The sequence below is a fragment of the Spirillospora sp. CA-142024 genome (assembly GCF_050942325.1).
Lineage (GTDB): Bacteria > Actinomycetota > Actinomycetes > Streptosporangiales > Streptosporangiaceae > Spirillospora.
In genome coordinates this window covers 7,767,341-7,998,026 of sequence record NZ_CP192077.1, presented here as the reverse complement: position 1 = coordinate 7,998,026, position 230,686 = coordinate 7,767,341, and the positions used below count along the sequence as shown (strand labels likewise).

General features: G+C 71.7%; 197 protein-coding genes, 1 other RNA gene and 1 pseudogene (2 of these 199 cut by a window edge). 117 read left to right on the top strand and 82 right to left on the bottom strand.

Annotation, left to right across the window (positions count from 1 at the left end; all coding sequences use genetic code 11):
- On the bottom strand, window positions 1-731 hold the 5' portion of the coding sequence (cofD, locus tag ACQPZP_RS37790) for a 2-phospho-L-lactate transferase (RefSeq protein WP_433474454.1). 223 nt of this gene lie to the left of the window's left edge; only the first 731 of its 954 coding nucleotides appear in the window; it begins with the start codon at window positions 729-731; its stop codon lies off the left edge, out of view.
- A gap of 109 nt (window positions 732-840) precedes the next feature.
- Here cofD and ACQPZP_RS37785 point away from each other — a divergent pair, with 109 nt between their 5' ends.
- The 4 genes from ACQPZP_RS37785 to ACQPZP_RS37770 all read left to right on the top strand — a co-directional run bounded on the left by ACQPZP_RS37785 (window position 841) and on the right by ACQPZP_RS37770 (window position 7,205).
- Window positions 841-1,809, top strand: a complete 969-nt coding sequence (locus ACQPZP_RS37785) for a hypothetical protein (RefSeq protein WP_433474453.1) — start codon at window positions 841-843, stop codon at window positions 1,807-1,809.
- 234 nt (window positions 1,810-2,043) lie between these two features.
- Window positions 2,044-2,307, top strand: coding sequence for a WhiB family transcriptional regulator (locus tag ACQPZP_RS37780; RefSeq protein WP_021594342.1), 264 nt, complete (start codon window positions 2,044-2,046; stop codon window positions 2,305-2,307).
- Window positions 2,308-2,415: 108 nt separating this feature from the next.
- A complete protein-coding gene (locus tag ACQPZP_RS37775; RefSeq protein WP_433474452.1) occupies window positions 2,416-5,745 on the top strand; it encodes a glycosyltransferase in 3,330 nt (1,109 codons plus the stop codon).
- Entirely contained in the window at window positions 5,745-7,205 is a 1,461-nt protein-coding gene (locus tag ACQPZP_RS37770; RefSeq protein ID WP_433474451.1) for a DUF5719 family protein, read from the top strand. Before ACQPZP_RS37775 ends, ACQPZP_RS37770 begins: the two co-directional genes overlap by 1 nt.
- Here ACQPZP_RS37770 and ACQPZP_RS37765 read toward each other — a convergent pair.
- Window positions 7,202-7,645: a metallopeptidase family protein gene (locus tag ACQPZP_RS37765; RefSeq protein ID WP_433474450.1), complete on the bottom strand. Its 444-nt coding sequence runs from the start codon at window positions 7,643-7,645 to the stop codon at window positions 7,202-7,204. The genes ACQPZP_RS37770 and ACQPZP_RS37765 overlap by 4 nt on opposite strands.
- Window positions 7,646-7,813: 168 nt before the next feature.
- Here ACQPZP_RS37765 and ACQPZP_RS37760 point away from each other — a divergent pair, with 168 nt between their 5' ends.
- The 10 genes from ACQPZP_RS37760 to ACQPZP_RS37715 all read left to right on the top strand — a co-directional run bounded on the left by ACQPZP_RS37760 (window position 7,814) and on the right by ACQPZP_RS37715 (window position 18,257).
- Complete coding sequence (locus ACQPZP_RS37760) at window positions 7,814-9,433, top strand: substrate-binding and VWA domain-containing protein (protein WP_433474449.1); 1,620 nt, start codon at window positions 7,814-7,816, stop codon at window positions 9,431-9,433.
- Window positions 9,421-10,644, top strand: a complete 1,224-nt coding sequence (locus ACQPZP_RS37755; protein WP_433474448.1) for a sensor histidine kinase — start codon at window positions 9,421-9,423, stop codon at window positions 10,642-10,644. The genes ACQPZP_RS37760 and ACQPZP_RS37755 overlap by 13 nt, the downstream gene beginning before the upstream one ends.
- Complete coding sequence (locus ACQPZP_RS37750) at window positions 10,641-11,306, top strand: response regulator (protein ID WP_433474447.1); 666 nt, start codon at window positions 10,641-10,643, stop codon at window positions 11,304-11,306. Before ACQPZP_RS37755 ends, ACQPZP_RS37750 begins: the two co-directional genes overlap by 4 nt.
- A gap of 111 nt (window positions 11,307-11,417) precedes the next feature.
- Entirely contained in the window at window positions 11,418-11,798 is a 381-nt protein-coding gene (locus tag ACQPZP_RS37745; protein ID WP_433464447.1) for a DUF3499 domain-containing protein, read from the top strand.
- Window positions 11,799-11,916: 118 nt separating this feature from the next.
- Window positions 11,917-13,272 carry a phosphomannomutase/phosphoglucomutase gene (locus ACQPZP_RS37740; protein ID WP_433474446.1) on the top strand — a complete coding sequence of 452 codons (1,356 nt, stop codon included), beginning with the start codon at window positions 11,917-11,919 and terminating at the stop codon, window positions 13,270-13,272.
- Between the two features lie 41 nt (window positions 13,273-13,313).
- Window positions 13,314-13,496 (top strand): Trm112 family protein, encoded by a 183-nt coding sequence (locus ACQPZP_RS37735; RefSeq protein ID WP_433474445.1) that lies wholly within the window; start codon window positions 13,314-13,316, stop codon window positions 13,494-13,496.
- A complete protein-coding gene (locus tag ACQPZP_RS37730) occupies window positions 13,493-14,632 on the top strand; it encodes a bifunctional phosphoglucose/phosphomannose isomerase (protein ID WP_433474444.1) in 1,140 nt (379 codons plus the stop codon). Before ACQPZP_RS37735 ends, ACQPZP_RS37730 begins: the two co-directional genes overlap by 4 nt.
- Window positions 14,633-15,598, top strand: a complete 966-nt coding sequence (locus ACQPZP_RS37725; protein WP_433474443.1) for a cation diffusion facilitator family transporter — start codon at window positions 14,633-14,635, stop codon at window positions 15,596-15,598.
- Window positions 15,599-15,989: 391 nt separating this feature from the next.
- Entirely contained in the window at window positions 15,990-17,549 is a 1,560-nt protein-coding gene (locus ACQPZP_RS37720) for a sensor histidine kinase (RefSeq protein WP_433474442.1), read from the top strand.
- A 33-nt stretch (window positions 17,550-17,582) separates the two neighbouring features.
- Window positions 17,583-18,257, top strand: a complete 675-nt coding sequence (locus tag ACQPZP_RS37715) for a response regulator (protein WP_433474441.1) — start codon at window positions 17,583-17,585, stop codon at window positions 18,255-18,257.
- A 9-nt stretch (window positions 18,258-18,266) separates the two neighbouring features.
- On the opposite strand, the gene ACQPZP_RS37710 is transcribed toward ACQPZP_RS37715, so the two are convergent.
- Complete coding sequence (locus ACQPZP_RS37710) at window positions 18,267-18,620, bottom strand: MerR family transcriptional regulator (RefSeq protein WP_433464440.1); 354 nt, start codon at window positions 18,618-18,620, stop codon at window positions 18,267-18,269.
- Between the two features lie 155 nt (window positions 18,621-18,775).
- Between ACQPZP_RS37710 and ahcY (ACQPZP_RS37705) the strand changes: the two genes are divergently transcribed.
- The 3 genes from ahcY (ACQPZP_RS37705) to ACQPZP_RS37695 all read left to right on the top strand — a co-directional run bounded on the left by ahcY (ACQPZP_RS37705) (window position 18,776) and on the right by ACQPZP_RS37695 (window position 22,113).
- On the top strand, window positions 18,776-20,206 hold the full coding sequence (ahcY, locus tag ACQPZP_RS37705) for an adenosylhomocysteinase (RefSeq protein WP_433474440.1): 1,431 nt from the start codon (window positions 18,776-18,778) through the stop codon (window positions 20,204-20,206).
- 72 nt (window positions 20,207-20,278) lie between these two features.
- Window positions 20,279-21,535, top strand: a complete 1,257-nt coding sequence (ahcY, locus tag ACQPZP_RS37700; RefSeq protein ID WP_433474439.1) for an adenosylhomocysteinase — start codon at window positions 20,279-20,281, stop codon at window positions 21,533-21,535.
- Window positions 21,535-22,113 carry a hypothetical protein gene (locus ACQPZP_RS37695; RefSeq protein ID WP_433474438.1) on the top strand — a complete coding sequence of 193 codons (579 nt, stop codon included), beginning with the start codon at window positions 21,535-21,537 and terminating at the stop codon, window positions 22,111-22,113. Before ahcY (ACQPZP_RS37700) ends, ACQPZP_RS37695 begins: the two co-directional genes overlap by 1 nt.
- Here ACQPZP_RS37695 and ACQPZP_RS37690 read toward each other — a convergent pair.
- On the bottom strand, window positions 22,110-23,117 hold the full coding sequence (locus tag ACQPZP_RS37690) for an RDD family protein (protein ID WP_433474437.1): 1,008 nt from the start codon (window positions 23,115-23,117) through the stop codon (window positions 22,110-22,112). The two genes, ACQPZP_RS37695 and ACQPZP_RS37690, sit on opposite strands and share 4 nt — an antisense overlap.
- A 71-nt stretch (window positions 23,118-23,188) precedes the next feature.
- On the opposite strand from ACQPZP_RS37690, the gene ACQPZP_RS37685 reads away from it, so the two are divergent.
- Window positions 23,189-24,184 carry a stage II sporulation protein M gene (locus ACQPZP_RS37685; protein WP_433474436.1) on the top strand — a complete coding sequence of 332 codons (996 nt, stop codon included), beginning with the start codon at window positions 23,189-23,191 and terminating at the stop codon, window positions 24,182-24,184.
- A 5-nt stretch (window positions 24,185-24,189) separates the two neighbouring features.
- Here the strand turns inward: ACQPZP_RS37685 and ACQPZP_RS37680 are convergent, their stop codons facing one another.
- The 5 genes from ACQPZP_RS37680 to ACQPZP_RS37660 are packed head-to-tail and all read right to left on the bottom strand — an operon-like array spanning window position 24,190 to window position 29,435.
- The gene (locus tag ACQPZP_RS37680; protein ID WP_433474435.1) at window positions 24,190-25,482 is read right to left on the bottom strand and encodes a DUF58 domain-containing protein; all 1,293 of its coding nucleotides are present in this window, start codon (window positions 25,480-25,482) and stop codon (window positions 24,190-24,192) included.
- Window positions 25,482-26,450, bottom strand: coding sequence for an AAA family ATPase (locus ACQPZP_RS37675; RefSeq protein WP_433479737.1), 969 nt, complete (start codon window positions 26,448-26,450; stop codon window positions 25,482-25,484). Before ACQPZP_RS37675 ends, ACQPZP_RS37680 begins: the two co-directional genes overlap by 1 nt.
- Before the next feature lie 59 nt (window positions 26,451-26,509).
- A complete protein-coding gene (locus ACQPZP_RS37670; protein ID WP_433474434.1) occupies window positions 26,510-27,709 on the bottom strand; it encodes a DUF4350 domain-containing protein in 1,200 nt (399 codons plus the stop codon).
- Window positions 27,703-28,380 (bottom strand): DUF4129 domain-containing protein, encoded by a 678-nt coding sequence (locus ACQPZP_RS37665; RefSeq protein WP_433474433.1) that lies wholly within the window; start codon window positions 28,378-28,380, stop codon window positions 27,703-27,705. The genes ACQPZP_RS37670 and ACQPZP_RS37665 overlap by 7 nt, the downstream gene beginning before the upstream one ends.
- Entirely contained in the window at window positions 28,377-29,435 is a 1,059-nt protein-coding gene (locus ACQPZP_RS37660; protein WP_433474432.1) for a hypothetical protein, read from the bottom strand. The genes ACQPZP_RS37665 and ACQPZP_RS37660 overlap by 4 nt, the downstream gene beginning before the upstream one ends.
- A 286-nt stretch (window positions 29,436-29,721) precedes the next feature.
- Between ACQPZP_RS37660 and mtrA the strand changes: the two genes are divergently transcribed.
- The 7 genes from mtrA to ACQPZP_RS37625 all read left to right on the top strand — a co-directional run bounded on the left by mtrA (window position 29,722) and on the right by ACQPZP_RS37625 (window position 38,440).
- Window positions 29,722-30,399, top strand: a complete 678-nt coding sequence (gene mtrA / locus ACQPZP_RS37655; protein ID WP_021598338.1) for an MtrAB system response regulator MtrA — start codon at window positions 29,722-29,724, stop codon at window positions 30,397-30,399.
- Window positions 30,400-30,415: 16 nt separating this feature from the next.
- Window positions 30,416-32,041 carry an MtrAB system histidine kinase MtrB gene (gene mtrB, locus ACQPZP_RS37650; protein ID WP_433474431.1) on the top strand — a complete coding sequence of 542 codons (1,626 nt, stop codon included), beginning with the start codon at window positions 30,416-30,418 and terminating at the stop codon, window positions 32,039-32,041.
- Window positions 32,038-33,834: an LpqB family beta-propeller domain-containing protein gene (locus ACQPZP_RS37645; protein ID WP_433474430.1), complete on the top strand. Its 1,797-nt coding sequence runs from the start codon at window positions 32,038-32,040 to the stop codon at window positions 33,832-33,834. Before mtrB ends, ACQPZP_RS37645 begins: the two co-directional genes overlap by 4 nt.
- 76 nt (window positions 33,835-33,910) lie before the next feature.
- Window positions 33,911-34,711: a ComF family protein gene (locus ACQPZP_RS37640; protein WP_433474429.1), complete on the top strand. Its 801-nt coding sequence runs from the start codon at window positions 33,911-33,913 to the stop codon at window positions 34,709-34,711.
- A 707-nt stretch (window positions 34,712-35,418) separates the two neighbouring features.
- Window positions 35,419-36,093, top strand: coding sequence for a ribosome hibernation-promoting factor, HPF/YfiA family (gene hpf, locus ACQPZP_RS37635; RefSeq protein ID WP_433474428.1), 675 nt, complete (start codon window positions 35,419-35,421; stop codon window positions 36,091-36,093).
- A 379-nt stretch (window positions 36,094-36,472) separates the two neighbouring features.
- A complete protein-coding gene (locus ACQPZP_RS37630; RefSeq protein ID WP_279484379.1) occupies window positions 36,473-37,123 on the top strand; it encodes a response regulator transcription factor in 651 nt (216 codons plus the stop codon).
- 51 nt (window positions 37,124-37,174) lie between these two features.
- Window positions 37,175-38,440 (top strand): winged helix-turn-helix domain-containing protein, encoded by a 1,266-nt coding sequence (locus ACQPZP_RS37625; RefSeq protein ID WP_433474427.1) that lies wholly within the window; start codon window positions 37,175-37,177, stop codon window positions 38,438-38,440.
- On the opposite strand, the gene ACQPZP_RS37620 is transcribed toward ACQPZP_RS37625, so the two are convergent.
- Window positions 38,431-38,769, bottom strand: coding sequence for an HGxxPAAW family protein (locus tag ACQPZP_RS37620; RefSeq protein ID WP_433474426.1), 339 nt, complete (start codon window positions 38,767-38,769; stop codon window positions 38,431-38,433). The two genes, ACQPZP_RS37625 and ACQPZP_RS37620, sit on opposite strands and share 10 nt — an antisense overlap.
- 183 nt (window positions 38,770-38,952) lie before the next feature.
- Here ACQPZP_RS37620 and secA point away from each other — a divergent pair, with 183 nt between their 5' ends.
- Window positions 38,953-41,952 carry a preprotein translocase subunit SecA gene (gene secA, locus ACQPZP_RS37615; RefSeq protein WP_433474425.1) on the top strand — a complete coding sequence of 1,000 codons (3,000 nt, stop codon included), beginning with the start codon at window positions 38,953-38,955 and terminating at the stop codon, window positions 41,950-41,952.
- Between the two features lie 47 nt (window positions 41,953-41,999).
- On the opposite strand, the gene ACQPZP_RS37610 is transcribed toward secA, so the two are convergent.
- The 3 genes from ACQPZP_RS37610 to ACQPZP_RS37600 all read right to left on the bottom strand — a co-directional run bounded on the left by ACQPZP_RS37610 (window position 42,000) and on the right by ACQPZP_RS37600 (window position 44,779).
- Complete coding sequence (locus ACQPZP_RS37610) at window positions 42,000-42,416, bottom strand: Rv3235 family protein (protein WP_433474424.1); 417 nt, start codon at window positions 42,414-42,416, stop codon at window positions 42,000-42,002.
- Window positions 42,417-42,647: 231 nt separating this feature from the next.
- Window positions 42,648-44,015, bottom strand: coding sequence for a PTS transporter subunit EIIC (locus tag ACQPZP_RS37605; protein WP_433474423.1), 1,368 nt, complete (start codon window positions 44,013-44,015; stop codon window positions 42,648-42,650).
- Window positions 44,016-44,038: 23 nt separating this feature from the next.
- The gene (locus ACQPZP_RS37600) at window positions 44,039-44,779 is read right to left on the bottom strand and encodes a GntR family transcriptional regulator (RefSeq protein WP_433464421.1); all 741 of its coding nucleotides are present in this window, start codon (window positions 44,777-44,779) and stop codon (window positions 44,039-44,041) included.
- A gap of 382 nt (window positions 44,780-45,161) precedes the next feature.
- Between ACQPZP_RS37600 and nagA the strand changes: the two genes are divergently transcribed.
- From nagA to ptsP, 7 genes are read left to right on the top strand one after another with little or no spacing between them, the layout of a single operon-like run.
- Window positions 45,162-46,322 carry an N-acetylglucosamine-6-phosphate deacetylase gene (gene nagA, locus ACQPZP_RS37595; RefSeq protein ID WP_433474422.1) on the top strand — a complete coding sequence of 387 codons (1,161 nt, stop codon included), beginning with the start codon at window positions 45,162-45,164 and terminating at the stop codon, window positions 46,320-46,322.
- On the top strand, window positions 46,319-47,359 hold the full coding sequence (locus ACQPZP_RS37590) for an SIS domain-containing protein (RefSeq protein ID WP_433474421.1): 1,041 nt from the start codon (window positions 46,319-46,321) through the stop codon (window positions 47,357-47,359). Before nagA ends, ACQPZP_RS37590 begins: the two co-directional genes overlap by 4 nt.
- A gap of 43 nt (window positions 47,360-47,402) precedes the next feature.
- The gene (locus ACQPZP_RS37585) at window positions 47,403-47,636 is read left to right on the top strand and encodes a glucose PTS transporter subunit EIIB (protein WP_433464418.1); all 234 of its coding nucleotides are present in this window, start codon (window positions 47,403-47,405) and stop codon (window positions 47,634-47,636) included.
- A 19-nt stretch (window positions 47,637-47,655) separates the two neighbouring features.
- Complete coding sequence (locus tag ACQPZP_RS37580) at window positions 47,656-48,105, top strand: PTS sugar transporter subunit IIA (protein WP_433464417.1); 450 nt, start codon at window positions 47,656-47,658, stop codon at window positions 48,103-48,105.
- Between the two features lie 4 nt (window positions 48,106-48,109).
- A complete protein-coding gene (locus ACQPZP_RS37575) occupies window positions 48,110-48,787 on the top strand; it encodes an HAD family hydrolase (protein ID WP_433474420.1) in 678 nt (225 codons plus the stop codon).
- A 14-nt stretch (window positions 48,788-48,801) separates the two neighbouring features.
- Entirely contained in the window at window positions 48,802-49,074 is a 273-nt protein-coding gene (locus tag ACQPZP_RS37570; RefSeq protein WP_433464415.1) for an HPr family phosphocarrier protein, read from the top strand.
- Window position 49,075: 1 nt separating this feature from the next.
- The gene (ptsP, locus tag ACQPZP_RS37565; RefSeq protein ID WP_433474419.1) at window positions 49,076-50,758 is read left to right on the top strand and encodes a phosphoenolpyruvate--protein phosphotransferase; all 1,683 of its coding nucleotides are present in this window, start codon (window positions 49,076-49,078) and stop codon (window positions 50,756-50,758) included.
- A gap of 7 nt (window positions 50,759-50,765) precedes the next feature.
- Here the strand turns inward: ptsP and ACQPZP_RS37560 are convergent, their stop codons facing one another.
- The 4 genes from ACQPZP_RS37560 to ACQPZP_RS37545 all read right to left on the bottom strand — a co-directional run bounded on the left by ACQPZP_RS37560 (window position 50,766) and on the right by ACQPZP_RS37545 (window position 56,865).
- The gene (locus ACQPZP_RS37560; protein WP_433474418.1) at window positions 50,766-51,233 is read right to left on the bottom strand and encodes a hypothetical protein; all 468 of its coding nucleotides are present in this window, start codon (window positions 51,231-51,233) and stop codon (window positions 50,766-50,768) included.
- Between the two features lie 98 nt (window positions 51,234-51,331).
- Window positions 51,332-52,972, bottom strand: a complete 1,641-nt coding sequence (locus ACQPZP_RS37555; RefSeq protein ID WP_433474417.1) for a glycoside hydrolase family 3 protein — start codon at window positions 52,970-52,972, stop codon at window positions 51,332-51,334.
- A gap of 100 nt (window positions 52,973-53,072) precedes the next feature.
- Window positions 53,073-55,250 (bottom strand): transglycosylase domain-containing protein, encoded by a 2,178-nt coding sequence (locus ACQPZP_RS37550; protein ID WP_433474416.1) that lies wholly within the window; start codon window positions 55,248-55,250, stop codon window positions 53,073-53,075.
- 382 nt (window positions 55,251-55,632) lie between these two features.
- Window positions 55,633-56,865, bottom strand: a complete 1,233-nt coding sequence (locus ACQPZP_RS37545; RefSeq protein ID WP_433474415.1) for an N-acetylglucosamine kinase — start codon at window positions 56,863-56,865, stop codon at window positions 55,633-55,635.
- A 61-nt stretch (window positions 56,866-56,926) separates the two neighbouring features.
- Here ACQPZP_RS37545 and ACQPZP_RS37540 point away from each other — a divergent pair, with 61 nt between their 5' ends.
- The 9 genes from ACQPZP_RS37540 (at window position 56,927) to ACQPZP_RS37500 (ending at window position 71,689) form a co-directional block, all read left to right on the top strand.
- The gene (locus ACQPZP_RS37540) at window positions 56,927-57,913 is read left to right on the top strand and encodes a MurR/RpiR family transcriptional regulator (protein WP_433474414.1); all 987 of its coding nucleotides are present in this window, start codon (window positions 56,927-56,929) and stop codon (window positions 57,911-57,913) included.
- The gene (locus ACQPZP_RS37535) at window positions 57,910-58,806 is read left to right on the top strand and encodes an N-acetylmuramic acid 6-phosphate etherase (protein WP_433474413.1); all 897 of its coding nucleotides are present in this window, start codon (window positions 57,910-57,912) and stop codon (window positions 58,804-58,806) included. Before ACQPZP_RS37540 ends, ACQPZP_RS37535 begins: the two co-directional genes overlap by 4 nt.
- A gap of 165 nt (window positions 58,807-58,971) precedes the next feature.
- Window positions 58,972-59,619, top strand: a complete 648-nt coding sequence (locus ACQPZP_RS37530) for an HAD family hydrolase (protein ID WP_433474412.1) — start codon at window positions 58,972-58,974, stop codon at window positions 59,617-59,619.
- Between the two features lie 23 nt (window positions 59,620-59,642).
- Window positions 59,643-60,152 (top strand): DUF6912 family protein, encoded by a 510-nt coding sequence (locus ACQPZP_RS37525; RefSeq protein ID WP_433474411.1) that lies wholly within the window; start codon window positions 59,643-59,645, stop codon window positions 60,150-60,152.
- Between the two features lie 99 nt (window positions 60,153-60,251).
- Window positions 60,252-61,883: an L-glutamate gamma-semialdehyde dehydrogenase gene (pruA, locus tag ACQPZP_RS37520; RefSeq protein WP_433474410.1), complete on the top strand. Its 1,632-nt coding sequence runs from the start codon at window positions 60,252-60,254 to the stop codon at window positions 61,881-61,883.
- A 126-nt stretch (window positions 61,884-62,009) separates the two neighbouring features.
- Window positions 62,010-62,720, top strand: a complete 711-nt coding sequence (locus ACQPZP_RS37515) for an HAD family hydrolase (RefSeq protein ID WP_433474409.1) — start codon at window positions 62,010-62,012, stop codon at window positions 62,718-62,720.
- Between the two features lie 235 nt (window positions 62,721-62,955).
- Complete coding sequence (locus tag ACQPZP_RS37510; protein ID WP_433474408.1) at window positions 62,956-64,911, top strand: acetoacetate--CoA ligase; 1,956 nt, start codon at window positions 62,956-62,958, stop codon at window positions 64,909-64,911.
- Between the two features lie 179 nt (window positions 64,912-65,090).
- Window positions 65,091-66,686, top strand: a complete 1,596-nt coding sequence (locus ACQPZP_RS37505; RefSeq protein WP_433474407.1) for a protein kinase domain-containing protein — start codon at window positions 65,091-65,093, stop codon at window positions 66,684-66,686.
- A 176-nt stretch (window positions 66,687-66,862) separates the two neighbouring features.
- The gene (locus tag ACQPZP_RS37500; protein WP_433474406.1) at window positions 66,863-71,689 is read left to right on the top strand and encodes an NAD-glutamate dehydrogenase; all 4,827 of its coding nucleotides are present in this window, start codon (window positions 66,863-66,865) and stop codon (window positions 71,687-71,689) included.
- Between the two features lie 80 nt (window positions 71,690-71,769).
- Here the strand turns inward: ACQPZP_RS37500 and ACQPZP_RS37495 are convergent, their stop codons facing one another.
- Together ACQPZP_RS37495 and prfB are read right to left on the bottom strand one after the other, a co-directional pair.
- Complete coding sequence (locus ACQPZP_RS37495; protein ID WP_433474405.1) at window positions 71,770-72,750, bottom strand: hypothetical protein; 981 nt, start codon at window positions 72,748-72,750, stop codon at window positions 71,770-71,772.
- A gap of 124 nt (window positions 72,751-72,874) precedes the next feature.
- Complete coding sequence (gene prfB, locus ACQPZP_RS37490; RefSeq protein WP_433474404.1) at window positions 72,875-73,984, bottom strand: peptide chain release factor 2; 1,110 nt, start codon at window positions 73,982-73,984, stop codon at window positions 72,875-72,877.
- 148 nt (window positions 73,985-74,132) lie between these two features.
- On the opposite strand from prfB, the gene ACQPZP_RS37485 reads away from it, so the two are divergent.
- The gene (locus tag ACQPZP_RS37485; protein WP_433474403.1) at window positions 74,133-75,191 is read left to right on the top strand and encodes a hypothetical protein; all 1,059 of its coding nucleotides are present in this window, start codon (window positions 74,133-74,135) and stop codon (window positions 75,189-75,191) included.
- A 22-nt stretch (window positions 75,192-75,213) separates the two neighbouring features.
- Here ACQPZP_RS37485 and ACQPZP_RS37480 read toward each other — a convergent pair whose 3' ends face one another.
- Window positions 75,214-75,399: a hypothetical protein gene (locus ACQPZP_RS37480; RefSeq protein ID WP_433464397.1), complete on the bottom strand. Its 186-nt coding sequence runs from the start codon at window positions 75,397-75,399 to the stop codon at window positions 75,214-75,216.
- Between the two features lie 409 nt (window positions 75,400-75,808).
- Here ACQPZP_RS37480 and ftsE point away from each other — a divergent pair, with 409 nt between their 5' ends.
- The 7 genes from ftsE (at window position 75,809) to ACQPZP_RS37445 (ending at window position 82,831) form a co-directional block, all read left to right on the top strand.
- Window positions 75,809-76,498 (top strand): cell division ATP-binding protein FtsE, encoded by a 690-nt coding sequence (gene ftsE / locus ACQPZP_RS37475; RefSeq protein ID WP_067453578.1) that lies wholly within the window; start codon window positions 75,809-75,811, stop codon window positions 76,496-76,498.
- 130 nt (window positions 76,499-76,628) lie between these two features.
- Entirely contained in the window at window positions 76,629-77,534 is a 906-nt protein-coding gene (gene ftsX, locus ACQPZP_RS37470) for a permease-like cell division protein FtsX (protein ID WP_433474402.1), read from the top strand.
- 121 nt (window positions 77,535-77,655) lie between these two features.
- A complete protein-coding gene (locus ACQPZP_RS37465; protein WP_433474401.1) occupies window positions 77,656-78,804 on the top strand; it encodes a S41 family peptidase in 1,149 nt (382 codons plus the stop codon).
- 67 nt (window positions 78,805-78,871) lie between these two features.
- The gene (smpB, locus tag ACQPZP_RS37460; RefSeq protein ID WP_433474400.1) at window positions 78,872-79,360 is read left to right on the top strand and encodes an SsrA-binding protein SmpB; all 489 of its coding nucleotides are present in this window, start codon (window positions 78,872-78,874) and stop codon (window positions 79,358-79,360) included.
- A gap of 120 nt (window positions 79,361-79,480) precedes the next feature.
- Window positions 79,481-81,298 carry a penicillin-binding transpeptidase domain-containing protein gene (locus ACQPZP_RS37455; protein ID WP_433474399.1) on the top strand — a complete coding sequence of 606 codons (1,818 nt, stop codon included), beginning with the start codon at window positions 79,481-79,483 and terminating at the stop codon, window positions 81,296-81,298.
- A gap of 316 nt (window positions 81,299-81,614) precedes the next feature.
- Window positions 81,615-81,987, top strand: a transfer-messenger RNA (tmRNA) gene (ssrA, locus tag ACQPZP_RS37450).
- Between the two features lie 634 nt (window positions 81,988-82,621).
- Complete coding sequence (locus ACQPZP_RS37445; RefSeq protein ID WP_433474398.1) at window positions 82,622-82,831, top strand: hypothetical protein; 210 nt, start codon at window positions 82,622-82,624, stop codon at window positions 82,829-82,831.
- A gap of 798 nt (window positions 82,832-83,629) precedes the next feature.
- Here the strand turns inward: ACQPZP_RS37445 and ACQPZP_RS37440 are convergent.
- Window positions 83,630-84,640: a hypothetical protein gene (locus ACQPZP_RS37440; protein WP_433474397.1), complete on the bottom strand. Its 1,011-nt coding sequence runs from the start codon at window positions 84,638-84,640 to the stop codon at window positions 83,630-83,632.
- Between the two features lie 278 nt (window positions 84,641-84,918).
- Window positions 84,919-85,044 (bottom strand): hypothetical protein, encoded by a 126-nt coding sequence (locus ACQPZP_RS37435; protein ID WP_433474396.1) that lies wholly within the window; start codon window positions 85,042-85,044, stop codon window positions 84,919-84,921.
- A 225-nt stretch (window positions 85,045-85,269) separates the two neighbouring features.
- Between ACQPZP_RS37435 and ACQPZP_RS37430 the strand changes: the two genes are divergently transcribed.
- Genes ACQPZP_RS37430 through ACQPZP_RS37420 form a run of 3 tightly spaced genes read left to right on the top strand, consistent with a single transcriptional unit; the run spans window position 85,270 to window position 88,506 of the window.
- Window positions 85,270-86,052: a hypothetical protein gene (locus ACQPZP_RS37430; RefSeq protein ID WP_433474395.1), complete on the top strand. Its 783-nt coding sequence runs from the start codon at window positions 85,270-85,272 to the stop codon at window positions 86,050-86,052.
- On the top strand, window positions 86,045-87,355 hold the full coding sequence (locus tag ACQPZP_RS37425) for an ATPase, T2SS/T4P/T4SS family (RefSeq protein ID WP_433474394.1): 1,311 nt from the start codon (window positions 86,045-86,047) through the stop codon (window positions 87,353-87,355). The genes ACQPZP_RS37430 and ACQPZP_RS37425 overlap by 8 nt, the downstream gene beginning before the upstream one ends.
- Window positions 87,352-88,506 (top strand): AAA family ATPase, encoded by a 1,155-nt coding sequence (locus ACQPZP_RS37420; RefSeq protein ID WP_433474393.1) that lies wholly within the window; start codon window positions 87,352-87,354, stop codon window positions 88,504-88,506. The genes ACQPZP_RS37425 and ACQPZP_RS37420 overlap by 4 nt, the downstream gene beginning before the upstream one ends.
- A 431-nt stretch (window positions 88,507-88,937) precedes the next feature.
- On the opposite strand, the gene ACQPZP_RS37415 is transcribed toward ACQPZP_RS37420, so the two are convergent.
- Complete coding sequence (locus tag ACQPZP_RS37415) at window positions 88,938-89,075, bottom strand: hypothetical protein (RefSeq protein WP_433474392.1); 138 nt, start codon at window positions 89,073-89,075, stop codon at window positions 88,938-88,940.
- A 269-nt stretch (window positions 89,076-89,344) separates the two neighbouring features.
- Window positions 89,345-90,082: a GIDE domain-containing protein gene (locus tag ACQPZP_RS37410; protein WP_433474391.1), complete on the bottom strand. Its 738-nt coding sequence runs from the start codon at window positions 90,080-90,082 to the stop codon at window positions 89,345-89,347.
- Window positions 90,083-90,300: 218 nt separating this feature from the next.
- Between ACQPZP_RS37410 and ACQPZP_RS37405 the strand changes: the two genes are divergently transcribed.
- Window positions 90,301-90,690 carry a hypothetical protein gene (locus ACQPZP_RS37405; protein WP_433474390.1) on the top strand — a complete coding sequence of 130 codons (390 nt, stop codon included), beginning with the start codon at window positions 90,301-90,303 and terminating at the stop codon, window positions 90,688-90,690.
- 18 nt (window positions 90,691-90,708) lie between these two features.
- Here the strand turns inward: ACQPZP_RS37405 and ACQPZP_RS37400 are convergent, their stop codons facing one another.
- On the bottom strand, window positions 90,709-91,035 hold the full coding sequence (locus tag ACQPZP_RS37400) for a winged helix-turn-helix transcriptional regulator (protein ID WP_433474389.1): 327 nt from the start codon (window positions 91,033-91,035) through the stop codon (window positions 90,709-90,711).
- Between the two features lie 199 nt (window positions 91,036-91,234).
- Between ACQPZP_RS37400 and ACQPZP_RS37395 the strand changes: the two genes are divergently transcribed.
- From ACQPZP_RS37395 to ACQPZP_RS37385, 3 genes are all read left to right on the top strand, one after another.
- Complete coding sequence (locus tag ACQPZP_RS37395) at window positions 91,235-92,218, top strand: alpha/beta hydrolase (protein ID WP_433474388.1); 984 nt, start codon at window positions 91,235-91,237, stop codon at window positions 92,216-92,218.
- Between the two features lie 13 nt (window positions 92,219-92,231).
- Complete coding sequence (locus ACQPZP_RS37390; RefSeq protein ID WP_433474387.1) at window positions 92,232-93,224, top strand: hypothetical protein; 993 nt, start codon at window positions 92,232-92,234, stop codon at window positions 93,222-93,224.
- Window positions 93,225-93,360: 136 nt separating this feature from the next.
- Entirely contained in the window at window positions 93,361-94,344 is a 984-nt protein-coding gene (locus ACQPZP_RS37385; protein WP_433474386.1) for an MBL fold metallo-hydrolase, read from the top strand.
- A gap of 4 nt (window positions 94,345-94,348) precedes the next feature.
- On the opposite strand, the gene ACQPZP_RS37380 is transcribed toward ACQPZP_RS37385, so the two are convergent.
- The 5 genes from ACQPZP_RS37380 to ACQPZP_RS37360 all read right to left on the bottom strand — a co-directional run bounded on the left by ACQPZP_RS37380 (window position 94,349) and on the right by ACQPZP_RS37360 (window position 104,498).
- A complete protein-coding gene (locus tag ACQPZP_RS37380; protein WP_433474385.1) occupies window positions 94,349-95,923 on the bottom strand; it encodes a beta-N-acetylhexosaminidase in 1,575 nt (524 codons plus the stop codon).
- Window positions 95,920-97,149, bottom strand: a complete 1,230-nt coding sequence (locus ACQPZP_RS37375; protein ID WP_433474384.1) for a PP2C family protein-serine/threonine phosphatase — start codon at window positions 97,147-97,149, stop codon at window positions 95,920-95,922. Before ACQPZP_RS37375 ends, ACQPZP_RS37380 begins: the two co-directional genes overlap by 4 nt.
- Before the next feature lie 113 nt (window positions 97,150-97,262).
- Window positions 97,263-98,246, bottom strand: coding sequence for a hypothetical protein (locus tag ACQPZP_RS37370; RefSeq protein WP_433474383.1), 984 nt, complete (start codon window positions 98,244-98,246; stop codon window positions 97,263-97,265).
- Window positions 98,243-99,451 (bottom strand): esterase-like activity of phytase family protein, encoded by a 1,209-nt coding sequence (locus ACQPZP_RS37365; RefSeq protein WP_433474382.1) that lies wholly within the window; start codon window positions 99,449-99,451, stop codon window positions 98,243-98,245. Before ACQPZP_RS37365 ends, ACQPZP_RS37370 begins: the two co-directional genes overlap by 4 nt.
- A 40-nt stretch (window positions 99,452-99,491) precedes the next feature.
- A complete protein-coding gene (locus ACQPZP_RS37360) occupies window positions 99,492-104,498 on the bottom strand; it encodes a DUF4132 domain-containing protein (protein ID WP_433474381.1) in 5,007 nt (1,668 codons plus the stop codon).
- A gap of 275 nt (window positions 104,499-104,773) precedes the next feature.
- Here ACQPZP_RS37360 and ACQPZP_RS37355 point away from each other — a divergent pair, with 275 nt between their 5' ends.
- A complete protein-coding gene (locus ACQPZP_RS37355) occupies window positions 104,774-105,415 on the top strand; it encodes a sugar transferase (RefSeq protein ID WP_433474380.1) in 642 nt (213 codons plus the stop codon).
- A 158-nt stretch (window positions 105,416-105,573) separates the two neighbouring features.
- Here ACQPZP_RS37355 and ACQPZP_RS37350 read toward each other — a convergent pair whose 3' ends face one another.
- Window positions 105,574-106,053, bottom strand: a complete 480-nt coding sequence (locus tag ACQPZP_RS37350; protein WP_433474379.1) for a hypothetical protein — start codon at window positions 106,051-106,053, stop codon at window positions 105,574-105,576.
- Window positions 106,054-106,492: 439 nt separating this feature from the next.
- Between ACQPZP_RS37350 and ACQPZP_RS37345 the strand changes: the two genes are divergently transcribed.
- Entirely contained in the window at window positions 106,493-108,376 is a 1,884-nt protein-coding gene (locus ACQPZP_RS37345; protein ID WP_433474378.1) for a WD40 repeat domain-containing serine/threonine protein kinase, read from the top strand.
- A gap of 3 nt (window positions 108,377-108,379) precedes the next feature.
- On the opposite strand, the gene ACQPZP_RS37340 is transcribed toward ACQPZP_RS37345, so the two are convergent.
- Window positions 108,380-108,826 (bottom strand): nuclear transport factor 2 family protein, encoded by a 447-nt coding sequence (locus tag ACQPZP_RS37340; protein WP_433474377.1) that lies wholly within the window; start codon window positions 108,824-108,826, stop codon window positions 108,380-108,382.
- Window positions 108,827-108,857: 31 nt separating this feature from the next.
- Window positions 108,858-109,724: a TIGR03619 family F420-dependent LLM class oxidoreductase gene (locus ACQPZP_RS37335; protein WP_433474376.1), complete on the bottom strand. Its 867-nt coding sequence runs from the start codon at window positions 109,722-109,724 to the stop codon at window positions 108,858-108,860.
- Window positions 109,725-109,817: 93 nt separating this feature from the next.
- Between ACQPZP_RS37335 and ACQPZP_RS37330 the strand changes: the two genes are divergently transcribed.
- The 9 genes and pseudogenes from ACQPZP_RS37330 to ACQPZP_RS37290 all read left to right on the top strand — a co-directional run.
- Window positions 109,818-110,687, top strand: a complete 870-nt coding sequence (locus ACQPZP_RS37330; RefSeq protein ID WP_433474375.1) for an SDR family NAD(P)-dependent oxidoreductase — start codon at window positions 109,818-109,820, stop codon at window positions 110,685-110,687.
- Window positions 110,688-110,698: 11 nt separating this feature from the next.
- Window positions 110,699-111,628, top strand: a complete 930-nt coding sequence (locus tag ACQPZP_RS37325; RefSeq protein WP_433474374.1) for an EI24 domain-containing protein — start codon at window positions 110,699-110,701, stop codon at window positions 111,626-111,628.
- Window positions 111,629-111,702: 74 nt separating this feature from the next.
- Entirely contained in the window at window positions 111,703-113,028 is a 1,326-nt protein-coding gene (locus ACQPZP_RS37320; protein ID WP_433474373.1) for a hypothetical protein, read from the top strand.
- Window positions 113,029-113,081: 53 nt separating this feature from the next.
- The gene (locus tag ACQPZP_RS37315) at window positions 113,082-115,262 is read left to right on the top strand and encodes an acyl-CoA dehydrogenase (RefSeq protein ID WP_433474372.1); all 2,181 of its coding nucleotides are present in this window, start codon (window positions 113,082-113,084) and stop codon (window positions 115,260-115,262) included.
- Window positions 115,263-115,292: 30 nt separating this feature from the next.
- Complete coding sequence (locus ACQPZP_RS37310) at window positions 115,293-117,008, top strand: hypothetical protein (RefSeq protein WP_433474371.1); 1,716 nt, start codon at window positions 115,293-115,295, stop codon at window positions 117,006-117,008.
- Window positions 117,008-117,139 carry a hypothetical protein gene (locus tag ACQPZP_RS37305; protein ID WP_021592999.1) on the top strand — a complete coding sequence of 44 codons (132 nt, stop codon included), beginning with the start codon at window positions 117,008-117,010 and terminating at the stop codon, window positions 117,137-117,139. Before ACQPZP_RS37310 ends, ACQPZP_RS37305 begins: the two co-directional genes overlap by 1 nt.
- A 13-nt stretch (window positions 117,140-117,152) precedes the next feature.
- Window positions 117,153-118,001, top strand: coding sequence for a glycosyltransferase (locus ACQPZP_RS37300; protein ID WP_433474370.1), 849 nt, complete (start codon window positions 117,153-117,155; stop codon window positions 117,999-118,001).
- Window positions 118,002-118,014: 13 nt separating this feature from the next.
- Complete coding sequence (locus tag ACQPZP_RS37295; RefSeq protein WP_433474369.1) at window positions 118,015-119,190, top strand: glycosyltransferase family 4 protein; 1,176 nt, start codon at window positions 118,015-118,017, stop codon at window positions 119,188-119,190.
- 35 nt (window positions 119,191-119,225) lie between these two features.
- Window positions 119,226-122,423 (top strand): annotated as a pseudogene (locus tag ACQPZP_RS37290) (alpha-(1->3)-arabinofuranosyltransferase domain-containing protein); the annotation flags it as partial.
- Between the two features lie 1,036 nt (window positions 122,424-123,459).
- Here the strand turns inward: ACQPZP_RS37290 and ACQPZP_RS37285 are convergent.
- Together ACQPZP_RS37285 and ACQPZP_RS37280 are read right to left on the bottom strand one after the other, a co-directional pair.
- On the bottom strand, window positions 123,460-124,701 hold the full coding sequence (locus tag ACQPZP_RS37285) for an acyltransferase family protein (RefSeq protein WP_433474368.1): 1,242 nt from the start codon (window positions 124,699-124,701) through the stop codon (window positions 123,460-123,462).
- Window positions 124,698-125,468, bottom strand: a complete 771-nt coding sequence (locus tag ACQPZP_RS37280; protein ID WP_433474367.1) for a class I SAM-dependent methyltransferase — start codon at window positions 125,466-125,468, stop codon at window positions 124,698-124,700. Before ACQPZP_RS37280 ends, ACQPZP_RS37285 begins: the two co-directional genes overlap by 4 nt.
- A gap of 166 nt (window positions 125,469-125,634) precedes the next feature.
- On the opposite strand from ACQPZP_RS37280, the gene ACQPZP_RS37275 reads away from it, so the two are divergent.
- Together ACQPZP_RS37275 and ACQPZP_RS37270 are read left to right on the top strand one after the other, a co-directional pair.
- A complete protein-coding gene (locus ACQPZP_RS37275; protein WP_433474366.1) occupies window positions 125,635-126,741 on the top strand; it encodes a DUF3068 domain-containing protein in 1,107 nt (368 codons plus the stop codon).
- A 177-nt stretch (window positions 126,742-126,918) separates the two neighbouring features.
- The gene (locus ACQPZP_RS37270) at window positions 126,919-128,028 is read left to right on the top strand and encodes an NAD(P)H-dependent flavin oxidoreductase (protein WP_433474365.1); all 1,110 of its coding nucleotides are present in this window, start codon (window positions 126,919-126,921) and stop codon (window positions 128,026-128,028) included.
- Between the two features lie 66 nt (window positions 128,029-128,094).
- Here ACQPZP_RS37270 and ACQPZP_RS37265 read toward each other — a convergent pair whose 3' ends face one another.
- The 3 genes from ACQPZP_RS37265 to ACQPZP_RS37255 all read right to left on the bottom strand — a co-directional run bounded on the left by ACQPZP_RS37265 (window position 128,095) and on the right by ACQPZP_RS37255 (window position 129,180).
- On the bottom strand, window positions 128,095-128,505 hold the full coding sequence (locus ACQPZP_RS37265) for a hypothetical protein (RefSeq protein WP_433474364.1): 411 nt from the start codon (window positions 128,503-128,505) through the stop codon (window positions 128,095-128,097).
- Window positions 128,506-128,764: 259 nt separating this feature from the next.
- On the bottom strand, window positions 128,765-129,004 hold the full coding sequence (locus tag ACQPZP_RS37260) for a type II toxin-antitoxin system RelE family toxin (protein WP_433474363.1): 240 nt from the start codon (window positions 129,002-129,004) through the stop codon (window positions 128,765-128,767).
- A complete protein-coding gene (locus ACQPZP_RS37255) occupies window positions 129,001-129,180 on the bottom strand; it encodes a hypothetical protein (protein WP_433474362.1) in 180 nt (59 codons plus the stop codon). Before ACQPZP_RS37255 ends, ACQPZP_RS37260 begins: the two co-directional genes overlap by 4 nt.
- A gap of 284 nt (window positions 129,181-129,464) precedes the next feature.
- Between ACQPZP_RS37255 and ACQPZP_RS37250 the strand changes: the two genes are divergently transcribed.
- A complete protein-coding gene (locus ACQPZP_RS37250; protein WP_433474361.1) occupies window positions 129,465-130,055 on the top strand; it encodes a PH domain-containing protein in 591 nt (196 codons plus the stop codon).
- 36 nt (window positions 130,056-130,091) lie between these two features.
- Here ACQPZP_RS37250 and ACQPZP_RS37245 read toward each other — a convergent pair whose 3' ends face one another.
- Window positions 130,092-130,904 carry a crotonase/enoyl-CoA hydratase family protein gene (locus ACQPZP_RS37245; RefSeq protein WP_433479736.1) on the bottom strand — a complete coding sequence of 271 codons (813 nt, stop codon included), beginning with the start codon at window positions 130,902-130,904 and terminating at the stop codon, window positions 130,092-130,094.
- 156 nt (window positions 130,905-131,060) lie between these two features.
- Between ACQPZP_RS37245 and ACQPZP_RS37240 the strand changes: the two genes are divergently transcribed.
- The 6 genes from ACQPZP_RS37240 (at window position 131,061) to ACQPZP_RS37215 (ending at window position 137,958) form a co-directional block, all read left to right on the top strand.
- Complete coding sequence (locus tag ACQPZP_RS37240; protein WP_433474360.1) at window positions 131,061-132,620, top strand: acyl-CoA synthetase; 1,560 nt, start codon at window positions 131,061-131,063, stop codon at window positions 132,618-132,620.
- Complete coding sequence (locus ACQPZP_RS37235; protein WP_433474359.1) at window positions 132,610-133,560, top strand: Zn-ribbon domain-containing OB-fold protein; 951 nt, start codon at window positions 132,610-132,612, stop codon at window positions 133,558-133,560. Before ACQPZP_RS37240 ends, ACQPZP_RS37235 begins: the two co-directional genes overlap by 11 nt.
- Window positions 133,560-134,597 (top strand): thiolase domain-containing protein, encoded by a 1,038-nt coding sequence (locus ACQPZP_RS37230; protein ID WP_433474358.1) that lies wholly within the window; start codon window positions 133,560-133,562, stop codon window positions 134,595-134,597. Before ACQPZP_RS37235 ends, ACQPZP_RS37230 begins: the two co-directional genes overlap by 1 nt.
- Window positions 134,590-135,747, top strand: coding sequence for a thiolase domain-containing protein (locus ACQPZP_RS37225; protein WP_433464304.1), 1,158 nt, complete (start codon window positions 134,590-134,592; stop codon window positions 135,745-135,747). Before ACQPZP_RS37230 ends, ACQPZP_RS37225 begins: the two co-directional genes overlap by 8 nt.
- 41 nt (window positions 135,748-135,788) lie before the next feature.
- The gene (locus ACQPZP_RS37220) at window positions 135,789-137,357 is read left to right on the top strand and encodes an acyl-CoA synthetase (protein ID WP_433474357.1); all 1,569 of its coding nucleotides are present in this window, start codon (window positions 135,789-135,791) and stop codon (window positions 137,355-137,357) included.
- 130 nt (window positions 137,358-137,487) lie between these two features.
- Window positions 137,488-137,958: a MarR family winged helix-turn-helix transcriptional regulator gene (locus ACQPZP_RS37215; RefSeq protein WP_433464302.1), complete on the top strand. Its 471-nt coding sequence runs from the start codon at window positions 137,488-137,490 to the stop codon at window positions 137,956-137,958.
- Window positions 137,959-137,972: 14 nt separating this feature from the next.
- On the opposite strand, the gene ACQPZP_RS37210 is transcribed toward ACQPZP_RS37215, so the two are convergent.
- On the bottom strand, window positions 137,973-139,307 hold the full coding sequence (locus ACQPZP_RS37210) for a cation:proton antiporter (RefSeq protein WP_433474356.1): 1,335 nt from the start codon (window positions 139,305-139,307) through the stop codon (window positions 137,973-137,975).
- Between the two features lie 520 nt (window positions 139,308-139,827).
- Here ACQPZP_RS37210 and ACQPZP_RS37205 point away from each other — a divergent pair.
- Entirely contained in the window at window positions 139,828-141,447 is a 1,620-nt protein-coding gene (locus tag ACQPZP_RS37205; RefSeq protein ID WP_433474355.1) for a serine/threonine protein kinase, read from the top strand.
- A 15-nt stretch (window positions 141,448-141,462) separates the two neighbouring features.
- Here the strand turns inward: ACQPZP_RS37205 and ACQPZP_RS37200 are convergent, their stop codons facing one another.
- Window positions 141,463-142,653, bottom strand: coding sequence for a lipid-transfer protein (locus tag ACQPZP_RS37200; RefSeq protein WP_433474354.1), 1,191 nt, complete (start codon window positions 142,651-142,653; stop codon window positions 141,463-141,465).
- The gene (locus ACQPZP_RS37195; RefSeq protein ID WP_433464298.1) at window positions 142,650-143,099 is read right to left on the bottom strand and encodes a Zn-ribbon domain-containing OB-fold protein; all 450 of its coding nucleotides are present in this window, start codon (window positions 143,097-143,099) and stop codon (window positions 142,650-142,652) included. Before ACQPZP_RS37195 ends, ACQPZP_RS37200 begins: the two co-directional genes overlap by 4 nt.
- A gap of 201 nt (window positions 143,100-143,300) precedes the next feature.
- Here ACQPZP_RS37195 and ACQPZP_RS37190 point away from each other — a divergent pair, with 201 nt between their 5' ends.
- The 3 genes from ACQPZP_RS37190 to ACQPZP_RS37180 all read left to right on the top strand — a co-directional run bounded on the left by ACQPZP_RS37190 (window position 143,301) and on the right by ACQPZP_RS37180 (window position 145,458).
- Window positions 143,301-144,068, top strand: a complete 768-nt coding sequence (locus ACQPZP_RS37190) for an SDR family oxidoreductase (RefSeq protein ID WP_433474353.1) — start codon at window positions 143,301-143,303, stop codon at window positions 144,066-144,068.
- 23 nt (window positions 144,069-144,091) lie between these two features.
- Entirely contained in the window at window positions 144,092-145,051 is a 960-nt protein-coding gene (locus ACQPZP_RS37185) for an LLM class F420-dependent oxidoreductase (protein ID WP_433474352.1), read from the top strand.
- A gap of 107 nt (window positions 145,052-145,158) precedes the next feature.
- Window positions 145,159-145,458 (top strand): Fe-S cluster assembly protein HesB, encoded by a 300-nt coding sequence (locus tag ACQPZP_RS37180; protein WP_433464295.1) that lies wholly within the window; start codon window positions 145,159-145,161, stop codon window positions 145,456-145,458.
- Between the two features lie 60 nt (window positions 145,459-145,518).
- Here ACQPZP_RS37180 and ACQPZP_RS37175 read toward each other — a convergent pair whose 3' ends face one another.
- From ACQPZP_RS37175 to ACQPZP_RS37165, 3 genes are read right to left on the bottom strand one after another with little or no spacing between them, the layout of a single operon-like run.
- Entirely contained in the window at window positions 145,519-145,719 is a 201-nt protein-coding gene (locus tag ACQPZP_RS37175) for a hypothetical protein (protein WP_433474351.1), read from the bottom strand.
- A 22-nt stretch (window positions 145,720-145,741) separates the two neighbouring features.
- Entirely contained in the window at window positions 145,742-146,842 is a 1,101-nt protein-coding gene (locus ACQPZP_RS37170; RefSeq protein WP_433474350.1) for a hypothetical protein, read from the bottom strand.
- Window positions 146,839-147,903: a phosphotransferase family protein gene (locus ACQPZP_RS37165; RefSeq protein ID WP_433474349.1), complete on the bottom strand. Its 1,065-nt coding sequence runs from the start codon at window positions 147,901-147,903 to the stop codon at window positions 146,839-146,841. The genes ACQPZP_RS37170 and ACQPZP_RS37165 overlap by 4 nt, the downstream gene beginning before the upstream one ends.
- 103 nt (window positions 147,904-148,006) lie before the next feature.
- Between ACQPZP_RS37165 and ACQPZP_RS37160 the strand changes: the two genes are divergently transcribed.
- From ACQPZP_RS37160 to ACQPZP_RS37140, 5 genes are all read left to right on the top strand, one after another.
- Entirely contained in the window at window positions 148,007-148,657 is a 651-nt protein-coding gene (locus ACQPZP_RS37160; RefSeq protein WP_433474348.1) for an MBL fold metallo-hydrolase, read from the top strand.
- Window positions 148,654-149,322, top strand: a complete 669-nt coding sequence (locus ACQPZP_RS37155) for an HAD family hydrolase (protein WP_433474347.1) — start codon at window positions 148,654-148,656, stop codon at window positions 149,320-149,322. Before ACQPZP_RS37160 ends, ACQPZP_RS37155 begins: the two co-directional genes overlap by 4 nt.
- A 145-nt stretch (window positions 149,323-149,467) precedes the next feature.
- Window positions 149,468-149,671 carry a PspC domain-containing protein gene (locus ACQPZP_RS37150; RefSeq protein ID WP_433464289.1) on the top strand — a complete coding sequence of 68 codons (204 nt, stop codon included), beginning with the start codon at window positions 149,468-149,470 and terminating at the stop codon, window positions 149,669-149,671.
- 88 nt (window positions 149,672-149,759) lie between these two features.
- Window positions 149,760-154,211 (top strand): hypothetical protein, encoded by a 4,452-nt coding sequence (locus ACQPZP_RS37145; RefSeq protein ID WP_433474346.1) that lies wholly within the window; start codon window positions 149,760-149,762, stop codon window positions 154,209-154,211.
- A gap of 104 nt (window positions 154,212-154,315) precedes the next feature.
- Window positions 154,316-155,413, top strand: coding sequence for a winged helix DNA-binding domain-containing protein (locus tag ACQPZP_RS37140; RefSeq protein WP_433474345.1), 1,098 nt, complete (start codon window positions 154,316-154,318; stop codon window positions 155,411-155,413).
- 7 nt (window positions 155,414-155,420) lie between these two features.
- Here the strand turns inward: ACQPZP_RS37140 and ACQPZP_RS37135 are convergent, their stop codons facing one another.
- Window positions 155,421-156,911, bottom strand: a complete 1,491-nt coding sequence (locus ACQPZP_RS37135; protein WP_433474344.1) for a dienelactone hydrolase family protein — start codon at window positions 156,909-156,911, stop codon at window positions 155,421-155,423.
- Between the two features lie 168 nt (window positions 156,912-157,079).
- Here ACQPZP_RS37135 and ACQPZP_RS37130 point away from each other — a divergent pair, with 168 nt between their 5' ends.
- Window positions 157,080-157,460, top strand: coding sequence for a hypothetical protein (locus ACQPZP_RS37130; RefSeq protein ID WP_433474343.1), 381 nt, complete (start codon window positions 157,080-157,082; stop codon window positions 157,458-157,460).
- Window positions 157,461-157,501: 41 nt separating this feature from the next.
- A complete protein-coding gene (locus ACQPZP_RS37125) occupies window positions 157,502-157,987 on the top strand; it encodes a hypothetical protein (RefSeq protein ID WP_433474342.1) in 486 nt (161 codons plus the stop codon).
- Here the strand turns inward: ACQPZP_RS37125 and lysX are convergent.
- A complete protein-coding gene (gene lysX, locus ACQPZP_RS37120; RefSeq protein WP_433474341.1) occupies window positions 157,984-161,283 on the bottom strand; it encodes a bifunctional lysylphosphatidylglycerol synthetase/lysine--tRNA ligase LysX in 3,300 nt (1,099 codons plus the stop codon). The two genes, ACQPZP_RS37125 and lysX, sit on opposite strands and share 4 nt — an antisense overlap.
- A 167-nt stretch (window positions 161,284-161,450) precedes the next feature.
- Between lysX and ACQPZP_RS37115 the strand changes: the two genes are divergently transcribed.
- From ACQPZP_RS37115 to ACQPZP_RS37105, 3 genes are read left to right on the top strand one after another with little or no spacing between them, the layout of a single operon-like run.
- Window positions 161,451-163,289, top strand: coding sequence for a protein kinase domain-containing protein (locus ACQPZP_RS37115; protein WP_433474340.1), 1,839 nt, complete (start codon window positions 161,451-161,453; stop codon window positions 163,287-163,289).
- On the top strand, window positions 163,289-164,956 hold the full coding sequence (locus ACQPZP_RS37110) for a protein kinase domain-containing protein (protein ID WP_433474339.1): 1,668 nt from the start codon (window positions 163,289-163,291) through the stop codon (window positions 164,954-164,956). Before ACQPZP_RS37115 ends, ACQPZP_RS37110 begins: the two co-directional genes overlap by 1 nt.
- Window positions 164,957-164,978: 22 nt before the next feature.
- Window positions 164,979-166,427, top strand: coding sequence for a protein kinase domain-containing protein (locus tag ACQPZP_RS37105; protein WP_433474338.1), 1,449 nt, complete (start codon window positions 164,979-164,981; stop codon window positions 166,425-166,427).
- Here ACQPZP_RS37105 and ACQPZP_RS37100 read toward each other — a convergent pair.
- The 10 genes from ACQPZP_RS37100 to ACQPZP_RS37055 form a co-directional block, all read right to left on the bottom strand.
- Window positions 166,337-167,395, bottom strand: coding sequence for a DUF6114 domain-containing protein (locus ACQPZP_RS37100; protein WP_433474337.1), 1,059 nt, complete (start codon window positions 167,393-167,395; stop codon window positions 166,337-166,339). The two genes, ACQPZP_RS37105 and ACQPZP_RS37100, sit on opposite strands and share 91 nt — an antisense overlap.
- A 4-nt stretch (window positions 167,396-167,399) precedes the next feature.
- Entirely contained in the window at window positions 167,400-167,993 is a 594-nt protein-coding gene (locus tag ACQPZP_RS37095; RefSeq protein ID WP_433474336.1) for a DUF6230 family protein, read from the bottom strand.
- A 260-nt stretch (window positions 167,994-168,253) separates the two neighbouring features.
- On the bottom strand, window positions 168,254-168,871 hold the full coding sequence (locus ACQPZP_RS37090) for a response regulator (RefSeq protein ID WP_433474335.1): 618 nt from the start codon (window positions 168,869-168,871) through the stop codon (window positions 168,254-168,256).
- Window positions 168,872-168,959: 88 nt separating this feature from the next.
- Window positions 168,960-169,625: a response regulator gene (locus ACQPZP_RS37085; RefSeq protein ID WP_433464276.1), complete on the bottom strand. Its 666-nt coding sequence runs from the start codon at window positions 169,623-169,625 to the stop codon at window positions 168,960-168,962.
- Window positions 169,622-170,965 (bottom strand): sensor histidine kinase, encoded by a 1,344-nt coding sequence (locus ACQPZP_RS37080; RefSeq protein WP_433474334.1) that lies wholly within the window; start codon window positions 170,963-170,965, stop codon window positions 169,622-169,624. The genes ACQPZP_RS37085 and ACQPZP_RS37080 overlap by 4 nt, the downstream gene beginning before the upstream one ends.
- Before the next feature lie 58 nt (window positions 170,966-171,023).
- Complete coding sequence (locus ACQPZP_RS37075; protein ID WP_433474333.1) at window positions 171,024-172,115, bottom strand: hypothetical protein; 1,092 nt, start codon at window positions 172,113-172,115, stop codon at window positions 171,024-171,026.
- Between the two features lies 1 nt (window position 172,116).
- Entirely contained in the window at window positions 172,117-173,256 is a 1,140-nt protein-coding gene (locus ACQPZP_RS37070; RefSeq protein WP_433474332.1) for an alpha/beta hydrolase, read from the bottom strand.
- A 60-nt stretch (window positions 173,257-173,316) separates the two neighbouring features.
- Entirely contained in the window at window positions 173,317-174,213 is an 897-nt protein-coding gene (locus ACQPZP_RS37065) for a cytochrome P450 (protein WP_433474331.1), read from the bottom strand.
- A 101-nt stretch (window positions 174,214-174,314) separates the two neighbouring features.
- Entirely contained in the window at window positions 174,315-174,962 is a 648-nt protein-coding gene (locus tag ACQPZP_RS37060; protein WP_433474330.1) for a response regulator, read from the bottom strand.
- Entirely contained in the window at window positions 174,959-175,834 is an 876-nt protein-coding gene (locus tag ACQPZP_RS37055; RefSeq protein WP_433474329.1) for a sensor histidine kinase, read from the bottom strand. The genes ACQPZP_RS37060 and ACQPZP_RS37055 overlap by 4 nt, the downstream gene beginning before the upstream one ends.
- A 672-nt stretch (window positions 175,835-176,506) precedes the next feature.
- Here ACQPZP_RS37055 and ACQPZP_RS37050 point away from each other — a divergent pair.
- A complete protein-coding gene (locus tag ACQPZP_RS37050; RefSeq protein WP_433474328.1) occupies window positions 176,507-177,652 on the top strand; it encodes a Rieske (2Fe-2S) protein in 1,146 nt (381 codons plus the stop codon).
- Window positions 177,653-177,980: 328 nt separating this feature from the next.
- Here the strand turns inward: ACQPZP_RS37050 and ACQPZP_RS37045 are convergent, their stop codons facing one another.
- The 9 genes from ACQPZP_RS37045 to ACQPZP_RS37005 form a co-directional block, all read right to left on the bottom strand.
- A complete protein-coding gene (locus ACQPZP_RS37045) occupies window positions 177,981-178,901 on the bottom strand; it encodes a hypothetical protein (protein ID WP_433474327.1) in 921 nt (306 codons plus the stop codon).
- A gap of 26 nt (window positions 178,902-178,927) precedes the next feature.
- Window positions 178,928-179,662 carry a sugar transferase gene (locus ACQPZP_RS37040; protein ID WP_433474326.1) on the bottom strand — a complete coding sequence of 245 codons (735 nt, stop codon included), beginning with the start codon at window positions 179,660-179,662 and terminating at the stop codon, window positions 178,928-178,930.
- 2 nt (window positions 179,663-179,664) lie between these two features.
- The gene (locus ACQPZP_RS37035) at window positions 179,665-180,984 is read right to left on the bottom strand and encodes a lipopolysaccharide biosynthesis protein (RefSeq protein WP_433474325.1); all 1,320 of its coding nucleotides are present in this window, start codon (window positions 180,982-180,984) and stop codon (window positions 179,665-179,667) included.
- Window positions 180,981-182,276: an O-antigen ligase family protein gene (locus ACQPZP_RS37030; protein ID WP_433474324.1), complete on the bottom strand. Its 1,296-nt coding sequence runs from the start codon at window positions 182,274-182,276 to the stop codon at window positions 180,981-180,983. The genes ACQPZP_RS37035 and ACQPZP_RS37030 overlap by 4 nt, the downstream gene beginning before the upstream one ends.
- Window positions 182,273-183,493 carry a glycosyltransferase gene (locus tag ACQPZP_RS37025; protein ID WP_433474323.1) on the bottom strand — a complete coding sequence of 407 codons (1,221 nt, stop codon included), beginning with the start codon at window positions 183,491-183,493 and terminating at the stop codon, window positions 182,273-182,275. Before ACQPZP_RS37025 ends, ACQPZP_RS37030 begins: the two co-directional genes overlap by 4 nt.
- A 7-nt stretch (window positions 183,494-183,500) precedes the next feature.
- Window positions 183,501-184,673 carry a polysaccharide biosynthesis protein gene (locus ACQPZP_RS37020; protein WP_433474322.1) on the bottom strand — a complete coding sequence of 391 codons (1,173 nt, stop codon included), beginning with the start codon at window positions 184,671-184,673 and terminating at the stop codon, window positions 183,501-183,503.
- A 2-nt stretch (window positions 184,674-184,675) separates the two neighbouring features.
- Window positions 184,676-185,866: a DegT/DnrJ/EryC1/StrS family aminotransferase gene (locus tag ACQPZP_RS37015; RefSeq protein ID WP_433474321.1), complete on the bottom strand. Its 1,191-nt coding sequence runs from the start codon at window positions 185,864-185,866 to the stop codon at window positions 184,676-184,678.
- A 3-nt stretch (window positions 185,867-185,869) separates the two neighbouring features.
- Complete coding sequence (locus ACQPZP_RS37010; RefSeq protein ID WP_433474320.1) at window positions 185,870-187,240, bottom strand: hypothetical protein; 1,371 nt, start codon at window positions 187,238-187,240, stop codon at window positions 185,870-185,872.
- Window positions 187,241-187,347: 107 nt separating this feature from the next.
- Window positions 187,348-188,010: a response regulator gene (locus ACQPZP_RS37005; protein WP_433474319.1), complete on the bottom strand. Its 663-nt coding sequence runs from the start codon at window positions 188,008-188,010 to the stop codon at window positions 187,348-187,350.
- Window positions 188,011-188,278: 268 nt separating this feature from the next.
- On the opposite strand from ACQPZP_RS37005, the gene galE reads away from it, so the two are divergent.
- A complete protein-coding gene (galE, locus tag ACQPZP_RS37000; RefSeq protein WP_433474318.1) occupies window positions 188,279-189,283 on the top strand; it encodes a UDP-glucose 4-epimerase GalE in 1,005 nt (334 codons plus the stop codon).
- A gap of 86 nt (window positions 189,284-189,369) precedes the next feature.
- Here galE and ACQPZP_RS36995 read toward each other — a convergent pair whose 3' ends face one another.
- The 4 genes from ACQPZP_RS36995 to ACQPZP_RS36980 all read right to left on the bottom strand — a co-directional run bounded on the left by ACQPZP_RS36995 (window position 189,370) and on the right by ACQPZP_RS36980 (window position 195,419).
- Window positions 189,370-191,256 carry a cutinase family protein gene (locus ACQPZP_RS36995; RefSeq protein ID WP_433474317.1) on the bottom strand — a complete coding sequence of 629 codons (1,887 nt, stop codon included), beginning with the start codon at window positions 191,254-191,256 and terminating at the stop codon, window positions 189,370-189,372.
- Between the two features lies 1 nt (window position 191,257).
- Window positions 191,258-192,430 carry a serine hydrolase domain-containing protein gene (locus ACQPZP_RS36990; protein ID WP_433474316.1) on the bottom strand — a complete coding sequence of 391 codons (1,173 nt, stop codon included), beginning with the start codon at window positions 192,428-192,430 and terminating at the stop codon, window positions 191,258-191,260.
- A gap of 215 nt (window positions 192,431-192,645) precedes the next feature.
- The gene (locus ACQPZP_RS36985) at window positions 192,646-194,535 is read right to left on the bottom strand and encodes a BTAD domain-containing putative transcriptional regulator (protein WP_433474315.1); all 1,890 of its coding nucleotides are present in this window, start codon (window positions 194,533-194,535) and stop codon (window positions 192,646-192,648) included.
- A 155-nt stretch (window positions 194,536-194,690) separates the two neighbouring features.
- Window positions 194,691-195,419: a TetR/AcrR family transcriptional regulator gene (locus tag ACQPZP_RS36980; protein ID WP_433474314.1), complete on the bottom strand. Its 729-nt coding sequence runs from the start codon at window positions 195,417-195,419 to the stop codon at window positions 194,691-194,693.
- Between the two features lie 305 nt (window positions 195,420-195,724).
- Between ACQPZP_RS36980 and ACQPZP_RS36975 the strand changes: the two genes are divergently transcribed.
- The 6 genes from ACQPZP_RS36975 to ACQPZP_RS36950 all read left to right on the top strand — a co-directional run bounded on the left by ACQPZP_RS36975 (window position 195,725) and on the right by ACQPZP_RS36950 (window position 200,619).
- Window positions 195,725-196,822, top strand: a complete 1,098-nt coding sequence (locus ACQPZP_RS36975; protein ID WP_433474313.1) for a hypothetical protein — start codon at window positions 195,725-195,727, stop codon at window positions 196,820-196,822.
- Window positions 196,823-197,033: 211 nt separating this feature from the next.
- Window positions 197,034-197,987: a hypothetical protein gene (locus ACQPZP_RS36970; protein ID WP_433474312.1), complete on the top strand. Its 954-nt coding sequence runs from the start codon at window positions 197,034-197,036 to the stop codon at window positions 197,985-197,987.
- A gap of 313 nt (window positions 197,988-198,300) precedes the next feature.
- Window positions 198,301-198,672: a hypothetical protein gene (locus ACQPZP_RS36965; protein ID WP_433474311.1), complete on the top strand. Its 372-nt coding sequence runs from the start codon at window positions 198,301-198,303 to the stop codon at window positions 198,670-198,672.
- Window positions 198,673-198,818: 146 nt separating this feature from the next.
- Window positions 198,819-199,280, top strand: coding sequence for a hypothetical protein (locus ACQPZP_RS36960; protein ID WP_433474310.1), 462 nt, complete (start codon window positions 198,819-198,821; stop codon window positions 199,278-199,280).
- A 41-nt stretch (window positions 199,281-199,321) separates the two neighbouring features.
- Window positions 199,322-199,513: a hypothetical protein gene (locus ACQPZP_RS36955; RefSeq protein ID WP_433474309.1), complete on the top strand. Its 192-nt coding sequence runs from the start codon at window positions 199,322-199,324 to the stop codon at window positions 199,511-199,513.
- A 257-nt stretch (window positions 199,514-199,770) separates the two neighbouring features.
- Window positions 199,771-200,619, top strand: coding sequence for an SDR family NAD(P)-dependent oxidoreductase (locus ACQPZP_RS36950; protein WP_433474308.1), 849 nt, complete (start codon window positions 199,771-199,773; stop codon window positions 200,617-200,619).
- 34 nt (window positions 200,620-200,653) lie between these two features.
- Here ACQPZP_RS36950 and ACQPZP_RS36945 read toward each other — a convergent pair whose 3' ends face one another.
- Window positions 200,654-201,817 (bottom strand): cytochrome P450, encoded by a 1,164-nt coding sequence (locus ACQPZP_RS36945; protein WP_433474307.1) that lies wholly within the window; start codon window positions 201,815-201,817, stop codon window positions 200,654-200,656.
- Between the two features lie 3 nt (window positions 201,818-201,820).
- A complete protein-coding gene (locus ACQPZP_RS36940) occupies window positions 201,821-202,633 on the bottom strand; it encodes an SDR family oxidoreductase (protein WP_433474306.1) in 813 nt (270 codons plus the stop codon).
- 203 nt (window positions 202,634-202,836) lie between these two features.
- Between ACQPZP_RS36940 and ACQPZP_RS36935 the strand changes: the two genes are divergently transcribed.
- The 3 genes from ACQPZP_RS36935 (at window position 202,837) to ACQPZP_RS36925 (ending at window position 205,802) form a co-directional block, all read left to right on the top strand.
- A complete protein-coding gene (locus tag ACQPZP_RS36935) occupies window positions 202,837-203,445 on the top strand; it encodes a TetR/AcrR family transcriptional regulator (RefSeq protein ID WP_433474305.1) in 609 nt (202 codons plus the stop codon).
- Between the two features lie 67 nt (window positions 203,446-203,512).
- The gene (locus ACQPZP_RS36930) at window positions 203,513-204,142 is read left to right on the top strand and encodes a LysE family translocator (RefSeq protein WP_433474304.1); all 630 of its coding nucleotides are present in this window, start codon (window positions 203,513-203,515) and stop codon (window positions 204,140-204,142) included.
- 274 nt (window positions 204,143-204,416) lie between these two features.
- A complete protein-coding gene (locus ACQPZP_RS36925) occupies window positions 204,417-205,802 on the top strand; it encodes an MFS transporter (RefSeq protein ID WP_433474303.1) in 1,386 nt (461 codons plus the stop codon).
- A gap of 23 nt (window positions 205,803-205,825) precedes the next feature.
- Here ACQPZP_RS36925 and ACQPZP_RS36920 read toward each other — a convergent pair whose 3' ends face one another.
- Entirely contained in the window at window positions 205,826-208,348 is a 2,523-nt protein-coding gene (locus ACQPZP_RS36920) for a hypothetical protein (protein WP_433474302.1), read from the bottom strand.
- 236 nt (window positions 208,349-208,584) lie between these two features.
- Between ACQPZP_RS36920 and ACQPZP_RS36915 the strand changes: the two genes are divergently transcribed.
- From ACQPZP_RS36915 to ACQPZP_RS36905, 3 genes are all read left to right on the top strand, one after another.
- Window positions 208,585-209,166, top strand: coding sequence for an RNA polymerase sigma factor (locus tag ACQPZP_RS36915; RefSeq protein WP_433474301.1), 582 nt, complete (start codon window positions 208,585-208,587; stop codon window positions 209,164-209,166).
- Window positions 209,163-210,164 carry an LCP family protein gene (locus ACQPZP_RS36910; protein WP_433474300.1) on the top strand — a complete coding sequence of 334 codons (1,002 nt, stop codon included), beginning with the start codon at window positions 209,163-209,165 and terminating at the stop codon, window positions 210,162-210,164. Before ACQPZP_RS36915 ends, ACQPZP_RS36910 begins: the two co-directional genes overlap by 4 nt.
- 94 nt (window positions 210,165-210,258) lie before the next feature.
- Window positions 210,259-210,678: a CBS domain-containing protein gene (locus ACQPZP_RS36905; RefSeq protein ID WP_433464242.1), complete on the top strand. Its 420-nt coding sequence runs from the start codon at window positions 210,259-210,261 to the stop codon at window positions 210,676-210,678.
- 57 nt (window positions 210,679-210,735) lie between these two features.
- On the opposite strand, the gene ACQPZP_RS36900 is transcribed toward ACQPZP_RS36905, so the two are convergent.
- On the bottom strand, window positions 210,736-211,899 hold the full coding sequence (locus tag ACQPZP_RS36900) for an aminotransferase class V-fold PLP-dependent enzyme (RefSeq protein WP_433474299.1): 1,164 nt from the start codon (window positions 211,897-211,899) through the stop codon (window positions 210,736-210,738).
- A 126-nt stretch (window positions 211,900-212,025) separates the two neighbouring features.
- Here ACQPZP_RS36900 and ACQPZP_RS36895 point away from each other — a divergent pair, with 126 nt between their 5' ends.
- Window positions 212,026-213,906 carry an ABC transporter ATP-binding protein gene (locus ACQPZP_RS36895; RefSeq protein WP_433474298.1) on the top strand — a complete coding sequence of 627 codons (1,881 nt, stop codon included), beginning with the start codon at window positions 212,026-212,028 and terminating at the stop codon, window positions 213,904-213,906.
- A gap of 167 nt (window positions 213,907-214,073) precedes the next feature.
- The gene (locus tag ACQPZP_RS36890; RefSeq protein ID WP_433474297.1) at window positions 214,074-214,247 is read left to right on the top strand and encodes a hypothetical protein; all 174 of its coding nucleotides are present in this window, start codon (window positions 214,074-214,076) and stop codon (window positions 214,245-214,247) included.
- Window positions 214,248-214,375: 128 nt separating this feature from the next.
- Here ACQPZP_RS36890 and ACQPZP_RS36885 read toward each other — a convergent pair whose 3' ends face one another.
- Together ACQPZP_RS36885 and ACQPZP_RS36880 are read right to left on the bottom strand one after the other, a co-directional pair.
- Entirely contained in the window at window positions 214,376-214,690 is a 315-nt protein-coding gene (locus ACQPZP_RS36885) for an L-rhamnose mutarotase (protein WP_433474296.1), read from the bottom strand.
- On the bottom strand, window positions 214,690-215,400 hold the full coding sequence (locus ACQPZP_RS36880; protein WP_433474295.1) for a FadR/GntR family transcriptional regulator: 711 nt from the start codon (window positions 215,398-215,400) through the stop codon (window positions 214,690-214,692). The genes ACQPZP_RS36885 and ACQPZP_RS36880 overlap by 1 nt, the downstream gene beginning before the upstream one ends.
- 175 nt (window positions 215,401-215,575) lie before the next feature.
- Between ACQPZP_RS36880 and ACQPZP_RS36875 the strand changes: the two genes are divergently transcribed.
- From ACQPZP_RS36875 to ACQPZP_RS36835, 9 genes are all read left to right on the top strand, one after another.
- Window positions 215,576-216,415, top strand: coding sequence for a fumarylacetoacetate hydrolase family protein (locus ACQPZP_RS36875; protein WP_433474294.1), 840 nt, complete (start codon window positions 215,576-215,578; stop codon window positions 216,413-216,415).
- A complete protein-coding gene (locus ACQPZP_RS36870) occupies window positions 216,412-217,731 on the top strand; it encodes an enolase C-terminal domain-like protein (protein WP_433474293.1) in 1,320 nt (439 codons plus the stop codon). The genes ACQPZP_RS36875 and ACQPZP_RS36870 overlap by 4 nt, the downstream gene beginning before the upstream one ends.
- Window positions 217,701-218,444, top strand: coding sequence for an SDR family NAD(P)-dependent oxidoreductase (locus ACQPZP_RS36865; protein ID WP_433474292.1), 744 nt, complete (start codon window positions 217,701-217,703; stop codon window positions 218,442-218,444). The genes ACQPZP_RS36870 and ACQPZP_RS36865 overlap by 31 nt, the downstream gene beginning before the upstream one ends.
- 24 nt (window positions 218,445-218,468) lie before the next feature.
- Entirely contained in the window at window positions 218,469-219,524 is a 1,056-nt protein-coding gene (locus tag ACQPZP_RS36860; protein ID WP_433474291.1) for a sugar ABC transporter substrate-binding protein, read from the top strand.
- Entirely contained in the window at window positions 219,521-221,023 is a 1,503-nt protein-coding gene (locus ACQPZP_RS36855; RefSeq protein WP_433474290.1) for a sugar ABC transporter ATP-binding protein, read from the top strand. The genes ACQPZP_RS36860 and ACQPZP_RS36855 overlap by 4 nt, the downstream gene beginning before the upstream one ends.
- On the top strand, window positions 221,020-222,036 hold the full coding sequence (locus tag ACQPZP_RS36850; protein ID WP_433474289.1) for an ABC transporter permease: 1,017 nt from the start codon (window positions 221,020-221,022) through the stop codon (window positions 222,034-222,036). Before ACQPZP_RS36855 ends, ACQPZP_RS36850 begins: the two co-directional genes overlap by 4 nt.
- A 25-nt stretch (window positions 222,037-222,061) precedes the next feature.
- Entirely contained in the window at window positions 222,062-223,051 is a 990-nt protein-coding gene (locus tag ACQPZP_RS36845) for an aldo/keto reductase (RefSeq protein ID WP_433474288.1), read from the top strand.
- Between the two features lie 11 nt (window positions 223,052-223,062).
- Window positions 223,063-223,878, top strand: coding sequence for an amidohydrolase family protein (locus ACQPZP_RS36840; protein WP_433474287.1), 816 nt, complete (start codon window positions 223,063-223,065; stop codon window positions 223,876-223,878).
- A 117-nt stretch (window positions 223,879-223,995) separates the two neighbouring features.
- The gene (locus tag ACQPZP_RS36835) at window positions 223,996-224,454 is read left to right on the top strand and encodes a VOC family protein (protein WP_433474286.1); all 459 of its coding nucleotides are present in this window, start codon (window positions 223,996-223,998) and stop codon (window positions 224,452-224,454) included.
- A 35-nt stretch (window positions 224,455-224,489) separates the two neighbouring features.
- On the opposite strand, the gene ACQPZP_RS36830 is transcribed toward ACQPZP_RS36835, so the two are convergent.
- Genes ACQPZP_RS36830 through ACQPZP_RS36820 form a run of 3 tightly spaced genes read right to left on the bottom strand, consistent with a single transcriptional unit; the run spans window position 224,490 to window position 225,603 of the window.
- Window positions 224,490-224,939 carry an SRPBCC family protein gene (locus tag ACQPZP_RS36830; RefSeq protein WP_433474285.1) on the bottom strand — a complete coding sequence of 150 codons (450 nt, stop codon included), beginning with the start codon at window positions 224,937-224,939 and terminating at the stop codon, window positions 224,490-224,492.
- Window positions 224,936-225,247 carry an ArsR/SmtB family transcription factor gene (locus tag ACQPZP_RS36825; protein ID WP_433474284.1) on the bottom strand — a complete coding sequence of 104 codons (312 nt, stop codon included), beginning with the start codon at window positions 225,245-225,247 and terminating at the stop codon, window positions 224,936-224,938. The genes ACQPZP_RS36830 and ACQPZP_RS36825 overlap by 4 nt, the downstream gene beginning before the upstream one ends.
- Window positions 225,244-225,603, bottom strand: a complete 360-nt coding sequence (locus ACQPZP_RS36820) for a VOC family protein (RefSeq protein ID WP_433474283.1) — start codon at window positions 225,601-225,603, stop codon at window positions 225,244-225,246. The genes ACQPZP_RS36825 and ACQPZP_RS36820 overlap by 4 nt, the downstream gene beginning before the upstream one ends.
- A 109-nt stretch (window positions 225,604-225,712) precedes the next feature.
- Here ACQPZP_RS36820 and ACQPZP_RS36815 point away from each other — a divergent pair, with 109 nt between their 5' ends.
- Entirely contained in the window at window positions 225,713-226,636 is a 924-nt protein-coding gene (locus tag ACQPZP_RS36815) for an NADP-dependent oxidoreductase (RefSeq protein ID WP_433474282.1), read from the top strand.
- Here the strand turns inward: ACQPZP_RS36815 and ACQPZP_RS36810 are convergent.
- The 3 genes from ACQPZP_RS36810 to ACQPZP_RS36800 form a co-directional block, all read right to left on the bottom strand.
- The gene (locus ACQPZP_RS36810) at window positions 226,631-227,437 is read right to left on the bottom strand and encodes a hypothetical protein (RefSeq protein ID WP_433474281.1); all 807 of its coding nucleotides are present in this window, start codon (window positions 227,435-227,437) and stop codon (window positions 226,631-226,633) included. The genes ACQPZP_RS36815 and ACQPZP_RS36810 overlap by 6 nt on opposite strands.
- Before the next feature lie 126 nt (window positions 227,438-227,563).
- Window positions 227,564-228,313 carry an SDR family NAD(P)-dependent oxidoreductase gene (locus ACQPZP_RS36805; protein WP_433474280.1) on the bottom strand — a complete coding sequence of 250 codons (750 nt, stop codon included), beginning with the start codon at window positions 228,311-228,313 and terminating at the stop codon, window positions 227,564-227,566.
- A 168-nt stretch (window positions 228,314-228,481) separates the two neighbouring features.
- Window positions 228,482-230,686 carry the 3' portion of an ATP-binding protein gene (locus ACQPZP_RS36800; RefSeq protein WP_433479735.1) on the bottom strand. The gene runs 477 nt beyond the window's last position, so the window shows 2,205 of its 2,682 coding nt (coding positions 478-2,682); its start codon lies off the right edge, out of view; the stop codon is at window positions 228,482-228,484.

Genomic DNA, 230,686 nt, shown 5'->3' with positions numbered 1-230,686 from the left:
GTCAGGCAGGCGTCGGCCATGCCGCGCACCGGCGCGCCGCCGATGATCGGGGAGACGCCCACCACGGTCTTGGCGGCGACCGCGTCCCGGACGCCGGGCACCGCCAGGATCGTCCCGATGCTCACCACCGGGTTGGACGGCGGGAACAGCACCACGTCCGCCGCCTCGACCGCCGCGAGGACCCCCGGCGCCGGCGCGGCCTCCTCAGCCCCCACCGGCGCGATCGACAGGGCGGGGACGGACGCGCGCAGCCGCACCCACCACTCCTGGAAGTGGACCGCCCGCCGGCCCTTCTCGTCCTCGATGACCACGTGGGTCTCGACCTGGTCCTCGGTCATCGGGATCAGCCGCACGCCCGGCTTCCACCGGTCGCACAGCGCCTCGGTGACCGCCGCCAGCCGGTAGCCCGCGGCCAGCATCTGGGTCCGCACGATGTGGGTCGCGAAGTCGCGGTCGCCCAGCCCGAACCAGCCGGGCCCGACGCCGTACGCGGCCAGCTCCTCCTTGACCGTGAACGCCTCGTCCGCCCGCCCCCAGCCCTGCTCCTCGTCGATGCCGCCGCCGAGGGTGTACATCACGGTGTCCAGGTCGGGGCAGACCCGCAGCCCGAAGAGCGAGATGTCGTCCCCGGTGTTGCCGATGACGGTGATCTCCGCTTCCGGTGCCGCTGCCCGCAGCCCCCGCAGGAAACGCGCCCCGCCGATCCCGCCCGCCAACGCCACGATCTTCATGTCCGCAACCCTACGGCGACCCGGCGGACCTCGTAGGGGGTCGCCCCCCTGGGTGACACTGTGCAAAGCTTTGCCCTGGAATCGGATGCCTCGGTCTGGAGATACCACCGTGAACAAGGAAGCCGTCCAGCGCCTGCGCGAACCGGCCGCCTGGGTTTTGCTCGCAGCGGCGGGCCTGCACCTGCTCGCGGGGATCATCTCGCTGCTCGGCGCCGGAGGAAGTTTCACGCTCCGTGCTCTCGGCCAGACCAACGACGGGACGTTCCTGCAGGTCGCGATGGTCGGGCTCGTCGTCCTCGCGGTCGTGCTGACGACCTCGGGCGCCACCCCCACCCCGCAGGCCCGGACGATCACCATGGGGGCGCTCGGCATCCTCGGCGTCACCGCGCTGTTCGGTGTCATCTCCTGGCTGAGCGGGATGCTCGCCAACTCCGACTACGCGGGCGCTGTCACCAAGCTGACGACGTTCCTCGTCGGTGCGGGCAACCTCGCCGTCGTCGGCATCGGCGGATGGTTCGTCTTCACCATGTTCCAGAGCATGCAGCCGCCGCGCCCGCAGCCGCAGCCGCAGATGCAGCCGGGCTACCCCGATTTCGGCTACCAGCAGGGCCAGCCCGGCCAGCCCGGCCAGCCCGGTCAGCCGCAGTACGGCCAGCAGCAGTACCAGCAGTACGGGCAGCAGCCGGCCCCCGAGGGGCAGCAGCCCGCGCCGCAGGGGTACGAGCAGCAGCCGCAGCAGTACGGCCAGCAGTACGGGCAGAACCCGCAGTACGGCCAGCAGGACTACCAGCAGTACGGCGGCCAGGGCGGCTACCCGGCGGGCCAGCCGGGCCAGCCGGGTTACGACCAGCAGGGGTACGACCAGCAGGGGTACGGTCAGCAGGGCTACGGTCAGCAGCCTCCGCCGGAGGGCCAGCCGCCCGCCGAGCAGGAGGACATGGGCGAGTGGACCCGTGCCTACGGCGGCTCCGGCCAGGACCAGGACCCGCAGGGCACCCAGCCCGCTCCGCCGCAGCCCGGCGGGGACGAGGGCGGCGCCGACTGGTACCGCGACAACCGGCCCCCGCCTCCGCAGTAGGCGGCTCGTCGGGGTCCGCACCCCGACGGTGACCGCCCGATTAACCGATCTTCATCTGAAGGTCAGGCGCGCCATCCCGGCATAACCCGTTATGTCGCCCGGGAAAGCCCTTCGGCTTGACGGGGCGGCCGCTACACGCGTGTAATTTCATCGGTGTAGTTTCAATGCCTTCTCGGGGGAAGGAACCGGAGGGAAGGCATTGACCAGGGGGTTCCACGGGCAGGGAGGTGCGCTGTGAGCGAGGTGGTCATCCCGCTGGCGCACGGCACAGACGGCGAAGAGTTGGGCTGGCAGGAGCGCGCCCTGTGCGCGCAGACGGACCCGGAGGCGTTTTTTCCGGAGAAGGGCGGCTCCACTCGCGAGGCCAAGAAGGTGTGCCGGGCATGCGAGGTGCGTACGGAGTGCCTTGAGTACGCGCTGCAGCACGATGAACGGTTCGGCATCTGGGGAGGGCTTTCGGAGCGGGAACGCCGCAAGCTGAAGCGGCAGGCCGTCTGACCCGGCTGCTCTTGCCGGGGCTGTGGGGGCCGTCCCCCCACAGGAGACCGCCCCGGATCTTGGGGGATCCGGAGCGTGTGCGCGCGGCCACGCGTACAGTTATCAGCCGTGCCGGCCCCCGGGCCGGCACGGCTGCCGTTCTTCCGGCCCCTGAACCCGTCCGTCCCACAGATCGAGCGATCCTTGGCCCCCACACTCGATCGCCACGTCGTCACGGCCGTCCTCGTCGCGCATGACGGCGCGCGATGGCTTCCGGAGACGCTGAAGGCGCTGCTGACGCAGGCGCGCCCCGTGCAGCGCCTCGTGACCGTGGACACCGGAAGCCGCGACCGCGGGCCCGCGATCCTCGCGGAGGTCGTCGGCGAGGACGAGATCCTCACGCTGCCCCGCACCACCGGCTATGGCGAGGCCATCGCCGAGGCGCTCCGGCAGGACGCCGCGGCCGGCCCCGTCCCGGACGACGAGCCCGGCGACGCCGCCTCCCGCGGGCGGGCCGCAAGCGACCGCACGGCCGCCACCGAGTGGATCTGGCTGCTGCACGACGACTGCACGCCCGACCGCGACGCGCTGGACCGGCTGCTGCGGACCGCCGAGACCGACCCGAACGTGGCGGTGCTCGGCCCGAAGGTCCGCGACTGGGACGACCGCCGCATGCTGCGCGAGCTGGGCGTCACCGTCGACGCCGCCGGCCGCCGCGAGACGGGCCTGGACCGGCGCGAGTTCGACCAGGGCCAGCACGACGGCGTCCGGGACGTCCTCGCGGTCGGCAGCGCGGGGATGCTGGTCAGGCGCGAGGTCTGGGAGAAGCTCGGCGGCTTCGACGTCGAGTACGGAATCTTCCGGGACGACCTGGACTTCTGCTGGCGGGTCCACGCGGCCGGATACCGGGTCGTCACGGCCAGCGACGCCGTCGTCTACCACGCGGAGGCCGCCCGGCGCGGGCTCCGCGAGATCGGCATGACCGCCGAGCATCCGGCCCGCCGCGACCGCCGCAACGCACTCCTCACGCTGCTCGCCAACCGGCCGCTCGGCGCGATGCTCCGGGCGCTCGTCCGCAACGTGTGGGTGTCGCTCGTCCACGCCCTCTACCTCGTGACGACCAAGCGGCCCGGCGCGGCGCGCGAGGAGCTCCGCGCCCTCGCCGACGTCCTGCGCTCGCCCGGCCGGCTGCGGCGGGCGCGGGCGGCCCGCGCGGACGGCCGGACCCGCGTGCACCGCACCGTCCGGCGGTTCCAGGGCCGCTGGGTCGTGCTGCGCCGCGTCGGCGAGGCGGTCTCGGAGTACTTCGCCGCCCACGAGCGGGACCGGGAGGAGAAGGACGACGACCTCACGGCCGACGAGCCGGGCCCGATCCGCCGGTTCCTCGCCCGCCCCGGCGTCATGGTCGTGCTCGCGCTCACCGCCGTCGCGGTGGCCGCCGAACGTTCCCTGATCAGCGCGGCCGGGCGGCTCGGCGGCGGCGCGCTGGTCCCCGCGTGGGGCGGGGCGAGCGACCTGTGGGCGCAGTACCTGTCCGGCTGGCATCCGGTCGGGCTCGGCACCGACGCCGGAAGCCCGCCGTACGTCGGGGTACTCGCCGTACTGTCCACGGTGCTGTTCGGCAAGCCGTGGCTGGCGGTGTCGGTCCTGCTGCTGGGCAGCGTCCCGCTGGCCGGCCTCACCGCCTACCGCGCGTCCCGGCTGCTCGTGGTGGAGGCACCGCGGACGGGACGGCGCGCCCGCGCGGCCGGCCGCCGCATCCCGGTGTCCGCCGTCCGGGCCTGGTTCGCCGCCGTGTACGCGCTGCTGCCGGCCGCGACCGGCGCCATCGCGGGCGGGCGGCTCGGCACCGCCGTCGTCCTCGTCCTGCTCCCGCCGATCGCCGTGCACGCCGCCCGCGTCTACGGGTATCCACGGTCGGAGGCCGCCGCGCTGGACGCCCCGGAGCGCCGCAAGCGCAGGGGCCGGGCCGCCTGGACGGTCGCGCTGCTGCTCGCCGTGGCGATGTCGTTCGTCCCGCTGACCTGGCTGATCGCCGTGCTGGCCGCCGCGATGGTGTGGGCGGTGCTCGACCGGCCGGGGCGGCAGGGCCGCCGCCACCTCGCCATCGCGCTCGGCGTCCCGCCGCTGCTCACGCTCCCGTGGACGGCCGGGCTGCTGCTGCACCCGACGCGGTTCCTGACGGAGGCGGGCCTGAACCGGCGGTTCGAACCGGCCGCCGCCGCCGACCTGCTGGCGCTCGACCCGGGCGGGCCGGGCACGCCCGCGCGCTGGGCGCTCGCCGGGCTGCTCGCGGTCGCGGTCTGCGCGCTGCCGCTGCGCAGCCGGCGGGGCCATGTGCTGGCCGGCTGGCTGCTGGCGGTGTTCGGTCTGCTCTTCGCGGTGCTGACCAGCGCCGCGACCGTCACCAAGGGCGCGGACCAGGCGCCCGTCTGGCCGGGGGTGGCGCTGCTCTTCGCGGGTGCCGGGGTGCTGCTCGCCGCGACCGCCGCGGTCCAGCGCGGCACCGAGGTGCTGGCGGGCAACCACCTGATCTACAAGGCGGGCGGGGCGGTCGTGGTGCTCGCCGCGCTCACGGCCCCGGTCCTGGCGGCGGCGCTCTGGGTGATCGGCGGCGCGGGGGATCCGGTCGGGAAACTGGACCCTGACACGGTGCCCCAGTTCGTCCAGGGGCGCGGTACGCGGACGCTCGTCCTGCACAGGGAGCCGAGCGGACGGGTCTCCTACACCGTCCTCAGGGACGGGCGTCCCCGGCTTGGGGAATCGGAGGTCGTCACCGTGGGCCGGGCTCACGACCGCTTGGACGACCTCGTCGCCGGCCTGGCCGCCGGACGTGAGGGCGACGACGGGCCCGCGCTCACCCGGATGGGCATCCAGTACCTCCTGGTGCCGTATCCGGAGAAGGACCCGCTCACGAAGGTTCTGGACGCGTCGCCCGAACTGACGCGCCTCAGCCGCACAGGGACGTTCGCCGTATGGCGGCTCCAGGCGACATCCGCCCGGATGATGCTCTTGCAAGGCTCCACGGTCACGCCCCTGCCGGCGGGCCGTGTCAATGCCCGCGTGCGGATCCCACCTGGCACGGGCTCTCGCACCCTTCTCCTGGCCGAACCGTCCGACGGAGGGTGGCGGGCCACGCTGAACGGTCACGACGTCAAGGCGCGGACGGTGGACACGTGGGCGCAGGGCTACGACATCCCCTCCGCCGGAGGAGAGTTCGAACTGACCCGGTCGATGATGATGCGGCACACCTGGGTCGTCGTCCAGGGCATCGCCGTCCTGGTCGTGGCGGTCCTGGCGCTACCGGGCGCGCAGACCGAGACCTTGATGTTCACCGGTGAGCGGGAACGCCGCCGTCGCGGACGGCGAGGACGGCGCCGCTCGCCCGGTGCCCACGTCCAGCACGCGCTCCCGGCCGCCGAGCCCGTGCAGGAGCCCAGGCCTGAGGAGGTGTCCTGATGGACAAGGCTCTGATGGACAAGGTCCTGCGCCTCCTCGGCATGCGGTACGCCACAGTGGCCCTCATGCTCGTCGCCGTGGCCGCCTTGTACGGTGCGGCATCGTTCTCCCGTCCGGGCGAAGCGTCCGAGGGGGGCCGGGACGCCCCGGTCACGCAAGCCGTCATGGTCTGCCCAGGGCACGAGGGCGGCCGGCTCGCCATCCAGTCGCTCCCTCAGAAGAGGGGTGGCGGACGCGTGGACATGGCGCCCACGAAGGGCGGATCGCCGCTGGCGTCCATGACGTCCTCCGGCCAGGGCTGGGGCAAGGACACCGATTCCGGCGAGGACTCCTACACCCTTCGCGCGACCGGCGCCATCGCCGGCGGGCTGGACGCCGAGCAGACCACGCACTGGAGCGGCGGCCCCGACCGGGGCCTGGCCGGCGCCCGGTGCGCCACCCCGGGCACCGACCTGTGGTTCATGGGTCCGGGGCCCGTCGCCGCCGACGAACTCGACCTCTACCTGACCAACGTGGACGCGCAGCCCGCGTCCGTCGACCTCACCGCCCTGTCCGGCGAGGGCCCGCTCGACACCACCGAGGGGCGCGGCACGCCCGTCGAGCCCTACACCACCCGGATCATCAAGATCGGCGCGTCGGCCGAGGGGCTCGGGGACATCGTGAAGACCGCCACCGACCTGGCCCTCCGCGTGCACGCGACCAGCGGCCGCGTCGCCGCATCCCTGCGGGTCCGGATCGGCGAGAAGAAGGGCATCGAGTGGCTGCCGCAGTCCGCCGAGCCCGCGACGTCGCTGCTCGTGCCCGGCGTTCCGGGCGGGTCGGGCAAGCGCCGCCTGCTGGTGTCGGTCCCGGGTGAGGCCGACGCCCAGATCAGGGTGCAGGTGATCACGGCGGACGGCGCGTTCGCGCCGCAGGGGCAGGACGTGCTGGACGCCCCCGGCAAGACCGTGACCTCGGTCGCCCTCGACGGCGCGCTGTCCGGCAAGACCGCCGCCGTGCGCCTGGTCGCCGACCGTCCCGTCCTCGCGGGCTTCGCCGCCGACCGGGGCGCCGACGTCGCCTACGGCGCCGCCACGCCGCCGCTCCGGGCGTCCGGCCCGGGCGTCGTCGCCGACAACCGGTTCGACTCCTCGATCGTCCTGACCGCGCCGGCCGGGGCGGCGACCGTCCAGGTCTCCACGATGAACGCCCAGGGCGGCGCGCCCCAGGAGATCAAGATCCCGGCCGGGCGCACCGTGGAGACCAAGCTGACCGCCCCCGGCGGGAAAGCCGGGGACGGCACCGCCTTCGGTGCCGTGATCACGCCGAAACCCGGCTCCGCTCCCGTGTACGCGTCCCGCACTTTGGCCACCGGCAAGGGCGACGACTACCTGTTCACCGTGCTGCCGGTCGTCCCCGCTCTCACGACCCTGCACCTGCCGGACACCGCCGACTCCCAGACGGCCCTCACGCCCGGCTAGTCGTCCGGGGTGTCGTAGCTCGGGTCGACGGATTCGGGCGAGAGGCCGAGCAGGTCGGCGACCTCCTCGACCAGAAGATCGCGGATCAGGCGGGCGAGTTCGGCCTCGTCGTCGGCGCGGGCCTCGACGGGACGGCGGAAGACGACGATGCGCACCGGCCTGCCACCGTCGCCGGAGCCAGCCGGCCCGGCGACGGTCTGGCCGAGCGGGACGGGGCCGTCGAACCACGGCTCGATGCCCGGCACCTCTTCGACCGCGAACTCCACCCGGGCCAGTTCCCGGCCCCAGCGCGCGCCGAGCCGCCGCACCTCGTCGTCGACGAGGTCGCCGAACCGTTCCGCGCGGGTCCGCGAGACCGGCGCCTGCGGGGGCGCCAGGGGGCCACGAAGACCACGTCCGCGCCGGTCGCGGCGCCGTACGCCTGCCACACGGGATCGCACGTCTCAAGAGTACCTCCGCCGGTGCGGCCGCCCTCGGGTAAAGCACCATCCGGAATGCAGCGGGCAACGACCCATTTACATGGATCTGCCGCGAAAAGAGTGGTTACAGTGGCGTAGGCATGGCTCCCTGGCCCCCGCGGCCGATGGTGCATGAAGGGTCGATTTCCCGTGGATCCCCCGTCCCGGCGCGCACGCCGGAGCCGCGACCAGGTCACCGTCGCCGCCGCAACGGCCTTGGGCGCGGGCCTTGTCCTCGGAGGCGGCGGCTGGGCCCTGGCGATGCGCGACACCGGCTGCGACGGGGCGCGCCCATCGCTGTCGGTCACCGCCGATCCGGCGCTCGCCCCCGCGGCGCTCGCCGCCGCCGACCGGTTCAACGCGGCACGCGACGCCGCCGGGCAGTGCGCGTCGGTGCGGGTCGTCGCCGGCGACTCGGGCGAGGTCGCGGGCGTCTTCCGCACCGCGCGCGGCACACCGGACGTGTGGATCCCCGACTCCTCCCTCTGGCCGGACCTCGTGGGACGGGAGGCCGCCGGCAAGGCGCCTTCGGTCGCGTCGTCCCCGATCGTCTTCGCGGTGTCCAAGGCCACCGCGAACAGGTATCGGACGGAACTGGAGCGAAGGTCGTGGAACGCCTTCCAGCAGGGCCACGGCACGCCGGCGTTCCATCTCCGGCTGTCCGATCCCGAGCGCACCGGCTCGGGCATGGCGTCGTTGCTCGCACTCCAGGCGTCCTCTGGCAGCGGCAAGGGCGCGCTCGACAGGTTCACCACCGTGCTGCGCACCGCCAAGACGCTCCCCTACGGGAAGGGGCTGGAGACCGTGTTCGGTGGGGGCGGCTCTGACGAATCGGACGTCGTCGTCGTTCCGGAGCAGGTCGCCCTGCAGCGCGGCAAGGGCGACGCGGAACGGACCGCGGTCGTCTACCCGCGTGCAGGGACGCCCTACCTCGACTTCCCGTACGTCGTCGCCACGTCCGATGCCAAGCGGAAACGGGTCGCCGACGGCTTCCTGGCGGAGTTGCGATCGCCGCGGACGGCCGCCGACCTCAAGCGCGCCGGGCTGCGCGGTCCCGGGCAGGCGGCACCGCGCCCGCTTCCGGTGGTCCGCCCGGGGGCGGCGGCCGGCATCCAGGAGATCTGGCGCAAGCTCGGGCAGGGCCTGAACGTCCTCGCGCTGATCGACCCGTCAGGCGGTGGCACGCCGATGCCGGGCGCTTCCGGGACGCGCCTGGACGCGATGCTCAAGGCCCTCTCCACGGGCTTCACGCTCGTCCCGGACGACTCGTCCTTCGGGCTCTGGACGCTCACGGGCACACCCGGCCGCCCCTACCGGCAGGCCGGCCCGATGCGCGAGCTCGGGGCCCGCTCGCAGAGCGGCGGCAACCAGCGGCTCACGCTCCAGGAGGCGCTCGAACACGTGCGGCCGAGAAGCGGCGCCTCGACCGGGCTCGACGCCGCGATTGAGGCCGCCTACCGGGAGGTCGACCGCAACTACGAGAAGGACCGGCTCAACGTGGTCCTCGTCCTCACCGCCGGGGCCCGGGGCGGCGCCGAGCGAACCGAATTGGGCCGAACGGCGGAGAGACTACGAGGGGCCTTCGACGCGCGGCGCCCGGTGAGCGTCATCGTTCTCGGGTTCGGCGCCGAGGCGGACCCGTCGCTGCGCAAGGTCGCCGCCGCCACCGACGGCGGCGCTTACAAGATCGACAATCCGGGGACGGTGATGCGGCTCTTCCTGCGTTCCGACCAACTGCGCGTCTGCGACGACCCCCGGTGCCCGGAGTAGCCGAGGGAGGGCCGGCCACGACGCGGCTCGCCGTGACGTTCCGGGTGCTCCTGCTCCTGCGCGGCATGCTGCTCGCCATGGCGGTCGTCCTGCGGGGCAGTGCCGGGCCCGGGCACGGCCTGTGGGCCGCCATCGCCCTGCTCGGCCTGGAGACCGCGCTCGCCCTCGCCGCGTGGCGGCCCGTCCTGCGGCTCGTCCGGCGGCTGCCGCCGCTCTGCTGCCTGGACGCCCTGCTCGTGTTCGCCGTCCTCGTCCAGGGCGGCGTGTTCGGGCCGTTCTTCCTGTTCACGGTGATGACGGCGGCGCTCGCAGGCGTCCTTTACGCGTGGGGGCCGGTGCTGCTGGTGTGCGTCGCGCAGATCGCCCTGTGCTTCGCCGCGATGGGCACGGCGTCACCCGCCGAGCGGCACGACCCCGGACTCCTGATCGCGCTGCCCGTCTTCTACCCGATCGCGGCCTGCGCCGGGATCGCCCTGCGGATCCTGTTCGACCAGTACGCCGAGGCGGAGGAGGCGCGCCGCCGCGCGGAGGCGGCCGTCGCCGCGGCCGACGAGCGCACCCGGCTGGCCCGCGAGATGCACGACTCGCTCGCCAAGACCCTGCAGGGCATCACGCTGTCGGCGGCGGCGCTGCCCGCCTGGATCCGCACCTCCCCCGACCGGGCCGAACGCGACGCCCGCGACATCCTGTCCGCGCTGCGGGTCGCCGCCCGGGAGGCCCGCGGGCTGATCGCCGACCTGCGGGAGGAGGCGTACGGGCTGCCGCTGCCGGCCGCGGTCGGGCACGTCGCCGCCGGATGGAGCGAGACCGCCGCGGTCCCCGTCGAAGTCGCCGCCGAGGGGTCGCCCGGCGATGACATTCCGGTGGCCGTCCGTTACGAGATCGTCTCGGTGCTGAAGGAGGCGCTGACCAACGTGGAACGCCACGCGCGGGCCGGACGGGTCGAGATCCGGCTGGTCCGGTCGGCGGACGGGCTGGAGTTGTCGGTCCGCGACGACGGCGCCGGGTTCGTCCCGCCGGACGGAGGACGGCTCGACCTGCTGGCCCGCGAGGGCCACTACGGCGTCGTCGGCATGGCCGAACGCGCCCGCCGCGCCGGTGGGCGCCTCTGCCTGCGGTCCGCCCCCGGACACGGCACCACCGTCACCATCACCGTCCCGCGCGCCTCCTGGCCCGCCGGGGACGCCGCCGAACCGGCGGCCACCCCGTGAGCGGAGCGAACCGCGGGACGGGCGACCGGGTGCGCGTCCTCGTGGTGGACGACAACCCGGTCGTCCGCGCCGGCCTGGTGAGCATCCTGGAGTCCGGGGGAGCGGACGTCGTCGGCGAGGCCGTCGACGGTGCCCACGCGGTCGAGCAGGCCCGGCTGCTGCGTCCCGACATCGTCCTGCTGGACGTGCGGATGCCCGGCGTGGACGGCGTCGCCGCCGCCGGGCCGCTCAGCGCGATGGCCAAGGTCCTGATGCTGTCCTACGACACCGACGCGGACGTGATCGGCCAGGCCGTCCGCAACGGCGCGTCCGGCTACCTGGTGCACGGGACGTTCGAGGCCGACGAGCTGATCGCGGCCGTCCACGACACGGTCACCGGACGGTCCAGCCCGCTGTCGCCGCCCGCGAGCCGGGCCGTCGTCGAGGCGCTGCGGGGCGAGCCGGCCCCCGCCTCCCCGGCGGCCCGCGACGATCTCGGGCTGTCCCCGCGCGAGGCGCAGGTGATGGACCTGATCGCCCAGGGGCGCTCCAACGGCGAGATCGCGCAGGTCCTGGTCGTCTCCGAGTACACGGTGAAGAACCACGTCAACCGGATCTTCGCCAAGCTGCGGGTCAGGACCCGGGGCGCGGCCATCGCCCGCTGGCTGGGCACCGCACGGTAGGGGTTCGGGACCATACGGAATGTAGTTGTTACCCCGGAAATCGCCCGGTAACGGCGACACGTGCGCCGGGGTGGTGGCGGAGCCGGGTGGGGGGAGGTACGGTCAGCCATCGTGAGCCCCGTCCGCACTTGCTCCCGCACCGCCTGCAAGGCGCCCGCAGTGTTCACGCTCACGTACGTCTACCGCGACTCCACCGCGGTCCTGGGGCCGCTCGCCACGTACGCCGAGCCGCACTGCTACGACCTGTGCGCGGAGCACTCGGAGCGGCTCACCGCCCCGATGGGGTGGGAACTGGTGCGGCTGCCCGTCGAGGAGGAGTCCGAGCCCAGCGCGGACGACCTGGAAGCCCTCGCCGACGCCGTCCGCGAGGCCGCCAAGCCCGCCCCCGGCACCGGCCAGGAGCCGGTCGGCCAGGGCACCGAGGTCGGCCGCCGCGGGCACCTGCGGGTGCTGCGCTCCGAGCCCGCGGGGACGCAGCCCGCTCAGGAGTAGGCCCGTCACGTGGTGATACGGACCGTGACGCGACGTCGCGGCCGGTCGCGCCCGCCCTTCCCGGTAGGCTCGTGAACCTGCCGTTTTCCGCGCACGGTTCTTCGGACAGGGAGCAGGAGTGGGCGACCTCGCCAAGATCTTCAAGGCGTACGACATCCGCGGCGTCGTGCCGGACGAGCTCGACCCCGCGACCGCCGAGGCGGCCGGCGCGGCGTTCGTCCGGGTGACCGGGGCGAGCGCGATCGTCACCGCGCACGACATGCGCGAATCGTCCGTCCCGCTGTCCGAGGCGTTCGCGCGCGGCGCGACGTCCCAGGGCGCGGACGTGATCGAGGCCGGGCTCGGCTCCACCGACCTGCTCTACTACGCCAGCGGCAGCCTCGGCATCCCCGGCGCGATGTTCACCGCCAGCCACAACCCGGCCAAGTACAACGGGCTGAAGCTGTGCCGCTCCGGCGCCCGCCCGGTCGGCCGCGACACCGGCCTCACCGAGATCCGCGAGATGATCGAGAACGGTGTGCCCGGCCACGACGGCGAGCCGGGCACGGTGACGAGGCGGGACCTCCTCAAGGGGTACGCCGACCACCTGAAGACGCTCGTCGACCTGTCGTCGATCCGGCCGCTCAAGGTCGTCGTGGACGCGGGCAACGGCATGGGCGGGCACACCGTCCCCTCGGTCTTCGAAGGCCTGCCGATCGACCTGGTGCCGCTGTACTTCGAGCTGGACGGCACCTTCCCCAACCACGAGGCCAACCCCATCGAGCCGGAGAACCTGCGCGACCTGCAGGCCGAGGTCCGCGAGACCGGCGCCGACATCGGGCTCGCCTTCGACGGCGACGCCGACCGCTGCTTCGTGGTGGACGAGCGCGGGGAGATCGTCGCGCCGTCCGCGATCACGGCGCTGGTCGCGACGCGGGAGCTGGCCAAGCACCCCGGCTCCTCGATCGTGCACAACCTGATCACCTCCAAGGCCGTCCCGGAGATCGTCGCCGAGCACGGCGGGACGCCGGTGCGCACCCGGGTCGGGCACTCGTTCATCAAGCAGACGATGGCGGAGACGGGCGCGGTGTTCGGCGGCGAGCACTCGGCCCACTTCTACTTCCGCGACTTCTGGTTCGCCGACTCCGGCATGCTGGCCGCGCTGCACGTCCTCGCCGCCCTGGGGGAGCAGAAGCGGCCCCTGTCGGAGCTGCTCGGCGAGTACACCCGCTACGCGGCGTCCGGCGAGATCAACAGCGAGGTCGCCGACCAGGACGCGGCCGCCGCGAAGGTGCGCGAGGCCTTCGCCGGGCGGCCCGGAGTCGCGATCGACGAACTCGACGGGCTGACCGTGGGCGACGAGGCCGCCGGATGGTGGTTCAACCTGCGGCCGTCCAACACCGAACCGCTGCTGCGCCTCAACGCCGAGGCCGGCGACGAGGGCACCATGGCGGCGATCCGCGACGAGGTCCTGGCCCTGGTCAGGCAGAAGTGACCGGTCAGGAAAAGTGACTGCAAGGGAGATGTGACGCTGCCATGACGATGAAGCTGGACTCCTGGCTGCTGGAGATCCTCGCCTGCCCGAACTGCGGCGGCGGGCTCCGGGCCGACGAGCGGGCCGGCGAGCTGGTGTGCACCGGCTCCTGCGGCTACGCCTACCCGGTCCGCGACGACATCCCCGTTCTCCTCGTCGACGAGGCCAGGACCCCCGCCCCGTGAGCACCTCCCTCGACCCCTCGCGGCTGGAGGACGCGGAGGCGGCCGAGGCGGCGGATCCCGGCGGGATGCTGCGGCAGGTCGCCTCGTCGGCGGCTCAGGTCCGGGAGGCCCGGCGCGCGGCCGCGGAGGCCGGCATAGCGGGGCTGGCCGAGGACGGCAGGCCGCGGGCGATCGTGATCGCCGGGATGGGCGGTTCCGGCATCTCCGGTGACGTGCTCGCCGCGGTGTGCGGCGAGGGCTGCGCCGTCCCGATCTCGACCGTGCGCGGATACCGGCTGCCCGGCTGGGTGGGCGCGGCCGACCTGGTCATCGCGGTGTCGTGCTCGGGGACCACCGAGGAGACCCTTGAGGTCGCCGCGGAGGCGGCCCGGCGCGGCTGCCGGCTCCTGGCCGTCGGCGGGGCGGGCTCGCCGCTCGCGGACCTGGCCGGCAGGAGCCGCGGCATGTTCGTCCCCGTGCGGTCGGCGGGGCAGCCGCGCTCGACCCTGTGGGGGCTGACGATCCCCCTGATCCTCGCCGCGCGCGAATTGCGGCTGGCGGACGTCTCCGACGCGGTGCTGGAGTCCACGGCCGCGCTGCTGGAGGACGTCGCGCACCGCTGCCGCCCGTCGAGCGAACCGTTCGTCAACCCCGCCAAGCGCATCGCGCTCGACCTGGCGGGCGACGTGCCGCTGGTGTGGGGCTCGTCGGCCGTGGCGAGCACGGCGGCCTACCGGTTGTGCTGCCAGCTGAACGAGAACGCCAAGTACCCGGCCGTCTTCGGCGAGGTCCCCGAGGCGGACCACAACCAGCTGATGGCGTTCGACGGCTCCTTCGCACGGGCCGCTTCCCCCGCCGACCCCGATGACTTCTTCCGCGACCGGGTCGACGAGCCGGAGCACGGCCTCCACCTCGTCATGATGCGGGACATGGAGGAGCATCCGCAGGTGCGCAAGCGGTGCGATGCGTCCGCCGACGCGGCCCGGGACCGGGGCGTGGCGGTCAGCGAGATCCGGGCGGAGGGCGACCATCCGCTGGAGAGAATCGCCTCTCTGATCGCGTTGGCGGACTATGTCACGGTTTACTTGGCTATCGCGCTGGGCGTGGACCCGACGCCCGTGCCTGCCATCGAAGAGCTCAAAGCGAGGATTGCGTAGATGAGTGCTGAGGGTGGAACGAAGGCCATCGTCGCCGCGTTGGCCGCCAACCTCGGGATCGCGGCGTCGAAGGCCGTCGCGTTCGCGTTCACCGGTTCGTCGTCGATGCTGGCGGAGTCGATCCACTCGGTCGCCGACTCCGGGAACCAGGGGCTGCTGCTCCTCGGCCGCAAGCGGTCCGAACGCGACCGGACGCCGGAGCACCCGTTCGGCTACGGCCGCGAACGCTACTTCTACGCGTTCGTCGTCGCGGTCGTCCTGTTCACCGTCGGCGCGGCGTTCTCGCTGTACGAGGGCTACCACAAGATCACCCACCCGGAGGAGGTCAAGTCCCCGGTCTGGGCGTTCGGTGTGCTGATCGTCGCGATCGGCCTGGAGACGTTCTCGTTCCGCACCGCGATCAAGGAGTCGAACGAGATCCGCGGCGAGCAGTCCTGGTGGGCGTTCATCCGCCGCGCGAAGGCGCCGGAGCTGCCGGTGGTGCTGCTGGAGGACCTCGCCGCCCTGGTCGGCCTGTTCCTCGCCCTGTTCGGCGTCTCGATGGCCGTGGCCACCGGCGACGGCGTCTGGGACGGCGTCGGCACCGTGGCGATCGGGCTGCTGCTCGGCGCGGTCGCGACGATCCTGGCGATCGAGACCAAGAGCCTGCTGATCGGCGAGGGCGTCGACCCCGACACCGAGAAGCAGATCATCGAGGCGCTGGAGTCGGTGGACAAGGTCGACCACCTCATCCACATCCGCACCGAGTACATCGGCCCGGACGCTCTCCTCATCGCGGCGAAGATCGCCGTCCACCACGACGACACGGCGGCGGACGTGGCCCGCGGCATCGACGCGGCCGAAGCGAAGATCAGGGCGCAGTTCCCCGTGGCGAAGCTCATCTACCTGGAGCCGGCGCTGGACGAGGTCTCCCTCAAGAAGGCGGAGGACGCGGAGCCGACTTCGGGGACCCCCGCGTCGTCCTGACCGAGTCCTCCGGGCGCCGGGAATCCGGCGTCCGGAGGGACATGGGACCCCTCGCCGGACGGCCGCCGCCATGCCGGCCAACCCCAGCCCAGGCGAGTCCGGCGAGTGCCTCCGAGGAGGCGAACCGCGGCCGTCCGGCGAGGTGCTTCCCATGCCTCCCCGCCCGGACCCCTGAAACCGGGCGGTTCTGGTGTGACCGCGGCGACCCCGCCGAACCCCCTACGTCGGCGACGGCCACCGTCGCGGTCACGGTTAGAACACTACGATCGCCGCGCTCTCCCGCACGTCCCCCTCAAGGAGGGAAAGCGGGTGGTACTCCAGGTGGATCCCGGTCGTCCGCATACATCCGCGCGGTGAGGTGATCGCCCGCCTCAACGGTCAGTATTGAGGGGTGAGCACCGATGACAAGGCCCGGACCGGACCCGACCCCGCGGGGTTCGGCCCAGCCGTCGCGCATCATGCGTGGCGGTTGTCCGGCCGGATCGTAGCGGGCGTGGGGCAGCTGCTGCTGTGGCTCCTCACCGGCATCGGCACCCTCCTGCGCCCGCTGGCGGTCAAGCTCGGCGCGCGGCTGAACGGCGGGCCGGGACGCCGCCCCGGCCACCCCGGGGCCGCGGCCGGGCAGACGGCGCCGCTGCCCCGCTGGATCAACACCTGGCGGGAGGTCGTCGGCTCCTGGTACTTCGCCCCGCTGACCGGGCTCGCGCTGGCGATCGCCGCGCTGGCGGAGCTGGCGCCGCAGGCCGACTCGCCCGTCAGCCTCGCGAGCGGCTTCGCGGTCGCGGCGACGCTCCCGCTCGTGTGGCGGCGGGAGAACCTGCGCCCGGTCGCCGCCGTCGTGCTCAGCGCGGTCGCGGCGAGCCTGCTCACCGGGCAGATCCTCCTCGTCACCACCAGCTTCGCGGCGCTCTACACGCTGTACGCGCTGGGACGGCGGCTGCCGCGCCAGTCCACCGGCGTCCTCGCGGTCGGCAGCGTCGCCACGATCGCGGTCGTCTACCTCGCCACCGGGACGCTCGACGACATCCCGTGGCCCGCGCCGATCGTCGCCGTCCTCGCCGCCATCGGGCTCGGCGACGCGCGGCGCGTGGTGGAGTCCGCCGGGCGGACGGAGGCGGCCGCCGCCGAGCGCACCAACGAGACCCTCACCCGGCTCACCGCCGTCCAGCGGGAGCAGGCGGTCATGCGGGAACGCGCCCGCATCGCCCGCGAGCTGCACGACGTCGTCGCGCACTCCGTCTCCATGATCGCCGTGCAGGCGGAGACGGCCCCGTACACGATGGAGAACCTGTCGCCCGAGGCCCGCGCCGGGTACACCGAGATCGCCAAGACGGCCCGCGAGGCGCTGGTGGAGATGCGCCGGCTGCTCAGCGTGCTGCGCGCCGACGCCAAACCCGAGCCGGAGGCGGCGAACTCCCCGCAGCCGCGGCTCGACCGGCTGCCCGACCTGATCGAGCAGCACCGCGGCGCCGGCGGGCACGTGGACCTCGCCGTGCACGGCGACCCGCGCTCCCTGTCGACGACGGTCGAGCTGTCGGCCTACCGGATCGTCCAGGAGGCGCTGACGAACGCGCGGCGGCACGCGCCGGGCGCCGGCGTCCGCGTCGACCTGACCTTCCTGCCGGACCGGCTGGCGGTCCGCGTCCGGGACGACGGCGCGACCGCGGCCACCCAGATCCTGAACCGGGAGAATCCCGGCTCCCGTACAGCGGTACTGGACCCCGCGGGCCCGACCTCCGTGGACGCCGGACGCACCCGCCTGGAGACGCCCGAGTCCGGTGGTGGACACGGGCTCGTGGGGATGCGGGAACGTGCGACCATGCTGGGCGGGCGGTTCTCCGCCGGCCCGGCCACCGAGGGCGGGTTCCTGGTGGAGGCCGAGCTTCCGCTGACAAGGGAGGGGAACACCATCCGTGGACACGGTTCGCAGGCGCCGCCCGGCCGCTCCTGACCCCGCCGCACCCGCGCTTCCGAGGCGGTCGCGGTGATCAACGTGCTGATCGTCGACGACCAGACGATCGTGCGGGCCGGGTTCGCCGCCCTGCTCGCCGCCCAGGACGACATCACCGTCATCGGCGAGGCCGGCGACGGCCGCGAGGCCGTCCGGATCGCCGAGCGCTCCCGTCCCGACGTCGTCGTCATGGACATCCGGATGCCGGGCATGGACGGCATCGAGGCCACCCGCCGCATCCTCGCCCTCCCCGGCGCCGAGAGCGTCCGGGTGCTGGTGCTGACGACGTTCGACGTGGACGAGTACGTCTACGATGCGCTCGCGGTCGGCGCGAGCGGCTTCCTGCTGAAGGACGCGACCGCGGACGAGCTCGTCTCCGCCGTCCGGGTGGTGGCGCGCGGCGACTCGCTGCTGGCGCCGCAGGTCACCGGGCGGCTCATCCGCGAGTTCACCAAGCAGCGGCGCAACCGCCCGCAGGCGCCGTCGGAGCTGTCGACGCTGACCGCCCGGGAGACCGAGGTCCTCGTGCTGATCGCGGGCGGGCTGTCCAACGGCGAGATCGCGCAGCGGCTCGTGGTCAGCGAGCACACCGTCAAGACCCACGTGGCCCGCGTCTTCACCAAGCTCGGCCTCCGCGACCGGGCCCAGGCGGTGATGCTCGCCTACGAGTCCGGCGTGGTCGTCCCCGGCGAGAACGCCGCCGGCTGACCGCGGCGGTCACCGGCGGCGCAGCAGGCGCATCGCCTTCTCCTTCTCGAAGTCGAGCGCGCGGGCCGGCGGCGCGGACAGCCGGCCGATGCGTTCGCCGAGCTCGCGGACGTGCGCCTGCACCTGCGGCTCGGCCAGGACGCGCAGCCCGAACGCCAGCTCTGCCGGGCCGATGTCGTACCGCTTCTCCAGCGCGAGGGCGAGCGCGACGGCGCGTAGTTCGGCGTCCCCGAACCGGCGGTGGCCGCCGCCGCCCCGGGTGAGGGCCGCGTCCCGGGTGACGGGCAGCAGCCCGAGGGCCTCGCGGTAGCGGAGCATGCGGGGCGAGGTGCCGAGCCGGCGGGCGGCCTCCGTGATGCGCATGGGAGCAATTCTGACAAATTCGTGTCAGAAAGTCGCCCCCGGTCGTGCCTCCCGGTCCCCGCCGCCCGTAGACTCGCGACCGTTGACGCCGCCTCGCACACGCGTCAAGCCCTCGCGTACGACAGCGCGCACATGACCAAGGGAGCAACGAAAGCATGGACTACAAGGTCGCCGACCTGTCGCTGGCCGACTTCGGGCGCCGGGAGATCCGGCTCGCCGAGCACGAGATGCCGGGCCTGATGGCGGTGCGCGAGGAGTACGCCGCCGCCAAGCCGCTGCGCGGCGCCAAGATCATGGGCTCGCTGCACATGACGATCCAGACGGCCGTGCTGATCGAGACGCTGGTCGAGCTCGGCGCCGACGTCCGCTGGGTCTCCTGCAACATCTTCTCCACCCAGGACCACGCCGCCGCCGCGGTCGTCGTCGGCAAGGACGGCACGCAGGAGAAGCCGCAGGGCGTCCCCGTGTTCGCCTGGAAGGGCGAGACGCTCGAAGAGTACTGGTGGTGCACGGACCAGGCGCTGCAGTGGCCGGACGGCACCGGGCCGAACATGATCCTGGACGACGGCGGCGACGCGACGCTCCTCGTCCACAAGGGCGCCGAGTACGAGAAGGCGGGCGCGGTCCCGGCCGCCACCGAGGAGGACCCCGAGGAGTGGGGCATCATCCTCGACACCCTCCGCCGCACCATCGCCGAGAAGCCCGGCCGCTGGACCGACGCCGCCGCCGCGATCAAGGGCGTCACAGAGGAGACCACGACCGGCGTCCACCGCCTCTACGAGATGGCGAAGGCCGGCACCCTCGCGTTCCCGGCGATCAACGTCAACGACTCCGTCACCAAGTCGAAGTTCGACAACAAGTACGGCTGCCGCCACTCCGTCATCGACGGCCTCAACCGCGCCACCGACGTCCTGATCGGCGGCAAGGTCGCCGTCGTCTGCGGCTACGGCGACGTCGGCAAGGGCTGCGCCGACGCGCTCCGTGGCCAGGGCGCCCGCGTCATCGTCACCGAGATCGACCCGATCTGCGCGCTGCAGGCGGCGATGGACGGCTTCCAGGTCACCACCCTGGACGACGTCGTCGACAAGGCCGACATCTTCGTGACGACCACCGGCAACTTCAACATCATCACGGCCGGCCACATGAGCCGGATGAAGCACCAGGCGATCGTGTCCAACATCGGGCACTTCGACAACGAGATCGACATGGCCGGCCTCGCCAAGATCTCCGGCATCGAGAAGATCGAGATCAAGCCGCAGGTGCACGAGTGGCGCTTCGCCGACGGCCACTCCATCATCGTGCTCGCCGAGGGCCGCCTGATGAACCTCGGCTGCGCCACCGGCCACCCGTCGTTCGTGATGTCCAACTCCTTCACCAACCAGGTCATCGCGCAGATCGAGCTGTTCACCAAGACCGACGAGTACCCGATCGGCGTCTACGTCCTTCCCAAGCACCTGGACGAGAAGGTCGCCCGCCTCCACCTCGACGCCCTCGGCGTCAAGCTCACCGAGCTCACCAAGGAGCAGGCCTCCTACATCGGCGTCCACGTCGAAGGCCCCTACAAGCCGGACCACTACCGGTACTGAGTCGCAACTGGGGCAGGATGGCTGCCGGGCGGGTTTTCGAGCCGCCCGGCAGCCGCTTTCTTGAGGGTGTTGATGAGCGATATCGCGGATCGGTCGTTGGCGTATGAGGGCGTCAAGCGGATCGAGTGGGCCGACCGGAGCATGCCCGTGCTGCGGCAGATCCGGGAGCGGTTCGCCGCCGAGCGTCCCCTGGACGGGCTGAAGGTCGCGGCGTGCATGCATGTCACGACCGAGACCGCGGGGCTCATCCGCACCCTTCACGCGGGCGGTGCGGAAGTGGCGCTGGCGGCGTCCAATCCGTTGTCCACGCAGGACGACACCGCCGCGGCGCTGGTGGAGGAGTACGGGGCGCAGGTCTTCGCGCGGGCCGGTACCGATCGCGAGGGCTACTACGCGCACATCCACCAGGCGTTGGAGAGCGGGCCCGATCTCGTGCTGGACGACGGGTGCGATCTCGTCAACACGCTCCACATCGACCGCACGGATCTGCTCGGCACGGTCAAGGCGGGGTGCGAGCAGACGACGACGGGCGTCATCCGGCTGCACCAGATGGCCCGTGAGGGCGCGCTGAAGTTCCCCATGGTCGCGGTGAACGACACCGACACGAAGCACATGTTCGACAACCGGTACGGGACCGGCCAGTCGACGCTGGACGGGATCATCCGCGCGACCAACACGCTGCTGGCCGGCAAGACCGTGGTGATCGCGGGGTTCGGGTACTGCGGGCGCGGCCTGGCCGAGCGGGCCCGCGGCCTGGGCGCGCGTGTGGTCGTCACCGAGATCGACCCCGTCAAGGCGCTGGACGCGGCGCTGCAGGGCTTCGCCGTCCAGCCGATGGCCGACGCCGCCGCGGAGGGCGACGTGTTCATCACCGTCACGGGGAATCGTGACGTCGTGAACGGCGACCACCTCGCGTCGATGAAGGACGGCGCCATCCTCGCGAACTCCGGGCATTTCGACGTCGAGATCGACGTGCGGGCGCTCAGCGAGATGGCGGTCGAGGTGCATCGCGGGATTCGGCCGCAGACGGACGAGTACGTGCTGGCGGATGGCCGGCGCCTCGTCCTGCTCGCCGAGGGCCGTCTCGTCAATCTGGCCGCCGCGGAGGGGCATCCCGCGGCCGTGATGGACATGTCGTTCGCCGACCAGGCGCTCACGTGCGCGTGGCTGGCGCAGTCGCACGCGAACCTGTCACCGGCGGTTCACGAGGTGCCCAAGGAGATCGACACCGAGGTGGCCCGCCTCAAGCTGGCCTCGATGGCCGTCTCCATCGACCTGCTGACCCCGGACCAGGAGGACTACCTGCACTCCTGGCGCATCGGATCCTGATGCCGGCCGGCACGTACCTGCACCTGGAAGAGGGCCTTGAGGAGCGTTTCCAGTGCGCGCCAGGGCCCAGCGGATGGCGCTACACGTCCGGGCGTTCCGATGGTGTCCGGGTGGACCTGGTCGTGGACGCCCGCTGGCGCCAGATCCGCGTGGAGGTGGTCACCCCCACGTGGTGGCTGCGGGGCGGGGTCACCGGTCCCGAACTGGCCTGGGTCCGGGCGGCCGGTGAGACAGGGAGCGAGTACGGCGAACGGGCGTCCGGTTTCGTCTCCGACTCGCCGGGATTCCTCGTCGCCGTCGCCCACTCTCTCGGACTGACCGAGAACGCTCAGGAGGACGTGCGCCTCGTCCGGTTGAGCGGGACGTCCCTGTCCACCCTGACGGCCACGTGGCGCTGGCGTCTGGCCGGGACGTCCGCCTACGAGACCGAGACCGAGCCGCTGCCCGTAGCGCAGTACGAGGTCACCGACCTGTCCACGGGCGAGGTCGAGACGGTGCATCTGGCCGGTGACGTCGTGCTCGCCGCGCCCGGGATCGAGCTCACCGACCTGGAGTCCCCGCCGAACCTGCTGGCCTAGTAGGGCGGCCCTTGCGGCGGGTACGGGCCGGGCGGCCGGGGCGCGTTCAGGACGTTCTGGTACGGCCCCGCCCCATAGTCGGACGGCGGCAGGAACTGCGGCTGACCGGGCCCGGGGGTGCTGAACGGCGGCGGAGCCGGCGGCCCCGGCCGCGGCGGGCCGGCCGGCGCGGGCCCGGCCATCGCCATCGCGGGGACGGGCGCCGGGGCGGCGCCCCATGCGGGCAGCCCGAAACGCCGCATGCGGCGGGCCCGGCGTTCGGCGAGCCGCCGCTCCTCCCGGTGGCGGCGCTCGGCCAGGACGGCCGACAGCAGGATCTCGGGCCGCACCCCGGGCGGCGGGGGCGGGCTCACCACCGCGACGACCTGCGACGCGATCCTGTGCCCCAGCGAGTCGCGGACCTCCGGCAGCAGCTCCCAGAACCGCGACAGGTACTGCCGGGCCGTCATCGCCAGCTCGTCCGACACCAGCGACAGCTCCAGCGTCCGGGCCCACCAGGCGAGCTGCGGCGGCATCACGGCGACCGGACCGTACAGCACCGACACGGGGACGCGTTCCTGGATGACGATCGTGCCGGCGAACACGTCGCCGAGCCGCTTCCCGCGCCGGTTGCAGAGGGACGTGATCAGCGCGGGGGAGCCGTAGAACGTCCAGAACTCGATGAACCCGGCCAGCGCCCGCACCAGGGCCTGCCGGAACCGGACCGGCCCGCCGTCGTCGCCGACGACGCGCAGGCCGAGGGCCATCTTGCCCGGCGTCCGCCCCCGCGTCAGCGTCTCCCACAGGCACGGGTAGCCGACGACGGCGGCGACGAAGGCGATCAGCGTCAGCCCGGTCGTCCACGCGTCGTCCGCCACGAGCGAGGTCATCGCCGTGACGTAGACGAGGACCATCAGCAGGATCACCTGGCAGAGCAGGTCGAGCAGGATGGCGCAGCCACGGCTGGCCAGCCGCGCGACCCGGATGTCGAGTGCGACGGCCTCGCCGGTGACGAGATCGGCCATGTCCTGTTCCTCCAATGCGGGCGGATGGCCTATTTTGCCGGTTCCATGGGCCGAGGCGTTAGTCTCCCCGGGTGGACGTCGACGCCTACGTGGCCGAGCACAACGCCGAATGGCAGCGCCTGGAACGGCTCATCAACCGCGGCCGCAGGCTGACCGGAGCGGAAGCCGACGAACTGGTCGAGCTGTACCAGCGGGCCGCGACGCACCTGTCGGTCGTCCGGTCCAGTTCGCCCGACCCGCAGCTCGTGGGACGCCTGTCGTCGCTCGTGGCGCGCGGCAGGGCCGCCGTGGCCGGGGCCCAGGCGCCCCTCTGGCGGGACGTCACCCGCTTCGCGACCGTGTCGTTCCCGGCGGCCGCGTACCGGATGCGGTGGTGGTGGATCGGCAACGCCGTGCTCGGCAACCTGCTGGCGCTTGCCCTGGCGATCTGGGTCGTGCACAGCCCGGAGGTGCAGGCGAGCGTCGGTACGCCGGAGGAGATCCGCGAACTCGTCGAGCACGACTTCGCGAACTACTACACCGAGCACTCGGCGTCGTCGTTCGCCTTCCAGGTGTGGGTCAACAACGCCTGGGTGTCCGCGACCGCGCTGATCTTCGGGATCCTGCTCGGCATCCCGACCGTGTACGTCCTGCTGCTGAACCAGGTCAACCTCGGGTTGAGCGGCGGCCTGATGTTCGCCTACGGCAAGGGCGACGTGTTCTTCGGCCTGATCCTCCCGCACGGCCTGCTGGAGCTCACCGCCGTCTACCTCGCGTGCGCCGCCGGCCTCAAACTCGGCTGGACGATCATCGACCCGGGACGCCGCCGCCGCGGCCAGGCGCTCGCCGAGGAGGGACGCGCGGCCGTCAGCATCGCCATCGGGCTCGTCGGGGTCCTGCTCGTCTCCGGCCTCATCGAGGGCTTCGTGACCGGCTGGGTGCACACCACATGGCTGCGCATCGCGATCGGCGTCGTCGCCGAGGTCGCGTTCCTCGGCTACGTGATCGTCCTCGGCCGCCGCGCCGTCCGCCGCGGCGAGACCGGCGACGCCGACCTCCACCCCGACCTAGCTCCCATCTCTGGTTGAGGTTCTCACAGCCGACCGGCCGCCTTTAGGGCTAGATAGGCGTCGGCTAGGGCTGGGGCTATCTCGTCTGGTGGGGCGTCTACCACCTCTACGCCGTGGCCGCGTAGTTCGGCGGTGAGGCGGCGGCGTTCGGCCCGCGCGCGCTCGGCGGCTGCCGCGTCGTACACGGCCGCGAGGTCGCCGCGGCCCTCCGCCATCTCGCCGACCCGCGGGTCCGACACGGCGGCGATCATGACGAGGTGGCGGGCGGTGAGCTGCGGCAGCAGCGGCAGCAGTCCCTCCTCGATCGCGGCCGTGTTCAGCTCGGTGAGCAGTACGACCAGGCAGCGCTGCCGGACGCGCGCCATCAGCGTCGACACCATTCCGGCGGCGTCGCATTCGAGCAGTTCGGGCTCCAGCGGCGCGAGGGCGTGCACCATCGCGGTCAGCAGGTCCGTCCGGGACGCGCCCTCGACGCGGGCGCGGACACGCCGGTCGTAGGCGAGCAGGTCGACGCGGTCGCCGGCGCGTGACGCCAGGGCGCCGAGCAGCAGCGCCGCGTCCATCGAGCAGTCGAGCCGGGGGATGTCGCCGACGCGGCCGGCGGACGTGCGGCCGGTGTCGAGCACCAGGTAGATCCGCCGGTCGCGCTCGGGACGCCACGTCCGGACGACGACGTCGTTGCGCCGCGCCGTGGCCCGCCAGTCGATGGACCGGACGTCGTCGCCGTCCACGTACTCGCGCAGGGAGTCGAACTCGGTGCCCTGCCCGCGGATCAGCGCCACGTGCGCGCCCGTCAGCTCGCGCAGCCGTGCCAGCCTGGCCGGGAGATGGCGGCGCGAAGGGAACGCGGGCAGGGCGCGGACCGTCCAGGGCGCCTGACGCGAGAGCTGCCGCGCGGCCAGCCCGAGCGGTCCGACGGAGCGGACGACGACGGTGACGGCGTTCCGGTCGCCCCGGCGGGTGGGGGTCAGCTTCATCTCGACGCGACGCCGTTCGCCGGCGGGCACGTTCACCTTGACCATGCGGGGCGCGGCGCCCGCGCTGGGCGGCCACACGTCCCGCAGGCGGGCCTTGAGGCGCCGCCGCCCGAGGTTCTCCACGATCAGCGACACGTCGGCCGTCTCACCGAGCCGCACGTTGGTGTCGCCGGAACGGTGGAAGCGCAGCGCCCGCACGTTCCCGGCCAGGGCCAGGTCGGCGACGACGCCGAGCAGCAGGACGCCCCACACCGCGAACAGCGTCCACCAGCTCGGCGCGAACAGCGGGACGATCGCGCCGAGCAGGGCCAGCAGCCCCAGGCGTCCGGTCAGCGCCATCAGCGCGGGGCGGGGACGTGGGCGAGGATGCCCTCCAGCACGCCGTCGGCGGTCGCGCCCTCCAGCTCCGCCTCGGGACGCAGCTGGACGCGGTGCCGCAGCGTCGGCCTGGCGAGGGCCTTCACGTCGTCCGGCGTGACGTAGTCGCGGCCCGACAGCCACGCCCAGGCGCGGGACGTGGCCAGCAGCGCCGTCGCACCACGCGGTGACACACCGAGCTGAAGCGAGGGGGACTGCCGCGTCGCCCTGCACAGGTCGACGACATAGGCGGCGACCTTGGGGTCGAGGTGGACGGCCCTGACCGCGGCCCGTCCGGCGGCCAGCTCGTCGGCGCCCGCGACCGCCTTCACCTCGGACAGGTCGCGCGGGTCGAAACCGGCCGCGTGCCGCTGGAGCATGGAGATCTCTTCGTCCCGCGTGGGGACGGGCACGGTCAGCTTGACCAGGAACCGGTCGAGCTGGGCCTCAGGCAGAGCGTAGGTGCCCTCGTACTCGATCGGGTTCTGGGTCGCGCACACGACGAACGGATCAGGCAGGGGGCGCGCGGCGCCCTCCACCGAGACCTGACGCTCTTCCATGGCCTCCAGGAGGGAGGCCTGCGTCTTGGGGGGCGTCCGGTTGATCTCGTCGGCCAGCAGGAGATTGGTGAAGACCGGCCCCTCGCGGAACTCGAACTCCACCGTCCTGTTGTCGTAGACAAGCGAACCGGTCACGTCACCGGGCATCAGGTCGGGTGTGAACTGGACGCGCTTGAAATCCAGGTCGAGGGCCCGTGACAGCGTCTTGATGAGCAGCGTCTTAGCGGTACCGGGGACGCCCTCCAGCAGCACGTGGCCGCGGCAGAGCAACGCGATGACCAGACCGGTCACCACCGAGTCCTGGCCGACGACCGTCTTGGCGACCTCACCGCGCAGGGCCGTCAGAGCCGCGCGGGCCGTCTCGGACTGCCGCCGGATGTCCTCGGACATGACGCCCTGGCCGGTGCTCCCGTCGGGCACGTCGTCCTTCCCGAGCTCTACAGGGTGGTTCAAGACTCGCGTACCTGCCTTTCCAGGTCGTCGAGGACGTCCGTAAGGGCGATCAGCCCGGCGTCGTCCAAGGGTTGAGGACCGTACAGGGCCGCTCCGACGTACGTCTCGTCGTACATCGTGCGGCGTGCGACCGCCGTGACGATCTCCCGCGCGGCCGAGGGGTCCTGCGCGCTGCTGCGGGGGAGCCCGAGGAGCGGGACGAGCCGCTCGCGGGCCCCGGAGCGCAGCGCGTCCGAGGCCCGGTCGCGGGCGTGCGCGGCACGGTAGAGGCGGGCGCGCCCCTCGACGGTCTCGGCGGACCGGACGATGACGGGCAGCGCCTCCGCCACCACCGGGCCGAGCCGGCGGGCCCGCCACAGGGCCACCAGCAGAACCGCGACCAGCAGTTCGAGGATGAGCAGCTTGACGCCGAACGGCAGCAGGTCGCCGAGCGACCGCTGCCCGGCGCCCGAGCCCGACTCGTGCACATCCGGGACGAGCCAGACCATCGACGAGCCGGCGCCGGCCAGGTTCATGGCGAGCGCGGCGTTGCCCTCCTCGGCGAGGCGCCGGTTGGTCAGCGGGGCCGTGGACCCCAGCACGGTCACGGTGGCCGTGCCGTTCGGGATCTGGAGGAGCCTGGCGGCGCCGTACTCGGTCTGGTAGCAGTCCGTCCCGGGGCCCGAGGTCTCGTAGGTCTCCGACTCGTGGAAGTCGACCCTCCCGGCGAGCGTCGCGGCCTGGAGGGTGCAGCCCGGCTCGTCGGTCTCCTCGTACGTCGGGCCCTGGCGGCGCACCTGCGGGGCGAACGCGTCCAGCGCGAACGAAGTCGGCCGGACGAGCACCACGCCGGCCTGCGTGCTGCTCAGCCGGGCCAGCTCCTCCTCGGTGAGCCGCTCGGTGCGGGTCACCATCATGACCGTGCCCGGTGCCGCCGCGGCGAGGGCCGCGTCCGTGTTCCTGGCGACCGTCACCTGCGTGCCGTGCTGCCGGAGGATCTCGGCCAGCGCCCGGCCGCCGTCCTGCTTCGGCGACTCCGGATCGAGCGCCCCGGCCGACGTGGAGGGGCGCAGGGCGGCCAGGGCCACCGCGACCACGATCATCGCGAGGATCGCCGCGACCACGCCGCGCGCCGACCGCCAGCGGCGCCCCGCCACCTGCCGGGCGGTCGCCTCCGGGGCGGCCTGCCCGCCCCGCGGCGGGGATGCCGTCACCATCGCGGCCCCCCTTCGTCGCCGGCCGCGGCCAGGGTGAGGTCGTCGGACTCCAGCGGCTTCGGACGCGCCGCGCGCAGCCGCTCGTCCAGTTCCTTCATCCGCGCGTATCCCTCGGCCGTGCCGGGACGGTCGCCGTACCAGACGTCGTCGAAGATCCGCACGCCCGCGGTCAGCTCCTCGGCCAGCTCGGGCACGGCTTCGCCCGCCTCGGCCGCGAGCTCGTCCGCCGTCCGCCCGGGACGCGCCGAAAGGACCGCCCGTTCCTCCAGGTCACGGGCTATCGCGCGGAGCCGCTCCCGGATGGCCTCGGCCCACTCGCCCGCCTCCGCGTGCCGCTCCGCCGCCTCCCGGTGGCCGAGCGCCGTGGACGGCGTGTCCTCCAGCAGCGGATCCTTGCGGGAACGCGGGTTGCGGCGCCCCCACATCAGCCACACGACCAGCGCGACGGCTATCAGGACGATGACGACGATGACGACGATGGACGTCCAGCCGCCGCCGCTGCCCTGCGACTCGGGGGCGGGCGCCTTGCCGAACAGCTGGTGCAGCCATTCGGTGAAGTCGTCCCAGGCGCGCTCCAGCCAGGACGGCCTGTCGCGCTGGTAGACCTGCTTGTCCAGTTCCCGGCGGGCCATCTCGCGGGCCTCGTCGCGGCCGATCGGATCGAGGATCACGAACCCGCCCCCGTCCCCGGGCGGGCCGGCACGCGGCCGGACCGCCACAGGCCGATGAAGCCCGCGTCCTCGTCGCCTTCGGCCGCCGCGACGGCCGCGGCCGAACGTCCCCTGGTGCGCAGGTCCAGGTCGAAGCCTTCGCGGCGCATCCGCCGGTCCATGTAGAGCAGTGCGATCACCCCCGCGTCGAACGGCATCACCACGGACCAGCTGACGATCCGGCCGACGGTGTCCACCGCGAGCGCGCCCATCGTCGGCCCGCTCCCGGAGGAGTCGTCGAAGAAGACCAGCTGCGCGAACAGGAACGGTATCCGCAGCACGACGAAGCCCATGAGCACGGTGACGAGCATGGCCAGTGAAAGCGTTCCGAAAGTGCGGAACCAGCGGCCCTTGGAAAGGGTCACCGCCCGGCGCAGCGCACCGCCGACCGTCTGCCGTTCCAGGACGACCACGGGCACGGCGTGCACGAACAAAAGGTAAAGCCAGACCATCAGCCCGATGCCGATGGGAAAACCGAATATCCCGGCCAGAACTCCGACCGCCGGGTGCGCCCCGGCGCCGATCGAGGCGAAGAACGGCGCGAGCGGCAGCGCGAGCGCGCCCAGCGAGACGCCGATGACGGTCGCGGCGGTGCCGGCCAGCCGGCCGAGTCTCGGCCGGGCGTCCCGCCACGCCTGCCTCGGCGCGATCGGCAGGCCCACCAGCTCACGGCCGAGGATCGGGGCCACCAGCCCGGCCAGCAGCAGGATCCCGAACGCCGACAGGACCAGGCCCAGCAGCGTCAGCGTGAGCTGCGCGCCCAGCGAGTCCAGCAGCACGTCGGGGGTGACCTCGTCGCGGGCCTCGTCGCCGATGAAGAAGTAGGCGGCGATCGAGCTCGTCACCTGGATCACCGTGCTGACGGCCACCGACAGGCCCAGCGTCGTGCGGGGCCGGCGCCGGATCCCGGCGATCGCGCCGTCCAGCATCTCCGAGATGGACATGGGACGGAACGGGACCCCCGCCACCGCATCGGTGGCGTCGGCGTCGTCGTCCCAGCCGTCCGGTCCCGGCATCCCGTCTCCCTGCGATCTGTGGCGGGGTCTGCGGCGCGTCCGACCGGGCCTTGGCAGGGGCCCGTCGCGACCGCCGGTCAGGTCATCCTGTCACGGGCGCAGTGTGAACCTTGCGCCGGTTTCGGGAGTCGCGCGACAATTCCGAGCCGCCCACCCGATGCGGGAGAGCCATGTACGCCGCAAACGCGGGTAACCTTGCACGCCAAGGCATATCTCTCCCTGGCGAGGTGGCGCCGGAGCATCGCGCCCCACTCCACCGAACCCCGACTTTGTGACGATGAGGGCCATGAGAGGACGTGTACTGGTCGTCGACGACGATCTCGCGCTCGCCGAGATGCTCGGCATCGTGCTGAGGGGCGAGGGCTTCGAGCCCTCGTTCGTCCACGACGGCGACAAGGCGCTCGAGGCGTTCCGGGAGACCCGGCCCGACCTCGTGCTGCTCGACCTGATGCTGCCGGGGGCCGACGGCATCGACGTGTGCCGCCAGATCCGCGCCGAGTCCGGTGTTCCGATCGTCATGCTGACGGCCAAGAGCGACACCGTGGACGTCGTCCTCGGTCTGGAGTCCGGCGCCGACGACTACATCGTCAAGCCGTTCAAGCCCAAGGAACTGGTGGCACGGGTGCGCGCCCGGCTGCGCCGCACCGACGAGCCCGCCCCCGAGACCCTGCAGATCGGCGACATCACCATCGACGTCGCCGGCCACTCGGTCAAGCGCGGCGACCGGCACATCCCGCTGACGCCGCTGGAGTTCGACCTGCTCGTCGCCCTCGCCCGCAAGCCCCGCCAGGTGTTCACCCGCGAGGTGCTGCTGGAGCAGGTCTGGGGCTACCGGCACGCCGCCGACACCCGGCTGGTGAACGTGCACGTCCAGCGGCTCCGCGCCAAGATCGAGAAGGACCCGGAACGACCCGAGATCGTCGTCACCGTGCGCGGTGTCGGCTACAAGGCCGGACCTGCCTGACCGTGTGAAGGCCGACATGAGGAGGGCGAAGCGACTCGCCCGGCGCGGGCTGGGGACCGTGCGGCGCGTCCTGCGGAGCGCCGCGCGCGCCGGCTACCTGCGCTGGCGCCGGTCGATCCAGGTCCGCGTCGTCACGTCCACGCTGTTCATCTCGGCGATCGTCGTAGCGATCCTGGGCGCGTTCCTCATGCAGCAGGTGTCGTCCGCCCTCATGGACGGGAAGGTCAAGGCGGCGCGTCTGCAACTGGACGACGGCCTTGCCCAGGTGCAGCGTGACCTGGGCAACTCCACGGGGGACGGCAGCAGGCTGAACGAGACGATCGACCGGCTGAAGTCGCGCAGCGGGCCGTCCGGGCTCTACGAGGTCTACATCCGCGACACCAACGAGCAGTACTTCGACGGATACACGACCAACGAACTCCGCCAGGAGAGCGTCCCGAAGCGGCTCCGTGAGGAGCTGAAGAACGCGCCCGCCGGTTCCCGCGCCTACACCTACGGCAAGCTCTCCTATGTCGGGAGCCAGCAGGACGAACGCGGCCTCATCGTCGGCGGCAAGACCGGCCAGTTCGAGCTGTACTACCTGTTCCCGCTCACGCAGGAACAGCAGACCCTGACCAACGTCAGCCGCTCCCTGGCCGGAGTGGGCGTCGTGCTGGTGCTGCTGTTGGCCGCGATCGCCTCGCTGGTGACGCGGCAGGTGGTCATACCGGTGCGGCTGGCCGCCCAGGGCGCGCAGAGACTCGCCGCGGGGCGCCTGGAAGAGCGCATGAGGGTCCGCGGTGAGGACGACCTCGCGCGTCTCGCCCGGTCCTTCAACGACATGGCCGCGAACCTGCAGGAGAAGATCGGCGAGCTGGAGGACCTGTCCCAGGTGCAGCGCCAGTTCGTCTCGGACGTCTCCCACGAGCTCCGCACGCCGCTGACCACCATCAGGATCGCCGCGGACATGCTGTACGAGAACCGCGACACCTTCGACGACCCCGCCGTCGGACGCTCCGCGGAGCTCCTGCAGAGCCAGCTGGAGCGATTCGAGTCCCTCCTCGCCGACCTGCTGGAGATCAGCCGGCACGACGCGGGCGCCGCGACGCTGGACCCCGAGTCCCTCGACATGCGCGACCTCGTCCTGCGCGTCGTCGGCGACATCCAGGGGCTGGCCGAGCGCAAGGGCAGCAAGGTCGTCCTGCAGCTGCCGGGCGAGCCGTGCATGGCCGAGGTCGACCGCCGCCGTGTCGAGCGCATCCTGCGCAACCTCCTCGTCAACGCCGTCGAGCACGGCGAGGGCGAGGACATCGTCGTCTCCGTCGGCGCCGACCGCGACGCCGTCGCCGTCGCCGTCCGCGACCACGGCGTCGGGCTCAAACCGGGTGAGGGGCAGATGGTCTTCGACCGCTTCTGGCGCGCCGACCCCGCCCGCGCCCGCACCACCGGCGGCACGGGGCTCGGCCTGTCGATCTCCAGGGAGGACGCGCAGCTGCACGGCGGCTGGCTGCAGGCCTGGGGGGAGCCCGGCGCGGGCTCCCAGTTCCGCCTGTCGCTGCCGCGCGTGGCGGGGGCCGAACTCCGCGGCTCGCCGCTGCCGCTCGTCCCGCCAGGGGCCGGTGACGCGCGCCCGCTGTTCGCGGAGCTGGAGGCCGGCGAATGACGGCGTGCGCGGGGACCCGGCGGATCACGAGCCTCCTGGTGGTCGCCGTGCTCGCCCTGGGCGGCGCCGGATGCGCCAACGTGCCGAGCGGCGGGCAGGTCGTCTCCGGCAGGCCCGCCGAACGCGCCGAACGCGTCGACGACCCCTACGTCCGGCTGATCCCGGTCAAGCCGCGCCCCGAGTGGGGGCCGGCACAGATCGTCTCCGGGTTCCTCGCCGCGTCCGCGAGCTTCGACGACGGCCACAAGGTCGCGAAGATGTACCTCAGCGGGCAGCCGTCCTGGAACCCCGGGCTGCGGCCGTTCGTGACCGTCCTGGGGAGCCGCATCACCGACCCGCACGTGATCAAGTCCGCCGCGAACCAGGCGACCGTCCGGGTCACCGGGGAGGAACTCGGCACGATCACCGCCGACGGCCAGTACACCGCCTCCCCGAAGGCGCTCGACGCCACGTTCCAGCTCACCAGGACGCAGCAGGGCGTCTGGCGCATCACCGGGCTGCCCGGCGACGACAAGGCCGGCCTGCTGCTCACCAAGGACGACGTCGAGCGCGCCATGCGCACGGTCAACCTGTACTTCTTCGCGCCCGACCGGAGCACCCTCGTCCCGAACGGCATCTTCCTGCCGGTCGTGAACCGCCAGACGCTGCCGACCCAGCTCGTCCAGGCGCTGCTGGCCGGGCCCACCTCGTGGCTCACCGGGGCCGTGCGGACGGCGTTCCCGGAGGGCACGCGGCTGCGCCGCAGCGTGCAGATCGACAAGGACGTCGCGACCGTCGACCTCACCGAGCAGGCCCGCGGCGGCGACGTCGAGCAGATGTCGGCGCAGCTCGCGTGGACGATGCGGCAGCTGTCGGAGATCAAGACGTGGCGGCTGCAGATCGACGGCGAGAGCGTCGCCCCCGACGGCATGGACTCCGCCCAGCCGGTGAACGCCTGGGAGGGCAACTCGCCCGACGGCCGGACACCCGCCGACGGCACGCACCAGAACGCCTACGTCGTCGGCCCGTCCGGCTTCCTCGGGATGCTGGAGGGCGACCGCGCCCAGCCCGTCGTGACCGGCGCCGCCGGCCGCCTCACGCGTCCGGCCGTGTCCCCCGACAACCAGGAGTTCGCCGGCCTGAGCGCCGACGGCGGCCAAGTCCTGCTCGCCTCGCCCGTCACCGGGCAGCCGGCCGCCCACCTCGTGCTCACCGCGCACAAGGGGGCCCGCTTCACCGCCCCGTCCTGGAGCCGCGACGGCACCCTGTGGGTCGTCGAGAGCAAGAAGGACGAATCCTGGCTGTGGGTGCGGGAGCGTAACAAGCCGCCCGTCCGCGCCGCCCACTGGGGCCTGGGCGGCCGCGAGGTGCTCGCCTTCCGCGTGGCCCGCGACGGCGTCCGCGCGGCCGTCATAGCGCGCGTGGACGGCCGCCCGCAGGTCCAGCTGGGCCGCATCGCGCACGCCCCCGACGGCTCCCTGGACGTCGGCTCGTTCCTGCCCGTGAGCTCCGAGCTCCAGGACGCCGTCGACCTCGCCTGGCGCGACTACGGCACCCTCGCCGTCCTCGGCCGCGCCAAACGCGACTCGCAGACCCTCCCGTTCCTGATGCCGATCAGCGGCAGCGCCATCACGTCCCTGGGGGTCGGCTCCCTCGGCGAACCCCGCACGATCGCCGCCGCCCCGGGCGCGCCGATCCTCATCGGCACCCGCTCGTCCGGCAAGGACCAGGTCTGCCGGCAGCGGGCCCCCAGCAACTCCTACAGCCCCTGGATCTGCCCCACCCCCGCCAAGGACCCCTCCTACCCCGGCTGATCGCGTCTGCCGCCGGGTTATCCACAGTTCCGGGAGCGGGGGACGTGGGCGGGGCGGGCGCGGCATCGTCCGTGGCATGAACGTTCTCGCCGATCTGATCGAGCTTCTCCTGCCCGAACGCTGCGCCGGCTGCGCGCAGGTACCCGTCCTGCTGTGCGAGACGTGCGCGAGACCTCTGCGGGCGGCTGCGCGTCCCGCCGGGACCGCGCCGGCCGGGCTGCCCCCTCCGTGGACGGTCGCCTCCTATGAGGGGCCTCTTCGCACCGTCCTGGCCGCCTACAAGGAGCGGGGGCGCACCGCGCTCGCCGTGCCTCTCGGAGAGGCCCTGGCCACCGCCGTCCGGGCCGCCCTCACCGCGTCCGGGCCGGGCCCGCCCGCCGCTGATCGGGCTGCGTGCGGGCTCTCGGGAGAACGGGCCACCGGGGCGTCCGCGCCACGCTCACGGGAGCCCTGCGCGCCATACGGGCGAGGGACCGGGGTGCGGAGCCGGGATCCCGCCTCCGATCCTCTCGTGGTCTGGGTGCCCTCCGCGCGCCGGGCGGTGCGGCGGCGCGGGCATGACGCGCTCCGCGGGACGGCCGAGGCCGCGGTGCGCCGCCTGCGGGCGGACGGCCTGCCCGTGACGGCGGTGGGCGCCCTGCGGCAGCGCGGCCGGGTCGCGGACCAGGCCGGCCTCTCGGCTTCGCAGCGTGCCGCCAACCTGAGCGGGGCGATCGAAGCGCGCGCGGAGGTCGCCGGGCGCCAGGTCGTGCTGGTGGACGACGTGGTGACGACGGGCGCCTCCCTCGCCGAGGCGGCGCGGGCCCTCCGTGCGGCAGGCGCCGACGTCGCCGGAGCGGCGACCATAGCCGCCACCCCACGCCACAGACCCTGGTAACTCCGGGCGAATGGTGACTTTCTTCACGTTTGGCGCGTGGGGCGGTAGTCAGTGACGATGTGTAGTCGGAGGGTGTCCGGCTTGTCGGGTGTTGGGTGGATGTTTGGAGTTAATCGAGTCACATCGCTTCATGGAGGGGTAGAGATTTCCCAAACTCACTGGCAGGTCATTCCCAGCTGACCTGCGTCGGCATGGAGGGCGTGAGCGTCGTGCACCGGGGGTCTCACGGCTTGTGAGGGGCGTCGGCGAGGGGGCCGGGGAACCCGGTACGGCAGTCATCGATGACGGTCAGTGAGTATTTCCTCGCCCCACCCCCCTGACATTCGTGGCGTAAGGGGTTAGCGTTCCTGACATGGCACCCGCCCGGGTCCGTGGTTGCGTTGGATCGCAGTGCCCGTCAGGGGCATGGCAGACGATCCGGCTAGCCGATGCCAGGCGCAGGCGAAACGGCCCACGTAAGGCGACTTCTCGTCGACCGATCACGGTGCGCCTTAGAGGTAAGTCCTGCCCCGGCGGGGGATCCGACATCCCCCGAACCGGGAGAAGGGCAGTAGTGGCGAGAGCGCCGCGAGCCCCTCAGCAGGCGGATGTGGGGACGAAGACCAGGTCGGCCGGGCGGGTGCGACCCACCGTCCTGTGGTGCCCGTCCGGGACCGTCAGGGGTCCCGGACGGGTGAGAAACGCAACCGGGAGAAGGGGGGTCCCACGTGAACATCACCGTGAGGGGCCGGCACACCGAGGTCAACGACAGGTTCCGTCGGCATGTCGACAACAAACTGGCCAGGATCGAACGGCTCAACCAGAAGGTCATCCGCGTGGATGTGGAGGTGTCCGAGGAACGTAACCCACGGCTGGCCGACCAGCGCGAAAGGGTGGAGCTCACGATTCGCTCCCGCGGCCCGGTGATCCGGGCCGAGGCCGCCGCCGACGACCGCTACGGCGCCCTCGACCTCGCGCTGGACAAGCTGGAGTCACGGCTCCGCCGCGACTCCGAGCGGCGCAAGGGCCACGGCGTCAAGAACCACGGCGGCAAGGGCCGCGCGAAGCTCGCGACGATGGAACCGCTCCCCGAGGCGCTCCCTCCCACACCCCCCGAGACCGCGGCGAAGACAGCGCGCCGAGCCGAGGCCGAGGCCGAGGCGGCCGTGACGGTCTCGCCGGATGAGAACTTCGTCCCCATCCCCATGGACGGCGACGGCCCCCTCGTCGTCCGCGAGAAGTTCCACAAGGCCGAGCCGATGGGCATCGAGCAGGCGCTCTTCGAGATGGAACTCGTGGGTCACGACTTTTTCCTGTACCGGGACAAGGCCACCGGGCACCCTTCGGTCGTATATCGGAGAAGAGGCTGGGACTACGGAGTCATCAGGCTTGTCGAAGAGTGATGCGGTTCTCGCCTCACGTCACCGTCCGAACCATGTCATGATCTGAAAAGGCGCATCAGCCGATCCACGGACGCGGCGCGTCCCGGGAACCACCCGGGGCGCGCGGCGGTTGACCGGGTGACACCCGGTCCGAAATCCCCCGGGTTCGTCCCCGGACCCCGTAGGTTCCCGAGGACGACCCGTGGGGGAACGGCCCTCCGGTAGTTCCAGATCGCTGAATAGTGAAGGGGGGAAGCGGCGTCTCCTCCACGCCGCGACTCTGGTGAGCGAGAATCCCGAGGCTCGCGACGCCGCGGCGGTACCCCGTCAGACCGGCGCCGGCGGCACCCCCGCCGACCGGGAGGCGGCACAGCCGACCGGGGCGGCCGACCCCATCCGCGTGCTCATCGTCGACGACCACGCGCTCTTCCGCAGAGGTCTGGAGATGGTCCTCCAGGGCGAGGACGACATCGAGGTCATCGGCGAGGGCGGCGACGGGCACGAGGCCGTCGAGATGGCCGGCGACCTGCTGCCCGACGTCGTCCTCATGGACATCCGGATGCCCCGCCGCAGCGGTATCGAGGCGTGCACGGCGATCAAGGACGCCGCGCCCAGCGCGAAGATCGTCATGCTGACCATCAGCGACGAGGAGGAGGACCTCTTCGAGGCGATCAAGGCCGGGGCCAGCGGCTACCTGCTCAAGGAGATCTCCATCGACGAGGTCCCGCAGGCGGTCCGCGCGGTGCACGGCGGCCAGTCGCTGATCAGCCCGTCGATGGCGTCCAAGCTCATCACGGAGTTCGCCGCGCTCGCCAAGCGCAGCGAGGAGCGCACGCAGCAGGTGCCCGCGCCGCGTCTCACCGAACGCGAGATGGAGGTGCTGCGCCTCGTCGCCCGCGGCCTCGGCAACCGCGAGATCGCCCGCGAGCTGTTCATCTCCGAGAACACCGTGAAGAACCACGTCCGCAACATCCTGGAGAAACTCCAGCTCCACTCCCGCATGGAGGCGGTCGTCTACGCCGTCCGCGAGAAGCTGCTGGAGATCACCTGACCGGCGACCGGCAAATCGGTTTTGTCGGTGTCGTGTCGTAGCATCGCGGGCGTGAGCGAGGCAGACTCCAGCACAGGCGGATCCGGCGTGGCCGAAGTCGGCGCGGACGAGGCGAGACGACTCCAGCTGCGCGCGCAGGGCTTCCTCGGAGCGCGCCCGAAGGGCGGCGTGCCGGCGATGCTGGAACGGCTCGGCGCCGTCCAGCTCGACACGATCTCGGTGCTGGCCCGGTCCCACGAGCTGGTCCCCTACGCCCGCCTGGGCCCGGTCGGACGCAACAGGATCGAGGCCGCCTACTGGGGCGCCGGCAACGGCTCCGCCGCCCCGGCCGAGCACGGGGCGGCCGAGCACGGGGCGGCCGGATACGGGGCGTTCGAGTACTGGGCGCACGCGGCGTCGATCCTGCCGATGGGCGACTGGCCGCTGTTCGCGTTCCGCCGCCGCGCCTACCTGCGCCGCGGCTGGCGCTGGCACAAGGTGCCCGAGGGCGTCTGCGACCAGATCCGCGCGCGGCTGAGGGCGGACGGCCCGCTCACCACCAAGGAGCTCGGCGGTGCCAAGGCGAGCGCCGAATGGTGGGACTGGAGCGACCACAAGATCGGCATCGAGTGGCTGCTGGACATCGGCGAGGTCGTCTGCGTCGAGCGGATCGGCTGGCGCCGCGTGTACGACCTCGCCGAACGGGCCGTCCCGTCCGCGCTCCTCGCGCGGGACCCGGACGACGACGCCTGCCTCACCGCCCTCGTCGCCCGTGCGGGACGCGCCCTGGGGGTGGCCACCCGCGCCGACCTCGCGGACTACTACCGGATCAAGCAGGACCAGGTCGACCGCGTGATAGAGGCCGCCGGGCTCAAGCCCGTCAAGGTCGCCGGCTGGTCGCAGCCCGCCTGGGCCGATCCCGGGGCGCTGGACGTCCCGCCCAAGGGCAGGCACGCCACCACCCTGCTCTCGCCGTTCGATTCGCTCGTGTGGGACCGCGCTCGTGCATCCCGGGTGTTCGGTTTCGACCACCGCCTGGAGGCGTACGTGCCCAAGGCCAAGCGGGTCCACGGCTACTTCGCGATGCCGCTCCTCGCCGGCGGCCGCCTCATCGGACGAGTCGACCCCGCCCGAGAGGGCCGCACCCTCATCGCCCGCCAGGTGTCCCTGGAGCCCTGGGCGACCCGCACCACCACCCGCACCGAAAGTTCGGCGGCGGCCCTCGCCGCCGCCCTGTGGCGTGCCGCGTCCTGGGTCGGCTGCGACGACGTCCGGGTGGAACGGGCCTCCCTGCCCCCCACCCTCCTCAAGTCAGTTTTGGCCGCCGCTCAGCCGTGAGGGGTCTGCTGCGTGTCGGTGGCTATGGGGCGGTCCAGAACCTCGCCCGCCTCGCCGCCGCGGCGCTTGGCGGAGCGCGAGCCGAACAGGGAGTAGTCGACGATCTCGGGGATGACGCGGGGCGCGTCCACGACGACGTCGGCGAACAGGTGGACCATCCAGCTCACGAGCATGCCGGCGACGATGATGGCGGCGCCGACCCAGAACATGACCCACAGGGGGCCGAGGCAGAGCGCGACGCCGCCCACGACGAAACCGGCGAAGATGATGGTGACGGCGACCCATGAACTCGGCCGGCCGGCGTGCGAACCATGCGACTCTTCGGACATTGCGCCTCCCCTCCAGATGGTCTGGACATCCTCTCCGCGACCCGGAAGGCCAAACGGAACACGCTGTGGATTGCGCTGCGGAGTGACCTAGACCATTCTGGGACTCGCCTACGATGGGCATCGTACGTGTGGTGTGCGCGCCGCCGGGGGCGGTGAACCACGATCTGCAAGGAGCCTTCTAGAGTGCCGCCAGTCATCGACAAGATCCTTCGTGCGGGCGAGGGCAAAATTCTGCGCAAGCTCAAGAAGCTCGCGGATCAGGTCAACTCGATCGAGGAGGACTACCTCGAGATGAGTGACGCCGAGTTGCGCGAGCAGACTGAGAAGTTCAAGGAGCAGTTCGCCGAGGAGGTGGCAGCGCTCACCGACAAGGGCGTCCATGAGAAGGACGCGGAGCGCGAAGTCCTCAACGAGATCCTGCCCTACGCTTTCGCGACCGCCCGTGAGGCCGCCCGCCGGGTGCTGGGCCAGCGTCATTACGACGTGCAGATCATGGGTGGCGCGGCGCTGCACATGAGCGAGCACCGGGCCTCTGACGATGAGAGGCGTGACGGTGACGACACCGGCCTGATCCGCAGTAGCCGCCATGTCGGTTACATCGCGGAGATGAGGACCGGTGAGGGCAAGACCCTGACCTGCGTGCTCCCCGCCTACCTCAATGCGCTGACCGGCAAGGGCGTGCACGTCGTCACGGTCAACGACTACCTTGCGAAGCGCGACGCCGAGTGGATGGGACGCGTCCACCAGTTCCTCGGCCTCGAGGTCGGCGTCATCCTCCCGCAGATGACCCCGGACGAGCGGCGCGCGGCCTACAACGCCGACATCACCTACGGCACGAACAACGAGTTCGGGTTCGACTACCTGCGCGACAACATGGCGTGGAGCCTGGAGGAGTGCGTCCAGCGCGGCCACAACTTCGCGATCGTGGACGAGGTCGACTCGATCCTCATCGACGAGGCCCGCACCCCGCTGATCATCTCGGGGCCGGCCGAGCAGAACTCCAAGTGGTACTCGGAGTTCGCCAAGGTCGTCCCGCGGCTGAAGCGCGCCGAACTGATCAGCACGGCCGGCCAGGTGGACGAGTACGGCCCCGGCGACTACGAGGTGAACGAGAAGAAGCGCACGGTCGGCATCACCGAGGCGGGCGTCGAGAAGGTCGAGGACTGGCTCGGCATCGACAACCTCTACGACTCGGTCAACACGCCGCTGGTGAGCTTCCTCAACAACGCGCTGAAGGCCAAGGAGCTCTACAAGCGCGACAAGGACTACGTCGTCATGAACGGCGAGGTCCTGATCGTGGACGAGTTCACCGGCCGCATCCTGCACGGCCGCCGCTACAACGAGGGCATGCACCAGGCCATCGAGGCCAAGGAGGGTGTGTCGATCAAGGACGAGAACCAGACGCTCGCCACGATCACCCTGCAGAACTACTTCCGCCTCTACAACAAGCTGTCCGGTATGACGGGCACGGCCCAGACCGAGGCGGCCGAGTTCAACAAGACGTACAAGCTCGGCGTCGTGCCGATCCCGACGAACAAGCCGATGATCCGCGAGGACGTGGCGGACGTCGTCTACAAGACCGAGCAGGCCAAGTTCGAGGCCGTCGTGGACGACATCGCCGAGCGGCACGAGAACGGCCAGCCGGTCCTGGTCGGCACGACCTCGGTCGAGAAGTCCGAGAAGCTGAGCAGGATGCTCAAGCGGCGCGGCATCGCGCACCAGGTGCTGAACGCCAAGCACCACGAGCAGGAGTCGGCGATCGTCGCGGAGGCCGGCCGCAAGGGCGGCGTCACCGTCGCGACCAACATGGCGGGCCGCGGCACCGACATCATGCTCGGCGGCAACCCCGACTTCCGCGCCGACCTGGAGCTGCACCAGCGCGGGCTGTCCCCGCTGGAGACGCCCGAGGAGTACGAGGCGGCCTGGCCGGAGGCGCTGGAGAAGGCCAAGGAGGCCGTCAAGGGCGAGCACGAGGAGGTCGTCAAGAACGGCGGCCTGTACGTCCTCGCCACCGAGCGGCACGAGTCGCGGCGCATCGACAACCAGCTGCGCGGCCGGTCCGGCCGGCAGGGCGACCCGGGCGAGTCCCGGTTCTACCTGTCCCTTGAGGACGACCTGATGCGGCTGTTCAACTCGGCCCGCGTCGAGGCGATCATGACGCGGCTCAACATCCCGGACGACGTGCCGATCGAGTCCAAGATCGTGTCGAACGCGATCAGGTCGGCGCAGAGCCAGGTCGAGCAGCAGAACTTCGAGATGCGCAAGAACGTCCTGAAGTACGACGAGGTGCTGAACCGGCAGCGCAAGGTCATCTACGCCGAGCGCCGCAAGGTGCTGGAGGGCGAGGACCTGCACGACCAGGTCTGCCGCATGATCGACGAGGTCGTCGCGGGCTACGTCGCGGGCGCCACCGGCGAGGGCTTCGCCGAGGACTGGGACCTCGACAAGCTGTGGAAGGCGTTCGAGGACCTCTACCCGATCTCCATCACGGTGGACGAGCTGGTCGAGGAGGTCGGCGGCGACATCTCCGGCCTGGACGCCCAGACGCTGGCGGACAAGATCCGCGACAACGCCCAGGCGGCCTACGCCGCCCGCGAGGAGGAGCTCAGCGCGGACGTCATGCGCGAGCTGGAGCGCCGGGTCGTGCTGAACGTCCTCGACCGCAAGTGGCGCGAGCACCTCTACGAGATGGACTACCTCCAGGAGGGCATCGGCCTGCGGGCCATGGCGCAGCGCGACCCGCTGGTCGAGTACCAGCGCGAGGGCTACGACATGTTCAACGCGATGCTCGACGGCATCAAGGAGGAGTCGGTCAGCTACCTGTTCCACCTGGAGGTCCAGGTCGAGGACCAGCCGGAGACCCCGGTCGTGGGCGCCACCCCCGTCTCCGTCGCCAAGTCCGCCCCCGAGGCCGACACGGCGGAGGACGACGAGGAGGACGAGGCCGAGGACGTGGAGGCCGAGGAGGCCCCCGCGATCAAGGCGAAGGGCCTCGACGCGCCGAAGCGTCCGAAGAAGCTGGAGTACTCGGCCCCGACCGTCGACGGCGACGGCGGCGTGGAGCACCACAGCGAGGAGACCAAGGACGAGTACGCGGACGTGAACCGCAACGACCCGTGCCCCTGCGGCTCGGGCAAGAAGTTCAAGCGCTGCCACGGCGACCCGCGCAACAAGGGCAAGTAGGGCATCGGAAAGCGGCCTCCCGCACGCGGGAGGCCGCTTTCCGCATGTCAGGGGGCGGTCGTCTCAAGGGCCGTGCAGCGCCATCGTCCTCGCATGTGCTCCAGCCGCAGGGCGAGCGCGTGGACCCGCCCGGCCACGACCACCACCGCGACCGTCTCCGCCACCGCCGCCGACGGCCGCTGCAGCCGCGTCGACAGCACCTTGGGCGGGACCACCCGCCTCCCATGCGCGCCCGGCCCGTGCCGTGCGGCCATCACCCGGCACACCGCCGGGACGGCCACGAGCGACAGCTGGTGCGCCGGACGCGTCCCCGCCAGCACCTCCACGACGAGCCGTACGGCCGCGCCGGCAACGGCCCGCACCTCCGCGTCCACCCCGTCCCCGGGCCGGACCAGCCGCAGCGCGGGTCCGCGCGCCGGAGCCGCCGCGGGCCGCAACGCGAGCGCTCCCCGCGTCACGGGCACCGGCCGGTACCGAACGAAACGAACAGCCGCTGGCTTGACCGGACGTCGCATGAAACCTCCCGACTCGTTTAAGAACAGGAGTCGCGAGCGCCGCGAAAAATACACCCTGACCACACGCGGTCACCCACGTAACAAGGCCGGCTCGCGTCCCCAGCCTGTGAGGGGGACGAGAGCCGGCCTTGAGCGGGCGCCGCGAACAGGGGGTGAAGGGCTCGCGGCGCCCGTGGGAGGTCAGCCGCCGGCCGGGGAGTCCTGCGGTTCGGCGCTGCCCTTCCGGACCTTCTTCTTTCCGCCGGCGAGTTCGGGGTCGGCGCCCGCGTCGGCGGCCGTCGACTCCTCGTCGTCGGGTTCCCGGCCGGGGGTCGCGAAGTTGAACTTCACGATCAGGAATTTGAAGATGAAGTAGTACAGGAAGAAGTACAGGACGCCCATTCCGAGGATGAGCGCCAGTCCCTTCGTGTTGTCCTTCGAGGCGTTCAGCAGCAGGTCGATGCCGCCTGCGGAGAACCCGAAGCCGAGCTGGGCGCCGGCCGCCTCCAGGACCGCCATCGAGATGCCGGTGAGGACGACGTGCACCGCGTACAGGACCGGCGCGACGAACATGAACGCGAACTCGATCGGCTCGGTCACGCCGGTGACGAACGCGGTGAGGGCGGCGGAGATCATGATGCCGCCGACCGCGGGACGGCGGTGCGGGGGAGCGGCGCGCCAGATGGCGAGGGCCGCGCCGGGCAGGCCGAACATCAGCACCGGGAAGAACCCGGCGAGGAAGCCGCCCGCGTGCGGGTCGCCGGCGAGGTAGCGGTTGATCTCGCCGTGGACGGTGCCGTCCGGGCCGTTGTAGGAGCCGAACACGAACCAGATGAGCGAGTTCGGGATGTGGTGCAGGCCGAACGGGAGCAGCAGCCGGTTGACGACGCCGTAGATGCCGGCGCCGGCCGCGCCCGCGCCGGTGATCCAGTTGCCGAAGTCGGTGAGCCAGCTGCCGAACACCGGCCAGATGAAGCCGATGAGGACGCCGAGCACCAGGGCGGCGAGCGCGGTGATGATCGGGACGAACCGGCGGCCGCCGAAGAACGCGAGGTAGGTGGGCAGCTTCACCCGGTAGAACCGCTGGTAGAGCAGTGCGGCGACGACGCCGATGAGGATGCCGCCGAGGACGTCGGTGGGGTTCTTGGCCCCGAAGTCGATGACCTCCTTGGGCGCGCCGTCCACCATCTTGGTGATCAGCACGTTGCCCTTGAGCTCGGCGGTGTGCGAGAACATGATCTTGGAGACCTGGTCGTAGACCAGGTAGCCGACCACGGCGGCGAGCGCGGTGGAACCGTCGGACTTCTTGGCGAAACCGATCGCCACGCCGACCGCGAACAGCAGCGGAAGATGGTCGAACAGGGCCTGGCCGGCGCCGCCGACGACCTCGGCGACCCGGATCCAGCCGAGGCCGTCCGCGCCGAGCATGTCGGGCTGGCCGAAGCGGAGCAGCAGGGCGGCGGCGGGCAGCACGGCGATCGGCAGCATCAGGCTGCGGCCGATCCGCTGCAGCACCGCGAGGGCGCTCGACCCTCGGCGCGGTGCGGATTCCACTGTTGTCGCAGTCATCGCGAGGTCCCTCCTCAGGGGTTTCAGGAGTTCGGCGGGGGATTTCCGAGGGCCGTGTGGATCTGGTACCGGTCTGCCCGGTAGGTCGACATGCCCAGCTCGGCGCACACGCCTCCGGTGTAGGACCGGCGCTGGAGGAGCAGCACGGCACTGCCCCGGGCGATCTGCAGGTGTTTGGCGTCGGCCGCGTCGGCGAGGCCGGCGTCGATGGTCTGGTCGCCCGCGTCGAAGACCAGCCCGTAGACCGCTTCGAGGACGCCGTACAGGGAGCGGTCCGCGAGCCTGCGGTCGAGAAGGTCGGGGGCGAGTGCGGCCAGGATGTGCGCGCGTTCGAGGGCCATCGGCTCGCCGTCGGCGGTGCGCAGCCGCTCGAAGACGTGGATCTGGGTGCCGGGTTCGACGTCGAAGACGCGGGCGAGGCGCGCGTCGGCCGGGACGGTCCGCCGGTCCAGGTCGATCGCGCCCGGCCGCAGCCCGCGGGCCAGCATGTCCTCGGTGAACGAGACGAGCCGCAGCGGCATCTCGATCTTCGGCCGGGCGACGAAGGTGCCCTTGCCGGGGACGCGGTAGAGCCGCCCCTCGGAGACGAGCTGGTCGACGCCCTGCCGGACGGTCATGCGGGACAACCGGTACTGGACGCACAGCTCGCGCTCCGATGGGATCGGGGCGTCGACGGGCAGTTCCGCGCTCTCGATGAGGTCGAGCAGGATGGCGCGGAGCTGGAAGTACTTCGGTACCGGGCTGTGCGGATCGATGGTCGTCACGGGGGTGTCCTCGATGGCCGTGGGCCGGATCGATGGGATTCGCCGGGTTTCGACGGTTGGGTGGGCTTGGCGGTTGTTCGATGGTATTCGGCTTGGTTCGTACTGGTCTAGGCCGGACTAGACCACAGCCGAAAAGGCATGTCAATGCACGAATCCGTAACGGCCCGGTCACGCGGCGGCGAACTCAAGATCGACAAAGTCGCAGGTCAAACCGTCCTCCCGGACGGGGCATCCGCTTCCGGCGGCGGACGAGTTTCGTCCTGCATCTTCATCTCCATCCGATTCGTGGAGTATGGTGCGTACCGGTCTAGTCCGGACTAGACCAGTGAGAAAATCCCGAGGAGACGACCCGCGACCATCGCGTCACAGAGAGTGCGCCCCCATGGCATCACTGCTGATCACGGCCAACCGCATGATCATTACCCCCGCGGGCAGTCCTACCCGCGTGGTCTCCCCGGGATACGTGCGCGTGGAGAACGGCGTGATCGCCGAGGCCGGGGAGGGACGTCCGGCCGGCGTGCCCGACGCCGACCTGCCCGACGGCCTCCTCGCGCCCGGGCTGGTCGACCTCCAGGTGAACGGCTTCTTCGGCCACGACATGGTGGACGCGGACGAGAGCGGCTGGCACACCGTCGTCTCCCGCCTCCCCGAGACCGGCGTGACCGCCTTCCTCCCCACCTTCATCACCGCCCCGGTCGCGACGCAGGCCGCCGCACTCCGGCGCACCCGCGACCTCCTGCCGGACCTGCCGGACGGGACGCGCGTCCTCGGCGTCCACCTTGAGGGCCCGTTCCTGTCCGAGAAGCGCCGCGGCGCGCACAACGCCGCGCACCTCGCCGACCCGGCGCCCGACGCGATCCGGACCCTGCTGGAGACGGGCCTCGTCAAGCTCGTCACCCTCGCGCCGGAACGGGACGGCGCGCTCGACGCGATCCGCACCCTGACCGAGGCCGGCGTCCTGGTCAGCGTCGGGCACAGCGACGCCACCGCCGCGCAGGTCAAGGCCGCGGCCGACGCCGGAGCCCGCAAGGTCACCCACATCTTCAACGCGCAGACCGGCGTCCACCACCGTGACCCCGGCGTGGCCGTGCAGGCGCTCATCGACGACCGGCTGAGCCCCGGTCTCATCCTCGACCTGCACCATGTCGCGCCCGCGGTGGCCGAGCTGGTGTTCCGGGCCGCGCCGGGACGGGTCGTGCTCGTCACCGACGCCGCCTCCTCCGCCGGGATGCCGCCCGGCACCTACGATCTCGGCGGGGAGCCCATCACCATGCCCGAACAGGGCCCTCCGCTGCGCGCCGACGGCACGTTCGCCGGCTCCGGCCTCCGGCTGGACGAGGCGGTCGGCAACGCCGTCGGCCTCGGCCTCGACACGGCCACCGCGGTGGACGCCGCGACCCGGGTCCCGGCCGACCTCATCGGCCGTCCCGACCTCGGCCGGATCGCCCCCGGCGCGGCCGCCGACCTGGTCTGGCTGGGGCCGGACCACCGAGCGCTTGCGACGTGGGTCAACGGGCAGAAACTCTTCGGAGGGGGATCATGACCAGTCTGATGCGCGCCGAGATCGGTGAGCAGCCGGACGCGCTGCGCCGGACGATCGACGCGCTCCTCCCGCGCACGGCCGACATCGGGGCGCTGGCGCGGGAGACCCGGCAGGTGCTGTTCATCGCGCGCGGCTCGTCCGACAACGCGGCGGTGTACGGGCGGTACCTGGTCGAATCGCACACCGGGCGGCTGGCCACGCTCGCCGCGCCGTCCATCGCCACGACCTACCGGCGCCGGCTGGACCTGTCGGGCGTGCTGGCCGTGGCGATCAGCCAGTCCGGCAAGACCGAGGAGATCGTCGAGACCCTCGACTGGGCGCGGGACTGCGGCGCCCGGACGGTCGCGGTCACCAACGGCGCGGCGTCGCCGCTCGCCGAGGCGGCCGAGGTCGCGCTGGTCACGCGGGCGGGCGACGAGATCGCCGTCCCGGCCACGAAGACCTACACGACGCAGCTCGCCGCGCTGTCGGTGCTCGGCCTCGGCCTCGGCGCGGACGTCGCGGTGGACGACCTGCGCCGCGTCCCCGACGAGGTCGCCCGCATGATCACGCTGACCGAGGCGTCCCCGGCGCTGCCCGAGATCGTCCGCGAGCTGGCGGAGGTTCCGGGCGCGGTCGTGTCCGGGCGCGGCATCGCGTTCGGCACCGCGCTGGAGCTGGCGCTGAAGATCAAGGAGGCGTGCTACCTGCACGCCATGGGCCTGTCGTACGCCGACCTGCTGCACGGCCCGATCGCCGTCGTGGACGCGCAGACCCCCGCGCTGCTCGTCGCGGCCGACTCCGGCCCGACCCTGCCCGGTACCGTCGCGCTCGCCCGGCGGGTGGAGAGCGCGGGCGCCCGCGCCTTCGGCGTGGGCGGCGGGACGGAGCTGGCGCGGGCCTGCTCGGCCGCGCTGCCCGGCCCCGGGCTGCCCGAGTGGGTGGCGCCGCTGGGCCTCATCGTCCCCGGCCAGATCCTGGTCGAGAACCTCGCCCGCCGGCTCGGCGTGGACCCCGACGTCCCGCGCGGCCTCAACAAGGTCACCCAGACCGACTGAGCCCAGAGCGGCCGGACGATCCGAACCCGGAAGAGAGAAGAGCATGGACAAGGCCGAGGCCATCATCGCCGCCCTGGGCGGCGCCGAGAACATCGTCGAGATCGAGCCGTGCGCGACCCGGCTGCGCACCGAGGTCTCCGACGCCGGCAAGGTCGACGACGCGGCGCTGAAGAAGGCGGGCGCGTTCGGCGTCATGCGCAGCGGCACCGTCGTGCAGGTCGTCGTGGGCCCGGAGGCCGACACCATCGCCAGCGACATCGAGGACATCCTCGACTGACCCCAAGGGAATCCCTCCAATGACCCGAGTACTGTCACCGGTCGCCGGCCGGGTCGTCGGCCTCGCCGGCGTCCCGGACCCGGTCTTCGCCCAGGCCATGGTCGGCCCGGGCACGGCGGTCGACCCCGAGCGCGGCCGCGGCCACGCCCTCGCGCCGGTCACCGGGAAGATCGTCAAGCTGCATCCGCACGCGTACGTCGTCGTGGACGACGAGGGCCACGGGGTCCTCGTGCATCTCGGCATCGACACCGTCAAGCTGAAGGGGCAGGGTTTCGAGCTCCTCGCCGCCGAGGGCGACGAGGTCACCGCCGGGCAGCCGGTCGTCGGCTGGGACCCGGCGGTGATCGAGGCCGGCGGACGCTCGCCGATCTGCGCGGTCGTCGCGCTCGACGCGGGCGCGGACGCCCTGTCGGATGTGATGGAGTCGGGTGAGGTGACGAAGGGGGCCGAGCTTTTCACATGGAGCTGAGCGCATGGCGGTGATCGGTCTCGGGGCGGCGGTGTTCGATCTCGACGGAACCCTCGTCGACACCGAGCCGCGCAACCGGGTGATGTGGTCGCGGCTGTTCGACGCGCACGGCGTGGCCCACGACGAGGCGCTGATCGCCTCGTTCGCGGGGCGCCGCGGAACCGAGGTGCTGGCGGACGTCGCGCACCTGTTCCCCGGCCGGACGGCCGAGGAGCTGTTCGCGCAGGCGATCTCCTACGAGACGCTGCCGGACATGCCGGCCGTCGCGCCCGTTCCCGGCGCCGTCGGCCTCGTCAGGTCGCTGGCGGAGGCCGGCGTGCCGCTGGCCGTGGTGACGTCGGGGCAGCGTCCGTACGCCGAGGGGCTGCTGGCCGGGCTGGGCATCCGCGACCTGCTCGACCTCGTGGTGACCGCCGGCGACGTCGTCACCGGCAAGCCGCATCCGGAGGGGTACCTCGCCGCCGCCCGCGACCTGGACGTCCCGCCGGAGGAGACGATCGGGTTCGAGGACGCCCCGGCGGGCGTGGCGGCCGTCAAGGCCGCGGGCATGACGTGCGTCGGGGTGGTCACCACGCAACCGGTGGGCGCGCTGGCCGAGGCCGACCATGTGGTGGCCGATTTCAGGGAAGTGGACGTCGTGCCGGGCCCCGCGCTGCGGGTGCGCCGGCCGGTAACGAGTTAATGGGAGAGAGTCCGGTGACCGAGCGCAACGTCAAGATCGAGTCCAGGGTGGGGCTGCACGCGCGGCCGGCCGCGTTGTTCGTCCAGACCGCGGCCAAGGCCCCGATGGACGTGACCGTGGCCAAGCGCGGTGGCGCCCCGGTGAACGCCAAGAGCATCCTCGCCGTGCTGGGCATGGACGCGCGGCACGGCGAGGAGATCGTGCTGTCCGCGGAGGGCGAGGGCGCCGTCGAGCTCCTCGACGACCTGGAGAGGCTGCTGTCCACGCCGGAGCCCGAGGAGGCGTGACATGGGCGAGGTGCTGCGGGGCGCGGGCGTCAGCCCCGGTGTCGGGTTCGGGCCGGTCCGGAGCATCGCCGGGGCCGTCCCCGAACCGCCCGCCGGGGCGCGGCACGGCGGCGACGCCGCCGCCGAGCGGGACACGGCGCTGGCCGCGCTGGAGGCCGTCGCCGCCGACCTGGAGGAGCGCGGGCAGCGCGCCGCCGCGGCCGGCAACACCGACGGGCGGGACGTCCTGAACGCGCAGGCCCTGATGGCCCGCGACCCCGGCCTCGCCGACGGCGTCGGCGCCAAGGTCGGCGAGGGGACGTCGGCGGCCCGCGCCGTGTTCGAGGCGTTCGGCGTCTACCGGGACATGCTCGCGGGGGCGGGCGAGTACATGGCCGCCCGGGTCACCGATCTCGACGACATCCGCGACCGCGCGATCGCCCGGCTGCTCGGCCTCCCGATGCCCGGCGTCCCGGAGTCGGACGAGCCGTTCGTCCTGGTCGCCCGCGACCTCGCCCCGGCGGACACGGCCGTCCTCGACCCGGCGCACGTCGTCGCGTTCGTGACGGAGGAGGGCGGCCCGACCAGCCACACCGCGATCCTGGCCCGGACGATGGGCGTGCCCGCCGTCGTCGCGCTCCAGGGCGCCACGTCGCTCGCCGACGGGACCCGCGCCCTCGTCGACGGCGCGGCGGGGACGGTGCGTCCCGACCCGTCCGGCGACGAGGTGGCGGCGGCGCGTGCCTCCGCCGCCGCCCGCGCGTCGGTCCTGAAGGAGTCAACGGGACCGGGCGCCACCAAGGACGGGCACGCCGTCCCGCTGCTGGCGAACGTCGGCGGCCCGAAGGACGTCGAGGCGGCGCTGGCCAACGGCGCCGAGGGCGTCGGGCTGTACCGGACCGAGTTCCTGTTCCTGGACCGCGCGACGCCCCCGTCCGGCGAGGAGCAGGAAGAGGCGTACCGGAGGGTGCTGGAGGCGTTCCCGCACGGCCGCGTGGTCGTCCGGACGCTCGACGCCGGCGCCGACAAGCCCCTCGCGTTCCTGCCCGCCCCCGGCGACGAACCGAACCCGGCGCTCGGCGAGCGCGGTCTGCGGATGATGCGCCGGCACCCGGACGTGCTGGCCTCCCAGCTCGCGGCCCTCGCCCGCGCCACCGCGGGCCTGACCGTGAAGCTCCAGGTCATGGCGCCGATGGTGACGGACGCGGGCGAGGCGGCCTACTTCGCGGCCGCCTGCCGGGACGCGGGCATCGCGCATCCCGGCGTCATGGTCGAGGTCCCCGCCGCCGCGCTCCGGGCCGGCGACCTGGCGCCCGAGGTCGAGTTCTTCAGCATCGGCACCAACGACCTCACCCAGTACGCCTGCGCGGCGGACCGGCAGGTCGGCGGGCTCGCGCACCTGCAGGACCCGTGGCAGCCGGCCGTCCTCGACCTCGTCGCCCCGGCGGCCGGCGCGGGCGTCCCGTGCGGGGTCTGCGGCGAGGCGGCCGGCGATCCGGCGCTCGCCTGCGTGCTGGTGGGTCTCGGGGTGACGTCGCTGTCGATGAGCGCCCCCTCCCTGCCGCTGGTGCGGGCCGCGCTCGCCCGGCACACGCTGGACGAGTGCCGGAAGGCGGCCGGCGCGGCCCGGGCCTCGCGCTCCGCCGAGCAGGCCAGGGAGGCCGCCCGCGTCCACCTGCCCGGCCTCGCGGACCTCGGGCTGTGACCGGCGGTCAGCCCGCGATCTGCCAGTAGGTCCGGGTCTTGCGGAGGGTGAAGCTCGCGGCCAGGAGGCCGCCCGGGCTCGCGGGCTCACCCTTCCACCGCAGGTCCTCGAACCGGACGGTGCAGTCCCCGCCGGACCCTTTCGCGCAGACCGGGACCGTCACGCCGCGCAGCGCCGCGACGTTCCGCGGACCCAGCTTCGCGCGGGCCCGGGCGAGCCCCGAACGGCAGCGTCCGGGCGCGCCGAACACCCGCCGCTCGTGTTCGGGCGTCAGATACGCGCATGACTTCACGTTCCCCGCGGCGACTCCGCGCAGGTACTTGTACAGCGCGAGGCGCGCCGGAAGGGTCTCCTGCGGGGAGGACGCGTTGGACGGGACGACGAACCGGGAGTCGCTGGGTTCGGGGGTGAGCGGCGGCATCGTGACGTCGTCCTTGCCGCCGCAGGCTCCCAGCAGCGGAAGTAACAGCATCATGGCGAGGGACGGCCGGACACGCACGGGGACCTCCTGGGGGCACGAAGGCGGCCCGATCCTCCCAGCAGAGGGGCCGTCGCGTCCATCGGAAGCGGTCCCTACCGGTAGTTCATGCCGTATCCGGCGGGTTTGCCGCCCGCGGGGACCGGGAGCCTGCCCGTCGGTTTCACCGCGCCGCTCAGGACCCCGGCCAGCGCCTCCACCGACACGCCGCTGGAGGAGTAGGTGGCGAGCGCGGCCTCGGCGTTCCCGGCCGCGTCGAGGTCGTAGGGGCGGCCGAGCGCCGCGACGACCACCGGCTTCGGCCCGAGTGCCCGGATCCGGGACGCGGTCGCCGATCCCGCGTTGGCGGTCGTCAGCACGGTGACGTCCGCAGCGCCGGGCGCCGCGGTAGCGACGCCCTGGCGGCGCAGAGCCGCCTGAAGCCGGCCGCTGTCCGGCCCGGAGACGGCGACCTTCTTCCCTTTGAGCGGCAGCAGGCCGCCGTCGTTGCGGACCAGCGTGACAGAGTGCTCGGCGACCCGCCGCGCCGCGGCCTTGTGCTCGGCCGTGCCGATCGCCGCGCCCGCCTTGGCCGGGTCGGCGGCCGTCCCCTGGAACAGGCCGCGCCGCTGCTTGAGCCTGAGGATCCGCGTCACCGAATCGTCCAGCCGCTTCCGCGTGATCTTCCCGGACCGGACGGCCTTCAGCACCGCGTCGTAGGCGCGCGGCAGGCTCGGCGGCATCAGCAGCTGGTCGGCGCCCGCGTTGATCGCCCGGACGGGGACGACCGAGTCGCCGTACTTCTCCCGCACCCCCGCCATCTCCAGCGAGTCGGTGGTGATGACGCCCTGGTAGCCGAGCTTCTCCCGCAGCAGCCCGGTGAGGACCGTCTTCGACAGGGTGGACGGGTCGCCCGACCCGTCGAGCTTCGGCACGACGATGTGCGCGGTCATGACGATGTCCACGCCTGCGGCGATCGCGGCCTTGAACGGCGGCGCGTCCAGCCGCTCCCAGGTGGCGCGCGAATGCTCGATCACCGGCAGCCCGGTGTGGCTGTCGGTCGCGGTGTCGCCGTGACCGGGGAAGTGCTTGGCGGTCGCGGCGACCCCCGCGGCCTGGTAGCCGCCGATCGCGCCCTGCACCAGCGTGGACGCCGCCGCCGGTTCGGACCCGAACGAGCGCAGCCCGATCACCGGGTTGCGCGGGTTCACGTTCACGTCGGCGTCCGGCGCGTAGTCGAGGTTGATCCCGACCGCGCGCAGCTCGGCGCCGGTGACCTGCGCGGCGGCGCGGGCGTCGGCCGGGCTGCGGGTCGCGCCCAGCGCCATGTTGCCGGGGAACGCGGTGATGAACGGCGTGCGCGAGACGATGCCCTGCTCCTCGTCCACGCCGAGGAGCAGGGGGATCTTGGACGCCTTCTGCAGCGCGTTCGACTGCGCGGCGGTCTTCGCGGGGGTGGCGATGTTGCCGGGGAAGTAGATCAGCCCGCCGACGTGGTACTTCCTGATCTTGGTCAGCGCGTCGGCGCGGCTGGAGAACGTGGGGACGAACAGCTGCCCGACCTTCTCCGCCGCGCTCATCTTCGCGATCTGGCCGGGGATCCACGCGTCCGGCGCCGGCGTCGCCGGTGAACCGGGCGCGGCGGAGCGGGCGGACGGCGTCCGCCCGCCCTTCCCGCCTTCGCCGCCGCCGCAGCCCGCGGCCCCGCCTGCCAGCAGGGCCGCCGCCGCGAGCGCGAGGGAACGTGAGGCACGCACCTGACCAGGCCCCCCGACATGGTCTCGGTCACTCGGTCGCATCGGACGCCCGCGACCGTAGCCGCTCCCGGGGGCCGCTGTCGACTCGATCTCTCCCGGATCAGCGCGGGCCGGCTGTCGGGACGTCCGTTTCGCGGGCCTTCTCCTGGGCGGCCTTCTCCTGGGCGGCCTTGCGGCGGGCGACCTCCGGCGGCAGGGCGGAGGACGGCGCGGTGGAAGGCGTGGGGGAAGGCGCACCGCCGTCCTGGCCGCCGGGCTTCGGCTTGCCGGTGTTCTGCCCGGTCCGGTTCGGTTTCGACGGGTCGGCGTCGACCCAGTTCGCGGCCACGCCCGAGAACGCGGGCTCGGGGAACGGCTGGGCCGGCAGGTCGCGGGTGACCTTGTCCATGAAGGACTGCCAGATCGTCGCCGGCAGGTTCTCCCCGGCGACCGTCCCGGTGAAGCCGGGCAGATTCCGCAGCGTCGCGGGCTTGGCGTTGCCGAGCACCACGGCCGTCGAGACCTGGGGGACGAAACCGACGAACCAGGCGGCGCGGTTGTGCTCGGTGGTGCCCGTCTTGCCCGCGGCCTCGCGGTCGGACAGCGCCGCGCGGGTGCCCGTCCCGCCCCTGACGGTGGCCCGCATCGCGTAGGCGGCCTGCGCCGCCTGCTCGGCGTCCAGCACTCGGCGCCCCGGCCGGTCCCAGGGCAGCGGGACCCGCCGGCCGCGCGCGTCGACGACCTTGGTGACGAGGTGGGGGACGACGGACGTGCCGCCGTTGGCGAACGCCGCGTACCCGGCGGCCTGGGTGACCGCCGAGACGTCGGGGATGCCGAGCGCCACCCCTGCCTGCCCCTTGAACGGCGCGAGGGCGTCGCCGGGAACCCCGAACAGCCGCGCGGTCTCCAGGACGTCCGAGATCCCCGTCTTCAGCGCGGCCTTCACGTATCCGGTGTTGACCGACAGGGCCGTCGCCTTGACCAGGTCCACCGTGCCGAGCGAGCCGATCTCCTCGTCGTTGTCGACCTCGTAGCCCGGCGCGGTCATCGGCGTGACGTCGCCGTTCGGCGCGAACTTCTGCGGGGACCTGCCGCTCACCCTCGTCCGGACGCTGAGGCCCTTGCGCAGCGCCGCGGCCAGCACGTACGGCTTGAACGTGGAGCCCGCCTGCGCGACCGGCGCGAACACCGAGTCGACCTGGCTGCGCTTCGGGTCGCCGCCGTAGAGCGCCTTGACCGCGCCGGTCCGGGAGTCGACGGCGACGAGCCCGGCGCGCACGGTCCCCGGCCACCGCGGCTCGTCCGCCTGGCGCATGGCCTGTTCGGCGTGCCGCATCCAGCGCTGGTCCAGCCCGGTGTAGATCTTCAGGCGGCCGTTCACGACGCTGTCCATCGGGATGCCGATGCCCGCGAGCTCCTCCTCGACCCGCTGCCGGACGAGGAGGTCCTGGCCGGACAGGCCGACACCGGTCCACTCGGCCTGCGTCCTCGGGAAGCGCTGCCGGTCGGCCTCGGCCCGGCTGAGCCTGCCCATCGACACCATCCCGTCCAGGACGTACTTCCAGCGGGTGCGCAGCGCGCGGGCCGCGGCGCCGTCGCCCTGCGTCCGGAAGTACGTCGGCCGCTGGATCATCGCGCCGAGCAGGGCGCACTCGGCGACGTCGAGCTGCCAGACGTCCTTGTCGAAGTAGGCGCGGGCCGCCGCCTGCACCCCGGAGGTCTGCCGGCCGAAGTAGATCGTGTTGAGGTACAGGTCGAGGATCTCGTCCTTGCCGCGGTTCCGGTCGAGCTTCACCGCGATGAAGATCTCCTTGATCTTGCGGCGCATCGTCCGGTCGCGGCTGAGCCCCTTGAAGTAGTTGCGGGCGAGCTGCTGGGTGATGGTCGAGCCGCCCTGGGTGTCGCGCCCGGACGCGTTGTTCCACAGGGCGCGGAACGTCCCGGTGGGGGAGACGCCGTGGCCGCCGTAGAAGCCGCGGTCCTCGGCGGCGAGCACCGCCCAGCGCAGCCGGTCGGGGATCTGGTCGTGCCGGACGCTCTCACGGTTGGCGCCGAGGCGGAACAGCGGCGTCCGGCCGTCGGCGTAGTAGACCGTGGAGCCCTCGTCGGTGACGCCGTCCTGCGGCTGTGTCGGCAGCGGGGTCCGGATGTAGGCGACGGCGGTGACGACGGCCGGCAGGACGACCGATGTGATGATCATCACGATCGCCCTGCGGCGCGGGCGCAGCAGGGCTCGGACGGCGCGGGACAGGCGGGTGAGGGCAGGCCGGAAACGGCGTGCCCTGGGGAGGGAGTGCATGCGACCTCGTTCGACGTGGAGTACGGAGTCGGCCGTCGTCCGGGCCATGGGAGCGCAGGGCGGGCATGCGTCTGGCATGCGCGAGGTAGCTGGGGCGCCTGCGGGTCGGTGGAGATGTCCCGCGCGGACGACGCTGCGGAGTAACGCAGTCGATTCGGTAGGGCCACGCCTGTGGCCGGTGGTCCCGCAGGACACGGCCCCATCGGGACCGGTCCCACGGCTCTGCTGCCACCGTGGTAACAGCTTAATCACGATGGACCCCGGGATCGCAAGCGATTGCGGATCTTGTGGGGTCCATCGCGATGAACCTGGCGGCCGGGCCGGATCGGGGCGGCCGGGCCGGAGCCGGACGGGGCCTTCCGCCGCGGAGGCGGGGGACGGCTCAGCCGGGCAGGGGGTGGCCGAGGCGGCGCAGTGCCATCCCGGCCGCGCCGACGGCCCCGTCGCCGGCGCTGCGCGGCGCTTCGGTGAAGCGGGCGCGCAGCCCGGTGCGGACGGCCTCGGCGACGGGGCCTTCACGGAGCACCGAGCCGTGCATGACGACCGGTGCGCGGGGGTCGGACAAGGCCGGGCGCACCGCGTCGACGTCGCGCAGCAGCCACTGCGCGGCCTCCTCGGTGATGCGCCTGGCCACGGGATCGCCGGCGGCCGCGGCGGCGGCGACGACCGGGCCGAGCCGGCCGAGGGCCGCGGGCGGGCGGCCGTACACCTCCTTGATGATCGCTTGGGCGAGACGGGGGTCGGGCGGGGCTCCGGGCGACTCGGCCCGGCCCGGTGGCCCGTGCGGGCCGGTCGGCCCGTTGCCGGGAGCGGGGTAGGGAGCGGACGGCGGATAGGCGGACGGCGGACAGGCGGATTCGGGGACCAGCACGGCGGTGCCCGTGCCGCCCCCGCCCGGGGATGCCCCTCCGGAGACGAGCGTGGCGGGTTGCGGGAGCACGGAGGGACCCGGTGACGACGAAGGGGCGCCGGCCATGGCCAGCGCCCTTGGGTGGCGGGGTCTTCGCCGTTCCGAGTCGATCTCCGCGACCACGGTGGCGCCGAGCAGCGCCCGGGGGACCGAATCGGTGAGCAGCGTCGGGGAGCCGCGGCCGTCGTAGGCGGCGAGCGCCGCCCGGACGGCCTCCTTCCCGAGCCACACCGCCGAACCCTCGTCCCCGACGAGCCAGCCGTAGCCGTCCGCGCGCTGCACGATCGTCCCGTCGTTGATGACCGCCGCGCCGGCGCCCGTGCCGGAGAACACCACGATGCCCTTGGGCTCGCTGGTTCCGGCGGCGAACGCCACCGCGATGTCGGTCACCACCGCGGGCGAGCCGCGCAGCCCGACGGCCTGCCATGCCCGGCGCGCCGCGGTGACGGCGGCGGGCCGGCCGGCGGAGCCGGCACCGGCGATCCCGAAGACGCCGGTGAGGATGTGGGTACGGTCCAGGTCCCCCAGCGCCTCCCGCAGGGCGGTGGTCAGCGCGCCGGCGGTGTCGCCTCCTGAGTTGGGGTTGGCCCCGGGGCCGGTGCCGGAACCGGCCAGGGCACCCCCGAGCGTCAGCACGACGCAGCGGGTCTTCGTGCCACCCGCGTCGATACCGACCACGTAAGGACCGGCCAAATGGGTCAACACATGGCGACCGTAGCCTTTTCTACCGTTGACGTGACATCCTGCGCGTAAGAAAATTTCCTCCATGAGGAAACCCATCGGCCCCGAAGGGGGCCCCGAGCGGGGGATCACGGGGGAGCCCGGAGCGTCACGGGGCGACGCGGCCGGCCAGTCCAAGGACAGGGACGCCACACCGCTGAGCACCGTGGTGCGCGTCCGATCGTTGCTGCCCTCGCTGCCTCCCGCCGAGCGACGAGTCGCTCAACGCGTCATCGACGACCCCGAAGGGGTCGCCAACTCCACCATCACCGAGCTCGCGCAGACCTGCGGCACCTCCGAGACCACCGTCATCAGGTTCTGCCGCGCGATCGGGTTCCACGGCTACCCGGAGCTGCGGCTGACCCTCGCCACCGAGGCGGGACGGGCCCAGAGCGCCACCGGCGGCCGGATCATCGGCAGCGACATCAGTCCCGACGACTCCCTCGAACAGATCGTTGAGAAGGTGACCTTCGCCGATGCCCGGGCCGTCGAGGAGACCGCCGCCCAGCTCGACATCAAGATGCTCGAGCAGGTCGTGGACGCGGTCGTCGCCGCGGAGCGGGTGGACGTCTACGGCGTCGGCGCCAGCGCGTTCGTCGCCGCCGACTTCCAGCAGAAGCTGCACCGGATCGGACGGGTCTGCTCGGCCTGGGCGGACGCCCACATCATGCTCACCAGCGCCGCCGTGCTCGGCCCCGGCGACGTGGCGATCGGCATCTCGCACACCGGCGCGACGGTGGAGACCATCGACGCGCTGGAGGTCGCGAAGACCAGGGGCGCGAAGACTGTGGCGCTCACCAACTTCCCGAAGTCCCCGATAGCGGAGGTGGCGGACCTGATCCTGACGACGGCCGCACGGGAGACGACCTTCCGCTCGGGCGCCACCGCCAGCCGGCTGGCGCAGCTCACGGTGGTCGACTGCGTCTTCGTCGGAGTGGCGCAGCGCACCTACGGGCCGACCCGCAAGGCCCTGGAAGCCACGTTCGAGGCGGTCCGCGGGCGGACCGTGCGACCCGACCGGAGGCGTCGGTGATCGATTGCGAGCTCCCCACCGAGGGACGGAACCCCCGGACCCTCGACGTCGACACGCTGCCGACCATGGAGGTGCTACGCCTGATCAACACGGAGGACGCGACCGTGCCGATGGTCGTCGCCTCCGTCCTGCCCGAGGTCGCCCGGCTGGTCGACCTCGCCGTCGACTCCCTGCGCGCGGGCGGCCGCGTGCACTACTTCGGCGCCGGGACGTCCGGCCGGCTCGCGGTGCTCGACGCCGCCGAGCTGCCCCCGACGTTCGGCATCTGGGGCCGGGTGGTGGCCCACCACGCCGGCGGCCCCGGCGCGCTGTCCCAGGCCATCTCGGACGTCGAGGACGACGTGGAGCTCGGCCGCCGGGACGCCCGCGACGTCCAGCCGGGCGACGTCGTCGTCGGCATCGCGGCGAGCGGCCGCACCCCGTACGTGGTGGGGGCGCTGCGCGCCGCCGCCGCGGCCGGGGCGCGCACCGCGCTGATCAGCTGCAACCCGCACACGCCGTACGGGGACGAGGTGGAGGTGCACATCGGGCTCGCCACCGGGCCCGAGGTGATCAGCGGGTCCACCCGGATGAAGGCGGGCACGGCGACCAAGCTGGTGCTCAACTCCTTCTCCACCACGCTGATGATCAGGATGGGGCGCACCTACTCCAACCTGATGGTCAGCGTGAACGCGCTCAATTCCAAGCTGCGCACCCGGCTGGTGCGCATTCTCACCGAGGCGACGGGCATGGACGCCCGCACCTGCGAGAACGCGCTGGCCGAGGCAGGGGGGAACACTCGCGTCGCGCTGGTCTCGCTGCTCGGCGAGGTGCCGGCGGCACGCGCGACGATGGTGCTGGAGGAGACCGACGGCGGTGTCCGCGAGGCCCTCCAGCGGCTCAGATCGGCCTGACCGGGGAAGGGTGACCCGATCCGGGGTCACCGCGGGAGACCGGCCGGCGCGGGAGACGCCGGGCGGTCCCCGTGGTCATGCGATCGTCCCCGCACCGATCGCATGATCACGGACACGGCAGAACGGGGTTCGGTCATTCGGGCCGGCATCGCCTACCATCGGCGCGTGCCCTCCGAACCCACCGTCAAAGCCGTGATCACCGACTGGGGCGGCGTGCTGACGTCCCCGCTCGCCGACGCCATCGACAGCTGGCTCGCCGCGGACCGCATCGACTCCGCGCACTACAAGAACGTCATGCGCGCCTGGGTGAAGCAGGCCTACGACGGAGCCGGGACGAACCCGATCCACGGCCTGGAGGACGGCTCCCTCGCCCCCGAGGAGTTCGAGCGGCTCCTCGCCGCGGAACTGCTCACCGTGGACGGCGGCCCCGTGGAGGCCGCCGGGCTCATCGCCCGCATGTTCGGCGCGTTCGACCCCGTGGAACCGATGTACGACGCGCTCCGCGCCGCCCGCGCCGCCGGGACCCGCACCGCGCTGCTGTCCAACTCGTGGGGCAACGAGTATCCCCGCGACCTGTTCGCCGGCCTCTTCGACGAGGTCGTCATCTCCTGCGAGGTCGGGATGCGCAAGCCCGACGAGCGCATCTTCCGGCACGCCCTGGACCTGCTCGGCCTCACCGCCGCCGAGTGCGTCTTCATCGACGACATCGACCACAACGTCCGCGCCGCCGAGGCCCTCGGCATCCGCGGGATCCTGCACACGGCCCCCGACACCACGATCGCCGGACTGCGAGAGCTGAACCTCCTGCCCTGACCTCTGGCAGACTGCTGACCGTCATGCGCGTCTACCTGCCGTCCACGCTCACGCTGCTCGCCGGCGTCCACGCCGCGCGGGAGATCGGCCCCGCGCCGCTCGCCGCGCACGCCGTCACGCCCGCGCTGCGCGAGTGGTACGCGGGCGGCGACCTGGAGGAGCTGGAGTACGCGGCGATGTCCGCCGCGTCCCGCGCCTCGCTGCGCCTGCTCGCCGCCGACCCGTCCGCGCCCCGCCGCCGGGTCGTGCTGGCCGCCGAGATCCCCGACGACCAGGTCACCTGGCCGCGCGGCGACGCCGGCCTGGCCGACGACGACCGCGCCCTGGTCGAGCTCGCCGTCCCCGTCCCCTGGAAGCTGATCGCCTCCGGCCACGTCGACGACCCGGCCGCCGTCCCCGACGTCACCGCCGCCGCGGACGCCCTTCCCGCCGCCGACGCCGGCGACGACGACGCCCGCTTCACCGTCGACGGCGCCGAGGGCCACGAACTCCTCTGGTACGCCACCCAGGAGCTCCCCGACCTCCTGGACTGAGGAGGCGCCCGGACGGGTCGTTTCCCGTCTTCGTCCGCGGACGGGCGGGTAGGTCCATCGGCACGTCGACAATGCCGTCGGATCGCAGGGAGCCGTCAGATGGACGCCGTGACGAACGTGCCGGTGCCGGTGAACGAGCCGGTCAAGGGGTATGCGCCGGGCAGCGGCGAGCGGGCCGCGCTGGAAGCCGCGATCAAGGAGCTGGGCGGCGCGCAGACCGAGCTGGCCATGACGATCGGGGGCGAGCGGCGGATGGGCGCCGGCACGCCCATCGACGTCGTGGAGCCGCACAACCACGGGCACGTCCTCGGCCGGATGGGCGACGCCACCGAGGCGGACGTGGCCGAGGCGGTCGCGGCGGCGCGGGAGGCGGCGCCCGCGTGGCGGGCGATGGCGTTCGAGGACCGCGCCGCGATCTTCCTGCGCGCCGCCGACCTGCTCGCCGGGCCGTGGCGGGCCACGCTGAACGCCGCGACGATCCTCGGCCAGTCCAAGTCGGTGCAGCAGGCCGAGATCGACGCCGCCTGCGAGCTGATCGACTTCTGGCGGTTCAACGTCCGCTACGCGCAGCAGATCCACGAGCAGCAGCCGCTGTCGTCGCCGGGCGTGTGGAACCGGCTGGAGTACCGGCCGCTGGAGGGGTTCGTCCTCGCCATCACGCCGTTCAACTTCACCGCGATCGCCGGGAACCTGCCGACGTCGCCCGCCCTGATGGGCAACGTCGTGGTCTGGAAGCCGTCCCCGACGCAGCAGCTCGCCGCGCACCACACGATGCGGCTGCTGGAGGCCGCGGGCCTGCCGCCCGGTGTGATCAACATAGTCACCGGGAACGGGCGGGCCGTCTCGAACGTGGCGCTACGGCATCCCGACCTCGCCGGCCTGCACTTCACCGGGTCCGTCGCCACGTTCCGGAACCTCTGGCGCGCGATCGGGGAGAACATCGCCGGCTACAAGGGCTACCCGCGCATCGTCGGCGAGACCGGCGGCAAGGACTTCGTCGTCGCGCACCCGTCCGCCGACCCCGCCGTGCTGAAGACGGCGCTCGTCCGCGGCGCCTTCGAGTACCAGGGGCAGAAGTGCTCCGCCGCGTCCCGCGCCTACATCCCGCGCTCCGTCTGGGACGCGATGCGCGACGAGTTCTGCGCCGAGGCGGAATCGCTCACCATGGGGAACGTCGCCGAGGACCTGTCCGCCTTCATGGGCGCCGTGATCGACGACCGGGCCTTCGCCAAGCACCGCGCCGCCATCGAACGCGTCCGCGGCGTCGACACCGCCACGGTCCTCACCGGCGGCGAGCTGGACGACTCGCGCGGCTACTTCGTCCGGCCGACCGTGCTGGAGTCGTCCGACCCGGCCGACGAGATCTTCACCAGTGAGTACTTCGGGCCGATCCTCGGCGTGCACGTCTACGCGGACCGCGACTACGACGCGGTCCTCAACCAGATGGAGAGCGTCTCCGAGTACGGGCTGACCGGTGCGATCATCGCCGAGGACCGCGCGGCGATCGCCGCCGCCACCGGCGCGCTCCGCTTCGCCGCCGGGAACTTCTACATCAACGACAAGCCGACCGGCTCCGTCGTCGGCCAGCAGCCGTTCGGCGGCGCCCGCGCGTCCGGCACCAACGACAAGGCCGGCTCCGTCTTCAACCTCACCCGATGGACGAGCGTCCGCTCCATCAAGGAGACCTTCGTCCCGCCCACCGACCACCGCTACCCCCACATGGGGCCCTAGCGGCGGTGACGAGGTGACCGCCGTGCGGTTGCGGCGGACGCCCAGAGGCCGGACGATAGGCTCGCGTACCGCCGCGGGCGCTGCACCGGCGCCCGTGCACGCTCCACCGACGCGCATGGGAACGGGATGTCGACGCTGAACCGTCTGGTGCTGTGGAACATCGACCACACCCTGGTCGACGTCGGGCGGGTCACCCGGGACGCCTACGCCGAGGCGTTCCAGCGGACCATCGGGCGGCCCCTCGTCCGGCTCCCCCCCACCCCCGGCCGCACCGAGTCCGAGATCATCTTCGAGACGCTCGCGTTCAACGACGTCGTCACCACCGACGACCATCTCCCCGCCTTCTTCGGCGCGCTGTCCGCGGCGTTCGCGTCCCGCCGCGACGACCTGCGCGCGCACGGCCGGGTCCTGGCCGGCGCCCGGGAGGCCGTCGAGGCGCTCGCCCACGTTCCCGGCGTCGTCCAGTCCGTGCTGACCGGCTCCGTCCAGCCGAACGCCGTCCTCAAGGTGACCGAGCTGGGGCTCGCCGGCCACCTCGACCTGGAGGCCGGCGGCTACGAGAACGGCGTCTACAGCAAGGCCGCGCTCCTGGAGCTCGCCCGCACCCGTGCGGGCGAGCGCCACCGTGCCCGCTACCCCGAGTCCGCGACGGTCTACATCGCCGACTCTCCCCGCGACGTCCAGGCCGCGCACATCGCGGGGTCCCCGATCATCGCCGTCGCCACCGGCAGCGCCACCGAGGCCGAACTCCGCGCCGCCGGCGCCGAGCGCGTCCTCGCGACCCTGGCCGACACCAACGCCGTGGTCAGCGCGGTCGCCGACCTGACCCGCATCTGACGCCTGCGGCCCGCGGCGGCAGGCGTCCATCTGCGGAAAGCCGGGTGTGTGGCGGCGGGGGATGAGCGCGGCGGGTTCTGTGTGGGGGCGCGGGGTTGTCCCGAGCGGGGCTTTGACCTGGGATGGGACGAGGACGGGCGCGTGGTGGCGGCCGGCTCGGGGAAGTTGCGCGGGGTGCGGAGCGGGGCCGATATTGGGATTGCCGCGCGCCGTGGCGCGGCGGGGAGGGAGAGAGATGGCCGGTGAGGTGTCCGAGGGTTCGGCGCTGTGGGAACCGTCGGAGGAGGTCGTCGCGAACGCGCGGGTGACCCGTTTCGTCCACTGGCTGTGGGACAGAGGCGTCCTCACGGAGTCCTATGACGAACTGTGGCGCTGGTCGGTCACGGAGGTAGACGCGTTCTGGGACGCCATCTGGTCGTACTTCGAGGTCGTCGGCGAGCGCGGCGACGGTCCCGTCCGCACGGGCGGGCCGATGCCCGTGGACGGCCTGAAGTGGCTCCCCGGCGCCACCCTCAACTACGCGGCGAACGCCCTGCGCCGGGCGCAGGAGACGCCCGACGAGACCGCGGTCGTCTTCCGGTCGGAGGCGGGCGGGCACCGGGTGCTGACCTACCGGGAACTGGCGCTGCACGTGGCGGAGGTCCGCGCGGGCCTGGCCGGCCTGGGCGTGGGCAAGGGCGACCGGGTCGCCGCCTACGTCCCGAACATCCCCGAGGCGCTGATCTGCTTCCTGGCGACGGCGTCGCTGGGCGCGATCTGGTCGTCCTGCTCTCCCGACTTCGGATCGTCCTCGGTCATCGACCGGTTCGCGCAGATCGAGCCCAAGGTCCTGATCGCCGTGGACGGCTACGCCTACAACGGCAAGCGGTTCGACCGCCGCGGGACCGTCGGCGAGATCGAGGCCGAGCTGCCGAGCCTGGCCGCGACCGTCCTCATCCCGTACCTCGACCCGGCCGCGACCCCCGACGGGCTGCGGGTGGGGATGCACTACGGCGACCTGCCCCGCCGCGACCACGACACGCTGGAGTTCGAGGACGTCCCCTTCGACCACCCGCTGTGGGTCGTCTACTCGTCCGGCACGACGGGGCTGCCGAAGCCGATCGTGCACGGGCACGGCGGCGTCGTCCTCGAACACCTGAAGGCCCTGTCGTTCCACCAGGACCTCGGCCCCGAGGACGTGTTCTTCTGGTTCACCACCACCGGCTGGATGATGTGGAACTACCTCATCGGCGGCCTGCTGGTGGGGTCCACCATCGTCATGTACGACGGCGCGCCCCTCGACCTGTGGCGGCTCGCCGCCGAGAACGGCGTCACCTACATGGGCGTCGGCGCGCCCTACATCACGGCCACGGCGAAGGAGGGCCGCCGCCCCGGCCGGGAGTTCGACCTGTCCGGTCTGCGCGGCATCGGCTCCACCGGCTCGCCGCTTCCGCCCGAAGGCTTCGCCTGGGTGTACGAGGCGGTCGGCGAGGACCTGCTCCTCGGCTCCTTCTCCGGCGGGACCGACCTCTGCACCGGCTTCGTCGGTCCCTCGCCGCTCCTGCCGCTGCGCGCCGGCGTCATCCAGTGCCGCGGGCTCGGCGCCAAGGTCGAGGCGTTCGGCGAGGACGGCAAACCGGTCGTGGACGAGGTGGGCGAGCTGGTCATCACCGAGCCCATGCCGTCCATGCCCGTCTTCTTCTGGAACGACGAGGACGGCGAACGCTACACCGACTCCTATTTCGACATGTATCCGGGCGTGTGGCGGCACGGCGACTGGATCAAGATCCTCCCGGACGGCGGCTGCGTCATCTACGGCCGCTCCGACTCCACCCTCAACCGCGGCGGCGTCCGCATGGGCACCTCCGACTTCTACCGCGTGGTCGAGGCGTTCGACGAGATCACCGACAGCCTCGTCATCGACACCGGCCGCCTCGGCCAGGAGGGCCGGCTGCTCCTCTACGTCCAGCTCGGCGAGGGCGCCTCGCTGACCGACGAGCTGGTCGCGAACCTCAGGCGGGAGATCCGCTCCGCGCTGTCGCCCCGGCACGTCCCGGATGAGATCACCGCGGTCCCCGGCATCCCGCGGACGCTGTCCGGCAAGAAGCTGGAGGTCCCCGTCCGCAAGATCCTCCAGGGCACCCCGGTCGACAAGGCCGCCAACCGCGACTCCATGGCCAACCCGGAGGTCCTCCCCCACTTCACCCCCTGACGGCATTAGGGTGGTGCCTCGCCCCAAACGTGTCCGATCGGAAGCGGTGGGGCAGATCCCGTCGGATGGTCGCAGGATCGGGTGAACTCCCCTCGGGTCTCGCGCGTCACACAGTCGAAGGGGCGATCCGGGCCCGGGGCCGACGCGGCCCGTCGATCGAGAGAGGGACGGTTCCACGCATGGAGGTTGGGGCGCTGCGGTCCGGAGACCCGGACCGGCTGGGGTCGTACGCCCTGATCGGCCGGGTGGGCGAGGGCGGCCAGGGCACCGTGTTCCTGGGCGCGGCCGAGGACGGCCGGCAGGTCGCGATCAAGCTGCTGCACGCCGAGCTGACGTCCGACGACAAGGCGCTCGCCCGGTTCCTGCGCGAGCTGGAGGTCGCCAAGCAGGTCGCGCCGTTCTGCACGGCCCAGGTCATCGACGCGGACGCCACCGGCGACCGGCCCTACATCGTCAGCGAGTACGTGCCCGGCCCGTCGCTGAACCAGCACGTGCTGGAGGACGGCCCCCTCGGCGGCGCGGCGCTGGACCGGCTCGCGGTCGGCACCGCGACGGCGCTGGCGGCGATCCACCAGGCGAAGATCGTCCACCGGGACTTCAAGCCGCACAACGTGCTGCTCGGACCGGACGGCCCGCGCGTCATCGACTTCGGCGTCGCCCGCGCGCTCAGCGGCGGCACCACGCTCACCAGCCGGGTGATCGGCACCCCGTCCTACATGGCGCCCGAGCAGATCAGCGGCGACGTGGTCGGGACGGCCGCGGACGTGTTCTGCTGGGCGGCGACGCTCGTGTACGCCGCCACCGGGCAGCCTCCCTTCGGGCAGGACACCATCCCGGCCGTGATCAACCGGATCCTGCACGAGCAGCCCGAGCTCGGCGGCATCGACGGTCCGCTGCGCGAGCTGGTGCTCGACTGCCTGGAGAAGGACCCGGCGCTGCGCCCCGGCGCCCGGCAGGTGCTGATGCGGCTGCTCGGGCACGAGGAGGCCGCGGCGCGTCCCGCCGCGCGTCCGTCCGGCGACACCGACGAGACCGCGATGCTCGCCGCCGGATCCGTCCTCGCGGCCGAGGCCGGCGACGAGGACGAGGTGTTCGGGGCGGCCCCGGTGTTCGCCGACGACCCCGTCTTCGAGGACGCCCCCGTCCTCCAGGACGCGGCGTACGCGACCCCGGCGGCGGCGGACGAGGCCCTGGACCACGCGGTCCAGGAGGGCCAGGCGGCCGGGCCGCTGCCCACGCCCGCCGAATGGGCCGCCGGCAACACCCTGCCCCGTGACCTCTCCGGCGAGAACGGCGGGAGGCGCGGCGGGCTGCGGCACGGGCTCGCCGGGTCCGGCCGCTCCGCCGCGCTGGCCGGGGCCGCCGCCCTGTTCGTCGCGATCGTGGTGATCTCCTCAGTGCTCGTGCTCGGCTCGGGCGACAAGGGCAAGGCGGGCCAGAAGGTCAGCGACCCGAGCGCCCCGCCCGCGTCGACGGACGTCGTGCCGAGCTCGGAGCCGTCGATCACCCGCCGGCCCGTCCAGCAGGCGCCGGTGACCTCCCAGGCGCCGGCGACGCCGACCGACAGCGGCACGCCGACGGACAGCGGCACGCCGACCGACAGCCCGTCCCCGTCCGAGACGCCGACCAAGCCCACGCCCACCGGCTCGCAGACGCCGACCGGCAAGCCCACCGACCCGCAGACGCCCACCGACCCGGAACCGCCGACCGGGCCCGGCACGGGCGATGGCGGTGGCGGCACCGGGACCGGCACCGGGGGCCAGACCACCGGCTGACACCCACGGCCCGGGATCGGACGATCACGTCCGGTGACGCCGCACGGCCTGACAGGGTGGGATAGGCCACGTTGGAGTTGCCGCAGAGCAGGTCGGCTTTGGGGCGATTCCTGGCTACGCTCGTGCAGTGAGCGGCGCCACAACGAGGTGGCGAAGGGTCTCAAGGGGAGTTGTTGATGGGCGGCATGCTCGATCAAGCGAAGGACGACCTGCTCCGGCGGGCCGCTGAGACGTGCGCGCAGCGCCCGGGGGCGCGTGGCGGGGACGTGGAGGAGGCGTTCGCCTACCTCCGCCTCTACTACCACCACGTCGCGCACGAGGACCTGCTGGAAAGGGACCCGGCAGACATCTGCGGCCCCGCGATGGCGCACCGGGCGCTCGGCGAGGAGCGGCCGCAGGGGCGCGCGAAGGTGCGCGTGTTCACGCCGACCCTGGAGGAGTTCGGCTGGGATCCGGGGCACACGGTCGTCCAGGTGGTGACGGACGACATGCCGTTCCTGGTCGACTCGGTGACGATGGAGCTTTCCCGGCACCAGCTCGCCACGCACCTGATCGTCCACCCGCTGCTGGGCGTGGACCGCGACGTCGCGGGGCACCTGAAGGCGTTCCGCGGCAAGCTCGACAGCGACGAGGACGTCGACGAGTCGTGGATGCACATCGAGGTGGACCGCACCAGCGACCGGACCGTCCTTGAGGAGCTGGAGAAGGACCTGGTCCGCGTCCTGCAGGACGTCCGGGTCGCCGTCGAGGACGAGCCGAAGATGCGCGCCCGCGCCCACGAGATCGCGACCGGGATCCAGGAGTCGCCGCCGCCGCTGCCGGAGAAGGAGCTCGCCGAAGGCGTCGAGCTGCTCGACTGGCTGGCCGACGGGCACTTCACCTTCCTCGGCTACCGCGACTACACGCTCACCGAGGACGGGGGGGCGCTGCGTCCCGAACCGGGCACCGGTTTCGGCATCCTGCGCGGCGACAAGCGCGAGTCCGACAGCTTCGCCGCGCTGCCGCCCGAGGTCCGGGAGAAGGCGACGGAGAAGCGCCTGCTCGTGCTGACCAAGGCGAACTCGCGCTCCACCGTCCACCGCCCCCTGTACCTGGACTACATCGGGGTGAAGAAGTTCGACGAGAACGGCGAGGTGACCGGGGAGCGCCGGTTCCTCGGCCTGTTCACGCACGTCGCCTACAGCGAGTCGATCGCGCACGTCCCCGTCCTGAAGCCCAAGGTGGACGAGGTGCTGGAGCGCGCCGGGTTCACCCCCGACAGCTACGACGGCCAGGACCTCATCGAGATCCTGGAGAGCTACCCGCGCGACGAGATGTTCCAGATCTCGGTGGACGACCTGCTGAAGATCTCCCTCGGTGTGCTCCGGCTGCGCGAGCGCCGCCAGCTGAAGCTGTTCCTCCGCAAGGACCTGTACGGGCGCTTCATGTCCTGCATGGTCTACCTGCCGCGCGACCGCTACACCACCAAGGTCCGGCTGCGCATCCAGGACCTGCTGAAGGCGGCCTTCGAAGGCGTCAGCGTCGACTACAGCGCGAACGTGACCGAGTCGATCCTGGCCCGGCTGCACGTCGTCGTCCGCGGCGAGCGCGGCCGCCCGCTGCCGGACATCGACGTCTCGGAGCTGGAGGAGCGGCTGGCGAACGCCACCCGCTCCTGGGAGGACGACCTCGGCGACGCGATCGTCGAGCAGTGCGGCGAGGAACGTTCCGGAACCCTCGGCCGCACGTTCGGCGAGGCGTTCCCCGAGGGGTACAAGGCCGACTTCCCGGCCCGCACCGCGGTGGCCGACCTGCGCCGCCTCGACGAGCTCACCGAGGACGTCGACACCTCGATCAACCTCTACGAGCCGTACAGCGCCGAGCCCGGCGAGCGGCGGCTGAAGATCTACCGGCTGGGCGAGCCGATCTCGCTGTCCCGGGTGCTGCCGCTGCTGCAGAACATGGGCGTCGAGGTCATCGACGAGCGGCCCTACGAGATCATCACCTCCGGCGGCCGCCGGTTCTGGATCTACGACCTGGGGCTGCGGTACCTGCCGCCCGCGAACGTCCCCGAAGAGGCCATCAAGGACCTCTTCCAGGACGCGTTCACCGCGCTGTGGCGCGGCGAGATCGAGAACGACGGCTTCAACGCGCTCGTCCTGCACACCGGGCTGACCTGGCGCGAAGCGATGATCATGCGCGCCTACGCCCTGTACCTGCGGCAGACCGGCACCACCTTCTCCAAGCGGTACGTCGAGCAGGTGCTGCTGCGCAACGCCTCGATCACCCGGCTGATCGTCCGGCTCTGGGAGAGCCGCCTCGACCCGTCCCTGCAGGGCGGCGAGGAGGAGCGCAGCCTCGGCATCACCGAGGAGATCCAGGGCAAGCTGGACGAGGTCGCGAGCCTCGACGAGGACCGCATCCTGCGCGCCTACCTGGCGCTCGTCCAGGCGACCCTGCGCACGAACCACTACCAGGGCAAGCCGTACCTGGCGATGAAGTTCGACCCGGAGGGCATCCCCGACCTGCCGCAGCCGCGGCCCATGTACGAGGTCTTCGTGTACTCGCCGAGGGTCGAGGGCGTCCACCTGCGGTTCGGGACGGTCGCGCGCGGCGGGCTGCGCTGGTCCGACCGCCGCGAGGACTTCCGCACCGAGATCCTCGGCCTGGCCAAGGCGCAGGCGGTGAAGAACACCGTCATCGTCCCGGCGGGCGCGAAGGGCGGATTCGTCGGCAAGCAGCTGCCCGACCCGGCCGTGGACCGCGAGGCCTGGCAGCAGGCCGGCATCGCCTGCTACAAGGACTTCATCTCCGGCCTGCTCGACCTCACCGACAACCTCGTGGACGGCAAGGTCGTCCCGCCGTCGAACGTCGTCCGCCACGACGGCGACGACACCTACCTGGTCGTCGCCGCCGACAAGGGCACCGCGACGTTCTCCGACATCGCCAACGGCGTCGCCGCCGACTACGGGTACTGGCTCGGCGACGCGTTCGCGTCCGGCGGCTCCGTCGGCTACGACCACAAGGGCATGGGCATCACCGCCCGCGGCGCCTGGGAATCGGTCAAGTACCACTTCCGCGCACTCGGCAAGGACATCCAGAACGAGGACTTCACCGCCGTCGGCATCGGCGACATGTCCGGCGACGTGTTCGGCAACGGGATGCTCCTGTCGGAGCACACCCGGCTCATCGCCGCGTTCGACCACCGGCACATCTTCGTCGACCCGGACCCGGACGCCGCCGCCTCGTTCGCCGAGCGCCGCCGCCTGTTCGAGCTGCCGCGCAGCAGCTGGGGCGACTACGACACCTCGCTGATCTCCAAGGGCGGCGGCGTGTTCCCCCGCACCGTCAAGTCCATCAAGGTCACCCCGCAGATGCGGGCGGTGCTCGGGATCCCGGACGGGGTGAAGGCCGTCACCCCGTTCGAGCTGATGCGGAGCATCCTCAAGGCGCCCGTCGACCTGCTGTGGAACGGCGGCATCGGCACCTACGTCAAGTCGTCCATCGAGAACAACGCCGACGTCGGCGACAAGGCCAACGACCTCGTCCGGGTGGACGGCGCCGAACTGCGCTGCAAGGCCGTCGGCGAGGGCGGCAACCTCGGCGTGACCCAGCTCGGCCGCATCGAGTTCGCCCGCGGCGGCGGGCTGATCAACACCGACTTCATCGACAACTCCGCCGGCGTCGACACCTCCGACCACGAGGTCAACATCAAGATCCTGCTCGACCAGGTGGTGCGGGACGGCGAGTTGACCGGCAAGCAGCGCGACGGCCTGCTCTACGACATGACCGAGGAGGTCGGGCGGCTCGTCCTGCGCGACAACTACGCGCAGAACGTGGTGCTCGCCGCGTCCCGCGCGCAGGCGTCCGGGATGCTGCACGTCCACGCCCGGTACATGCGCAAGCTGGAGCGCGACGGCCGGCTGAAGCGGCGCCTGGAGGCCCTGCCGGACGACAAGGCGCTCGCCGAGCGGCGGCACTCCGGGCTGGGGCTGACCAGCCCCGAGTTCTCCGTCCTGCTCGCCTACGCCAAGCTCACGCTGGACGCCGAGCTCGTCGCGTCCGACCTCGCCTCCGACCCCTACCTGGAGTCGTGGCTGGTCGAGTACTTCCCGACGCCGCTGCGCGCGCGGTTCCGCGCCTACATGGACCGGCACCCGCTGCGCCGCGAGATCATCACGACCGCCGTGGTGAACGACCTGGTCAACGTGAGCGGCTCCACGTTCGTGTTCCGGATGAACGAGGAGACGGGCGCGTCGTCGTCCGACATCGCCCGCGCCTACCTCGTCGCCCGTGACGTGTTCCAGATGCCGCGCTTCTGGGGTTCGGTGGAGAGCCTGTCGCACCAGGTCGAGGAGTCGACGCAGGTCGCGATGCTGCTGGAGGCGCGCAAGCTGACCGAGCGCGGCGCCCGCTGGCTGCTCCACAACCGGCGGCCCCCGTTCGACATCCAGGAGACGATCGACTTCTTCAGCGGCGGCGCGGCCACGCTGAGCGCGCACCTGTCGAAGCTCCTGGTCGGGCTGGACCTCGCCGCGTTCGAGCAGCGCCGGGACGGCTTCGCCGAGCGGGGCGTCCCCGACGAACTGGCCGAGCAGTGCGCGACGTTCGTCACCGCCTACTCCACCTTCGACCTGGTCGGCATCGCGCACGACACGGGACGCCCGGTGGAGGAGGTCGCCGAGGTCTACTTCGACCTCGCGGACCGCCTCCAGCTGTCCCGGCTCCGCGAACGCATCATCGCGCTGCCGCGGGACGACAAGTGGCGTTCGATGGCCCGCTCCGCGCTCCGCGACGACCTGTACGCGGCGCACGCGGCCCTCACCCGCGACGTCCTCGTCACCAGCGAGCCGGGCGGGAACCCCGAGGAGCGCCTGATCCGCTGGGCGGAGAAGAACAGGCCGGCCGTCCAGCGCGCCCAGCAGACGCTCAGCGAGATCTGGGAGAGCGACAGCTTCGACCTGGCCACCCTCTCCGTGGCCCTGGGCGCGATCCGCACCCTGGTGACCGCAAGCTCGCTGTAATCCGGTGAACACCACCGGATGCCGGGCCGGCCCCTGCCGCAGCGGTCAGAAGGGCGGGGCGGCCCGGCATCCGGCGGAGATCAGGAGCCGTGGGCGGTGACGGCCTTGCGGTACATGCCGCTGATCATGGCGCGGCCCTTGGGCGGAACGGTGGCGAGGTACTGCACGAGGACGGTCGTGTCCATGCGCGTCCTGGCGACCTTGGCCGGGGCCAGCCCGACGAGGTCGCCGCTCACGGTCAGCCTGCCCTGGTGGGTCGCCGAGTACGCCTCGTTCTGCTTGAGGACGTACCAGACGAGCGCGCCGCGGTCCTTGGTGCGCAGCGCGTAGACCTTGTACGGCGCGGGTGAGAAGCGCGACGACAGGGTGACGCCCCGCCCGGCCAGGGTCTGCTCGCCCTGCTTCAGCGCCTTGTAGGTCTCCGTGGTCTTCGCCCCGTCCGCCAGCAGGGACGCGCCGGACGCGCGGGGCCCGTCCGTGAGCAGCGACGCGTGCGCCTGCGGCAGCCTCGCGGGCGCGACGGCAAGCCCCTTCACGTTGGGGCCGACGGGCGTGGCGAACCCGGTCGTGTCGAGCGCCACCCGCCCGAGCGCGTTCTCGGACGGGTACGGGTCGCTGGCCAGTAACCAGGGCGCCCCCTGCCCGGCCTGCGTGAACAGCAGCGCGTGCCGCTGCGCCGCCGTGCCCTTGCCGCTGACGGTGTCGGCCGCGAACCAGTGCGGGTAGCCGGTCAGCCGCGGGATGTAGAAGGTCGTGTTCGTGAACGCCAGCTTCGGCGGGCGCTGCCGGACGGCCCGCCGGAGCCTGAGCGCGGCGACGTCCATGGACAGCTGCGGGTCGGTCTCCACCGAGCGCAGCGCCTTCCCGCTGAACCGGCGTCCCGCCCGGTTCGCCCCGGCGGCGAAGGACGTGAGCACCTGCTGCGCCTGCGCCTTGGTGAGCGCGGGCGCCCCCGGTGCCCTCCCCGCGGCGGCGGACGTGGCGTGACCGGAGCAGCCGGCGCTCAGGGCGCCGGCGAGCAGGCCGGGAATGAGGATCGGAACAAGAGTGCGTGCGGTCATGAGGCCCCCCGAATGGCGACGGTGATCCGGACCACCCGGCATCCTCGCAGAGTGACCGCGCAGTCACTCTATGAACACGAAAGAAGGCAAGAAAAAGCCGGGGGCGCCCGGGGGCGTCATGGGGTCAGGCGCTCTCCCGCTGGCGCAGCCAGCGGATCTCGGCCTCGATGAACTCGTCGATGTCGCCGTCCAGGACCGCGGTGGGGTTGCCGACCTCGATGCCGGTGCGCAGGTCCTTGACCAGCTGGAACGGGTGCAGGACGTAGTTGCGGATCTGCGTGCCCCAGCTCGTGGTGCCCTCACCGCGCAGCTCGGAGAGCTTTTCCGCCTCCTCCTGCCGCTTGCGCTCCAGCAGCTTGGCCTGCAGGACGTTCATCGCCGTGGCCTTGTTCTGCAGCTGGCTGCGCTCGTTCTGGCAGGACACGACGATCCCGCTCGGGAGGTGGGTGATCCGCACCGCCGAGTCGGTGGTGTTGACGCCCTGGCCGCCCGGCCCCGACGACCGGTACACGTCCACGCGCAGCTCGCTCTCGTCGATGTCGACGTGATCGCTCTGCTCCACCACCGGGACGACGTCCAGGCCGGCGAACGACGTCTGCCGCCGGCCCTGGTTGTCGAACGGGGAGATCCGGACCAGCCGGTGCGTGCCGTGCTCGCCGCGCAGCGTCCCGTAGGCGTAGGGGGCCTTCACCGTGAACGTGGTCGACTTGATCCCGGCCTCTTCGGCGTAGGACGTGTCGTAGATCTCCGTCGAGTAGCCGTGCCGCTCGGCCCAGCGCAGGTACATCCGCTGGAGCCGCTCGGCCCAGTCCGCCGCGTCCACCCCGCCGGCCTGCGCGTTGATGGTGACCAGCGCCTCACGGGCGTCGTACTCGCCCGACATGAGCGTGCGCACTTCGAGCTGCTGGATCGCCTTGTGCAGCGCCGCCAGCTCGCCGTCGGCCTCCGTACGCGTGTCGGCGTCGTCCATCTCCTGGGCGAGCTCGTACAGCGTGGCGGTGTCGTCGAGGCGCTGCCGCAGGCCCTCGACCCGGCCCAGCTCGCTCTCCAGGTACGACAGGCGGCGCGTGACCGTCTGGGCGCGCTCCTGGTCGTTCCACAGTTCGGGGTCGGCCGACTGCTCGCGCAGCTCGGCGATGTCACGCCGCATGCTGTCGAGGTCCAGCACCTGTTCGATGCCGGCGAGGGTCGAGCCGAGCTCCTTGAGCTGCTCTTCGGGTTCGATGCCTGCCACGGTCCGAGCTTATCGCCGTCCCGGCACTGCTTATCGCGTTATGGCAGGCGCCCGGTCGTCCGGCCAATATCATGCAGTGGCAGAATCACGGGCCGAGGAGGCCGGCCTAGAGAGGCCGGCGCGGTCATTCGGTCCAGGGGACGGGTCTTTGCACAGCTTCCTGCGGGTGGTCGCGGCCGGGGTGCTGCTCACCCTGCTCGCCACCGCGGGCTGCGCCGAGGGCAGGACGGAGGCGCGGCCGACCGCCGGCGTGCCCGAGACGTCCCCGCCGGCGCCGGTGCCGCTGACCCCGCAGGTCGCGGAGAGCGCGTTCCGTACCTATGTCACCGACGAGGACGTGGCCAGGTCCGCCGGCGACGAGCGGCTCGCGCTGACGTGGACGTCCGACGGCCAGTCCCAGCTCACCGCGGCGGAGTTCCGCAAGGCCGCCTACGACGGTGACCCTGTGCAGCGTTTCGTCTACGGCAAGCCCGAGCTGTACGTGCCGAAGCTGAAGGACGCCGCCTATCCGCAGTGGTTCGTGGTGTCGGTCGACCGGTCGGTCCTGGGGAAGGACAAGAGCAAGCGCAGGACGCTGATGGGCTTCGTCTTGCGCGGGCCGTCCGACCACTGGAAGCTGACGCTCGCCACCCTCCTGCAAGAGAAGGCCAAGGAGCCGGAGGTCGCGATCGACGCCGACGGCTATGCGACGGCGCTGGGCACGGACGACCCGTCGGTGCTGATCCGTCCCCGCGACGTCGGCGGGATCCAGGCGACGATCGCCGCGGAGGGACCCCGCAGCGTCGCCGCGAAGGTGATGAAGTCCAGCGCCGTCACCACCGGCTTCTACCAGGACGCCAAGCGCGCCAGGAAGAAGGCCAAGAAGAAGGACCTCACGCTCCAGGTCGTTTACACCGCGACACCGTTCCCCTACTTCGGGTTGCGCACCGAACACGGAGGCGGACTGGTCATCTACTCGCTGTTCCGCAACACCTCACTGGTCGCCAAGGACTCGGACACACCCAAGCCGGAGATCCCTCAGGAGGCAGAGCATCTGCTCGACGGGACCGTCGAGGGCAACGAGGTCGACACCACGGCCACCCTTCAATTCGCCGCATACGACCCGCCGAAGGCCAAGAAGAACGCGACGCAGCCGAAGGCGCACATGATCGCCGACGACGGCGCGGTGACCAAGGCGGCCACGCCGCCGGTGAAGAAGCAGCCGTAGGGCGGGGGAGCGGCCGTACGGCTCAGCCGTAGACGCGCTGCAGGACGAGCGCCGCGAACAGCAGCGCGACGAGGACCGCCAGGACGAGGGCGGGCGGCACGGACGAGCCGTGGCGGTGCAGCTCTGACCGGGCCTCCCGGCAGGTGGGGCAGCGCCCCTCCACCACCGGGTTCGAGCACCGGGCGCAGATCAGATGTTCGCAGCTCATGTCGTGGGCCCCAATCTCCGACAACGGCACGCGGTCCGTGCGGGAAGCGTCGGCCTGTCTGGTCGTTCGTCCGGCTATTAGGTATCTTTCGCCATCATCCAGCGTAGCCGGACTGTATGGTCGTTCCGGCAAGTCCGGGAGCTTGAAGGTATGAAACGGCCGGACGTCGGGAGACGGTTCACATGGCACTGATCGGACGTCACACACAGATCGGGCGCACCGTCCGCCCTGGGCGCCCGTACCGCGCCGAGTGGGACGAGGTGGTCGCCTCTCCCCTCTACACTGCTCGAAGGCTCCGCGTCCCACCTGGCCGCGAAGCCGGGCGGCGCAGGCAAGAGGCCACGGAAGCGTCCGTGGCCGCGGGCCGGCCCGCTCCCCAACCCCTACAGCGAACCGCCGTGATGCAGCCGTGATCCACTTCGACAACGTCACCAAGGTCTACCCGAGCCAGAACCGGCCCGCCCTGCAGCATGTGAACGTCGCCATCGAGAAGGGCGAGTTCCTGTTCCTGGTCGGTCCGTCCGGCTCCGGTAAGTCGACCTTCCTGCGCCTCGTCCTGAAGGAGGAGCGTCCTTCCCAGGGTCACGTGCACGTGGCGGGCAAGGACCTGAGCAGGCTGAGCAACTGGAAGGTGCCGCACCTGCGCCGCCGGATCGGCTGCGTCTTCCAGGACTTCCGCCTTCTGCCCAACAAGAACGTCTTCGAGAACGTCGCGTTCGCCCTAGAGGTGATCGGCAAGCCGCGGCGGTTCATCGGCAAGGTCGTCCCCGAGGTCATCGACCTCGTCGGCCTGGAGGGCAAGGCCCACCGGATGCCGGACGAGCTGTCCGGCGGCGAGCAGCAGCGCGTCGCGATCGCGCGGGCGTTCGTCAACCGGCCGATGATCCTGCTGGCGGACGAGCCGACGGGCAACATCGACCCCGCAACCTCGATCGGCATCATGAAGGTGCTGGACCGGATCAACCGGACCGGCACCACCGTCGTCATGGCCACCCACGACGCCGCCATCGTCGACGCGTTCCGCAAGCGCGTCGTCGAGCTGGAGGACGGCCGGGTCGTCCGCGACCAGTCGCGCGGCGTGTACGGCCAGGCGTACTGACATCTGAACCATCCACTCCCGCCGGGTCGTACGACACCAGAGGACGTCCGGGAGGCGGGAGCCGCCCGCGCCGCACCGTGCGGCCGCCCCGGGCTCCCGGCGAAACCTAGGCGATCAAGGACAGCGAGGCATGCGCGTACAGTTCGTTCTCCAGGAGATCTGGATCGGTCTCCGCAGGAACATGACGATGACGATCTCCCTCGTCATCACCGTCGCCATCGCCATGGCGCTCTTCGGCACCGGGCTGCTCCTGCGGCAGCAGGTCGCCGCGTCCAAGAGCTACTGGTACGACAAGATCGAAGTCTCGATCTTCCTGTGCGCCAAGACGAGCTCCAACCCCGTCTGCCAGAAGCAGGACGTCACCGACCAGCAGCGGCAGACGCTCAAGGCGCAGCTGGACAAGATGCCGCAGGTCTCGAACGTCCAGTACGAGAACAAGCAGCAGGCGTACGCCCGGTTCAAGGACCGCTTCTCCGGCTCGCCGGGCTTCGTGGAGAGCACCCGTGAGGGCGACATCCCCGACTCGTTCCGGGTGAAGCTGAAGAACCCGGAGGAGTACAAGGCGGTCGCCCAGGCGATGCTCAACCAGCCGGGCGTCGACTCGGTGATCAACGAGCAGGAGATCCTGAAGCGGTTCTTCCGGATCCTGAACGGCCTGCAGGTCGCCGCGCTGACGATCGCGCTGATCCAGGTGGTCGCCGCGGTGATGCTGGTCGGCAACACCGTCCGGCTGTCGGCGTTCAACCGGCGCCGGGAGACCGGCATCATGCGGCTGGTCGGCGCGTCCAACACCTATATCCAGATGCCGTTCATCCTGGAGGGCGCCATCGCCGGCCTGATCGGCGGGTTGTTCGCGTCCGTCCTGCTGATATTCAGCAAGAAACTCCTGGTGGACAGATTGGCGGGGGACGTCCAGCTCGTCAGTCAGCTCGGCTGGAGCGTGGTGATCCTCGTCATCATCGTGTCGATATGTTTCGGCGTGCTCCTCTGTGCCGTGTCTTCCTTCCTCACGCTGCGCAGATATCTGAGAATCTGACCTTTGACCGGATCCGGCACAAGTGCCGGGTCCGGCCCCTCCGGCCGCCCTACACTTGCCCCATGCCCCCCTCCGTGCCGTCACCGAGCCCGTGTCGCCGCTGACAAGGCGGCCGGGTGGTGTGCTGCGCGGTGCCGCCGTCGCGGCGGCGATCGTCTGCGCGTACGGGATCGGGGTCGTCAGCGGCTCGGGCTCGGAGCGGCACGCCGCGGTCGCGGGCGGCGGCTCCGTCCTGGACGAGGCGGCGACGAAGATCGGCGGCCGTGCCGCCAGGCCGGTAGGGCGCGACGAGCTCGACCGCGCCGCCATCGAGGGCATGCTGCGCGGTCTCGGCGACAAGTGGGCGCACTACTACTCGGCTCGCGAATACGACGACGTCGAGGGCCGCCTGACCGGCCGCTACAGCGGTGTGGGCCTCTGGTTGGGGAACGAGGACGGCGACTCCCGCGTGCTGGTCGCGAGCGTCCAGCCCGGCACCCCGGCGGCGCGCGCCGGCGTGCTGCCGGGGGACGTCATCACCGGCGTGGGGAACGCGTCCGTGACCGGCTGGGACTTATCCCGGGTCGCCCAGGCGCTGCGGGGACGTCCGGACGAGGCCGTCGAACTAACCGTGGACCGCGACCGTCGAACCATGCGATTCCACCTTGTCCGCACGCCGGTCTCTGGAGGAGACGTCACCGTGACCGATCTCCCCGAACGCGCGCGGATCATCCGGATCGGCGCGTTCACCCGAGGGACGGGACGGGAGGTCCGCGCGGCCGTGACCGGGGGCCGGCCGTCGGACCGTCCCAGCGGCGGTGTCCTGCTGGACCTGCGCGGCAACCCGGGCGGGCTGGTGGACGAGGCGGTCGAGACGGCGTCGGCGTTCCTGTCGGGCGGCCCGGTCGTGACGTACGAGCCGCGCGGCAGGCCCGTCCAGCGGCGGTCCGTCACCGAGCCGGGGGACGCGAAGACCCCGCTGGTCGTGCTGGTCGACGCCGGCACCGCCAGCGCCGCGGAGATCGTCGCGGGATCCCTGCGCGACCGCGACCGCGCGGTGATCGTAGGATCGCGTACGTACGGGAAGGGTTCGGTGCAGGAACCTCTCAAGCTCGCCGACGGGTCGGTCATCGAGCTGACCGTCGGTCGATACCGCACCCCGGGCGGCCGTAACCTCGACGGGGTCGGGATCGAACCGGACGTGGCGGTGTCGGCCGGCCGTCCCCCCAAGGTGGCCGAGCGGCGCGCCCGGACGGTGCTGCGCGGCCTGCACGCGACGATGCCGGGCTAGAGACGATGCCCGGACCAGGAACGACACTGCCGGACCAGGACGACGACGCCGGACAAGGACTGAGGACGTGGCACGGGACACCGGGAAGAAGGACACCGGGCGCAAGCTCATCGCCCAGAACAAACGGGCCCGTTACGACTACCACATCGACGACACGTGGGAGGCGGGCATGGTGCTGATGGGCACCGAGGTCAAGGCGCTGCGCGCCGGCCGCGCCTCCCTCGCCGACGGCTTCGCGCACGTGCGGGACGGCGAGGTCTGGCTGGAGAACGTCCACATCCCCGAGTACACGCAGGGCACCTGGACGAACCACGCGCCCCGGCGGCGGCGCAAGCTGCTGTTGCACCGGCGCGAGATCCAGAAGATCATCTCCAAGTCGGAGGAGCCCGGCTGGACGCTGATTCCGCTCTCCCTGTACTTCAAGGACGGGAAGGCCAAGGTCGAGATCGGGCTGGCCCGTGGTAAGAAGACCTACGACAAGCGCCAGGCCATCGCCAAGCGGGAAGCCGACCGGGAGATGCAAAAGGCGGCGGCGGCCCGGTTCAGGAGACGGTGAAGGGTGTCGATGACGAACCGAGGCCGGAGGCGGGCCGGTGCCTGGGCCCGGAGGCCGCGCCTTTCGCGCGCACGGCGCCGGGCGGTCGCGCTGACGGCCTGCGGCGCCCTTGTCGGGACGATGACGACCGGATGCTGGGCGGAGCCGTCGGCGATGCCCGCCGTCCGCGACTTCCTCATCGCCTGGCAGGTCGGCAACTACGAGGCCGCGGCCGGGCGGACCGTCGGCACCGACCGCAAGCAGGTCGAGGACGCGCTCGGCCGCGTCCGGCAGCAGCTCGACGCCGCGTCCCTGCGGCTGTCCCTCGGCACCGAGGTCGAGGGCTCCGGCGTCGACCAGATCGTCAAGAAGGGCGACGAGGCCGACGCGCGCTTCACCGTGAAGATCGACCTCGGGGAGAACGGGCAGCCCTGGGAGTACCCCGGCCTGATGCACCTGCGCCGCGTCGGCGGCAAGTGGAAGGTCGTCTGGAGCCCGTCCATCGTCAACACGAAGCTGAAGCCAGGGCAGCGCCTCGCCGTGGTGACCGAGGTGCCGAAGCGCGCGCCGATCACCGACACGCAGGGCCGTTCCATGCTGCGCGAGACCGGCGCCTACAACGTCGGCGTGTTCCCCGGTCAGCTCGCCGACCCGCAGAAGACCCTGGACCTGCTCGCCAAGCAGACCAAGATCGACGGTGGCCGCCGGCTGGACGCCGAACGGCTGCTCGGCCGCGTCCGGTCCGCCCCGCCGCAGACGTTCCTGCCGCTGCTGACGCTCCAGGTCCCCACGCACAACGCGCTGATCCAGCGGCTCACCCACGTCCCCGGGCTGCGGTTCCAGGGCGCCAGGGCGCCGATCGCGCCCGCGTACGCGCCCGAGCTGATCGGCAACCTCGGGCCCGCCACCGCCGACCGGCTCCAGCAGGTCGGCGCCCCCTACCAGCCGGGCGACACGATCGGCGTCAGCGGCATCCAGCTGCTGCAGCAGCGCCGGCTCGCCGGGACCCCCACCGTCCGGGTCGTGGCGCAGGACGAGTCGGGCAAGAACACCGAGGAGCTCCGCTCCTGGCCGGGCCTGGACCCGCAGGAGGTCCAGACGACCCTCGACCCGTCCTACCAGCGGCGGGCCGACAGCGCCCTGCAGGGCCTGCAGCAGCCGGCGTCCCTGGTTGCCGTGCGTCCGAGCACCGGTGAGGTGCTGGCCGTCGCCAACCACGGGACGGGCGGCCGGAACCTCGCCTTCGAAGGCCACTACCCGCCCGGCCTGACGTTCGGGATCGTGTCGGCGGAGGCCCTGTTCTCCCAGGCCGGCATGAAGCAGTCCGACAAGACCGCCTGCCCCGGCAGCGTGACCATCGGCGGGAAGACGTTCACCAACAAGGGGCGCGCCGACGGCAGCTTCGCCAACGCCTTCGCCGCGTCCTGCAAGACGACCCTCGCGCAGCTGAGCAGCAAGCTGGACGGGCAGTCCCTCGTCCGCGAGGCGGGACAGCTCGGCATCGGCAAGAACTGGGGCCTGGCCGTCCCCGCGTTCACCGGCTCGGTGCCGGCCCCCGCCAACGACGGCGACAAGGCCGCCGCCATGGTCGGCGAGGGCGGCGTCCAGGTCAGCCCCCTCGCCATGGCCCTCGTCGCCGCCGCCGCGCAGAACGGCACCTGGAAGCCCCCGTACGTCCTCAAGGACATCAACACGACCGTCCAGGCCCCGCCGCCCCAGAACCTTCAGCCCGAGTCCATCTCGAACCTCAAGAAGGTCCTCAGCCGCACCGCGTCCCGCGGCAACGCCCGCGGCGCCCGCGTCTCCGGCGACGTCGTCGGCGTCGCCGCCCTCGCCACCTACGCGGAGGGCAAGACCGTCTCCTGGTTCGTCGGCTCCAGCGGCGACCGCGCCTTCGCCATCGCCGTCGAAGGCCCCGTGAACACCCCACAGATCGCCGCGAAGTTCCTGGGCGGATAGGCCGTCCCCGGTTTTGTGAGCTCTTTACGGACGGGACGCAACCATCCGGCGCCTCCCCGGCGTCTTTACGGGTGACTGAGGCACCGCTTGGGGGGTTGCGGACTCAGTCGCCGTGATGAGACCAGAGCCTCGTCTCGGGGGAGGCTCTGCCGTCCGGACCGGCCCGACCCTGCCGGTCGACCCCGGTGGGCGTGACACCGCTCATGCCCACCGGGGTTCACGCGTGCTCGGAGGGAATCACGTTGCCCGCCCACGCGTTATGCTTGTACCGTCATCGTGCGGACGTCCCCGGACGCCCGTTTTGACAACTCAACATGGGGGTGACCGGCTTCGACTTCGGTCGTTCGAGCCAGGGGAAGCGGGTCGAGGGTTGCTGTCGTGACCTCGTAAATCCTGTGACAGCAAACCAATAACTGCCAACAAGAAGCAGTCCGAGTTCGCCCTCGCCGCCTGAGCGAGGAGCGAACTCTGTCAGCCCGGGTGCGTCTCCGACCCGGGGTCTGGCATCGTAAGGAGACTCCACCTACCGGCCCGGTCGCGGGACCGGTAGGGACAACCAACAGCGACTGAGCCCGTCGGCGACACGCCTGCGTGAGCGCCGGGACTGAGAAAACGCCAAGCAGGCTGCACCCGGAGAAGCCCTGACCCATCACCGAAGGACGCGGGTTCGATTCCCGCCACCTCCACCGCGCTTACGGCCCGACTGGAATACCTGTTCCGGTCGGGCCGTTTGTGTCCGCTCGAAGCGTTACGCCAGGAGGGTGGACCCTTGGGCCTCTACGCCCATGAACCACCCATCGCTGAACACTGCCGGCGGCACCGATGGATCGGAATCCGTGGGCGGGCGGGTCCGCCCAGGTTGACGAACACGTGTGCCGACGGCATCGGCGGCGCGTTCACCCGCTTCGAGCACGGCGTTACTCCAACACCCGCCGGCGAGCCCGGTGCGGAGCATCGCCGAGGACGAGTTGTCGTCAGTGATGGCGGTGACGTTGCCCAGTAGGGCAGCGGCACCGCCGTTGTGCTTTGCGGCCTTGTGCGCGTCCACGAGGGGCGCGGAGACCTCGGTGGGCTCGTCGCCTGAGACTGCGGTCCGGCGTCGTCGGCATCGACGTAGACATGATCTGAGAATCTCCGACCTTCGACGCACTGCTGTAACGATTCGGGATCCCCCGGTATGGTGCTGGTCCGGTGAGAAGTTCTCCGGACGGTACTGAGAATGTGGTTCGTCTCGCCCGGAGTGGAACTCAGAATGTGCGTGCGCGAAGAGCGCCTTTACTTGCCGTTGTGGCGGATTTCGTGCAATCGCAGGCTGGAATCGTCTTGAATTCCGTTGTCGAGCGGGACCGGATATCGCCGAGGCGGAGTGGCGAGCTGCTCGACCGGCTCGGCAGGCCGAGCCCGATATTCGTCCGCGGACGCGGGTTCGAGCGGCCCTATATTTCGCCGCCCACCGTCCAGATCATCCGGCTGGGAGCGCCGCTGGAGGTGAGCACCTCCGACATCACCGTCCATATATTCAGGCCCGGCTGATCGGTCACCGAGCAATCAAGGGCAACGACATGACTGCCGACCATCGACGACGAGTCGCGCACTCGTCCGTCCCGGAGGGATCGCGGCGCTGCTGGAGTGCCACCACCGTGCGGCGGTGGATCGGTTGTCTCGGACGCCGCGCCGGCGCCGCTCTCCCGACCGGTTACTTGTCGCCGCCCCTTGGACCAGCCCCTGTCTGCCACCAGGTCATGAGCAGAGTCTCTTGACTGCCACTTAGTATGCTGAACCTCTCGCTTAGCTCTTTGAGCTGGGTGTATGTGTTCGAGTAGGAAGCCAACACCTCCACCAGCTATAACGGCCCGACCGAACTTGTGTTTCGGTCGGGCCGTTCTGTTGTCTGCGCCTCGCGTCCGTCGATCTTCTCGCGGACGTTGAGGTAGTCGATGGGCGCTTTCCCGACCGAGCCGCCGCGCGCGGCCCCTGCCGAGCAGCCAGGCGGGCGGATACACCCGGAGCACCTCGTGGACGAGGCCCATGGGTGTAGGGCAGGGCCCGGTTTTTGGACGACCGTCGGGAGTGTCGATCCCCGCAGACGGCCTCTTCCAGGCCGTGAGGCACGGGCACGGAAGACCGTGCCAACTGTGTTCGGAACGGCGACGAGAAGCGTCCCGGCGATGACGGCATGATGCCGGTCGCCGGGACACGGGGTTCCTCCCGCCGTTCGCGGTGAGGGAGGCGAGAGAACCGCCCAGGCGGACCGGCATGCGACCGGTCCGCCCGAGCAGCGGGTGTTCCACCCCAAGTGGGTGACCACGGGGGTGGAGCCGGGACGAAGGGTCACGCCGTTTCGACGACATCCCCTCGCGCCGCCTTCGCCCAGACGTCGAATAAGCGACCCGCCGATCCGCCGACCGGCCCGATGCTCTCCCGCAGCGTCTCAGACGCCGGAAGTCGGGCATTGTCCACCGCGGATACCGCGAGCGCGGCATCATCGATGGTGGACGAACAGACCGTGAGCAGATGGTCGGGAACCCTCAGCGCGGGGTCGGTGCACCCCACGAGAGGTGTGCCCCCGGCGGCGATCAGGGGGAACACCGTTCCCGGAATCCCGATCGTCGCCTCAGCACGTGCCGCGGCGGTCTGCGACGAGACCTGGCTGATCTCATGGCGGGCCCACAACGCGGGGTCCTCCCTCGGGTGCAGACCCACCATGATCCGCTTGCCGCCCGTCCGTAGTTCCTCCGCGGCCGCCAGCAGGAGATCTGTGCCGGGCGCCGCTTCACCCGTCGAGTCGGGGTGGGTGACGCTCGTCAGAACTAGTACCAGCCCCGGCTCGGGCACCCGCTTCGGCAGATCATCGGTCCGCGGGGAACCGACGACGGTTATCGTCCGCCGCGTGCCGAGATGGCCGGCGAACGCAAGGGCCGCCCCCTGGGACGCGGCGGTGATCGCCAGCAGCCGCGGGCGCAGCCGCCCGGCGTCGGCGGCTTCCCGCGGCCCCAGATAGGCGAGCCCGCTGGCGGCCAGGGGCAGCCTCGGAAATCGACCGGCGACCTCCACCGGCCAGTCACCGGCCCCGGCGACCACGAGCAGATCGGCCGGCGGCGCCGTTCGCGGTGTCGCGACCGGCACAGGATCCCCAGGCTTGATCCGCGACACGTCGGGCACCACCTGGATGAGCACCCAATCGCGCCGCTCGGCCTCGTCGAGCAGTGGCTGCACGTGGTAGGTGCCCCATGGTTCATTCGTCGTTATCAATACCCGAAGCCGGGGAGGCGGGTGGCCATGATGCATGTTAATCACCCTCTTATTTGCGCGAAAAACCGACACGCTTTTCGTGTCGGACATAAGAGACTGTACAGGGCAAGGGCGAGCTGGACTTCAGTCGACTTGCTTGAGACCTGGACATGCGACTTCTTGTTCCGTCAGGTCATCGGGCGGATCCGGTCTCGGCGGGTACAGTTTCGCTGCGACCGGAACACCGGTCGGGTCGTATCTGTGTCCGCGCTGTCGGCTCCTGTGCGAAACCACGTTCGTCTACGCCGTTGTCCGGACTTCTGTGCGGTCGTTGAGCGGAGGGCGGACACGGATGGTCGAACTGTGGCGGGCCCGCGTGCGACCGCTCATCAGCGGGTGTGGTCGTCGAGCGCCCAGCTGATGAGGGCGCGTACTGCTCCGGCGATGGCGCCACGCAGGGCGGCGGCGGCCAGCAGGAGTCGTTCGGGGCGGGTCAACCGGGTGGGGCTGGGCATCTCGTGCTCCCTTGAGTCGTGGGCAGGCGGGTGTGCCGGTCGGCTGTTGACCAGCCTGGAACCGTCCAGGAGCCGGGTTCCCGGTTGCGATGAGTGAAGGGTGCGCCGGGCCGTTCGGGCAGTTCAGCATGCAATCGCAGTGAGGTGGCGTGATGATGGTCTGCGATGAGTGGCGATGGGAAGGGCGGGTCGGTGCGGCGGCCGCGCCGGATCAAACGGCCGCAGGTGCCGCCCGGACCGCTACGAGATCTCAAAGAACTGCTGTACCGGCTGTACGTCGAGGCCGGCTACCCGTCTCTGGACGAGATCCACGCCTCGGTCGAACGGGAGGGGACCGAGAGGGTGACCGGGTGGCCGGGCCGGGACTCGATCCGCCGGATAATCGGTGAGGCGGCGGTGCCGCCCTCCCAGGCCGACACCGTGACGGTCGCGGCAGTGCTGGCCCGTCTGGCACGGTGGGATGCCCAGGACGCCGCCGCCCGGGCTCGCGAGCTTTGGGTACAGGCACAGATGACCGCGCCGGTGGGCCCGCCGCGGGCGGCCGGGAAGGATCTCTCGGACGAGGAGATCTTCCTCGCGCCCGATCCAGGTCAGCTCGCGGCAGATGGCCGACTCCTCGAACTGCTTGCCGCAGGTGGCTTCAGCGGCGAGCCGTATCGTCTGCTCGCGCTGGAGCTCGCCCGTTACGGCGTGGCACTCGCGATGGCGTGGGGTACGGAGCCGGGATCGGTCGCACAGGCCCTCTGCTCCTTCCGCAGGGAGCTCGTCGGCGGTCGGTGGCGGCCTGCGGAGCGGACGATCAAGGAGGCGTTCGCAGGCGCATGTCTGCCCCTACGGGACGAGCGGGAGCTCATCCGGCAGGCGGTGAAAGGAAAGATCAACGACGTGAGCAGGGGCGCTCGCAGGCTGGCCGCCGGCGGCTACGACGTTGAGGAGATAGCCGAAGTGCTCGGGATATCGACCAGCGCCGTCGAGGCCGTCCTCGAGGGGAGCCCGCCCGATGGATGACGTGCGCGCCTTGCTCGCCTCCAGTTCGCTGGGCTCCCCCGCCGTGTCACGGTTGCGCTCACGCGCCCCCTCGGCCGAGGTTGAGGCGGCCCTCCTGCGAGCCTTCGTCGAGCAGGTCCCGGAGAAACGCGCCATGCATACGCTCGCGCACTGGCGCGAGCGGTTGCGCGAAGCGGTCGACTTGGAGGAGTTGCAGGACCTGCCGCCGGCGCGGAGACGAGTCAGGCTGGAGGATCTGGCCGGTCGTCTCATCAGCGCCGAAGGAGCGTTGCTGTCGAGTGCGGAACGGGCGAGCTTCATCCGACGCCTGGTGGACCAGATGCTCGGACTGGGCGTCCTGGAACCGCTTTTGGCCGATGCCAGCGTCACAGACATTTTCGTCAACGGGCCGGAAAGGATCTACGCGGAACGGGACGGTCGCCTGCAGTTGACGAACCTCAGTTTCGACAGCGAACAGGCTCTGTACGAGACCATCGAGCGGATCATCTCGGTCGTCGACCTGCCGTTCGGCCGGTCCGATCCTGTCGTGGACACGCGACTGCCGACCGGTGAGCGCATTACGATCGTCGGTCCGCCCTTGAGCCCGCTCGCGCCGGTCCTGGCCATTCGCCGGTTCCGCCGTTTCCCCCGGCTTGACCAGATCGGGGATCAGCCGACGGCCGATCTGCTGTTCCGGTTCGTGCTGGCCAAACTGACCTTCCTTGTCTCCGGAACCCCCTCCGTGGACAAGGAATCACTGCTCAACACCCTGATGACCGTCCTGCCGGACGGCGAACGTGTGATCACTTTCGGGATGGGGGCACCGATGACACACCTGATCATGCTCGAAGGCTCACATCACACGCTGCATCAGCTCCACGCTCACAGCAGTCTGCTGCAAGCAATGCTCGCCCTGCGTCCCGACCGCGTCGTGCTAGGAGAGATCCTACCGACCGCGGCACTCGACGCGATGCACGTCCTGCTCAGTGGCCCAGAGGGAACGATGCTGGCGGTGAACGCGCCTTCGGGGCCTGACGCGCTGCACCGCCTGGCGCTGCTCGGGGCGCTCGGCGAGTCTTCTCCCGCCTTGGACACGCTGCTGCAGGCGGTATGGCAGGCAGTCGAGATCGTCGTCCATATCAAGCGTGACGCCGACGGCTCCCTACGCATCGACACCGTACAGTCCGTCGACCCCGCCAACCGCGAGTTGCAGGTCATAGTGGAGTACGTGCAAGGGGGATATCGCCACCATCCCCTGAATGATCGAGTGACCGACCGGCTCAGGGGCAGCGGGCTGGAGATCCCTCCGGAGTTCCTCGCATGAGCGTTCGCCTTCTACTGTGCACGAGTGACGAGCGTCTGCGGGATCTGCTGCGCGCCTTCATCGAGCTGATGGACGACGTCGAGATGGTCGCCGCCCTTGAGACCAGCGCCCAGGTCCTGCCGCGGATCGCGGCCACGAAGGAGCTGGATGTCGTCCTGGTCGACGAACACCTGGGTCCCTGGCCGGCCCCGGTCGAGCTGTCGCGAACCATCTCTGTGACCTGGCCCTGGCTCGCCGTGATCATGGTTGATCTCGATGGAGTCGAGGCCCTGCAGAACGCCATGGAGAACGGCGCACGAGGCGCGATCCCACGCGATCCGAGCCTGGAGGAGTTCAAGCACCAGGTCCGGGTGGCCGGCACCTGGTCACACGAGATGCGGCGGCATTTCGTCCCCGGGCAGTCCCGGGCGCGCACGCCCGTCAAAGGCAGCGTGCTGGCCCTGACCGGCGCCAAGGGCGGCACGGGTGCGACGACGCTGGCCATCCAGCTCGCCCTGCTGGCCGGCGCCCGGAAGCGGGTCTGCCTGGTGGACATGGACGTGCTGTCAGGCGATCTGTCCGGCTTCCTGGACACCGTCCACCGGCTGGACGTCTCCCAGCTCGCGCAAGTCGACCCCATCACCCCCGAAATGCTGGAAGAGGTACTCTTCGCGCACTCTGACATGGTCCACGTCCTCCTCGCGCCCGTCGAGCAGGAGGACGGAGAAATGATCAGTAGCCGGGCGACGAACCGGATCATCGGCGCACTCCGCGACCGGTACGACGTCGTCATCGTCGACTGTGGCGCCTACAGCGGCGAGCCGTCGATCACCGCTGTCGAGGCCGCCGACCAGGTGCTGCTGACCGCGACGGCCGACCCGATCGCGCTGCGCGCCGCCAAGCGCCGTGCCCGCCTGTGGCACCGGCTCGAGGTCCGCCGGCATGAAGACATCCTTGTCTTGCTGACACGCACCGCCGACGACAGCCTGACGCCGGACCAGGCCCAGGCCGCACTGGAACTCACAGTCGCCGACGTGACCGTCCCCGAAGTCTCGCGCTCCGCACTGAACCAAGAGACCTTCTCCCTGACGGAGGACGGGAACTACCGCGAAGCCCTGTCGACCCTCAGCAGCACTCTCGGCTGGTTGTCCACGGAGGACACTCACCGGTGAGGAGCGCATCCAGCTTCGAGCTCAGGACCGTGACCGGGGCATATGAGTTCGAGTAGGACGCGACTGCCTCCATTCTGGACGACGTGTGCTCGGTGCCCGCCTGCGCGGGCACCTTGGCCGCGTCGTTTCGTCACGTCCACCAGGGGGGCGACCCCCAGACCCCCGATGTGGTGGCTCCGCTGGGACGGTACCGCCTGAAGGCATTGCTCGGGCGACGGTGTGTGATCATCCGGTCGACTCACCGACCTGGCCGCACGGGCCGCCGCGGCAAGACCCTTACCGGGTGCCGGACATCCGCTCTCGACAGCCGATTGGCAAAAGAGCCGCTCTCATTCCTCATGTGCAGGAATGAGAGCGGCCATATTAGAAGCACGCGCAGCCTGAGCTGCGTGTCAAATTAACAAAAAGATCAGCAGAACGGTCGAGGCTGACTAATTGCCGTCCTGCGCCTTCCTCAAGGCCTCTTGGGTTTTCCGGGTGGCCTCTTCGATCTCCTTGCGCTCGTCCATCTGGCGCTGGTCCGCCTCCGCCTGGAGTCGAGTGATCTCGTCGTCGCTGGGAACAGACATATCGGTCTCCTTCAGAGACTAACTCATTAAGCTCGGGTAGATAGATCCGAGCTGATTTGGATTATTGATGGTCGCACCTGTTCTGGGTGCACCCATGACTGTCCGGCGGAGCGACAGAACGGCCAGCCCCGTTGGTCCGACGATGGCGAGTGGGGTCGGTGTCGGCCCAGGCGGTGCACTGCGGCGGCGGTGACCGCTCTCATCCGCCAGGGGGACCTCCTACCGTGGCTTGACTGACCCAGTACCACAAGCACCGGAACTGCCGTCCATCAGATGAGCTGAACGCCCAAGCCGACGATGTAGGCGAGGACAAGGCAACCTGGAAAGACCAGTAGGGTCAAAATCCACACCAGGGCCTTTTGGTCTCTCAGTTCGTCGTCCGGGGCGACGAGCGTGATGAGAAAGTTTCCAGAAAGCGGCTTCGATACGACCACACCGTCCACGCCTCTTTCCACTGCGCCTTTGACGTAGACGTCGCTTCCCTCGGGCAGAATCCATTCCTCGCGCCCTCGGTCACCAGCCCCCCGCCTGCGCAGACGCGGATTCTTCTCGAAGTCGTTTGCGGTCTTGACCAGTCGGTCCGCTCGGATCACGTCGAACCGGGAATCGGGGGATGGCTCCAGGGCAAGCCCCTCGGGGAACACCGTTGCTTCGCCCGAGGAGTCACGCAACACGAAGGGGGCGGATGACCGGTGCCAGTCGAGCCGGCCCGCCTTCGGCGTCGGGGACCCCCAGAACGACGATGTGTATTCGACCGTGCGCGTGATGAACCACACGCACTCGCTGGCGGAGATCGGAGCCGTCACCGGCCCGTCCGGCCCTGAGGCCGCGGAACCACGCAGCCAGACCTCTTGGCCCGCGTGTTCTTCCCCGGCACCGCACGGCAGGACCGAGGTCCGGCCTATGGCTCGGATTTTGCGTCGGGCTCGGATGACGAAGTACGCGACCAGCGCTCCGTCGCCCACCAGCGCGATCCACACCAATGCCAGTGCGGACGAGAAATCCACGGCTACTCCCGCGGCGACGATACAAGTCATATCTGAGCCATCATGTCGGATGGGCCGTTTGAGTCGCAGAACTTCTGAGGTAGTGCACGCTCTCCACAGAAGAGCTGAGCCGCGACGGGGCTTTCCGGGCCTACCACGGGATGCTCTCTCGGCGAGACCTTCCACGGACTTGGGTACAAACGAAGTGCTGCTATCTCCCGTGCCTGTCGGAGGGCGCGATGTTGGACTCGGATGACCTTGCGGGTGGGCCGGGAGCGCTCGGCTGGTTGCTGGCGACATCGTTCATGTCGGCGATCTGCGGTGGGGTGCTGGGCTTCCTGGTGCACGACGACAACCAGGACTGCCGCAATGTCGCCGGTGACGTCTTGGTGGCCATCGGAAGGGACGGTGTCTTTCTGGGCAGGCGCCCCGCGCAGTACATCGCCTGGTCGTGGATCGCCGAGGTGGTCGTCTTCCACCTTCCGGTGCCGACCGACAGGGGACCGGCGCCGTTCCTCGTCGTCGTGCAGCGCGGAACGCGCGGAAACCATGTCAGAGCCGGCCGATGTCCCGCTGATCCTCGCCGGTGGGGGCCATGCACTGATCTGCACGACTTGGGGCGTGGTTGATTGGCGGGGGTGTCAGGGCTAGGGGTGCTCCAGGGCCCAGGCGCAGATGGCGGACAGCGGCTCTTGCAGGGTCTTGCCGAGTGTGGTCAGGGTGTACTCGACGTGCTGTGGGGCGGTCTTCTTGAGAACCCGTCGTTCGACCAGCCCGTCACTTTCCATGCTCCTCAGGGTCTCGGTCAGCACCTTTTGAGTGATGCCAGGTAGCCTGCGGCGCAGCTCGGCGTGCCGCTGCGGTCCGGCGAGCAGCGCGTAGATCAGCAGGACCCGCCACTTGGCGGCCAGTCGCTCAAGCGCCTGCCGGGTTGCGCAGCTTTCTTCCAGGACGTCAGGTATCACCAGCGCCATGGGTTCTCCCTCTGGAAGGGCACCTGAAAGTGCCTTCTGGCCGGTTCAAGATCAGGAGGCCTAGTGTGCCGGTCATGACAGAGCTTAGGGTCCGCACCTACAGGGCGGCAGAGCCCGGGATGCCGTTGTATCCAGGCACGGCGCCCCGGCGACACGGGCCTGTTGACCCGGCGGCATCGATCGATGCTCGGGAGGGCTCATGACCAATGTCAAAACCGAGCGGATTACATTCGGTAGCGAAGGCATCGAGCTGGTGGGCGAGCTCCGGTTTCCGGACGCGGACGGCTCACAGCCCGCCGTCGCGCTCACCGGTCCGTTCACCGGGGTGAAAGACCAAGTCCTCGGCACCTACGCCGAACTACTCGCTCAGGCCGGCCTCGTCACGCTCACCTTCGACCACCGGGGCTTCGGGGAAAGCGGCGGACGCCGTCAGCATGAGGACAGCCAAGGAAAACTGGCCGATCTGAGGGCCGCCGTCGGCGTGCTGGCCGGTCGACCCGAGGTGAACCCAAGCCAGATCGGCGTGGTCGGCGTCTGCCTCGGCGGCGGTTATGCGGTACGAGCCGCCGCCACGGATCCTCGTGTCAAGGCGGTGGCAGGAATCGCGGGCGCCTACAACAGCCCGGCCCGGATCGTCCAGACAATGGGCATCGACGCCTACCGGTCCGCACTCGGCGGCTTCCTGGACCGGTACGACGAGTACATTCCAGCCGTGGCGCCCGACGGCGCCGAGGCCGCGATGGCAGGCGACGAGCCGTACGCCTACTACGGCACCGCCCGGTCCGCCTCGCCCAGCTGGCGCAACGAAGTCACCAGAGGATCGCTCCACTCCCTGATGACCTTCGACGCCCTCGGTGCGGCCGACCTCCTGGCCGCCACCCCGCTCCTCATCGTCCACGGAAAGACCGACGCCTACTGCTCACCCGAGCTGGCTCGAGAGTTCTATGAACGCAAGCCAGGCGACAAGGAGATCCTCTGGCTGGACGCCGACCGGCACATCGACCTCTATGACGTGGAACCGCACGTCACCCAAGCCGCCCAGGCTACCGCCGGCTTCCTCCACCGCAATCTTTCGCATCGGCCCCGAGATCCGGGTGCCGGCGTCGGCGGCGACAGGACGATCTTTTCGTCTGGAACTCGCGGTGGAACGGGTCCGTCTCATGAGGACCGCGACCGCGTCTGACTTGGAGCCTCGCATGTCTGCCGAGAGTGACGGCCGGTTCGACTATGTGGCCTTCGCCGACGAACTGGCCGGGATGATCGAGGGGTATCCGCTCCTCGGCCCGGAGTACACGCTCGCGGTGATCTCGCTCGGCGTGGCGAAGGAAGCCGGTGAGCGGCACGGCAACGCGATGCTGGTCGCGGCCTGGTCTGCCCGCTGGTACGTCGAGTTCGAATTCACCGCTGCCGGTGACTTCGACTATCTGATCGAGGGGGCCGAGCGCGCCGAGCAGGTGCTGCGCGCCAGCGGCTGCACCGTGCCCGGCGAGCACCGGCATCCCCCGCTGGTGGACATCGAGCCCGAGGACGCGGGCGCGATCGCGGCCGTCATCGGCGACGCCGAGGCGTGGGCGGCCTCCGAGCCCGGCTACGAGATGTTGTCACCCGCAGAGATCGACGCCTGGACTTGCCCGGGCTTTCTGGCCGACCTGGCCGCCGAGTTGGCCAAGGACCTGCGTGGGGCGCGCCGGAGACGGTTCGAGGTCCCCGCCACCGAACACCTCGACGCGCGTTTCCTGGTGGACGGGCGGCTGCAGGCCGGCGCGCTGCTCACAGATCTCGGGCAGCAGGAGTCCAGGTCCATCGACCCGACGGCCCAGGCCGCCTCGATCTGGGCGTGCCGGAGGCTCCTCGGCAATCCCCCGGTCGAGGAACGGACCCCGTTGGCTCTCGCGGTCTGCTTCATGCTTGACGCGTCCCGCTGGGGCTCACCGGCGCCAGGTGTGCTGCTCCTGTACCGCGAGGCGCTCAGGTCGTTCGACCTGAGCGCTCTTGACCAGCCGTGCAGCCACCCCGACGGGCACCCCGGCGTCGATGTGAAGGACACGCTGGAGCACATCGGTGATCAGGAGGCCGGGGTGGATCCACATGGCGCACGCTGCCCTCGACGCACGGCGGAACTGGTCCGGGAGACGTTCACCGACATCACCCGGCATCTCGACCCGTACGACGAGGAACTGGACGATTAGCCGCAGTCCGGACCCGGGCTCCACGCTCGGTCTCGGCGCGGAAAAGCAGTGTGCCCGTGGCAGGCCGGCCGCTACGATCGCGGACACTTGATCATGCCGGCGCGGCCCGCGAACGTTCTCGAAAGGCTCCTCGACGATGCGGACTCTGGAAGAACGGCCTGACCATCCCGAGCCGCTGGAACGGGGACATCCCTTCAGGCAGTGGAAGACATGGCGGATTCCCGGTGCCGACCTGACCCTGACCGGCTATTCCCGCGCGAACGACAAGACCTTCTTTCACATCCCCGAGCTGAGGTGCAGCCTTGATGCGGGATTGTGCGAAGGGCGGCAGGTGGACACGGTCTTCCTGACCCACACGCACCACGATCACTCCAAGGACCTCGACTTCCTGGCTTCCAAGCCCTCCGGCGCGGACATCTACCTGCCCACCGCGGCAGTGCCTTACGTGGAGTCCTACCTTCGCGCCTCCGCCGAGCTGAACCACGGAGCAGAATTCGACCCGGCCCTGGCGGGGGGCTACCGCCTGCACGGCGTTCGGCAGGACGACGAGTTCACCTTCGGGCGCCGGGGACACCATGTGCGGGTGGTGGAATGCGAGCACAAGGTGCCATGCGTGGGATATGCCTTCTCGGAGCAGAGCAAAGCGCTGCGGCCGGAGTTTGAAGAGCTGCGGCGATCTCTGGTGGCGGAGGGGCGGGGCGCGGAATTCGGGCGGATCATGGCTCGGCGGCGCAAGGAGGGGACCGAGGTCGACGTCGCGGTCCGACGGCCGCTGTTCGCCTTCCTCGGTGACACGCATGTGGACGTGTTCGAGCGGAATCCGTGGCTTTTCGAGTATCCGGTCGTCATCACGGAGTGCACTTTCCTCGACGACGCCGAGATGGACCGCGCGAATCGGGTCGGGCACACGGTGTGGAGCCGGCTCAGGCCCGTGGTCGAATCCCACCCGGAGACCTTGTTCGTCCTGATCCACTTCAGCCTGCGCTACTCGGATCGGGAGGTCCTCGCGTTCTTCCGGCGGGAGTGGGAGGAGGCGGGGGACGCGCGGCCGGACAACGTCCTGTTGTGGGTGCACCCGGAAAGCCGCCTGCCAGAGCAGCACCAGCACAGCGGTTCCTGAGCGCTCAGTCCGCCATCCGCCACGTTTTCCGAGGCTTGCGGTGCATCCGTCCGGGAATGCCGGGCCGTCGTTGCCAGGGGTGCGGTCCGGTGGGCGGCCGATAGCCGACGCCGAGCGCGTCCAAACGGGCATAGTGCGCCGCCTTCATCCGGCGCTCGAAGTCGCCGAAATCGCGTTCGTCCGGATCCGGCAGCTCCGACCAGGCCACTTCGGCGAACGCGACGAGCCGGGGGAACGCCTGGTAGTCCACCCGCCCGCGGTCCTCGGCGACCTCGGTCCACAGGTTGGCCTGGGTGCCGATGATGTTGGCCGCGTGGGGCGTACCGGCCAGCCGGGGTGGGATGGGCTCGAACCTGTAGACGTCCTCCAGAGTGTGCACCCATCCGAACGGCACGGGTTCCTCCGTACCGTGGGCCTGGACGTGGTCGAGGTAGACCTCCTGCTGAGGACACATCACCACGCTGTGCCCGGCCTCCGCGGCGGCGATCCCGCCCTTGTACCACCGCCAGCACATGACGGCGGCGCCGTCCGCCAAGCCGCCCTCCAAGATCTCGTCCCAGCCGATGAGACGCCGGCCGCGCTCGGCGAGCCAGCCCCCGAAGTGACGGATCATCCAAGACTGAAGCTCGTCCTCATCCTTGAGCCCCAATTCACGGATGCGCGCCTGGGCCGCGGGGGACTCGCGCCATTGATCCTTGAAACATTCGTCCCCGCCGATGTGGGCGAACCGTCCGGGGAAGATGTCCAGCACCTCCTCCAGGACGCCCTCATAGAAACGCAGCACGGCGTCGGTGGGGGCCAGCACGTTGCGGTTGAAGCCCCAGTCGGTCATCACCTCCAGCGCGGCCGTGTCGATGACGTCGGTGTTCCCCAGTTCGGGATAGGCGGCGATGGCCGCCTGCGAATGCCCCGGCAGGTCGATCTCGGGGATGACGCTGACATGCCGTTCCGCCGCATAGGCGACGATCTCGCGCAGATCGTTCTGGGTGTAGAAGCCGCCGTGCGGCCGCTCGTCCCAGCGCAATGGCTCACCCCAGCCCATTCGGGTTCGCCGCCGCCAGGCGCCGATCTCGGTCAGCCGGGGATACCGCTGGATCTCGATGCGCCAACCCTGGTCATCGGTGAGATGCAGGTGGAATACGTTCAGCTTGTGGGCGGCGAGGAGATCGACGTAGCGCAGCACATCATCTTTGGGAAGGAAGTGCCGTGCGACATCGAGCATGAAGCCGCGCCAAGCGAAACGCGGCGAATCCTCGATGGTCACATACGGCACCGTGACCGGCCCTCGTGCGATGGGGGCGCGGCGAAACGCGTCGGGGCCCAGCATCTGGCGCAGGCTCTGACGGCCCCAGAAGACGCCTGCCTCCTCACCGCCGACGATCTCGGCGCCGTCGGCGGACACGGTCAGCCGGTACGCCTCCGGTGCGAGTGACGGATCGACCCTGGTTCGCACGTCCCCGTTGAACGGCCCGGAGCCGCCGGTCCTCTCAAGCCGGCGCGGCGCGGGAATCAAGTTCACCTCAGTCGCCATGCGCCCAGTTTCACCACAGAACCAACTCACGCCAAGCGGGGTGGTCACAGGCGCATGATCACCAGGGCGGTGTCGTCGGTGATGCCTGCGGGCGGTAGCAGGTCTCTCAGCAGGGCGTCGGCGAGGGCTTCGGCGTCGGCGTGCTGGTGGCGGGCGAGAGAGTCGGCCAGCGAGTTCAGTCCGGTGTCGATGTCCTCACGGCGGCGTTCGATGAGTCCGTCGGTGTACAGGACCAGGGCCGATCCCTCGGAGAAGGCGATGTCGGCCTGCGGGCGGGTGAGATGCTCGGGACCGGCCCCCAGCGGGGGGTCGGTGGCCTGGTCGAGGAAGGAAACGGTGCCGTCGCGATGCAGTAAGGCGGGCGGAAGGTGTCCCGCGCTGCTGTAGGTGAGGGTGCGGGTCGTCCAGTCGATGAAGACGCTGACCGCGGTGGTGGACTCGGCGCCGTCCACCGAGCGGGCGTAGTGACCGAGGACGTCCAGCGCTTGCGCGGGGCCGTCGGCGACGCAGGCGGCGGAACTCAGCGCCGCGCGCAGCTGGCCCATCACCGTGGCCGCGGTCAGACCGTGGCCGACGACGTCGCCGACGGCGACCGCGATACGGTCGCCGGACAGGTCGACCAGGTCGTACCAGTCGCCGCACACGTTCAGTGAGCCGATCGCAGGCCGGTAGCGGACGGCGGCGCGGTGAGGGCCGATCGCCGGGGCGGCGGGGAGCATCGCCTCCTGCAGAGCCAGGGCGACCTCACGCTCACGGGCATGCGCTCGCCGCAGTCGCTCGTTGAGCTCCTGCAGTTCCCGGGCTCGGGTGTACAGCTCAGCCTCCAGCACTTGTGTTCGGTCTCCGCCGCCGCGGGCACCGCGCGCGTGGATGAGCTCGGTGACCTCCTCCACCCTGTGCAGGAGCAGCAGGACCTTCCCGTCGGGACCCAGGACGGGGGCGTTGATCGGACTCCAGTACCGCTCCTGCCACACCCCGGGCCGCTCGGGGTCCTCCACGTCATAGCGCTGCAACGCCATGGTGTCGCGTTCCCCGGTGGCCGACACCCGCCGCAGCGACGCTCTCAAGTTGCGCATCCCGGTTGCGGCGGGGTCGTTAGGATTGTCGGGGAAGACGTCGAACAGGTACCGGCCCAGCAACTGCTCGCGGGTGCGGCCCGAAATTCGCAAGAACGCCTCATTCACGTCGGCGTACACCAGATCCGGCCTGAGGAGCGCCACCGCGCTCGGCAGCGCATGGAACACCGCCTTGTAATCGATCTCGGCCCCGCTCACGCTTGCCCCCGAATGCCCCTGACAACCGGTCTCCTGCTCCTTTCCACAGTAGGCATCGCCAGGGGCCCTGCCCATCGCCGCCACCTCGGGGGCGGTCCCGGAAGCCGGCCGTCCTAGATCGGTGGTGCGGGACGGCGGCCGCGCCTTGTCCACACGGTCAGGACGCCCGCCACCGCGCCGGCGAGCAGGCCGCCCGGCAACGCGGCCACTCCGTCGGCGGGATAGGAGTCACCGGACAGCGCCAGTGCGCCCATCGCCGGGCCCATGCCCACCAGGAACGCGGCGAGTGCGGCAAAGGGATAGCCCACCGCGATGATCGCGAGGCCCAGGAACGAACGCGCGGATCGCGGCCGGGAGGTGAGCAGCAGCACGGCGACGACGAGCGGGCCGCCGAGCAGCAGCGCCCAGACCACGTCGCCGTTCGCGCCCGCGAACGCCCCTGCCGTTCCCAGGACGATGGTGAAGCCGGCGGCCGCGGGAACGGCACCACGTGGGACGTGCGGCATGGCCGACACGGCGCAGGCGATGGCCGCAAGCACGAGGAGGACTTGGGCGGCGCTCGCGCCGGCGGCCAACCCGTCCGGAACGAACCGGCCGACCCCGCTCATGGCATTGGACAGCAGCAGGGGCGCACACCAGGCGGCGACGATTCCGTACCCGACCAGATGCCGCTGTGGCCCGTCCGCCTTCGTGTCGGTGCGCTGCGCCGCCATCGTGGCTGCGGCGATCGCGGACGCCGCCACGAGCGCCCCGATCATGGCCGGCCACCTGGTCGCGTTCATCGCGGTGAACGTGCCATCGGCCACGAGCAACACGATCCCGGCGACGACGGCGGCATGCTTGCGGTGACCGGTGCCGCACGCGGTCAGCGCCAGCCCGCAGACGATCACGATGATCGCGGCCCAGCGGAGGTCGTGCACCCACAGACTCAACCAGCGGTCGTTGGGAATCTCCTGTGCCGCGTCGTCCACCGCCATCGCGGCGTTCTCGGCCGTCCGTGCGGCCGGGACCACGAAAGCCAGTGCCGTCGCCCAGAGCACCGCCCCAGCGGCAGCCAGCACGATCCCGAATGCCGGACGGACCCTCTGCGCCGTCATGGCCTGCTGAGGCTTTCGGTCAGGCGGACCGCGATGAACTCGTCGTCGTCGGGCCGGTTCGGCACCCGGGTCGCGTCCGATGGGAAGTTGTTGTCGTTCAGCACGCCGATGGTCCGGTCGTCCAGGACGGTGACGGCCTCGATGGTGAAGAAGGGGAACTCGAAGGTCTTGCCCGGAGTGCCGAGCTCGCGTGGGTTGGCGATGTTCAGCAGGTCGACGGCCTCGGTCTTGTCGACCCGGCCGTCCTGGTCCCGGTCGTCGAGGTCGACCTTGTAGACCTTCTTGAGAGCCGCCGCATCACCCTTGAGGTTGTCGCGTTCGATGGCGAGGAAGCGGTTCGGGCCGATGGCGGTCAGATCGGCCACGGACAGTTTGGGGGCGTCCATGTGGTACGTCCAGCGCCGTCCGGTGAAGGTGGCGCGGCGCCGGTCGAACTCGTAGATGCGCAGATCCTGCGGGGTGTCACCGGTGACCGTTCCCTCCAGCATCGGATACAGCGTCCTGCCGTCCGGGGAGATCGCCAGATTCTCCAGCCCCTTGCTGTCGCCGATATCGGGCTCTTCGCCGGGTTGCAGGTCCGGGCTGTTCGGGGATTTCACGCCGGGTACCGGGATGGGCCTTTGCAGCAGCCGCCCGGCACGGTCGAAGTGCAGGAGGTAGGGGCCGAACTCGTCGCCGATCCAGTACGTGCCGTCCGGGGCGCGCACGATCGACTCCGGGTCGAGGTCGGCTCCGGTGAGTTTCCGGTCGGCCCTCGTGAGGGGGAAGTGAACCAGGCCTTTCGGATCGGAAAGGGAGATGCCTCCGAGGACCCGTACCAGGCCGCGCTTGAAGTCTGGCTTGATCCGGTGGATGCGCAACAGGAAGTCCGCGCTGTTGTTCTTCTTTCCGTATCCGTTGTCCGATATCGCGGAGAACGACCCGTCCTCGTTCTTGACGATGCCGCTGAAGCCCTGGATCGGCTGATGGGCGAAGGGCACCTTGACGCCGTTGACCGGTTCGGTGCCCAGCGCGGAGCCTGAGGGCTCGGTCCCGGCGGCGTAGGTCTCCGCGGGCAACCGCGCCCAGCCCACTAGCGTCGGCCGTTCCGACCCGACCCGCTCGTCCGAACCGCTCAGCGCCGCCACGGACGACGTGCCACCGGCGCCGACCAGAGCGGCGACGGCGCAGGCGGCGACGGCTCCGACCGGGACAGAATTACGCACAGTTCCCCTTTCGTCTGCCGCCCAGATGATCATAGGGGGACTAAGCGATGGAGATCAGGAAACGCAGGTCGGACAGCGCGTTTGTCGCGCCGTTGCGTTTTAGTGCGGATTCCAGGCGTTCCAGCATCGGGTCTTCGGGTCCGGTGAGGCGTGATGGCTGGAGCCGGATCCGGTAGCCGTCGCCATCGGGGGTCGCCGTCAAGAGATCCGCGATGGCCAGCCTGCCGTGATCGGGAAGGTGGACGGCGAGTTCTCCGATGGCGCCTTCGAGGGCGCTCACGGAGGTGACGCCCGTGGCTATCACGACGTGGGTCTCCGGAGCGGTGTAGGCGGCGCCCAGGTCTGCGAGTCGTTCCGCGGCGACGGCCCGCGCGGGGTGGTGAGCGGGCAGGCGGTCCTCCAGCAGCTTGGCCGCCTGGCCGAACCGGCCCGGGACGAGTGCCGGACGCTCGTCGAGACGTTCGCCGAGAAGAGCCACCAGGCTGCGGACCAAGGGGAGATCGCGCTCGTCCAGGCCGGCGGTGAGCGTGATCCACAGGTCGGTCGTGAGCGGCGTCAGCCGCGGATGGCGGCCGGACCACCGGGTGATCGCGCGATCCAGGTCGGGGCCGGACCGCCACAGGTCCGCGGGGTCCTCCGGCATCAGCGCCTCGACGAGGTCGATGGCCTCGCCGGTCTCCGTCATCGCCTGCAGGGTGAGAGCCGCCGCCCTCAATCCAGTCTGTGTCAGGTTGTGCGCGCGGATGAGTTCGGCGTCGTCGGGGTCGGGCGAGGCGACGCGTCCCAGCGCCCAGCCGTCCGGCCATGCGGTGCTCCGCGCGGAAGGGGACAGCAGCACGATCGCCTGCGCGATGGACAGTCCCGTGGCCTCGGCGAATGCGGTGACGACGGCGTCGTGGCCCAGTGGCGGCGGCCCGTTCCGGCCGATGAGGTCCGCCGCCGCGCGGAGCCGGCCGGGGTCGCCCCAGCCCCGGCAGCTCCGCGCCTCCTGGACGTTGTTGCGGCTCAGGATCAGCGGATCGGGACCGTCCGGGGTGTGGAGCAGGGCCGTGGAGACGTAGACCCAGCCGTAGTCGCCCCTTTCCTCGGGGCCGACGCCGACGATGCCGACGCGGCCGTGACCCGTGTGCGGCTTCCCCGCCTCGACATGCGGGCGTATGCGCCCGACCTGCCAGGTCCCGTCGGTGCGGATGAGCTCGGGGACCGAGGCGAGATCGAGCAGTTCCGCACGGCGACGGTCGCGCTCGGCGCCCGCGGCCCGGGCCGCGCGCAGGACCGAGGCGCCCAGCCGTCCCAGCCGCTCCTCGACCCCTTGGACGGCGGCGGCGTCGAAACCGCCCGCGACCTTCTCGACGTACCCGCGCTTCGGCACGGCCTCTTCGGCAAGGCGCACGATCTTCTCGTACGCGGCCGCGCGCGGGGAGCGTGCCTGGACGGGCTCACGCTCGGACGCCTCGGGCCGAGGCCCTGGCGCCTCGGCGGCGGTCGCGGACGGAGTGACCGGGGCGGGTTCAAGGTGCGGTGGGGGAGCCAGGCCGAGCCGCCGGGCCAGTGCGAACGCGCGTTCACGGCATTCGATCGCGGTCCAGACGACGGAGGTCACGCCGGTCCGGAGCATCTCGTCGTTGATCTCGGGAAGGAGCGTGCGCAGCCGCGCCTTCAGCTCGTTGAAGCGGTCGTGCCTCTCCATCAAGTCGGAACCGGGGGCCATCAGCTCCATCATCCGGGGGGTGAACGAGGTGTCCGCGAGGTCCAGCAGCCGTCGCGCGGTCGCGTCGTCCACGCCTCGCAGGGTGCGGGACCCCTCCGGATCACGAGGGGTCATCGCGCTCCACCATCCCGGTGGAGGCACCCAGCCGGATTTGGCCGCGAAGCGATGGAAGTGGATCCGGAAACCGTCTGCTCCGTCGTGTTCGGGCACCCACCCGGAACCGCGCAGATATCGGCCGATCGTCCGGCCCGTGGAGTCGCGCAGTTCGATCAGACGGCCCTCGCCACGCCACACGGTGGCGTCCGACCCGGCGTGGGGAAAGCGCACCGGCTCCCCGTCGACGGGCCGCATGGAAGGGGCGTTGGGGTGGGTGCCGCCGTGCGGGCAGTGCGGGCCGTTGTGATCGACCACGGTGACCCGTCCATCCGCGACGATCAGGCAGCGGTCGTAGAGTTCGCGTGCCTCGGCCTTCTTGTGGACGCTCTCCCGGTCGTCGTACGTGCCGAAGCCGTGGCCGGGGCCGACGCCTCCGGGCGTCACGGCCGAGGCCCGGAAGGCGTGGCGCCACAGCCGGCCCGCCTCGATGACGAGGAGGTCTGCTCCGCTTTCCTCCATGTAGTTATGGACCGTGTTGGTCTCGTGCCGGGAGAGGACTTCGAGGTCGAGTTCGCCGAGGACGCCGCCGCGAAGCGTCGCTGCCAGAGCCCGCACCGGATCGGCCTCGGCGAGGATGGCCCGGACGGCCTCCGCGGAACCTTCGGGGACGCCGGCGACGGTGAACCGTTCGACGTCGCACAGCGCCGCGTGCACGTCCGGCAGCCCGTGGCCCGGGACCCTCTTGGCGTGCTCAGCGAGGATGTCCGCAACGATTTCCCGGGTGCCCGGCGCGTTGACCAGGGCCTTCACGACGGAGGGGCGGACCTGCAGTTCGTGGGCGGGCGGGCCGAGCCCGAGCGGGGCCGAGACGTTCCCGATCACCGCGTCGCGGAGCAACGGACCCCAGGCCGGGTCGGCGGCGGTGGCGGCAAGGCCGGGACGCTCGGCGGCATCGAGCCAGGAGTGCAGCTTGAAGGTGTGGAGGTAGCGCGGCGGGGCGAGGGGGACCCCCAGGCCGAGCGCGAGTTCGAGCAGCGGGAAGTCGTAGTCGGTGTGCTCTTCCTGCACCTGCCCGTCGTAGAAGTACATGTAGTTGTCGTCCGGCCCCAGCAGCGCGATGTGGCCGTCGCAGGTCAGCCCTTCGGCGGTGAGCCGCTTCCCTGCGTCCCGCAGCAGGCCGTCCAGGCCGGAGACCGGCAGGGCGAGACCGGCGTAGAGGCTCATGAAGCGCCCCACCCACTGCCGCACCCGCGCACCGCTCATCTCGACGTCGGACGTGAACGGCGCGCGCGCACCGGCCCCGTCGAGGTTGGCGACGAGCACCGACACGGCGGCGGCCTTCGCCTCGGGGGTGCCTTCCGCGGGCTCGGGAAGCAACCCGGCCAGGGAACGCCGGACGGCGGCGTCCTGTCCCGCCATCCGGAACAGCAGCGGGCGGACGAACTTCCAGATCGCGGCCGGAGCCGTCCGCAGGCAGCCATGATCGAGCAGGGCCCGGACGGCGCGTTCGTCGGCGGCCCGGTCCTCGGCGGCGGGTCGCTCGCCGGGCTTCCACCCGGCGGCACGTGCGGCGCCGGCCCATCCGGCGGCGAGGATCAGCGCGTCGCCCTCGCCCGCCTCGCACCATTCGGTGAGCAACCGGCGCTGCCAGCGGCAGGCCTCGTCGGGGGAGTGCCGTTCGGCGAGGCGCGCGGCGTGGTGCTTGAGGGACTTCGGCCCGACGGCGCCGGAGCCCGCGGTGACGTACGCGGCCACCAGCCGGGCCTCGTCGACCGGCAGGGAATGCTCGGACTCGGCGGCCCTGGCCTTCTCGAAGTACGCGGCCGCGTAGGCCGTGCTCCCCGCAGCGGCCATGATGCGCGCGCACTCGTCGAAGTACAAGGGGAGCAGGTCGGGGGCGTCGGTGGCGAGGCCATCGGCGGGCTCGTTCAGGGCTTTCCGTGCCAGCCCCGGCTTGCCCGTCGCGGTCTTGCGGGCGGCCTGCAGCACCTGATGCAGCGCCACGATGCGGTCATGCTGGGCCGGGTACGAGTGCAGGGCCATCGCGAGGAACCCCAGCGGGCCCGCACGAACCGCACCGACCTCGCCGTCTCCCGCTGCGACCAGGCCGGGCAATGCCATCGAGGCCCTTTCGGCCGGCACCGCCGCGCGGCGCACCAGCGGCACCACCGGCTCGTTCAACGCCGGATGGGTGAAGCGCGCCGCGACGAGAGCGTCCTCGTCCGCCGAGGCGGGCGGACCTGGGAGCACGGCGCCGGCTCGGAGCAGGACCTCGCGGGACGGCGGCCGGTGGCGGGTGTCCGGGACGGTGCCCGGTTCGCCGCGAAGACGGTCGCAGTAATCCGCGTACGCGTCGGTGGCGCCGAGCACCTCGCGTTCCTCGTCCTCCACGGTCCGCCCCGCGAACAGTGACATCAGAATGCGCGCCGCCTCCGACCAGGCGATGTCGCCGATCTCCCGGCCGCCGTTCGCGAAGGTCAGGGTCCCGAGAAAGGCGGGGCTCATGGGTCCGCTGTACTTCACCTCCAGCTCGATGCCGATCGGTTCGGGGTCGTGCACGGTGAACCGCGCGACGTCGCCGCGGACGCGTCCGCCGAACCCGATGACGCGGCGCTCGAACGCGGCGCCGCTCTCGTACCAGGCCTCCGTGAACCAGAACGCGTCGATGACGTCGATCGTCCGGTCCATCCCGTCCGGGCGCGACCATCGTTCCCGGTGGAGTTGCTCCACGGCCTGGTCATGCTTGAGTGCGCCGCCGCGCCGAAGCCGATCGATCAGGTCGTCTCCCAGCAGGACGGGGTGGGGGATGGCGAACGTGTCGGCGTCCGACCACCGGACGTCCCCGTCAACCGGTGTGAGCCGAACGCCCTTCGTGCCATCCAGCCCGAGCAGGACTCCGGCGCATTCCAGGTCCGGCGCGCCGCCGCGGACGGGGGCGACGACCAGGCCGGTGAGCGCATGCCGCCAGGCCGGGTCCTCCCAGACCGCGTGCAGTACATCCACCGGGACGGGCAGTGAGCGCAGCATCCAGGCCTCGACCTGTTCGCGCACGGCCCGGCCGTGCCCGGCGAGCCGTTCGCAGAGCCCCATCAGGCTCGCCACACCGGGGTCCTGTTTCACCTTGGCCGGGACCTTGGCCAGCTCCTTACCTCCCGCCCGCCGGCACGCGACGACGGGTTTCTCCGCCCCCTCGCCTCGAACCGCGACCTCGTAACCGCCCGCGACGCCGATCCAGCGCATCCCGCCACCCCTCTCGCTCTGCGCGACAGGACACGATCTTGGCCCGCGCCCCAGACATTCCGGGCCGTTTCGGAGATGATCACCTGCACTCGTCAGGGAGATGCGGCCGACCGGATCGCGTGCTCCGGCACGGTGGCCCTTCGGCGCGCCGCGGACACGGTATGTGGCGAAGGAGGGGGCACCGAGGACAGGTCGGTGCCCGCAAACAAATGAATGACACACAACTGCATGTCGTGCAGGAAAGGCTCCAGGCGATCCGAGGCGTGATCTTGGATATGCCCGGAGCGCAGAAGAAGGGTCCTGACTGGGTTCTCAGTGACGAGAAGCGGCGGCTCGATCTGCTGATCGCCACAGCGCTGCTGCCGGTGTACGTGCCTGCGATCGCCGTCGGAGCATCGGTGATGTTCCTCGGGGATGGCAAGGCGCCGTTCTTCTGGCAGGAGCGGATCGGCATGAACCACGTGCCGTTCAAGGAGCTCAGGATCCGGACCATGTGGGACACCCGGGGCCGGGACGCGAGCCGCGGCTCCACCGACCCCCGGGCGCCCCACCGCGGACAAGTCCTGCGCAAGGTCACCGTCGACCAGTTCACCGAACTGTGGAGCGTGTACCGCAAGCGCATGGCGATCACCAACCCGCGTCCCCTGCTGCCGTACTGCAGGGGCCGCATGAGGGACGTCCTGACCGCCTCGGAGTACACGGAGTGGGACTGGGCGTCCACGCTCGGCAGGCCCGGAATGTACAGCACGTTCGGGAACGAGAGCATCGGGTTGGACGCGGAGGACGAGGAGCAGTTCCTTCGTCGACGGCGCGTGTGCGACGTCGAGGATGTGGTCTGCGCGTGCCTGGAGCGGGACATGAAGATCCTGGGTGACACGGCGAAGATCGGCTGGTCCTTTGTCCGGCCGGCTTCGTAACTCACCCGGAGCCAAACGAAGAGGGCGCGGCGGCCAGCCGCGTCCTCTTTCTTGCGCGGAAGATCTCCTGGTAGTTGACCGACGACGCACGGTGCGGTCATTCGCCACAGGTTCCGTCCCTCCGCTCCCCGGCCGGGGAGCGGAGGGACGGACCAGGTTCAGTCCTCGTCCGACCCGAAGAGGTCGGCGAAGTACTGGAGCGCTTCGGCAGGGGTCCTGCCTTCACGCAGTTCGGGGCCGAAGAGGCTGGGGTAGGCCCCGAGCCTCGCGGCCTGCATCACCTGGTCGTGACCGGCGTTCTGAAGCGCCAGCGCGTACCAGGACACCTCGTCCGGCCCGCAGATCGCGATGACCTGCTTGACCTGGGCGTGGGTGGCTTTCGCCCGCGCGGAACCGTAGTCGCCGGGGTAGACGCCCAGGGACTTGGCTTCGAGGATCTCCTCGGTGGAGGCGGGGATGTTGACGAACCCGTTCACGTAGTCGAACGCCGAGCAGACTTGGGCGACGTTGACCGCGTGGTCGAGGCCCCACACGTCCATTCCCCGGGCGATCGCCGTCTCGAACATGTCCCGGGTGACACCCGGGGGCGGCGTCGCGGCGGAGAACGCCTGACGTTGGACCGTGCTTGCTTCGGTCATGGGAGACTCCCGTGATCACGGCGCGCAAGGTCCCGGTAGTGTGCCCGGCCCTTGTCACGCCTGCGAACAGAACTGGACACCAGGGCCGGGCGGCCCTTGTTTGGTGTGCTACCAGCCACCGTCCTGTGTTCATGGGCGTTGGCTACAATCGCTCTGGCGCAAGCCCCTCCTTGCAGCGGCGGAGTAGTGACCCGTCGGCAGGGGCACGCGGAACGGCGGGAAGACCATCCGTGTGAGACTCCCCGGAAAGGTCGACCCGCTGTTTCGCGTTCGGGCTGGACCCTCACCTCTGCGCTCGCCGTTGCCCGCTTGGGCCGCCGTTCCGTGTTCCCGCAGTGCGGGCAGGCGTCCTCGGCCGACCCGTAGCCTGGTAGACACATTTGTCTATTTGTGATGTGGGGTGCGGTTCTTGGGTGATCTTGGGCGGTAGGTTGCCCGTGTGGGCGAGGGGCCGGGGGAAGTGCTGGCCGGGCGGTACCGCATTCTCGGGACGCTCGGGCGCGGCGGTATGGGCGTCGTCTGGCGGGCCTGGGACGCCGGTCTCGAGCAAGAGGTCGCGTTGAAGGAACTGCGCCTCCCCGAGCAGATCGGGGAGGACGAGCGGCATGTGCTGTACGCCCGGATGGAGCGGGAGGCGCGCGCCGCGGCACGGCTGACGCATCCCGGCGTCGTCCGGGTGCACGAGCGGGTGGCCGGTGAGGACGGCCGGCCGTGGATCGTGATGGAGCTGATCCGCGGCGGCTCGCTGGCCGACCTGCTTCGCCGGCGGGGGCGGCTGCCGGTGAACGAGGTCGCCGCGATAGGTCTGCAGATGGTGGACGCCCTCTCCGCCGCGCATGACCAGGGCATCGTGCACCGCGATGTGAAGCCCGCCAATGTGCTGCTGGAGGGGGAGCGCGCGGTGCTCACCGACTTCGGCATCGCCGCGCTGGAGGGCGACGCGACGCTCACCAACACCGGGACGGTCCTCGGTACCCCGGCGTTCATGGCGCCCGAGCAGGTGCGTGGGCGGCCCGCCACACCGCAGTCGGATCTGTGGTCGCTCGGCGCCACCCTGTTCGCGGCCGTCGAAGGTGGGCCGCCGTTCACGGGGCCCAACCATGGGTCCATCTACCTCGCCATCGCCACGGAGCAGCACGCGCCGCTGGTGCACGCCGGCCCGCTCGGTGAGGTGTTGACGGGGCTGCTGCGCAAGGATCCCGCCGCGCGGCTGACGGCCGGCGCCGTCCGGGGGATGCTTGAGGCGGTCGTCGCCCCACTGGACTTGACCCTCCCGGAGACACGGCCGCTGCTTGCGAAGCCGCCGCGCGCGAGGAGTGCGCTCGTCGCGGTGACGGCGGCGCTCGTCGTGGGCGCGGGGGCCGTCGCGGGTGTCTGGGCGTTGCAGCCGTCGGGCGGCGAGCGTCCGGGCGCCGCCCCTACGTCGGCCGTGCCCCGTCCGACCGCCATCGAGGGCTCGGACGAGATCTGGGGGCTGGCGTTCGGCCCGGACGGCAGGACTCTGGCGAGGGTCGGGGAGGACGGCGCCCTCGAACTCTGGGACGTGGCGACCGGCAAGAAGACCGCCACTCTCGCGCGGTCCAGCAAATCCAAGCACGAGGTGGCGTTCAGCCCGGACGGCAAGACGATCGCCTCGGACGACGGGGACAGCGGCATCGGGCTCTGGGACGTCGCGTCGGGCCGTGCCATCGCGACCTTCGACGATCCCGACGGCGCCGGTGCCTGGTCGCTGGCCTTCAGCCCGGACGGCCGGACCCTGGCCATCGGGGTGTCGACGTTCCTGAGGGAGGAGAACGCCAAGAACATGATCCGGCTGTGGGACGTGAGCGGCCATGGCCTCACCGCCACGCTCTCCGGCCTGAAGGAGGTGCCTGGGACAGTGGCGTTCAGCCCGGACGGCGAGACGCTGGCGTGCGACGACGACAAGGACGTCCGGCTGTGGGACGTCGGCACCCGTCGGAGCGCAGCGGTCCTCAAGGGGCAGGACAAGTCGCTCTTCTCGGTGGCCTTCAGCCCCGACGGCAAGACCCTGGCCACCGGCGGCAAAAACGAGATCAGGCTCTGGGACGTGGCGGACCGCCGTCCGAAGAAGAAGATCACCACCGGTGCCCATCAGGTGGCGTTCAGCCCCGACGGCAGGTTCCTGGCCTCACGCAGCGAGACCGACGGGGCCGTCCGGCTCTGGGACGCCGGCACCGGAAAGGCGGCCGGCAGCCTCGGCGGAAACACCCCGGGTGTCTCCGCTTTGGCGCTCAGCCCGGCGGGCGGGCTCCTCGCGAGCGGCGACTTCGAGGGGACCGTCCGGTTCTGGAATCTCCCTTGAGGATCACGTGCCCGGCTTGGTGAGGGTGGACAAGGCGCGGTCGGGTTCCCAGTGGGCGCGCAGCGAGGTGATCTTGCCTGCCTCGTCGACCTTGTAGATGAGGACGCAGTCGATGGTCAGCCTGGAACCGTCGGCGGCCATCGTGGTGGTGATCGTCGCGACGTTGGCGCAGCACGGTCCGTTGGCGAACGAGTCGGCGATGGCGAAGCGGAAGTCGGCGACCGTGGAGATGAAGTTGTCCCAGAAGGCTTCGGCGCCCTCCCGGCCCCGGTGACCGTTGCCCGAGGGGTCGAGGAAGGACGGGCCGACCGGGTCCTCGATGAGGGCGTCGGGGGAGAAGAGGTCCAGCCAGTCGTCCTTGCGGCCTTCCGCCGAGGCGTTCATGGAGGCGCGGGCGGCCCGGCGGGCCGGATGGTCCGAGTCGGGGGCGTCCCAGGTGATGGCGTTCATGGCCGGACTGTAACGTGTTCTCGTTTCGATGTCAGGACCCGGTCTTCGCGATGACGTTCTCGGCGAACCGTTCGAGGTGCTCGATCTTCTTGGCCAGCGGTTCGGTGTCGGGGCCCTTGGCGTAGGGCATCCGGAAGCCGACGATCACGTCGGTGACGCCCTTGTCCTCCAGCCGCCTCACCCCGTCGGGCGTGTAGGCGTCCGTGGAGATGACGTGGATCTCGAACGGGCCGCCGGCCTTGCCCTCCGCCTCGCGGATCCGGTTCAGCCTGGCCAGCAGGTCGTCGAGGTCGTCCCCGCCGGCGTGCATCCAGCCGTCCCCGCGCACGACCGCGCGCCGCAGCGCCGCCTCGCTGTGCCCCCCGACCAGGATCGGGAACGGCCGCGCCGGGGTCATCTTGATCGCCGGAACGTCGTAGTGCTCGCCGCGGTACTCGAAGTACTCGCCGCCGCTCAGCCCCCGCACGATGTCGATGGCCTCGTCCATCCGCCTGCCGCGCCGCTCCCACGGCACGCCCATGACCTCGAAGTCCTCGCGCCACGGGCTGACCCCCACGCCCAGCCCGAGCCGCCCGCCGGTCAGGCAGGCGATCGAGGTCGCCTGCTTCGCCACGAGCACCGGCGGGCGCACCGGAAGCTTGAGGACGAACGGCGTGAACCGGAGCGTGGCCGTCACCGCGCCCATGGCCGCGATCAGCGTGAACGTCTCGATGAACGGCTTGTCCTCCAGGAACTCCCGGCTGCCGTCCGCGGTGTACGGATACACCGAGTCCGACTCCTTCGGATAGACCAGCGAGTCGGCGACCGACATGCTCGTGTACCCCGCCTCCTCCGCCGCCCGCGCCAGCGGCAGATAGAACGAGGGGTCCGTCATGGCCTCGGCATAGGTGAACCTCATGGCCGAATACTAGAACCTGTTCCATTATCGTGCCAGGGCCGGCCTCGGGGCGGCGCGCTTGCCGGGGAGTGTGCGGGGTGGTTCGGTGGGGGAATGGAGTCCAGGATCGCGATCGTGACCGGGGGGACGTCCGGGATCGGGAAGGAGATCGCGCGGGGGCTCGCGCGGGCGGGGCTCCTGGTGGGGATCGTCTGCCGCAACGAGTTGCGCGCCGCGGCGACGGTGGAGGAGCTGACGCGGGACGTGCCCGGCGCGCGTGTCGAGACGTTCCTCGCGGACCTGTCGGTGCAGATGGACGTCCGGCGGGTCGCGGCGTCGCTGACGGAGCGGTTCGAGCGGCTGGACGTCCTGGTCAACAACGCGGGCGTGCATCTGCTGCGCGCCAAGGTAAGCGCGGACGGCCACGACCGGATGATCGCGACGAACCATCTGGGGCCGTTCCTGCTGACGAACCTGCTGACGGGACTGCTGGAGAAGGGCGCGCCGTCGCGGGTGGTGGTCGTGGCGTCGGAGGCGCACCGGCACTCGGACCGGCTCGACGCCGAGCGGATGGCCGAGCCCGGCGCGTACGGTCCCGCCGGGTCGCTCCGGGTGTACGGACGGTCGAAGCTGCTCAACATCCTGTTCGCGCAGGAGCTGGCACGGCGGATGGAGGGCAGCGGCGTCACCGTGAACGCGATGTGCCCCGGCGTCGTCGCCACGAGCCTGAGCAGGGACGTCCGGGGGAGCGAGCGCATCGGGGGGCTGCTGTCGCACACTCCGGTGATGCGGACGCCGGCGCAGGGCGCGCGGATGGCCCTGCGGCTGGCGCTGGACGAGGAGTTCGAGGGCCGCAGCGGCGGTTTCCACAGTTCGACGCCGGGCGCCGGGATGCTGCCGACGGTGGGCGCCCTGAAGGATCCGGAGCTGCGGCGTGTGGTTTGGGAGCGTTCCGCTCGCCTTGTGGGGCTTCCTGCCCTATAAGGTGAGGGTGCGTGAGCCAACCGCACGTCCCGCCGGATCGACCCGGCGCATGGAACGCCCCGCCGCCACAGCCAGGCCCGCCCCCGCTGCCCGGCCCGCCCCCGCTGCCGGAGCCGCGCCCGGAGCCGGAACCGGAGGCGTCCAGGCCGTCCGCTTTCAAGGACCTGTTCAACGGCGTCGGGTATCTGCTGCGCGGCATCGGATGGGTGGCGCGGCACCCGGCCCAGTGGCTCTTCGGGCTGATCCCCGCGCTGATCGTGCTGGCCGTGTACGCGGCCGCGCTGGTCTACCTGGCGTTCGAGATCGACGACCTGGCCGGATGGGTGACGCAGTTCGCGGACGGATGGGCGGGCGCGGCCCGGACGTCGGCGCGCCTCGTCGCCGGGATCGCGCTGTACGGGTCGGCCCTGTTCCTCGCGGTGATCACGTTCACCGCGGTGACGCTGCTGGTCGGGGATCCGTTCTACGAGGCGATCGCGGTCCGGGTGGAGGAGTCGCAGGGCGGCGCGCCGCCGGAGCCGGACGTCCCGCTGATCGTCCAGATCGGGCGGGCGATCAAGGACGCGGTGATCCTCGGCGCGGTCGCGCTGATGTTCGCGGTCGTGTTCTTCGCGTGCGGGTTCCTGCCGGTGGTCGGGCAGACGGTCGTCCCGGTGATCGCGGCACTGGTGTCGGGCTACTTCCTGGCGGGTGAGCTGACCTCGATCGCGCTGGAGCGGCGCGGGCTGCGGCGCCGGGAGCGGTTCGCGCGGCTGAAGGCGGACCGTCCGCTCGTCGTCGGGTTCGGCGCCGCGACTGTTGTGGTGTTCCTCATTCCGCTGGGCGCGGTGCTCGCGATGCCGGGCGCGGTGGCGGGGGCGACGCTGCTGGCCCGGGAGCGGCTGGCGGACGGGCCGGAGCCGTCCGCGGGCTTGGCGGGGCCGTCACCAAGCGATCACTAAGCGATGAGAAGATGTGTCCTGAGCGTGATCAGCGGCCGGAACGGCATAGGTGATCTTCGCGTAACGTGTGCCGCATGTCCGATCAGGGGGAGCGCGGCGTGCGCTGGACCGACATGAGCGAGAGCGAGCCGGAGAACCGGCCGGAGCCCGGCGCGGACGACGCGGCCGGCCCGCGGACGGCCTTCCCCGAGCCGAAGGTGCCCGAGGTGTTCATGCCCGCGCCGACCGGCCGCACGGAGTTCTCCGGGTCCGGGGAGGGCGGGGAGCCGCACGACATCTGGGGGAAGGTCGAGGCCAAGGACGCCCGGGTGCCGGGCCCCGCTCCGGCCGAGGGCGAATCCACCCGCGAGCCCGCCCCCGAGCCCGCTCCTGAGCCCGCGCCCGAGGACGTCAAGGTCGCGCCCGTCTCCGAAGAGGAGGCCCCCCAGTGGGAGGGGTCGCTCTTCGACGAGAGCGGCGGCGACGACAACTACGTTCCGGCCGTTCCGACCGGGGCCGGCCGTCCGGCGAAGCCCGGCAAGCCGAGCAGCGGCAACTGGCAGATGCCGGACTGGATGGCGGACGAGGCGTCGGCGGACGCCAAGCTCGGTGGCGACGGCTCGCCGAAGCGTCAGCCGAAGCGCGCCCCGAAACCTCCGCGGGACGTCCTGGACGAGGGCGGCGGCCGGTCCCGGCTCGTCCTCTTCGGCGGCATCGGCCTGCTGGTGGTCGCGCTCATCGCGGCCGGCGGCGTCTACCTCCTGACGAGCGGCGGTAAGGAGTCGGAGGACACCTCCGGCAACGCCGACCAGCGGGCCGCGGCGGAGCAGTCCGAGGCGGCGCAGGTGCAGCTGCCGCCGGACAGGCGGCTGACGACGTTCCCGGGGAGGCCGAGCAGGATGCTCGGCCGGGTGAAGGACGTCCATTCCGGCCTGGCCTATCCGCGGCTGGCCGCCCCCTGGCAGGTGCCCACCAAGAAGAACAAGCTGGGCACCCCCGGGTGGTCGGGGCAGCAGATCCTCGTGACGGAGAGGCACGCCGGCCAGCTCTGGTACGGGCAGCTGCTCACCGGCACGCTGCTCCCGAGCCTGCAGAGCGCCTACCAGGGGCCGGACAGCGTGAAGAACGTCACCGGGCTGGCCGCGCAGGGCTTCGAGGCGCAGTACTACGCGTTCCCGCACAAGTCGGCGCCGCTGGCCTCGCAGGCCCTGACCGTGGACGGGCACCCGGGCTGGCTGATCGCCACGCACCTCACCTACAAGCGGGCCGGGGTGCGGGCGACCGGCGAGGTCGTCGCCACCGCGGTGATCGACACCGGCCGGCCGGCGCCGGCCGTGGTGTTCGCGTCGATGCCGAACACGCACCGGAACCGGTGGCCGGACCTCAACGAGTTCTTCGCCCAGCTGAAGATCGCGTCCTGACAACCCGAACGGCGTTCTAATAGGCTGTGGCCACTCCTGAGAAAGGTGTGGCCATGGCCATCGGGCTGACCGGGGAACACGAGGAGCTGGCCGCGTCGGTGCGCGGCTTCGCCGAGCGGAACATCACGTCGCGGGCCGTCCGGGAGGCGGACGCGGGCTGCTGGCCCGCGCTCGCCGCGCAGGGCCTGCCCGGCCTGCACCTGCCCGAGGACGCGGGCGGGCAGGGCTTCGGCGTCCTCGAACAGGCCGTCGCGCTGGAGGAACTCGGCCGGGCACTGGCTCCCGGCCCGTACACGCCGACGGTGCTGGCGTCCGCGATCCTGTACGCGGCCGGCGCCGACGTGACCGGCCTCGCGGACGGTTCCCGGACGGCGGCGGTCGCACTCTCGGGCGGCTTGGACCGGGACGGCTCCACCGTGTCCGGCACGGTCCAGCCGGTTCTGGGTGCGCCGCTCGCGGACGTGTTCGTGCTCCCGGCCGGTGACGGCTGGGCGGTCATCGACCGGGACGACGTCACCGTGGGGACGCTGGAGTCTCTCGACATCACCCGCCCGGTGGGATCGGTCACGGCCGATGGCGTGACCGTCCCGGACGAACGCTTCCTAAGCGGAGTGGACGCACACGCCCTTGCCGTCGTCCTGCTCGGGGCAGAGGCATGCGGTGTGGCCGGACGTGCCCTTGACGACGCCGTGGCATACGCGAAGCTCCGCGAGCAGTTCGGCCGCCCGATCGGGCAGTTCCAAGGCATCAAGCACAAGTGCGCCCGGATGCTCATCGCCGTTGAGCGTGCGAGGGCCGCGGTATGGGACGCCGCGCGCGCTCTGGATGAGCCAGAAGAGCAACGTGCCTACGCGGTGGGTGTCGCCGCCGTCCTGGCAACGGATGCCGCTGTCACCTGCGCAGAGGGCAACATCCAGGTTCATGGGGGCATCGGCTACACCTACGACCACGACGCCCACCTGCTCTACCGGAGGGCCCTGACCCTTCGCGCGCTCCTGGGGCGGGCCGGCGAACACCGCGCGGACGTGGCGGCGCTCGCCGTGAAGGGCGTCAGGCGCCCGATGAGCGTCGAACTGGCCGAGGACGCGGCGCCGGTACGCGAGGAGATCCGCGCCAGGGTCGGCGAACTGGCCGCGATGGAGCCGCTCGAACAGCGGGCCGCGATGGCGGAGGGCGGCTGGGTGACGCCGCACCTGCCGAAGCCCTGGGGACGGGACGCCGGACCGCTGGAGCAGATCGTGATCCAGCAGGAGCTGGCGGCGGCGAAGGTCCGCCCGGTGCCGCTGATGATCGCCGCATGGGTCGTCCCGTCGCTGGTCCAGTACGGGACGGCCGGGCAGCAGCAGCGGTTCCTGCCGCCGACGTTGCGCGGTGAGATCGTCTGGTGCCAGCTGTTCTCCGAGCCGGACGCCGGCTCGGACCTCGCCGGGCTGCGGACGCGCGCCGAACGCGTCGAGGGAGGCTGGGCGATCACCGGCCAGAAGATCTGGACGTCGCTCGCCCGCGAGGCGCAGTGGGGCATCTGCATCGCACGAACGAATCCGGACCGTCCCAAACACGACGGCATCACCTACTTCCTCGTCGACATGACGTCGCCCGGCATCGAGATCCGCCCGCTGCGCGAGTGCACCGGCGACGCCGTGTTCAACGAGGTGTTCCTGGACGGCGTGTTCGTGCCGGACGAGCTCGTCGTCGGCCCGGTCGACGCGGGCTGGCGCGTCGCCCGCACCACCCTCGCCAACGAGCGCGTCGGGCTGACCAGCACCTTCCAGCTCGGCGGCGACCTGCCCGAACTGCTCGATCTCACCGCCGAGCTCGGCTTGTCCGCGGACCCGGTCGTCCGCGACGGCATCGGGCGCCTCGCCTGCGACGAGCACTCGTTCAACCTCCTCGGCCTCCGCGCCACGCTCAAGCAGTTGTCGGGCACGGACCCGGGCGCGACCGCGAACGTCCGGAAGCTGGTGGCGATGGAGCACGGCCAGCACGTCACCGAGTTCGGGTTCACGCTGCTCGGCGAGGAGGGCGCCCTGACCGGCGGCCGGCAGGACCCGCTGCGCGCCCGCTGGACCCGCTACCTGCTCGCGTCCCGCGCCATGACCATCGGCGGCGGCACCACCGAGGTCAACCTCAACGTGATCGGCGAGCGCATCCTGGGCCTGCCGCGCGACCCCGACCCCGCGCGGTCGCCGGGGGGCGCAGGGGGGCGGCGCCCCGCCGGGGAACAGGTCGGGTAGCGTCCAGGCTCACATGCGGGAGCGGACGGCTTGAACGACCGGACGCGGCACCTGGCGGCCGCGCTGACCGGGCTGGGGCTCGGGCTCGCGGCGCTGGGGCCGGGGCTCGCGCCCGGCTTCGTGCTGTCGTACGACATGGTGTTCGTGCCCGATCCCGCGTTCACCCGCCTGACGTTCGGGCTGACCGGCGTCGTCCCCCGGCACGCCCCGAGCGACGCGTTCGTCACCGCGCTGGCCACCGTCGTTCCGGCGGACGCCGTGCAGAAGCTCGTCCTGCTGGCGATCTTCGTGATGGCGTGCACGTCGGCGGCGTCCCTGGTGCCGTCCCGCCGGCTCCTGCCGCGCCTGGCGGCGGGCGTCTGCTACGCCTGGAACCCGTTCGTCGCCGAGCGGCTGCTGCTGGGGCAGTGGGCGCTCCTCCTCGGCTACGCGGCCCTGCCCTGGGTGGTGGCGGCGGCCGCGAGCACCGATGTCCCCGGCGGCGGACGCCGTCTCCTCCGCGCCCTGATCCCCGCCGCCATAGGCGGTTTCGCCGCCCTGACCGTCTCCGCCCTGACCGCCCTGACCATTGCCCTGGCGACCGCACGATCGGTGCACCGGATGCCCGTCGACGCGGCTCGGGTCGTGGGGGCCGTTGCGGTTCTGAGCCTTCCTTGGCTGGTGCCCGGCCTGCTGCGGCCGGCCGGCGTGCCTGGGGACGGGTCGGCCGTCGGCCTGTTCGCGGCCAGGGCGGACACGCCGTTCGGGTCGCTTGGGAGCCTGCTCCTGCTCGGCGGCGTGTGGAACGGCGAAACCGTGCCGAGCGGGTACGGGGCGCCGGTCACCGCGACGATCTGGCTGGTCGTGGTCGTCGCCGCACTGGCCGCCTACTGGAAATGGTGCAGGGAACCTATTTGGCGACGCGGGGCGGCCGTCGCGGCGGTGGCCGGATTCGCCGTCGCGGCGCTGGGGGCGGTCGCCGCCGGGGCGCTTGAGACGGTCATCGGTCTCTGGCCCGGGTTCGCCGTCCTGCGGGACGGGCAGCAGTACGTGGCCCCGCTCGCCGTCGTGGTCGCCGTGGGGCTGGGGGTGGCCGCCGACCGCGCGGCCGAGGCGCGGTGGCCGGGAGTGGCCGCGGCGGCCATGGCCGTCCCGGTGTTCCTGCTGCCGACACTGGCGTGGGGCGCGGCCGGCGATCTGCGGGCCGTCCACTACCCGGACGACTGGGAGCGCGCGCGGCGGATCATCGACGGCGACCCGGCGCGCGGGGACGTGCTGGTCCTGCCTTGGGCGTCCTACCGGAGCTACCCGTGGAACCACGGCCGCCGTGTCCTCGACCCGCTGCCTCGCTATCTGCACCGCCGCGTCATCGTGGACGACGCCGTCACCGTCGACGAGACGACCGTCGCGCCCGAGGATCCGAGGGCGGTCAGGCTCGCGCCGGTCGCGCGGACGGGAACACCACCTGCGGCTACGCTGCGTGACGCGGGCGTACGGTACGTCGTGGTGGACGCGGAGACCGGTGAGCACCGCCCGTCCGGTGCGGTCACGGAGCTGCTGCGAGGTCCTGACCTGGTCGTTTACCGGATCGACGGGGTCGCGGACGTGGCCGGTGACGGTGTTCCCGCCGCTCCCGTGGCGGCCGCCTGGGTCGCGCTGAGTCTGCTCGTTTTCTGGTCAATCCTGGCCCCAAGGACTACTCTGAGCTTTCCGTTACTCGGCAGTATCAAGCCCCGCGACCCCCACCCCCGACGAAGGACCCCCTGATGCGCATCGCCATCGCCGCAGTCGTCGGCGTCCTGCTGGCCGCCGGAGCGTCGTTCGGCGCGGTCCAGCTCGCGAACGCCTCCCAGAAGGACCCCGTCATCAAGCCGCTGTACAACTACGGCTCCCGGTGACGTGTAGGCCCTGATGGGGACCCGGCGTGACCGCTCCGCGCTCCTGGAGATCGTCGTCCCCGCCTACAACGAGGCCGACCGGCTTCCGGCGGGGCTGGGCCTGCTGTGCGACAAGCTCGCCGGCCTGCCGATGCGGGCGGAGGTCATCGTCGTCGACAACGCCAGCACCGACGGGACGGCCGAAGTCGTCCGGGCCTGGGACGGGCCGGTGCCGGTGCGGCTGGTGCGCTGCGAACTCCGGGGAAAGGGTGCGGCGGTCCGCGCGGGGCTACTCGCGACCCATGCCTCTTATGTAGGCTTCATGGACGCCGATATGGCGACAGACCTCGCGGCTCTGGACGAAGCCATCGTCCGGCTGCGCGAGGGCCGCCCGGTCGTGGTCGGGTCAAGGCGCCACGGTCGGTCGGTCGTCGAGGGATACGCGCTGCCGGTCAGGCGGCTCGGCGCCCTCACGTTCAACCGGCTCGTCCGCGACCTCGTGGACGGCATCCCCGACACGCAGTGCGGGTTCAAGTTCTTCCATGGTCCCTTGGGCCGGGCGGCTGCGGCCGACCTGCGGACGACGGGTTTCTCGTTCGACGTCGAGCTCCTCGCCCACTGTGTACGGCGGGGAGCCTCCGTGACGGACATCCCGGTCGTCTGGCGTGACCGTCCCGGGTCGACGTTCTCGGTCCGGCGGCATTCGCTGCAGTGCCTGATGGACCTGGCCCGGATCCGCGCGCGCGCCGGTGTCCGGCCGCCCACCGTGCCGGTGAAGCCGAACCTCCCGGTCGTGCCGGTCCGGGCGGTGTTCGGTGAGCCGCGACCGTTGCCGGTCGCGGTGTCCGAGAGCGCTTCGACGCCGCACACCACGACGGGATGAACGCTAAGACGGGATGAAGAGAGAACTACGGCTGGCGGTCGTCAACTGGCGGGATCCCTGGCATCCCGCCGCCGGCGGCGCCGAACGCTATGCCTGGGAACTGGCGCGCCGGTTCGCCGCCGACGGAGCGCGCGTCCACTACCTGACGTGCAGGGCGCGAGGGCAGAAACGCAGCGAACGCGTCGAGGACGTGGACTTCGTCCGGCTCGGCGGCCGTTTCACCGTTTACCCGCTCGTCCTTCTGTGGATGCTGGGGCGGCGCCTAGGACGACGTTTCGACGCGGTCATCGACTGCCAGAACGGCATCCCGTTCTTCACGCCGTGGGTGCTGCCTCGCCGTGTTCCGGTGTTCTGCGTGATCCACCACGTGCACGATGCCCAGTTCGGCCTGTACTTCCCCGCGTGGCTCGCCTGGGTCGGCCAAGTCCTGGAGGGCCCGGTGAGCCGCTGGACATACCGGCGTCACGTGTTCGTGGTCGTTTCGCCGTCCACCCAACGTGCCGTAAGAGAACGATTGGGCTGGACAGGGCCGACTCACGTCGTTCCTAACGGATCGGTTGTCGCCGAACTCGACGGCGTGGTCTCGGTGCCCGTGGGAGACCCGGATCTCGTCTGCGTGACCCGGCTCGTCCCGCACAAGCGCCTCAACCTGCTCCTCGACCTCGCGGAAAGCCTCGCCGAGACCCACCCTGGGCTCAAGCTCCACATCGTGGGGGACGGGCCTGAAGCGCCCGCGTTGAAAGCCGAGATCAGCGCGCGGGGCCTGGACGGGATCGTCACCGCGCACGGATACGTCCCCGAGAACGTCAAGGCGGCCCTGGTCGCCCGCGCCGACCTGCACCTCAGCACCTCGCAAGGCGAGGGCTGGGGCCTCAGCGTGATCGAGGCCGCCGCGCTCGGCGTTCCCACTGTCGCCCACGACGTGGACGGCCTGCGCGACGCCGTCCGCGACGGAACGACCGGATGGCTGGTCCACGCAGGCGACGACCAGGCCGACGTCGTCAGGCGCGCCCTGAAGGAGCTGGACGATCTCACGAGACGCGATCAAGTGACCACGGAATGTCAGACCTGGGCGGCAGAGTTCGACTGGGCGCACACCGCCGGCCGGATGCGGGACCTCGTCGTCTCCGCCGTCCGGACCGCGGGCGGCCGCCACTACGGTGACGAGCACCCCGGCCGGCGTCGCTGACGTCCGGGGGCACGGATAAGGGGCGGAGGGCGAGCATGGCCGTGGGAGAGGCGAATCCGCCTCGCGCCGGTGCGTCTCCGCAGCCTGCGTCCGGCGGCGGGCCGGACGGCCCGGACGTCGCCGCCCGGCTGCGGGAGCGGCTGCGCGTCCTCGCCTGCTGCCTGACGCTGACCGCGCTCGCGTTCGGCACCCGGCCCGGCGCGATCCTCGCCGACACCAAGATCGACATGGCGGTGAACCCGCTCGGGTTCCTCGGCCGCGCCCTGCACCTGTGGGACGCCGAGCAGTTCGGCCAGCTGCAGAACCAGGCCGTCGGCTACCTGTTCCCGATGGGCCCGTTCTTCGCGCTCGGCGACGTGGCCGGCATGCCCGCGTGGGTCGTCCAGCGGTTCTGGCTGGCGCTGCTGATGTGCCTCGCGTTCACCGGTACGTGGCGGCTGGCGGGGCGGCTCGGCATCGGCGGCCCGGGGACGCGCCCGTTCGCCGCGATGGCCTACGCCCTGGCCCCGAACGGGCTGGCCACGTTAGGGCAGATCTCCTCGGAGTACCTGCCGGCCGCGATGCTGCCGTGGATCGTGCTGCCGCTGGTGGGCGCGGCGTCCGGCGAGCGCGGGCGGCTGAAGGCCGCGGCCGGGTCCGGGCTGGCGATCGCCTGCTGCGGCGGCATCAACGCGGCCGCGACCGTCGCCGTCCTCGTCGTGCCGGTCGTGTACATGGTGACGAGGCCGCGAGGGTCGTTCCGGGCACGGATGCTCGCCTGGTGGTCCCTGTGCGCCGGCGGCGCGACGGCCTGGTGGCTGGCTCCGCTCCTTCTGACCGGGACGTACGGGTTCTCCTGGCTGACCTACACCGAGAAGGCGGAGACGACGACGGGGCCGACGGGCCTGATCAACGTGCTGCGCGGCGCGGAACGCTGGGTGAACTACCTGATCGTGGACGGGCAGGTCTGGTGGCCCGTCGGGCACGGCCTGTCGCTCAGCCCCGTGCCGGTCGTGTGCACGGGCGTCGTAGCCGCTCTCGGGCTCGCGGGGCTGCTCGCCCGGCTGCTGCCGGAACGGACGTTCCTGCTGGTCACGCTGCTCGCCGGGCTGACCATCCTGTCGATGGGCCATATCAGCGACATCCCGGGCCCGTTCGCGCACCAGCTCCGCGACCTGCTGGACGGCCCGCTCGCACCGCTGCGCAACCTGCACAAGTTCGACGCGGTCGTCCGGCTGCCGCTCGCGCTCGGCCTCGCCCACGTCCTCGTCGCGGCGGCCCGCCGTGTCCAGGACGGCGGCGCCCGGAAGGGCGGGGGAGACCGGAACGGCGCGGTGCGGAGCCTGGGCGGCGGGACGGCGCCGGTGTTCGGCGTGACACTGCGGTCCCTGGCCGCCCTGCCGGTCGCCGCCGCCGTCGCGCTCGGCGGCATCGGCGTCACGGCCGCCTCGCACGGCCTCACCGGGCCGGGCGACTTCAGGGAGGTGCCCGGCTACTGGCGGGACGCCGCGTCGTGGATCAACGCGCGAGCGGGACGGCAGGGAGTGCTGGCCGTGCCGGGCGCGCCGTTCGGCGAGTACCTGTGGGGCCGTCCGATGGACGACATCGTCCAGCCGCTGCTGTCGGCGCGGTGGGGCGTCCGGCAGCTCGTCCCGGCCGGGTCGCCGGGGTACACGCGGGCGCTGGACGCGATCGACCAGCAGGTGCGGTCAGGGCAGGGGTCCCCGGGGCTGAGCGATTTCCTCGGCCGGATGGGTGTCCGGTACGTCCTGGTCCGCAACGACCTGCGGCGGGAGACCCTGCGCGGCGCCTGGCCCGCCCGCCTGCACGAGGCGCTGGACGACTCGCCGGGCATGCGCCGGGCCGCCTCGTTCGGCGCGCCCGTCGGAGGAGACGCCGACGACGCCGTGTCCGCCGTCGACCAGAAGTACCCGCCGCTGGAGGTCTACGAGGTCGAGGGCGCCGCCGACGTCGCGAACCTCGCCGGCGCGACCGATCCCGTCCGCGTGTACGGGGGGCCGGAGTCGCTGCTCGCCATGGCGGACGACGACGTGCTGCCGGACGGGCCCGTCCTGCTGGACGACGACGCCCCCGACCTCAGGGGCGCCCGGGTCGTGACCGACTCGCCTCGGCTGCTGCGCCGCAACTTCGGTGAACTGCACCAGACGTCCCCGACGCTCTCGGCCGCGCACAAGGGCGAGGCCACCGACGTCCTCGACAAGGGGTGGAAGCGGTACGCGACCCACGTGACGTACGGCGGCGGTGTCCGCGACGTCACGGCTTCCACGTCGGCGGCCGGTGACGACGCGATCCCGCAGGCCCGCAAGCCCGAGGCGACACCGTACGCGGCCTTCGACGGCGACCGGTTCACCGCCTGGGAGACCGGCGGCTGGAACGGGCCCGTCGGGCAGTGGCTCCGCGTCGACTTCGACAAGCCCCGCGACGTGCGGAATCTGACCGCCACGTTCGTCCAGGACGGTTCCCTCGGGCCTTCGATCTCCCGCGTCGCCGTCGAGACCGAGAACGGAGCGGTGGAGCAGGACGTCCAGAAGATCGCGACCGCCCAGGCCCTCCGCGGGCCCGAGGGCCCCACTCGCTGGTTGCGTCTGCGGATCACCGCCCTGGCCTCCGAACCCGTCGTTCCCGCGTTCGCGCGCGCGGGCGTGGCGGACGTGACCGTCGAAGGTGTGAAGCCCACCCGCACCTACACGATGCCCGCGCCCGCCGGTGGCCCCGTCACGTACGTCATGAGCCGGACTCCGGGCGCGACGGGCGAGTGCATGAAGGGCGACCGGCGGTGGGTGTGCTCGCCGTCTCTCGGCTCCGGTGACGAGGAGGGTTCCGGTTTCGACCGGACGTTCACCTCGCCGGTGTCCGGCAAGGCCCCCGTCACCGGGACGGCCGTCCTCACCGACCAGCGGCTCATCGACCGGTACACCGGCGTGCACGGCCAGCCGGTCGTCACCGCGAGCTCGACGCTGTCCGGCCATCCCGCCGACCAGCCCAGATCGGGCTTCGACGGCGACCGGGCGACGTCCTGGATCGCCGGGGAGAAGGAGGAGTCGCCGACCTACGGCGTCCGGTGGAGGGAGCGGAAGCGGCTGTCCGCGGTCACGGTCACACGGCCTCCCGGCGCGTCCGGCCCGATCCGCGTCCGTGTCGAGGGCGAGAAGGGCGAGACCCGCGAAGGGCTGTCGGACGCCCAGGGCAAGCTGTCGTTCGCCCCGATGACGACCGACCGGCTGACGCTCACCTTCTTCCGGGAGAGCCGGACCCGGCCCGTCCAGGTGGCCGAGCTGAGCATCCCCGGAGTCAAGCCGATCCCGGACGTGCGGACCTACCCGCTGCGGCTGCAGTGCGGATACGGGCCGAAACTGCACGTCGGCGACCGGAGCGGAACCGTCCAGACGAAGGCGTCCGGCACGCTCGGCGACCTGCTCGCCGGGCGTCCCCTGCGGTTCGTCTCGTGCGCCCAGGCCGAGCTCAAGGCGGGCCAGAACCATCTGACCTCCGTGCCGTTCGACTCCTATCGCGTCGACACGGTGACGGTCGGGGCGAAGCCGGAGGCGGCCGCCGCGGCGCGGCCCCCGCAGCAGGTCAAGATCGTCAGCTGGGGGGCGAGTTCCCGCAAGGTGGAGGTGGACGCCGGCACCGCTTCCTTCCTCACCGTCAACGAGAACTTCAACACCGGCTGGCGGGCGACGACCGGCGGCACCGAGCTGCGGCCCGTCCGGCTGGACGGGTGGAAACAGGGCTGGGTCGTCCCCGAGGGCACCGCCGGTGTCGTCGAGCTCACCTACACACCCGACCGGGCGCAGCGGATCGCCGTCGTCGCCGGCCTCAACCTGCTGCTCGTCCTGCTGGTCGTCGCCTGCTGGCCGGGGAGGCGCGGCCGCCGCCCGGAGCCCCGCGCGCTCGTCGCCGGGACGGGCTGGCCCGCATGGGCGGCGATCGGCCTCGCCGCCCTCCTCGGCGGCTGGATCGCGGGGGTGCCCGGCCTCGCAGTCACGGCCGGGACCGCCGCCGTGTGCGGCTGGGCCCGGACCCGCCGCTCCGCCGTCCCACGCGCCCTCGCCTCGCCGTGGCCGGTCGCGCTCGCCATGCTCGCCGGGACGGGCTGCCTCGCCGCCGGGCTCCAAGTGGACCTGCTCGACAACCCCGCCGCCCCGTCCGGCCCGGTCGGCGACATCGCCCCGCAGCTGCTCGGGCTGGTGATCGTCGGGCGGATCGCGGTCGAGCTGTGGCGTCCCGTGCCGCCCGGCGGCGGCGACTCCGGCGGCCGGATCTCGCTCAGCTGGACGGCGCCCGGGCCGTGGCCGGGCGGGCCCGGCCACGGCGCCGGGTCAGCCGCTGGACCGGCCACTCCACCAGACAGTGGCTCAGTGTCCCCGCTGCGATGGTCGCCGCGGCCATCAGCGGCAGATCCGTCGCGACGTCCCCCCGGAAGCCGCGGTCCGTCGCGTCGTACCAGGAGACGATGATCAGCAGCTGCCACAGGAACACGCCGTAGGAGATCCGGCCGAGGAACCGCATGACCGGGTTGCCCAGGATCGCTCCGAGCGCGGGCTGCCCCGCCGGCGCCAGCGCCACCGGCGCGACCAGCGCCGCCGCGCACAGCCCGAACACGATCAGGTGCAGCACGGACGTCCAGAAGGCGTCCGCGGTCTGGAGGCTGAGCGGTCCCGCCGCGGGCGTCGCCGCCACCACGTACAGCATCGCGGCCGCGACCCAGCACGCCGCCCACGAGTCCGACACGGCCCGGCACATCGCGGCCACGGGACGCCGCTCGTCCAGCCGCGCCCACACCGTCACCACCGCGAGCGCCATCCCGATCGCGAACCAGACGAAGAACCGGGGAAGCCACATCCCCATCTGGGAGTGCCGGTCCGGGACGAACATGAACGCCGTCCACGGGAGCGACAGCGCCCCGTACACGCCGATGCCGATGAGGAGGCGCCTGGCCCGGACGCCGACGTCGTGCGTGCGCACCCGGCGCGCGTACCAGCCGAGGACCGCTGCGGTGAAGGGCAGCGTGACGTACCAGCCGGCCTCGACGACGAGGCTCCAGAGCTGCCCTATCTGCGCCGGGCCCAGGTCGCTGTCCCACCACGCATTGGGCAGATACGTGTGCGTCAGAGTGAGCAGCGAACCCCAGGTCACCGGGTCGCCGATGTGGTCTCGGCCTGCCGTGGCCATGAAGACCACGATCACGGCCCAGTAGGCGGGCATGATGCGCAGCACGCGTCTGCGCAGGTATTCGATGGTTCGCGGGGCGGATCGCCCGTCCAGGACGGCCGCCGCCCACGGGCGGTACAGCAGAAGCCCCGACAGTGTGAAGAAGATGGGCACGCCCACCTGGCCGCCGTTGAACAGCCAGCGCACGCCGTTCGGGTTCGTGATGGAACCGGCCGCGCTGGCGACGTGGAAGACGAGGACGGCGAGCGCGGCCACGGCCCGGACGCCGTCCAGGGTGTCCTGGTGCCCCGAAATGGGCGGCGCCGCCGGCCTGGCCACCTGCGCGTCCGGCCTCACGTCTTCTTCCTGAGGACGAGGACGAGGTTCCAGGTGGCGATCTCGCGCAGGCCGGGGATGCGGACGACGCCCTCCGCCCAGCGGGGGTGATAGCGCGGCAGAGCGTCCAGAACGGTCACGCCGTCGTTGTTGCGGGCCCACTTCAGCGCCGACGACACCGACACCGGGTGCAGGCACCGCCCGAAGTGGTTCTTCGGCGGACGCCCGTTCCGGCGCTCGTAGCGCCGGGCGGCACGGTCGCCGCCGAGATAGTGCCAGGGCGAAGTCTCGTGGCCGCCCCATGGAGACAGCCAGTTGGTGAACGACAGGAAGACCGTCCCGCCCGGCCTGGTCACGCGGACCATCTCGTCGGCCATGCGCCACGGATCCGGGACGTGTTCCAGCACGTTCGAGGAGAAGCACACGTCGGCTGAGCCCGTCCGGAACGGAAGGGCCAGCGCGCTGGCGACCAAAGCGTTGGGCCCCGGGACGTTGTGCGCGGTCAGCTCGGCGAGGTCATGGTCGATGCCGGTACAGCGTGCCCCTGCCTCGGTCAACGCGCGCGCGAAGAAACCGGACCCGGTGCCCACGTCGATGACCGTCGCGCCGTCCAGGTCGGTGTACGAACCGAGCTGCGCGACGGTGTCACGTGCCATCAGCCCGTAGAAGTACTCCGGCTCGCTCTGCTCGCGCCGGAACGCGCTCAGCAGCCGCACGGACCGCGCCAGAGTGGCCCGATGTCCAGGGTCGAGACGAGGCCCGTCCTGCCTGGGGGGCGCCGAGGCCATGCGGCCACCTCGCTGTTCCTGTCGTCCGCCGGCTGGGGCGCCCCGTTCGCGGGGCCGGTGAGGTAACGAGGAGCTTACCGACCAGTACGCCGCTCCGGTAGGGTGACCCGGACATGCTGGACGTGGCCCCTCGGCCGTGTGCACGAGGGCAGTCCCGGAGGTGTTCATGCGGCGACCGGTCGGCCTGGTCCTGATCGGCCTGGGGGCCTTCTTCCTGACGCTCGCGCCGCTCGTCCGCTTCTACGTGGCCGACCAGGTCGTCGTCGCGCCGCTGAACCGCTACCAGGTGACGAACCTGGAGTCGAAGGGCTCGACGTACTTCGACCAGGCCGACCTGAAGCTGAAGACCGGCGTCACCCTCCTCGCCAAGAACACCGTCCGCGGCGACGTCCGCGCCAACGAGGGCGACGACGACATCGCGGTCTGGGACTCCACGACCAACATCTACGACCAGGCCGACCCGGACAAGCCCATCCAGATCCAGGGCTTCCGCATCGCGTTCGACCGCCGGACCGGACTGCTCACCAACTGCTGCGGCACCAACGTCGACGGCGACAACACCGTCCGGATGTCGGGCTACGGGCTGCTGTTCCCGCTCGGGAACGTCGAGAAGCGGGACTACCCGTTCTTCGACATGACGACCAAGCAGTCGGCGCCGATGCAGTTCAACGCGGTCGAGAAGGTCCACGGGCTCACGACGTACCGGTTCACCCAGACGATCCCGCTGACGAAGACGGCCGCGCTCGACGCCAAACTGCCCGCCAAGATGCTCGGCCTGCCCGAGGACGCGGGCGACCAGAAGGTCGACCGCTACACCGAGGCGTACAACACGGTCTGGGTCGACCCGCGCACCGGCATCCCGGTCAAGCACCGCGAGAACGTGCGCAGCACCGTCCGCACCCCGGACGGCAAGGGCTCGATGATCGTCGCCCAGGCCGACCTCATCACCGTCGACAAGGACCAGAAGGGCCTCGTCGACACGGCCGACAGCACCGCGCTGCAGATCGACCTCGTGCGCAGCTACCTCCCCGGGGCCGCCATCTTCCTCGGCCTGATCCTGCTGTTCGTCGGCGGCTCCCTGGCCCTGGCCCGCCGCGAGGCCCCGCGCATCGAGGCGCCGCGCCGCGCGGACGGCAAGTTCGGCGACATGACCCCGTCCGGCCCGCCCAAGCCCCCCGCGCCGCCCGCGCCGCGCCCGGCCGCCGTTCGCCGCGCGGCCCCCGGCAGCCAGCGCCAGCAGCGCAAGGCCGCCGGCCCCACCCACCGCCGCTGACCCACCCCCGACTCCCGCGTCCTGCGCCTCCAACGGCTCGGCGCGATCGGTCCCGGCCTCGCACTCTCGCACACCTGGGTGATACGTGTTCTATGTCGAAGGGTGAAGCGCGCTGGTCGGGAGATTTGTAACTAGAACCTGTTGCAGTTTTGCGTGTGCGCGCTTAGGGTCGGGGCTGTGCGGACACGAGTCACCGAACTATTCGGCATCGAGTACCCGATCTTCGCGTTCAGTCACTGCCGCGACGTGGTCGCGGCGGTGAGCCGCGCCGGCGGCATGGGCGTCCTCGGCGCCCTGCATTTCACCCCCGAGGAGCTCGAGCTGGAGCTCAAGTGGATCGACGAGCATGTGGGCGGCAAGCCCTACGGCGTGGACGTCGTCATGCCCGCCAAGTACGAGGGCGCCGACATGGGCGACGCCGAGGAGCTGCTCGGCAAGCTGCAGGGCATGATCCCGGCGGAGCACAAGGAGTTCCTTGAGGAGCTGCTCGCCGAGCACGGCGTCGAACCGCCGAGCGAGAAGGCCGGCAAGGCGCTGCTCGGGTGGACCGACGTGACCGCGCGGCCGCAGGTCGAGGTGGCGCTCAAGCACCCGATCGCGCTGCTGGCCAACGCGCTCGGCCCGCCCCCGGCGGACGTCGTCGAGCAGGCGCACGAGCACGGCGTCAAGGTCGCCGGCCTCGCCTCCAACGCGCGGCACGCCCGCAAGCAGGTCGATGTCGGCGTCGACATCATCGTGGCGCAGGGCACCGAGGCGGGCGGTCACACCGGCGACGTCGCCACGATGGTCCTCATCCCCGAGGTCGTGGACGCCGTCGGGGAGGACACGGTCGTGCTCGCCGCGGGCGGCATCGGCCGGGGCCGGCAGATGGCCGCCGGCATGGCGCTCGGCGCGGACGGCGTCTGGACCGGCTCGATCTGGCTGACCGTGGACGAGGCCGACACCCCCGAGCGCGCTCTGCCGAAGCTGCTGAACGCCACGTCCCGCGACACCGTCCGGTCCCGGGCCTGGACGGGCAAGCCCGCCCGCTTCCTCAAGACCGCGTGGACCGAGGCGTGGGAGAGCGAGAAGTCGCCGGGCTACCTGCCGATGCCGATGCAGTTCATGCTGATCGCGGACGCCCTGCCGCGCATCCAGCGCTCCGGCGACGGTGAGCTGGTCACCTTCCCGGTCGGCCAGATCGTCGGCTCGATGAACCAGGTCAAGCCGGCCGCCCAGGTCGTCTACGACCTGATCGAGGAGTACGTCGAGGCCATCGAGCGCCTCAACGCCATCACCGAAGGCTGACCGCCCCGCAGGCCCCGGCCGCCGCTGTTCCCCAGCAGCGCCGGCCGGGGCCTCATGCCGCGCTTCTCAGAAGCGCGTCATCCACGACAGGGCCCGGGCGAGGACGTAGTAGACGACGCCGGCGAGGGTCCAGTTGATGTAGAGCTGCTCGTCGGGGTCGGACCGCGTGAAGACGTCGTGGAACGGCGTCGCGAGCCAGCGCCCCGCGTCGAGTACGGCGTCCACCAGGGTGTTCCCCGGATTCGCGTCGCCCCAGGTCAGCAGCATCCCGAGGGCGAGGATCGCGGCGGCCGCCCAGCCCGCGGACAGGATCATCGTGCTGACCGGGTTGTGCCGGCTGCGCCGCCACCGCCGCGGCTTCCGCTGGACCACCGTGGTCTTCGAGGCGCCGTCCGCCGCCGTCCGCCGGGGCCAGAGCGGCCGCCTGGGCGTCGTCTCCGTGGTCTCACGCCGCCTGCGTCCTATGTGCAAGGCCATGGCCTGCTCAGTCCTTCCGTGACTCGCTTCGCCCCAGCGATGCCACGTCAAAACCCCCACAAACCACCCACCCATTTTCGGACGGCCCTTATCCTCCCATCCGCGCCCGCCGGGAAGAAGGCGGTGCGGGACCAGTCCCCGTGTCCACGCGTTCCCTGATCGTTCCCGGGCGCTAACCCGGCTAGCATGCCCCTGCTCTTGGGGCGGGCGGGTTTCGGTCGGCGGGCCTCGAACTACCTGGCTGAGCCGTACGTGCCGCTCAGGTGGCGGCTCGGCTCACATGACCGATGATGATCACGTCTTCCTTCAAGCGGTACATCACGCGGTACGGACCGACGCGCAGCCGGAAGTCACCTTCCTTTCCCCAGGGGAACGCCTCAGGCGGGGCGGGGTCGTCGGCCAGCAGGCGGATCGCGGCGGCGATGGCATGCATGCCCTCTTGGTCATTCATGTACCGCCGCAACGTCTGCTGTCCGTCCAGTGACCACTCGATCTTCACTCGGTGCCGCCGAGGATCTCTGCCATGAACTCCTCATGGCTTATGGCGCCGGGGCGTCCCGCCGCCTCCCACTCGTCCAGGGCGGCGGAGGCGGCATCGGCCTCGGCCGCGTCCAGAGCCTCGGGCGTCGCGGACCGCTCCAGCGCCTTCAGCTTTCTGATCTCTGCCAGGGGCACGACTGCCGCTGCCTCACCGCCTAGGTGGATGACCTCGTACTCATCCGTTACGGGGGCCGGAGACAGAGTCCGGATCGGTTCTGCGCTCATGGGTCCGGAGCCTACAGCGCGGAACCGACGGATCGGGGGTCCTCCCTGGAGGGCGTCCTGCTTGTCTTGAAGGTGCTATTTGCCGTGGTAGATGGCGGGGCGCTTCTCCTTGAAGGCTCGGGAGCCCTCTTTGGCGTCTTCGGAGCCGATGACGGTCTGGCCCTTGATCGTCCTCGGTCGCTAGCCTTGCGCGCATGCCTCCCGCGCTTGGGCCGGAGCCGCTGGTTCTGCGGCCGTCTACCGCCTGGTGGCTTGCCTTGAACGCCTTGTCCGCAGCCATGCTCGCCGTCGCCGTGGTGCTGGTGGCGGCCGGCGGGACGTGGACCTTCCTGGCCGTGCCGTTCGTGGCGCTCCCCATCCAGCTCGTGGTGTTCGCGCGTCGTGCGTCGCCCCGTTTCCGGACGCTCGTCGACGCCCACGGTGTGACGCTTCGACGCGGCGAAGCGGAGGAGGCGATCCCCTGGGACCGGATAGCGGGGATCTCCATCCGGCCGAAGGGCAGGAACTCGCCGGAGTACGGGCTGTTCCTTCTCACGGCGCAGGGCGAAAGCGTCCGGTTGCCGTGCCGGATGCTGGGGCCGTTCACGCGGGGACGCCGGATGGCGGCCTTGGCGGAGGAGATCCGCGTGAGGTCCGGGCTGTACCGGAACCGAATCGGCGTGGTGCTCCCCGGGCCGGGCGTGCGGGCGTTGTTGGCCGTCGGCGGTGGGGCGATGGGGACGGCGGTCGCCATCGTCCTGCTGCTCCCGGTCGTCCTTCTCGCGAGCCCGTGGACGCGGTCCTGATGACCGGACACCACGAGCGGGTCGCCGTGGAAGGTGCTATTTGCCGTGGTAGACGGCGGGGCGCTTCTCCTTGAAGGCGCGGGAGCCCTCCTTGGCGTCTTCGGAGCCGATGACGGGCCAGCCGATCTCGTCGGAGATCTTGAGGGCGTCCTCTTCGGAGAGGTGCTGGGTCTCGCGGTAGGTGCGGAGGATGCCCTGGACGGCGAGTGGGCCGCACTCGGCGATCTGGTCGGCCAGTTCGCGGGCGGCGGCGAGCGCGGTGCCGTCCGGGACGATCTTGTTGATCAGGCCCATCGCGAGGGCCTCCCGCGGGGTCACCGAGCGGGCGGTGAGGAGGATGTCCATCGCGTTGGCGTAGCCGATCTGGCGGGGGAGCCGGATGGCGGACCCGCCCATCGGGAACAGGCCGCGCTTGGCCTCGTACAGGCCGAGGGTGGCGCCTTCGGCGACGACGCGCAGGTCGGTGCCGACGAGCAGCTCGGTGCCGCCGGCGACGGCGTAACCCTCGATGGCGCAGATGAGCGGCTTGGTCGGCCGGCCCTCGCGCAGGAGGCCCTTCCAGTGAAAGTTCGGGATCTGCGCCATGCGCTCCTGGACGCGTGGGTCCGAAGGTTGCTGTCCCATGGCCTTCAGGTCGGCGCCGGCGCAGAACGTCCCCTCCGCTCCGGTGAGGATGCCGACCCGCACCTCGGGGGTGTCGGAGATGTAGGCCCAGGCGTCGGCGAGCCCGACCAGCATCGAGGAGCTGAGCGCGTTGCGCGCCTCGGGCCGGTTCATCGTGACGATGACGACGTGTCCGTCGCGCTCGACGACGCAGTGCTCGGTGCTGATCGGCAGCCGTTCCGCCATGGGTTCCTCCAGCTCAGATGTCAAACGAGAACAGATTCTAGTTAAGGCGTCGCCCTACCGGTAGGGCTTGAACTGCAAAACGAGAACGTGATCTACTTTGGACGCCGGGCGCCGCTCCGGGTGTCGGTGCTCGCTGTGATCACGTAGGGAGATCCGATGGGGTCATTGGGCTTTTGGCGGTTGGCGCAGACCGACCCCGGGTGGGTCGCCGCCGTCGATCCGGACGGGACGAAGCACACCGCGGGCGACCTGCTGGCCCGCTCGAACCGGCTCGTCCACGGACTGCGCGCCCTGGGCCTGGAGAAGGGCGACGGCATCTGCGGCCTCGTCCCGAACGGCGTCGAGGGACTCGTCCTGTACCTGGCGGCGCTCCAGGCGGGCTGGTACTACACGCCGGTCAACTGGCACCTGACCGGACCCGAGATCGGCTACATCGTGGCCGACAGCGACGCGAAGGCGTTCTTCGTCCACGAGCGCTACGCCGAGGAGGGCGCGCGGGCCGGTGAGGAGATCGAGGCTCACCGGCGTTTCGCGATCGGGGACGTCGAGGGGTTCCGGCCGTATGCGGAGCTGGTCGACGGGCAGCCCGACACCCTTCCGGACGACCGCAGCAACGGCGCCACCATGCACTACACGTCCGGGACGACGGGACGGCCGAAGGGCGTCAAGCGGGCGCTGATGGGCATCGACCCCGACGACAGCGCCGAGCTGATGACGTTCCTGCTCGGCCTGTTCGGAATCCCGCCGGGCCTCCCGGCCGGGGGCGAGCACCAGGCCCATCTGATCACCTCGCCGAACTACCACACGGCCGTCACCCAGTTCGGCGGAACCGCCCTGCAGATGGGCCACACGCTCGTCTACATGGACAGGTGGGACGCCGAAGACACCCTGAGGATGATCCAGGAACACCGTGTGAGCAATACCCACATGGTGCCGACGCACTTCAAGCGGCTGCTGGCGCTGCCCGAGGACGTCCGGGCCCGGTACGACGTGTCGAGCATGAAGTGGGCGATCCACGCGGCGGCGCCGTGCCCGGTGCCGCTCAAGCACCAGATGCTCGACTGGTGGGGCGACTGCATCTGGGAGTACTACGCGGCGACCGAGGGCGGCGGGACGATCGCCAGCCCGGGCGACTGGCGCGCCCACCCCGGCACGGTCGGGAACGCGTGGCCGATCAGCGAGCTGCTGATCGTGGACGACGACGGGGACCCCGTCCCGGCCGGGACGCACGGCACGATCTACATGAAGATGGCCGGCGTCGAGTTCGAGTACAAGGGCGACAAGGAGAAGACGGAGAAGAACCGTCTCAAGGACTTCTTCACCGTCGGCGACATCGGCTACCTGACCGAGGACGGGTTCCTGTTCCTGTCCGACCGCAAGTCCGACATGATCATCTCCGGCGGCGCGAACATCTACCCCGCCGAGATCGAGAACGAGATCATCCTGCATCCGAAGGTCGGGGACGTGGCCGTGTTCGGCATCCCGGACGAGGAGTGGGGCGAGCAGATCAAGGCGGTCGTCGAGCCCGCCGACGGCGTGGAGCCGGGCCCGGAGCTCGCGGACGAGATCCTCGCGTCCCTGGAGGGACGGCTCGCCAAGATGAAGTGGCCGAGGTCCATCGACTTCATCGAGACGATGCCGCGCGAGCCCAACGGCAAGCTCCTCAAGCGCAAGCTGCGCGACCCGTACTGGAAGGACCGCGACAGTGCCATCTAACACGGGGCCGTCCGAACAGGGGCCGAACCACGTCATCGGGTTCCCCGGCGGCTACACCCGCTCGGTCGGGCCGGTGATCGGGCGCTTCCTCAGCGAGCTGCGCGACGGCCGGATGGTCGGGGTCCGCACGGCGGGCGGCAGGGTGCTCGTCCCGCCGGCCGAGTGCGACCCCGAGACCGGCGAGGACGTCACCGGCGAGTTCGTCGAGGTCGGCCCCGCCGGCACCGTCACGACCTGGTCGTGGGTGCCGCGCCCGGCCAAGGAGCATCCGTTCGACCGCCCGTTCGCGTGGGCGCTGATCCGCCCGGACGGCGCCGACACGGCACTGCTGCACGCGCTCGACCTCGGCGTCTTCGAGGCCGGCGCGAAGCCGCCGAAGTTCCTGAAGACCGGGATGCGGGTGCGGCCGAAGTACCGCGCGGAGCGCACCGGGACCATCCGCGACATCGAGTGCTTCCTGCCCGAGGTCACGATGATCAACCCGCAGGCGTCGCTGGCGTACCGGCTGAAGGGCGGCCGGGCGCTCGGCCGGTTCCTGGAGGGGATCTCCGAGGGACGGATCATCGGGCACCGCTGCCCGGTGTGCGAGAAGGTCATCGTTCCGATGAAGGGGTTCTGCCCGCGCGACGGCGTTCCCACGAGCGAGGAGGTGGAGCTGCCCGACACCGGCACCGTCACCACCTTCGCGGTCAACAACATCCCCGACCCGCGCGCGCCCGAGGTGCCGTTCGTGTCCGGCTACGTCCTGCTGGACGGCGCCGGCCTGACGATGCTCACGCTCGTCGCGGGCATCCCGGCCGACCAGGTGCGGATGGGCATGCGGGTGAAGGCGGCGTGGCGGCCCCGCGAGGAGTGGGACCGGTCGATGGCCAACATCAAGTGGTTCGAGCCCATCGACGAGCCCGACGTCCCCTTCGAAGAGATCAAGGACTTCATGTAATGCGTGATGTCGCAGTCGTCGCGTTCGCACAGAGCCGTCACAGCGCCGAGGACCAGGGGCTCGCGGAGACCGAGATCGTCCTTCCGGTGATCGCGGAGATCAAGGAGCGGACCGGGCTGTCCCGGTTCGGCTTCACCTGCTCGGGGTCGTGCGACTACCTGCAGGGCGCGCCCTTCGCCTTCGTCTCCGCACTCGACACGCTCGGCGCGTGGCCGCCGATCTCCGAGAGCCACGTCGAGATGGACGGCGCGTGGGCGCTGTACGAGGCGTGGGTGAAGCTCCAGATCGGCCAGACCGACACGGCACTGGTGTACGGGTTCGGCAAGTCGTCCCAGGGCGATCTCCGGGCGATCATGACCCAGCAGCTCGACCCGTACCACCTGGCTCCGCTCGGCGTCGACCAGGTGTCGATGGCCGCCATGCAGGCCCGCGCGTACATGGACAGGGCGGGCGTGAAGGAGGACGACCTGCGCGCCGTCGCGGCACGGTCCCGCGCGTCCGGGCGCGACAACCCGTTCGCGCTGCACCTGCCGGACCCCGAGGGTGACGACTACGACGTGGCGCCGCTGCACCCCTACGACGTCGCGCCCATCACCGACGGAGCGGCGGCGATCGTCCTCGCGGCCGGCGACACGGCGCGGGAGCTGTGCGAGCGGCCCGCGTGGATCACCGGCATCGACCACCGCACCGAGCCGCACTCGCTGGGCGTGCGCGACCTGACCCGCTCGGAGGCCGCCCGCATCGCGGGGGAGAAAGCCGGCGCGACCGGGATCGAGGTCGCGGAACTGCACGCGCAGTTCAGCCACGAGGAACTGATCCTGCGCGAGGCGCTCGGCCTGGGCGGCGGCGTGACGGTCAACCCGTCCGGCGGGGCGCTGTCGGCGAACCCGGTGATGGCGGCGGGCCTCATCCGGATCGGCGAGGCCGCGTCCCGCATCCACGACGGGACTGCGTCCCGGACGCTCGGGCACGCCGCGTCCGGCCCCTGCCTCCAGCAGAACCTCGTCTGCGTGCTGTCGGGAGAGAAGAATGGCTAAGTCCTGTGCGGTCATCGGGGTCGGGCAGACCGAATACAAGACCAAGCGGCTGGACGTGTCGATGGCGGGCCTGGTCCGCGAGGCGGCCCGCCGTGCGCTGGAGGACGCGCAGCTGACCTGGAAGGACATCGACGCCGTCGTCGTCGGCAAGGCGCCCGACCTGTTCGAGGGCGTGGTGATGCCGGAGGTCTTCCTGGCGGACGCGCTCGGCGCGACCGGCAAGCCGCTGCTGCGGGTGCACACGGCCGGCTCGGTGGGCGGGTCCACGGCGATCGTCGCGGCGAACCTGATCCAGTCCGGGGTGCACGAGCGGGTCCTCACGATCGCGTGGGAGAAGCAGTCGGAGTCCAACGCGACGTGGGCGCTGACGGTGAACGGGCCGTTCACCACCTCACTCGTCGTCGGGGCGGGGGGCTACTTCGCGCCGCACATCCGCGCCTACATGCGGCGGTCGGGCGCACCCGACCACGTCGGGACGCTCGTCGCGGTCAAGGACCGGCAGAACGCGCTGAAGAACCCGTACGCGCACCTGAAGATCCCCGGCATCTCCCGCGAGATGGTCGAGTCGACGCCGATGCTGTGGGAGCCGATCCGCTACCTGGAGACCTGCCCGTCGTCGGACGGCGCGTGCGCGATGGTGCTGGCCTCGGAGGACGCCGCCAAGAAGGCGCCGAGCCCGCCCGCGTGGGTGCACGGCACGTCGATGCGGTCGGAGCCGATGCAGTTCGCGGGCCGCGACACCGTGAGCCCGCAGGGCGGCAAGGACGCGGCGGCGGACGTGTACCGGCAGGCCGGGATCACGGACCCGCGCAGCGAGCTGGACTGCGCCGAGGTGTACGTTCCGTTCTCCTGGTACGAGCCGATGTGGCTGGAGAACCTCGGGTTCTGCGGAGAGAGCGAGGGCTGGAAGCTCACCGAGGCGGGCGCCACGGCGCTGGACGGCGACATCCCGTGGAACGCCTCCGGCGGCGTCCTGTCGTCCAACCCGATCGGCGCGTCCGGGATGATCCGGTTCGCGGAGGCCGCGCTGCAGGTGCGCGGGCAGGCCGGCGAGCACCAGGTGGACGGCGCGCGCCGCGCGCTCGGCCACGCCTACGGCGGCGGCGCCCAGTTCTTCGCGATGTGGATCGTCGGCAGCGACAAACCCTGATTCCCTACCCACTGGCGCGACAGACCCTCGGAGGACGTCCGATGGAGTACAACCACGCTGACCTGTTCGAGGGAGTCGTGGACGCGGTCGGGGAGCGGGTCGCCCTGGTGTGCGGCGACCGGCGGCTCACCTACGCCGAGCTGGACGAGCACGCCAACCGTCTCGCGCACCATCTGGCGGACGCGGGCGTCCGGCCCGGCCAGCATGTCGCCGTCCAGCTCTACAACGGCGTCGAGTACGCGGCGGCGATGCTGGCCACGCTGAAGATCCGGGCCGTGCCCATCAACGTCAACTACCGGTACGTGGAGAGCGAGCTGCTCTACGTGTACCGGGACTCCGACAGCGTCGCGCTGCTGTACGACGTGGAGTTCGAGGAGCGCGTCGCGGCGACCGTCCCGGAGGCGCCCGAGCTCAAGCACCTCGTCGCGGTGGGCGGCACGCCGTCCATCCCGGGGGCGGTCGCATACGACGAGGCGCTGAAGGACGCGGACGGCACGCGCGGCTTCCCCGCGCGCTCCAAGGACGACCTCTACATCATCTACACCGGCGGGACGACCGGGATGCCTAAGGGCGTCATGTGGTCGACCGAGCAGATGCTGCTCGCGTTCTGGAACCCGGCGTTCCCGCCCCCGTCGAAGCCCGGGGACGTGGTGGAGAACGCCCGCAACGGCGGGCCGATGACCATGATGCCGGTGGCGCCGCTGATGCACGGCGCCGCGCAGATGGCCACCTGGATCGCCTGGTTCATGGGCGCGACGCTCGTCTACACGCGCAAGTTCGACGCCGCCGACGTGTGGCGGACGATCGAGCGGGAGAAGGTCAACTCGCTCACGATCACCGGGGACGCGATGGCGATCCCGATGGCGGAGGAGCTGGCGCGCGGGGACTACGACACCTCGTCGCTGCTGGCCTACGTCTCCACCGGCGCGATCTTCACCGGGACGGTCCGGGACCGCATCCAGGAGCTGCTGCCGAACACGATGATCCTGGACCGGTTCGGGTCGACCGAGTCGGGTTCGACCGCCGCCGCGGTCGCCGGGTCCACCCCGGAGAAGGGCCTGAGGTTCGCGCCGGACGTGGAGAACGTCACCGTGCTGGACGACGCGTTCCAGCCGGTCAAGCCGGGGTCCGGCGTCATCGGCCAGGTCGCCCGCACCGGGTACATCGCGCAGGGCTACTACAACGACCCGGAGAAGACCGCCAGGACGTTCCCGATGGTGGACGGGAAGCGCTGGCTGCTCACCGGCGACATCGCCACCGTGGAGGAGGACGGGTCGATCGCCGTGTACGGACGCGGCTCGCAGGTGATCAACACCGGTGGCGAGAAGGTGTTCCCGGAGGAGATCGAGGCCGTCCTGAAGGGGCACCCGGCCGTCTACGACGCCGTCGTGACGGGCATTCCGGACGAGCGCTGGGGGAGCCGCGTCGCGGCGGTGATCCAGCCGTCGGCTGCCGAGCCGCCGGCCGAAGAACTGGACGCGCACTGCCGCAGGCACCTGTCCGGTTACAAGGTGCCGCGCGTCTACGCTTTCGTGGCGGAGATGAAGCGCTCGCCGGCCGGGAAGGCGGACTACCGCTGGGCGAAGCAGGTGGCCGAGGGAGCACGGTAGAGATCGGCTCGCCTTCGCCACACGCTCGTCCCCGCTGGTCCCGCCCGCGCGCGCCCTATAGAATCTCCTGCAGAGAGTCGCTCTTGAAATGAGCCTCTCTATATGAGAGAAAAAGAGGGAGAGGTGGGGCGTGTCGACCCCGGAGCGCGGACGGATGGCGGGCGAGCTGCAGATGGCGATGCAGCGCAGCACGATGTTCACGGTGCTGCTGCACCATGCCACCGCGAGCAAGGCGGGCATGAACGTCACCGACGCGCAGTGCGTGAACGCGCTGACGCTGGACGGGCCGCAGACGCCGGGACAGCTCGCGCAGCTCATGGGCATCACGACCGGCGGGGCCATCACCGCGGTCATCGACCGGCTGGAGCGGGCCGGGTACGTCAGGCGCACCCGTGACCCCGACGACCGCCGGCGCGTGATCGTCGAGCTCGTCGAGGAGAACGTCGTCCAGTTCGCCCAGTACTTCGAGCCGATCGGGCGCGCCTTCCGCGAGCGGCTCGAAACCTACACCGACGAGCAGGTCGCCGTCCTGCTCGACTGGGTCCGCCACAACAACGAGGCGATGCCCGGGATCATCGACGAGATCCGCAAGCTCCCCTGAACGCGGGCAGGCCCTCATGCGGCGGTCTGCTGGGGCGCCGCCTGCGTGCCGTCCAGGTCCGGCGACAGGTAGCCGTGGCCCCGCCGCTGCGAGCGGGCCAGCCACACGCCGGCGAGCTGTGACGTGAGGATCGACAGCAGCACCAGCGCGACGAAGAAGGTCGCGTTGATGACGCCCGCGGCGAAGGTCACCGCGGCCAGCACGATGCCGGGACCGCCGCGGGCGTTCATCGCCACCGCGAAGTCGGTCGACCAGGTCCGGGTCCGGCCGGCCAGCCGCGCGCCCGCCCACACGCTGCCGAACTTGACCGCGCAGGCGGCCGCGAACAGCCAGCCGAAGAAGAGCAGGTCCAGGTCGTGCGCCAGGTCGATCTGGAACCCCACCAGCGCGAAGTAGACCGGCACGAAGAACGCCAGCGCGAATCCCCGCAGCAGGCCGAGCCCGGGCGACTCGGCGGACGCCGGGTCGGCCATGGCGACGCCCGCCAGCAGCGCGCCGAAGATCGGATCGATGCCGAGGGCCATGCAGCACAGGCACAGCGCGAACAGGAACACGAGCCGCAGCGCCGCCGGGCTGCGCCGTTCCAGCACCCGGAGCCGCCAGCTCCCGGACAGCCACCGGAACAACGGCCGGCCGCCGGCGAGCAGGACCACGAAGAACAGCACGGAGACGGCGACGTAGTAGGCCACGTACCACCCGGTCCCCTCGGCGCCGATCAGCCCGGGCAGACCGAAGGTGGAGTGCGCCTGGACATTGGCCAGGCCGAGGATCACCGCCAGCACGACGTACAGCAGGATGTCCTCGATCACCGCGACGGTCAGCACCGTGCGGGCGAACAGGGTGCCCAGGATCCCGAGGTCCATCATGATCCGCGAGATGACCGGGATGCTGGTCACCGCGATCGCCAGCCCCAGCACCAGGGAGATCGCGGCGCCCGAGCCGTGCGGGCCGGCCAGCGCATCGAGGTCGGCCACCTGTGCGATGGCCAAGCCTCCGGCGAAGGGAATCACCAGGCCGGTGGCGCTGGTGAACAGAACGGTCTTGCGCTCGGCTCCCTGACCGCCCGGCCGCATCTCCAGCCCGGCCAGGAACACCATCAGGATCGTGCCCAGATGGTAGACCGCGCCCAGCAGGTGCGCCGTGGGCGTCCCGGACCGGGCCAGCCAGCCGGCGGCCCCCGGGGCGACCAGAGCCAGCGCACTCGGACCCAGGAGCACTCCTCCGGCGATTTCGCCGATCACCGGTGGCTGGCGCAGCCGGAGGAACAAGGCCGCCCCCAGGTGCGCGGCCAGCAGGAAGACCGCCAGCACGATCAGCATCCGGGCCACGTCGCCGACCGCAAGGGACATCGCTCTCGCCTCCTTGCCAAGCACGGGGGATTTGTCGAACTAAACCACGATGAACAACTATCTGTAACTTTATGTTCACTATACGGAGTCGGCTATCGCCTGGCGATGCCATCGGCGCCAGGTGAGGATTGCCGTGAAGCGAGCGTCTTCCGCCCATGCGGGAGTGAAGTCGGGTGAACGAACGCCCGGCTCGTGGCCGGGGCGGCGGCGCGGAATGGGGGCTGTCGGCTCCGGGGCGCCCCCGACGCCCCGGAGCCGATCGGGCGGGTCCGGGAACGGCCGCGGCGGTCCCCCCGGCCGCGGCGGCCGCCCCCGGAGTCTCAGGAAGTTCGCATACCCGCCGAGAGGGTGACATCAGACACGTGACCGCTCCACCCCAGGTCACACAGGGTCAGCATGGTGATTTGGGTCACATTGTCCCTGGTAGACGTCCTGCCGGCCCGGCCGGCGCCGGTCCCGGAGGCCCTCGCGGAATGAGATCATTCCTCCGCGGAACGTGATGACGAGGGGCCGGTGAATCGTGGAACCACTCCGTCCGGAGGACCCCGCCGAGGTCGGCGGCTACCCGCTGCTGGCCCGCCTCGGCGCCGGCGGCATGGGGCAGGTCTATCTGGGGCTGACCGGTGGCGGACGGCATATCGCCGTCAAGGTGATCCGGGACGACTTCGAGGGGCCGCAGGCGCTCGCGCGGTTCCGCCGCGAGGTGGCGACCGTCGAGCGGGTGCGCAGCCGGTTCGCCGCGGCGATGGTCGGCGCCGGCCTGGACACGCCGCCGCACTGGCTGGCCACCGAGTACGTGCCCGGCCCGACGCTGCGGCAGGCCGTCGCCGAGTACGGGCCGCTGCCCCCGGACACCTGCCTGCGGCTGCTCGCCGAGCTGGCCCAGGGGCTGCTGGAGATCCACCGGCACGGCGTCCAGCACCGCGACCTCAAGCCGGGCAACGTGATCCTCGCACCGGACGGGCCCAAGCTGATCGACTTCGGCATCGCGCGCGGCGAGGACCAGACGCAGATCACCCAGACCGGGGCGTGGAACGGCACCCCCGGCTTCGTCGCGCCCGAGGTCGTCCGCGAGCAGCAGCCGCTGCCCGCGTCGGACGTGTTCTCGCTCGCGGGCACGATCGCCTACGCCGCCACGGGACGTCCGCCGTTCGGCGGCGGCCGCATCGAGGCGGTCATCCACCGGACCCTCGGCGGCGAGATGGACCTGGACGGGGCCGACCCGCGCGTCGCCGAACTCGTCCGGCTCTGCGCCGCGAAGGAGCCGCAGACCAGGGTGCCGCTGGAGCGGCTGCTCCAGATGACCGCGGCGCAGGCTCCGCTCGCCGCCGATCCCGCCTACCGCCGGCTCGTCGGCGTTCCGCGGCCGGCGCCCGTCAGCCTCCCGGACGCGGTCGCGTCGGGGCTCGTCCCGCCGGACCGCACCAGGACGGTGCCGGGCCGGACGCGCGGGCGGTCGCGGGCCGCCGTCATCGCGGCGGGCGCGGCGGTGGCCGCCGTCATCCTCGGTGGTGCCCTCGTCGCCCGGTTCGCCCTCGACAACGGCGCCGACGAGAAGCCGGACACCCCTCTGGCCGGGAAGGGCGCGCGGAGCGCCGGCGCGACCGGCGACCCGGCGGGCTCGTCCCCGGGCGCGCAGCAACCCCGGAACGGCGCCGGCGGCGGAACCGGCGGCGCTCCGCCGGACCAGATCCTGGTGAAGCAGCCGACCGACGACTTCGCGAACCTCCGGTGGTCCAAGGCGAACTCCGCGTGCCAGCCCGCCGTCCGTCCCGAGGACTTCAAGGTCGCCAGCGACATCCAGACGTCACTGCCGCGCGAGCCGTACACCAAGCAGACCGTCGACTTCGGCCTGCGCTTCAAGTACACGAATCCGTCGAAGTACTACGTGGCCGTTCAGGTCCGTCCTCCGATCGAGCAGCAGGGGAACAGCGTCACCGGGGAGGTGGCGAGCAAGCCGCACCTGTACCCCGGGAACAGCGCGTGGCTGCAGATCCACTATCCGTCCGAGTTCCAGTGGCAGGGCGCCGACAAGGGCACGTACCCGCTCATGAAGGGCGACTGGACGGTCATCTGGCTGCACGTCCACCCGAACGGCGACGCCTACTACCTGGCGTGCGACGGGTTCACCGTCGCGTGACCGCCCTGCGGCGGGTCACCGGACGGCGATGACCGCGGAGCCGTGGCCGAAGAGGCCCTGGTTCACCGCGATGCCGGCCCGCGCGTCCGCGACCTGGCGGCCCTCGGCCTGCCCGCGCAGCTGCCAGGTCAGCTCGCACACCTGCGCGATCGCCTGCGCCGGGATCGCCTCGCCGAAGGACGCGAGCCCGCCGCTCGGGTTGACCGGGACACGGCCGCCGAGCGTGGTGGCGCCGGACCGGAGCAGTTCCTCCGCGGTGCCCCTCTCGCACAGCCCGATGTCCTCGTACCAGTCCAGCTCAAGGGCCGTGGACAGGTCGTAGACCTCGGCGAGCGACAGGTCCCCGGGGCCGATGCCGGCCTCCTCGTAGGCGGCGTGCGCGATGGCCGACCGGAACGGCCGCTCGGGCTCGGGCGCCGTCATCGCCGAGTCCGTCGCGAAGTCGGGCAGGTCCAGGACGGTCTTCGGGAACGTCGGCGTCACCGTCGACAGCGCCGGGATGCGAACGGGATCGGTGACCCCGTGCCGCCGCGCGAACTCCATGGACGTCAGGACGAGCGCGGCGCCGCCGTCGCTGGTGGCGCAGATGTCGAGGAGCCGCAACGGGTCGGCGACCACGGCGGACTCGCGCACGTCCTCCACGGTCACCTCCTTGCGGTACCGGGCGTTCGGGTTCGACAGCCCGTGCCGGGCGTTCTTCACCTTGACGGCGGCGAAGTCGTCCAGCGTCGCGCCGTACATGGCCATCCGCCGGCGCGCGTAGAGGGCGAAGTAGATCGGGTTGGTCGCGCCGAGGAGGCGGAACCGCAGCCAGTCGGGGTCGTCCGGGCGGTCTCCGCCGACGGGCTTGAAGAAGCCCTTGGGCGCGGCATCGGCGCCCACCACCAGGGCGACGTCGCACAGGCCGGCGAGGATCTGCGCGCGCGCCGTGTTGATGGCCTGTGCCCCGGACGCGCACGCCGCGTAGCAACTGGACACCCGCGCACCCGACCAGCCGAGCGCCTGCGCGAACGTGGCGCCCGCGATGAACCCCGGATACCCGTTGCGGATGGTGTCCGCGCCGGCCACGTACTGGACGTCCGGCCACGTGAGGCCCGCGTCGGCGAGCGCGGCCCGCGCCGCCGCCAGCCCGTACTCGACGAAGTTGCGCCCCCACTTGCCCCACGGATGCATCCCCGCGCCCAGCACGGCAATGTCGCGCGTCATTTCACGGGCCTCCACATCCATACGGTGTACTCGGCTTCGTCGTCCTCGTAGAGGACGCCCTCGGTCAGCTCGACCTCCATGCCGACGGCGAGGTCGTCGACGGTGTGGCCGGGGGCGACCTGGCCTAGGACGACCATCCGTTCGGCGTCGAGTTCGACGGCCGCGACGGCGTAGGGGACGAACGGGTCGGGGGAGACGTACGGGGGCGGCGGCTTGTAGCGGGAGTCGGCGTAGGACCAGATGCGCCCGCGACCGGAGAGGGCGTACGGCTCCAGTTCCGAGCCGTCCTTCGGACCGGTGCAGCCGGGGTTGCGGCACGCCAGTTCGTTGCGCGGGAAGTACGGCGTTCCGCAGGCGGTGCAGCGGGTACCCAGCAGGCGGACGTCCCCGCCCTCGGTGGCGAACCAGCCCTCGATCGCCGGACGACGCTCCTTGGTGGCTGTCACGCGGCCCTCCCTGTTCTCCCGCCCGGTGTCGTACCGGCGCAGCGTACCAATCAAACGATCGTTAGAAAGATGGGCCGTCCGGTGACCGGGACGAAGGCGTCCGGGGCCAGCTAACTGACTCGTCAGTCACTTCGGTACAGTGAACCGAGTCGGATTCTGCCCATGCCGCCCACAGGGTGCGAACAGGTAGGGAGCGCGCGGATGCGGACTGGACTTCAGGGAAGGACGGCCCTGGTCACCGGGGCGTCCCGGGGGATCGGGAAGGCGATCGCGACCGCGTTCGCCGCCGAGGGCGCCAACGTCGTCCTCTCCTCCCGCAAGCAGGAGGCGCTGGACGAGGTCGCCAAGGAGATCGGCGCGGCGTACCCGGACGTGGGCGTGCTCGCCAAGGCCGCGCACGTGGGCGACGCCGAGCAGGCCGCCGCGTGCGTGGACGCGGCCGTCGCCGAGTTCGGCGGCCTCGACGTCCTCGTCAACAACGCCGGGACGAACCCCTACTTCGGCCCGATGGCCGACATCGAGCCCGCCGCCGCGGCGAAGACCGTCCAGGTCAACCAGTTCGCGATCGTCCAGTGGACGCAGCTCGCGCTGCGGGCGTCGCTCGCCGAGCGCGGCGGCGCGATCATCAACATCGCGTCGGTCGGCGGCATGGTCACCGAGCACGGCATCGGCTACTACAACGCCACCAAGGCGGCCGTGATCCACCTCAGCCGGCAGTTCGCGATGGAGCTGGCGCCGAAGGTCCGGGTGAACTGCATCGCGCCCGGCCTGGTCAAGACGCATCTCGCCCGCGCCCTGTGGGAGAACAACGAGGCCGAGATCAGCAAGTTCATGCCGCTCGGCCGGATCGGCGAGCCGGAGGACATCGCCAACGCCGCGGTGTTCCTCGCGGGCGACGCCTCGTCCTGGATGACCGGGCAGACCCTCGTCGTGGACGGCGGCGCCACCGTCCGCCCATCGATCGCCTGATCGCCAGGAACAAGGAGAACCGAATGTCACGCTGGGGACTGACCATTCCGCTGACCGGGCTCCCGCTGGCCGAGCACCGCGAGATCGTGTCCGGACTGTCCGGGCTCGGATACACCGACGCCTGGTCGGCCGAGACGAACGGCGCCGACGCGTTCACGCCGCTGGCGCTCGCCTCGCAGTGGGACCCCGAACTCCGGCTCGGCCCGGCGATCGTGCCGGTCTACACGCGCGGCCCCGCGCTGCTGGCCCAGCAGGCCGCCACCCTCGCCGGTCTCGCGCCCGGACGGTTCGTGCTCGGCATCGGCACCTCGTCCGACACGATCGTGCAGCGGTGGAACGGCATCCCGTTCGAGGAGCCGTACAAGCGCACCCGCGACACGCTGCGCTTCCTCCGCAGGGTGCTCGCGGGGGAGAAGGTGAAGGAGGAGTACGACACCTTCGCCGTGAAGGGCTTCAAGCTGGACGACGCGCCCGCGGCGCCGCCGCCGATCGTCCTCGCGGCGCTGCGTCCCGGCATGCTGCGGCTCGCCGCCCGCGAGGCCGACGGCGCGATCACCAACTGGCTGGCGCCGAAGGACGTCCGGACGGTCCGCGGCGAGCTGGGCGACGACCCCGAGCTGATCGCGCGGCTGTTCGTCTGCCCGACGGAGAACGCCGAGGAGGCCCGCGCCATCGGCCGCTGGATGATCGCCGCGTACATGACGGTCCCCGTCTACCGGGCGTTCCACGAGTGGCTCGGGCGCGGCGAGGCGCTCCGCCCGATGAACGAGGCGTGGGCGGCCGGCGACCGCAAGAAGGCCCTGGAGGTCATCCCGGACGAGGTCGTGGACGACCTGATCGTCCACGGGTCGCCCGAGGCGTGCCGGGCCCGTGTCCGCGAGTACGCCGACAACGGGCTCACCACGCCCGTCCTCGCGATCGTCCCCGGCGGGAACCTGTCCCTGCCGGACGCGGTGCGGGCCCTGGCGCCGAGCGCGGACTGAGACCGGCCGATCACGGATCGATGTTCCCGGCCATGTTTACCGCCATGGGGATCGGGGAGGGTGGGGCAGATCCGATCCGAGAACGAAAGAAACGTGAGGAGCTGATCGTGCTCACGCTGACCAGCGGTGCCGTTCAGGTCATTCGTACTGTGACCGCGAATCCGGAGCTTCCGCCCGACACCGGTATCCGCATCGAGTCCGGCCTCGACGGCTCGGACGCCCTGCGGCTCTCGGTCGCCCCCGCGCCCGAGGCCGGAGACCAGGTCGTCGAGGAGGAGGGCGCCAAGGTGTACCTGGAGCCCTCGGTCGCCGAGCTCCTGGACGACAAGACCCTTGACGCCCAGGTCGACCCGCAGGGCGACGTGGCCTTCACCATCGCCGAGGGGGGCGGGGGCACCCCTACCTGACGTGCGGAGGACGAGACCGGGGCACGTCCGCCCGGGCCGCCGCTCCGGTCTCGTGTCCTCTCAGCGCATCGCCATGACGACGGCGACCACGGCGAACACGAACGCCGCCGTGGTGAGGATCATGAAGGCGCCGATCACCGCGCAGGCCAGGCCGCGCGGCTGGTCGCGCCAGGTTCCGTAACGGTCGCGCACCTGCCGGTCCAGTTCCTTCCGGGACGGCCGCCCCGCGTCCGGGGGGTCGGGCGAAGGCGGGGTCGTCACGGTCGCCAGTCTGGCAGATCGATCACTCGGAGAAGGACGGGTGCGGCCCCAGCGCCCAGTACTCGAAGAGGCCGTGCCCGGTGACGCCGCCGGTGGGCTGCGCGCCGTCGAGGTACTCGTACCGGCCGACGGCGTCGACCATGCCCCACATGAGCGCGGCGTCGCCCGGTTCGCGGGTGTCGTAGGAGACGCCCTCGACCTTCAGGTCGGGCCCCTGGTACATGCCGTGCTTCCAGCCGGGCTCCAGCCCGTACCCGGTGCCGACCATCAGGTGGACGGGCAGGATCGGCGTCGCCCTGATCTCGAACGGCTCCCCGCCGGGCGGCGCGAACCGGAGGGTCGCCGTGACCACGTCACGGGTGCCCTCCGCGTACTCCGGGCGGTATTCGGGACGTCCCAGGTACTCGGCCTCACGATCGGGCCAGACGCGGGTGGCCTCTTCCAGGACGCGGCGTCCCTTCTCATCCTCCTGCACGATGCAGAGGATCGAGTGGTCCTCGAACTGCATCGGCGCGTACAGCCAGTAGAACGTGCCCGCGTTCTTCAGCTGGATGCCCGGCGGCTCTGGCTCGCCTACGGGACGGATACCCCAGGAGCGGTCTCGCGAGCCCCACCAGTGGTCGGGGGTGACCTCGATGGTCTCGCTGTCGACCGTGATGGTCCCCGCCCAGCGGCCCGTCTGCGCGAGGCGTCGTGAGTCGAAGACGACGCGTTCCTGCCAGCGCAGGAAGTGCGGGGGCTCCAGCGTGGCGGGGATCGCCCCTTCCCAGGTGAGGTCGAACGACAGGCCGTGCTCTGTCTCGTCCAGGACGACCCGGAGCCGCTTCAGTCCCTCGATGACCTCCACGCGGAACGGGCCGACCGTGGTGTCCATGCGGTCGTTGCCCAGTTCGCGGGACGCCCTGACCACCTTGTGCACCGGCCCGCGCCGGACGACCGCGAAGGCGTCCATCACCCCCAGGTTGGGGTACTGCCCGATCCCGATGATCATCATCAGCTCGTCCGAGCAGGGGTGGACGTTGAAGTAGTACCGGTCGTAGAAGTTGCGGTCGGACGTCGTGACGTGCCGCATCACCTCCGGCGCCTGGTGGATCGGGTAGTCGTCGAGCGGCGAGAGCGTCACCGGTCCCCCTCCAGGATGCGGGCGAGCAGCTGCGTGCAGTTGTTGTCGTACGGAAAGCCGTCGGACTCGTCGATCCAGCCGAAGTCGATCATCGCCTGCCCGATCCGGGCCATGATCACCGAGAACTTGAAGCCGGACAGGATCTCGTAGTAGGCCATGTGCCGCATCGGGCGTCCGAGCAGCTCCTCGTAGCGGGCGATCGTCTCCGCGTAGGACGGGAAGCCGGGCAGCCGGGCCGCGCCGACGCCCTCGGAGTGGTGCCGGTCGAGGAACATGAACCAGGCGAGGTCCTCCTCGGGGGCGCCGAGCACCGCGGTCTCCCAGTCCAGGACGCCCGCCGGGACGCCCGCCTGGAAGATCACGTTGCCGATGCGGGCGTCGCCCCACAGCGCGACGGGGTCGTCCGGCTCGTCCGGACGGTTCGCCTTCAGCCACTCCAGGGCCTTCAGCGCCGTCTCCTGCGGGCCTTTGTAGGCCCACGGCAGATAGCTCTCGTAGTAGCCGAGCCGCTGGCCGAGGCCGGGCGCGCCCCACTCCGGCTGGTCGAGGAAGCCGAGGCCGAGCCCCCGGACGTCCAGCCGGTGCAGGCTCGCCATGATCTCCAGGGTGGACCACCACATCGCCGCGCGTTCCGCCGGCGCGACCTCCGTCACCCAGCCGCCGGTGTGGTACGGCGGCATGTCGGTCGGGACCCGGCCGTCGACGCGTCCCATCACGAAGAAGGCGGCGCCCAGCACGTCCGGGGACGGCTCGTACCAGCGGATCGGCGGCACCGGGATGCCGCTGCGCTCGTCCAGGACGCGCATCAGCCGGTACTGCTCCGCGAACCGCGGCTCCGGGAAGATCTGGTACTTCTCCGGGGCGACCCGCGCGACGAGCCGCTCCTTCCGCGCCGTGCCGCCCTCGGCCCACTCGGCCTCGAACATGAGGGTCTCGTTGGAGAATCCGCTGGTCTGGGGGGTCTCCACGTGCGGGATGCGGACTCCGGGAAGATGCCGGTCCAGCCACCGGGTGAGGCGCCGCCTGGTGATCTCGGGGTCGCGTTGGTCGGGAACGGGCATCGCCGCCTCCTTGCGCAGGGTCGCGCCCAAATTAGAACGTGTTCTATCAACGGCCCCGGGGCCGGTCAATGGGACCGGACGCCCGGCGTGGAAAAATCGCCTGATGCGTCTCACCAAGCTCGGGCACGCCTGCGTGCAGATCAGCAAGGACGACCGCACGATCGTCATCGACCCCGGCGCGTTCAGCGACGCGTCCGGCGCCCTCGCCGGCGCCGACGCCGTCCTGATCACCCACGAGCACTTCGACCACTTCGACGCCGACGCGCTCCGCGCCGCGATGGCCGCCCGTCCCGACCTGGAGGTGTGGACGTCCCGCGTCGTCGCGGAGAACCTCGCCGACCTCGGCGGCCGCGTCCACCAGGTCGGCCACGAGGACGCGATCACGATCGCGGGCTTCGACGTCCACGTCTACGGCGAGGACCACGAGCTCCTGCACCCGGACGTCCCGCCCATTCCGAACACCGGGTTCCTGATCGACGGGGAGGTCTTCCACCCCGGAGACGCGCTGACCGTCCCCGCCGAGCCCGTCCCGACACTGTGCCTGCCCGGCAACGCGCCCTGGATGAAGATCACCGAGCTGTTCGCCTACACGCGCGCGGTCGCGCCGGAGCGGGCCTTCGTCATCCACGACGGCCTCCTGAACGACATCGGCCTCACGGTCATGGAGACCGCCGTCACGAGGGCCGGCAACGAACTGGGCAAGGAATTCCGCCGCCTCGTCCCCGGCACCTCCGTAGACCTGGCCGCCGCGTGAACCTGACCCCCCGCAGGATCCAGGCCGTCTTCTTCGACATCGGCGAGACGCTCATCAACGAGGGCGAGATCTACGGGCGATGGGCCGACTGGCTGGGCGTGCCGAGGCACACGTTCCTCACCAAGCTCGGCGCGCTGCTCGCGACCGGCGGCACCCACATCGACCTCTTCGAGTACTTCCGGTCCGGGTTCGACCTGGCGGAGGAGGAGCGCAGACGCGCCGAGGCGGGCGTCCCCAACGGGTTCGGGCCGGAGGACCTGTACCCGGACGCCCGGGCGTGCCTGTCCGGCCTGCGCGACCAGGGGCTCTTCGTCGGGATCGCGGGCAACCAGCCGGTCCAGGCGGCCGAGCAGATGGCGGCGCTCGGCCTGGACGCGGACGTCGTCGGCATCTCGGACGTGTGGGGGGTCGGCAAGCCGTCCCACGAGTTCTTCGAGCGCTGCGCCCAGCTCGCCGACGTCCTCCCCGACCGCGTCCTGTACGTGGGCGACCGCATCGACAACGACGTCCGGCCGGCGCTGGCGTTCGGGATGCAGGCGGCGTTCCTGAGACGCGGCCCTTGGGGGCACATCCAGGAGGACGGCGACGCGCTCCGCGACTGCCTGTTCGTCCTGGACGACCTGGCCGGCCTGCCGAAGCTCGTCGCCGAGTACAACGCCCCCTAAGGGACGTCCCCTAAGTCCGGAGTATGGGGCGAGAACAGGTCGGACGGCTGATGTGAGGTGCGCTGTCCGGTTCGTAGCGTGAAGAACGTGGCCGTGAGAACCGCGGCCGTGTTCACCGCTCGACGAATCGGGGAGAGAAGAACCCATGAACGGCCTCTACCGTCCGCGCCGCGACCGGATCATCGCGGGTGTCTGCGCCGGCCTCGCACGCCGGTTCGGCATGACCCCGTGGACCGTCCGGCTGCTGTTCCTGCTGTCGTGCCTGCTGCCCGGGCCGCAGTTCGTCGTCTACCTGGTCCTCTGGGTGATGATGCCGGCCGAGGACCGGTACATGGCGGGCGCCCACTAGCCAAGATCAACGATTGCGCTCGACCGGGCCCGCCCGGGGGGTGTTAGATCGGGGCACCACCATTCCCGTGGGAAGGGGAGGAGCCGCGGTGCCCGACGAGGCCCCGGGTCCCGGCCGGCCCGGCCGGGCCGTGGACGAAGCCGCCGCGCGCGAGGCCGAGCACGCCGCGCGGCTGCTCGGATACCTGCGCGACCTCGCGCGGGCCCGGCGGCGCCCGTCCCGCGACCTCGCCGAGCACGACCACGTCCACTGGCTGGCGGAACTGCCCGGCGACGTCTACGTGGAGCGGGACGCCGGGCCCGGCGACGTCCTGTTCAGCGTCCCGGTCATCCCGCTGACCCCGCCGGTCGTGCTGGACGAGTTCGACGGCTGGCTCGCCCTCCGCAACTGGTACCGGATCCTCCGCGACCTGTCCGGCGCGGAGGTGGTGCTGGCGACGGGCCTGCTGTCGTGGCGTCCGGCCGTCCACGACCATCTGCTGAGCACGCCCGTCCGGATCGTGCTGGACGAGCGGACGGAACGCATCGACGTCGTCCTCACGGGCCACACGAGCCTGCGCGACCGGGAGCTGCTGGCCGGGCATCCCGGCTTCCGGCCCGCCGGCCGGGTCTCGGACGCGGTGCAGGCCGGGCAGGGATTCGGGCTCAACGCGTCGGTCGGGGACGTCCTGCGCAAATGGTGCCAGGTCGCGCTCACGAGCCCGGCCGACTACCGCGAGGACTGGACGCCGGACGCCGACGGCGCCTCGCCCGTCCCGCGGATCCGGCTCGCGCCCGCGCTCGTCGTCCGCCCGCAGGGCCGCGAGGCCGTCGCCGACCACCACGCCAGGCTGCTCGGCCTGCTGCCGCGCGGCGTCCCGGACGGCCTCGGGCGGTTCGTCTCGGGGACCAGGAGACCGCAGGTCATGCACGTGCCGGAGCGCGCGCCGGAGACCGTCCCGGACCTGCTCGCCGGGCTGCTCGCCCGCGGGCACCGCGTGCTCGTCGCGACGTCCGGCCCGGCCGCCTCCGCCGAGCTGCGCGCGGCGCTGCCGCCCGGCCTCGCCGCCCTCACCGCCACCGACCCGGCCACGGCGGCCCGGGTGGCGGACGGCGTCCGCGGCGGGGGCCCCGCCCCCGACCTCGGCCCGCTCGCCGACCGGGAGGAGGCCGCCGCCCGGCGGGTCGCCGAGATCACCGAGCGCCTCCGCCGCGGCGAACCGGACGAGCCCCCGCCGGACCCGGGCGGCGAGGACCCCCAGCTCTCGTGGATGCCCGTCCGGCCGGACATGCCGGCCGGCCCGCCCATCACCCGGTCCGAGGCCGCGGAGCTGGTGGTCCTCCTCGCGGAGGAGACCGCCGAGCGCAAGGCCCGCACCGCGCAGCGGGACATCGACCCGGGCGCCCTGCCGAGCGCCGCCTACGTCCGCACGCTGATCGACGCGGAGACGGCCGCAGCCGAGCGCGCCGAACGCTCCAAGACCGACCTCTCCCAGCGCCTCCGCGACAGCGACGTCACCCTCCTCGCCCGTCTCGACGGGGACGCCTCCGCCGTCGGCGCCGCGTTCCGCGACCTCGGCCTCGACGGCCACCCGGGCGGCTGGAACGCCTCCGACCTCGCCGTACGCGCCCTCGGCGACGCGCTCGCCGAACGGCGCCCGCTCATCTGGGCCCGGGTCGTGGAGATGACGTCCCGCGCCCAATGGGCCGAGCGCGCCCTGGCCGAGCTGGGCGGACACCACATCGAGCTGCCCGCCGACGCGGACCTGCGCGGCCTGGCGGCCGCCGCCCAGGACCTCCGCACGTACCTGGCCGACGGCGGCGCCCTCAAACGCGGGCCGCTGCGCTCCTCCGCCCAGCGCCAGGCGGAGCCGCTCCTCGCCACGGTGACGGTGGACGGCGCGGCGCCGGCCACGCCCGAGCTGCTCGACCTCGTCCACACCGACCTCATGGTGCGGATCACCTGCCGGGAGCTGCAGTACGTGTGGGAGGCCGCCGGCATCTCCTTCCCCGCCGACCTGCCGCCCGGCGACCGCGTCGCCCGTTTCGTACGCGCGCACGCCCGCCTCGCCCGCGTCCGGGACGCGATGACCGCACTGGACTCGACGCGGCGGCTCCTCGAACGCTCCGGTTTCCGGATTCCGCTCGTGCATCCGATCCAGTGGCACGACTACGCCGCCGCCCTCCGCAACGCCCTCGAAGGGCTCGGCGTCAACCGCGCCACCGCCGACCTGGACGCCCTCCGCGACTCGATCGGCCCCGTGGACGACGACGATCCCCCCGAGATCCGCGACGCCCTCGCCGCCATCGACGCCCGCGACGCCGCCGCCTACGGCCGCGCACTCGGCGCCCTGGCCGAGGCCCGGCACGAGCGCTCCCGGCAGAACCGCTGCGCGGAGCTGCTCGCCCGCGTCCGCGCCGTCCACCCCGACCTCGCCAACCTCATGATCGCCACCGACGGCGACGAGGTCTGGCACGCCCGCACCCGCCGCTGGGACGACGCCTGGGCCTGGGCCCGCCGCCGCGCCGCGCCCCCCGCCCCCGCCGACGCGGAGGAACGCCTCCGCACCGCCCTCGCCGCGGCCGAGGACGACCTCCACAAGGCCCGTGCCGACCTGACCGCCGCCCGGGCCTGGACGTCCGCCGCCGCCCGCGCGCCCTCGGCCCCCGACGTCGTCCCCGCCTGGATCCTGCCCCTGTGGCGCATCCCGGACGTCCTCCCGCCCGTCCCCGAAGGCTTCGACGTCGTCATCGTCGACGGCGAGCACGAAGCCGGCGCCGAAGCCCTCTACGTGCTCTGGCACGCACCGCGCGTCATCCTCGTGGGGCCGGCGGGTCCCGCCCTGCAACCCCCGGAGGGGCCGCCCCCGACCACCCTCCTCCCCGCCCACCTCCACGAAGCGGTGACCTCCACGAGCTCCCTTTTCACCGCGCTCACCACCGCCCCCTCACCTGATCGTCCGGACGAGGCGCCCCGGGAGCCGCCCGCCGCGCCGCCACGTCCCGGCCCCCCGGCACCCGAGGCGGACCGGGCCCCGCGCGCCCCCGAGCGTCCGGGCGCCCCGCCCGCACGGCCGAGAGCACTGTCCGAGCGGCCCGACGCGACCCAGCGGGACATGCCGATCACGCCCCCGGCGCCACCGCCCCCGTCCGGACGCCCCGGTGTCCCGCCGACGCGTCCGAGCGTGCGCCCGTCCGCCGCACCTCGCGAGGGAGCACCGCAGACCGGCCGGGACCCGCGTCCTCCCGAGCGTCCGGCCGCCCCGCCGGTGCGCCCGGGCGTGCCGGCGTCCGAATCGCGCCCCGGCGGCCCTCGCGAAGCCGGGCCGGGGAGGGTCCCGGACCCGCGTGCTCTGGAGCGTCCGCGGACTCCGCCCGAGCGGCCGGACGTGACGGCGCAGGACCTGCGCGTCCCGCCGCGTCCCGCGCAACCCCGTGACGGCACGCCCAGCGCTCCCAGGGGTGCGAGCGGGCCGTCCGAGCGGCCCGACCTGACGCAGCGGGACCTGGAGGCGCCCTCGCCCCCGGCGCCGCGGCCCGGCGCGCCCGCGCAGGGCTCGCGGGGACCCGGCCAGGGCGCGAGCCTGCCGCCTCGACGGCTGGACGCCCCACGGCGGGAGCCACGGGAGCCGGGGCCGGGGACTCCGCGTTCCCCGGGTGGCGCTCCGAGCCTTCCGCCTCGCCGGCTGGACGCAGGCCCGAACGCACGCGGACCTGAGACCGAGCCCGGCCCGCCCGCACCCCGACCGGACATTCCCGCCCTATGGGGCAAGCCCGGCCCACTACCGAAGCCACCACCCCCACCCGAGACACCCGAGCCACCGCCCCACCCCGAGGCGGCTGGGCCGCCGTCCCGGCCTGAGACGGCGGGGCTGCCGTCTCGGCCCGAGACGGTCCGGCCATCGCCCCGAGCCGAGGCGCCTGGGTCGCAGTCCCAGCCCGAGGCGGTCGGGCCTTCGCCTCGCTCCGAGACGGCCAGGCCACCGTCTCGGCCCGAGGCGGCTGGGTCGCCACCCCGCCCCCAGACTGCTGGGCCGCCGTCCCGGGCCGAGACGGTCGGGCCATCGCCCCGAGCCGAGAAGACCGGGTCGCCGTCTCGACCCGAGGCGGCCGGGCCACCGCCCAGGCCCGAGGCGGCTGGGTCGCCACCCCGCCCCCAGACTGCTGGGCCGCCGCCGCCCCGAGCCGAGAAGGCCGGGCCGCCGTCCCGGCCCGACGCGGCGGGGCCTTCGCCTCGGCCCGAGGCGGCTGGGTCGCCGTCCCGGCCCCAGGCCGCCGGGCCGCCGTCCCGGCCTGGGGCGGTCGGGTCTTCGCCTCGGTCTGGTGCGGCCGAGCCGTCGGGTGGGCATGGGCTGGTGAGGCGTGGGCGGTCGATCGCCGGTTACAAGCGTCCCGAACTGGTCGAGATCGTCGGGCACATCGCCGAGCTCGAGCCGGATCTCACCGACGAGCAGATCGTCGAGCTCGTCACCCGGCTCCTCGGCTGCCCGGAGGACGAGGCGCTCCTCGTCGGCGCCCGCCTGCGCTACGCGGTGGAGGCGTACCGGGAGGGCACCGGCTGATCGTGTGGGCCCGCTTCCGCTCCTTTGGCGGCGGTTCTTATGGAATAGAGCATTCCGTTCTGATATTGTCGAAGTCGACGGTTCGTTCTTCCTGAGGCGGGGTCATGACACAGATGCTCGATCGCCGGACGCTCAACCGGGCGGCCCTCGAACGGCAGCTCCTCCTGAAACGCTCTGGGATGTCCGCTCTGGAGGCGGTCGAGCGGCTCGTCGCGGTACAGGCGCAGGAGACCAACATGCCCTACATCGGGCTCTGGACGCGGCTGGACGGGTTCCGGCGCGAGGATCTCACCGATCTCCTCTACGACCGGTCGGCCGTGCGCGGCTCGATCCTCCGCGGAACGCAGCACATGGCAGCGGCCGCCGACTACCTGTGGGTGCGTCCCCTCGTCCAGGAGAGCCTCCTGCGGGGCCGGCGGGCGGCGTTCGGCGGCGTCACCAAGGACTGGGACCTGGACGAACTCGCCGCCGAGGCCCGGAGGCTCCTGGCCGGCCGCATCCTCACCCGCCCTCAGCTGGCCCGCGCGCTGGCCGAGCGATGGCCCGGCCGTGACCTGCAGGCTCTCGGCTGGTCGTCCCAGGCGCTGCTCTCCGTCGTCCACCCGCCGCCCAGCGGCACCTGGAACACCGGTGGCGCGACCCCGTTCGCCCTGGCGGACGAATGGATCGGCCGGCCGCTTCGCAAGGAGACGCCGGAACACTTGATCCGCCGCTACCTGGCCGCATTCGGCCCGGCCTCCGTCAAGGACTTCCAGATGTGGTCCGGAATGCGGCGCATGGAAGCCGCCTTCGACGACCTTCGCCCGTCCCTCCAGACGTACAGGGACGAAGACGGGGCGGAACTCTTCGACCTGCCCGGCATGCCCCTGCCGGACGCGGATGTTCCCGCCCCCGTCCGCTTCCTCCCGGCCTTCGACAATCTGATCCTCGCCTACGCCGACCGCAGCCGCATGATGACGGACGAGCAGCGCAAGGCCGTGTGCGTGGGCTCCCTCACCCACCCGGCCCTCCTGGTCGACGGCCGGGTCCACGGCCTTTGGACGCTCAAGCACGACAGGAAAGCAGGCCACGCCGCCCTGACCATCGAACTGTTCGCGCCTCTCCCGGACGAGCAGCCGGTCCGGGAGGAGGCGGCCCTCCTCCTGGACTTCGCCGCCCCCGATGCCGACCACGACCTCCGCATCGCGCCCTGGTCGGGGTGATCTTCCCTCAGGTGATCGGCATGGTGATCGCGATCGGCCAGGCGAGGAGCACGCCGCCGACGACGGCGGTCACCCATGCCGGAGCCTGGATCGCGCGGAGCGCCGCCGCCTGGACGCCCTGCCACACCAGCAGACCGGCGATCAGCGGCGACACCAGCAGCACGAACGACGAGACCACCCCGAGGAGCACGGCCAGGCAGAGGCCGGCGAGGACGCCCATCGCCGTCCAGGCGTGAATCCCCATCGCGACGAGACGCCCATGCCCCGCGCACATGGCCTCGACACCAAAGCAGTACAGCGCGGTGCAGAGCGCGATCAGGACGAGCACCCAGGCCCGCGGGCCCACCGGTACGGCATGCGCCCAGCCCAATTGCGCGGGCACGGCGAACGACGCCACGGTCAGCACGCCCAGAATCGCGGCGCCCACGATCGTCCGTCGCGCCGGACGTCCACCTGGCGAGCCGGGCCCCCTCGCGAAGGCAAGGGTCACCACGCCGATGACGCCGAAGAACCCGGCGAGCGGACCGGACACCGCCAGCGGCAGCCTCAGGATCCCCATCGCCGGCACCGCCACCACCACGGCGGCCGTGGCGGCGGCCGCCGCGCGCTTCGATGAGAGGCGGCGGGCCGGGCGGTCGCCCGAGGGGCGGCCCAGAAGCGCCGAGGCGATCGCGGCGAAGCTCAGCATGGCCGCCAGGTACAGCAGCATCGCCGACCCGGCCCGCTGGACGGCGCGCACGCCAGCGTCGGGCGCCGAGTGGCGCCCGAACGCCGCGTCGAACCAGGCGCCCGCCTCCCGGTGGGTGCGCGGGCTGAAGAGCACGCCGACATGTTCGGCACCGCCGACGATCACGGCCCGCCGGGCGGTCCCCGCACGAGGGTCGCCGTACGTCACACCGGGCCGCCCCTGCGGATAGGCGTCGCGCAGCGCGCCGACGGCGCCGTCCCGGTATCCGGCGAACTCCAGGCCGCCGGCGATCAGCAGAAGATCCCGGGGCCCGGATGCAGGCACGCCCATCTGCCCCTGCGAGATCGCGACGGTCGCCCCCACCAGCGGATGCGCCGTCGCGTATCGGATGACCGCGGCCGCCCCGAGCGAATGACCGACGAGGCCGAGGCGCCCTCCGTCCACCCACGGCATGGCCCGCAGATGCCGGACGGCGACGTCCAGGTCACGGTCGAGCCGCGCATCGGCGGCGGACCCCTCCCCGGCGCCGGGGAGCCGCCGCGTGCTGGCCCCGTGCCCCGCGAGATCGACCAGCGCCACCGCATACCCGCGCCGCGCCAGCGTGTCCGCGAAACCGCGCATGAGCTGCCTGCTCGCGGCAAGCCCATGCACGACCACCACACCGGGCAGGCCGCCGCCCGCACCAACCGGCCGCACCGTCTCTACCGGGACCCCGTCCACCACCGTGGCCCGCCGCTCGATCCCCCTGTCGGCCGTCGCCAGCCCCGCACCTCCGGCGATCGCGCAGGCCACCGCGACCACCACCGCCACGATCCGCGTGGTCGTCGGGCCGCGGCGTCCAGGGCCATCGCGTTCCGGTCCGGCATCGTGAGCGTGGGGACGCGGAAGCCTTTTGTGCACCGGCATAGTCCAGCACGTTCGGGCCGTGAGGCGGATACCGGTTAGCGGATGTCGGTGGAGACCGGCAGAATCTCGCCCATGGTGACCGAGGAACTGGTTCAGGTTTGGCGGGACGTCATTCAGGGCGACGAGAAGTCGTGGGTGCTATTCGCGAACGGGACCTGCGTCATTTTGATGGAGCCCGAGGACGACCTGAGCGCGCAGGCGGTGGAACTGCTGCGCGAGTACGGGCCGGTTCACGGGGGCACGCCGGCCGGTGATTTCGGGACGATCGATCTGGACGCGGCGCCGGGGTGGGCCGTCTACGGGCACCACAACGACATCCTCACGTACGTCGCCCCGGACGAGGTCGAGGACGCGGCGAACGATCTGGCCGTGGGCCTTCTCGGCCGGTCAAAGCGCGATCAGGACGGTCACGAACTCGCGGTCGTCCACGTGGAGGACAAGCGGTCTCGTTGAATCCGCCGCCGTTGTCGGAGGATGTCGGTACAAATGTCTGCGTGAGGGCTTGGGGTGAGCAGGACCTGGCGCGGTTGCGGGCCGCCGCGCATCGGGGTCTCGGAGATGCCGGGGTGCTCCGGGGACTCCCGCTGCCTCCCGTTCTCCAGTACGCCGGGGACGTGCTCGCGGCGGCCCTCGCCCAAGGGCGCGACGTCCGGAATCTCGCCTGCGAATGCCTGGAGGAACTGAATCGGCGCCGTCTTCCGGGCGACGCGGAATTGGCCGCGGAACTGGGCGCCGCCCTGGGGGTGAACGCGCCGACCGGGCTGGCATCGCTCCCCGTCGATTTGGGCGCGGTCGCCGCGGCCATGGACGACGGATTCCACGTCCTCGATCTGGAGCGCGGCGACGTTCTTCCGGAGATCGAGGGAAACGGCCTGCCGATTCCGCCGGGCGTCCTGCCGGAGAGCGAGGACGCCCGGCGGGGAGCCGCGCGTGAATGGCTCGCCGAGCAGGGATATCGCCCCGTTCCGCGGAGCCTTTAGGAACCCGGGCGCACCAGCGGGAACGGGATCGTCTCGCGGATGCTGCGGCCGGTCAGCGTGATCAGCAGCCGGTCGATGCCCATGCCCATGCCCCCGGCCGGCGGCATCGCGTACTCCAGGGCGCGCAGGAAGTCCTCGTCCAGCTCCATGGCCTCCGGGTCGCCGCCCGCGGCCCGCAACGACTGCTCGGTCAGCCGCCTGCGCTGCAGGATGGGGTCGATCAGCTCGGAGTAGGCGGTGCCGAGTTCGAGGCCGAAGACGATGAGATCCCACTTCTCGGCGAGGCGCGGGTCGGCCCGGTGCGGGCGGGTCAGCGGGGACGTCTCCGCCGGGTAGTCGCGGACGAACGTCGGCGCCTTCAGGTGCTCCTCCACGAGCGCCTCGAACAGCTCCTGGACGATCTTCCCCTGCCCCCACTGCGGGTCGAAGTTCAACCCCAGCCGCTCCGCGATCGCCTGGACCCGCGGCAGCGCGGTGTCCGGGGTGAGCTCCTCGCCGAGCGCCTTGGAGACGGACTCGTAGACGGTGATCTCCTGCCACGGCTCGGCGAGGTCGTACTCGACGCCGTCCCGGACGATCAGCGTGGTGCCGAGCGCGGCCAGGGAGGCGTCCACGACGAGGGAGCGGGTCAGCTCGGCCATCGTGTCGTAGTCGCCGTAGGGCTCGTACGCCTCCAGCATCGTGAACTCGGGGTTGTGCTTCTGCGAGACGCCCTCGTTGCGGAAGTTGCGGTTCAGCTCGAAGACGCGGCCGACGCCGCCGACGAGGAGGCGCTTCAGGTAGAGCTCGGGCGCGATCCGCAGGTAGAGCTGCATGTTGTAGGCGTTGATGCGGGTCGTGAACGGGCGGGCGGTGGCGCCGCCGTGCACGGGCTGCAGCATCGGGGTCTCGACTTCCAGGTAGCCGCGGGAGCGCAGGCCGTCCCGGACGGCGGCGACGGCGTCGCCGCGCATCCGCAGCATCCGCCGCGACTCGTCGTTGACGATGAAGTCGACGTACCGCTGCCGGACGCGGGACTCCGGGTCCGACAGCCCGGACCGCTTGTTCGGCAGCGGCCGCAGGCACTTGGCGGCGAGCTTCCACGAGGAGGCCAGCACCGACAGCTCCCCGCGACGGGAGGTGACGACCTCGCCCTCCACGCCGACCTGGTCACCGAGGTCGATCAGCGTCTTCCACTGGTGCAGCGACTCCTCGCCCAGCGCGTCCGCGGTCAGCATGACCTGCAGGTCCGCGGTCTCGTCCCGCAGCGTGACGAAGATCAGCCGGCCGTGCTCGCGGGCCAGCACGACCCGTCCCGCGACCGCCACCCGGTCGCCGGTGTGCGCGTCGGGCGCGAGATCCGGATGCCGCGCGCGGATGCCGGCGGCGAAGTCGGTGCGCTCGCAGCCGAGCGCGTACGGCTCCATCCCGGCGGTGCGGATCTGGTCGAGCTTGGCGTGCCGGACCCGCTCCTGCTCCGACAGCCGGCGTTGCGGGGCGCGCCGCGCGTCCGCGGCCTCCTCGATCTCCTTGATCTTGTCGACGAGGTCGGTGGACGGCACCATGGCGGCGGCCCGGTCCAGCTTGGGGCGGTTGAAGCTCGGCAGGAACCCCTCGGCGCGGGCGTAGGCGAGTCCCAGCCGGACGAGGTGCCGCCCCTGCTGGTAGCAGATGAAGCGGGGACGCCAGTCCGGGAGGTACTTGGCGTTGGACAGGTACAGCGACTCCAGCTGCCAGAACTTCGACGCGAACGACAGGAACCGGTAGTAGAGCCGCGCGACCGGCCCCGCGCCGATCTGGGAGCCGCGCTCGAACGCCGAGCGCAGCATCGCGAAGTTCAGCGACAGCTGCTGCGCGCCGACGGCGGCGGCCTTCTCGGCGAGCTTGGCGACCATGTACTCGTTGAGGCCGTTCTCGGCGAGCCGGTCGCGGCGCATCAGGTCCAGCGACAGGCCGGTCCGGCCCCACGGCACGAAGCTGAGCAGGCCGCGCAGCTCCCCGTGCGCGTCGAACGCCTCGACCATGACGCAGCGCCCGTCGGTGGGGTCGCCGAGGCGGCCGAGCGCCATGGAGAAGCCGCGTTCGGTCTCCTCGCCGCGCCACGCGTCGGCGCTGCGGATCAGCTTGGCCATCTCCCAGCCGGGGATCTGCGAGTGCCGCCGGATCCGGACGGTGTACCCGGCCCGCTCGACCCGCCGGACGGCCTGCCGGACCTGCCGCATCTCCCGTCCGTCCAGGTTGAAGTCGGTGAGGTCGACGATGGCCTCGTCGCCGAGTTCGAGGGCGTCGAACCCGTGCCGCTTGTAGATGTGGGCGGCGCGCTCGCCGAGGCTGACGGCGCCGGGGATCCAGGCGTGCGCGCGGCACTCGCCCAGCCACGCCTCGATCGCCTGGTCCCAGGATTCGGGATCGCCGAGCGGGTCGCCGCTGGCCAGGGAGACCGAACCCTCGACCCGGTAGGCGATGGCCGCCTTACCGTTCGGGGCGACGATGACGTCCTTGTCGCGGCGCAGCGCGAAGTAGCCGAGGGAGTCCTGGTCGCCGTACTCGGCGAGCAGCGCGCGGGCCGACAGCTCCTCGGCGGGGCTGAGGACGGGGTCGCGCCGCCCCGGTTTGAACAGCGCCCAGAACGTGGCGATCAGCAGCCCGGTGCCGAGGACCCACAGGATCGCGTCCACCCAGAACGGCACGGACACGTTGATCGGCTTGCCGGTGACGCGCGGCCCGAGGACGGTCTGGGAGATCGCGTAGAGCGGGTGCGTCCAGAAGTCGCCGCTGGCGTTGCGGTCGGTGAAGGTGACGAGGAACGTCCCGATTCCGCAGGTCACGACCAGGAGGCTGGTGAAGACGAGGGTGGCGAGCCGCCGGTTGGCCCGGTCCGGCAGCGTGGTGAACTGGCCGCGCGCGGCGATCAGCAGGCCGAGCACGGCGAGGTACACGCCGGCGGTGACGATCAGGCCGACGGGGGTCGGCTTGTCCGGGTTGAACAGCGTCGTCAGGACGGCGGTGACGCCCAGCGCGGTCGGCAGGCAGAAGATCAGCACGAGGATCCGCCATGCTGCCTTCTTGCGCCGCCGGACGCCCATCGACAGCAGGATCCACAGCATGCCGATGGGGACGCTGGGGAACCAGCCGAGGTATCCGATCCAGCGCAGCGCCCAGATATCGGCTATCTCAAGGATGAGACCATAGGAGACCCACGCGAGCAGCGACAGGATCCCGGAGAGACGGGTGTACCAGAAGAAGATCGTCGGCGCGGCCTGGATCAGCCGGCCCCACTCGCCCCGCAGGCCGCCCTTAGGGCCCTGCTCCGTCATGGTCCCCTTTCTACCGGGTGTCACGTCGTTCGCGCTTCCGTCCGGACGTGCCCGCCGGGCCCGTCCGGAGGCGAACCTCCAGGCGGTGCCGGGCGTCGTACGGGTAGGGGGATGTGGCTTGCAAGCTTGGTCCAAGATTGTCAGCAAAAGTCGATATGGTCGCGGATATGCCAAATGAACCCACCGGCGGGCGGTTGCTCGCCCGCCGCTACCGCCTGGTGACCCAGGTCGGGCGTGGCGGCATGGGTACGGTCTGGCAGGCGCACGATGAGGTCCTCGGTCGTGACGTTGCGGTGAAGGAGGTCATCCTCCCGCATGGTCTCACCGATGAGGAACGCGCCGTACACCATAAGCGCACGTTCCGTGAGGCCCGTACCGCGGCCCGGCTCGGTCACCCCGGCGTCGTCACCGTCTACGACGTCGTCGAGGAGGACGACCGGCCCTGGATCATCATGGAGCTGATCAAGGCGCGCTCCCTGGACCAGGTGATCAAGCAGGATGGGCCGCTGGAGCCGCGCCGCGCCGCGGAGATCGGCCGGCAGATGCTCGCCGCGCTGCACGCCGCGCACGGTGCCGGGGTGCTGCACCGCGACGTCAAGCCCAGCAACGTGCTGATCACCGGAACCGGCCGGACGGGTGAGCGCGCCGTGCTCACCGACTTCGGCATCGCCACCGCCTCCGGCGACGCCACCCTCACCCAGACCGGGCTGGTCATGGGCTCGCCCGCCTACATCGCGCCGGAGCGGGCCCGCGGCCGCGTCGCCGGCCCCGCCTCCGACCTGTGGTCGCTCGGCGTCACGCTGTACGCGATGCTGCACGGCAAGTCGCCGTTCGAGCGTCCCGAGCCGATGGCCGCGCTGGTCGCGGTGATCTCCGACGAGCCCGACCCGCCGGAGAAGGGCGGCCGGCTCGTCCCGGTCATCGAGGGGCTGCTGCGCAAGGGCCCCGACCAGCGGATGGACGCGATCGAGGCCGGCGCGCTGCTGGACGACATCGTCCGGCAGGAGACCATCGACACCCAGCGCACGATGGCCGTCGAGTTCCCGCTGGAAGAACTGCCCGGCCCGCAGTCGACCGCACCGGAGCCGTCCGGCGACGCGCCGGCCCCGGCGGACGCCGGCGCACGGCCGGACCAGCTGACCAGCTTCGACCTCCCGATGGCCCCGCCGGGCCGGCCGGAGACCGCGAACCCCGCCGAGACCGCGCCCGACCCCGACCGGGTCAGGTCGTGGCGGTCCGGCCCGCGCACCGAGCCCGCCGCGCAGGCCACGCTGGCGAGCGCCGGCCCGCCCGAGACCGGGCCGGCCACCCACTTCCCGCCGACGACCCACCAGCCCGCTGGACGTCCCGCGCTCGCGTCCAACCGGAACGTGCTGATCGTCGCGGCCGTCGTGCTGATCATCATCCTGGTGGTCGCGGGCATCGCGCTGGCGAACGGCGGGGACGGGAACGGGCGGGACGCCCGCAAGCAGGGCGCGACGACCCCGTCGACCGCCGGGAAGAGCCCGTCCGCGCCCGCCACGTCCGGGAAGCCGAGCACGGGCCTGCCCGCCGGGTTCACGACGCACAAGGACGACAGCGGCTACTCGGTGCCGGTCCCCGCGGGCTGGAGCGGGCCCGAACGCAAGAACGGCGGCGACTTCTACTACGCGCCGGGCCGCAAGACCTACCTCCAGATCGACCAGACCGACGAACCCGGCGAGAGCGCGATCGCGGACTGGCGGCGGCAGGAACGGGGCGGCTCCGGCTTTCCCGGCTACCGGAAGATCAAGATCGAGCCGACCGGCGACCAGCCGCCGGTGCCCGACACCGGGAACGGCGACAAGTCCGCGGACTGGGAGTTCACCTACGACGGCGACGGCGGCCGGGTGCACATCCTCAACCGCGGTTTCGTGACGAACGGGCACGGCTACGCGATCCTGCTGCGTGCCCCCGACGACGACTGGGACAAGGTGTTCTCCGACCTCCAGCCGGTCTACCGGTTCTTCAAGCCCGCGGACGCCTGATGGAAGGGCGGCTGCTCGCCGGTCGGTACCGGCTCGCATCGGTCGTCGGACGCGGCGGTATGGGCACCGTCTGGCGCGCCCGCGACGAGACCCTCGACCGGGAGGTCGCGGTCAAGGAGGTCGTCCTGCCCGCCGGGCTGAGCGACGACGAGCGGGAGAACCGGCACCGCCGGACGCTCCGCGAGGCGCGCGCCTCGGCGCGGCTGAACCATCCGGGCGTCGTGACCGTACACGACGTCGTGGACGAGGACGACCGGCCATGGATCGTCATGGAGCTGGTGCGGGCCCGTTCTCTCCAGGAGATCGTGGAGGAGGACGGGCCGCTGCCGCCCGCCCGCGTCGCGGCGATCGGCGGGCAGATCGCGGGCGCGCTGCGGGCGGCGCACGCGATCGGCATCCTGCACCGCGACGTCAAGCCCGCGAACGTGCTGGTCGCCGCGGACGACCGCACCGTCCTCACCGACTTCGGCATCGCGCAGATGGCGGGCGACGCGACGCTGACCGGCACCGGGCTGCTCATGGGGTCGCCCGCGTACATGTCGCCGGAGCGGGTGAACGGCGACCCGGCGATCCCGGCGTCCGACCTGTGGGCGCTCGGCGCCACCCTGTACGCGGCGACCGAGGGGAAGGCGCCGCACCACCGCAGCGACGCGATGGCCGTGCTCGCGGCCGTGATGACGCAGGACGTCCCGCCGCCGAAGAACGCGGGGCCGCTCGCGCCCGTCCTCACCGGCCTGCTGGAACGCGACCCGGTCCGGCGGATGAGCGGGGACCGGGCGGAGGAGGCGCTCAAGGCGGTGGCCGCCGGCCACGCCGCGGGCCTGGCCCCCGTGCCGGCCACGGCGAACGAGGCGACGGCGGGGGACGGCGGCGGCGGACCGCGGACCGCCCTCCTGCCGGAGCAGCCCGTCCCCGTGCCCGTCCCGGTCCCGGACATGCCGACGCAGTACCCGCCGGGCCCGCAGCAGTGGACGCCCGGGTACACGGCGCCCGCGACGCCGCGGAAGAAGTCCCCGGCGGTGCCGATCCTCGCCGGTGTCGTCGTGGCGGCCGCCGTCCTCGCCGCCGCCGCGTTCGTCTTCTGGCCGGACGGCTCGGCCGGCGGCGGGACGGGCAAGTCGGGGTCACCGGTGGCCGGCGGGCGGACGTCCGCTCCGGTCACGCCCGCGACATCGGGTACGCCGGCCTCCTCGCCCACCTCTTCGCCGAGTTCGAACGCGACACCCCTGCCGGCCGGGCTCACCCCGGCCGCGGGCCCCGGCTACACGATCGGGGTCCCGCGCGGGTGGCGGCGCTCCGTGCAGGGCAACAGCGTCGTCTGGACCGACCCCGCGTCCAGCGCGTACGTTCAGGTCGACCGGACGGTCTGGTCCGGCGACCCGTACGAGCACTGGGTCACCTGGGAGCAGGAGGCCATCGCGGACGGGAAGCTGCAGAACTTCCAGCGGATCGGAGAGATCACCCGCACCACCGTCGCCGGGCAGCCCGCGGCCGACATCGAGTTCACCTGGTCCAGGTCCGGCGTAACGCGCGCCCGCGACCGGGGCGTGATCATCAATGGTCAGCCGTACGCCGTCGTGGTGGCGGTACCCGCGTCCCAGTGGAACGAGCACGAGACACTCGTGAAGAATGTGCTCGACACGTTCCGTCCCTCCGGGGTGGGATGACCAGTGGGGAGTCCGTCTAGAAATGGCACAGGCACGTCTGCTCGGTAACCGATACCGCCTCGACTCGGTGGTCGGCCGAGGCGGCATGGGCACCGTGTGGCGCGCCTTCGACGTCATGCTCGGCCGCGAGGTGGCGGTCAAGGAGGTCGTGTTCCCGCCGGGGCTGAGCGAGGCCGAGCGCGGCGTCCTGTACGAGCGGACGTTCCGGGAGGCGCGGGCGTCGGCGCGGCTGAACCACTCCGGGGTGGTGACCGTCCACGACGTGGTCCAGGAGTCGGACCGGCCCTGGATCGTGATGGAGCTGGTGCTCGCGCCGTCTCTTCAGGACATCATCGAGCAGGGCACGATGGAGCACCGCCGGGTCGCCGACATCGGGGTGCAGATGCTCGGCGCCCTCCAGCACGCCCACCAGAAGGGCATCCTGCACCGCGACGTCAAGCCCAGCAACGTGCTGATCACCGACGCGGGGCGGGTCGTCCTCACCGACTTCGGCATCGCGCAGATGGAGGGCGACTCGACGCTCACGCAGACGGGCCTGGTCATGGGGTCGCCCGCCTACATCCCGCCCGAGCGGGTGCAGGGCGAGCGCGCCGTGCCGGCGTCCGATCTCTGGTCGCTCGGCGCGACGCTCTACGCGGCCGTGGAGGGCCGGTCCCCTTACGAGCGGTCGGACGCGATGTCGTCGCTGCAGGCCGCGCTGACCGAGCCCGTCCCGCCGGCCCGGAACGCCGGTCCGCTCGCCCAGGTGCTGGACGGCCTGCTGGTACGCGAGCCCGCGCGCCGGATGACGGCGGTGCAGGCGCAGCCGCTGCTCACCCGGGTCGCGACCATGCCCCTGCCGGCGCCGCCGCGGGCGAACGAGACGGTGACGGACGAGCCGTCCGCCCGCTACCTGCCGGAAAGCGCGTCCGAGACCGTCCTGGACCCGGACGACCTCGACCAGCGGACCCGCCGCGATCCAGGCGACCTCGATCCGGTGACCCGCCGCGACCCGGGCGATCTCGATCCGGTCACGCGCCGCGATACCGGCCGCTTCCAGGAGCAGAAGAGCTCGCACTACCCGCCTCCGCCGCGGTCCGGGCACGACCAGGAGGTGCGGACGCTGCTGGAGACGGAGTGGACCCCGCCCCCGTCCCAGCTTCCCGCGCAGGGGCCGCATCCGGGCCTTCCGCCGCAGACGCCCCCGCCGTGGGAGCAGCCGCAGCAGTACACGAACTGGCAGCAGCCTCCGCCGCCGTCCGCGCACGACCGTCCCGGCGGCGGGGAGCGCCGCAAGACCCTGCTGATCGTCACGATCGCGGTGATCCTCGTCGTGGCGGCGGTGCTGCTGGGCGCGTTCATCCTGCGCGGCAAGCTGCGCTCGGCCGCCCTCGACCAGGATCAGGCGCTCGTGACGGCGAGGCCGGTGATCTGCGCGCCGTCCGCGGTGACGGCGGGCTGCTCGGACACCACGTCCGTCATGACCATGTAGGGCAGCGTCAGCGGCGGCGGTGCCTCCGGGGTGAACGTCGTCGGGATCCCCAGGAGCTTGGACGACAGCTTCGTCGTGTACATGACGACGTCGCCGCTCAGCGCGAGGTCGCCGGTCCGGGTGCGCGTGGTGGTCCCGCCGTGCACGGCCGTCTGGTCCACGTCCTTCAGGACGGCCTTGGACATCGTGAACTTCAGCGCCTTCACCGTCCCGCCCGCCGATGGCAGCGACGCGACCCCGCCATAGCTGAGCCCCGACATCGTCAACGAACTGGCGCGCAGAGTGCTGGAGTCGGTGTAGGTGCGCGGCCCGGTGCCCGCCTCCTTGGCAGGCGTGGGCGTCGGCGTGGAGGTGGGCGTGGGCGCAGAGGTGGCCGTGGGTGTGGGCGTGGGTGTGGGGGTGGACGTCGCGTCGGCACTCGGTTGCGGGGACGGCGTCGCCGAGGCTGAGGGCGAGGGGGACGGGGACGGGCTGATCAGGTGGAACCCCAGGACGGCGGGGATCGCGAGAGCCGTCAGGCGTCCGCCACGGGACGCGGAGTGCGTGCCGCGGCGGCCCCGTGGCGGGGGCTCGGTGCGGGGCCGGTCGGGCGCGGGGGACCAGGCGAAGCCGAGCGCGCCGCCGAGCACGCCCAGCAGCAGCCCGGCGAGGAACCCGCCGAAGTTGGACGTGAGGAACGACGCGAGCGACAGCAGCACGGCGAGGATGCCGTAGAAGCTGCGGTGGGCGGGCTGGAACCACATCAGCGCGCCCGCGGTGACGAGCAGCGCGCCGATCAGCCAGCTCGCCACCCCGGCCATGCCCTGGTGGACGACGAGCGGCATCGGGGCCAGCGGGATCGCGATCAGCTCGGCGCCGCCGAGGACGGCGAACACGCCTCCCCAGAAGGGGCGTGTCCGCCGCCAGCGGCGGAATCCGCGCGGCGTGCGCGGGGCGGGAGGGCCGGGGTGCGCGGGGTGGAAGGTCATGGCCTCAGAAGCACTCGCCGCCGAGCTTCATGCTGAGGTCGCTCAGCTTGAAGGTCCCCGCGGTGGTCGCCCACGCGACCTGCCTGACGTTCTTCAGCTCGATGCGGGACGCCTGCTGCCCGAACATGCCTGCCGCGCCCTGCGAGCCGGACGGGCCCTTGTCCAGGGTGCTCGCGTCCCGGCCGATCTCGATGTTCGAGAACTGGGCGTCGGCGTTCAGCTGCTCCACGTCCAGGACCAGGTCGCGGGCCTCGACGGGGTCGGCGCCGGTGCCGGCGGTCAGCCGCAGCGTGAACGGGCCGACCTTCACCGACTGGCACATGTTGCGGATCTGCGCGGACCTGATGCCGGAGATCTGCACGGGGTGCTTGTCGCCGTTCTTGCCCGCGTCGATCCCGCCGTACTGGACGAAGCCCTGCCCGCTGAGCGAGTCGGCGCTCACCTTGAAGCTGCTGCCGGAGACGGCGAACGAGGAGGCGATCGAGCCCTGCGCGGTCATGAAGACCAGGGCGCCGGCGCCGATCGCGGCGGGGGCGGCGACGGCGGCGAACCGCTTCCAGCGGACGCGCCCGAGGGCGGCGTCGGACGAGGGGGTCATGGGCTCACTCCGGGGGGTCGTGGTCCGGGAAGGACCTCGGTGACGCGGGTCACTGACGTGACGCAGAGTGCAAGTTACCCCCAAGTACTTACTTGCGACAAACCCCCCAAGCGTTCTGAAAGGTAAAGAATCCGACACGGCTGGCCTGCAAGATCCAGAAACGGGCCGACCCGGACGGAGCCGGGAGCACGCCGAAACCGACTACGATAAGTAGTCACTGACGGCCGGGAAAGCCCGTAGCCGCGGGGGTGGCGACGGGGTCAGCCGCCGGCGGACAGGGCGTCCAGTGCCGTCCGCAGATCGGCGAGATGGGCCTCCAGCCGGTCGGCGGGCTCGCCGGACCGCAGCCGGGCGACGTCCTCCTCGACCCGGGCGAGCCGGCCGTCGAGGGCCGACAGGAGCCGGTCGCAGCCCGACGTGGCGTCCTCGCCCTCGCTCCCGTCCGCGTCGAGCGTCTCGCGCAGCAGCCGTGCCTGCTGCTTGAGCCGCAGGTTGCGCCGGTGCAGCTCCACGAAGACCGACACCTTCGCGCGCAGCAGCCACGGGTCGAACGGCTTGGTGAGGTAGTCGACGGCACCGGCCGCGTATCCGCGGTACGCCTGCTCACCGGCGTCGCCGCCCGCGGTGAGGAAGATGATCGGGACGTCGCGGGTGCGCGGCCGGGACTTGATGTGCTCCGCGGTCTCGAAGCCGTCCATCTCCGGCATCACGACGTCCAGGAGGATCAGCGCGAACTCGTCGTTCAGCAGTTCTTTCAGGGCGGCCTGGCCGGAGGTGACGGGCACGACCTGGACGGGCAGGGCGTCGAGCACGGCCGCGAGGGCCGTGAGGTTCTCCTCGCGGTCGTCGACCGCCAGAATCCTCGTCTCGTTCGGCACCGGACTCCCTCGCGTCGGAGACGGTCTGCGCCGTCCACCCTGTCATGTACCTGCGTGCGGCGACAGCGAATGGCCGCAGTGTAGATTTCTAGGGCAGCCAGCCCGGTTTGACCAGTCCCGACTCGTATGCGAACACCACCAGCTGGGCCCGGTCCCGCGCGCCGAGCTTGACCATCGTGCGGCTGACGTGCGTCTTCGCGGTGGCAGGGCTCACCACCAGGCGGGCGGCGATCTCCTCGTTCGAGAGGCCCTCCCCGACGAGCGCCATGACCTCCCGTTCCCGCTCGGTGAGCGCGTTCAGGCGGGGCGAGGGCGCCGGTTCCTTGGCCCGCGCGGCGAACTCGGCGATCAGCCGCCGGGTCACGCTCGGCGACAGCAGCGCGTCCCCGTCCGCGACGGCCCGGACGGCGTGGATCAGCTCCACCGGCTCGGTGTCCTTGACCAGGAACCCGCTCGCGCCGCCGCGCAGCGCCTCGAACACGTACTCGTCCAGCTCGAACGTGGTGAGAATCACGATCTTCGCGCCGTCGAGGCGCTCGTCGGACGCGATCCGCCGGGTCGCCTCCAGGCCGTCCAGGCCCGGCATCCGGATGTCCATCAGGATGACGTCGGGACGCAGCCGGCGGGCCTGTGCCACCGCCTCCTCGCCGTCGCTCGCCTCGCCGACGACCTCGATGTCGGACTGCGCGTCCAGCAGTGCCCGGAACCCGGCCCGCACCAGCACCTGGTCGTCGGCCAGCATCACCTTGATCACTGCGCACCCCTTCCGGGCGTGGCCGTCTCGTCGGCCGCGGTGTCCGGCGCCTCGTCCAGCGGCAGCCGCGCCCGCACCCGGAACCCGCCGCCGGGCCGCGGACCGGCGTCGAACGCGCCGCCGAGCGCGGCGGCCCGCTCCCGCATGCCGCGGATCCCGCTGCCGCCCGGACGGTCGTCCAGCGGGGACACGCCCCGGCCGTCGTCCTCGACCTCCACCACGATCTCGTGCTCACCGTAGGCGATCCGGACCCACGCCGTCACCGGGCCGGGACCGGCGTGACGGGTCACGTTGGTCAGCGACTCCTGGACGATCCGGAACGCGGCGAGGTCGGTGCCCGCGTGCAGCGGCCGCCGGTCCCCGGTGGTCTCGGCCTCGACCCGCAGCCCGGCGGACCGCGCGCGGGCGAGCAGGTCGTCCAGCCGGTCCAGCCCCGCGGTGGGGGCGCGGGGCGCGGTCTCGCCCTGCGCCCGCAGCGCGCCGATCACGCCGCGCATCTCGGTGAGCGCCTCCTTGCTGGCCTCCTTGATCGCGGCGAGCGCGGTACGGGCCTGCTCGGGGTTCTCGTCCATCAGATGCAGCGCCACGCCCGCCTGCACGTTGATCATCGAGATGTTGTGCGCGAGGACGTCGTGCAGCTCGCGGGCCATCCGCAGCCGCTCCTCGCTCGCCTGGCGGCGTTCCTCCTCGGCGCGGGTGCGGGCGGTCTCGGCGGCCCGTTGCGCCCGCATCCGGATCAGCTCGGCGGTGACGAGCACGACCAGCGCCCAGCCGACGGCGATGCTCGACCAGTCGAGGGTCGGCTCCTCCACCGGGAACAGGCCGTCCTGGCCCCGTTCGGCGGCCGGGACGCCGATCAGCGCGGTCAGCGTGAAGAACGCCGCGAGGCCGAGGCCCGTCCCGGCCCAGACCACCAGCCGGTGCCCGGCGACGACCGCGGCCATCATCGCGACGAGCAGGGCGAGGGGCGCCGGACCGTAGGTGTAGGCACGCAGGAAGTACAGGGCCGTCACGGCCGCTATGGCGCTCACCGTGAACACCGGATACCGGCGTCGCAGCAGGAGGAGGGCCGGTCCGCCCAGGAGAAGGGCGAAGCCGAGCACGTCCAGATCGGTGTGGCCGATGGTGGTGCCGTCGCCGTGCCCCCAGGGCGGGCCTTCGGCCCCGTCGGACGGGCGGTCCCGCTGCGCGCCCAGCGAGCCCATGACCTGGACGATGGCGAGCAGCAGCGGGACGACCCATACCGGCCACGCGGCGGGCCGCGGCCAGTGCGGCCGGACCAGGACGTGCGGGGGCGCCCCTCCGCCGTGACCTGGGCCGTGCGGCGCTGAAGTGCTCATGCCTGCACGGTAGGTCATCGGTTTCCGGCTTCACGTCGGCCCGGAGGAGTGGGCGTTCCTACTCCCCGGGAGGTACCCGGAGCCGGTCTCCGAACCACGCCAGAACGCCCGGGATGTGGCCGCGCCACGCCGCGAGCGTCGCGGCCGGGCCGTCCACGAAAGACGTCCCGGCCCGCATCGGCGGCTTGGCCAGGGCCGCGAACCGCTCCGCCTGCCGGGCGTGCGGGCCGCTCCCCCCGGCCGCGGCCAGGACCGAGACCGGGGGCGGCGGGAGGTGCTGGAGCCGCCACAGCAGATCGTTGCCGAGCCGGTAGCGGGCGCTGCCGCCGTAGAGATCACCGCCGGGCGCGTCGAACCGCCCGTTCAGGCTCGCGGCGGCGGAGAACCGGTCGGAGCGCAGCATCGCGAGCCGGGCGGCGCACTGCCCGCCGCCGCCGAACCCGGCCACGCCCCACCCCGTCCGCGCCTGCGGCACCCGGTACAACGACGCCAGGGCCGCGGGGAGGTCCTGCGTGAGATAGGTCTCGCCGAGCGCGGGACGTCGCCCGGGCACGTCCATGCACCCGGCGGGGCCCTGGACCCGCGCCATCACGTAGAGCATGGGCCGCACGCCGCGGGCCGCCTCGGGCACGCGGGCGTCGCGGAGCCACCCCGCCGGCTCGCCGTCTCCGAGGAGGAGCACCACGGGGAGGTGCGTGCCGGCGTAGGCGTGCTGGAAGTACTGCGGCGGGACGTAGACGTCCGCGTCGGACTCCAGCCCGCTGCGGATGCCGTGGATCTTCAGGTGGTCGACGCGCCCGTCCTCGGCCGGGTCCCGGTCACGCCCGGCCCGCTCCGGGCCGAGGCCGGTGATGGTGCGGTCCACGAGGCCGCCGGCCGCGCGCTGCGGCTGGACGTGCTGGACGTGCACGTTCGCCGGGTCGTTGCCGAGCAGGTCGTTCCACGTCGCGTAGAACACGAAGTACCGGTTGGCCAGCAGCACGATCGACGCGGTGAGCGCGACCTGCGTGGCCAGCAGGAGCCCCGAGCGTGCCAGCACGGCCCGGGCGCCCGGGCCCGCGAGGCGCCGCCACAGCACGACGGCCGCGACCACGCCGCCGAGGGCCAGCAGGCACACCGGCCCGATGAGCGCCGCGCTGACCGGTTCCACGTCACTCGCCCCGCAGCCGCTCGCTCAGCCATCGGATGGACGGCGGGATGTACTTGCGGAACGTCTTGAAGTTGTGGCCGCCGGACCGCAGCAGCACCTTGTCCACCACGAGGGGCGGACGAGCGGCCCGCATGAACCGCCGCGCCGACGGGAAGGTCTTCTCCCCGGTGTCCGCCGAGGCCACCAGGATCGACACCGGCGGCGCCGGATAGTGCCGCAGCCGCCAGATCAGGTTGCCGCCCAACCGCAGGTCCCGGCTCCCGCCGTACAGGTCGCGGGTCGTCGGGTCGAGCAGCGAGTCGAAGTGCCCGGCCATGCTGACGGCGGCGGAGAACCGGTCGGAGTGGAGCATCGCGAGCTTCGCCGCGCAGAACCCGCCGGTCGAGTATCCGGCGAGGCCCCAGCCGCCGCGGTCCCGCGGCACCCGGTACGCCTCGGAGACCGCCTCCGGGACGTCCTGCGCGAAGAACGTCTCGACCTGGGGGCCGCCCGGCACGTCGGCGCACTCGGTGTCCCAGCCGTTCACCACGGTCGGCCGCATCATCACGTAGATCATCGGCTGGATCCGGCCGGCCGCCTGCGCCCGCGCGACGTCCGCGGGGACGTGCCCCTGGTGGATCCAGACCAGCCGGTCCGCCGCCGGATACCCGGCCAGGAAGATCACGACCGGGAGGCGGCGGGCGGCATAGGCGGGCTGGAAGTACTGCGGCGGCAGGTACACGTACGCCTCGGACGACAGGCCCGTCCGGACCCCGCGGATGTCGAGGCGCTCGACCTGGCCGTCCTTCGCCGGGACGTGCTCGGCGCGCGGCCCCGGGTCGAGCCCCGCCTGCACCGTCCGGACGACCCTCGTCGCGGCCGCCGCGTTCCCCCCGGCCGGACGATGCTGCGCCTGTGCGGCCCCTCCGCCGGCGGCGCTCAGCAGGTCCGTCCAGGAGCCGTAGAAGAGGTAGTAGGCGTTCAGGGCGGCGACCAGCGTCAGCAGGACGGCGAACTGGCAGCCGGCGAGCATCAGCACACGGACCCCGGCGGCCCGCGGGCCGGAGAACGACGCGCGCGGCCACGCCCACACGGTCGCGACCATGCAGCCGAGGGTGAGCAGGGTCAGCAGGCTGAGCGTCCCCCAGCTCGTGAGTCCCACGCACCTTCTACGAACGGGGGACGGCGGAAGTTCAGCACCGGAGGGGGCGGGCGGAGGCCGTCAGGCCGTCCAGCGGATGGGCAGGTGCGCGAAACCGTGCCGGGCGCTCGACCGCAGCATCACGGGCTCGCCCGCGAGCCGCGGCAGGCCCGGGCGTTCGAGCAGCGCGACGAGCAGGGCCCGCAGGTGCACGCGGGCCAGCCGCGCCCCCAGACACGTGCGGTGCCCGAACCCGAAGCAGAGGTGGGCCGGGGCGCCGTGCAGGAACCGGCCGGGGACGAACTGCCCCGGGTCGGGGAACACCTCGTCGTCGTGGTTCGCGGAGACGAGCCACAGCGTGACGTGCTCACCGGCCAGCAGCGGCACACCGCCGACGACCGTGCCGCGCTGCACGGTGCGCCAGACGTGGAGCACCGGCGTCCACCACCGCAGCATCTCCTCGACGGCGCTGTCCATGAGCCACTCGTCCTGTTGCTCCTCGCGGAGCCGGATGTACTCCGCGGGATGGCGCAGGAGCGCGTACAGGCCGCCTGCGAGGGTGTTCCGCAGCGTCTGCGGGAGGTCGCACGCGACCTGGCCGACGAAGTCGACCGGCTCACGGGGCGGGATCCGGGCGAGCATGGCCTGCACGGGAGGATCCATGTCGATCAACGCTGCGTCCGCCGGACTTGGAGCGGGGTCTTCCGGCAGTGCGCCCTCCCCGCTCGATGGGCCGTGCAGGACGCCGTCCACCTCCGGGGAGAACAGCTCCGGGTGCGCGAGCGCATGCTGGACGTCGGCATGGCGCAGCACGGCCCAGGCGCCCGGCCGTCCCGCCGTGCGCCCGTCCAGCCAGACCACCGGCGTCCTCGCACGGAGCCGTTCGAGCCGGTCGTGCGGGACCCCGCGGGCGTAGGTGTCCGCGCAGTCGAGGACGCCCGCGTCGGACATGGGCATCGCGCCTCGCCGTCGAGGCATGGCAACCTCCTCTAAGGCCGACGCTAACGCGTCCCGGCCGAACCCTGAAGGTCCGGATTCGGCCGTACCCAGGAGGACACCCCGCCGAAACGGCGTTCCGGCTACCCGGCGAGCCACTCCCCGGTCTCCACGCTGACCAGGCCGTGCCGGGCCGCCTCGATCACCGCCTCCCGCTGGGAGTGCACGCCCAGCTTGCTCAGCACGCTCTGCACGTGGCTGCGCGCCGTGCTGCGGGTGACGCCCATCGCCTTGGCGAGCGCCTGGGTGGACTCGCCGCGCGCCAGCCGCGTCAGCACCTCCCGCTCGCGCGGAGTGAGGAACTGCGCGACCTTCTGCGCCTGGCTGCGCGGACGGGCGCAGCCGCGCCGGGTCGCCTGGTCGACGACGATCTCGCCCGCCGCGACGCGGCGCAGCACCGTGAGGATGTCGCCCGCCTGCTGCCCCTTGTGCGCGAACCCGCGCACGCCCGCCGCGACGCCCGCCTCCAGCACCGGCTGCTCCAGGAAGCCGGTCAGCACGACGAACCTCGTCCGCGGGGACGAGCCCCGCAGCCGCGGCATCCAGTCGAGCGCGGTGCCGGACGGGAACCGCAGGTCGATCAGGCAGAGATCGGGCTGCCTGGCCCGCAGCACGGGCAGCGCCTCGGCGGGGGAGTAGGTGACCCCGACGACGCTGTGCCCGGCGTCCGTCAGCACCAGCGACAGCGACTCGGCGAAGACCGCGTGGTCATCGCAGATGACCGTTCTCATGGATGCGGCCGCCAGTCGTCGGCGTGCACACCGTCCAGAACACAGTCCGGACCGGTCGCCTCCGGTCTCTTGTGGGGGGACGACCCCCCACGCCCCCCGGCAAGAGCAGCCGGACCGGCTCCCTCCGCTCCGCTGGCGCTCCGCTCCGGGATCCGGTCCGGCGGGGGCGCCGCCGGGAGCAGCATCCGGACGCGCGCCCCGCCCATCTCGCAGGTGCGGATCTCCAGGCTGCCGCCGTACCCGGAGATGAGGTCGTGGACGATGCCGAGCCCGAGCGACGCAAGGCCGGGCCGGGCCGTGCCCCGTACCGCGCCGAAGCCGGGCCCGTCGTCGTCGACCTGGATGACGACCCAGCCCTGGCCGGCCTCGACGCGCACGTCCACGCGTCCCTCCGCGACGCGGCACGCGTTGTCGAGGACGTTCCTGACCGCGCGCCACAGCGCGACCGGGTCCATGTGCGCCCACGCCTCGCCGCCGCTGAAGCAGACCTCGTGCGGGGCGGCGAGCCGCATCCCGGTGACGACCTCGGCGGTGAGGTCGTCCACCCTGATCCGCTCCGGGCTGGGCAGCGGCGTGTCGTCGTCGTCCTCGTCGAGCCGGCGCAGCAGGTGGTCGAGCCACCGGGTCTCGCCGAGCAGCTGGTCGATGCGTGCCCGGCTGATGTCGCCGACGTCCTCCGCGACGACGACGGCCGAGGCCAGCATGATGATCGTTCCGAGTTCGTGCCGGATGTCGTGCCGCAGGCGCCGCCGCCACAGCAGCTGCCCGCCACGGCCGTCGCACGGCCCGCCCACCCGGACGCCCGTGCCCGCGAGCGTCCCCGCGCCCGCGCGAGCGTCCAGCGGGGAAGACCGAGCCCGTCCGTTGTTCATGAGGACCCCCGTCCGCTATTTCAGCACCGTATCGACGGTCGCTCGGCCGCCCCGCGGATGTCCAGTCAATTGGCCGCAAGAGTCCGCTCTCTGTCCAGAAGCGGTCATCCCCCCAGAGAGGTAAACTCGGCCCTTTGACGCAGCGTCTCAGCCGTAATAACGGTGCCTCCGGCGCATTTCTTTCATGCCGGTGGCGTAGCCGCTTTGCGCATTCCGGCGGGTGTGCCCGCGGGCCCCCGGAGAGACAGTCTGGACATGCCGACGGTCACATTTATCGGACATGCGGGGGTGGCGGTGGACGCGACCGCGTTCCACCTGCTCGCGGACCCATGGCTCGCTCCGGACGGGGCCTTTCTCGGGGCCTGGCACCAGTACCCGAGAAACGATCACCTCGATGTCGCCGCGTTGCTCGGCGCCGACTGGGTGGCGGTCTCGCACGAGCATCTAGATCACTTCGACCCATGGGTCATCGAGCGCCTTCCCGCGCGGACCAGAATCCTCATTCCGTGTTATCCCGGACCCGCCTTCCGGGAGCGCATGACGGCCGCCGCAGGCGGACGTCAGGTAATCGAGATCCAGCCCTGGGATAAATTCCCGCTCGACAATCGTGGGTCGTGGATCACCGTCATTCCGGAACTGTCGCCGATGTGCCATGACGCTGCCTTTCTGATCGTGGCGGACGGCCGTGGAATCCTGCACTGCAACGACGCCCGGCTCACCGCCGCGCAGGCCCGCCGGGCCAAGCACATGGCGGGCGGCCGGCTCGACCTGATGGCCCTGCAGACGTCCGGGGCGTCCTGGCACCCGATCTGCTACGAGTACCCGGCCGCGGAGATGGCCGAGGTCTCGATGGCCAAGCGCGTCTCCAAGCTGCGCGCGGCGCAGCGGCTCGTCCGGCAGACCGGGCCCGAGCTGGCCGTTCCGTTCGCCGGCCCGCCCTGCTTCCTGGACGCGGAGGTCGACCACCTCAACTGGGTGCTCGGCCAGGAGGACGGCGCGTTCTGCGACCCGGAGATCTCCACCGCCTGGCTGCGCGAGCACCTGCCGGGGCAGCGCTGGGAGTGCTTCAAGCCCGGCGACGCCGTCGACCTGGACACCGGCGAGATCACCCGCGACCCGGTCTCGGCGGAGTTCTCCTTCGCCGACGCGGACCGGGACGCCTACCTCAAGCGGTACGCCGCCGACCGCGCCGACGCCATCGCGGCGGTGCTGGCGGACTACCCCGAGCCCGCCCCGGACCTGTTCGACCGGTTCACCGCCCACTTCACCCACCTCGGCGGGCTCAGCGACTACTTCCTCCGGCAGATCGCCATGATCGTCCGGTTCGAGATCACCGGCCCGGGCGGCGGCGTCTGGGACGTCGACTTCGCGCCGGGCGGCCTCACGGTGTCGGCGGCGTCCCCGGACGTCCGCCCGCACTACCGGATCACCACCGCGGCGCGCTGGCTGGATGCCGTGCTGACCGGCCGGATGGCGTGGGAGGACCTGCTCATCTCCTTCCGGCTCAGCCTCTACCGCGACCCCGACGTCTACAACGACTACCTGGTCGGCCTGCTCAAGCACGCCAACGCCCCGGCGCTGAACGCCGTCGAGGCGTACGAGACCGGACGGGACGAGAGCGAGCGCATCACCGTCGCCTGCGACGGCGCCCGCTACGACATCCCGCGCTACTGCCCGCACGCCGGCGAGGACCTCTCGATCGGCGCCGTCGTCCGCGACGGCCGGATCCACTGCCTCGCCCACAACTTCGCCTTCGATCTCGCCACCGGCGAATGCCTCAACGCCCGCGCCGCCAACCTCACAAGCAGGCGCTGCTAGCCCAGGGGGGCGCCCCCCCTGGAACCCCCGTCACGGGTGAGGCGTGGCGGGGGTCACTAGTGGGGTTACAGGCTGATCACGAATGGTGAGACATCGCATGTCCGGAACAGGGTCTTAGATCATGGCGTGTTAGGTTTTCTGCTTGCTTGTCCGGGGGTTTGAAGGGGTGCGCGGGGTGAACCGCAGGAAGCTCGGCCTGGTGGTCGTCGTATTTGTTCTGGCCGTTGGTGTAATGGAAGTCCTGGCCCTGAAACTCGGGTCATTGGAGTTCCCGGTCCCGTCGAAGTCCCAGCACCCGGCCGTCGCGGACCAGCCCGGGCAGTGACCCTCAGCGCGCCGCGTTCCGGGCCTTCATGAGGCTCTGCAGGTCGGGGTGGGCGCCCCCGGAGGCGTCCGACAGGGAGGGGCAGGCCCACTCGTCCTGGCGGCCCCAGGAGTAGGAGATCTCCAGCAGGGGACGCGGTGTGAGCCGGTCCCAGCGGGCGAGGATCTTGCGGAACTGGGACTGCGTCGGCATCCAGTACTTCCGGTCGCCCTTCGAGCAGCTCTGCCCGAACGTCTGCAGGACGGGCGCGACCTTGGCGCGCGGGATGCCGGCGTCGTCCGCCATCCGGACCATCCGGTCGATCGCCCCGATGTCGCAGTGCTCGCGGGTCCTGTCGGAGCCCTTGCAGGGGTAGGGGTCCAGGCCGACCAGGTCGACGCCGACGCGTTTCGGCGCGAGCGGTCTCATCGGCCAGTCGGTCAGCGAGATGAAGGAGATCTGGCCGGGCGCGTTCCGCTCGATGTAGTCGGCGCGGCGGCGGATCTCGCCGGCGATCTTCGGGCAGTCGCCGGTGTTCGGCTCGTCCGACAGGTACCACCCGTACACCTTCGGGTCGCGCCCGAAGCGCTGGACGGCCCGCTGGAACGCGTCCCAGCCGAGCTCGAAGTCGCCGCAGGTGAAGTTGCCGACCCAGAGCAGCGCCTGCATGCCCGCCGGGACACCGGCGACGAGCGCCGGGTCCGCCTTGACGTCCACCAGGTCGTAGCCGAGCGCCTGGAGCCGCGGGTAGTCGGACGGCTCGGTGTTCAGTGCGATCCGGCGGGTCCTGCCCGGGTCGGCGGCGGGCGTCCCCGGCGTGGCGAGCGGCCCCCGGTACGGCTCGTACCCGGACGCCCTGTGCCGCAGGTAGAACAGGAATCCGGCGGCCAGGGCGACCGTGACCGCGACGACCATGATCTTGAACCGGGCGTCCCGGATGTCCATGACGCGTCACTCCCCGGATCGTCGGGTCAGGCGGCGGAGCCGGGCTCCTCGGCGGTGCGCGCCGCCTTGTCCTGGGCGTCCTTGACGACCCCGGCGACGTGCACGGGAAGGGGCGGGATCGGGATGCGGAGGATGTGCTTGACGGTGTCCCAGAGCGCGCCGAGCGTGGCGCGCATCGACGGGTCGCGCAGGTAGACGGCGTCGACGGAGACCCGCGCCGGGACGATCCGCTCGATGTAGTTGACGAGATCGACCTCCTCGCCGGGGCCGAGCACGTCGAAGTCGCGGAACCGGACCTCGGACACGCCGGTCAGGCCGGGCCGGTGGTCGAAGATCCAGCGGCAGTGCGCGTCGTAGTGGACGGCGAGGTCGTAGGTCTCCGGGCGCGGCCCGACCAGCGTCATCTGGCCGCGCAGGACGTTCACCAGCTGCGGCAGCTCGTCCAGCGACCACCGGCGCAGCAGCTTGCCCACCTTCGTCAGCCGCGGGTCGCAGTTGGCGGTGACGGTGAGGCCGCCGACGCCCTGCCGCATGGTCCGGAACTTGTACATGGTGAACGGCCGGCCGCCCTGCCCGACGCGCGTCTGCCGGAACACGCCCGGCCCCGGGCTGGACAGCCGCACCAGCCCGTAGACGATCAGCAGCGGGACGCTGAGGAGCAGCAGCCCGGTGAGCGCGCCGGCGACGTCCAGCACGCGCCGTGCGGCGGACGGGGGGACGCCGTCGGACGGGTCGACGGGACGGCTCGCGAGCTCGGACATGGTCACCCCTTGTTCTCGGGTGCGGGGGGTTCGGATGCGGTGTTCCTGGCGCGCTGGAACCAGACCAGCAGCGCGGCCGTGGTGGCGACGAAGGAGACGGACGTGGCGACGGCGGCGCCCGTCGCGCCGTGCGCGGGAATCAGGACGGCGCCGAGGACGACGACGACCACGAGCCCGATGCCCTGCCCGGCGGACGCGGCGCCGGGCCGTCCGACCCCGTACAGGTAGGCCATGACGAGCCCGGTGACGCCGAACGTGACGACGCCCGCCAGCCGGATGTAGGTGGGCACGACCGCGTCGTCGAACACGTCCCCGAAGATCCAGGGCAGCGCGGTCCCGGCGATGAGGGCGAGCGGCAGCGCGGCCAGTGCCGACACGCCGAGCGCGGGCAGGATCAGGCGGGACGTCCGTTTCGTCGCCGTCTCCCGGTCCTCCTTGGCGAAGTCCGGGTACAGGACGTAGTTGACCGCGAGCCCCGGAAGCTGCACCAGTTCGGCGAACTTGCTCGCCACCGTGTAGACGCCGAGCACCTTCGGACCGGCGAGCGCGCCGAGCAGCGCCATGTCGAACCGCAGTTGCAGCAGATCGATGAGCTGGCCGAGGTAGCCGCGGAACCCGTATCCGGCGATGGACCGGCCGAGCCGCCGGTCGGGCCGTCCCCACCCGGCGAAGAACCCGCGCCGGGCGAGCCGCCGGGCGATCCACGCGGCGGCGGCGACGTCGGCGAGCACCAGCCCGGTGATCAGTGCGCCGGGCCCGTACCAGCCGGTCAGGATGACGAGGTAGATCGGCAGGAACACGAACTCCTCGACGGCGATCGCGAGGCTCGCGCCAGACTGGTCGTCGGTCCCCTGGAGCAGGCCCTTGCCGACCGACACGAAGCCCTGCGTGAAGGACGGCGCGGCGGCGGCGACCGCGATCCAGATCCCGAACGACTTGAAGAACACCAGGTAGACCAGCGGGCTGAGCGCGAGCCACCCGACCCCGGAGATCGTCGCGCCGATCACGGTCAGCCAGGCCAGCGTGGGCCGCACCCGGCTCTGGTCGTAGTCGCCCCGGGCGAGGAAGAACGGCGCCGCGCCGGGCAGCCCGGCGCTGGACAGCTGGCACAGCAGCCCCGGCAGGATCCGGACGAGCGTGAACGCGCCGACGAGCTTCGGCCCGCCGATCCGCGCCACCATGATCGTCGCGAGCCCGAGCGAGGCGAGCGCCCCGACCCGCCCCGCCATGTTCCCGGCAACCAGCGCCAGCAGCCGCCGCCGCAACCGGCCGGCCTCCGCCTCGGGCGCGAGAACGGCAGGGGACTCCTGGGTGTCCGTCATCGGGCTCCGTCCCTTCCGAAGAGATCGAGGGCGGCGATCATGCCGAAGACGGCCCAGCCGTGGCGGTAGTGGAGGGTCTCGTAGAAGAGGCCGGAGACGAGGAAGACGGCGACGAGCGCGCCGAACAGTTCGGGCCGCGGGACGAGCCGCGCGTACTCGCCGGTCAGCGCGTCCCGCCGGGCGATCCGCACGCACTTCAGCAGCAGCACGAAGACCAGCACGATGAGCGCGACGCCCCCGAGGAAGCCGCGTTCGAGGACGGCGGCGACGTAGTCGTTGTGCGCCTCCCGTACGTAGGTCTCCTGCCGCACCAGCATCTGCTTCTCGGTCTGGCCGGGGCCGATGCCCCACGGGTGCGTTTGGTCGTCGATCATCTGGAGGGTGGTGGCGAGGACGGTGCTGCGCGAGTTCGTGCTCTCCCCGGTCGTCCGCCCGATGGAGTCGCGCAGGATGGGCGACGCCTGGCTGGCCTGGTCCAGGAGCGGCTGGACGTCGACCTGCGTGACGACCGCGACGCCGGCCCCGCCGACGAACACGGCGAACGCGCCGACGGCGATCGCGTGGTGGGCCTTGCCTTCGCGGAACAGCCGGAACAGGTAGCCGAGCAGGATCGCGATGACCAGCGCGAGCAGCCCGCCGTTCGAGCCGGTCAAAAGCTCGGCGGCGAGCAGGATCCCGCAGACCGCCCACCGTTTCCGCGGCGTCTCCGGGAACCGGGTCGCGCGGGCGATGAAGAAGACGCAGATGAACCAGTTGGACGCGTAGTTGGCGTCGCCGAACGTGAACATGGCGCGTTCGCCGTCGATCTGCTTGCCGGACAGCGCCTCGATCCCCAGCACGAAGCCGACGATCATGACGAGGGCGTAGCACGTCCCGATCCGGACGAAGGCGCGGAGCGCCACCTTCAGCAGCGCCGGGTCCCGGCCGAGGTTGGCGACGCAGACCGCCCACAGCAGCACGAACAGGTCCTTGACGAGGGTGAGCGCGCCCGCGTCGTTGACGACGGCGGCGATCCCGCCCGCGATGATCGTCAGCAGGGTCGGGATGAGGAACGGCCACCGGACCGGCAGCCTCCGGGTGCCCGCCCACAGGAGGGTCGTCGCGGTGAGGCCGACCAGCGCGAGGTCGGGCAGCCCGGTGTTGCCGGGGCCCGGCGGCAGGCCGGCCGGCATCAGCATCGGCAGCGAGGCGATGCCCGCGACCAGCGCCACGGTCGTCAGCCGCGTGCCGCGCCTGAGCGGCGGCGCGGGCCGCTCGTCGTCGCTTGGCCGTGCCTCGATCATCGCGGTCATGGGCGGCTGGAGTTTCCTCGGTAGGTCTCGTCCAGGACGGTGCCGAGGTGCGCCGGCGAGAACCATCCGCCGACCCTGGCGCGGGCGCGTCCGGCCATCCGCGCGGCCGCGGACGGGTCGTCCAGCAGCGCCGACACCGCGGCGGCGAGACCGTCCGGGTCCTCGGGCCGGACGAGCATCCCGGTCTCGCCGGCGAGCACGAGGTCCTGGTTGGACGGGACGGCCGTCGCGACCAGCGGGATCCCCGCCCCGATCGCCTCGACGAGCACGCACGGGAGCCCCTCCCAGCGGCTCGCCATCGCCATCACGTCGAACGCGGGCAGCACGTCGGCGACGTCGTCGCGGTGCCCGAGCCAGCGCATCCGCTCGCCGGCGCCGAGCCTCGCGGTGAGCTTCTCCAGCTCGTCCGCCATGGGGCCGCCGCCGACCCAGAGCCCGAACACGTCGTCCGGCAGCCGGGCGATCGCCTTCGCGAAGATCTCCGGGCCCTTCTGGAACGTCAGCCGCCCGACCGACCCGACGACCTTCACCCCGAGCGGCAGGTCGAGGCGGCGGCGGGCCTGCGCGCGGGAGCCGGGCGCGGACGCGTAGGCGTCCACGTCCACGGCCGGCCACGACAGCCGCACCCGTTCCGGTGTGGTCAGCCCGAGCCGCAGCGCCGTCGTCACCGTCTCCGACCCGATCGCGAGGAACGCGTCGGTGCGCTTGGCCGCGATCCGCTCCAGACCTATATACATGCGGCGCCGCGCCCGCGACTGGAACTCGTTGAACGGGAACCCGTGCCACGTGTGCACGATGCGCGGGACGCCTGCGCGGGCCGCCGCGACGCGGCCGATCACGCCGCCCTTCGCGCTGTGGGTGTGGACGACGTCGTACCGCCCCTCCGCCAGCACCCGGGTCAGCGTGCGCAGCGCGGCAAGGTCGTCGCGCGGCGAGATCTGCGGCACCAGCGGCCCCACCTGGACGATCTCCATCCCGGCCGCGTGCGCCGCGGGAGTGAGGTCACCGGCGGCGGCGTTGGCCACGGCCTCGTCCCCGAAGAGGACGCCGTTGCCGGTGGACGAGGCCGTGCTGTCCATGCCGACGCCGCCGGTGACGATCGCGCGCTCGTAGTCGCCGTCCGGCAGCGCCAGCGCGCCGTTCAGCGCGACCTGGCCGGCGCCCCCGTTGAACCGGGTGATCACCGTGGCGACTCTGAGCTTCCTCGTGGTACTCATGCACACCTCACAGGCCGGGCGGACCGGGGTCGCACCCCGCACCGCAGAGGCAGGACGGTCCGGGCGGCGGCGGCTCGCCGGACGGTTCCGGGCGCCGGACCGGGTGGTACTCGGGCAGCAGCCGGCGCAGCAGCAGCCGCACCGCGCCGCCGTCGCCGGCCCCGGCCGCCGCCTCCAGCTCGTCCAGCAGCCGGGAGAGCCCCGCGGGCGGCGCGGCGGGACGGGTCGCCCAGATCTTCGGGTGGGCGGTGCGGATCCGGGGCTCGGAGTCGGCGAACACCTTCTCCGCGAGCTTCTCGCCGGGGCCGAGCCCGCTGAACCGGATCGTCACCTCCGGCAGCCGGAGCTGCTCGGCGTACCGGTGCACGAGATCGATCACCGGGACGGGCCGGCCCATGTCGAGGACGAACGTCTCCGCCTCCTCCGACATCGCCGCCGCCTCGATCAGCAGGCCGGCCGCCTCCTCCACCGTCATGAAGTGGCGGGCCACCTCCGGATGGGTGATCGTGACGACCTCGCCGGAGGAGATGCGGTGCGCGAGCAGGCTCAGCAGCGGCCCCGCCTCGCCGAGCACGTTCCCGACCCGGACGGCGGCGAAGCACGTCGGGCCGCCGGTCGCCGTCCGCAGCAGCAGCTCCCCGAGCCGCATGGTCGCGCCGAGCACCGACGTCGGGTCGGCGGCCTTGTCGGACGAGACGAACACGAGCCGCTGCACGCCGTGCCGCACCGCGGCGTCGATCACGTGCCGGGTGCCGAGGACGTTGTCGGCGACGCCCCGGCACGGGTTCCGCTCGACCTCCGCCAGCACGCTCCGCCCGGCCATGTGGAACACCAGGTGGGGCCGGGCCTCCCCGAAGACCCGGTCCACCCGCCGCTCGTCCCGGACGTCCGCCCGGGCGAGCGCCGCCCCGGCGATCTCCCTGCCGAGCCGCCGCAGGCCGTCGCCGTCCTTGTCGACCAGGCACAGCGCGGCCGGCCCGAGCCGTTCGAGCTGGTGGCACAGCGCCCGGCCGACCGTCCCGCACGCCCCGGTGACCAGCACCCGCCGGCCCCGCACCAGCCGCCGCCCGCGCCGCCCCGCCAGGACGACCTCGTCGCGTCCCATGAGCAGGGCGAGCGGGCTGACGGGGACCGGCGCGGGGGTCCCCGGGCGGCGGCGTCGCGGGTGGAACCTTCGCACGGTCAGCTCCGGGTCCGCAGCGCCTCGGTGAGTGCGGAGACGACGCGTTCCAGCCCGTCGTCCGTCAGCCCCGGGTACAGCGGGAGCGACAGCAGTTCCGCGCCGACCCGGTCGGTGACCGGCACCCGCGCGCACTCGTCGGCGCCCAGGATCTCCAGGTAGGCCGTCATCTGGTTCGCCGGGATGAAGTGCACGGACGTCGCGACGCCCGCCGCCTCCAGTTCGGCGCTGATCTCGTCCCGGTCCGGGACCCGCACCTGGTAGAGGTGCCAGGCGTGCCGCACGCCGTCCAGGTTCCGCTGCGGCAGGACGAGGCCGGGCAGGTCGCGCAGCGCCTCGTCGTACGCCGCGACGATGCGGGCGCGCCGCTCCTGCCAGGCGGGCAGCGCCGCGAGCTGCGCGCGCCCGATCGCCGCCTGGACGTCGGTCATGTTGGCCTTCAGACCGACCGTCTTCACGTCGTACCGCCAGCTGCCGCCGGGCATGTACCGCTTCCAGGAGTCCTTGCTCATCCCGTGCATCCGCATCGCGCGGACCCGGTCGGCGAACTCCTGGTCACTGGACGCCACCGCGCCGCCCTCGCCGATCGGCATGTTCTTGGTGGCGTAGAAGGAGAAGCACGCCGCGAACGACTCCGACCCGACCGGCTTCCCGCCGCGCGCCGCGCCCGGGCCGTGCGCCGCGTCCTCGACGACCCGCGCCCGGTCGAGGCCCGCCGCCTCCGCGAGCGCGGCCACGTCCACCGGGTAACCGCCCTGGTTCTGGACGATCATCGCCCGGGGCTCGTCATCGTGGGGGGACGACCCCCCACGCCCCCCGGAAGAACCTTTGCACCGGGCCGCCGCCGCGGCGACCGTCGCCGGGCTCGGGACCAGCGTGTCCTCGTCGATGTCGACCAGCACCGGCCGGTGGCCCGCGTGCAGGATCGCGTTGATCGCGCCGCAGAACGTGAGGCTCGGCGTGAGCACCGCGGAACCCGGCGGGAGGTCCAGCGCCCGCAGGCACAGCTCCAGCGCGGTCGTGCACGAGGCGACCGCGACGACGTGCGCGGCGCCGAGATGGTCGGCGAACTCCTGCTCGAACGCGGCCGTCTGCGGCCCCGTCGTGATCCAGCCCGAGTCGAGCACCTTGACGACGGCGTCGGACACCTCGCCGGACACCGACGGGATCGTGAACGGAACGGACGAACTCATCTGCTACCCCTTGATCTTCCGGGACGTGGCGACGACGCCGAGCAGCGGCCAGCCGGACGCGGCGACCAGGTCGCGGACCGTCTCCAGCCCCGCCGCCTTCGTCACCGGGCCGACCACCACGACCATGCCGACCTCCTCGTCCGAACCCGGATCGATGTCCTCGAACGCGTGCACATGACAGACCCGGCGCACCGGGACCGGCTGGGTGACCTCCGACGGGGACACCTCGGCCGGCTTCTTCGTGATGACGGCGGTGCCGCCGGCGCGGACCACCGACGTGCTCTTGCCGCCGCCCCCGGGCCCGTTGCTGTTGAGGGCCGGCCCGTCCCCGTCCCCGGAGCCCTCGTCGCCGTCGCCGTCGCCGGACCCGGGCCGTCCCGGACGGGCCGTGACGACCTTCGTGTCGTCCCCGTACACCGCGGACGCGATCGACGACACCAGGTCCGCCGGCAGCGGGCCGGGCGCGCCGACCAGCGTGACCCGCCCCACGCCCTCCTTCTTCGCGGCGAGCCGGACCCGGCGGCCGAGGTCGGCGAGCCGCGCCGGGCCCGCGTCGGCCCAGCCGAGCAGCGGCACCCCGAGCCGCCGCGCGACCCGCCGCTGCCCGGGGATTGTGGGACGGACCATCTCCGTCACCACCGCGATGAGGATCCCGCCGATCAGCCCGACCAGGCCCGCGATCGCCGCCATCATCACCACCGGGTCGGTGCGCGGTGCCAGCACCGCCGGCTGCACCACCGACGCCGTCCCGGCCGACGACAGCTGCGTCTGCAGGTCCGACCGGTTCGACCGCAGGTCGGTCAGCTCCGCCTGCACCCGCTCCCGCTCGTTCGCGGCGCCGATGTCGGGGACCGGCTGCGCGCCCGCCCGCCGCGACAGCGGCCCGAGCTTCTTCTCCAGCGCCCGGATGCGCTTGTCGATGTCGTCCATCTGCTGCCTGATCGAGCCCTGGTTGGACTCGTTGATCTCCTTGACGACCGCGGCGCCGAGGGCGTCGGCCAGCCGCCGCGCCACCCCCGGGTCACGGTCCTTCACCGACAGCTCGACGACCGTGGACGTCCCGAGCCCGGTCACCCCGATCGCCTTCGCGGTCTTCACCGCCGGCCGGTCCACGTGCTGCTGCCGCAGCACACCGCTCAGCAGGTTCTCGCTGGTCGCGAACGCCTTCACCTGGCTGACCACGATGGACACGCCCGCGTCCCCGGGCGCCGCGTCGGTCGCCTTGCTGCTCGCCTGCAACCGCGTCCCGGCCACGTACGGCGGCTCCTGCCCGCTCATGGCCAGCCCCACGAGCACCAACGGGAGAACCGTCATGACCAGCAGGAGCGACCAGTAGCTCCGGACCACCCGCGCGGCGACTTCGTCGATCTCCACGATCTTCCCTCCGGCTTCGTCACGGCGAGCGTAAGAAGCCCCTCCGCCGGAGCAATCGCCCAAAAGACGACCCCGCCCTACGCCGTTTGCACCAGGCCACCGGCGGATCAGTCGTCCGGCATGGGGCGCATGCCGGCGCGCATCGCGAGGGTGATCGCCTCCAGCGCGGAGTGCAGGTCGAGCTTCGCCAGCAGGTTCTGCGTGTGGGTGCGGACGGTGTTCGCCGACAGGCCCAGCCGCTCGGCGATCTCCGCGCGGCCGAGGCCGTCCACCATGCACTGCAGGACCTCGCGCTCGCGGGGCGTCAGCTCGGCGAGCAGGTCCGCGCCGTCCGGCTCGCCGCCGTCCCGGGTCAGCCTCCGCAGCACCTCGCCGAGCGCGTCCGGCGGGATCCAGCCGCCCTGCCGCGCCGCGGACCGGATCACCCGCGCGACGAGGTCGGCGCTCTCGGTCTTCTCCAGCCAGCCCACGGCGCCGCGCCGGACCGCCCGCACCATCGCGTCCATCCCGCTCATCGCGGTCAGCACCACGACCCGGACGTCGGGGTACCGCTCGCGGACCCTGTCCAGGACGTCCAGCCCGCTCTCCGCGCCCAGGGTCATGTCGAGGACGAGCACCCGCGGGCGCTCCGTGGCGGTCAGCGCGAGTGCGCGCCGCACGTCGGGGGCGATCGGGAGGATCACCAGGTCGGGCTCGCGCCCGAGCCGCGCCGCGAGGGCCTCGGCGAAGAGCGCGTGATCGTCCACGATGAGGACGCGGATCGGTTCCATCCACCGACGATGACCGCTGCGCGGGCCCGGCGGATCCTGCAAACGCTGTACTTCGTTTCGGCCGTCCGATTGCCGCGCCGCCCCGATCGGCGATCTTCGCTGGTGACGGCGCGGGGGAGGGCTCGTGCGCGGACGCCGCGCCCCCCGCGCCGGTTCACCCGCGTCCGGACCCGGTCACCTGGAGTGCGGGACGTTGACCGTCCGCGTTCGCCTGCTGATCCTGTGGTCGAAAGCTCAAGGGGACGCACTGGCCTGCAGGGGAAGCCACATGAAAGTGCTGATCACTGGGGGAGCCGGGTTCATCGGCAGCACGATCGCCTCCGCCTTCGCCGAGCGCGGGGTCACCCCCGTGGTGCTCGACAGCCTCATCACCGGCCGGCAGGAGTTCACCGCCGGCAAGATCTTCTACCAGGGCGACATCGGGGACGGCGAGCTGGTCGACAAGATCTTCCGCGACCACTCCGACATCATCGCGACCGTGCACTGCGCCGCGCTGATCGTGGTGCCCGACTCGATGACGGACCCGCTGCGCTACTACCGGGTCAACCTGTCCAAGACGCTCGATCTCGCCGGCCACCTCGTCCGCAACGGATGCGACCGGATGATCTTCGCGTCCACCGCGGGGATGTACCGCCCGGAGGCCGACCTTTCGGTCTCCGAGACGTCCGAGCTCGAACCGCAGAACCCCTACACCCGCTCGAAGATGATGGCCGAGCTGCTGCTGCAGGACTTCTGCGAGGCGTACGGCCTGCGCGTCATCTCGCTGCGCTACCTCAACCCGATCGGCGCCGACCCCAGGCTCCGCACCGGCCTGCAGAACAGCAAGCCCACCCACGCCCTCGGCAAGATGATCGAGTGCTACTCCCTCGGCGTCCCCTTCAAGATCACCGGGGTGGACTGGGAGACCCGGGACGGCACCGCGATCCGCGACTACATCCACGTCTGGGACATCGCCCGCGCCTTCTACGAGGCCGCCGCCCGCTTCGACGCGATCATCCCGCCGGTCGGGGAGCACGCCCGCTACGAGGTCGTCAACCTCGGCACCGGCGACGGCACCACCGTCCGGGAGCTCGTCGCCGCGTTCCGCGAGGTCGTCGGCGACTCCTTCCGGGCCGAGGACGCCCCCGCCCGCCCCGGGGACGTCGTCGGCGCCTTCGTCGACCCGGCGAAGGCCTGGGACGTGCTCACCTGGAAGCCCGAATACACGATCGAGGACGCCATCCGCCACTCCCTCCAGTGGGCCGACCGCCGCCGCGAGCTGGACGTCGCCTGACCCACTCGAACAGGCCCGTCCGGTCCTCCCCACACCTTCCGCGGGAGGTCCGGACGGGCCGATCGGTGCCCTCTGGGCGGTGGAGATCAGGCTGTTTCGATGCGCTGGGCGAGCCAGGCCTCAAGGACCTCCAGCGCGGGGCGCCCGGTCTTGTCGACCGGCTCCGTGCCGTACATCACGTGCCGCCGCGTGCTGTAGAACACCGCGGCGTCGATGCCCTCGTCCACCACATGGCGCGGGTCGAGCCTCGTCTTCAGCAGCTGGTTGAGCGTGCCCTTCGGCAGCGGCACCCCGGCGACGTCCAGGCCGTGTTCGGCCAGGTCGGCGATCTGAGGCATCAGGGAGAGCAGATCGACGCCGAAGAAGCCGTTCAGCGACTTGGCCGGGTTCGTGGCGTCGATGACCGGCGGCTTCTTCGGGTCGAAGTTGTCGAGCTTGTTCTGGATGACGCGCAGGTCGCGCGTGATCCGGACCCAGTCGACGCGGTCGAGGATGACCAGGGCCTCCCCGACGGCGCGCTCCGGAGAGCCGGGCGGCCACATCGCCAGCAGCGCGGCGAGGGGGGTGAGGTCCACCCGGTTCGCGGTCTTGGCCAGCGGCATCAGCCGGTCCTCGATCGCGACCAGGGAACGGTACAGCCCTCGCACGTCGCCCCGCTGGGCGTACGCGGGCACGGCCTGGGCGGCGCGCTGGATGCCGCGGTAGTCGATCCTGCTGATCCCGCCTATGACGTTGCTCGCCTGGGCGAGCAGCGCGACCGGCTGGAGGCCCTGGATGACCTTGGTGACCTTGGCCACCTGGTCGGCGGGCAGCCCGGTCAGCGGGGCGGCCTTGGCGGCGGCGGCGAGCGCCGCCCGCGCCAGCCCGGCCGTGTCCCCCGCCTTCGCGGCGGCGCTCACGGCGTCGAGGTCGGTGGCGAGCCCCACCAGGTCGGTTCTGGACAGCGCCTGGAGTACCTGGCCCGCGATGTGGTTCTGCGAACCGGGCGGGGAGTTCAGCAGCGCGTTCACCAGGACGGGATTGGCGACCGCGCGGGTGAGTGTCTGCAGCGGGCCGACGAGCTTCGTCAGCTCGCCGGCGGTGCGGGCCGCCCCGGCGGTGTCCTTGCCGCGCGCCTGGCCGGTCAGCGTCCGCAGGCCGTTCGGGACGGCGGCGAGGTCGGCCGGCCTGCCGCCGGCGGTGCCGAGGTCGGTGGCCAGCTCCCGCTCCGCCGACTGCTGCATGTTGGCGATGCCGACACGGCTGAGCACGGTGCCGAGAGTGGCGGTGAGCTTGTTCTCCTCCGGCAGGGCGCAGTACAGGTCGCCCTTGAGGCACACGTTCGCGACCCGGCCGGACAGCGCGCCGAAGCCCTGCGGCCGCGGTCCGGCGAGGCCCCTGGTGCCGGGCAGCGGATCGCCGAGGTTGACTTCGCCCTTGGTCCCCCTGGCCGGGTCGGCGACGCCCCCGCCCGCGATGTACGAGGCGGCCGGGACGGGGCCCTGCCCGGCCCCGATCTGGGCGGCGACGTCGCCGTTGACGTGCGCGCCCTGGCTGAAGCCGAGCCCGACGAACCGGGTGCCGGGGCAGTCCCGGGAGATCTCGGTCATCGCCTTGCGGGCGTTGTCGATCCCGGTCTGCTTCGAGTCGTTGTACGTCACGCCCTGGTCGAAGGCGGTCGCGTTGTAGCCGACCCAGTACGAGGAGATCCGGTCCCCGAACCGCCGCTCCAGCGGTTCGGTGATGCCGCGGAGCATGCCGACCGGCGTGTCCGGGTCGGCGGTCATCGTGGTCTCCCAGGTGCCCGGCACGACGATCAGCTTGATCGGGGTGCAGGACCTGGCCTCGGACGTCCGGGCCGCGTTGACCGACTCGTCGGTGTTCAACAGCGGTACCGCGGCCGCGGCGGCGACCGCTCCGGCGACCGCGACCGCGATGGCCGGTCTGCGGTAGCGCTTGAATATCGGCTTCTTGGCGTGCAGGCCGGAACTCACGTCATTTTCCCTTCAACGCGCAGTAGGAGTCCTGGGCCGCCTTGATGACCTCGGAATCGACCTTGGTGGGGATCATGTTGTAGCGGTTGGTGGCAACGACGGCCTGCTGCTTGCCGTCCGGGCTGGTGTACCAATGGCTGAAATAGCCGAGCGCGGCGCCGTTGTGCATCCACGCCATGCCGCACGGGGTCTGCGCGATGATCACGCCGAGCCCGTAGGGCGTCTTGGCCGACACGACCTGCTGCATCTCCCGCTGCTGCGCGGGGGGAAGCAGCCGCCCCGACGCGAGCGCGCGGGTGAAGTCGGCCAGGTCCTCCTGGGTGGACACCATGGCGCCCGCCGCGCCGAGCACCTGGACGTTCGAGAACGAGATGTCCCGGATCGTGAAGTAGCCGTGCAGCCAGTTCCCGTACAGCTTGGGGTCGGCCTTGGGGAAGGTGGTGTCGGTGAGGCCGAGCGGCTCGATGATCCGGCTGCGCACCTCGTCCGCCGGGTGCCGCCCCGTCGCGGCCTGGATGATCATGCCGGCCAGCACGTAGTTGGTGTTGGCGTAGTGGTACTCGGCGCCGGGCGCCGACAGTGCCTTGTTGGACGTGGCGGCCTTCACCAGCGTGCGCGGATCCCACTGCTTGTACGGGTTGATGTCGGCGACGTAGGAACCCGAGATCCGCAGGTTGTTGATGTAGTCGGGGAGCCCGCTGGTGTGGTTCAGCAACTGCCGGACAGTGATCTTGCGGCCGTCGTTGCCGTTCGCCGCGACCAGGCCGGGCAGCCACCGGTCCACTGTGTCGTTCATGGACAGTTTGCCCTCGGCCTCAAGCTGCAGCAGGACCGTGGCCACGAACGCCTTGGTGTTGCTGGCGATGCGGAACTTCGCCTTCGGGTCGGCCGGCACGCGCCGGAACATGTCGCCGTAGCCGGCGGTGGCGTACTGGGTGGAAGCGCCGCTGCGGACCATGCCGATCACACCGGGCAGCTTCTGCTCCGACCGCAACTTGGCCACGCGGTCCTGGAGAACGGCGGCGGCCTGCGGGGTGATACCGGCCTCGGTCTCCGCGCCCGCCGAGGCGACCGTGGCCTTCTGTTCCTGAACGCCCACCGTCACCGCCGTGATGGCGGCGGCCGCCGCGACCAGCGTCGCGCCGGCGCGGAAAACGAACTTCCTACTTCGCATTCGGGTCTCCCCAGACATTCTGACGATCTTGTCGTCGACGCTAGTGAGATCCGTTTAAATAATGATGACACGCGAATATCGGGAACACCCCGTATTCGATGTGGTGAATGCCGTTGAATGGGCATGCCTGTAGCACGCCGTACGGTTCGGACGGCCATTCGGTCGTCCTGCGTACTCGGCGTGAGAAATGGCGGAGGCGGCACCGGTGAGAGGTGCTAGAGACTTGCCGGCGTGCCTCCGACGGCGACCAGGCCGCCCCGGCCCGGGATCTGGGACTCCTCGGCGGCGACCCGGCGCGCGAACAGTGCGAGCAGGCCGTTCAACCGGTACTGGTGGACGGACGGCTGCTGGACGAGGCTCGCGTCCACCAGGTTCTCCAGTGCCTGCTCGGCCCGGTGCGCGGCCCAGCCGAGCGTGGCCGCGAGCGCCCGGTGGCCGGTCTGCCCGGCCGGTGCCATGCCCAGCGCGCGGAACGCGCGCCGCTCGGCGGCCGGAAGCCGGGCGTACGAGAGCCGGAACGCCGCCTCCACGCTGCGGTCCTCCGCCGTGAGCTCGGCCAGGCGGCGCTCGTCGTCGGCCATCCTGCGCACCAGATGGTCGATCGTCCAGGCCGGGCGGCTCTGGATCCGCCCGCCCGCGATGCACAGCGCCAGCGGCAGCCGGTCGCACAGGTCCACCAGGTCCCGCACGGCGGCCGGTTCGCGGCCGGCGCGTTCGGCGCCCACCACCCGGGTCAGCAGCGCCTCGGCCGCCTGCCGGGTGAGCGGCCCCAGCGAGATCCGGCGGTCCGCGTCCAGGCCGGCCAGGCGCCGGCGGCTCGTCACCAGCACCCGGCTGCCGGCCCCCGCGGGCAGCAGCGGGCGCACCTGGTCGGCGCCGGACGCGTCGTCGAGGACCAGCAGCAGGCGCAACCCCGCGGTCGCGCTCCGCCAGAACGCGACCAGCTCGTCCAGGTCGTCGGAGGCGTGCCCGGCGCCGATCGCCCGCAGCAGCCGGCGCAGCGCGTGCTCCGGGGGCACCGCGTCCCGCCGTCCGCTGTGCCCGTGCAGGTCGACGAACAGGCAGCCGTCCGGGTACCCGTGGCACAGCGCCCGCGCCGCGCGCACCGCCAGCGCGGTCTTGCCCGCGCCCGCCACCCCGTCCACCGCCGCCACCGTCACCGCGGGCCCTCCGCCGCCGGTGAGCAGCGCCAGTTCCTCCCGCCTTCCCACCAGGTCCCCGACATCCGCCGGCAGCTCGTCGGGAACGCGCCGCGCGGACGGGACCCGCGTGCGTTCCCCGCCACCGGTCTCATCTCGCCGCACGAGGCCCAAGGCCGCGTCGTCACCGCGCAGCACCGCCTGATGCACGCGCCGCAGCTGCTCGCCCGGCTCCACCCCGAGGTCCTCCACCAGCCGGCCACGCAGTTGCGAGTACACGGTCAGCGCGTCGGCCTGCCGGCCGCTCCCGTACAGCGCGCGCATCAGCAGAGCGGCCAAGGGTTCGCTGTGCGGGTGCTTGGCGATCAGGGCGTGCAGCTCGCCGACCACGTCCGCCGACCTGCCGAGCCGGAACTGGCATTCGGCCTTTTCCTGCAGAAGGGTGAGCCTGCGCTCCTCCAGCCGGAGACGCTCCGCCTGAGCGAACGGCCCGGGAAGCCCGGCGAGCGGTTCGCCCTGGAACAGCCCGAGGGCGCGGAGGCAGGCGCTCACCGTGGCCGCGAGATCGCCGGACCTCCTGGCGGCGGCCGCCTCGTCCGCGAACTCGCCGAGCCGTATCACGTCGACCGCGGTCCCTCGGCTGACGAAGCGGTAGCCGCCGTGCTCCCGCGCGATCAGGGTCTCGTGCGAGTCCTCGCCGGGCGTCCCCAGGCAGCGCCGCAGCCGGTGGACGTACACCGGCACGATCTTGCTTCCGGAACCCGGCGGTTCGGCGCCCCAGACACCGTCGAGCAGTTCCCGCCGGCTGACGGTCAGGTCCGGGCGCAGCAGCAGCGCCGCCAGGAGCGCCTGCTGCCTGATGGGGCCGAGGTCGAGCCGGGCCCCGCCGCGCCACGCCCGGACCGGGCCCAGCACGGCGAAGTCGAGCGGGCGGGGGGCCGGGTCCGTCATCGTGCCCGAGGTCATCGCCATCATCAGACCGATCTCTTCGAACTGCCGCTCAGGGACGATCCGCGCGCCGTGGTGGGGGAGCAGCGCGAACCGGGCATAACTTTGTGATGGGCAGGCTATAACAATGTGATGGCCGGCCGCTCGGCAACGTCCGAGTGGCGATCGTCACGTCACCGCGCGGGGCGCGGCCGACGCCCCCGGCGGGGCTCCGGCTCCCGCACGACGGCTCCGACCATCTCGATGTTCAGCAGCGACTGCCCGGCGGACCGCTCGGCGGCCTCCCGGTCGTCCCCGAGCCCGACCAGCAGATTGATCACGTGCGGGCCCAGGATGTGCAGCACGCCGCGGCCCTCCTGGCCGAACACCCCCGTGGTCTCCAGCAGCACGTAGCCGTGGATCATGCACCAGATCTGCCCGGCCACGATGATCGGGTCGTCCCGGCGGATCCGCCCTGCGACCATGGCGCGCCGCACATGCCGCGGCAGCAGCGCGAAGGCGTCGTTCATCTCGGCCACGGTCGCGGGCGTGCCCTCGATGGTGAGGTCGTGCCCGAACGACGGAAGGGCCCCAGGCGAGGCGAGCCCGAACATCAGCCGGTACCGCTGCGGGCTGGCCACCGCGAACTCCCGGTAAGCCAGCCCCAGAACCAGCAGGTCGGTCACCGGGTCGTCGGTGTCGGGCACCTGACGCAGCACGCGTCCGAAACGCGCGAACGCCTCCCGCCCGAGCGCCTCGTACACCCCCGCCATCCCGCCGAAGTGCGTGTAGACGGCCATGGTGGACGCCCCGATCTCGGCGGCGAGCCGCCGCGCGTTCAGCGCCTCCGGCCCCTGCTCTTCCAGCAAGCGCATCCCGGCCTCGATCAGCTTCTCGCGGGAGTCCGCCAACGTCTTGGGCATGACAATGTTATAGCCCGGGCGGAACGGTCGAGTATTAATTGAACAACCATGTTCTTTTGGCACGTCACCGGCGGTGGGTGCGAGGGCGCATCGCCGCTCCAGAGTGCTCGGTGCGACCGCACGCCGTCCGACGCCCACGTATCGCGCCAGACTCTAGCAGACATCGTTGTCTTTTTGACTCGGAGCCGGGCCTGACACCGGCCGGTCATCGCCCTCATCCCGGCGGACGCCGCCAAGTCACGCCAAGACGCCGATAGTTACTCTATGTGCTCATTTGGCTACACATCGTTGTAACATCGCTGTTCATGTGCGAGCAGGTCACGTGTGTGCTGAAGATCATGAAGCGAGCGTGGAGCGGCGGGCGCGTCCGCATCACCACGGTGTCCGCGGTGGTTCTGGCCGCATCGGCGATGTCGATCGCGCCGGCCGCGGGGGCCGGTCCGGTTCGCGGCTGCGTCTGCGCCGCCGGCCCGGCATGTTCGCGGACGGCGCCACGCGGCGGAATGGCCGCACCGGCTGAGGTTCCGGTTTCCCGCGACCGGACCGTGCGGGAGACCCATTCCAGCCGGGCGGCGGCCCTCGCGTGGCCGCACACCATTTCCTTGCCGGGAGGCGGCGACGGCGTCGCCCTCAAGCTCAGCCTTTACCGTGGCCTTGGCGGCGGCGTGACGAGTTCGTTCACCCGAGAAGGGCTCGCATTCACTTTCGAGAGCGGAGTGGGTGTCGGTGGATCCTTTTCCGTGGGTTCGGTCAGGCGCCTTCCGGACGCCGGACTTTCCTTCGAGGCGCGGGCCTCGACGAGCGGCCGGTTCCGGCTCATCAGGCCTCCCGACTTCGGCCTGACTTTTTCTCGTGACGGCAGGCTTCGAGCCTATATGGATGCAAAAACGGGCAATCTCCGGACACGTTTCCGGTCCAAGTCATTGCCGCTCATCGGGGGCGGGAGCAAGGGGGAGGCCGAAGCGCCGGCGACCCGGCGGTCATGGAGCCTCGGCACCGAATTCAAGCTCGCCAGTACCTACACCGTCAGGGTTCCCTGGGGAGGCCTCTTCGGCGTGTGGCGGGAGATGTTCGGCGCCGTCCCCGGGGCCTCGGGCTCCCAGGCGCCGCCCGTGCGCTCGGGCGGCCTTCTCGGCCTCCTCGCCGTGCTCGGCCGTGCCGTGGTCAGACATTCCTTCGAGGCTCGCCTTCAAGGCGCCGGGCGCCGGACGGGTGTCGCGGATCGGTTCTCCGGATCGAAAGTACTCCGCGTCCTGCGTGCCCTCCGGGTGATGAGAGGGGGCAGAGGAACTCGCTCCGGCCGTTCTCGGAGAGCGACGTCATCCGCGAGGGTGCCGCGGACCGGTTCGCGCGTCGGACGCCCTCCCGCCGTGCCGGATGAGGAGCCGGCGGTCCGTTCATAAAGAACTTCGCCGCATAAATCCGGAGTCCCGATCGCATGGAGCGGAGCGCCCAAATACAAATTTACCCTCGGGGGATAAACGCGGCGGCCTGATTTTGCGGTTCGCGGGGCATGTCGTCAACAGCCCCTGCCCGGATTTGAGTTCGGGCAAGGGCTGATTACGACCACCCAGTTCGCAGTCGCGAACCAGATCCACAAAAGGGAGAAATGGAATGAATCGCATCGCTCGTGCAGCGATGGTGGCCACGCTGGCCGTCGGGGGCAGTCTCCTGGCCGTTCCGGCGGCCTCGGCGACCACGGCGCCGTCGGACATCAACTTCTACTACAGGCCCACGTACATCTCCGAGCACGGCCCCGGCGACCTCAACCACGCCGAGGCCAACGGGTCGCGCGGCGTCACTCAGAACCTCGGGAACAAGCCGGTCACGACCGGCGACATCAAGCAGATCGTCCACGGCAAGAAGATCGGCCCCGTGACGATCGAGGTGGAAGGCCCCGAGCAGGACGTCGAGGGCCAGGACGCCGCCAAGGCCGAGGCGCAGGAGCAGACTGCCGCGCAGGAGCAGGGCGCCGCGCAGCAGCAGCCGCAGACCCAGGAGCAGGCCGCTGCGCAGGAGCAGCCGCAGGCGCAGGAGCAGGGCGCCATGCAGCAGGAGCCGCAGGCGCAGGAGCAGGCCGCCGCGCAGGAGCAGCCGCAGGCGCAGGAGCAGGGCGCCATGCAGCAGGAGCCGCAGGCGCAGGAGCAGGCCGCCGCGCAGCAGGAGCCGCAGGCGCAGGAGCAGGGCGCCATGCAGCAGCAGCCGGAAGCGCAGGAGCAGGCGGCTGCCCAGGAGCAGCCGGAGGCGCAGGAGCAGGCCGCTGCGCAGGAGCAGCCGCAGGCGCAGGAGCAGGGCGCCATGCAGCAGGAGCCGCAGGCGCAGGAGCAGGGTGCTGCGCAGGAGCAGCCGCAGGCGCAGGAGCAGGGCGCCATGCAGCAGCAGCCGGAAGCGCAGGAGCAGGCGGCTGCCCAGGAGCAGCCGGAGGCGCAGGAGCAGGGTGCTGCGCAGGAGCAGCCGCAGGCGCAGGAGCAGCCCGCCGCCCAGGAGCAGGCCGAGAACCAGGCCCAGAACGAGGGGCAGGTCCAGAACAGGGGCGAGGCGCTGACCGAGGCCCCGAACCAGGGTTAGGAACAGCGCGTGTCCAAGCGACCGTGCCGGACTGGACGAGCCACCAGTCCGGCACGGCCGCGCGCACGCCCGCCGTCATCTCGCACCGCAAGACCGCCTACCCCCAAAGACATCTCGCCGCGGAGCCAGGGAAGGCGTTGACGCCCTGGAGCCGCTGCCAGATCAGCAGCGACAGCACGGGGATGATGACCCGCTCATACGGAGCCCGGTCCGGGCAGCCGAGCGTCCCGCCACGCGGGCGCGCCAGTCTTCGGAGATCACGAGGCCGCTTCCATGACTGCTGAGCCCGTATCGCGGCCGAGGTTCCCGAACTGTGTGGAACCGGGTCGGCGTGTGGATGGATGCGATCGTGGCCAAGGGGCGCGGCCCGCTGGAATGGCTTGAACGGCGCCGGGTGCGCATGCCGACCGCAGACGAGACGACACTCCTGCTCATACCCGCTGAACTCCCGGTCTGGGAGATCGTCCGGATCAGTTATCGCGCCAAGGACGAGAGAGCCGTGGACGTGACCCAGGTCGTCATTCCCGGCGACCGCATGAAGGAAGTGTCGCGGCGCCGGGACGATTCGGCGCACTGGCCGCACTTTGGCACCGGCCCTGAAGCCTCTGGTGTGGATGAGTGGTCGTGGGAGATCATTGGTCCTCGCGGAGGAGGGACTCGATGCGGGGCAGCAGTATCTGGGTAGGAGAGAAACGAATATGCAGAATACGCGTGACCGGTTCCAGGGATGTCGCAGGTTTCGGTCGGCTGCCCAGAGGGTGGGCGTCTGAGTTATGGCTGTTCGGCGGCGATGACTTTCATGGTGCGCGGGCTCGCCTGTTCCGTGATGGCGTGCTGATCGTCGAGGATCTTCATGTTGGGGCTCTGATCGGCAAGAAGACCTTCTGGAGGTGGTTCGGCCTCCTGCCGCGGTATGTGATGGCGACGGGGTACGGCGACGTTCGCAAACGCGACATCATCGAGATCTACGCGCGGCAGGTGGCCGACGGTGAGCCATTACTGGCGCCGGGATACCAGGACCTGGTCGAACGGCGGGAGGAGTTGGGACGAGCCGAGGTGGGCGCGGTGGACGACGGTCCCGTGGGCGGCCCGGTCGCACAGGCGACGTTGTCCGAGGGGAGGCTGGCGGTGGGCGACCGTGTCCGGGTCCTGCGCGATGGGCGACCCTTGGCCGAGGCGTTGCGGCTGCTGTCCATGACCGACCCGGCCGGACGGGCGAACGACAGGGACTTCGCGGGTGGCGGCGCGTCCCTGCGTCTGGGCCATACGCGACCTCGCCCGCGAAGGAGCTGAAACCGGCGATCGGGCTTCGTGCGCGCGTCCTGCGCGACCGCGTGATCATCGCCGACGGATTCACCATCGGATATTGCCCTGGGCAGAATGCCGTGGACCGGGCGTTCAGAACCTTCTTCTCGACCAATAACCGCAGCGGCTCACCCGTCATCGATATCGGGCTCGACTTTCCGGATTTGCGTGTGCGAGACCAGATCGAGGTTTACCGCGTCCTCCCGGCAGGTGATCACTGACCCCGCCGTCTGAGGAACCTCTGGGCGGCTTCCGGCAGCTGCGGCTTCTGACGCCTTGCTGAGGTACCTGGCCGACGTGAGTGCGGCGGGCGGGCCGGGCGCGGCTTGTCACTGAGGCGCGATGGGGGGCGGCGTCTCGGTGTCGTCCTCCATTTTCACAGTAACCCGGCGGGGGTCGGAAAACATCGTTCTTCGGGTGGATCTTGTCGGGGCGGCGGTTCTCTAGAGTGTGGCGTCGGTTTGATGGGGGTGGCGCGATGGACGTTCTGGACGGCAAGGTCGCCGTTGTCACGGGTGCGGCGAGCGGGATCGGGCGGGGAATGGCGGAGGTGTTCGTCGGCGCGGGGATGCGCGTGGTGTTGAGCGATGTGGAGGAGGCGGCGCTCCATTCCACCGTGGCCGAGCTGCGAGACGGGGGAGCGGATGTCCGCGGTGTGGTGGCCGACGTGTCGCTGGCCGAAGACGTCACCTCGCTCGCCGAGACCACCCTCCGGGAATACGGTGCCGTGCACGTGCTGTGCAACAACGCCGGTGTCCATGTCGGCAGCAGGCCCAGCTGGGAGAGCACGCTCGACGACTGGGCGTGGATTCTCGACGTGAACCTGATGGGCGTCGTCCACGGCATCCGGGCCTTCCTGCCCGTCATGATCGAGCAGGACGAGGACGCGCATATCGTCAACACCGCGTCGATGGCGGCTCTGCTGGCGGGCGGCTCGCTCTACGGTGCGACGAAGGCGGCCGTTCTCGCGCTTTCGGAGACCGTCTATCTGGAACTCGTCGACGGCGGCCTCAAGCCGCGGGTGTCCGTGCTGTTCCCCGGCCTGGTCGACACGAACATCTTCGTCTCGCAGCGCAACCGGCCGGCGCGCTTTCCCGATGCGGGCCCGGTTCCGGAAGGCTGGTCCGTCGACGCGGCCCGGCAGGCGTTCAAGCTCGGCACCAGCCCGCGGGCCATCGGGAAGCGCGTCCTGCAGGCCATTCGCGAGGAGCGCTTCTACGTCCTGACGCACCCGGAGTACGCCGAGCACATCGAGCATCGAGTGACGCAGATCCTGAGCAGTGACGACCCGTCGCTGCTGCCCGTGCCGGCGCCGAGGAAGGAGTGAACCGCCCGAAGGGCTCACGCCCGGGCGTCCGAGCCTAACGGGCGGTCAGTTTCACCGGGAATCCCGTCACGCCGCGGACAAAGGCGTTGCGGAGGATTCGGGGGCCTTCGGAGTCGGCCCATTCGGCCGTGTCGACGCGGGCGATGAATTCTTCGAAGAAGATCTGCAGTTCCAGCCGTGCCAGGGACGCGCCCAGGCAGAAGTGGGGGCCCAGGCCGAAGGCCATGTGGTCGCCGGGGCGGCGCGTCACGTCGAAGTCGTCCGGGTTCTCGAAGACCGTTTCGTCGCGGTTGGCGGAGCCGTACATGAGCAGGATCTGCTCGCCCGCGGGGATCCTCACGCCCGCGATCTCGGCGTCGGTCGCGGCGACCCGGCACATGTTGAGGATCGGGGTCGTCCAGCGGACGAACTCTTCCACGGCGTTCGGGACGAGGGACGGGTCGTCGCGGAGCTTCCGCCATTCTGCGGGATGCCGGATGAGGGCGTCCAGGGCGGTCGCGATGACGGTGCGGGTCGTCTCGGCGCCGCCGACCAGCAGGAGCAGGGCCTCGTGCGCGAGGTGGTCGTCGTCGTAGGCGGGCTGGTCCGGGCCCGCGTTCGACCAGATCGACAGCAGGTCGTCGGTGGGGCAGGAACGGCGTTCTTTCGCCATCTCCAACACGGCGAGGGCGTACTCGCCGGCGGCGATCGTCGCGCCGTCGGTGACGTAGCGGCGGCCTCCGCCCGCGAGGACCGCGGTCGCCGACCAGTGGACGAGCCGCGGCCACGCGTCCTCCGGAAACCCGAGCAGCCAGCCGATGACCCGGGCGGGCAGCGGGGCCGCCAGCGCGGGGACGGCGTCCACGGTCCCCGCCTCCAGGGCCGTGGTGATGCAGTCGACGGCGGTCGCGCGGATCCGGTCGGCGTAGCGGGCGACGCCGCGCGGGGTGAAGCGCTGGTAGACCATCCGCCGGCGGTGCGCGTGCTCGGGATCGTCCTGCCCGATCATCGACGGGTCGGACGGCAGCTGGGGCCGGTAGCCTCCGGAGTTCGTCCACACGCGCGGGTTGCGCTCGACGGCGAACACGTCGGCGTGCCGTGAGACGCCCCACAGGCCGTTCTGCTCGTCGTGGTAGACGGGGGCCTCGGCGCGCAGCCGCGCGTAGACGGACCAGGGGTCGGTGGCGTACATCTCGCCGTCGAGAAGGTCGATGGCCATGGCTCACTCCTCGGGGATGACTCCGCGTAGCGCGTCGGCGCCGAACAGGGGCTCGAAGACGGCGCGGTAGTCGGGCCCGCGCCGCAGGTGGTGGCCGCCGTCCACGTTGAGGATCTCGCCGGTTATCCAGGACGACTCGGGCCCGGCGAGGAACCGCGCGGCCTCGGCTATGTCGGACGGCTCGCCGACGCGGGACACGGGCATGCACGCGAGGTAGTCGTCCAGGACCGGGCCCGGGTCGGTCACCCCCGCGACGAGTTCGGTGTCGACGAGGCCGGGGCGGATGCCGTTCACGCGGATGCCCACGCCGCCCAGTTCGTCCGCGCCCTGCCGAACCAGGTGGTCGACGGCCGCCTTGGCGGGGCCGTAGGCGCCGAACCAGCGGTGGACGTTGGACGCGGCGATCGAGGAGATCGCGATGAACGAGCCGCCGCCCGTCCGCGCCATCAGCCGGGACGCGTGCTTGAGCGTGAGCATGGTGCCGGTCGCGTTCAGCTCCAGCGTCGCCCGCCAGGCCCCGGCGTCCAGGGCGGGGATCGGTCCGATCGAGGTCGTGCCGCCCGCGCACGCGATCACGGTGCGGAGCGGGGCGTGCGCGGCGGCGGCGTCCACGGCGGCCGCGACGCGGTCCTCGTCGGTGACGTCGGCGACCACGTAGCGGAGGCCGGACGGTTCGGCGGCGTCCTTAAGCCGGGCCTCGGTGCGGCCGCAGATCGTGACGTCCGCGCCGTCGGCGGCGAGGCGCCGGGCGCAGGCCAGGCCGATGCCGCTGCCGCCGCCGGTGACCAGCGCCGCCGTCCCCGTGAGGTCGCCCATCAGTGCTCCACCGTCCGGCCTCCCGAAGTGAGATTGAGATCTGGACCATCGTCTCACCAAGCAAGCGGTAGGTCTATCGTGTGCCGGGAACGGGTGGCCGCCGATGGGGCTCCGACGTCGTTGATGGACCCGTCCGGGGTGAATGTACGGAAGAATGGGGGCGGCCACGGCGAGGCGGGGGCCATGCAGAAGGGCAGGGCGTTTTGAGCGGCGATGCGCGGTTCACCGTCACCCGGACGCTGAGCAAGGATCAGCAGGCGCGGCGCGAGCGGCTGATCGACTCGGCCCGGGAACTCGCGCTGGAGGGCGGCTACCCGGCCGTCACCATGCACGATGTGGCGGACCGCGCCGGGGTCGCCCGCGCGACCGTCTACCGGTACTTCGCCACGAAGGACCATCTGCTCACCGAGGTGGCGGCGGCGTGGGCGCACCGCGTCACCGACGACATCGACGCGCTCGCGGTCGGCGACACCCCGCTGGAGCGGCTCACCGCGCTGCTGGAGCGGATCGTGCACGTGGCGGCGGAGGAGCCGACCCTGACGTCCGCGATCATCCAGGCCGTGACCTCGGACGACTCCAGCGTGGACGACGCCCGGACGGTCCTGTTCCTGTTCCTGCGCGACCGGCTCTCCACGGCGATCGGCGACCCGGTGCCGGAGCGGGACGACGTCGAGATCGTGCTCGGGCACATCCTGCTCGCCGCGCTGATCAGCCTGGCCTCGCTGCGCCAGCCGGTCGAGGAGGTCGCCGCCATGGTCCGCACCGCCGGGCGCCTGGTGCTGTCCGGTGCGCTCGCCGCGACGCCGAGCTGATCTGGTCCACTCCGCACGGCCCGGATTGGACCTGGAGAGCGGACCATCCCGGTTCTAGCGTGCTCTCGTGACGAACCCACTGCTGTTCCTGCTGGCCGCCCTGACGCTGGTCGCCATCCCCGGCCCGAACCACCTCTACATCACCACGCGCAGCATCGGTGAGGGCCGCCGCGCCGGGATCGCGTCCGCGCTCGGCGTGGAGACCGGCACGCTCGTCCACATCGGCGCCGCCGCGGCCGGACTGTCCGCCGTCGTCGCCGCGTCCGCGACCGCGTTCGGCCTGCTGCGCTACGCGGGCGCCGCATACCTCGTCTACCTCGCGTACCGGACGCTGCGCAGCCGCCACGACCCCGCCGAACCCGACCTGGAGCCGCGGCCGCTGCACCGCGTCTACCTGGACGGCGTGCTCGTGAACGTCCTCAACCCGAAGGTCGTGCTGTTCTTCCTCGCGTTCCTGCCGCAGTTCGTCGACCAGGACGCGGGCGCGGTGCCGCTGCAGATCGCGGTGATGGGGGTCGTGACCGCGCTGATCGGGCTGGCCAGCGACATCGTGTACGCGGTCGCCGCCGGCTCGATCGGCGAATGGCTGCGGGCCCGGCCCGTCTTCCGGCGGCGGCAGCGGTACGCGACCGGCCTGATCTACCTCGGTCTCGGCGCCGCCGCCGTGTTCGCCGGCCCGGGCGCCCGCCGCACCTGAGGATCGTCACTCCGCTGACAAGCGGTGGGCCGCAATGCGTCCCCGGTCGTGCAGCCCGCCGTCCGGCCGCCGGTAGCTTCCCGGGCGGGCCGCGACCTGGACATCCTGCAGACCTCCCTGCGGCTGGGCGGCCGCGTCGCGTGGCGCAGGCTCGCGACCCCGCAGGTCGTCGCCGACCTGGCCCGGCTCGCGCGTTGGCGCGTGCCGCGCACGATCGCGGCGGTCGCCCGTCGATCGATTGACCGAATTCCGTTCGAGAGCCTAGCGTGTGGAAATGATCGCCGAGCCGGCCCGACTGCCCCGGCGGCGGCTCCTCGGCTACGGAGCCGGCTCCGTCGGCACAGGTGTCTTCTCCGCGGTCCCCGGGCTGCTGCTCCTCTACTACCTGACCGATGTCCTCGGCGTGTCCGCCGCGGTCGCCGGTGTCGTCCTCGTCGTGCCCAAGACATGGGACGTCCTGCTCAACCCGGTCGTCGGCGCCGCCAGCGACCGGGAGGCCGTCCGGACGGGGCGGCGCACCCGTCTCCTGATGTTCGGCGCCCTGACGCTGCCGTTCCTGTTCGCCGCGATGTTCGCCGTGCCGGGCGGCTCTCCGGGAGTCGCCGCCGCCTGGGCCGGGATCATGTTCCTGCTGGCCGCGACCGCGTTCGCCTTCTTCCAGGTGCCGTACGTCGCGCTGCCCGCCGAGATCTCCGCCGATCCGTCCGAGCGGGGCCGTGCGATGGCGTGGCGCGTCGTCTGCCTGACGCTCGGCATCCTGGTCGCCGGCGGCGTCGCGCCCGCCCTGACCGACGCCGCCGGCGGCGGACGCGCCGGGTACGCGCTGATGGGAGCCGTGATCGGGGCCGCCATGGGCGCCGCGATGATCACCGGTGCGCTGGCGAGCCGGTGGATCCCGTCCCGTCCGGGGCCGCGCCCGCTGGGGCTGGTCGCCGCGTTGCGCACCGCCCGCGGAAACCGGCCGTTCTTCCTGCTGCTCGGCGCCTGCGTGGCGCAGTTCCTCGCCGCCGCGGTCATGCTGGCCGGCGCCCCGTACATCGCGACCTACCGGCTGGACGACTACGGGCTCACCTCGGCGATGTTCGTCTGCATGGTCGGCCCGAGCGCGTTCGCGGTGCCGCTGTGGCGGTGGCTGGCGCGCAGGTACGGGGTGATCGAATGCTACGTGGCGGGGGTGCTGCTGTTCGCCGCGACGACCGCCGCGGTGTACCCGGTGATCACGTCGACCGCCGGGGTGCTGGCGTTCGCCGGTCTGGTCGGGGTCTGCTACGCGGCGGTCCAGCTGCTGTCGCTGATGCTGCTGCCGGAGACCGTCCACGCCGACGCCGGACGCACCGGGCACGCGCAGTCCGGCGCCTTCACCGGCCTGTTCACGGCGGCGGAGACCGGCGCGCTGGCCCTCGGCCCCGGCCTCTTCGCGCTGATCCTCGCGGTGTCGTCGTTCCGGTCCTCCGCACCCGACGCCGGCGCGGCGGGGTCGCCGTCCCGGGACCTCTTCGACACCCCGGTCGTCCAGCCGGACTCGGCCCTCACCGGCATGAGCGCCGGGTTCACCTTCGTCCCCGCGCTGCTTCTGCTGCTCAGCGTCCCCCCGCTGCTGGCCTTTCGGCGGGCGAGCGTCCGCTCACGCGTAGCGGAGGCTCCGGAACCCGCCATCTGAACACCTCCCGGAGGCGGGCGGGTTCAGCGGAGCCGAGTCAGCTGCTTGACGACGGACGGCTCCTGCTTGGGCGCCTCCAGCTTCACCGGCACCTTCGCGGAGCCCGCGTCGACCACACCGGGCGTGTCGCCGAGTCCGTCGTCCGCCGACGGGTCACCGTCGAACCTGACCGGCACGGTGAGACCCGGCCAGCCGATCACGGTCACCGGGGCCGTGGCGCGCAGCGCCGTGCGGCCGTCGAGTCCGTCCTCGACCCACCCGACGATGTCCCCCTTACGCGCGAGCGGCGCCGCGACGAGCGCGCGCTCGGCCGCGACGAGGAGACTCTCCGCCGCGTTGACGGCGCCGGCCGCGTTCGGCGAGTGCTGCCCCATCACCGCGCCCACGATCAGCGTGGTCACGCCGCCGAGGTTCTTGTGCGCCGCGAACACGAAGTTCCCGCCGGCCGCGTCGGTGTATCCCGTCTTGCCGGCGACCACGCCGTTGCGACCCAGGATGAAGTTGCCGCCCTGCCGCGGGGCCCCGCCGCCGTCCGGCACGTACATCCGGTTGTTGACGATCTCGGCGAAGGCCGGGATCTGCATGGCCGCCCGCAGCAGCTTCACCTGGTCCGCGGCAGTGCTCACGGTGCGGGAGTCGTAGCCGCTCGGGTCGGTGTAGCGCGTGCTGGTCATCCCCAGCTCCTGCGCCGTCGCGTTCATCTTCGCGACGAACGCCTGGTCGCTTCCGGAGTCCCACCGGGCCAGCTCGTGCGCCACGTCGTTCGCGGAGATGATGAGAAGGGCCTCCAGCGCCTTCCGCTGCGTCAGCCGCTGGTTCGCGGTGACGCCGAGCAGCGACTCCCCGCGCCTCTTGCGCGCCGGGATCTGGGCCGCCGCCTGCGGCGACACCGTCAGCACCGGGCCCGCCTCACCGGACTTCAGCGGATGGCTGCGCAGGTAGACGTACGCCGTCATCACCTTGGCGACGCTCGCCGTGGGCGTCGGCGCCGCGCCGCCCGACGAGCCCATGGTCCCGGCCCCGTCCACGGAGATCACCGCCTGCCCGGCCGCCGGCCACGACAACGCCGGTGCCTGGCCCTGGAACGTCCGGCTCGCCGGGATGGCCAGCCGCACCGTCGGGTCGGGCGGCGGCCGCAGCAACTGCCCCGCCACGCCTCCGCCGACGAGGACCAGGACGACCACGAGAACGACGAGCCAGCGCCGTCCACGCTTCTTTTTCTTCTTCTCCTCCACCGGCGCGACCGGTGGTACCGGCAGGGGCGGCCCGTCCCAGGGCACACTCCACTGCCCGGACGTCCGCGCCGCCGGATACTCCTGCGGCGAAGCCTCCTGCGGCAAAGCCGCCGGAAGGAGCGCGCCCTGCGACGGCTCACCTTGAGGCGGCGAGCTCCGCGGTGGCGCGGCTTGTGGTGGTGCGGCTTGTGGTGGTGCGCTCTGCGGTGGTGCGGCGTCTGTGAGCGCGTCCCGTGGAGGTGTGTCCTGTGGCGGTGCGGTCTGTGGTGGTGCGGCCTGGGGAAGTGCCGCCTGCCAAGACCCGGGCTGCTTGGGGAGCACCGGCAGGCGCTCGACCCGCGTGGGTCCGGCCGTGCCGCCGGACGGCCTGGTGCTCTGCGGCGGCGCGGGGTGCCGAGGGCCGGCCTGCGGTGAGGCGGCCGTGTCATCGGCCTGGCGGTCCTGCTCCGGGGGCGCGGCTTCCGGGGAGTCCGCCCGTGACGCGGCGGCCGGTATCGGGTTGGGGCGCGTGGCCGGGACGTCGGCGGGACCTTCCGGCGGGGCCTGCGGAGGCGCGGCGTGGCGGGAGCCCGCGTGCGGTGCGGGGATCTCCGGCGGCTCGTCCTGCGTGTCCGGCACGTCGTCGGGGCGGTCTTGTGGAGCCGCGCCGCGGTGGCGTCCGGTGCCGGCGGCCGAGGGGTCCGGCTGGGGGGCCTCCGGGGGCTCACCCTCGCCGTCCGCGAGGTCATCGTCCGAATCCTCCGCCGGTGCGGCGGCGGGCGCGGGGTCGTCCTGCGGCGGAGCGGCCTGCTCGGGGGCGTCCGCCTCTGGGGACTCGTCCGCTTCCGGAGAGGGCGGAGGCGTGGGACGCCAGGGCATGGTCACCGTGGTGGAGGACGCGATGTCTTCGGTCTGCGCGCCGGTTTCCTCCGGAGCTTCGCCGGGCGCGTCCTGCTCAGGGTCCTGTTCAGGGGCTTGCTCAGAGTCCTGCTCGGAGTCCCTGGCGGCTTCCTCGCCGGAGACCTCTTCGCCATTCCAGGCGAAGTCCCAGCGGGTGTTCTGGTCCCCGTCGGCGTCCCCGTCGGCGTCCTCGGCTTCGGGCTCGGTTTCAGGCTCGGCCTCGGCCTCGGCGGGCGGAGTGAACTGGACGTACCAGGGCCCCTGCGGGGCGGCCGCCGGTTCCTCGGGCGGCTCGTCCGCGGGCTCGTCCTTCGGCTTGACGCGACGGCGAACGGCGATGTCCGGCCTGGTCAGATCGACCTTGGCGGGGATGCGGAATTCGGCGGTGCCGGTACGGGACGACTCCCTCTCCCGCTCGGTGTCGTCGTCCACGTACGGACCTTCCTCGCTCGTACTTCGCAGGCGGCGGAGCGGCCCTCTCCGGCAACCCCCGTGCTTATGAGGATGCGCAGTTTATCGGGAAGGTTCGCCGCGACCCGTAATGGCGGCCACGTGTCTCGGACCAATCTGTTCCCGGCGGGCGTGAACCCGGACGGGGGGTTGCGGAGATACACCGCTGACAACGTCCCCGCACGGGAAGGCCCGGTGCGCATGCCATGGTGGCCGCGATGACCGTTCCCCCCACGGCCCGGGAGTGCGACGCCGCTCTCATCGAGAGTTCGCTCGCCGAGCCCGAGGCGTTCGCCGCGTTGTTCGACCGCTACTCGGCGATGCTCTACCGGTACGTCTCCCGCAGGCTCGGACCGGAGGCCGCGGAGGACGTCGTGGGCGAGACGTTCCTGACGGCGTTCAGCAAGAGGCACCGCTACGACCTCGCGCAGCGGGACGCGCGGCCGTGGCTGTTCGGCATCGCCACGAAGCTGGTCGCGCGGCACCACCGGGCGGAGGGCGCGCGTTACCGGGCGCTGCGCCGAAGCCCCGTGGACGGCCCGGTGGAGGGGCCCGCCGACCGGGTGGCCGCCGGGGTGACCGCGTCGGCGTCGCGTCCCGCGCTCGCGGAGGCGCTGTCGGGCCTGGCACGGCGGGACCTGGACGTCCTGCTGCTCGTGGCGTGGGGCGACCTCGCCTACGAGGAGGTGGCGCGGGCGCTCGGCATACCGGTCGGGACGGTCCGCTCCCGTCTCAACCGGGCCCGGCGCAAGGTGCGCGCGGCGCTGGGCGGAACCGACCCGATGCGTGAGGAGGCGTGAGCGTGGACGACCTGGACCTGATCCGTGACCTCGGCCGGGGCTTGGAGCACGAGCCGCCGCCCTCCCTCGTCCGGCAGCGGAACCGGCTGCTGGACGCCGCGCGGCGGCCGCGCCGCGGGATGGGACGGGCGACGCTGCTCACGGTGGTGGCGGTGGTGACGGCCGCGGCGATCCTCGTCCCGGCCGCGTTCCTGCACGGACGGGACGCACGGCCGGCGACGACGAAGCCGACCTCGCCCGTGGCGGGCCGGGCGCTGAACGTGCTGGTCATCGGCACGGACGCGCGTGGCGGCGGCCGACCGCGCTCGGACACCCTGATGCTCGTGCACGTCCCGGCCGACCGGAAGAACCCCCGGGTGGTGAGCATCCCCCGGGACCTGATGGTGCGGATCCCCGCGTGCCCCGGCCTCCCGGCGCCGAGGCAAGGGCTGATCAACTCGGCGTACTCCGCCGGTGGCGCCGGCTGCACGCTGAAGACGGTGGAGTCGGTGACGGGCGTCCGGGTCGATCAGACCGTGGCGATCGACTTCGCCGGGTTCGTGCGGGTGGTGGACGCGCTCGGCTGGGTCGAGGTGACGGTGCCGCGGCCGGTCGCCGACTCCGCGTCCGGGCTGAAACTGCGCGCGGGCACGCAGCGGCTGGACGGGAGGCAGTCGCTCGCCTACGTCCGGGCCCGGCACGGGCTCGGGGACGGTTCGGACCTGGACCGCATCGAGCGGCAGCACGGGTTCCTGGCCTCGCTCGCACGGCGGGCCAGGGAGGTGAAGAGCGCGAATCCCTTGGCGTTCGCCAAGTTCCTCGCCATCGCGGCCCGTTCGGTCGAGACGATGCCCAGCCTGGACGTCGGCGGCCTGCGGAGCCTCGCCCGCGACTTCGACACGAGCGGTTCGGTCGGGTTCGACACGGTTCCTGTCCGTCCCGCGCCTTCGGACCCGAACCGGCTGGTGCTGGACCAGGCGGCGGCGAAGCGGATGCTCGCCCCGTTCGCGGCGCCGTGAGTGATTCCGTTTCTGCCGGGTAGGTGCCGGACGGTTCCCGGCTGCTCGGCAACGACCCTGCTCAGCAACGACCCAGAGGCGCAAGGAGTGAGGGATGGCCACGAAGGTCCGTGACATCATGACCGGCTCGCCCACGTCGGTGTCGCCAGAGCTCGATCTCGTGACCGTGGCGCGTGCGATGCGCGACGAGGAGATCGGCGCGGTCCTCGTGGCGGACGGCGACCATCTGAAAGGCGTGGTCACGGACCGCGATCTGGTGATCCGCGGGCTCGCCGCCGGCGGCGACCCCGCCCAGACCAAGATCGGCGGCATCGCCAGCCGGGTCACCGCGACGGTCGGCCCCGACGACTCCCTCGACCGGGCCGCGCAGATCATGCGGGAGCGGTCCGTGCGGCGGCTGCCCGTCATCGAGGACGGCCGCCCGGTGGGCATTGTGTCCATCGGCGACCTGGCGAAGGAGAAGGACTCCGTGTCGGCGCTCGCCGACATCGGCGCGGCGCGCCCCAACGTCTGACCCTGACCAGTGAGCGCGTCCGGTCCCGGTCGCCCATCTCCCTGCCGCCGGACGCGCTCACCCTTCGGGGAGGACGGCCAGAAGCCGGTCGAGCTCCTCCTCGCTGTTGTAGTAGTGCACGGAGGCTCGTACGGCGGTCGTCAGGGCGTTCGGGTCGTATCCGTGTGCGATCGGGTTCGTGACATTGATGTTGATGCCACGCTCCCTTGCGGCCTTCTTGATGGCGGCAGGGTCGTGACCGTCCACGGTGAACGTGACGATCCCGGACGGCCGCGCGCCCTTGTCGAGGACCGTGATGCCCGGACGGGCCGCCAGTTCCTTGCGCAGCCGTGCCGCGAGACTCAGGACGCGGCTTTCTATCCACGCCGTCCCCAGATCGGCGGCGTAGTCGGCGGCGACACCCAGGCCGATCTGCCCGGCGACGTACCGTTCCCACGTCTCGAAGCGCTGCGCGTCCTCACGCATTTCGAAGCCGTCCGGTGCCTTCCACTCTGCGGCCTGCAGATCGAGGAACGGCGGGACCAGCGTTCGCAGGATCTCGCGCCGGACGTACAGGAAGCCCGTGCCGCGCGGGCCGCGCAAGAACTTGCGTCCCGTCGCCGACAGGATGTCGCAGCCGATGTCGGTGACGTCTACCGAGAGCTGGCCGACCGATTGGCATGCGTCCAGGAGATACAGGACGCCGTGCTCACGACACAGCCGTCCGACCTCCGCGGCCGGGTTGACGAGCCCGTTGTGGGTGGGGATGTGGTTCAGCGACACCAACCGGACGTTGCCTTTGACCAGTTCGGCCTCCAGCGCGTCCAGAGAGAGGGAGCCGTCGGCCTCGTCCGGGACGACTTCCACGCGCGCACCCTTGGCCGCCGCCACCTGCTGGTAGGCGATCGCGTTGCTGGAGTATTCGCTCGTCGTCGTCAGGATGCGATCGCCGTCCGCGAAGGGAATGGAGTAGAACGCCATGTCCCAGGCGCGGGTGGCGTTCTCCACGTAGGCGATTTCGTCGGGGCGTGCGTGCAGGAGCCGTGCGACGGCGTCGTAGAAATGCTTGATGGCCGCCTCGTTCTGTTCGGCCGCCTCGTAGGCGCCGGTCGTGGACTCCAGCGCGAAGTGCTCGGCGACCGCCTCGATGACGGGGCGCGGGGGCAGCGCGGCGCCGGCGTTGTTGAGATGGGCCACCTCGGCGCAGCCGGGGGTGTCGGTCCGGATCTCCTCGATATCCACAGAACGCCCTTCGGTCGGAAAGTGTCGTACCCGCGCGAGACCCTGGTCGCGGTGGCGGCGACTTGACCTCAACCAATCTTGAGGTCACATGCTTGCTGTTCCAGGCTAACGATCACAGGGGTCTTCATGGACATGGAAGTCACGGCGTGGATGTCGCTGCATCACGCCATGAACGCGCGGGACGGCAGGCCGTTCTCCCGGGCGACGCTGCGCCGCATCGCCGCCTTCGCCCGACCGCACCGGAGGCCGCTCGCCGCCTTCCTCTTCCTCAGCGTGGTGATGGCGGTCATCGCGGTCGCGACGCCCGTGCTGGCCGGGCGGGTCGTCGACGCGATCGTCGACCGCTCCGCGACGTCGACCGTCGTGTGGCTCGCCGTGCTGATCGCGATCCTGGCTCTCGCCGAGGGCGGGCTGGGGCTGGCCAACAGGTGGCTGTCCGCCCGCATCGGCGAGGGGCTGATCCTCGATCTGCGCACCGCCGTGTTCGACCACGTGCAGCGCATGCCGGTCGCCTTCTTCACGAGGACCCGCACCGGCGCCCTGGTCAGCCGGCTCAACAACGATGTGATCGGTGCCCAGCGCGCCTTCAGCGACACGCTCTCCGGCGTGGTCAGCAACATCGTGACGGTGCTGCTCACTTTCGCCGTGATGGTGCGCATCTCCTGGCAGATCACTCTGCTGGCCCTGGTCCTGCTGCCCGTCTTCGTCCTTCCGGCGCGCCGCATGGGCAGCCGCCTGGCGCGTCTCGAACGTGAGGCCGCTTCGCACGACGCCGCGATGAGCACGCAGATGACCGAGCGCTTCTCCGCACCCGGCGCGACGCTGGTGAAGCTGTTCGGGCGTCCTGCCCGCGAGTCCGCCGAGTTCGCCGCGCGGGCGCGCCGCGTCCGCGACATCGGCGTCCGCACCGCGATGGTGCAGCACGTCTTCATCACGGCGCTCACCATGGTCTCCGCCCTCGCGCTCGCGCTCGTCTACGGCCTCGGCGGCTACCTCTCCCTGCGCGGGCACCTCGACGCAGGCGCCGTCGTCGCGCTGGCCCTGCTGCTGACCCGCCTGTACGCGCCGCTGACCGCGCTGGCCAGCGCTCGCGTCGAGGTGATGAGCGCACTCGTCAGCTTCGAGCGGGTCTTCGAGGTCCTCGACCTGAAACCGCTCGTCGCCGAGAGGCCCGACGCCCGCGACGTCCCGGACGGGCCGGTCACCGTGGAGTTCGAGAACGTCCGCTTCGCCTACCCGTCCGCCGACAAGGTCTCCCTCGCCTCGCTCGAAGAGGTCGCCACCCTCGACACCCGCGGCGGCGTCGACGTCCTGCACGACGTCTCGTTCCGCGCCGAACCCGGCCAGATGGTCGCGCTGGTCGGCTCGTCCGGCGCGGGCAAGTCGACGATCGCGCAGATGCTGCCGCGCCTCTACGACGTCGACTCCGGCACCGTGCGGCTGGGCGGCGTGGACGTCCGCGACCTGTCCTTCCAGGCCATCCGCGACACGCTCGGCATGGTCACGCAGGACGGCCACCTCTTCCACGAGTCGATCCGGGAGAACCTCCTGCTGGCCCGCCCCGAGGCGGCCGACGACGAACTCTGGGACGTGCTGCGCCGGGCCCGCCTCGACACCCTCATCGAGGGCCTGCCGGACGGTCTCGACACCATCGTCGGCGAGCGCGGCTACCGCCTCTCCGGCGGCGAACGCCAGCGCCTCACCATCGCCCGCCTCCTTCTGGCCCGCCAGCGCGTCGTGATCCTCGACGAGGCGACCGCCCACCTCGACTCGACGTCCGAGGCCGCCGTCCAGGAGGCCCTGACCGAGGCGCTCGACGGGCGCACCGCCGTGGTCATCGCCCACCGCCTCAGCACCGTCCGCGCCGCCGACCTGATCCTCGTCGTGGAGGAGGGCCGCATCATCGAACGCGGAACCCACGACGAGCTCCTCGCCGCCGAAGGCCGCTACGCCGACCTCTACCGCACCCAGTTCGCCGACGAACCACCCCTGGAACCCGTCGCCTGACCGCCACGGCGGTACGCCCGAACGCCCCGCCGACCCCGCATGCGCCGGAGGGGCCCGGCGGGCACGGCTGGTTGCGGGGTGCCGGTTTCATCGGACGGTCTTCGGCGACCCGGCCCAGCCGTGGTCGTCAGTGCAGTTCGATCTCACGTCTCAAAGGAGAAATCCCGATGAGTAATACCACTCCCGCGAAGCAGCCCGCGCATGACCCGCGCCGGTCGACCATCGCCGGCGAGCAGAAGGTCCAGCAGGACCTGGTCGCGGAACTCGACGAGAAGGTCGCGTCGGGCGAGGTGGACCCGAAGGACCTGCCGGCCCCGGGGTCCCCGAGCACATGGGGCTGATCGGCTGACCGGCTGATCGGCTGATCGGCTGAGCCCGGAGAGGCGGCCCCAGCGGCCGTCTCTCTCTTAGTTCGTGTACGCCCCCGCCGGTCAGATCCGTGCGGGGGCGTTCCAATCTGGTCTGGTCTCTACGGCAGGCGCCAGATCTGGGGGAGGCCCTTGGCGGCGCCATCGGTGGAGTAGTCGTGGATGACGTCCAGGTAGCCGGCCATCCGGGCCTGCCAGGACACGTTCACGGGAAGGTCTTCCAGGGCGGCCAGCAGGGACGGATAGTCGTCGCAGTCGATGACGTGGAAGAGGTCCAGACCGCTGCGCCAGATCGTCCAGTCGCGGGCGCCGGCCCCGCGAATGGCGTCGGTGAGTTCTGCGGGGACCTTGCGGTGGGCCCGCTCGTACTCCTCCTCCGCGCCGGGCTTGAGACGGGTGTGCAGGGCGATGCGCATCAGGACTCGTCCTCCTCGGCGTGGGTGCGTGCCCAGCCCTCGACGGCGCCGATGTGAACGGCGGCGGCGATGCGGGCGGCCTCGGGGTCGCGGTCGGTCAGGGCACGGTAGATGGCCTCGTGCTCGCGGAACGTCCGGGCGAAGACGTGCTCCTCCTCGTAACCCCGCCAGACGCGGGCGCGGAAGGTGCGGTTGTTCAGGCCGCCCAGGATCGCCGACAGGACGGGGTTGCCCGCCGCCTCGGTGATGAGGCGGTGGAACTCCATGTCGTGGCCGACGATCTCCTCCGAGGTCGTCCCGCGCTCCATCGCCCGCATCTCGGCGCGCAGCCGGGCCAGCCCCTCCTCGGTGATGCGCGCGGCGGCCGTGGACGCGGCGGCCGGTTCGAGGATCTTGCGGACCTGGACGAGATGCACCAGGGTCTCGCCGCGCGAGATCTCCGCGACCGCACCGAACGTCTCCAGCAGGTCGCTGGGTTCCAACCGCGTCACGTACACCCCGGCGCCATGTCTGGCCTCCAGGATGCCGAGCATGGTGAGCGCCCGGATGGCCTCCCGCATCGAGCTGCGCGACAGGCCCAGCTCGGCCGCGAGGTCGCGCTCGGTCGGAAGCCGCTGTCCCGGGAGGAGGTCGCCCGAGGCCAGCTTGGCCTTGATCTGTTCGATCGCCCGCTGCGTCACGGTCGTCTTGGGTGCGGGCTCTTCGGTCACACCTTGTCTCCTCTCGGTGCCGACATCTTGGCATGAGCGATGTGGTCGGACCAATTTGCCGCAAGTAACAACATCGTAACGAGACTTGCCAGGCATTGCCCCCCAAATGGTCTGATGACGGAAGAAGAGATCCGATGACTTCTCATCGGGCTGTGGACGATGGGGGGACGACCAGGTGAAGCTTCTGCGTGTGGGGCCGGAGGGCGCCGAACGCCCCGCGGTTCTGGCCGACGACGGCACGCCGCTCGATCTGTCGGGGGTCACCGACGACATCGACGGCCGGTTCCTGGCCGAGGGCCTGGGACGCGCCGGCAGCGCGCGGGACGCGGGCGATCTGCCCTCGATCGCCGAGCCCGGGCGCATCGGCGCTCCCCTGGCGCGTCCCGGCAAGGTCGTGTGCATCGGCCTCAACTACCGTGACCATGCCGAGGAGACCGGCGCCGAGCCGCCGTCCGAGCCCGTGGTGTTCATGAAGGCGTCCAACACGGTCGTCGGGCCGGACGACGGGGTGCTGATACCGCGCGGCAGTGTCAAGACCGACTACGAGGTGGAACTCGCCGTCGTTCTGGGCGGACGGGCGAGCTATCTGAACTCCCCGGCCGAGGCGCGCGAGCTGATCGCCGGCTATGCGATCAGCAACGACGTGTCGGAGCGGGAGTTCCAGCTCGAACGCGGCGGCACATGGGACAAGGGAAAGTCCTGTGAGACCTTCAACCCGCTCGGCCCCTACCTGGTGACCGCCGATGAGATCCCCGACCCGCAGGACCTGGCGCTGAGGCTCTGGGTGAACGGTGAACTCCGCCAGGACGGCACCACCAAGAACATGATCTTCAGCGTGGACCACGTGATCTGGTACCTGAGCCAGTTCATGGTGCTGGACCCGGGCGACGTCATCAACACCGGGACCCCGGCAGGTGTGGCCCTGGGTCGTCCCGGCGAGCCGTATCTGAGGCCGGGCGACATCGTGGAGGTCGAGATCGAGGGCCTCGGCGGCCAGCGTCAGGTGGTGGCGTGAGGATCCGGGCGCTGGAGGCGCACGACATCCGCTTCCCCACCTCGCGGGAGCTGGACGGGTCGGACGCGATGAACCCCGATCCCGACTATTCGGCCGCCTACGTCGTGCTCCGCACCGACGGGGGGCCGGAGGGGCACGGGTTCTGCTTCACCATCGGGCGTGGCAACGAGGTGTGCGTCGCCGCGATCAGGGCGTTCGCGCCGCTGGTCGTGGGCGCCGAACTCGATCTCGCCGACCTGGGGGAGTTCTCCCGGCGGCTGCTGCACGACTCGCAGTTGCGCTGGCTCGGGCCGGAGAAGGGCGCGGTGCACATGGCCGCCGCGGCGATCATCAATGCCGCCTTCGACCTGGCCGGGAAGGTGGCCGGTATCCCGGTCTGGCGGCTGCTGGGGGAGATGGCGCCCGAGCAGATCGTGGATCTGGCCGACTGGCGGTACCTGACCGACGCGCTCACGCCGTCCCGCGCGCTGGAGCTTCTCAAGGACACCGCGCCGGGGCGCGCCGAGCGGACCGCGACCCTTCTCGGCCGCGGTTATCCCGCCTACACCACGACGCCGGGCTGGCTCGGCTACTCCGACGGCAAGCTCGTCCGGCTGGCCCGTGAGGCGGTGGCCGACGGCTTCACCCAGATCAAGCTGAAGGTCGGCGCCGACCTGGAGGAGGACGTCCGCCGTCTGCGGCTGGCCCGCGAGGCCGTGGGGCCGGACGTCCGGATCGCGGTGGACGCCAACCAGCGCTGGGACGTGGCGCCCGCGATCGAATGGGTGCGGGCGCTCCAGCCGTTCGACCCGTACTGGATCGAGGAGCCGACCAGCCCGGACGACGTCCTCGGGCACGCGGCGATCCGCCGGGGTGTGGCGCCGGTCAAGGTCGCCACCGGCGAGCACATCGCCAACCGGGTGCTGGTGAAGCAGATGCTTCAGGCGGAGGCGATCGACATCCTCCAGCTCGACGCCTGCCGGGTCGCGGGCGTCACCGAGAATGTGGCGATCCTGCTGCTCGCCGCCGCGTACGGCGTCCCGGTCTGCCCGCACGCCGGCGGGGTCGGGCTCTGCGAGGTCGTCCAGCATCTGGCGATGTTCGACTACGTCGCCGTGAGCGGCACCACCCAGGACCGGGTGATCGAGTACGTCGACCACCTGCACGAGCACTTCCTCGACCCGGTGCGGATCGTGGACGGCCGCTACGTGACTCCCACCGCACCCGGAATGTCCACCGAGATGAGGGCGGAGACCCTCGCCACCCACGCCCACCCCGACGGCGAGGTCTGGAGGAACGACAACCGATGGAGTTCGACGGAATCAAGGCCCTGGTGACCGGCGGCGCGTCCGGCATCGGCCTCGCCACCGCCCGGCTGCTGGCCGAGCGCGGGGCCGAGGTCGTCTGCCTGGACGTCAACGCCGCTCCCGAGGCGTTCTTCACGGTCAAGGCGGACGTCACCGACGACCGCTCGGTGCGCGGGGCCGTCCAGGAAGCGGTCGCCCGTCTCGGCGGCCTGGACGTCCTGGTCAACAACGCCGGGATCGGCGCCCAGGGAACCGTCGAGGGCAACGACGACGAGGAGTGGCGCAGGGTCTTCGACGTCAACGTGATCGGCATGGTGCGCGTGACCCGGGCCGCCCTGCCGCACCTGCGCGAGTCCGGACACGGGGCCATCGTGAACACCTGCTCGATCGCCGCCACCGCGGGGCTTCCCGACCGGGCTCTGTACTCGGCGACCAAGGGTGCCGTGCAGTCGCTCACCCTGGCGATGGCCGCGGACCATCTTCGCGAGGGCATCCGGGTGACCTGCGTGAACCCGGGCACGGCCGACACCCCGTGGATCGATCGCCTCCTGGAGCGGGCGGACGATCCCGAGGCCGAGCGCGTGGCACTCAACGCCCGCCAGCCCAGCGGGCGGCTGGTGACCCCGGAGGAGGTCGCCGCGGCGATCGCCTACCTCGCCGGCCCGCACGCCTCCGCCACCACGGGCGTCGCGCTCGCGGTCGACGGCGGCATGCAGGGCCTGCGGCTTCGCCCTTCCTCCTGACCGAACCATCCGAGGAGAAGCACCATGATGATCCGCACCAAGATCGTGACCGGGGCGGCCGCCGCGCTGACCGCCGCCCTGGTCGCCGGCTGTGGCAGCACCTCCGACTCCGGCGGCGGCTCCGACGCGGGCGGCGGCGGGAAGAGCGGCAAGGTCGGGGTCGACCTGCCGTTGCTGACCTCGCCTTTCTGGCAGGCCTACAACGACTACGTCCCGCAGATGGCCAAGCAGCAGGGCGTGGACATCCTGCCGACGGTCAACTCCAATTCCGAGCCGACGCAGCAGATCACCGACATCAACAACCTGATCAACCAGAACGTGCGGGGCCTGGTCGTCGCGCCGCTCGACAGTGCCGCGATCGTGGCCGGGCTCAACCAGGCCGACCGCAAGGGCGTCCCGGTCGTGGCCGTGGACGTCGCCCCCGACAAGGGGAAGGTCGCGATGGTCGTCCGGGCGGACAACAAGGCCTATGGCGAGAAGGCCTGCGACTACCTCGGCAAGACCGTCAAGGAGGGCAAGGTCGTCCAGATCCAGGGCGACCTGGCCTCGGTGAACGGGCGGGAACGCTCCGAGGCGTTCCGGTCCTGTGTGAAGTCGAGGTTCCCCAAGCTCAAGGTGCTGGAGATCCCGGCCGAGTGGAAGTCGGAGAAGGCGGCGTCCGGGCTCGACAGCCTCCTGAACGCCAACCCCGATCTGAAGGGCGTCTACATGCAGGCCGGCGGCGTGTACCTGGCCCCGACCCTGCAGGTGCTCAAGAGCAAGAAGCTGCTCTTCAAGGCCGGCGATCCCAAGCACATAGCGATCGTCTCCAATGACGGCATCCCGCAGGAGTTCGCCGCGATCCGCAGCGGCGAGATCGACGCGACCGTGTCGCAGCCCGCGGACGCCTACGCCAAGTGGGGCATGTACTACATCAAGGCCGCGATGGAGGGGAAGACGTTCCAGCCCGGCAAGACCGACCATGGCAGCGAGATCGTCAAGTTGCCCAGCGGGATTCTGGAGGACCAGCTCCCGGCCCCGCTCGTCACCAAGGCCAACGTCGACGACCCGTCGCTGTGGGGGAACTCGGTGGGCAAATGATGGACGCGGACGGCGATGTCCCGCTCGCCGAAGCGATCGACGTGAGCAAGCGCTTCGGTTCGACGGTGGCGCTGGCGGACGCGCGCCTCCGGGTGATGCCGGGCGAGTCGCACGCCCTGGTGGGACGCAACGGCGCGGGCAAGTCGACCCTGGTCAACGTGCTCACGGGCATCTTCCCGCCGGACGGCGGCGAGGTGCTCTTCGACGGCGAGCCCGCGCCGTCGACCGGTGACCGCGACGCCTGGCGTTCGAGGGTGGCCTGCGTCTACCAGAAGTCGACGATCATCCCCGGGCTCACCGTCGCGGAGAACCTGTTCATCAACCGGCAGCCCGGCTCACGCGGCGTGATCGGCTGGAAGCGGATGCGCCGCGAGGCCGCCGACCTGCTCGCGGGCTGGGACGTCCAGGTCGACCCGGCGGCCGAGGCGGGGAGCCTCGACGTTCAGGACCGGCAGTTCGTCGAGATCGCCCGCGCGCTGTCCTTCGGGGCGCGGTTCATCATCCTGGACGAACCCACCGCCCATCTCGACAACGCCGAGATCGAGCGGCTGTTCACCCGGATGCGGTCGCTCCAGGAGGCGGGGGTGACGTTCCTGTTCATCTCCCACCACCTCCAGGAGGTCTACGAGGTCTGCCAGACCGTCACGGTCTTCCGCGACGCCCGCTGGATCACCACCGCGCCGGTGGGCGAGCTGGCCAAGAGCGCGCTGGTCGAGGCGATGACCGGGGAGGCCGCCGCCCTCGGCCGCAGCACCGGGAAGCGTGAGCCGGTCAGGTCCGAGGTCAGGCTGGAGGTCGAGGACCTGACGGACGGGGCGTTCACCGGAGTGAATCTCAGTGTTCGGCGCGGTGAGGTCCTCGGGCTGGCGGGGTCCAGCTCCAGCGGCAAGATCGAGCTGGCGGAGACGCTGGTCGGGCTGCGCAAGCCGCGCGGCGGCTGTGCCCTGCTGGACGGCAGAGCGCTGCCGTTCGGCGACGTCCGGAAGGCGATCTCCGCCGGGATCGGATTCGTCCCGCGCGACCGGCACCGCGAAGGCCTCGTCCCCGAGCTGTCGGTGGGCGAGAACGCGACCATGACCATCGCCGGACGCCTGGGCCCCTACGGGATCATCGGCCCGAAGCGGCTGCGGGAGGCCGCGACGGAGTCGATCTCCGGCCTCGACATCAAGACCCAGGGCCCCGACCAGCCGGTGACCGGGTTGTCCGGCGGCAACCAGCAGAAGGTCGTCATGGCCCGCGCGCTGGCCGTCGAGCCCCGGTTGCTGGTCCTGGTCAACCCGACCGCCGGGGTCGACGTGAAGTCGAAGGAGTCACTGCTCGGCGTGGTGGACGAGATCCGCAAGCGGGGCACTTCCGTGATCATCATCTCCGACGAGCTGGACGACCTCAGGCCCTGCGACCGGGTCCTGGTCCTCTTCCACGGGCGGGTGACCGCCGAGCACGCCGTCGGCTGGAACGACCACGAGCTGGTCGCATCGATCGAAGGGGTCTCTCCATGACGCACACTGTGGCCAAACCCCGGGCCCGCACCGAGCCGTCGGCCGCGGCGGGCGCCGCGCTGCGCCGGATGCGCGAGTTCGCCCTGGTCCCGGCGCTGATCGCGCTGGTGGTGCTGGGGACGGTCGTCAACGACAGCTTCATGACCGAGCGCAACGTCATCAGCATTCTCGGCGCCTCGGCCGCGCTGGCCCTGGTGGTGCTGGCCGAATCGCTCATCCTGATCACCGGCAAGATCGACCTGTCGCTGGAGTCGACGGTCGGGATCGCGCCCGGCCTCGGCGCCCTGCTGGTGATCCCCGCGGCCTCGGCCGGATTCGGGACCGAGATCCCCGCCTTCGCCGGCATCCTCGCGATCTTCGTGGTGGGCGGCGTGATCGGGGCCTTCAACGGGTTCCTGTCGGTCAAGCTCAAGCTCAACTCCTTCATCGTGTCGCTGGCCATGCTGATCGTCCTGCGCGGTCTGCTGACCGGCGCGACCGAGGGCAAGACGCTGTTCGACATGCCCGAGCCGTTCTTCTCGATCGCGACCACCACGTTCCTGAAGCTGCCGGTGTCGGTGTGGCTGGCGGTGGCCGCCTTCGGCGTGGCCGGATTCGTCCTGCGCTACCACCGGCTGGGGCGCGCGCTGTACGCGATCGGCGGCAACGCCGAGGCTGCCCGCGCGGCCGGCATCCGCGTCGAGCGCGTGACCTGGGCCGTCTATGTCATCGCCGGAGTCCTCGCGGCGGCCGCCGGGCTCTGTCTCACCGGGTACGTCGGCGCGATCAACGCCAACCAGGGCCAGAACATGATCTTCACCGTGATGGCCGCGGCCGTCATCGGCGGGATCTCGATGAACGGCGGCAAGGGCACCATGACCGGTGCCATCACCGGTGTGCTGCTGCTCGGCGTCGTCGACAACCTGCTCACCCTCGCCCAGGTCGCGTCCTTCTGGAAACAGGCCATCTACGGCGGGATCATCCTGATCGCGCTGGTCATCTCGCGTGTGACGTCCGGGAAGGCCCAGGAGTGACATCGAGGTGGACCGCGGGAGCGCCATGTCAGCGATGAAGGTGGCCGAGCGCCGTCGGCTCGGCCGCTCCAGCGTCCCGGTGACCGCGCTGTCGTTGGGCAGTGCGGCCGTCGGCGGGCTCTACGCCCCTGTGCCGCGGGAGCAGGGCACGGCGACCGTACGCCGCGCCCTCGAATTGGGGGTGCGGTACTTCGATACGGCGCCCCACTACGGCGCGGGCACGGCCGAACGCCGTCTCGGCGCCGTGCTCGCGGACGAGCCGCGCTCCTCGTTCACGATCTCGACCAAGGTCGGACGGCTGCTGCGGCAGCGCCGAGCCGGGGAGGCGCCGGACGACTCGGGCTTCCCGGCCGAGCCCGCGGTCAAGCGGGAGTGGGACTTCAGCGCCGACGGGATCCGGCGGTCACTGGAGTCGTCCCTGGAGCGGCTCGGTCTCGACCGGGTCGACATCGTCTTCCTGCACGACCCCGACGATCACGAGGACCAGGTGTACGCCGCCGCCTTTCCCGCTCTGGCGAAGCTGCGGGACCAGGGCGTGGTCGGCGCCATCGGCGCCGGCATGAACCAGTCGCCCATGCTCGCCCGGTTCGTCCGGCGGCTCGACCTGGACGTGGTGCTGTGCGCCGGACGGTACACGCTGCTCGAACAGCCCGCGCTGGACGACCTGCTTCCGGCCTGCGCCGAACGCGGCACCTCCGTGGTCGTCGGCGGGGTCTACAACTCGGGGCTTCTGGCCGGAGGAACGACGTACGACTATCGGTCCGCGCCTCCCGAACTGATGGAGCGGACCGCTCGGCTGCGCCAGGTCTGCCACGCGCACGGGGTGCCGCTGCGTGCCGCCGCCCTGCGGTTCCCGTTCGGGCATCCCTCCGTGGCGAGCGTCCTGACGGGCTGCCGGACGCCCGCCGAGGCCGAGGACAACGCCGCGCTGTTCGAGCGGGACATTCCGGCGTCCCTGTGGAAGGACCTTCTCGCGGCGGGCCTGCTGCCCGCCGGCGCACCTCTACCGGCGTGATCGGAAGTGGCATGTTCGACGCTCATCACCATCTCTGGGACACCTCCGTCCGCGACTACACGTGGATGAACGGCCCCTGGGCCGACCCGCTGCGCGGCCGGTTCGACCTTGCCCGCTACACCGGCGCGGCCAGGCCGGACGGTTCGATCGTCGTCCAGGCACTGCACAGCGCCGAGGAGACGCAGGAACTTCTGGCCGTCGCGGAGGGCCCGGGACCGGTCGCCGGCGTGGTCGGCTGGACCGACCTCACCGCACCGGACGTCCGGGACACGCTGCGGAGGATGCCCGAGACGCTCGTCGGGATCAGACACCAGGTGCAGGACGAGCCCGACTCGGCCTGGCTGCTGCGTCCGGAGGTTCGGAAGGGGCTGGCGGCGGTGGGGGAGGCCGGGCTGGTCTACGACCTGCTGGTGACGCCTCGGCAGGCGGCTTCCGCGCTGGAGGCCGTCCGTGCGCTGCCCGGCGTGGCGTTCGTGCTCGACCACGCGGGCAAGCCCGGCATCGCCGGGGGAGCCTGGGAGCCGTGGGCCAACTGGATCGGCTCCCTGGCCGCGCTTCCGAACGTCACGGTGAAACTGTCCGGGCTGGTCACCGAAGCGGCACCGCGGTGGAAACCGGATGACGTCCTGCCGTACGCGCGGTACGTCCTCGACACCTTCGGTCCGGGTCGGGTCATGTACGGCTCGGACTGGCCGGTCTGCACGCTGGCGGCCTCCCACGACCAGGTCGCCGAACTCGCCGGGGCCGCCGTCGCCGGGCTGACGCCGGGGGAGCGCGACGAGGTCTTCGGCGGCACGGCCCGCCGCGTCTACGGAGTCGGGGGGTGACATGGCCGGATTCGGGGGCATGACTACCGTGCGTTTATAGGCAAGTCCGCCGCGTGACGGCCGCCTGAGGGGGGCTTCACCTGGAGGAACGGCTCCGACTCGAAGAGGGTAGTGATCATGGTCGAGCGAGACGCGTTGCCGGCTCCCGAACGGGGGCTGGTGCTGACACACTTCCTGACCGTGCGGGACGTGGCCCGGTCTCGTGCCTTCTACGCGGACGTCTTCGGCGGGGAGGTCGTCCTGGAGGAGAACCCCGCCATCGTGAAGGTGGCCAACACCTGGATCATCATGAACCCCGGCGGCGGCCCGACCCCCGACAAACCGGACGTGACCCTGTCGCCCCCGGAGCCCGGCGACCCCGTCTCGGCGTTCATGAACGTCCGCGTGGCCGACATCGCCGCGTTCCACGCCGAGGCCACCGCCCAGGGCGCCCGCTTCCTGACCGACCCGATCGACCGCAAGGCGGAGATCCGCTGCTACATGCGCGACCCCGACGGCCACCTCATCGAGATCGGCCAGGCCACCGGCATGCTCCACGGCCGCTACGCCGACCCGCCGGCGGCCGACACCCGCTGACCGGGGCCGGGCCACCGTCCCCAGGCCATGGCCCCTCAGTCGAGGTCTGCGAGGGTGTGGCGGAGGGAGCGGAGAACGGTGGAGCGCCAGCCGCTGCCCATGCCGCGGAAGGCGTAGGCGCTGACCGGGTCGTCCAGGTCGAAGCCCGCGTGTTCGACGAAGATCCGGGTGCCGCGCCCTTCGGGGACGAGCCGCCAGGTGACCGTCGTGTCGAGGCCGCCGCCGCGCCAGCCGATGCGCAGCAGCCGGTGCTCCTCGAGGTCGAGGACCTGGCAGGCGATCGTCCCGTCGAAGCCGACGTTCGGGATCGGCTTGGCGGTGAAGGTGAAGCGGTGGCCGAGGACGGGCTTGAAGTCGTTCGGCATCAGCCAGCGGGACAGCAGGTCCGGCTCGGTGAGCGCCCGCCACACCTTGGCCGGCGGATGCGGCAGGAACTCGTCCACCTCGATGGACGCCCGGTCTCCGATGTCTGGGCGATCGGTCACAGGTCCTCCTCGTCCAGGAGTTCGCGCAGGTCCGCGAGCTTCTCCCGCCAGAACCGCTCGTACGGGGTGAGCCATTCCGACAGCTCCCGCAGCGGCGCGGGCTCCAGCCGGTAAAGGCGCTGGCGGCCGCTGCGCTGCTCGCTGACCAGCCCGGCGTCCCGCAGGACCCGCAGGTGCTCCGACACGCTCGGGCGGCTCATCGCGAAGTGCGCGGCGAGGTCGTTCACCGGCCGTGGCCCGTCCAGCAGGAGGGTGGTGAGCTCCCGCCGGACGGGGCTGGCCAGCGCCGCGAAGACGTCCGCGGTCACCGCGCGGCCAGCACGATGCCGTTGCCGTCGGGGTCGGTGAGCGTGGCCTGCCGCCCCCAGGGCAGATCCTGCGGGCCCTCGACGTCCACCCCGGCGAGCCGCAGTTTCTCGCAGTCCCCGTCGAGGTCGGACGTCTCCAGGATCAGCCCGTGGACGCTGCCGGGCGGCACGCCGGGCAGGTGGTCCGCGAGCACCACGTTCGTCTCCGCGCCCTCGGGGGCCACCTCCAGCCAGCGGATCGGGCCCGCCGCCCGGTCCGTCACCACCCCGAAGCCGAGCTTGCCCGTGTAGAAGTCCTTGGCCGCGTCCTGGTCGGACACCGGCACGGTCAGCAGCCGCACACGCGTGATGTTCATGCGGCCGACGATACGTAGGGGATTTCCTACCTGTCAAGCGTAGGGAAACTCCTACCTGTCACGCTCCGGGGCCGGGTTTAGGGGGCGGGCTCGGTGGCAGGCTGGGGGGATGCGTGCCGTCACCTATGACTCGTATGCCACTGACAACTCCCGCCTGAGGGTCGGGGACGTCCCGGATCCGAAGGTCGGCCCGGGGCAGGTGCTCATCGAAGTGCGCGCGGCCGGGGTCAACCCGGTGGACTGGAAGGTCATGGCCGGTGGCCTCGACAGCATGATGGACGCGGTGTTCCCCGTCATCCCCGGCTGGGACGTCGCCGGGGTGGTGCGGGCGGTCGGTCCCGACACGCCGGAGTTCGCCCCGGGCGACGAGGTGATGTCCTACGCCCGCAAGGACGTCGTCGGCGCCGGGACGTTCGCGCAATATGTCGCGGTCTCGGCGGTCCATGTGGCGCGCAAGCCCGAGTCGCTCGACTGGAACCAGGCCGCCGGGCTGCCGCTGGCGGGGATGACCGCGCAGCGTTCCCTGGACCGCCTGGAGGTCGGCCCCGACGACGTCCTGCTCGTCCACGCGGCGTCCGGCGGGGTGGGGAGCTTCGCCGTCCAGATCGGACGGGACCGGGGCGCCCGCGTCATCGGCACGGCGTCCGAGAAGAACCACGACTACCTGCGCGAACTCGGCGCCGAACCGGTCGCCTACGGGGACGGGCTGGCGGATCGCGTCCGGGAACTGGTGCCCGGCGGGCCGTCCGCGGTCGCCGACTTCGTGGGCGGCCAGCTGGAAACGACCCTCGCCGTCCTGCGGCCCGGCGGACGGCACGTGTCCGTCGCCGACAACACCGTGGACAGGCACGGCGGCCACTGGATCTGGGTCCGGCCGGACGGCGCCAGGCTCGCCGCCCTCGCCGCCATGGCGGACCGGGGCGCGCTCACGGTCGAGGTCGCGGGCACATATTCGCTGGACGAGACGGGCGCCGCGTTCGACGCCAGCCGCGGCCACCACACCCGCGGCAAGCTGATCATCACTCCGTCATGAGATCGACTTGCGCGCCAGACCCGCCTTGGCGGCCCTTTCCCGGCGCTCGGCCCCGGCCTGCTGCCGCGCCTTCTCATGGACGGACCAGTTCTCCGGCTGCATGCACATCAGTTCGCCCGTGTCCGGGACGAGGATCACCCCGCCGAAGGGGTCGTCGCCCGCGAACCACACCCCGCGGGCGATCTCCTTGGGCCACCGGGAGGAGCAGAGCGGTTCACGAGCAGACATCCGGGGGGACCCGTCCGTGCCCAGGGTCAGCGAGCGCCTCCCGGCGGAACGCAGATTGGACTTCTGCAGCGGTGAGCGGAACTCGAAGTCGTACACCTTCAGCACGCGGCCGCATTTCCACATCCAGAAGATCTGGTTGAGCCAGAGTCTCGTTCCGAAAGCGACCGTCACAATTCCCACGCCGACGAACGGGTACAGGACCTTGACCTTCAGCGCCAACGGCACGGCCACCATCGCGGCGCCGACCAGCACGACGAGCAGGTAGCGCCGCAGCAGCACCGAATAGTGATACCTCACCGGCCCCCGCCGGTCGCTGCCGTCCGTGGCAAAGGGGGCGGCTCGCCGGAACGACCGGTAAAGGTGCGATTGCAGCGTGATGATCGTGACGGTGACGAGCCCGAGCATGCCCGGTATCACGAGCCAGAAGAAGGTGTCGCTGAGAAGGGTGAGCGCGAGCCCGTAGGACACCACGAAACTCCCGGCCGGCAGCGCGGCCCGCCTCAGCGGGCCGCGCTCGCCGCCTGTCCGTGGGTCGCCGCCGGTTCTGCCCGGTGCGATCGAGGGCTCCGTCATGAGTTCCGTCCCTTTTCGTCCGCCACGTCCGGAGATGATCGTGGTCGTCCAAGGTAAGGGCGGTGCGCCAGGGATCGCTACCCCCGGCCACCGGTTCGCTCCGGTCAGCGACGCCCGGTGGCCCGGTCAGTCGACCAAGGCGCCGGCGGAGATGTTGACCTGGGTCGATGTGAGGCTGGCGGCGTGGTCGGACGCGAGGAACGCGGCGACCCGGCCGACGTCGGTGAGCGTCGCGGCGCGCTTGAGGAGCGTGGCGTCCACCATCTGCTGCTTGACCGGGTCCATCTGCGGCCCGTCCGGCATGGATTCCGGGATGCCCGCGGTCCGCATCGACAGGACCCGGACCGAGTGCGGGCCCAGCTCGCACGCCCACTGGCGGCGCATCGCCTCGACCATGTCGCAGCCGATCTGCACGTTCCCGAGGCCGGGCATGCGGTTCCCGGCGTCGGAGCCGCCGAAGTGCAGGATCACGCCGGAGCCCTGCCCGACCATGTGGCGGGCCGCGGCCTGCGTGGTCAGCACGAACGAGCGCGCCATCTTCTCCAGGGACTGGGCGAAGTCCCCGGCCTTCATCTCGCTCATGGGGCCGAACATCGTGTCGTGGGAGATGACGTTGACCGCGATGTCGACGCTTCCGGCGGTCTCCGCGACGGAGTCGACCCACCCGTTGACGGCCTCCTCGTCCAGGGCGTCCACGCGGGCCGTCTCGGCGAGCCCGCCGGCGCTCCGGATGTCCTCGGCGACGGCGTCGAGCGTCGCGGGGGTGCGGCCGGCGAGGAACACGCGCGCGCCCTCCACGGCGAAGCCGCGCGCCATGGCTCCGCCGATCGCCCCGCCGCCGCCGAAGATGATCGCGGTCCTGTTGTCGAGCAGCATGCCGTTCTCCGTTCGTCCGGGATCAGGTGTGTCCGACGCTAGGCGCGAAGCCGCGCGGCCCGCATCGGTCAGGGAACGGGCGTTGAACGGTGCTGGTCAGGGAGGTGTGCGCGCCAGGGAAGCGGTTCCGGCGGTGCCGTGTCGCGCGGGCGGGGCGGAGCGGTTAAGTCATGTGTCCGATACGAGGCGGGCCAGTTCCATGCGGCGGGTGACGCCGATCTTCGGGTAGGCCTTGTAGAGGTGATGCCCGACGGTGCGGGGGCTCAGGTAGAGCTGCGCGCCGATCTCACGGTTGCTGAGCCCGGCGGCGGCGAGCCGCACGACCTGCAGTTCCTGCGGGGTCAGCCGATTCAGCGGATCGCCGTCCCCGGCAGCGGCGGCCGGACGGTTACCCAGGACTTCCAGTTCGGAGCGGGCACGTCCGGCCCAGGACGCGGCGCCGAGCCGGGTGAAGACGTCCCGGGCGGCGGTCAGCTCGGTCCGCGCTTCGGTGCGGCGGCGCCGCCGGCGCAGCCATTCGCCATAGAGCAGCCGGGTCCTCGCGGCGTCGTAGGCGTGGTCGCCGTGCAGGTCCAGCGCGGCGCGGTAGTGCTCGTCCGCCTCGTCGCCACCGGCGAGCAGGGCGCGGCACCGCGACATCAGGGCGCCGCATGACGTGGCCTCCGCCCACGCCTCGAACGCGGGGAGGTGGGCACGGGCGAGATCCGGGCGGCCGGCCCGCACCGCGGCCTCCGCATGGTCCGGGACGGCGCGGATCAGCAGGTCGTGCCGGGCGGGTCCAGAGCACACCGCCTCAAACCGCTCCAGGGCGGCGTCGGCGTGCCCATCGGCGAGATCGAGCAGGCCGAGCCCCCAGGACGCCAGCGCGGCGTTGGTCGGATGCAGGTCGGTGTGCTTGAGGACGCCGGGCGCCAGGGCACGGGCACGCTCGGCGTCCGCGTCCAGCCGGACCGCGATGCACTTCAGTGCGGTGACCTGCATGTCCATGCCGATGTCGGCGGCCAGGGACAGGCCCTCCGCGGCGGCAGCGTCCGCGCCGCGCAGGTCGCCGAGCAGGAGCCGTCCGATCGCGAGCGGCTCCAGGATGTAGGGGAGCCAGCCGAGCGCGCCCTGGGCCCTCGCCTCCCCGGCCATGTGCTCCAGCAACTCGGTCGCGGCGCGGTCGTCCGCCACGAGAAGCCCCATGAAACCGCCGATGACGCGCTCGACGACGTCCTCCACGCCGCCGCTCCGAGCGGACTCGAACAGCGCGCGCATCGCGGGGACGGCCTCGGCCGGGCCGTCCGCCAGCCGCCCGTAGGCGATCAGGGCGGCGGCGACCGGCGCCTTCGCCGAGCCCGCGGGCAGCTTCACCTCCCGCAGCAGTTCGACGCTCCGCCGTACCAGGTCGTGCGCGCCGGCGTCCCGGGCGGACCAGACCGCCTCCGTCAGCATGGCCACCGCCTGCTCGGGGTCGCTCCCGGCGATGAGCGCCGCTCCCTGTAACGCGAGCGCCGCGTCGGCGGCGGGCGAGACGCGCTCGTAGGCGACCTGGGCGCGGATGAAGGTGGCCTCGGCGACGACGCCGTCCTGCCCGGTGAGCTGCTCGGCCTCGGCAGCGAGACGGGTGGCCTGGTCGGGCCGGCCGGCGTCGTAGCAGGCCCGCGCGGCGTGGACGAGCCGGCGCGCCTTGCCCTCCGGTTCGGTGCTGAGCCGCGCGGCGCGCTCGTACGCGGCGGCGACGGCGGCCGTTCCGCCGCGCCGCTCGGCGCGGTCCGCGACCCGCTCCAGCTCGGCGGCGACGCTCTCGTCCGGACCGGTGGCGGCCGCCGCGCGGTGCCAGGCGCGCCGGTCGGCGTGCTCGTCGCCGCCGAGGACCCCGGCCAGCGCGTCATGGACGGCGATCCGCCGGTGATGGGCGGCGTCCTGGTAGGTGACGGCGCGGATGAGCGGATGCCGGAACCGCACCTCCTCGCCGTCCAGGACCACGAGCCCGGCCTCTTCGGCGGGTCCGAGGTCGGCCGGTCCGAGACCGAGCGCCTCCCCGGCGCGCAGGACGATGCCCAGGTCGGCAGTGCCGTCGGCGGCGACCACCAGGAGCAGCCGGCGGGTGGCGTCCGGCAGCTCGGCGAGCCGGCGGCGGAACGTCTCCTGAACCCTGCCCCCGACGGGCAGCGGGCCGGCCTGGTGAGCGGGCCGGGACGGGAGCGCGTTGGCCAGTTCGATGAGCGCGAGCGGGTTGCCGGCCGCCTCGTCCAGCAGCCGTTCCCGCACCGGGACGGTCAGCCCCGGCGCGTGCGCCGTCACGAGAGCGCGGGCCGCGGCGCGGTCCAGGCCCGTCAGCCGCAGCACGTCGAGGCCGCGGTCCGGGAACGGGCGGACGCCGTCCCGGAC

Excerpts from the sequence above, each read along its gene's own strand:
- ACQPZP_RS37770 (WP_433474451.1), top strand. The coding sequence starts at position 5,745 with ATGGACAAGGCTCTGATGGACAAGGTCCTGCGCCTCCTCGGCATGCGG.
- ACQPZP_RS37735 (WP_433474445.1), top strand. The coding sequence starts at position 13,314 with ATGACGATGAAGCTGGACTCCTGGCTGCTGGAGATCCTCGCCTGCCCG.
- ACQPZP_RS37725 (WP_433474443.1), top strand. The coding sequence starts at position 14,633 with ATGAGTGCTGAGGGTGGAACGAAGGCCATCGTCGCCGCGTTGGCCGCC.
- ACQPZP_RS37710 (WP_433464440.1), bottom strand. The coding sequence starts at position 18,620 with ATGCGCATCACGGAGGCCGCCCGCCGGCTCGGCACCTCGCCCCGCATG.
- ahcY (WP_433474440.1), top strand. The coding sequence starts at position 18,776 with ATGGACTACAAGGTCGCCGACCTGTCGCTGGCCGACTTCGGGCGCCGG.
- ahcY (WP_433474439.1), top strand. The coding sequence starts at position 20,279 with ATGAGCGATATCGCGGATCGGTCGTTGGCGTATGAGGGCGTCAAGCGG.
- ACQPZP_RS37695 (WP_433474438.1), top strand. The coding sequence starts at position 21,535 with ATGCCGGCCGGCACGTACCTGCACCTGGAAGAGGGCCTTGAGGAGCGT.
- ACQPZP_RS37690 (WP_433474437.1), bottom strand. The coding sequence starts at position 23,117 with ATGGCCGATCTCGTCACCGGCGAGGCCGTCGCACTCGACATCCGGGTC.
- ACQPZP_RS37680 (WP_433474435.1), bottom strand. The coding sequence starts at position 25,482 with ATGGCGCTGACCGGACGCCTGGGGCTGCTGGCCCTGCTCGGCGCGATC.
- ACQPZP_RS37675 (WP_433479737.1), bottom strand. The coding sequence starts at position 26,450 with ATGTCCGAGGACATCCGGCGGCAGTCCGAGACGGCCCGCGCGGCTCTG.
- ACQPZP_RS37670 (WP_433474434.1), bottom strand. The coding sequence starts at position 27,709 with ATGGTGACGGCATCCCCGCCGCGGGGCGGGCAGGCCGCCCCGGAGGCG.
- ACQPZP_RS37660 (WP_433474432.1), bottom strand. The coding sequence starts at position 29,435 with ATGCCGGGACCGGACGGCTGGGACGACGACGCCGACGCCACCGATGCG.
- mtrA (WP_021598338.1), top strand. The coding sequence starts at position 29,722 with ATGAGAGGACGTGTACTGGTCGTCGACGACGATCTCGCGCTCGCCGAG.
- mtrB (WP_433474431.1), top strand. The coding sequence starts at position 30,416 with ATGAGGAGGGCGAAGCGACTCGCCCGGCGCGGGCTGGGGACCGTGCGG.
- ACQPZP_RS37645 (WP_433474430.1), top strand. The coding sequence starts at position 32,038 with ATGACGGCGTGCGCGGGGACCCGGCGGATCACGAGCCTCCTGGTGGTC.
- ACQPZP_RS37640 (WP_433474429.1), top strand. The coding sequence starts at position 33,911 with ATGAACGTTCTCGCCGATCTGATCGAGCTTCTCCTGCCCGAACGCTGC.
- ACQPZP_RS37620 (WP_433474426.1), bottom strand. The coding sequence starts at position 38,769 with ATGTCCGAAGAGTCGCATGGTTCGCACGCCGGCCGGCCGAGTTCATGG.
- ACQPZP_RS37605 (WP_433474423.1), bottom strand. The coding sequence starts at position 44,015 with ATGACTGCGACAACAGTGGAATCCGCACCGCGCCGAGGGTCGAGCGCC.
- nagA (WP_433474422.1), top strand. The coding sequence starts at position 45,162 with ATGGCATCACTGCTGATCACGGCCAACCGCATGATCATTACCCCCGCG.
- ACQPZP_RS37590 (WP_433474421.1), top strand. The coding sequence starts at position 46,319 with ATGACCAGTCTGATGCGCGCCGAGATCGGTGAGCAGCCGGACGCGCTG.
- ACQPZP_RS37585 (WP_433464418.1), top strand. The coding sequence starts at position 47,403 with ATGGACAAGGCCGAGGCCATCATCGCCGCCCTGGGCGGCGCCGAGAAC.
- ACQPZP_RS37580 (WP_433464417.1), top strand. The coding sequence starts at position 47,656 with ATGACCCGAGTACTGTCACCGGTCGCCGGCCGGGTCGTCGGCCTCGCC.
- ACQPZP_RS37575 (WP_433474420.1), top strand. The coding sequence starts at position 48,110 with ATGGCGGTGATCGGTCTCGGGGCGGCGGTGTTCGATCTCGACGGAACC.
- ptsP (WP_433474419.1), top strand. The coding sequence starts at position 49,076 with ATGGGCGAGGTGCTGCGGGGCGCGGGCGTCAGCCCCGGTGTCGGGTTC.
- ACQPZP_RS37560 (WP_433474418.1), bottom strand. The coding sequence starts at position 51,233 with ATGATGCTGTTACTTCCGCTGCTGGGAGCCTGCGGCGGCAAGGACGAC.
- ACQPZP_RS37550 (WP_433474416.1), bottom strand. The coding sequence starts at position 55,250 with ATGCACTCCCTCCCCAGGGCACGCCGTTTCCGGCCTGCCCTCACCCGC.
- ACQPZP_RS37540 (WP_433474414.1), top strand. The coding sequence starts at position 56,927 with ATGAGGAAACCCATCGGCCCCGAAGGGGGCCCCGAGCGGGGGATCACG.
- ACQPZP_RS37525 (WP_433474411.1), top strand. The coding sequence starts at position 59,643 with ATGCGCGTCTACCTGCCGTCCACGCTCACGCTGCTCGCCGGCGTCCAC.
- pruA (WP_433474410.1), top strand. The coding sequence starts at position 60,252 with ATGGACGCCGTGACGAACGTGCCGGTGCCGGTGAACGAGCCGGTCAAG.
- ACQPZP_RS37515 (WP_433474409.1), top strand. The coding sequence starts at position 62,010 with ATGTCGACGCTGAACCGTCTGGTGCTGTGGAACATCGACCACACCCTG.
- ACQPZP_RS37510 (WP_433474408.1), top strand. The coding sequence starts at position 62,956 with ATGGCCGGTGAGGTGTCCGAGGGTTCGGCGCTGTGGGAACCGTCGGAG.
- ACQPZP_RS37505 (WP_433474407.1), top strand. The coding sequence starts at position 65,091 with ATGGAGGTTGGGGCGCTGCGGTCCGGAGACCCGGACCGGCTGGGGTCG.
- ACQPZP_RS37500 (WP_433474406.1), top strand. The coding sequence starts at position 66,863 with ATGGGCGGCATGCTCGATCAAGCGAAGGACGACCTGCTCCGGCGGGCC.
- ACQPZP_RS37495 (WP_433474405.1), bottom strand. The coding sequence starts at position 72,750 with ATGACCGCACGCACTCTTGTTCCGATCCTCATTCCCGGCCTGCTCGCC.
- ACQPZP_RS37480 (WP_433464397.1), bottom strand. The coding sequence starts at position 75,399 with ATGAGCTGCGAACATCTGATCTGCGCCCGGTGCTCGAACCCGGTGGTG.
- ftsX (WP_433474402.1), top strand. The coding sequence starts at position 76,629 with ATGCGCGTACAGTTCGTTCTCCAGGAGATCTGGATCGGTCTCCGCAGG.
- ACQPZP_RS37455 (WP_433474399.1), top strand. The coding sequence starts at position 79,481 with ATGACGACCGGATGCTGGGCGGAGCCGTCGGCGATGCCCGCCGTCCGC.
- ACQPZP_RS37440 (WP_433474397.1), bottom strand. The coding sequence starts at position 84,640 with ATGTCCGACACGAAAAGCGTGTCGGTTTTTCGCGCAAATAAGAGGGTG.
- ACQPZP_RS37435 (WP_433474396.1), bottom strand. The coding sequence starts at position 85,044 with ATGCCCAGCCCCACCCGGTTGACCCGCCCCGAACGACTCCTGCTGGCC.
- ACQPZP_RS37425 (WP_433474394.1), top strand. The coding sequence starts at position 86,045 with ATGGATGACGTGCGCGCCTTGCTCGCCTCCAGTTCGCTGGGCTCCCCC.
- ACQPZP_RS37420 (WP_433474393.1), top strand. The coding sequence starts at position 87,352 with ATGAGCGTTCGCCTTCTACTGTGCACGAGTGACGAGCGTCTGCGGGAT.
- ACQPZP_RS37415 (WP_433474392.1), bottom strand. The coding sequence starts at position 89,075 with ATGTCTGTTCCCAGCGACGACGAGATCACTCGACTCCAGGCGGAGGCG.
- ACQPZP_RS37405 (WP_433474390.1), top strand. The coding sequence starts at position 90,301 with ATGTTGGACTCGGATGACCTTGCGGGTGGGCCGGGAGCGCTCGGCTGG.
- ACQPZP_RS37400 (WP_433474389.1), bottom strand. The coding sequence starts at position 91,035 with ATGGCGCTGGTGATACCTGACGTCCTGGAAGAAAGCTGCGCAACCCGG.
- ACQPZP_RS37395 (WP_433474388.1), top strand. The coding sequence starts at position 91,235 with ATGACCAATGTCAAAACCGAGCGGATTACATTCGGTAGCGAAGGCATC.
- ACQPZP_RS37390 (WP_433474387.1), top strand. The coding sequence starts at position 92,232 with ATGTCTGCCGAGAGTGACGGCCGGTTCGACTATGTGGCCTTCGCCGAC.
- ACQPZP_RS37385 (WP_433474386.1), top strand. The coding sequence starts at position 93,361 with ATGCGGACTCTGGAAGAACGGCCTGACCATCCCGAGCCGCTGGAACGG.
- ACQPZP_RS37370 (WP_433474383.1), bottom strand. The coding sequence starts at position 98,246 with ATGACGGCGCAGAGGGTCCGTCCGGCATTCGGGATCGTGCTGGCTGCC.
- ACQPZP_RS37360 (WP_433474381.1), bottom strand. The coding sequence starts at position 104,498 with ATGCGCTGGATCGGCGTCGCGGGCGGTTACGAGGTCGCGGTTCGAGGC.
- ACQPZP_RS37355 (WP_433474380.1), top strand. The coding sequence starts at position 104,774 with ATGCCCGGAGCGCAGAAGAAGGGTCCTGACTGGGTTCTCAGTGACGAG.
- ACQPZP_RS37350 (WP_433474379.1), bottom strand. The coding sequence starts at position 106,053 with ATGACCGAAGCAAGCACGGTCCAACGTCAGGCGTTCTCCGCCGCGACG.
- ACQPZP_RS37340 (WP_433474377.1), bottom strand. The coding sequence starts at position 108,826 with ATGAACGCCATCACCTGGGACGCCCCCGACTCGGACCATCCGGCCCGC.
- ACQPZP_RS37335 (WP_433474376.1), bottom strand. The coding sequence starts at position 109,724 with ATGAGGTTCACCTATGCCGAGGCCATGACGGACCCCTCGTTCTATCTG.
- ACQPZP_RS37330 (WP_433474375.1), top strand. The coding sequence starts at position 109,818 with ATGGAGTCCAGGATCGCGATCGTGACCGGGGGGACGTCCGGGATCGGG.
- ACQPZP_RS37320 (WP_433474373.1), top strand. The coding sequence starts at position 111,703 with ATGTCCGATCAGGGGGAGCGCGGCGTGCGCTGGACCGACATGAGCGAG.
- ACQPZP_RS37315 (WP_433474372.1), top strand. The coding sequence starts at position 113,082 with ATGGCCATCGGGCTGACCGGGGAACACGAGGAGCTGGCCGCGTCGGTG.
- ACQPZP_RS37305 (WP_021592999.1), top strand. The coding sequence starts at position 117,008 with ATGCGCATCGCCATCGCCGCAGTCGTCGGCGTCCTGCTGGCCGCCGGA.
- ACQPZP_RS37300 (WP_433474370.1), top strand. The coding sequence starts at position 117,153 with ATGGGGACCCGGCGTGACCGCTCCGCGCTCCTGGAGATCGTCGTCCCC.
- ACQPZP_RS37295 (WP_433474369.1), top strand. The coding sequence starts at position 118,015 with ATGAAGAGAGAACTACGGCTGGCGGTCGTCAACTGGCGGGATCCCTGG.
- ACQPZP_RS37280 (WP_433474367.1), bottom strand. The coding sequence starts at position 125,468 with ATGGCCTCGGCGCCCCCCAGGCAGGACGGGCCTCGTCTCGACCCTGGA.
- ACQPZP_RS37275 (WP_433474366.1), top strand. The coding sequence starts at position 125,635 with ATGCGGCGACCGGTCGGCCTGGTCCTGATCGGCCTGGGGGCCTTCTTC.
- ACQPZP_RS37265 (WP_433474364.1), bottom strand. The coding sequence starts at position 128,505 with ATGGCCTTGCACATAGGACGCAGGCGGCGTGAGACCACGGAGACGACG.
- ACQPZP_RS37250 (WP_433474361.1), top strand. The coding sequence starts at position 129,465 with ATGCCTCCCGCGCTTGGGCCGGAGCCGCTGGTTCTGCGGCCGTCTACC.
- ACQPZP_RS37245 (WP_433479736.1), bottom strand. The coding sequence starts at position 130,904 with ATGGCGGAACGGCTGCCGATCAGCACCGAGCACTGCGTCGTCGAGCGC.
- ACQPZP_RS37240 (WP_433474360.1), top strand. The coding sequence starts at position 131,061 with ATGGGGTCATTGGGCTTTTGGCGGTTGGCGCAGACCGACCCCGGGTGG.
- ACQPZP_RS37230 (WP_433474358.1), top strand. The coding sequence starts at position 133,560 with ATGCGTGATGTCGCAGTCGTCGCGTTCGCACAGAGCCGTCACAGCGCC.
- ACQPZP_RS37225 (WP_433464304.1), top strand. The coding sequence starts at position 134,590 with ATGGCTAAGTCCTGTGCGGTCATCGGGGTCGGGCAGACCGAATACAAG.
- ACQPZP_RS37220 (WP_433474357.1), top strand. The coding sequence starts at position 135,789 with ATGGAGTACAACCACGCTGACCTGTTCGAGGGAGTCGTGGACGCGGTC.
- ACQPZP_RS37210 (WP_433474356.1), bottom strand. The coding sequence starts at position 139,307 with ATGTCCCTTGCGGTCGGCGACGTGGCCCGGATGCTGATCGTGCTGGCG.
- ACQPZP_RS37200 (WP_433474354.1), bottom strand. The coding sequence starts at position 142,653 with ATGACGCGCGACATTGCCGTGCTGGGCGCGGGGATGCATCCGTGGGGC.
- ACQPZP_RS37190 (WP_433474353.1), top strand. The coding sequence starts at position 143,301 with ATGCGGACTGGACTTCAGGGAAGGACGGCCCTGGTCACCGGGGCGTCC.
- ACQPZP_RS37185 (WP_433474352.1), top strand. The coding sequence starts at position 144,092 with ATGTCACGCTGGGGACTGACCATTCCGCTGACCGGGCTCCCGCTGGCC.
- ACQPZP_RS37165 (WP_433474349.1), bottom strand. The coding sequence starts at position 147,903 with ATGCCCGTTCCCGACCAACGCGACCCCGAGATCACCAGGCGGCGCCTC.
- ACQPZP_RS37160 (WP_433474348.1), top strand. The coding sequence starts at position 148,007 with ATGCGTCTCACCAAGCTCGGGCACGCCTGCGTGCAGATCAGCAAGGAC.
- ACQPZP_RS37150 (WP_433464289.1), top strand. The coding sequence starts at position 149,468 with ATGAACGGCCTCTACCGTCCGCGCCGCGACCGGATCATCGCGGGTGTC.
- ACQPZP_RS37140 (WP_433474345.1), top strand. The coding sequence starts at position 154,316 with ATGACACAGATGCTCGATCGCCGGACGCTCAACCGGGCGGCCCTCGAA.
- ACQPZP_RS37130 (WP_433474343.1), top strand. The coding sequence starts at position 157,080 with ATGGTGACCGAGGAACTGGTTCAGGTTTGGCGGGACGTCATTCAGGGC.
- lysX (WP_433474341.1), bottom strand. The coding sequence starts at position 161,283 with ATGACGGAGCAGGGCCCTAAGGGCGGCCTGCGGGGCGAGTGGGGCCGG.
- ACQPZP_RS37115 (WP_433474340.1), top strand. The coding sequence starts at position 161,451 with ATGCCAAATGAACCCACCGGCGGGCGGTTGCTCGCCCGCCGCTACCGC.
- ACQPZP_RS37110 (WP_433474339.1), top strand. The coding sequence starts at position 163,289 with ATGGAAGGGCGGCTGCTCGCCGGTCGGTACCGGCTCGCATCGGTCGTC.
- ACQPZP_RS37105 (WP_433474338.1), top strand. The coding sequence starts at position 164,979 with ATGGCACAGGCACGTCTGCTCGGTAACCGATACCGCCTCGACTCGGTG.
- ACQPZP_RS37100 (WP_433474337.1), bottom strand. The coding sequence starts at position 167,395 with ATGACCTTCCACCCCGCGCACCCCGGCCCTCCCGCCCCGCGCACGCCG.
- ACQPZP_RS37095 (WP_433474336.1), bottom strand. The coding sequence starts at position 167,993 with ATGACCCCCTCGTCCGACGCCGCCCTCGGGCGCGTCCGCTGGAAGCGG.
- ACQPZP_RS37080 (WP_433474334.1), bottom strand. The coding sequence starts at position 170,965 with ATGAGCACTTCAGCGCCGCACGGCCCAGGTCACGGCGGAGGGGCGCCC.
- ACQPZP_RS37065 (WP_433474331.1), bottom strand. The coding sequence starts at position 174,213 with ATGCCTCGACGGCGAGGCGCGATGCCCATGTCCGACGCGGGCGTCCTC.
- ACQPZP_RS37060 (WP_433474330.1), bottom strand. The coding sequence starts at position 174,962 with ATGAGAACGGTCATCTGCGATGACCACGCGGTCTTCGCCGAGTCGCTG.
- ACQPZP_RS37055 (WP_433474329.1), bottom strand. The coding sequence starts at position 175,834 with ATGAACAACGGACGGGCTCGGTCTTCCCCGCTGGACGCTCGCGCGGGC.
- ACQPZP_RS37045 (WP_433474327.1), bottom strand. The coding sequence starts at position 178,901 with ATGGACATCCGGGACGCCCGGTTCAAGATCATGGTCGTCGCGGTCACG.
- ACQPZP_RS37040 (WP_433474326.1), bottom strand. The coding sequence starts at position 179,662 with ATGTCCGAGCTCGCGAGCCGTCCCGTCGACCCGTCCGACGGCGTCCCC.
- ACQPZP_RS37035 (WP_433474325.1), bottom strand. The coding sequence starts at position 180,984 with ATGACGGACACCCAGGAGTCCCCTGCCGTTCTCGCGCCCGAGGCGGAG.
- ACQPZP_RS37030 (WP_433474324.1), bottom strand. The coding sequence starts at position 182,276 with ATGACCGCGATGATCGAGGCACGGCCAAGCGACGACGAGCGGCCCGCG.
- ACQPZP_RS37025 (WP_433474323.1), bottom strand. The coding sequence starts at position 183,493 with ATGAGTACCACGAGGAAGCTCAGAGTCGCCACGGTGATCACCCGGTTC.
- ACQPZP_RS37015 (WP_433474321.1), bottom strand. The coding sequence starts at position 185,866 with ATGAGTTCGTCCGTTCCGTTCACGATCCCGTCGGTGTCCGGCGAGGTG.
- ACQPZP_RS37005 (WP_433474319.1), bottom strand. The coding sequence starts at position 188,010 with ATGGAACCGATCCGCGTCCTCATCGTGGACGATCACGCGCTCTTCGCC.
- galE (WP_433474318.1), top strand. The coding sequence starts at position 188,279 with ATGAAAGTGCTGATCACTGGGGGAGCCGGGTTCATCGGCAGCACGATC.
- ACQPZP_RS36990 (WP_433474316.1), bottom strand. The coding sequence starts at position 192,430 with ATGCGAAGTAGGAAGTTCGTTTTCCGCGCCGGCGCGACGCTGGTCGCG.
- ACQPZP_RS36985 (WP_433474315.1), bottom strand. The coding sequence starts at position 194,535 with ATGACCTCGGGCACGATGACGGACCCGGCCCCCCGCCCGCTCGACTTC.
- ACQPZP_RS36980 (WP_433474314.1), bottom strand. The coding sequence starts at position 195,419 with ATGCCCAAGACGTTGGCGGACTCCCGCGAGAAGCTGATCGAGGCCGGG.
- ACQPZP_RS36975 (WP_433474313.1), top strand. The coding sequence starts at position 195,725 with ATGTGCGAGCAGGTCACGTGTGTGCTGAAGATCATGAAGCGAGCGTGG.
- ACQPZP_RS36970 (WP_433474312.1), top strand. The coding sequence starts at position 197,034 with ATGAATCGCATCGCTCGTGCAGCGATGGTGGCCACGCTGGCCGTCGGG.
- ACQPZP_RS36950 (WP_433474308.1), top strand. The coding sequence starts at position 199,771 with ATGGACGTTCTGGACGGCAAGGTCGCCGTTGTCACGGGTGCGGCGAGC.
- ACQPZP_RS36945 (WP_433474307.1), bottom strand. The coding sequence starts at position 201,817 with ATGGCCATCGACCTTCTCGACGGCGAGATGTACGCCACCGACCCCTGG.
- ACQPZP_RS36940 (WP_433474306.1), bottom strand. The coding sequence starts at position 202,633 with ATGGGCGACCTCACGGGGACGGCGGCGCTGGTCACCGGCGGCGGCAGC.
- ACQPZP_RS36925 (WP_433474303.1), top strand. The coding sequence starts at position 204,417 with ATGATCGCCGAGCCGGCCCGACTGCCCCGGCGGCGGCTCCTCGGCTAC.
- ACQPZP_RS36915 (WP_433474301.1), top strand. The coding sequence starts at position 208,585 with ATGACCGTTCCCCCCACGGCCCGGGAGTGCGACGCCGCTCTCATCGAG.
- ACQPZP_RS36905 (WP_433464242.1), top strand. The coding sequence starts at position 210,259 with ATGGCCACGAAGGTCCGTGACATCATGACCGGCTCGCCCACGTCGGTG.
- ACQPZP_RS36895 (WP_433474298.1), top strand. The coding sequence starts at position 212,026 with ATGGACATGGAAGTCACGGCGTGGATGTCGCTGCATCACGCCATGAAC.
- ACQPZP_RS36890 (WP_433474297.1), top strand. The coding sequence starts at position 214,074 with ATGAGTAATACCACTCCCGCGAAGCAGCCCGCGCATGACCCGCGCCGG.
- ACQPZP_RS36885 (WP_433474296.1), bottom strand. The coding sequence starts at position 214,690 with ATGCGCATCGCCCTGCACACCCGTCTCAAGCCCGGCGCGGAGGAGGAG.
- ACQPZP_RS36865 (WP_433474292.1), top strand. The coding sequence starts at position 217,701 with ATGGAGTTCGACGGAATCAAGGCCCTGGTGACCGGCGGCGCGTCCGGC.
- ACQPZP_RS36860 (WP_433474291.1), top strand. The coding sequence starts at position 218,469 with ATGATGATCCGCACCAAGATCGTGACCGGGGCGGCCGCCGCGCTGACC.
- ACQPZP_RS36855 (WP_433474290.1), top strand. The coding sequence starts at position 219,521 with ATGATGGACGCGGACGGCGATGTCCCGCTCGCCGAAGCGATCGACGTG.
- ACQPZP_RS36850 (WP_433474289.1), top strand. The coding sequence starts at position 221,020 with ATGACGCACACTGTGGCCAAACCCCGGGCCCGCACCGAGCCGTCGGCC.
- ACQPZP_RS36845 (WP_433474288.1), top strand. The coding sequence starts at position 222,062 with ATGTCAGCGATGAAGGTGGCCGAGCGCCGTCGGCTCGGCCGCTCCAGC.
- ACQPZP_RS36840 (WP_433474287.1), top strand. The coding sequence starts at position 223,063 with ATGTTCGACGCTCATCACCATCTCTGGGACACCTCCGTCCGCGACTAC.
- ACQPZP_RS36835 (WP_433474286.1), top strand. The coding sequence starts at position 223,996 with ATGGTCGAGCGAGACGCGTTGCCGGCTCCCGAACGGGGGCTGGTGCTG.
- ACQPZP_RS36820 (WP_433474283.1), bottom strand. The coding sequence starts at position 225,603 with ATGAACATCACGCGTGTGCGGCTGCTGACCGTGCCGGTGTCCGACCAG.
- ACQPZP_RS36815 (WP_433474282.1), top strand. The coding sequence starts at position 225,713 with ATGCGTGCCGTCACCTATGACTCGTATGCCACTGACAACTCCCGCCTG.
- ACQPZP_RS36810 (WP_433474281.1), bottom strand. The coding sequence starts at position 227,437 with ATGACGGAGCCCTCGATCGCACCGGGCAGAACCGGCGGCGACCCACGG.
- ACQPZP_RS36805 (WP_433474280.1), bottom strand. The coding sequence starts at position 228,313 with ATGCTGCTCGACAACAGGACCGCGATCATCTTCGGCGGCGGCGGGGCG.